230 protein-coding genes, 2 tRNA genes and 1 pseudogene (1 of these 233 running past the window's edge) are annotated in these 223166 nt (G+C 63.7%); 149 read left to right on the top strand and 84 right to left on the bottom strand.

Annotation, left to right across the window (positions count from 1 at the left end; genetic code table 11):
- Nucleotides 1–198: 198 nt before the first annotated feature.
- Nucleotides 199–1062 (top strand): alpha/beta fold hydrolase, encoded by an 864-nt coding sequence (locus XH83_RS22265; RefSeq protein ID WP_194402883.1) that lies wholly within the window; start codon nt 199–201, stop codon nt 1060–1062.
- A 92-nt stretch (nt 1063–1154) separates the two neighbouring features.
- On the opposite strand, the gene XH83_RS22260 is transcribed toward XH83_RS22265, so the two are convergent.
- Entirely contained in the window at nt 1155–2195 is a 1041-nt protein-coding gene (locus XH83_RS22260; RefSeq protein WP_194402882.1) for an AraC family transcriptional regulator, read from the bottom strand.
- Nucleotides 2192–2512 carry a hypothetical protein gene (locus tag XH83_RS22255; protein ID WP_194402881.1) on the bottom strand — a complete coding sequence of 107 codons (321 nt, stop codon included), beginning with the start codon at nt 2510–2512 and terminating at the stop codon, nt 2192–2194. The genes XH83_RS22260 and XH83_RS22255 overlap by 4 nt, the downstream gene beginning before the upstream one ends.
- 101 nt (nt 2513–2613) lie before the next feature.
- Between XH83_RS22255 and XH83_RS22250 the strand changes: the two genes are divergently transcribed.
- From XH83_RS22250 to XH83_RS22185, 14 genes are all read left to right on the top strand, one after another.
- Nucleotides 2614–3318 (top strand): CoA transferase subunit A, encoded by a 705-nt coding sequence (locus XH83_RS22250; RefSeq protein WP_194402880.1) that lies wholly within the window; start codon nt 2614–2616, stop codon nt 3316–3318.
- Nucleotides 3318–3944 carry a CoA transferase subunit B gene (locus XH83_RS22245; RefSeq protein WP_194402879.1) on the top strand — a complete coding sequence of 209 codons (627 nt, stop codon included), beginning with the start codon at nt 3318–3320 and terminating at the stop codon, nt 3942–3944. Before XH83_RS22250 ends, XH83_RS22245 begins: the two co-directional genes overlap by 1 nt.
- Nucleotides 3945–3967: 23 nt before the next feature.
- On the top strand, nt 3968–4741 hold the full coding sequence (locus XH83_RS22240; protein ID WP_194402878.1) for an enoyl-CoA hydratase-related protein: 774 nt from the start codon (nt 3968–3970) through the stop codon (nt 4739–4741).
- Nucleotides 4741–6483, top strand: a complete 1743-nt coding sequence (locus XH83_RS22235; RefSeq protein ID WP_194402877.1) for an AMP-binding protein — start codon at nt 4741–4743, stop codon at nt 6481–6483. The genes XH83_RS22240 and XH83_RS22235 overlap by 1 nt, the downstream gene beginning before the upstream one ends.
- Before the next feature lie 429 nt (nt 6484–6912).
- Entirely contained in the window at nt 6913–8553 is a 1641-nt protein-coding gene (locus XH83_RS22230; RefSeq protein ID WP_194402876.1) for an AMP-binding protein, read from the top strand.
- Nucleotides 8554–8621: 68 nt separating this feature from the next.
- Nucleotides 8622–9989, top strand: coding sequence for an MFS transporter (locus XH83_RS22225; protein WP_194402875.1), 1368 nt, complete (start codon nt 8622–8624; stop codon nt 9987–9989).
- 76 nt (nt 9990–10065) lie between these two features.
- Nucleotides 10066–11241 carry an isovaleryl-CoA dehydrogenase gene (locus XH83_RS22220; RefSeq protein WP_194402874.1) on the top strand — a complete coding sequence of 392 codons (1176 nt, stop codon included), beginning with the start codon at nt 10066–10068 and terminating at the stop codon, nt 11239–11241.
- A 7-nt stretch (nt 11242–11248) separates the two neighbouring features.
- A complete protein-coding gene (gene can / locus XH83_RS22215; protein WP_194402873.1) occupies nt 11249–11893 on the top strand; it encodes a carbonate dehydratase in 645 nt (214 codons plus the stop codon).
- A gap of 19 nt (nt 11894–11912) precedes the next feature.
- Entirely contained in the window at nt 11913–13520 is a 1608-nt protein-coding gene (locus XH83_RS22210; RefSeq protein ID WP_194408363.1) for a carboxyl transferase domain-containing protein, read from the top strand.
- Nucleotides 13521–13529: 9 nt separating this feature from the next.
- Nucleotides 13530–14318, top strand: coding sequence for an enoyl-CoA hydratase/isomerase family protein (locus tag XH83_RS22205; RefSeq protein ID WP_194402872.1), 789 nt, complete (start codon nt 13530–13532; stop codon nt 14316–14318).
- A 40-nt stretch (nt 14319–14358) separates the two neighbouring features.
- Nucleotides 14359–16362, top strand: coding sequence for an acetyl/propionyl/methylcrotonyl-CoA carboxylase subunit alpha (locus tag XH83_RS22200; protein WP_194402871.1), 2004 nt, complete (start codon nt 14359–14361; stop codon nt 16360–16362).
- Complete coding sequence (locus tag XH83_RS22195) at nt 16359–17213, top strand: hydroxymethylglutaryl-CoA lyase (protein WP_194402870.1); 855 nt, start codon at nt 16359–16361, stop codon at nt 17211–17213. The genes XH83_RS22200 and XH83_RS22195 overlap by 4 nt, the downstream gene beginning before the upstream one ends.
- A gap of 439 nt (nt 17214–17652) precedes the next feature.
- Complete coding sequence (gene bioB, locus XH83_RS22190) at nt 17653–18576, top strand: biotin synthase BioB (protein WP_246776511.1); 924 nt, start codon at nt 17653–17655, stop codon at nt 18574–18576.
- Between the two features lie 11 nt (nt 18577–18587).
- A complete protein-coding gene (locus tag XH83_RS22185) occupies nt 18588–19898 on the top strand; it encodes an adenylate/guanylate cyclase domain-containing protein (RefSeq protein WP_194402869.1) in 1311 nt (436 codons plus the stop codon).
- Nucleotides 19899–19938: 40 nt separating this feature from the next.
- Here XH83_RS22185 and XH83_RS22180 read toward each other — a convergent pair whose 3' ends face one another.
- Nucleotides 19939–20901, bottom strand: a complete 963-nt coding sequence (locus tag XH83_RS22180; RefSeq protein ID WP_246776298.1) for a GntR family transcriptional regulator — start codon at nt 20899–20901, stop codon at nt 19939–19941.
- A 54-nt stretch (nt 20902–20955) separates the two neighbouring features.
- On the opposite strand from XH83_RS22180, the gene XH83_RS22175 reads away from it, so the two are divergent.
- The 5 genes from XH83_RS22175 to XH83_RS22155 all read left to right on the top strand — a co-directional run bounded on the left by XH83_RS22175 (nt 20956) and on the right by XH83_RS22155 (nt 25899).
- Nucleotides 20956–21891, top strand: coding sequence for a hydroxymethylglutaryl-CoA lyase (locus tag XH83_RS22175; RefSeq protein ID WP_246776297.1), 936 nt, complete (start codon nt 20956–20958; stop codon nt 21889–21891).
- A 2-nt stretch (nt 21892–21893) separates the two neighbouring features.
- Nucleotides 21894–23108, top strand: coding sequence for a CaiB/BaiF CoA-transferase family protein (locus XH83_RS22170; protein WP_194408359.1), 1215 nt, complete (start codon nt 21894–21896; stop codon nt 23106–23108).
- 48 nt (nt 23109–23156) lie between these two features.
- The gene (locus tag XH83_RS22165) at nt 23157–24203 is read left to right on the top strand and encodes an ABC transporter substrate-binding protein (protein WP_194402868.1); all 1047 of its coding nucleotides are present in this window, start codon (nt 23157–23159) and stop codon (nt 24201–24203) included.
- Nucleotides 24204–24367: 164 nt separating this feature from the next.
- Nucleotides 24368–25054: an ABC transporter ATP-binding protein gene (locus XH83_RS22160; protein WP_246776296.1), complete on the top strand. Its 687-nt coding sequence runs from the start codon at nt 24368–24370 to the stop codon at nt 25052–25054.
- On the top strand, nt 25051–25899 hold the full coding sequence (locus XH83_RS22155) for an ABC transporter permease (RefSeq protein ID WP_194402867.1): 849 nt from the start codon (nt 25051–25053) through the stop codon (nt 25897–25899). Before XH83_RS22160 ends, XH83_RS22155 begins: the two co-directional genes overlap by 4 nt.
- Nucleotides 25900–25978: 79 nt before the next feature.
- Here the strand turns inward: XH83_RS22155 and XH83_RS22150 are convergent, their stop codons facing one another.
- Nucleotides 25979–26884, bottom strand: coding sequence for a LysR family transcriptional regulator (locus tag XH83_RS22150; RefSeq protein WP_194402866.1), 906 nt, complete (start codon nt 26882–26884; stop codon nt 25979–25981).
- A gap of 426 nt (nt 26885–27310) precedes the next feature.
- Between XH83_RS22150 and XH83_RS22145 the strand changes: the two genes are divergently transcribed.
- A complete protein-coding gene (locus tag XH83_RS22145; protein WP_194402865.1) occupies nt 27311–28414 on the top strand; it encodes an alpha/beta hydrolase in 1104 nt (367 codons plus the stop codon).
- Between the two features lie 68 nt (nt 28415–28482).
- Here XH83_RS22145 and XH83_RS22140 read toward each other — a convergent pair whose 3' ends face one another.
- Nucleotides 28483–28662: a hypothetical protein gene (locus XH83_RS22140; RefSeq protein WP_194402864.1), complete on the bottom strand. Its 180-nt coding sequence runs from the start codon at nt 28660–28662 to the stop codon at nt 28483–28485.
- Between XH83_RS22140 and XH83_RS22135 the strand changes: the two genes are divergently transcribed.
- The 4 genes from XH83_RS22135 to XH83_RS22120 all read left to right on the top strand — a co-directional run bounded on the left by XH83_RS22135 (nt 28661) and on the right by XH83_RS22120 (nt 32422).
- Nucleotides 28661–29146: a cytochrome P460 family protein gene (locus XH83_RS22135; RefSeq protein ID WP_194402863.1), complete on the top strand. Its 486-nt coding sequence runs from the start codon at nt 28661–28663 to the stop codon at nt 29144–29146. The two genes, XH83_RS22140 and XH83_RS22135, sit on opposite strands and share 2 nt — an antisense overlap.
- Before the next feature lie 26 nt (nt 29147–29172).
- A complete protein-coding gene (locus tag XH83_RS22130) occupies nt 29173–29862 on the top strand; it encodes a DUF4405 domain-containing protein (protein WP_194402862.1) in 690 nt (229 codons plus the stop codon).
- A gap of 234 nt (nt 29863–30096) precedes the next feature.
- Nucleotides 30097–31083 carry an aldo/keto reductase gene (locus tag XH83_RS22125; protein ID WP_194402861.1) on the top strand — a complete coding sequence of 329 codons (987 nt, stop codon included), beginning with the start codon at nt 30097–30099 and terminating at the stop codon, nt 31081–31083.
- Between the two features lie 307 nt (nt 31084–31390).
- Nucleotides 31391–32422 carry an SMP-30/gluconolactonase/LRE family protein gene (locus XH83_RS22120; RefSeq protein ID WP_194402860.1) on the top strand — a complete coding sequence of 344 codons (1032 nt, stop codon included), beginning with the start codon at nt 31391–31393 and terminating at the stop codon, nt 32420–32422.
- 153 nt (nt 32423–32575) lie between these two features.
- Here XH83_RS22120 and XH83_RS22115 read toward each other — a convergent pair whose 3' ends face one another.
- On the bottom strand, nt 32576–33028 hold the full coding sequence (locus XH83_RS22115; protein WP_246776295.1) for a MarR family winged helix-turn-helix transcriptional regulator: 453 nt from the start codon (nt 33026–33028) through the stop codon (nt 32576–32578).
- 242 nt (nt 33029–33270) lie between these two features.
- On the opposite strand from XH83_RS22115, the gene XH83_RS22110 reads away from it, so the two are divergent.
- Nucleotides 33271–35250, top strand: coding sequence for an autotransporter domain-containing protein (locus XH83_RS22110; protein WP_246776294.1), 1980 nt, complete (start codon nt 33271–33273; stop codon nt 35248–35250).
- Nucleotides 35251–35400: 150 nt separating this feature from the next.
- Here XH83_RS22110 and XH83_RS22105 read toward each other — a convergent pair whose 3' ends face one another.
- The 6 genes from XH83_RS22105 to XH83_RS22080 all read right to left on the bottom strand — a co-directional run bounded on the left by XH83_RS22105 (nt 35401) and on the right by XH83_RS22080 (nt 41976).
- Complete coding sequence (locus tag XH83_RS22105) at nt 35401–36177, bottom strand: SDR family NAD(P)-dependent oxidoreductase (protein WP_194402858.1); 777 nt, start codon at nt 36175–36177, stop codon at nt 35401–35403.
- A 12-nt stretch (nt 36178–36189) separates the two neighbouring features.
- Nucleotides 36190–37380 carry a serine hydrolase domain-containing protein gene (locus tag XH83_RS22100; protein WP_194402857.1) on the bottom strand — a complete coding sequence of 397 codons (1191 nt, stop codon included), beginning with the start codon at nt 37378–37380 and terminating at the stop codon, nt 36190–36192.
- A gap of 19 nt (nt 37381–37399) precedes the next feature.
- On the bottom strand, nt 37400–38851 hold the full coding sequence (locus XH83_RS22095) for an ATP-binding cassette domain-containing protein (protein WP_194402856.1): 1452 nt from the start codon (nt 38849–38851) through the stop codon (nt 37400–37402).
- Complete coding sequence (locus tag XH83_RS22090) at nt 38851–39777, bottom strand: branched-chain amino acid ABC transporter permease (protein ID WP_246776293.1); 927 nt, start codon at nt 39775–39777, stop codon at nt 38851–38853. The genes XH83_RS22095 and XH83_RS22090 overlap by 1 nt, the downstream gene beginning before the upstream one ends.
- A 37-nt stretch (nt 39778–39814) precedes the next feature.
- On the bottom strand, nt 39815–40687 hold the full coding sequence (locus XH83_RS22085) for a branched-chain amino acid ABC transporter permease (RefSeq protein WP_194402854.1): 873 nt from the start codon (nt 40685–40687) through the stop codon (nt 39815–39817).
- A 62-nt stretch (nt 40688–40749) separates the two neighbouring features.
- Entirely contained in the window at nt 40750–41976 is a 1227-nt protein-coding gene (locus XH83_RS22080; protein ID WP_194402853.1) for an ABC transporter substrate-binding protein, read from the bottom strand.
- Nucleotides 41977–42144: 168 nt separating this feature from the next.
- Between XH83_RS22080 and XH83_RS22075 the strand changes: the two genes are divergently transcribed.
- Entirely contained in the window at nt 42145–42828 is a 684-nt protein-coding gene (locus XH83_RS22075) for an SDR family NAD(P)-dependent oxidoreductase (protein WP_194402852.1), read from the top strand.
- A gap of 39 nt (nt 42829–42867) precedes the next feature.
- On the opposite strand, the gene XH83_RS22070 is transcribed toward XH83_RS22075, so the two are convergent.
- Nucleotides 42868–43644 (bottom strand): GntR family transcriptional regulator, encoded by a 777-nt coding sequence (locus XH83_RS22070; protein WP_194402851.1) that lies wholly within the window; start codon nt 43642–43644, stop codon nt 42868–42870.
- Nucleotides 43645–43754: 110 nt separating this feature from the next.
- Here XH83_RS22070 and XH83_RS22065 point away from each other — a divergent pair, with 110 nt between their 5' ends.
- Nucleotides 43755–44186, top strand: coding sequence for a carboxymuconolactone decarboxylase family protein (locus XH83_RS22065; protein WP_194402850.1), 432 nt, complete (start codon nt 43755–43757; stop codon nt 44184–44186).
- The gene (locus tag XH83_RS22060; RefSeq protein ID WP_246776292.1) at nt 44183–45085 is read left to right on the top strand and encodes an NAD(P)-dependent oxidoreductase; all 903 of its coding nucleotides are present in this window, start codon (nt 44183–44185) and stop codon (nt 45083–45085) included. Before XH83_RS22065 ends, XH83_RS22060 begins: the two co-directional genes overlap by 4 nt.
- A gap of 592 nt (nt 45086–45677) precedes the next feature.
- Here the strand turns inward: XH83_RS22060 and XH83_RS22055 are convergent.
- Genes XH83_RS22055 through XH83_RS22045 form a run of 3 tightly spaced genes read right to left on the bottom strand, consistent with a single transcriptional unit; the run spans nt 45678 to nt 49247 of the window.
- Nucleotides 45678–46514 carry an SDR family oxidoreductase gene (locus XH83_RS22055; protein WP_194402849.1) on the bottom strand — a complete coding sequence of 279 codons (837 nt, stop codon included), beginning with the start codon at nt 46512–46514 and terminating at the stop codon, nt 45678–45680.
- A gap of 2 nt (nt 46515–46516) precedes the next feature.
- A complete protein-coding gene (locus XH83_RS22050) occupies nt 46517–48766 on the bottom strand; it encodes a xanthine dehydrogenase family protein molybdopterin-binding subunit (RefSeq protein ID WP_194402848.1) in 2250 nt (749 codons plus the stop codon).
- Between the two features lie 10 nt (nt 48767–48776).
- The gene (locus XH83_RS22045) at nt 48777–49247 is read right to left on the bottom strand and encodes a (2Fe-2S)-binding protein (RefSeq protein ID WP_194402847.1); all 471 of its coding nucleotides are present in this window, start codon (nt 49245–49247) and stop codon (nt 48777–48779) included.
- Between the two features lie 120 nt (nt 49248–49367).
- On the opposite strand from XH83_RS22045, the gene XH83_RS22040 reads away from it, so the two are divergent.
- The gene (locus XH83_RS22040; protein WP_194402846.1) at nt 49368–50261 is read left to right on the top strand and encodes a LysR family transcriptional regulator; all 894 of its coding nucleotides are present in this window, start codon (nt 49368–49370) and stop codon (nt 50259–50261) included.
- A gap of 163 nt (nt 50262–50424) precedes the next feature.
- Here the strand turns inward: XH83_RS22040 and XH83_RS22035 are convergent, their stop codons facing one another.
- From XH83_RS22035 to XH83_RS22025, 3 genes are read right to left on the bottom strand one after another with little or no spacing between them, the layout of a single operon-like run.
- Complete coding sequence (locus XH83_RS22035; protein WP_194402845.1) at nt 50425–50634, bottom strand: hypothetical protein; 210 nt, start codon at nt 50632–50634, stop codon at nt 50425–50427.
- Nucleotides 50612–51343, bottom strand: coding sequence for a Fic family protein (locus XH83_RS22030; protein ID WP_194402844.1), 732 nt, complete (start codon nt 51341–51343; stop codon nt 50612–50614). Before XH83_RS22030 ends, XH83_RS22035 begins: the two co-directional genes overlap by 23 nt.
- Nucleotides 51340–51687: a hypothetical protein gene (locus XH83_RS22025; protein ID WP_194402843.1), complete on the bottom strand. Its 348-nt coding sequence runs from the start codon at nt 51685–51687 to the stop codon at nt 51340–51342. The genes XH83_RS22030 and XH83_RS22025 overlap by 4 nt, the downstream gene beginning before the upstream one ends.
- Nucleotides 51688–51742: 55 nt before the next feature.
- On the opposite strand from XH83_RS22025, the gene XH83_RS22020 reads away from it, so the two are divergent.
- From XH83_RS22020 to XH83_RS22005, 4 genes are all read left to right on the top strand, one after another.
- Nucleotides 51743–52048 carry a hypothetical protein gene (locus XH83_RS22020; protein ID WP_194402842.1) on the top strand — a complete coding sequence of 102 codons (306 nt, stop codon included), beginning with the start codon at nt 51743–51745 and terminating at the stop codon, nt 52046–52048.
- Between the two features lie 63 nt (nt 52049–52111).
- Complete coding sequence (locus XH83_RS22015; protein WP_194402841.1) at nt 52112–52564, top strand: DUF2231 domain-containing protein; 453 nt, start codon at nt 52112–52114, stop codon at nt 52562–52564.
- Nucleotides 52561–53898 (top strand): sorbosone dehydrogenase family protein, encoded by a 1338-nt coding sequence (locus XH83_RS22010; protein WP_194402840.1) that lies wholly within the window; start codon nt 52561–52563, stop codon nt 53896–53898. Before XH83_RS22015 ends, XH83_RS22010 begins: the two co-directional genes overlap by 4 nt.
- Before the next feature lie 52 nt (nt 53899–53950).
- The gene (locus XH83_RS22005; RefSeq protein ID WP_194402839.1) at nt 53951–54154 is read left to right on the top strand and encodes a hypothetical protein; all 204 of its coding nucleotides are present in this window, start codon (nt 53951–53953) and stop codon (nt 54152–54154) included.
- 3 nt (nt 54155–54157) lie between these two features.
- Here the strand turns inward: XH83_RS22005 and XH83_RS22000 are convergent, their stop codons facing one another.
- A complete protein-coding gene (locus tag XH83_RS22000; RefSeq protein WP_194402838.1) occupies nt 54158–55093 on the bottom strand; it encodes a sugar kinase in 936 nt (311 codons plus the stop codon).
- Entirely contained in the window at nt 55077–56123 is a 1047-nt protein-coding gene (locus tag XH83_RS21995) for an SPFH domain-containing protein (RefSeq protein WP_194402837.1), read from the bottom strand. The genes XH83_RS22000 and XH83_RS21995 overlap by 17 nt, the downstream gene beginning before the upstream one ends.
- 102 nt (nt 56124–56225) lie before the next feature.
- Here XH83_RS21995 and XH83_RS21990 point away from each other — a divergent pair, with 102 nt between their 5' ends.
- The 7 genes from XH83_RS21990 to XH83_RS21960 all read left to right on the top strand — a co-directional run bounded on the left by XH83_RS21990 (nt 56226) and on the right by XH83_RS21960 (nt 63202).
- Complete coding sequence (locus tag XH83_RS21990; protein WP_194402836.1) at nt 56226–56990, top strand: NUDIX domain-containing protein; 765 nt, start codon at nt 56226–56228, stop codon at nt 56988–56990.
- Between the two features lie 265 nt (nt 56991–57255).
- Nucleotides 57256–58653, top strand: a complete 1398-nt coding sequence (locus tag XH83_RS21985; RefSeq protein WP_194402835.1) for an MFS transporter — start codon at nt 57256–57258, stop codon at nt 58651–58653.
- 119 nt (nt 58654–58772) lie between these two features.
- Nucleotides 58773–59600, top strand: coding sequence for a 3-keto-5-aminohexanoate cleavage protein (locus tag XH83_RS21980; RefSeq protein WP_194402834.1), 828 nt, complete (start codon nt 58773–58775; stop codon nt 59598–59600).
- A gap of 136 nt (nt 59601–59736) precedes the next feature.
- Entirely contained in the window at nt 59737–60936 is a 1200-nt protein-coding gene (locus XH83_RS21975; protein ID WP_194402833.1) for an MFS transporter, read from the top strand.
- A 165-nt stretch (nt 60937–61101) separates the two neighbouring features.
- Nucleotides 61102–62331, top strand: coding sequence for a CaiB/BaiF CoA-transferase family protein (locus XH83_RS21970; protein ID WP_194402832.1), 1230 nt, complete (start codon nt 61102–61104; stop codon nt 62329–62331).
- Nucleotides 62332–62495: 164 nt separating this feature from the next.
- On the top strand, nt 62496–62711 hold the full coding sequence (locus tag XH83_RS21965; RefSeq protein ID WP_194402831.1) for a hypothetical protein: 216 nt from the start codon (nt 62496–62498) through the stop codon (nt 62709–62711).
- Between the two features lie 98 nt (nt 62712–62809).
- Nucleotides 62810–63202, top strand: coding sequence for a RidA family protein (locus XH83_RS21960; RefSeq protein WP_194402830.1), 393 nt, complete (start codon nt 62810–62812; stop codon nt 63200–63202).
- A gap of 2 nt (nt 63203–63204) precedes the next feature.
- On the opposite strand, the gene XH83_RS21955 is transcribed toward XH83_RS21960, so the two are convergent.
- Nucleotides 63205–63867 carry a TetR/AcrR family transcriptional regulator gene (locus XH83_RS21955; RefSeq protein ID WP_194402829.1) on the bottom strand — a complete coding sequence of 221 codons (663 nt, stop codon included), beginning with the start codon at nt 63865–63867 and terminating at the stop codon, nt 63205–63207.
- 313 nt (nt 63868–64180) lie between these two features.
- On the opposite strand from XH83_RS21955, the gene XH83_RS21950 reads away from it, so the two are divergent.
- Nucleotides 64181–65416, top strand: coding sequence for an acyl-CoA dehydrogenase family protein (locus XH83_RS21950; RefSeq protein WP_194402828.1), 1236 nt, complete (start codon nt 64181–64183; stop codon nt 65414–65416).
- Nucleotides 65417–65565: 149 nt separating this feature from the next.
- On the top strand, nt 65566–66624 hold the full coding sequence (locus XH83_RS21945; RefSeq protein ID WP_194402827.1) for a phosphotransferase family protein: 1059 nt from the start codon (nt 65566–65568) through the stop codon (nt 66622–66624).
- Nucleotides 66625–66742: 118 nt separating this feature from the next.
- Here XH83_RS21945 and argE read toward each other — a convergent pair whose 3' ends face one another.
- From argE to XH83_RS21930, 3 genes are all read right to left on the bottom strand, one after another.
- The gene (gene argE, locus XH83_RS21940; RefSeq protein ID WP_194402826.1) at nt 66743–67915 is read right to left on the bottom strand and encodes an acetylornithine deacetylase; all 1173 of its coding nucleotides are present in this window, start codon (nt 67913–67915) and stop codon (nt 66743–66745) included.
- Nucleotides 67916–68042: 127 nt separating this feature from the next.
- Nucleotides 68043–68225 carry a hypothetical protein gene (locus tag XH83_RS21935; RefSeq protein WP_194402825.1) on the bottom strand — a complete coding sequence of 61 codons (183 nt, stop codon included), beginning with the start codon at nt 68223–68225 and terminating at the stop codon, nt 68043–68045.
- A 674-nt stretch (nt 68226–68899) separates the two neighbouring features.
- Nucleotides 68900–69685, bottom strand: a complete 786-nt coding sequence (locus XH83_RS21930; protein ID WP_194402824.1) for an SDR family NAD(P)-dependent oxidoreductase — start codon at nt 69683–69685, stop codon at nt 68900–68902.
- Between the two features lie 134 nt (nt 69686–69819).
- Here XH83_RS21930 and XH83_RS21925 point away from each other — a divergent pair, with 134 nt between their 5' ends.
- Complete coding sequence (locus tag XH83_RS21925) at nt 69820–70518, top strand: histidine phosphatase family protein (RefSeq protein ID WP_194402823.1); 699 nt, start codon at nt 69820–69822, stop codon at nt 70516–70518.
- Nucleotides 70519–70599: 81 nt separating this feature from the next.
- A complete protein-coding gene (locus XH83_RS21920; RefSeq protein ID WP_097658708.1) occupies nt 70600–71367 on the top strand; it encodes an SDR family NAD(P)-dependent oxidoreductase in 768 nt (255 codons plus the stop codon).
- Between the two features lie 191 nt (nt 71368–71558).
- Here XH83_RS21920 and XH83_RS21915 read toward each other — a convergent pair whose 3' ends face one another.
- On the bottom strand, nt 71559–72794 hold the full coding sequence (locus XH83_RS21915) for a serine hydrolase (RefSeq protein ID WP_194402822.1): 1236 nt from the start codon (nt 72792–72794) through the stop codon (nt 71559–71561).
- 151 nt (nt 72795–72945) lie between these two features.
- On the opposite strand from XH83_RS21915, the gene XH83_RS21910 reads away from it, so the two are divergent.
- Nucleotides 72946–73021, top strand: a tRNA-Trp gene (locus tag XH83_RS21910).
- A gap of 113 nt (nt 73022–73134) precedes the next feature.
- Here XH83_RS21910 and XH83_RS21905 read toward each other — a convergent pair.
- The 3 genes from XH83_RS21905 to XH83_RS21895 form a co-directional block, all read right to left on the bottom strand.
- Nucleotides 73135–73896, bottom strand: coding sequence for a glycosyltransferase family 2 protein (locus XH83_RS21905; RefSeq protein WP_194402821.1), 762 nt, complete (start codon nt 73894–73896; stop codon nt 73135–73137).
- Nucleotides 73897–74041: 145 nt separating this feature from the next.
- Nucleotides 74042–74548, bottom strand: a complete 507-nt coding sequence (locus XH83_RS21900; RefSeq protein WP_194402820.1) for a hypothetical protein — start codon at nt 74546–74548, stop codon at nt 74042–74044.
- Nucleotides 74549–74557: 9 nt separating this feature from the next.
- The gene (locus tag XH83_RS21895; protein WP_194402819.1) at nt 74558–75064 is read right to left on the bottom strand and encodes a hypothetical protein; all 507 of its coding nucleotides are present in this window, start codon (nt 75062–75064) and stop codon (nt 74558–74560) included.
- 142 nt (nt 75065–75206) lie between these two features.
- Between XH83_RS21895 and XH83_RS21890 the strand changes: the two genes are divergently transcribed.
- The gene (locus XH83_RS21890; protein WP_194402818.1) at nt 75207–76874 is read left to right on the top strand and encodes a hypothetical protein; all 1668 of its coding nucleotides are present in this window, start codon (nt 75207–75209) and stop codon (nt 76872–76874) included.
- Here the strand turns inward: XH83_RS21890 and XH83_RS21885 are convergent.
- The 17 genes from XH83_RS21885 to XH83_RS21805 all read right to left on the bottom strand — a co-directional run bounded on the left by XH83_RS21885 (nt 76864) and on the right by XH83_RS21805 (nt 93396).
- Nucleotides 76864–77898, bottom strand: coding sequence for a Gfo/Idh/MocA family protein (locus XH83_RS21885; protein ID WP_194402817.1), 1035 nt, complete (start codon nt 77896–77898; stop codon nt 76864–76866). The two genes, XH83_RS21890 and XH83_RS21885, sit on opposite strands and share 11 nt — an antisense overlap.
- Before the next feature lie 3 nt (nt 77899–77901).
- Entirely contained in the window at nt 77902–79107 is a 1206-nt protein-coding gene (locus XH83_RS21880; RefSeq protein ID WP_194402816.1) for a class I SAM-dependent methyltransferase, read from the bottom strand.
- Between the two features lies 1 nt (nt 79108).
- The gene (locus XH83_RS21875) at nt 79109–80317 is read right to left on the bottom strand and encodes a class I SAM-dependent methyltransferase (RefSeq protein WP_194402815.1); all 1209 of its coding nucleotides are present in this window, start codon (nt 80315–80317) and stop codon (nt 79109–79111) included.
- Between the two features lie 239 nt (nt 80318–80556).
- A complete protein-coding gene (locus XH83_RS21870) occupies nt 80557–81486 on the bottom strand; it encodes a lysylphosphatidylglycerol synthase transmembrane domain-containing protein (RefSeq protein WP_246776290.1) in 930 nt (309 codons plus the stop codon).
- Between the two features lie 114 nt (nt 81487–81600).
- The gene (locus XH83_RS21865; protein ID WP_194402813.1) at nt 81601–82182 is read right to left on the bottom strand and encodes a WbuC family cupin fold metalloprotein; all 582 of its coding nucleotides are present in this window, start codon (nt 82180–82182) and stop codon (nt 81601–81603) included.
- Nucleotides 82160–82825 (bottom strand): class I SAM-dependent methyltransferase, encoded by a 666-nt coding sequence (locus XH83_RS21860; RefSeq protein WP_194402812.1) that lies wholly within the window; start codon nt 82823–82825, stop codon nt 82160–82162. The genes XH83_RS21865 and XH83_RS21860 overlap by 23 nt, the downstream gene beginning before the upstream one ends.
- A 25-nt stretch (nt 82826–82850) precedes the next feature.
- Nucleotides 82851–83243 (bottom strand): LIC12192 family sporadic carbohydrate cluster protein, encoded by a 393-nt coding sequence (locus tag XH83_RS21855; RefSeq protein ID WP_194402811.1) that lies wholly within the window; start codon nt 83241–83243, stop codon nt 82851–82853.
- Nucleotides 83236–84042, bottom strand: coding sequence for a sporadic carbohydrate cluster 2OG-Fe(II) oxygenase (locus XH83_RS21850; RefSeq protein WP_194402810.1), 807 nt, complete (start codon nt 84040–84042; stop codon nt 83236–83238). The genes XH83_RS21855 and XH83_RS21850 overlap by 8 nt, the downstream gene beginning before the upstream one ends.
- Nucleotides 84039–85157: a DegT/DnrJ/EryC1/StrS aminotransferase family protein gene (locus XH83_RS21845; RefSeq protein ID WP_194402809.1), complete on the bottom strand. Its 1119-nt coding sequence runs from the start codon at nt 85155–85157 to the stop codon at nt 84039–84041. The genes XH83_RS21850 and XH83_RS21845 overlap by 4 nt, the downstream gene beginning before the upstream one ends.
- Entirely contained in the window at nt 85147–86253 is a 1107-nt protein-coding gene (locus XH83_RS21840) for a DegT/DnrJ/EryC1/StrS aminotransferase family protein (protein WP_194402808.1), read from the bottom strand. Before XH83_RS21840 ends, XH83_RS21845 begins: the two co-directional genes overlap by 11 nt.
- An 8-nt stretch (nt 86254–86261) precedes the next feature.
- Nucleotides 86262–87221 (bottom strand): transketolase family protein, encoded by a 960-nt coding sequence (locus XH83_RS21835; RefSeq protein WP_194402807.1) that lies wholly within the window; start codon nt 87219–87221, stop codon nt 86262–86264.
- A 10-nt stretch (nt 87222–87231) separates the two neighbouring features.
- The gene (locus XH83_RS21830; RefSeq protein WP_210346978.1) at nt 87232–88080 is read right to left on the bottom strand and encodes a transketolase; all 849 of its coding nucleotides are present in this window, start codon (nt 88078–88080) and stop codon (nt 87232–87234) included.
- On the bottom strand, nt 88055–89092 hold the full coding sequence (locus XH83_RS21825; RefSeq protein ID WP_194402806.1) for an aminoglycoside phosphotransferase family protein: 1038 nt from the start codon (nt 89090–89092) through the stop codon (nt 88055–88057). The genes XH83_RS21830 and XH83_RS21825 overlap by 26 nt, the downstream gene beginning before the upstream one ends.
- Nucleotides 89089–89700: a hypothetical protein gene (locus tag XH83_RS21820; RefSeq protein WP_246776289.1), complete on the bottom strand. Its 612-nt coding sequence runs from the start codon at nt 89698–89700 to the stop codon at nt 89089–89091. Before XH83_RS21820 ends, XH83_RS21825 begins: the two co-directional genes overlap by 4 nt.
- A 5-nt stretch (nt 89701–89705) precedes the next feature.
- A complete protein-coding gene (locus tag XH83_RS21815; RefSeq protein ID WP_194402804.1) occupies nt 89706–90707 on the bottom strand; it encodes an NAD(P)-dependent oxidoreductase in 1002 nt (333 codons plus the stop codon).
- 27 nt (nt 90708–90734) lie between these two features.
- A complete protein-coding gene (locus tag XH83_RS21810; RefSeq protein ID WP_194402803.1) occupies nt 90735–92300 on the bottom strand; it encodes a PfkB family carbohydrate kinase in 1566 nt (521 codons plus the stop codon).
- An 85-nt stretch (nt 92301–92385) separates the two neighbouring features.
- Nucleotides 92386–93396 (bottom strand): SDR family oxidoreductase, encoded by a 1011-nt coding sequence (locus XH83_RS21805; RefSeq protein ID WP_194402802.1) that lies wholly within the window; start codon nt 93394–93396, stop codon nt 92386–92388.
- Nucleotides 93397–93561: 165 nt separating this feature from the next.
- Between XH83_RS21805 and XH83_RS21800 the strand changes: the two genes are divergently transcribed.
- From XH83_RS21800 to rplQ, 46 genes are all read left to right on the top strand, one after another.
- Nucleotides 93562–94149 (top strand): SIS domain-containing protein, encoded by a 588-nt coding sequence (locus tag XH83_RS21800; protein WP_246776288.1) that lies wholly within the window; start codon nt 93562–93564, stop codon nt 94147–94149.
- A 12-nt stretch (nt 94150–94161) separates the two neighbouring features.
- Nucleotides 94162–95190, top strand: coding sequence for a lysylphosphatidylglycerol synthase transmembrane domain-containing protein (locus XH83_RS21795; RefSeq protein WP_194402800.1), 1029 nt, complete (start codon nt 94162–94164; stop codon nt 95188–95190).
- A gap of 85 nt (nt 95191–95275) precedes the next feature.
- On the top strand, nt 95276–96544 hold the full coding sequence (locus XH83_RS21790) for a class I SAM-dependent methyltransferase (protein WP_194402799.1): 1269 nt from the start codon (nt 95276–95278) through the stop codon (nt 96542–96544).
- Between the two features lie 367 nt (nt 96545–96911).
- Entirely contained in the window at nt 96912–97103 is a 192-nt protein-coding gene (gene secE / locus XH83_RS21785) for a preprotein translocase subunit SecE (protein WP_007611620.1), read from the top strand.
- Nucleotides 97103–97657 (top strand): transcription termination/antitermination protein NusG, encoded by a 555-nt coding sequence (gene nusG, locus XH83_RS21780; RefSeq protein WP_007602985.1) that lies wholly within the window; start codon nt 97103–97105, stop codon nt 97655–97657. The genes secE and nusG overlap by 1 nt, the downstream gene beginning before the upstream one ends.
- A gap of 130 nt (nt 97658–97787) precedes the next feature.
- A complete protein-coding gene (rplK, locus tag XH83_RS21775; protein WP_006611824.1) occupies nt 97788–98216 on the top strand; it encodes a 50S ribosomal protein L11 in 429 nt (142 codons plus the stop codon).
- Between the two features lie 6 nt (nt 98217–98222).
- Entirely contained in the window at nt 98223–98915 is a 693-nt protein-coding gene (rplA, locus tag XH83_RS21770) for a 50S ribosomal protein L1 (RefSeq protein ID WP_063682741.1), read from the top strand.
- A gap of 90 nt (nt 98916–99005) precedes the next feature.
- Entirely contained in the window at nt 99006–99959 is a 954-nt protein-coding gene (locus tag XH83_RS21765; protein WP_194402798.1) for a 2-hydroxyacid dehydrogenase, read from the top strand.
- Between the two features lie 584 nt (nt 99960–100543).
- Nucleotides 100544–101062, top strand: coding sequence for a 50S ribosomal protein L10 (gene rplJ, locus XH83_RS21760; RefSeq protein WP_194402797.1), 519 nt, complete (start codon nt 100544–100546; stop codon nt 101060–101062).
- Nucleotides 101063–101116: 54 nt separating this feature from the next.
- On the top strand, nt 101117–101494 hold the full coding sequence (gene rplL, locus XH83_RS21755; RefSeq protein WP_100177007.1) for a 50S ribosomal protein L7/L12: 378 nt from the start codon (nt 101117–101119) through the stop codon (nt 101492–101494).
- A gap of 482 nt (nt 101495–101976) precedes the next feature.
- A complete protein-coding gene (gene rpoB, locus XH83_RS21750; protein ID WP_194402796.1) occupies nt 101977–106095 on the top strand; it encodes a DNA-directed RNA polymerase subunit beta in 4119 nt (1372 codons plus the stop codon).
- Between the two features lie 130 nt (nt 106096–106225).
- Nucleotides 106226–110422 carry a DNA-directed RNA polymerase subunit beta' gene (rpoC, locus tag XH83_RS21745; protein ID WP_126258100.1) on the top strand — a complete coding sequence of 1399 codons (4197 nt, stop codon included), beginning with the start codon at nt 106226–106228 and terminating at the stop codon, nt 110420–110422.
- 193 nt (nt 110423–110615) lie between these two features.
- On the top strand, nt 110616–112676 hold the full coding sequence (locus XH83_RS21740) for an FAD-dependent oxidoreductase (RefSeq protein ID WP_194402795.1): 2061 nt from the start codon (nt 110616–110618) through the stop codon (nt 112674–112676).
- Nucleotides 112677–112807: 131 nt separating this feature from the next.
- Nucleotides 112808–114832, top strand: a complete 2025-nt coding sequence (locus XH83_RS21735) for an ABC transporter ATP-binding protein (RefSeq protein ID WP_194402794.1) — start codon at nt 112808–112810, stop codon at nt 114830–114832.
- Nucleotides 114833–115714: 882 nt separating this feature from the next.
- Nucleotides 115715–116086, top strand: a complete 372-nt coding sequence (gene rpsL / locus XH83_RS21730; RefSeq protein WP_007603006.1) for a 30S ribosomal protein S12 — start codon at nt 115715–115717, stop codon at nt 116084–116086.
- Between the two features lie 15 nt (nt 116087–116101).
- A complete protein-coding gene (gene rpsG, locus XH83_RS21725; protein ID WP_008136420.1) occupies nt 116102–116572 on the top strand; it encodes a 30S ribosomal protein S7 in 471 nt (156 codons plus the stop codon).
- A gap of 30 nt (nt 116573–116602) precedes the next feature.
- A complete protein-coding gene (gene fusA / locus XH83_RS21720) occupies nt 116603–118675 on the top strand; it encodes an elongation factor G (RefSeq protein ID WP_018322261.1) in 2073 nt (690 codons plus the stop codon).
- 40 nt (nt 118676–118715) lie between these two features.
- The gene (tuf, locus tag XH83_RS21715; protein ID WP_194402793.1) at nt 118716–119906 is read left to right on the top strand and encodes an elongation factor Tu; all 1191 of its coding nucleotides are present in this window, start codon (nt 118716–118718) and stop codon (nt 119904–119906) included.
- A gap of 83 nt (nt 119907–119989) precedes the next feature.
- Nucleotides 119990–120298, top strand: a complete 309-nt coding sequence (gene rpsJ, locus XH83_RS21710) for a 30S ribosomal protein S10 (RefSeq protein WP_002712302.1) — start codon at nt 119990–119992, stop codon at nt 120296–120298.
- Nucleotides 120299–120350: 52 nt separating this feature from the next.
- Nucleotides 120351–121067 carry a 50S ribosomal protein L3 gene (gene rplC, locus XH83_RS21705; protein WP_194402792.1) on the top strand — a complete coding sequence of 239 codons (717 nt, stop codon included), beginning with the start codon at nt 120351–120353 and terminating at the stop codon, nt 121065–121067.
- A 1-nt stretch (nt 121068) separates the two neighbouring features.
- Nucleotides 121069–121689 carry a 50S ribosomal protein L4 gene (rplD, locus tag XH83_RS21700; RefSeq protein ID WP_020508797.1) on the top strand — a complete coding sequence of 207 codons (621 nt, stop codon included), beginning with the start codon at nt 121069–121071 and terminating at the stop codon, nt 121687–121689.
- Nucleotides 121686–121988 carry a 50S ribosomal protein L23 gene (locus XH83_RS21695; RefSeq protein WP_194402791.1) on the top strand — a complete coding sequence of 101 codons (303 nt, stop codon included), beginning with the start codon at nt 121686–121688 and terminating at the stop codon, nt 121986–121988. The genes rplD and XH83_RS21695 overlap by 4 nt, the downstream gene beginning before the upstream one ends.
- A 12-nt stretch (nt 121989–122000) precedes the next feature.
- Nucleotides 122001–122834, top strand: coding sequence for a 50S ribosomal protein L2 (gene rplB, locus XH83_RS21690; RefSeq protein WP_194402790.1), 834 nt, complete (start codon nt 122001–122003; stop codon nt 122832–122834).
- Nucleotides 122835–122846: 12 nt separating this feature from the next.
- Nucleotides 122847–123125 (top strand): 30S ribosomal protein S19, encoded by a 279-nt coding sequence (rpsS, locus tag XH83_RS21685; protein ID WP_008136357.1) that lies wholly within the window; start codon nt 122847–122849, stop codon nt 123123–123125.
- 10 nt (nt 123126–123135) lie between these two features.
- Nucleotides 123136–123522, top strand: a complete 387-nt coding sequence (gene rplV, locus XH83_RS21680) for a 50S ribosomal protein L22 (protein ID WP_008136353.1) — start codon at nt 123136–123138, stop codon at nt 123520–123522.
- 17 nt (nt 123523–123539) lie between these two features.
- The gene (gene rpsC / locus XH83_RS21675) at nt 123540–124265 is read left to right on the top strand and encodes a 30S ribosomal protein S3 (RefSeq protein WP_092294149.1); all 726 of its coding nucleotides are present in this window, start codon (nt 123540–123542) and stop codon (nt 124263–124265) included.
- Between the two features lie 30 nt (nt 124266–124295).
- A complete protein-coding gene (gene rplP / locus XH83_RS21670; protein WP_008136349.1) occupies nt 124296–124709 on the top strand; it encodes a 50S ribosomal protein L16 in 414 nt (137 codons plus the stop codon).
- 5 nt (nt 124710–124714) lie between these two features.
- A complete protein-coding gene (gene rpmC, locus XH83_RS21665; RefSeq protein WP_011088144.1) occupies nt 124715–124921 on the top strand; it encodes a 50S ribosomal protein L29 in 207 nt (68 codons plus the stop codon).
- Between the two features lie 13 nt (nt 124922–124934).
- On the top strand, nt 124935–125183 hold the full coding sequence (gene rpsQ, locus XH83_RS21660) for a 30S ribosomal protein S17 (protein ID WP_097658742.1): 249 nt from the start codon (nt 124935–124937) through the stop codon (nt 125181–125183).
- 83 nt (nt 125184–125266) lie between these two features.
- Nucleotides 125267–125635, top strand: coding sequence for a 50S ribosomal protein L14 (gene rplN / locus XH83_RS21655; protein ID WP_007603030.1), 369 nt, complete (start codon nt 125267–125269; stop codon nt 125633–125635).
- Nucleotides 125635–125949: a 50S ribosomal protein L24 gene (gene rplX / locus XH83_RS21650; protein ID WP_007603031.1), complete on the top strand. Its 315-nt coding sequence runs from the start codon at nt 125635–125637 to the stop codon at nt 125947–125949. The genes rplN and rplX overlap by 1 nt, the downstream gene beginning before the upstream one ends.
- Entirely contained in the window at nt 125942–126499 is a 558-nt protein-coding gene (gene rplE, locus XH83_RS21645) for a 50S ribosomal protein L5 (protein WP_018322267.1), read from the top strand. The genes rplX and rplE overlap by 8 nt, the downstream gene beginning before the upstream one ends.
- A gap of 46 nt (nt 126500–126545) precedes the next feature.
- Complete coding sequence (gene rpsN / locus XH83_RS21640; RefSeq protein ID WP_194402789.1) at nt 126546–126851, top strand: 30S ribosomal protein S14; 306 nt, start codon at nt 126546–126548, stop codon at nt 126849–126851.
- Nucleotides 126852–126865: 14 nt separating this feature from the next.
- Nucleotides 126866–127264, top strand: coding sequence for a 30S ribosomal protein S8 (gene rpsH, locus XH83_RS21635; RefSeq protein ID WP_194402788.1), 399 nt, complete (start codon nt 126866–126868; stop codon nt 127262–127264).
- A gap of 16 nt (nt 127265–127280) precedes the next feature.
- Complete coding sequence (gene rplF / locus XH83_RS21630; RefSeq protein WP_027549201.1) at nt 127281–127814, top strand: 50S ribosomal protein L6; 534 nt, start codon at nt 127281–127283, stop codon at nt 127812–127814.
- A gap of 11 nt (nt 127815–127825) precedes the next feature.
- Nucleotides 127826–128188, top strand: a complete 363-nt coding sequence (rplR, locus tag XH83_RS21625) for a 50S ribosomal protein L18 (RefSeq protein ID WP_007603036.1) — start codon at nt 127826–127828, stop codon at nt 128186–128188.
- Nucleotides 128189–128235: 47 nt separating this feature from the next.
- Nucleotides 128236–128829 carry a 30S ribosomal protein S5 gene (gene rpsE / locus XH83_RS21620; protein WP_025036985.1) on the top strand — a complete coding sequence of 198 codons (594 nt, stop codon included), beginning with the start codon at nt 128236–128238 and terminating at the stop codon, nt 128827–128829.
- Between the two features lie 23 nt (nt 128830–128852).
- The gene (rpmD, locus tag XH83_RS21615) at nt 128853–129047 is read left to right on the top strand and encodes a 50S ribosomal protein L30 (protein WP_011088137.1); all 195 of its coding nucleotides are present in this window, start codon (nt 128853–128855) and stop codon (nt 129045–129047) included.
- A gap of 75 nt (nt 129048–129122) precedes the next feature.
- The gene (gene rplO, locus XH83_RS21610; RefSeq protein WP_194402787.1) at nt 129123–129608 is read left to right on the top strand and encodes a 50S ribosomal protein L15; all 486 of its coding nucleotides are present in this window, start codon (nt 129123–129125) and stop codon (nt 129606–129608) included.
- A gap of 231 nt (nt 129609–129839) precedes the next feature.
- Entirely contained in the window at nt 129840–131171 is a 1332-nt protein-coding gene (secY, locus tag XH83_RS21605) for a preprotein translocase subunit SecY (protein ID WP_100176995.1), read from the top strand.
- Nucleotides 131172–131183: 12 nt separating this feature from the next.
- Nucleotides 131184–132395, top strand: a complete 1212-nt coding sequence (locus XH83_RS21600; protein ID WP_194402786.1) for a preprotein translocase subunit SecY — start codon at nt 131184–131186, stop codon at nt 132393–132395.
- The gene (locus XH83_RS21595) at nt 132392–133303 is read left to right on the top strand and encodes an adenylate kinase (RefSeq protein WP_194402785.1); all 912 of its coding nucleotides are present in this window, start codon (nt 132392–132394) and stop codon (nt 133301–133303) included. The genes XH83_RS21600 and XH83_RS21595 overlap by 4 nt, the downstream gene beginning before the upstream one ends.
- Before the next feature lie 185 nt (nt 133304–133488).
- Entirely contained in the window at nt 133489–133857 is a 369-nt protein-coding gene (gene rpsM / locus XH83_RS21590; RefSeq protein WP_008549231.1) for a 30S ribosomal protein S13, read from the top strand.
- 124 nt (nt 133858–133981) lie between these two features.
- The gene (gene rpsK / locus XH83_RS21585) at nt 133982–134371 is read left to right on the top strand and encodes a 30S ribosomal protein S11 (RefSeq protein WP_007603045.1); all 390 of its coding nucleotides are present in this window, start codon (nt 133982–133984) and stop codon (nt 134369–134371) included.
- A 114-nt stretch (nt 134372–134485) separates the two neighbouring features.
- Nucleotides 134486–135517, top strand: a complete 1032-nt coding sequence (locus tag XH83_RS21580) for a DNA-directed RNA polymerase subunit alpha (protein ID WP_194402784.1) — start codon at nt 134486–134488, stop codon at nt 135515–135517.
- Between the two features lie 121 nt (nt 135518–135638).
- Nucleotides 135639–136055 (top strand): 50S ribosomal protein L17, encoded by a 417-nt coding sequence (rplQ, locus tag XH83_RS21575; protein ID WP_011088131.1) that lies wholly within the window; start codon nt 135639–135641, stop codon nt 136053–136055.
- Between the two features lie 78 nt (nt 136056–136133).
- Here the strand turns inward: rplQ and XH83_RS21570 are convergent, their stop codons facing one another.
- Nucleotides 136134–137111 carry a tripartite tricarboxylate transporter substrate binding protein gene (locus tag XH83_RS21570; RefSeq protein WP_194402783.1) on the bottom strand — a complete coding sequence of 326 codons (978 nt, stop codon included), beginning with the start codon at nt 137109–137111 and terminating at the stop codon, nt 136134–136136.
- Nucleotides 137112–137313: 202 nt separating this feature from the next.
- Between XH83_RS21570 and XH83_RS21565 the strand changes: the two genes are divergently transcribed.
- Genes XH83_RS21565 through XH83_RS21555 form a run of 3 tightly spaced genes read left to right on the top strand, consistent with a single transcriptional unit; the run spans nt 137314 to nt 139781 of the window.
- Entirely contained in the window at nt 137314–138102 is a 789-nt protein-coding gene (locus XH83_RS21565; protein WP_194402782.1) for an SDR family NAD(P)-dependent oxidoreductase, read from the top strand.
- An 8-nt stretch (nt 138103–138110) separates the two neighbouring features.
- On the top strand, nt 138111–138407 hold the full coding sequence (locus XH83_RS21560; RefSeq protein WP_194402781.1) for a DUF1330 domain-containing protein: 297 nt from the start codon (nt 138111–138113) through the stop codon (nt 138405–138407).
- Between the two features lie 57 nt (nt 138408–138464).
- Nucleotides 138465–139781: a chloride channel protein gene (locus XH83_RS21555; RefSeq protein WP_194402780.1), complete on the top strand. Its 1317-nt coding sequence runs from the start codon at nt 138465–138467 to the stop codon at nt 139779–139781.
- Nucleotides 139782–139884: 103 nt separating this feature from the next.
- Here the strand turns inward: XH83_RS21555 and XH83_RS21550 are convergent, their stop codons facing one another.
- Nucleotides 139885–140898: a zinc-binding alcohol dehydrogenase family protein gene (locus XH83_RS21550; protein WP_194402779.1), complete on the bottom strand. Its 1014-nt coding sequence runs from the start codon at nt 140896–140898 to the stop codon at nt 139885–139887.
- Nucleotides 140899–141019: 121 nt separating this feature from the next.
- Between XH83_RS21550 and XH83_RS21545 the strand changes: the two genes are divergently transcribed.
- The 4 genes from XH83_RS21545 (at nt 141020) to XH83_RS21530 (ending at nt 145603) form a co-directional block, all read left to right on the top strand.
- On the top strand, nt 141020–141403 hold the full coding sequence (locus XH83_RS21545; RefSeq protein ID WP_194402778.1) for a helix-turn-helix domain-containing protein: 384 nt from the start codon (nt 141020–141022) through the stop codon (nt 141401–141403).
- A 183-nt stretch (nt 141404–141586) separates the two neighbouring features.
- Complete coding sequence (locus XH83_RS21540) at nt 141587–142993, top strand: DegQ family serine endoprotease (RefSeq protein ID WP_194402777.1); 1407 nt, start codon at nt 141587–141589, stop codon at nt 142991–142993.
- A complete protein-coding gene (locus tag XH83_RS21535; protein ID WP_194402776.1) occupies nt 142990–144327 on the top strand; it encodes a replication-associated recombination protein A in 1338 nt (445 codons plus the stop codon). Before XH83_RS21540 ends, XH83_RS21535 begins: the two co-directional genes overlap by 4 nt.
- Before the next feature lie 52 nt (nt 144328–144379).
- Nucleotides 144380–145603 carry an RluA family pseudouridine synthase gene (locus tag XH83_RS21530; RefSeq protein WP_194402775.1) on the top strand — a complete coding sequence of 408 codons (1224 nt, stop codon included), beginning with the start codon at nt 144380–144382 and terminating at the stop codon, nt 145601–145603.
- 138 nt (nt 145604–145741) lie between these two features.
- Here XH83_RS21530 and XH83_RS21525 read toward each other — a convergent pair whose 3' ends face one another.
- Nucleotides 145742–146188 (bottom strand): hypothetical protein, encoded by a 447-nt coding sequence (locus XH83_RS21525; RefSeq protein WP_194402774.1) that lies wholly within the window; start codon nt 146186–146188, stop codon nt 145742–145744.
- A 75-nt stretch (nt 146189–146263) separates the two neighbouring features.
- Between XH83_RS21525 and XH83_RS21520 the strand changes: the two genes are divergently transcribed.
- The 5 genes from XH83_RS21520 (at nt 146264) to XH83_RS21500 (ending at nt 150634) form a co-directional block, all read left to right on the top strand.
- Nucleotides 146264–147058, top strand: coding sequence for an ATP12 family chaperone protein (locus XH83_RS21520; protein ID WP_194402773.1), 795 nt, complete (start codon nt 146264–146266; stop codon nt 147056–147058).
- Nucleotides 147059–147140: 82 nt separating this feature from the next.
- Nucleotides 147141–148757 (top strand): flagellar hook-length control protein FliK, encoded by a 1617-nt coding sequence (locus tag XH83_RS21515; RefSeq protein WP_194402772.1) that lies wholly within the window; start codon nt 147141–147143, stop codon nt 148755–148757.
- Complete coding sequence (locus tag XH83_RS21510) at nt 148754–149017, top strand: EscU/YscU/HrcU family type III secretion system export apparatus switch protein (protein ID WP_063195078.1); 264 nt, start codon at nt 148754–148756, stop codon at nt 149015–149017. Before XH83_RS21515 ends, XH83_RS21510 begins: the two co-directional genes overlap by 4 nt.
- A gap of 36 nt (nt 149018–149053) precedes the next feature.
- Nucleotides 149054–149911, top strand: coding sequence for a class D beta-lactamase (blaOXA, locus tag XH83_RS21505; RefSeq protein ID WP_371746108.1), 858 nt, complete (start codon nt 149054–149056; stop codon nt 149909–149911).
- Nucleotides 149912–149977: 66 nt separating this feature from the next.
- The gene (locus XH83_RS21500) at nt 149978–150634 is read left to right on the top strand and encodes a carboxymuconolactone decarboxylase family protein (RefSeq protein ID WP_194402771.1); all 657 of its coding nucleotides are present in this window, start codon (nt 149978–149980) and stop codon (nt 150632–150634) included.
- Nucleotides 150635–150910: 276 nt separating this feature from the next.
- Here the strand turns inward: XH83_RS21500 and XH83_RS21495 are convergent, their stop codons facing one another.
- Both XH83_RS21495 and XH83_RS21490 read right to left on the bottom strand, forming a co-directional pair.
- A complete protein-coding gene (locus tag XH83_RS21495; RefSeq protein ID WP_194402770.1) occupies nt 150911–151903 on the bottom strand; it encodes a dienelactone hydrolase family protein in 993 nt (330 codons plus the stop codon).
- Between the two features lie 183 nt (nt 151904–152086).
- Nucleotides 152087–152683 carry a hypothetical protein gene (locus XH83_RS21490; RefSeq protein ID WP_194402769.1) on the bottom strand — a complete coding sequence of 199 codons (597 nt, stop codon included), beginning with the start codon at nt 152681–152683 and terminating at the stop codon, nt 152087–152089.
- A 379-nt stretch (nt 152684–153062) separates the two neighbouring features.
- On the opposite strand from XH83_RS21490, the gene XH83_RS21485 reads away from it, so the two are divergent.
- Together XH83_RS21485 and XH83_RS21480 are read left to right on the top strand one after the other, a co-directional pair.
- Nucleotides 153063–154595, top strand: coding sequence for an acyl-CoA carboxylase subunit beta (locus XH83_RS21485; protein WP_194402768.1), 1533 nt, complete (start codon nt 153063–153065; stop codon nt 154593–154595).
- Between the two features lie 102 nt (nt 154596–154697).
- On the top strand, nt 154698–155045 hold the full coding sequence (locus tag XH83_RS21480; protein WP_194402767.1) for a hypothetical protein: 348 nt from the start codon (nt 154698–154700) through the stop codon (nt 155043–155045).
- Nucleotides 155046–155157: 112 nt separating this feature from the next.
- On the opposite strand, the gene XH83_RS21475 is transcribed toward XH83_RS21480, so the two are convergent.
- Nucleotides 155158–155310, bottom strand: coding sequence for a hypothetical protein (locus XH83_RS21475; RefSeq protein WP_194402766.1), 153 nt, complete (start codon nt 155308–155310; stop codon nt 155158–155160).
- A gap of 185 nt (nt 155311–155495) precedes the next feature.
- On the opposite strand from XH83_RS21475, the gene XH83_RS21470 reads away from it, so the two are divergent.
- On the top strand, nt 155496–157373 hold the full coding sequence (locus XH83_RS21470; RefSeq protein ID WP_194402765.1) for a phospholipase D-like domain-containing protein: 1878 nt from the start codon (nt 155496–155498) through the stop codon (nt 157371–157373).
- Nucleotides 157374–157455: 82 nt separating this feature from the next.
- Here XH83_RS21470 and XH83_RS21465 read toward each other — a convergent pair whose 3' ends face one another.
- Nucleotides 157456–158109, bottom strand: a complete 654-nt coding sequence (locus tag XH83_RS21465; RefSeq protein WP_194402764.1) for a glutathione S-transferase family protein — start codon at nt 158107–158109, stop codon at nt 157456–157458.
- Between the two features lie 126 nt (nt 158110–158235).
- Between XH83_RS21465 and XH83_RS21460 the strand changes: the two genes are divergently transcribed.
- Together XH83_RS21460 and XH83_RS21455 are read left to right on the top strand one after the other, a co-directional pair.
- Nucleotides 158236–158550, top strand: a complete 315-nt coding sequence (locus XH83_RS21460; protein WP_194402763.1) for a hypothetical protein — start codon at nt 158236–158238, stop codon at nt 158548–158550.
- A 116-nt stretch (nt 158551–158666) separates the two neighbouring features.
- Nucleotides 158667–158951: a twin-arginine translocation signal domain-containing protein gene (locus XH83_RS21455; RefSeq protein ID WP_194402762.1), complete on the top strand. Its 285-nt coding sequence runs from the start codon at nt 158667–158669 to the stop codon at nt 158949–158951.
- Between the two features lie 156 nt (nt 158952–159107).
- Here XH83_RS21455 and XH83_RS21450 read toward each other — a convergent pair whose 3' ends face one another.
- Together XH83_RS21450 and XH83_RS21445 are read right to left on the bottom strand one after the other, a co-directional pair.
- The gene (locus tag XH83_RS21450) at nt 159108–159356 is read right to left on the bottom strand and encodes a GCG_CRPN prefix-to-repeats domain-containing protein (protein ID WP_194402761.1); all 249 of its coding nucleotides are present in this window, start codon (nt 159354–159356) and stop codon (nt 159108–159110) included.
- A gap of 261 nt (nt 159357–159617) precedes the next feature.
- Entirely contained in the window at nt 159618–160316 is a 699-nt protein-coding gene (locus XH83_RS21445; protein WP_194402760.1) for a winged helix-turn-helix domain-containing protein, read from the bottom strand.
- A gap of 193 nt (nt 160317–160509) precedes the next feature.
- Between XH83_RS21445 and XH83_RS21440 the strand changes: the two genes are divergently transcribed.
- The 3 genes from XH83_RS21440 to XH83_RS21430 all read left to right on the top strand — a co-directional run bounded on the left by XH83_RS21440 (nt 160510) and on the right by XH83_RS21430 (nt 162122).
- Complete coding sequence (locus tag XH83_RS21440; RefSeq protein WP_194402759.1) at nt 160510–160818, top strand: NIPSNAP family protein; 309 nt, start codon at nt 160510–160512, stop codon at nt 160816–160818.
- Nucleotides 160819–160909: 91 nt separating this feature from the next.
- Nucleotides 160910–161260: an antibiotic biosynthesis monooxygenase gene (locus XH83_RS21435; protein WP_194402758.1), complete on the top strand. Its 351-nt coding sequence runs from the start codon at nt 160910–160912 to the stop codon at nt 161258–161260.
- 52 nt (nt 161261–161312) lie between these two features.
- A complete protein-coding gene (locus tag XH83_RS21430; RefSeq protein WP_194402757.1) occupies nt 161313–162122 on the top strand; it encodes an oxaloacetate decarboxylase in 810 nt (269 codons plus the stop codon).
- 61 nt (nt 162123–162183) lie between these two features.
- On the opposite strand, the gene XH83_RS21425 is transcribed toward XH83_RS21430, so the two are convergent.
- Nucleotides 162184–162576 carry a hypothetical protein gene (locus XH83_RS21425; RefSeq protein WP_194402756.1) on the bottom strand — a complete coding sequence of 131 codons (393 nt, stop codon included), beginning with the start codon at nt 162574–162576 and terminating at the stop codon, nt 162184–162186.
- A 178-nt stretch (nt 162577–162754) separates the two neighbouring features.
- Here XH83_RS21425 and XH83_RS21420 point away from each other — a divergent pair, with 178 nt between their 5' ends.
- A complete protein-coding gene (locus XH83_RS21420) occupies nt 162755–163399 on the top strand; it encodes a trimeric intracellular cation channel family protein (protein ID WP_194402755.1) in 645 nt (214 codons plus the stop codon).
- Nucleotides 163400–163453: 54 nt separating this feature from the next.
- Here the strand turns inward: XH83_RS21420 and XH83_RS21415 are convergent, their stop codons facing one another.
- Nucleotides 163454–164689 (bottom strand): cytochrome c, encoded by a 1236-nt coding sequence (locus XH83_RS21415; protein WP_194402754.1) that lies wholly within the window; start codon nt 164687–164689, stop codon nt 163454–163456.
- Between the two features lie 293 nt (nt 164690–164982).
- On the opposite strand from XH83_RS21415, the gene XH83_RS21410 reads away from it, so the two are divergent.
- From XH83_RS21410 to XH83_RS21370, 9 genes are all read left to right on the top strand, one after another.
- Nucleotides 164983–168474, top strand: a complete 3492-nt coding sequence (locus XH83_RS21410) for an indolepyruvate ferredoxin oxidoreductase family protein (RefSeq protein ID WP_194402753.1) — start codon at nt 164983–164985, stop codon at nt 168472–168474.
- A gap of 354 nt (nt 168475–168828) precedes the next feature.
- Entirely contained in the window at nt 168829–169986 is a 1158-nt protein-coding gene (locus XH83_RS21405) for a thiolase domain-containing protein (RefSeq protein ID WP_194402752.1), read from the top strand.
- Nucleotides 169986–170375, top strand: coding sequence for a Zn-ribbon domain-containing OB-fold protein (locus XH83_RS21400; RefSeq protein ID WP_063195061.1), 390 nt, complete (start codon nt 169986–169988; stop codon nt 170373–170375). Before XH83_RS21405 ends, XH83_RS21400 begins: the two co-directional genes overlap by 1 nt.
- 252 nt (nt 170376–170627) lie before the next feature.
- Nucleotides 170628–171488 carry a MaoC family dehydratase gene (locus XH83_RS21395; protein WP_194402751.1) on the top strand — a complete coding sequence of 287 codons (861 nt, stop codon included), beginning with the start codon at nt 170628–170630 and terminating at the stop codon, nt 171486–171488.
- 123 nt (nt 171489–171611) lie between these two features.
- Nucleotides 171612–172490 carry an SDR family oxidoreductase gene (locus XH83_RS21390; RefSeq protein WP_194402750.1) on the top strand — a complete coding sequence of 293 codons (879 nt, stop codon included), beginning with the start codon at nt 171612–171614 and terminating at the stop codon, nt 172488–172490.
- A 129-nt stretch (nt 172491–172619) separates the two neighbouring features.
- A complete protein-coding gene (locus XH83_RS21385) occupies nt 172620–173573 on the top strand; it encodes a dihydrodipicolinate synthase family protein (protein WP_194402749.1) in 954 nt (317 codons plus the stop codon).
- 4 nt (nt 173574–173577) lie between these two features.
- On the top strand, nt 173578–174372 hold the full coding sequence (locus tag XH83_RS21380; RefSeq protein WP_194402748.1) for an NUDIX domain-containing protein: 795 nt from the start codon (nt 173578–173580) through the stop codon (nt 174370–174372).
- A gap of 81 nt (nt 174373–174453) precedes the next feature.
- The gene (locus XH83_RS21375; RefSeq protein WP_194402747.1) at nt 174454–175368 is read left to right on the top strand and encodes a DMT family transporter; all 915 of its coding nucleotides are present in this window, start codon (nt 174454–174456) and stop codon (nt 175366–175368) included.
- Between the two features lie 121 nt (nt 175369–175489).
- A complete protein-coding gene (locus XH83_RS21370) occupies nt 175490–178177 on the top strand; it encodes a PAS domain S-box protein (protein WP_194402746.1) in 2688 nt (895 codons plus the stop codon).
- Nucleotides 178178–178264: 87 nt separating this feature from the next.
- Here XH83_RS21370 and XH83_RS21365 read toward each other — a convergent pair whose 3' ends face one another.
- The gene (locus tag XH83_RS21365; protein ID WP_174719379.1) at nt 178265–178618 is read right to left on the bottom strand and encodes a GrlR family regulatory protein; all 354 of its coding nucleotides are present in this window, start codon (nt 178616–178618) and stop codon (nt 178265–178267) included.
- Nucleotides 178619–178865: 247 nt separating this feature from the next.
- On the opposite strand from XH83_RS21365, the gene XH83_RS21360 reads away from it, so the two are divergent.
- Nucleotides 178866–179366, top strand: coding sequence for a hypothetical protein (locus tag XH83_RS21360; RefSeq protein ID WP_194402745.1), 501 nt, complete (start codon nt 178866–178868; stop codon nt 179364–179366).
- Between the two features lie 38 nt (nt 179367–179404).
- On the opposite strand, the gene XH83_RS21355 is transcribed toward XH83_RS21360, so the two are convergent.
- Nucleotides 179405–179788: a VOC family protein gene (locus XH83_RS21355; protein ID WP_194402744.1), complete on the bottom strand. Its 384-nt coding sequence runs from the start codon at nt 179786–179788 to the stop codon at nt 179405–179407.
- A gap of 180 nt (nt 179789–179968) precedes the next feature.
- On the opposite strand from XH83_RS21355, the gene XH83_RS21350 reads away from it, so the two are divergent.
- From XH83_RS21350 to XH83_RS21340, 3 genes are all read left to right on the top strand, one after another.
- Nucleotides 179969–180541, top strand: coding sequence for a hypothetical protein (locus tag XH83_RS21350; RefSeq protein ID WP_194402743.1), 573 nt, complete (start codon nt 179969–179971; stop codon nt 180539–180541).
- A gap of 173 nt (nt 180542–180714) precedes the next feature.
- Entirely contained in the window at nt 180715–181209 is a 495-nt protein-coding gene (locus XH83_RS21345; protein ID WP_194402742.1) for a hypothetical protein, read from the top strand.
- Between the two features lie 148 nt (nt 181210–181357).
- Nucleotides 181358–181434, top strand: a tRNA-Arg gene (locus XH83_RS21340).
- Between the two features lie 60 nt (nt 181435–181494).
- Here the strand turns inward: XH83_RS21340 and XH83_RS21335 are convergent.
- The 3 genes from XH83_RS21335 to XH83_RS21330 all read right to left on the bottom strand — a co-directional run bounded on the left by XH83_RS21335 (nt 181495) and on the right by XH83_RS21330 (nt 183198).
- Nucleotides 181495–182460 (bottom strand): AraC family transcriptional regulator, encoded by a 966-nt coding sequence (locus XH83_RS21335; RefSeq protein WP_194402741.1) that lies wholly within the window; start codon nt 182458–182460, stop codon nt 181495–181497.
- Nucleotides 182461–182605: 145 nt separating this feature from the next.
- Nucleotides 182606–182740, bottom strand: coding sequence for a hypothetical protein (locus tag XH83_RS40235; RefSeq protein WP_256438969.1), 135 nt, complete (start codon nt 182738–182740; stop codon nt 182606–182608).
- Between the two features lie 170 nt (nt 182741–182910).
- Entirely contained in the window at nt 182911–183198 is a 288-nt protein-coding gene (locus XH83_RS21330; protein ID WP_194402740.1) for a hypothetical protein, read from the bottom strand.
- Between the two features lie 232 nt (nt 183199–183430).
- Between XH83_RS21330 and XH83_RS21325 the strand changes: the two genes are divergently transcribed.
- The gene (locus XH83_RS21325; protein WP_194402739.1) at nt 183431–183841 is read left to right on the top strand and encodes a DUF3775 domain-containing protein; all 411 of its coding nucleotides are present in this window, start codon (nt 183431–183433) and stop codon (nt 183839–183841) included.
- Nucleotides 183842–183880: 39 nt separating this feature from the next.
- Nucleotides 183881–184342, top strand: a complete 462-nt coding sequence (locus XH83_RS21320) for a host attachment protein (protein ID WP_194402738.1) — start codon at nt 183881–183883, stop codon at nt 184340–184342.
- Between the two features lie 33 nt (nt 184343–184375).
- Here XH83_RS21320 and XH83_RS21315 read toward each other — a convergent pair whose 3' ends face one another.
- Nucleotides 184376–184639: a hypothetical protein gene (locus XH83_RS21315; protein ID WP_194402737.1), complete on the bottom strand. Its 264-nt coding sequence runs from the start codon at nt 184637–184639 to the stop codon at nt 184376–184378.
- Nucleotides 184640–184929: 290 nt separating this feature from the next.
- On the opposite strand from XH83_RS21315, the gene XH83_RS21310 reads away from it, so the two are divergent.
- Together XH83_RS21310 and XH83_RS21305 are read left to right on the top strand one after the other, a co-directional pair.
- On the top strand, nt 184930–185376 hold the full coding sequence (locus XH83_RS21310; protein ID WP_011088070.1) for a hypothetical protein: 447 nt from the start codon (nt 184930–184932) through the stop codon (nt 185374–185376).
- A gap of 97 nt (nt 185377–185473) precedes the next feature.
- A complete protein-coding gene (locus tag XH83_RS21305; RefSeq protein ID WP_194402736.1) occupies nt 185474–186346 on the top strand; it encodes a DMT family transporter in 873 nt (290 codons plus the stop codon).
- Nucleotides 186347–186406: 60 nt separating this feature from the next.
- Here XH83_RS21305 and XH83_RS21300 read toward each other — a convergent pair whose 3' ends face one another.
- Both XH83_RS21300 and XH83_RS21295 read right to left on the bottom strand, forming a co-directional pair.
- Nucleotides 186407–186724 carry a histone gene (locus XH83_RS21300; RefSeq protein WP_194402735.1) on the bottom strand — a complete coding sequence of 106 codons (318 nt, stop codon included), beginning with the start codon at nt 186722–186724 and terminating at the stop codon, nt 186407–186409.
- A gap of 65 nt (nt 186725–186789) precedes the next feature.
- Complete coding sequence (locus XH83_RS21295) at nt 186790–188181, bottom strand: deoxyribodipyrimidine photo-lyase (protein ID WP_246776287.1); 1392 nt, start codon at nt 188179–188181, stop codon at nt 186790–186792.
- 170 nt (nt 188182–188351) lie between these two features.
- Here XH83_RS21295 and XH83_RS21290 point away from each other — a divergent pair, with 170 nt between their 5' ends.
- Nucleotides 188352–190082, top strand: a complete 1731-nt coding sequence (locus XH83_RS21290; RefSeq protein WP_194402734.1) for a methyl-accepting chemotaxis protein — start codon at nt 188352–188354, stop codon at nt 190080–190082.
- Between the two features lie 116 nt (nt 190083–190198).
- On the opposite strand, the gene XH83_RS21285 is transcribed toward XH83_RS21290, so the two are convergent.
- Nucleotides 190199–190858 carry a peroxiredoxin gene (locus XH83_RS21285; protein WP_194402733.1) on the bottom strand — a complete coding sequence of 220 codons (660 nt, stop codon included), beginning with the start codon at nt 190856–190858 and terminating at the stop codon, nt 190199–190201.
- Between the two features lie 392 nt (nt 190859–191250).
- Between XH83_RS21285 and XH83_RS21280 the strand changes: the two genes are divergently transcribed.
- Nucleotides 191251–191823, top strand: a complete 573-nt coding sequence (locus XH83_RS21280) for a hypothetical protein (RefSeq protein ID WP_194402732.1) — start codon at nt 191251–191253, stop codon at nt 191821–191823.
- A 35-nt stretch (nt 191824–191858) separates the two neighbouring features.
- On the opposite strand, the gene XH83_RS21275 is transcribed toward XH83_RS21280, so the two are convergent.
- The 5 genes from XH83_RS21275 to XH83_RS21255 all read right to left on the bottom strand — a co-directional run bounded on the left by XH83_RS21275 (nt 191859) and on the right by XH83_RS21255 (nt 197876).
- The gene (locus tag XH83_RS21275) at nt 191859–193712 is read right to left on the bottom strand and encodes a nucleotide pyrophosphatase/phosphodiesterase family protein (RefSeq protein ID WP_194402731.1); all 1854 of its coding nucleotides are present in this window, start codon (nt 193710–193712) and stop codon (nt 191859–191861) included.
- 467 nt (nt 193713–194179) lie between these two features.
- A complete protein-coding gene (locus XH83_RS21270; protein ID WP_194402730.1) occupies nt 194180–194455 on the bottom strand; it encodes a response regulator transcription factor in 276 nt (91 codons plus the stop codon).
- 51 nt (nt 194456–194506) lie between these two features.
- Nucleotides 194507–195730 carry an ABC transporter permease gene (locus XH83_RS21265; protein ID WP_194402729.1) on the bottom strand — a complete coding sequence of 408 codons (1224 nt, stop codon included), beginning with the start codon at nt 195728–195730 and terminating at the stop codon, nt 194507–194509.
- Nucleotides 195727–196452 (bottom strand): ABC transporter ATP-binding protein, encoded by a 726-nt coding sequence (locus XH83_RS21260; protein ID WP_194402728.1) that lies wholly within the window; start codon nt 196450–196452, stop codon nt 195727–195729. The genes XH83_RS21265 and XH83_RS21260 overlap by 4 nt, the downstream gene beginning before the upstream one ends.
- The gene (locus XH83_RS21255) at nt 196449–197876 is read right to left on the bottom strand and encodes an efflux RND transporter periplasmic adaptor subunit (protein ID WP_194402727.1); all 1428 of its coding nucleotides are present in this window, start codon (nt 197874–197876) and stop codon (nt 196449–196451) included. The genes XH83_RS21260 and XH83_RS21255 overlap by 4 nt, the downstream gene beginning before the upstream one ends.
- Before the next feature lie 584 nt (nt 197877–198460).
- On the opposite strand from XH83_RS21255, the gene XH83_RS21250 reads away from it, so the two are divergent.
- The 6 genes from XH83_RS21250 (at nt 198461) to XH83_RS21225 (ending at nt 201448) form a co-directional block, all read left to right on the top strand.
- A complete protein-coding gene (locus tag XH83_RS21250) occupies nt 198461–199108 on the top strand; it encodes a response regulator transcription factor (protein ID WP_194402726.1) in 648 nt (215 codons plus the stop codon).
- 179 nt (nt 199109–199287) lie between these two features.
- Nucleotides 199288–199689, top strand: coding sequence for a curlin subunit CsgB (locus XH83_RS21245; protein WP_194402725.1), 402 nt, complete (start codon nt 199288–199290; stop codon nt 199687–199689).
- 120 nt (nt 199690–199809) lie between these two features.
- The gene (locus tag XH83_RS21240) at nt 199810–200202 is read left to right on the top strand and encodes a curlin (RefSeq protein WP_194402724.1); all 393 of its coding nucleotides are present in this window, start codon (nt 199810–199812) and stop codon (nt 200200–200202) included.
- A gap of 25 nt (nt 200203–200227) precedes the next feature.
- Nucleotides 200228–200638 carry a curlin gene (locus XH83_RS21235; protein ID WP_194402723.1) on the top strand — a complete coding sequence of 137 codons (411 nt, stop codon included), beginning with the start codon at nt 200228–200230 and terminating at the stop codon, nt 200636–200638.
- A gap of 75 nt (nt 200639–200713) precedes the next feature.
- A complete protein-coding gene (locus tag XH83_RS21230) occupies nt 200714–201142 on the top strand; it encodes a curlin repeat-containing protein (RefSeq protein ID WP_305825902.1) in 429 nt (142 codons plus the stop codon).
- Between the two features lie 12 nt (nt 201143–201154).
- Complete coding sequence (locus XH83_RS21225) at nt 201155–201448, top strand: hypothetical protein (protein WP_194402721.1); 294 nt, start codon at nt 201155–201157, stop codon at nt 201446–201448.
- Nucleotides 201449–201501: 53 nt separating this feature from the next.
- Here the strand turns inward: XH83_RS21225 and XH83_RS21220 are convergent, their stop codons facing one another.
- On the bottom strand, nt 201502–201783 hold the full coding sequence (locus tag XH83_RS21220) for a hypothetical protein (RefSeq protein ID WP_194402720.1): 282 nt from the start codon (nt 201781–201783) through the stop codon (nt 201502–201504).
- Between the two features lie 277 nt (nt 201784–202060).
- Between XH83_RS21220 and XH83_RS21215 the strand changes: the two genes are divergently transcribed.
- On the top strand, nt 202061–202507 hold the full coding sequence (locus XH83_RS21215) for a hypothetical protein (protein WP_194402719.1): 447 nt from the start codon (nt 202061–202063) through the stop codon (nt 202505–202507).
- Nucleotides 202508–202514: 7 nt separating this feature from the next.
- Here XH83_RS21215 and XH83_RS21210 read toward each other — a convergent pair whose 3' ends face one another.
- A complete protein-coding gene (locus XH83_RS21210) occupies nt 202515–203354 on the bottom strand; it encodes a GNAT family N-acetyltransferase (protein WP_194402718.1) in 840 nt (279 codons plus the stop codon).
- Between the two features lie 116 nt (nt 203355–203470).
- Here XH83_RS21210 and XH83_RS21205 point away from each other — a divergent pair, with 116 nt between their 5' ends.
- Complete coding sequence (locus XH83_RS21205; protein WP_194402717.1) at nt 203471–204175, top strand: SDR family oxidoreductase; 705 nt, start codon at nt 203471–203473, stop codon at nt 204173–204175.
- 268 nt (nt 204176–204443) lie between these two features.
- Nucleotides 204444–205268, top strand: a complete 825-nt coding sequence (locus XH83_RS21200) for an outer membrane protein (RefSeq protein WP_194402716.1) — start codon at nt 204444–204446, stop codon at nt 205266–205268.
- 63 nt (nt 205269–205331) lie between these two features.
- Here XH83_RS21200 and XH83_RS21195 read toward each other — a convergent pair whose 3' ends face one another.
- Nucleotides 205332–206393 carry a serine hydrolase gene (locus XH83_RS21195; protein WP_194402715.1) on the bottom strand — a complete coding sequence of 354 codons (1062 nt, stop codon included), beginning with the start codon at nt 206391–206393 and terminating at the stop codon, nt 205332–205334.
- 283 nt (nt 206394–206676) lie between these two features.
- Between XH83_RS21195 and XH83_RS21190 the strand changes: the two genes are divergently transcribed.
- From XH83_RS21190 to XH83_RS21180, 3 genes are all read left to right on the top strand, one after another.
- On the top strand, nt 206677–207063 hold the full coding sequence (locus XH83_RS21190) for a helix-turn-helix transcriptional regulator (RefSeq protein WP_194402714.1): 387 nt from the start codon (nt 206677–206679) through the stop codon (nt 207061–207063).
- A gap of 2 nt (nt 207064–207065) precedes the next feature.
- The gene (locus XH83_RS21185; RefSeq protein WP_194402713.1) at nt 207066–207557 is read left to right on the top strand and encodes an SRPBCC family protein; all 492 of its coding nucleotides are present in this window, start codon (nt 207066–207068) and stop codon (nt 207555–207557) included.
- 187 nt (nt 207558–207744) lie between these two features.
- Nucleotides 207745–208011 carry a hypothetical protein gene (locus XH83_RS21180; RefSeq protein WP_194408352.1) on the top strand — a complete coding sequence of 89 codons (267 nt, stop codon included), beginning with the start codon at nt 207745–207747 and terminating at the stop codon, nt 208009–208011.
- 25 nt (nt 208012–208036) lie between these two features.
- On the opposite strand, the gene XH83_RS21175 is transcribed toward XH83_RS21180, so the two are convergent.
- From XH83_RS21175 to XH83_RS21160, 4 genes and pseudogenes are all read right to left on the bottom strand, one after another.
- Nucleotides 208037–209257 carry an ABC transporter substrate-binding protein gene (locus XH83_RS21175; RefSeq protein WP_194402712.1) on the bottom strand — a complete coding sequence of 407 codons (1221 nt, stop codon included), beginning with the start codon at nt 209255–209257 and terminating at the stop codon, nt 208037–208039.
- A gap of 22 nt (nt 209258–209279) precedes the next feature.
- Nucleotides 209280–210267 (bottom strand): annotated as a pseudogene (locus tag XH83_RS21170) (Bug family tripartite tricarboxylate transporter substrate binding protein).
- Between the two features lie 38 nt (nt 210268–210305).
- A complete protein-coding gene (locus XH83_RS21165; protein WP_194402711.1) occupies nt 210306–211502 on the bottom strand; it encodes a CaiB/BaiF CoA-transferase family protein in 1197 nt (398 codons plus the stop codon).
- Between the two features lies 1 nt (nt 211503).
- Nucleotides 211504–212388 carry an IclR family transcriptional regulator gene (locus XH83_RS21160; protein ID WP_194402710.1) on the bottom strand — a complete coding sequence of 295 codons (885 nt, stop codon included), beginning with the start codon at nt 212386–212388 and terminating at the stop codon, nt 211504–211506.
- A gap of 223 nt (nt 212389–212611) precedes the next feature.
- Between XH83_RS21160 and XH83_RS21155 the strand changes: the two genes are divergently transcribed.
- Entirely contained in the window at nt 212612–213454 is an 843-nt protein-coding gene (locus tag XH83_RS21155; protein WP_194402709.1) for a hypothetical protein, read from the top strand.
- Between the two features lie 4 nt (nt 213455–213458).
- Here the strand turns inward: XH83_RS21155 and XH83_RS21150 are convergent, their stop codons facing one another.
- From XH83_RS21150 to XH83_RS21135, 4 genes are all read right to left on the bottom strand, one after another.
- Nucleotides 213459–214670, bottom strand: coding sequence for an ABC transporter substrate-binding protein (locus XH83_RS21150; RefSeq protein WP_194402708.1), 1212 nt, complete (start codon nt 214668–214670; stop codon nt 213459–213461).
- A 39-nt stretch (nt 214671–214709) separates the two neighbouring features.
- Entirely contained in the window at nt 214710–215561 is an 852-nt protein-coding gene (locus XH83_RS21145; protein ID WP_194402707.1) for a fumarylacetoacetate hydrolase family protein, read from the bottom strand.
- Between the two features lie 24 nt (nt 215562–215585).
- Complete coding sequence (locus tag XH83_RS21140) at nt 215586–217094, bottom strand: bifunctional 3-(3-hydroxy-phenyl)propionate/3-hydroxycinnamic acid hydroxylase (protein WP_194402706.1); 1509 nt, start codon at nt 217092–217094, stop codon at nt 215586–215588.
- A 76-nt stretch (nt 217095–217170) separates the two neighbouring features.
- Nucleotides 217171–217962, bottom strand: coding sequence for a DNA-binding transcriptional regulator (locus tag XH83_RS21135; protein ID WP_194402705.1), 792 nt, complete (start codon nt 217960–217962; stop codon nt 217171–217173).
- A gap of 140 nt (nt 217963–218102) precedes the next feature.
- On the opposite strand from XH83_RS21135, the gene XH83_RS21130 reads away from it, so the two are divergent.
- Nucleotides 218103–219086: a VOC family protein gene (locus XH83_RS21130; RefSeq protein ID WP_194402704.1), complete on the top strand. Its 984-nt coding sequence runs from the start codon at nt 218103–218105 to the stop codon at nt 219084–219086.
- Between the two features lie 43 nt (nt 219087–219129).
- On the top strand, nt 219130–220092 hold the full coding sequence (locus XH83_RS21125; RefSeq protein WP_194402703.1) for an MBL fold metallo-hydrolase: 963 nt from the start codon (nt 219130–219132) through the stop codon (nt 220090–220092).
- A gap of 12 nt (nt 220093–220104) precedes the next feature.
- On the opposite strand, the gene XH83_RS21120 is transcribed toward XH83_RS21125, so the two are convergent.
- Nucleotides 220105–220767: a response regulator transcription factor gene (locus tag XH83_RS21120; protein ID WP_194402702.1), complete on the bottom strand. Its 663-nt coding sequence runs from the start codon at nt 220765–220767 to the stop codon at nt 220105–220107.
- Nucleotides 220764–222146 carry a HAMP domain-containing sensor histidine kinase gene (locus tag XH83_RS21115; RefSeq protein WP_194402701.1) on the bottom strand — a complete coding sequence of 461 codons (1383 nt, stop codon included), beginning with the start codon at nt 222144–222146 and terminating at the stop codon, nt 220764–220766. Before XH83_RS21115 ends, XH83_RS21120 begins: the two co-directional genes overlap by 4 nt.
- 194 nt (nt 222147–222340) lie before the next feature.
- Here XH83_RS21115 and XH83_RS21110 point away from each other — a divergent pair, with 194 nt between their 5' ends.
- On the top strand, nt 222341–223166 hold the 5' portion of the coding sequence (locus XH83_RS21110) for a DUF3280 domain-containing protein (RefSeq protein WP_194402700.1). The gene runs 68 nt beyond the window's last position; 826 of the gene's 894 nt are visible here — the first part of the coding sequence; its start codon is at nt 222341–222343; its stop codon lies beyond the right edge, outside the window.

Here is a 223166-nt window from a genome sequence, read left to right as displayed (position 1 = left end):
ACTACAGAGGTCGGACTGCGCCGGCGCTCGCCGAAATCTCTTGAGGGCTTCCATTTCTTCCGTTCTTCCTAGAGGATCGGCGGTGTTGTTGCCTCGGTTTGTTTTGAGCGTGTACCGTTTCTCAAATGTACTACTGGTCGGCTCATCACGAGACACGAGTTACGCTCGCAGGCTCCGGTTCGGAAAGGAATGGGCAGAATGAGTCTAGCACCGCTGGTGTTGCCGCTCTCCAACTATGTCGAATGCGACGGACATCAAATTCATTATCTTGAGTGGGGAGGTCGCCAAAGTCCCGTCGTTGTAATGTGGCATGGCTTGGCGCGAAATTGTCGGGACTTCGACGATCTGGCGCGTCGGCTTGCAGATAAGCATCGAGTTATTTGCCCGGATACGATCGGGAGAGGCCTTTCCGGATGGAGCATGGCACCAGGGCAGGACTACAACTTCGGTTCATACGCCAAATGCGCCGTTGAGCTGTTCAACGCACTGGAGATCGAGCAGGCGGCCTGGGTAGGGACGTCGATGGGTGGAGCCCTTGGAATTTTCGTGGCCGGCGGTCCACTGCGCGGGCGGATTACGAGGCTTGTCCTAAACGACATCGGCCCAACTTTGCCGGAAGGGCCATTCGAGAGGATCAAGCAGTACGTTGGGAATCCGCCGTCATTTTCTAGGTTGACCGAATTCGAAGAATACCTTCGCACGATTTATAAGCCTTTCGGATGGCATAGCGACGCACAATGGACTCGAATGGCAGAAATGTTGTCGCGCCGCCTTCCGGACGGGAGTTTTACCTCCCACTACGATCCTAAAATTGTCCAGCAGATGTTTGATCATCCGCGCGATTTCGAGCAATGGGACACCTATAAATCCATTGCCGTGCCCACACTTGTACTGCGCGGAGAAACCTCGGATGTATTGTCCGTCGAGACGGCGCAGTGGATGTCCCGCAATGGATCGAACACCCACGTGATTGATGTTTCGAATTGTGGACATGCGCCGGGCCTGAACACCTTTGAACAGATCGAGCTAGTCGCTGGATTTGTAGAAAATGAGGAAAGATAGGCGAAACAAACCCACTTTCTGGAATTACAATTTGATTCTGCAGCTTCCTCTGTCGGGCCACGCTCTGACGGGCCGAGGGCTGCTATCGCCGCTCAATGTCTTGCGAGGCGATTGACTGCGTTTTCGGGAGCTGATGGACGCTGACTTAACCTGTAGGCCGTGGGCGCAGATCCAGTCCAGGACCGGAAGGCTCGGGAAAAGCTCTTTTCGCTCTGGAATCCAACGGCCTGTGCGATCTGCTTGATCGGCCTCTCGGTTCGGCGCAGCAGATCCATGGCTTTGTCGAGCCGAGCTTCATCCTTCAGGGCCCGGAGCGATGTGCCTTCCTCCTGGAGCTGCCGGTAGAGAGTGCGCACTGAAAGGTTGAGTTCATCGGCCAGCAAAGCGGTTGAATGGACGCCGCTCTTCAAGCGTTCGCGCGCACGCTGGGCCAACAGCCGGTCCCGGCGGTACTTCAACACGGTCAGGGGTAATGCACGCTTTAACATCAAAGTCATCGACTGCTCGTCGCGCCGTGGCGCTAGATTCAGGTAGCGCGCGTCGAAGCGAAAGCCGGTCCGGTCTGCGCTGAAGCGAACTGGTCCCGGCGAGAAAAGGAGTGGGTAGACGTCCGAATGCAGCGGGGGGGCGAACGTGAAGGCTGTCTCGTCGAGAGCGATCTGGGAGTCGATCAGCCAGCACGCGTAGCCGATAACGTACCGCAAGCTCGTGATGAGGCAAAATTCGCGCATCGGGCCCAGATCGCGCGTCTCTTGGATGACCAGTTCGGCGACCCCACCGGTCACGGTCAATCTATGAACGAGGTCGTCGGTCAGGAGCCGGTGATGACGGCACCAGCGCTTCAACGCGACGCCAAGCGTCGGGGAGGTCAGCGATGCACGGCATAGCATGCCGTAACTGCCCCAAGGCAGCCGTCGGCTGAACCACCCCAGCGCCTCGTCGTCGAGCTCCTGCATCGCCAGGCCCGAGATCGCTTCCATCTGTGATGCCGTGATCCGGCCGTTCGGAAGCGAAAGTAATTGTGGGCTGATATGTGCTTGCCGGAGCGCCGGCTCGGGGTCTTTTCCATACATCTCATAGGCTAAGACCATAGCCCTGACGAAGGCGACCGGTGTTGCAGCGACCTGCTTCATCTTTTCACCTTGGCACGATTTGCAACCACGTTGGCAACAAAAATTCTCTGTCGCGTCGTACGGCTTCCTTCATTGGCAAAAAACCAAAAGGAGGGAAAGGAGAAATAGCCCATACCGAGGCGCACTCGCGTACGCGGCAGAGAGCCGAGCAAATCGCCGAGCATGTGCAATCGCGTCTCGCCGCGCATGAATATCCGCGCGTCGCCAGCTTCATCGAGAAGATGCCTATGACGACCACCGGAAAGCTCATTCGCGCGAGCTTCGCAATATAGCGGAGACGGAAGCACGCCTGGAAGCTTGGAGCGAGTGACGGCCAAACTCGTTGGCCGCGCACCGGACTTGCCTGGTCACACGAAGTCACGCGCGGCGACCGCTCGTCGCAAGCCTTCGTCTTCAGACGGTCGAAAGGAACTCAGGAATGAACAAGATATATCCGGACGCAGCCGCGGCGTTGAATGGTCTGCTCCACGACGGAATGCTGGTTGCTGCCGGCGGCTTCGGGCTTTGTGGCATCCCCGAGCTCCTGATCGACGCTATCGTTAAGAGCGGCGTGAGGGGCCTGACCATCGCATCGAACAACTGCGGGGTTGACGGGTTCGGCCTCGGCAAGCTGCTGGACACGCGCCAGATCAGCAAAATGATTAGTTCTTACGTGGGCGAGAATGCCGAGTTCATGCGGCAGTATCTGAGCGGGGAGCTCGAGATCGAATTCAACCCGCAGGGCACGCTCGCCGAGCGGATGCGCGCGGGTGGTCACGGCATTCCGGGATTCTATACGAAAACCGGCGTGGGCACAGTGATTGCTGAAGGGAAGGCGCACAAGGAGTTCCGAGGCGAGACCTACATCCTCGAAGAGGGCATCTTCGCCGACCTGTCCATCGTCAAGGCTTGGAAGGCAGACGCGAGCGGCAACGCGATCTTTCGCAAGACCGCGCGCAACTTCAATCCGCCCGCGGCCATGTGTGGCCGGGTCTGCGTGATGGAGGTCGAGGAGATCGTGCCCGTGGGATCGCTCGATCCCGACGGAATTCACCTGCCGGGCATCTTTGTGCACCGACTCATTCAAGGCGAGCATGAGAAACGTATCGAGCAGCGCACGGTGCGCAAACGGGAGGAAGCGTAATGCCTTGGAACCGCGAGCAGATGGCCGCGCGCGCCGCGCGGGAGCTTCAGGACGGCACCTATGTGAATCTCGGGATTGGCATCCCGACACTGGTGTCGAACTTCATCCCCGAAGGCGTCACGGTGACGCTCCAGTCGGAGAACGGCATGCTCGGCATGGGCGCGTTTCCCTTCGAGGGCGAAGAAGATCCCGACCTGATCAACGCCGGCAAGCAGACGATCACCGAGCTTCCGCACTCAGTCTACTTCGACAGCTCGCTGTCGTTCGGCATGATCCGCGGCGGCAAGATCGCCATGGCAATCCTCGGCGCGATGGAAGTGAGCGAGAAGGGCGATCTTGCGAACTGGATGATCCCCGGCAAGCTCGTGAAGGGCATGGGCGGCGCGATGGATCTCGTCGCCGGCGTCGGCCGCGTGATCGTCGTGATGGACCACGCCAATAAGCACGGGGAATCGAAGATTCTCAGATCCTGCACCCTGCCGCTCACGGGCGCCGGAGTCGTTGACCGCATCATCACCAATCTCGGCGTTCTGGACGTGGTCGAAGGCGGATTGAAGATCGTGGAGCTGGCCGATGGCGTCACCGAGGACGAGTTGCGCGCGGCGACCGAGGCGAGGCTGCTGTGACGTCACAACGGAGAGATGCGCCAATGGGCGAGAATGCGAAAGTCCTGTTCGACGAGTTGGGGGAGGTGGCGCTCATCACCCTGAACCGCCCCGGACAGAGAAATGCGATCGATGCGGAAACCTGCGCTCTGCTGCGGGATGCCACCGAAGAGTTCGAGCGGAACGACAGATTCAGGATCGCGGTGCTGCGCGGGAGCGGTGCGGTGTTCTGCGCCGGCATGGACCTGAAGGCCTTTTCGACCGGCGAGGCCGAGGACATCCTCTTCGGACCGGGTCGGCTCGGAGGCTTTGTCAGTCGCTCGCGGCGAAAGCCGGTCATCGCGGCAGTTCAGGGGGCGGCACTGGCTGGCGGGTTCGAACTGATGCTGGCATGCGACATGACAATCGCGACCAGGACAGCGAAGTTCGGGTTGCCTGAGAGCAAGAGGGGCCTCATAGCCGGCGCCGGCGGCGCATTCCGGATCGGGCAGCGCGTTCCGCCCGCCATCGCCAACGAGATTCTTCTGACCGGCGACTGGTTCAGCGGCGAGCGTGCCTATGGGCTCGGCCTAGTCAACAGGCTCGTCGATGAGGCGCCCGACGCTGCGGCTATCGAACTGGCGCAGGCCATCGCCCGCAATGCGCCGCTGTCCCTGGAAGCCAGCCTCGAACTGAGCCGATGCGCCAGCACCGTTCATGAAGACGCGTGTTGGGAAGCAAACGACCGGCTTCTGCGAGTCCTCGTTGCGAGCAAGGACGCTCTCGAAGGCGCCAGAGCCTTCGCCGAGAAGCGTGATCCGGTCTGGGTGGCGAAATAGTGATCAAGTCGAGGCGCGTTCCCGATCGCAGCGAAGCGGTCCTGCGCTGCGTGTTGGAACGCCGGGCCGCGGCGCACCCGGAGCGGCCATTTCTGCGTTTTCCCGACGGCTCGATAACGACGTATGGCGAGTTCTGCATGTCGGTGCAGGGGCTCGCAGCCGGGCTTGCATCTATTGGCGTGAAGCAAGGCGACAACGTCAACGTATGGATGCCGAATACGGTCGATGTCGTCAGAGCCTGGTTCGCCATCAACTGGCTAGGTGCGGTCTATGTGCCGATCAACACGGCGTATCGTGGGAGCATCCTCTCCCATGTGCTGATGAACGGGAGCGCTACCGTCCTGCTGACGAACAGCGTTCTCCTGGACAGGCTGCGGGAGATCGATCGCGGCTCGATCCGGACGGTCGTCGTCGCCGGTCTACCGGCATCGCCGATCAAAGGGATCAATCAGATTCCTCTGGCGGCGCTGGATCTCGATCCTTCGGAAGTGCCGCCGCTGACCAGACCCATCGAGCCGTGGGATCCGCAATCGATCATCCACACGTCGGGGACGACAGGTAGATCCAAGGGTGTGGTCAGCTCATATGCCCATATATGGCACATGAGCGGCCCGTTGTCGTACCCGATGCTAAACGAAAACGACAGCGCCTTGTGCTTCCTGCCGTTCTTCCATATTGGCGGGACGCTTCTGGTGTCAGCGATGCTCAATCGTGGCGGAGCCGTTGGGTTGGGCGGCGACTTCACGACGGACAGATTCTGGCCGATCGTCCACGCGACTAAGGCGACCTACACTATCATGCTCGGGGCGATGTCCAGCTTCCTCGCGAAGCCGCCACCGACGGATGCGGACCGCAACCACACGCTCAGGAACGTCACGATGATCCCGCTGCCCGGCGACTCGCGGGAGTTCGCGCAGCGGTTCGGCGTCGACGTCTGGACACTGTTCAACATGACCGAAGTGAACACGCCGATCGTCTCGGATCGCAACCCCGCCGTGCCGGGGACGTGCGGAAAGGCGCGGCCAGGCAACGAGCTTCTGATCGTAGACGAGCATGATCGCGACGTTGCGCCAGGCGAGATCGGAGAGCTGATTATCCGCAGTGACGCGCCATGGGCGCTCAACTCTGGCTATTTCAAGAACCCGGATGCGACAGCACATGCCTGGCGCAATGGCTGGTTTCACACCGGCGATGCGTTCCGTACGGATGAGAACGGCAACTTCTTCTTCGTCGACCGCATAAAAAACGTGATCCCCCGGCGCGACGAGAACATTTCCTCGTTCGAAGTCCAGGCGGGAATCCTGGCCCATCCTGTCGTTAGCGAGAGCGTCGTCGTCGCAGCGCCGAACGAGCTTGCGGAGGACAATGTCCTTGCGGCCGAGTACCGCCGCGACCGGCTCCTGGCCCAGCGGGCGCGCGAATGCTTGAAGCGCGGGCACCATTCGGCCGCTTCGCTGGCGGAAGAACTCAACCTTTCAATGCGCACTCTCTACCGGCGGCTTCGCGAGGAAGGCACATCGCTCCAGGCACTAAAGGATGAAGCCCGTCGCGACAAAGCCATTGACCTCCTGCGCCGAACGGAGAAGTCGATCAAGCAGATCGCGCAAGCAGTAGGATTCCAAAGCGAAAAGAGTTTCGCTCGCGCTTTCCAGTCATGGACCGGATCTGCGCCGACGTCCTACAGGTCGGACGAGAATTCCAAGAATCCGCCCGGCCTCGTCGATCGCCCCGAGAGACGTTGAGCCTCGATCACAGCCCTCGGTTCAGCAGAACACGACCGGACAGGCCGCGTCGCAAAATCGGCCCACGGTCGGTCAAAGTAGATGCCGACACTGCCCCAGGGCGGTCACCGGCCGAACCAACCCCGCGCCTCGTCGTCGAGTAACTGCATCGCCAGGCCCGAGATCGCTTCCACCTGTGATGCCATGATCCGGCCAATCGGACGCGAAAGCGCTTTCGACGTGATTAGTGCCTGCCGGACCACCGGCTCAGGCTCATTTCGATACATCTCATAGGCTTAAGACCGTAGCCTTGGCGAAGGGACCGGCGTGGCAACGACCCGCTTCATCCCTTCATCTTGGCACGATTTGCGACCTAGTTGGCAACACAAGTGCTCGGTCGCGTCGTACGGCTCCTTCATAGGCAATAAGCCAAAGGGAGGGAGAGGAGAGATGGCTCATACGGAGGCGCACTCGTATGTCCGCGGCACGGTAGATTCGCCACTCAGCGATCTTACGATTTCGGCGTTGCTCGCCGAGACGGCCGCGCGGGTCCCGAACGGTCTCGCTGTCGTATTCCGTGAACAGGGCGTTCGTTGGAATTGGGAGGAGTTCGCGAACGAGATCGAGGCCTTCGCCGCCGGGCTGCAGGAGCTTGGTCTACGAAAAGGCGATCGCGTCGGGATCTGGTCGCCCAACCGCGTCGAGTGGCTGGTGACGCAATTCGCAACGGCACGGCTCGGCCTCGTCCTCGTCAATATCAATCCTGCCTATCGTCTCTCCGAGCTGGAATACGCTCTTGGCGTATCGGGATGCCGGGCCGTCGTCTCCGCCCAAGAGTTTAAGTCATCGAAGTACCTGGACATGCTCCAGACGGTTCGTCCCCAATTGCCAGGGCTCGAATGGATCATTCGGATGGGCGAGAGTCGCACGCCGAACATGCTGAACTATGTGGATATTCTGGCGACCGGGCGCCGCGTTAAAACTTGCGAAGAACCCCTCGACTGCCACGACCCGATCAATATCCAGTTCACAAGCGGAACAACCGGCAGCCCGAAGGGCGCCACGCTCACGCATCATAATGTGGTGAACAATGCGCGCTTTATCGCTCAAGCATTGAATTTCAGTGAGACGGATCGGCTTTGCATCCCGGTGCCGCTCTATCATTGCTTTGGAATGGTCCTTGCCGTTCTCGCCTGCGTGAGCACGGGCGCGACCATGGTATTCCCAGGCGAAGCGTTCGATCCTGCCGCGGTTCTGGCGGCGGTTTCGGAGGAGCGCTGTACGGCGCTGCACGGGGTGCCGACGATGTTCATCGCCGAACTTGCGCATCCGGATTTCAAGACCTTCGACCTGTCTTCGCTGCGCACGGGAATCATGGCCGGCTCTCCATGTCCCATCGAAACCATGCGGCAGGTAGTCTCCGAGATGAACATGAGCGAGGTGACGATCGCTTACGGCATGACGGAGACGTCGCCGGTATCATTTCAGAGCTCGACGACCGACCCGCTGGAACGACGTGTGGCGACGGTCGGGCGCATTCAGCCATGGCTCGAAGCGAAGGTGATCGACCGGAACGGCCAACTCGTTCTGCGCGGAGAGACAGGCGAGTTGTGCGTGCGCGGCTATTCCGTAATGCGCGGCTATTGGGACGATCCCGCGCGGACGGGCGAAGTCATCAAGGACGGGTGGATGCACTCCGGTGACCTCGCGGTCATCGACGACGAAGGATATTGCAACATCGTAGGGCGGGCCAAGGACATGCTGATCCGCGGTGGCGAGAACGTGTATCCGCGCGAGATCGAGGAATTTCTGTTCCGGCACCCCAAGGTGCAGTCTGCACAGGTGTTCGGCGTTCCGGATCAGAAATACGGTGAAGAGATCTGCGCCTGGATCGTGCTTAAGCCAGGCCAAGACTGCAGTGAAAACGATATCCGCGAGTTCTGCCGCAATCAAATCGCGCACTACAAGGTGCCTAGATACATTCGCTTTGTCGCAGAAATGCCGATGACGGTCACCGGCAAGGCCCAAAAGTTCGTGATGCGTGAATTGATGGTCAAAGAACTCAATTTGACCGAAACCCGAACCGCTTAACCGGTGCGGCAGATCGCACCCAGCGACGCAACCACACCAATGCAGCACGAGCCAAGCGAGGAAGAAAGATGGATCGCATCGACGTTCACCAGTTAGCCGACGAGGCCCGGTTCAACGGCTTTCACGGGCTCGTTCTTTTCTGGGGTCTGCTGATCCTGACCTTCGATGGCTACGACCTCGCTGTCGTCGGCGCGGCCTTGCCGTCGATCATGAAGGATATGGGCGTGAGCGCAGGCAGCGCCGGATTCATGGCCAGCTCGGCTTTGTTCGGCATGATGTTCGGTGCCATCGTCTTCGGCACTCTGGCGGACACGATCGGTCGAGTCTTGACGATCTCGATCTGCGTCGCGCTGTTCAGCATATTCACCGCGGCCGCCGGCCTGACTAGCGATCCCGTAACCTTCAGCGTCATGCGCGTCCTCGCCGGCCTGGGTATCGGCGGCGTACTCCCTGTTGTGACCGCACAGATGGCAGAGTTCTCGCCGCTCAAGATCCGGGCGCGCCTGATCGTCCTTGTGTTCATGGGTTATTCCCTTGGGGGAATCTTGGTCGCACTGATGGGCAAACAGTTGATTGAGATGTACGGCTGGCAGTCGGTGTTCTTTGCGGCTGGTCTGCCGCTGCTGCTAATTCCGTTCATCGTGAAGACGATGCCGGAGTCGATGCCCTTCTTGATCAAGAAGAAGCGCGATGCCGAACTGCGTAGCATAGCAGGCAAGCTGGCGCCGAATCTCCGCTTACAACAGGGTGCGCAGTTCGTTGTTCCCGCCGGCGAAAAGGTCGACGAGACCCCCATCCGGCACCTGTTTCGGGACGGACGCGGGTTCAGCACAGTGATGATCTGGATCGCCTTCTTCGCCGCGCTGTTCATGGTGTACGCACTCAGCTCCTGGCTGACCAAGCTGATGGCGATGGCAGGCTACAGCCTTGGCTCCGCGCTGACCTTTACGCTGCTGTACAACTTGGGTGCCATCGTCGGTTCGGTGTTCGGCGCATGGCTGGGCGACAAGTTCAACATCAAGTACGTGCTGGTCGCCTTTTACGCCCTCGGCGCCGCCTCGCTGGCCCTGATGGGCTACACCAAGTCGACCGAACTGCTCTTCGTGGTCGTCTTTGTTGTCGGTGCGTCCACGCTCGGCACGGGAGTACTTGCCTATGCCTATGCAGGCGGATTCTACCCGACGGCCGTACGATCCACCGGCGTTGGCTTTGCCGGCGGTGTCGGGCGCCTTGGCGCGATTCTCGGACCGATCCTGATAGGAGGCTTGGTCGCATTGGAGTTGCCGCTCGAACAGAACTTCATGGCCATCGGGGTGGCAGGCCTGATCGGAGCCTTCGCCGTCACGATGATTAACCACGGGCTTTTCGCATCACTGCACTTCGACCCAGCATCAGAAACGGTAGCTCTGAAAGCGAGAGCTACGGCCCGCGACTGATTCCGTGACTCGCTGCTGCTGCGCCCAAGCGCGCAGGCGCAGAGGTATTGACACACAAGTCTTGGGAGAGATTCCGATGAGCCATCTGCAGACGCTTAACTTCTCGCTCGGCGAGGATATCGACATGCTGCGCGAGACGGTCAACAGATTTGCGACGGATGAGATTGCTCCCCGTGCAGCGGCGATCGACGAGGAGAACCTTTTCCCGCACGATCTCTGGCGCAAGCTCGGAGACCTCGGTGTCCTTGGGCTGACCGTCAGCGAGGAATACGGTGGCGCCCAGCTCGGATATCTCGCCCACATGGTCGCCATGGAGGAGATTTCGCGGGCCTCAGCAGCAGTCGGGTTGTCCTTCGGTGCTCATTCGAACCTGTGCGTCAACCAATTGCACCGAAATGGCAACGCCGAGCAGAAGGCGAAGTATCTGCCCAAACTCGTCTCAGGTGAGCATGTCGGCGCCCTTGCGATGAGCGAGCCTAATGCTGGGTCTGACGTAGTCAGCATGAAGCTGCGGGCCGATAAGAACGGCGACCGCTATGTCCTGAACGGCTCGAAGATGTGGATCACGAATGGTGGTGAAGCCGAGACACTTGTCGTCTACGCAAAGACGGATTCCAACGCGGGCCCGAAAGGCATCTCCGCCTTCATCGTCGAAAAGGGATTCAAAGGACTGACGTTCGGCACCAAGCTGGACAAGCTGGGCATGCGCGGTTCGAACACCTATCCGGTGTTCTTCGAGGATTGCGAGGTTCCGGCCGAGAACGTCCTGGGCAAGGTGGGTGACGGTGTGCGCGTCCTGATGAGCGGCCTCGACTATGAGCGAGCCGTTCTGTCGGGAGGCCCGCTCGGCATCATGGCGGCCTGCATGGACGTCGTCATCCCCTACGTGCACGACCGCAAGCAGTTCGGCCAGTCCATAGGCGAGTTTCAACTGATGCAGGGCAAGATCGCCGACATGTACACCACCTGGCAAGCCAGCCGGGCCTATGTTTATGCGGTCGGCCAGGCCTGCGACCGTTCGAACCATGCGCGTACTCTTCGCAAGGACGCGGCCGGAGCCATTCTCTACGCCGCCGAAAAGGCGACCTGGATGGCCGGGGAAGCGATCCAGACGCTCGGCGGCAACGGCTACATCAATGAGTATCCGACGGGTCGCCTGTGGCGCGACGCCAAGCTCTATGAGATTGGAGCTGGCACGAGCGAGATCCGTCGCATGCTGATCGGCCGCGAACTGTTCGCCGAGACGGCGTGAGGGTGCCATGTGCAGTCTTGACGGACTATTCGCCAACAACCGCACCTGGGCGGCTCAGCGCCGCTCGCAGGATCCGGAGTTCTTCACGCGTCTCGCTCGTCAGCAGTCGCCTCGATATCTGTGGATCGGCTGCTCGGACAGCCGTGTACCCGCCAACGAGATACTGGGGCTCGATCCTGGAGAAGTATTCGTTCATCGCAACATCGCAAATCTTGTCGTGCATTCCGACCTGAACTGCCTGTCGGTGTTGCAATACGCCGTCGAGACGCTGAAGGTCGAGCACGTCATGGTCGTCGGACACTACGGTTGTGGCGGCGTGCAGGCGGTGGCCGAGAAACGCTCGACGGGCCTCGCCGACAATTGGCTCCGGCATATCGAAGATATCTCGTTCAAGCACGATGAGCGCCTCGCTCGCGCCAACGGCGAAGGACAGCGTGGGGCCCGTCTCGTTGAGCTCAATGTCATCGAGCAAGTCGCCAATGTGTGCCGCACTACCATTATGCGGCGCGCTTGGTATCGCGGACAGCGGATCGAGGTACACGGCCTCGTTTACGGATTGGACGATGGTCTGTTGCGCCGGATCGGCTCTAGCGTCAACAACGGGCAGAGCTGGATGCAGTGCTACGAGGAATCGTTGCAAACGGTCGCGTGACGATCGGGAGGAAGCGCAAATGCAGGCATTGAAGACACAAATAAATCCGCAGTCACCGGAGTTCCGCGCCAACGCGGAGACGATGCGGTCTCTGGTCGAGGACCTGAAGACAAAAGTGACGGATATGGCCCAAGGCGGCGGTGAGACCGCGCGGGCCAGACACACCGCGCGCGGCAAGCTCCTGCCTCGCGACCGCGTCTCTCAATTGCTCGATCCCGGTACGCCCTTCCTAGAGGTCGGACAGTTGGCCGCATTGGGGATGTACGATGGCGATGCGCCCGCGGCGGGCCTCATCGCAGGTATCGGTTGTGTTCAGGGCGTGCAATGCATGGTCGTCGCCAACGACGCGACCGTGAAGGGCGGCACCTACTACCCGATGACCGTCAAGAAGCACCTTCGGGCGCAGGAAATCGCGGAACAGAACCACTTGCCCTGCATCTATCTCGTCGACTCGGGCGGAGCATTTCTCCCAAAGCAGGACGAAGTGTTTCCCGACCGCGATCATTTCGGTCGCATCTTCTTCAATCAAGCGAACATGTCGGCCAAAGGCATCCCTCAGGTGGCGATGGTGATGGGCTCGTGTACGGCGGGCGGGGCCTATGTGCCGGCCATGAGTGACGAGACGGTCATCGTCCGCAACCAGGGTACGATTTTCTTAGGCGGCCCTCCGCTGGTGAAGGCGGCGACAGGAGAGGAGGTCAGCGCAGAGGACCTCGGTGGCGGTGACGTTCACACGCGAATCTCGGGCGTAGCCGACCAACTCGCCGAGAACGATGCCCACGCCATCCACCTGGCGCGCCGGATCGTCGCTAACCTTAACCGCATGCCGCAGGTGCGGGTCGCCATGGAGCCGAGCGAGGAGCCGCTCTACGATCCCAACGAACTCTACGGCATTATCCCGCAAGACACCCGCAAACCTTACGACGTGCGCGAGATCATCGCCCGCATTGTCGACGGGTCGCGTTTCGACGAGTTCAAGCCGCGCTACGGCACGACGCTGGTTACCGGGTTCGCGCGGCTCTACGGCATGCCGGTCGGCATCGTCGCCAACAACGGCATCTTGTTTTCGGAGTCGGCCCAGAAGGGCGCCCATTTCATCGAGCTTTGCGCGCAGCGCGGTGTGCCGCTCCTATTCCTGCAGAACATCTCGGGCTTCATGGTGGGACGGAAGTACGAGAACGGAGGGATCGCTAAGGATGGCGCCAAGATGGTGACCGCGGTTGCGACCGCGCAGGTCCCGAAGGTCACCATGCTGATCGGCGGCAGTTTCGGGGCCGGCAATTACGGCATGTGCGGCCGGGCCTACTCGCCGCGCTTTCTGTGGATGTGGCCCAATGCGCGCATCAGCGTCATGGGAGGAGAGCAGGCCGCCGGCGTGCTGGCGACCGTCCGCCGCGACGGCATGGCCCTGAAGGGCGACGAATGGAGCGCGGAGCAAGAAGAGAAGTTCAAGGCCCCGATCCGCTCGCAGTACGAGACGCAGGGCCACCCTTATTATGCGACTGCGCGGATGTGGGATGACGGCATCGTTGATCCGGCCCAGGCGCGCAGAGTGCTTGGCCTCTCCTTCGCGGCGACTTTAAACGCGCCGATCCCGCCGACAAAGTTCGGCGTCTTCCGGATGTGAGGCATAGCGATGACCTATCCAACACTGAGACTGGAGCGCCGCGGACCTGCGGCCTGGATCTGGATGAACCGTCCCGAGGTGCACAACGCCTTCGACGAGACGCTCATCGCCGATCTCACGGCTGCGTTCGCGGCGACTGATGCGGACCGGGATGTCCGGGCCATCGTGCTCGCCGGCGAGGGAAAGAGCTTTTCAGCCGGCGCTGATCTCAACTGGATGCAGCGGCAGGGAACAGCGAATTCCGCGGACAACCTCGCCGACGCACGTCGTCTAGCGGAACTGTTTGACACGATCGCCCTGTGCGCCACCCCGACGCTGGCGCGCGTGCACGGCGCTGCGCTCGGCGGTGGCATGGGGCTGGCTGCCGCCTGTGACATTTGCGTCGCCTCGACCCAGGCCCAGTTTGCAACTTCGGAGGTGCGGCTCGGCATCATTCCGGCGGTGATCGCTCCTTATGTGGTGCGCGCTATCGGTGAGCGTCAGTCCTACCGGTACTTCCAGTCCGGCGAGCGGATCACCGCTGTCCGCGCTTTTGAAATCGGTCTCGTCCACGATGCCGTGCCGCCCGAGGAATTGGACACGAAAGTCGACGAGATCGTTGCGGCTCTCCTCACCGGAGGCCCGCGTGCCCAATCTGCTGCGACCTGCCTGATCCGCGCGGTGGCCAACAGGCCAATCGACGATGGGGTGATCGAGGACACCGCGCGGCGGATCGCCACGCTGCGCGCGTCGGCCGAGGCAAGGGAAGGTCTCAGCGCCTTTCTCGAAAAACGTCGCCCTGTCTGGACGGACACGTAACGCTCGTGCGGGAACCGCGCATGAATTCTGGGAGGTCGAGATGTTCAAGAAGATCCTAGTCGCGAACCGCGGTGAAATCGCGTGCCGCGTCATCAAAACCGCTAGACGGCTTGGGGTAGCCGCTGTTGCTGTGTATTCGGAGGCCGATGCCAATGCGCGCCACGTTCGACTGGCGGACGAGGCAGTCCTCATCGGACCAGCCGCAGCGCGTGAATCCTATCTTGTCGGCGAGCGGATCTTGGACGTCGCCAAGCGAACCGGGGCGGAGGCGATCCATCCGGGTTACGGATTCCTGTCTGAGAATGAGGAATTCGCCGAAGCCTGCGAGAAGGCCGGTGTGGTTTTCATCGGGCCGCCAGCGTCCGCAATTCGAGCGATGGGCTCGAAATCGGCTGCAAAGGCACTCATGGGAGCGGCGGGCGTACCGTTGACGCCTGGATACCACGGCGACAATCAGGATTCGGCTTTCCTGGCCCGGCAAGCGGACCAAATCGGCTATCCGGTGCTGATCAAGGCCAGCGCCGGAGGCGGAGGCAAAGGCATGCGTCGCGTTGATGCCGCTGCCGATTTCGAGACCGCACTCGGTTCATGCAAACGTGAGGCGGCCAACGCCTTCGGGGACGAACAGGTTCTGGTCGAGAAATACGTATTGAAGCCTCGTCACATCGAGATCCAGGTGTTCGGCGATAAACACGGCAACTGCGTCTACCTGTTCGAGCGCGACTGCTCCCTTCAACGTCGCCATCAAAAGCTACTCGAGGAAGCGCCGGCACCCGGCATGACCTTGGAGCGACGCGCAGCAATGGGTGAGGCGGCCGTGAACGCCGCGAAGGCGGTCGGCTATGTCGGCGCGGGGACCGTCGAGTTCATCGCGAACCAGGATGGCAGCTTCTATTTCATGGAGATGAATACACGTCTCCAGGTCGAGCATCCGGTTACGGAGATGATTACCGGGCTCGATCTCGTCGAATGGCAGCTACGTGTCGCCAGCGGCCAGTCTTTGCCCTTGACCCAAGAGCAACTCGAGATCGACGGCCATGCAATCGAAGCAAGAATCTATGCCGAGGATCCCGATAAGGGCTTCCTGCCTTCGACCGGTCGCCTCGTTCATCTTGTTCCGCCTTCCGAGAGCGACTCGGTTCGGGTTGACACCGGGGTAGAGCAGGGCGACGAGATCACGCCGTACTACGATCCTATGATCTCCAAGCTGATCGTCTGGGGAGCCGATCGCAAGCAGGCGCTGGCCCGCATGCGGCGAGCCTTAGCTCAGTACAGAGTGGTCGGCGTCTCGAACAACATCAATTTCCTTTCCCGCCTCGTGGCCCTTCCATCATTCGTCAATGCGGAACTCGATACCGGATTGATCGAACGCGAACAGGGGCTCCTGTTCCCACCTCAGGAAGCGGTCCCCGACGACGTGTGGCTCGTGGCTGCCCTTGCCGAGCTTCTGCACGAGCAGCGCGAGGCAAATTCGAAATTTGGGACCGCGGCCGATCGGGGTTCGCCATGGCGCGCGCTTGACGGTTGGCGGCTTAATGGTAGAGCGGAACGAAAGCTGGTGCTGCGATTGCTGGAGAAGCTGCAGGAGGTTGTCGTCCTTGTCATCCCCGCAGGCTATCAGCTTGTGCTCAACGGACGAAGTGTGCGTGCATCCGGAACGCTGGGCCGGGGCGGGACCGTCCACGCCTATCTCGACGATTCCCGTGTCAATGCTGCGGTCGTGATCACGGGCGAGCGCCGCCACGTCTTCTATCGAGGGCACTCATGGCCGCTCGCGCTCGTCGATACGCTCTATGTCGGCGGAGAGGGCGAAGACGTCGAGGGAGGGCTGCGGGCGCCCATGCCCGGCAAGGTCGTTACGCTGATTGCCGAGCCCGGCTCGATCGTTGAGAAGGGAGCGCCGCTCCTGGTTCTCGAGGCCATGAAGATGGAGCACACCATTACCGCCCCACGAAAGGGCAAAGTCATCAGCTTTCATGTGGCGGCGGGCGATCAGGTCGCTGACGGCGCCGAGCTTGTTGAATTCGTGGCGGCCGAAGCATGACCGATGTTCGCATCGTCGAGGTGGGCCCGCGCGACGGACTGCAGAACGAAAAGCAGATCGTCCCGACCGCGACGAAGCTCGCACTGATCGGGCGCCTTGCCGCTGCAGGCTTGAGGGACATCGAGGCTACGTCCTTCGTGTCGCCAAAATGGGTTCCGCAGATGGCCGATCATGCGGACATCGTGAAGAGCCTGCACAAGCATGCCGGCGTCACTTATCCGGTTTTGACGCCCAATCTGAAAGGGTTCGAGGCCGCGCTTGCGGCCGGTGCCAGCGAAGTGGCGGTCTTCGCGGCGGCTTCGGAGGGCTTCTCGCGCAAGAATATCAATTGCTCGATCGCCGAATCGATTGATCGCTTCATTCCGATTTTGGAGGTTGCGGGTTCTGTTGGCGTGAAGGTCCGTGGCTACGTCTCCTGCGTCGTAGGCTGTCCTTATGACGGTACGATCGAGCCGAAGGACGTCGCGAACGTGGCGGCTAGGCTGAGGGAAATCGGTTGTTACGAAATATCACTCGGCGACACGATCGGAGTCGGCACGCCGGCGTCCGTCTTGCGCATGCTCGACGCGGTAGCCAATGATGTGCCGGTCGAGTATCTAGCCGGCCACTACCATGACACGCATGGCATGGCGATCGCCAACATATATGCATCGTACCAGTTCGGACTTCGTACCTTCGACAGCGCCGTCGGTGGGCTCGGCGGTTGTCCCTACGCGAAGGGCGCGACAGGCAACGTCGCGACAGAGGATGTTGTTTATCTTCTGGAGGGGCTTGGTTGCGAAACGGGCGTCGATCTTGCTGCGATTCGGGAGATCGCGGCTTGGATCAAAGCGGCCGTAGGGCGCCCCTAGGGATAACGGTTGGGCGCCACGAGTTGCAGGCAATAACAGGGGTTGACGACATGAGGTCCGCTCTCGATCCAAGCGCGGTAGAAGCGCTAGTGGCCGATGGTGCTACCGCGATGATCGGCGGCTTCATGGGCGTCGACTCGCGGCGTCGCGTGCTGCGGGCCTCGTCGAGCGTCGAGTGCGCGGGCTCACCGCTATCGCGAATGACACGGCGCGGCCCGGTATTGGCATCGCCAAACTCAATGCACTGCGGTAACTGGATTTTGTTGCTATCGGATGGGGATTTGCGATGACACAGCGAGTGAATGCGATGCAGTCACTATCTATCCTGAACGGCGATGGTTGTTCTGAGCAGAGGGACGATTCGGGAGCAGTGAAATCGTTCGTGTTTCGCCACGATTGGTCGAGCGAAGAAGTCGCTGCGATCTATGATTCTCCTTTTATGGATCTGGTGTTTAGAGCGCAGGCCGTCCATCGCATGGTGTTCGATCCCAACAAGGTGCAATTCAGCCGGCTCCTGAATATCAAGACAGGCGGCTGCCCCGAGGATTGTGGCTATTGTAGTCAGTCCGCTCACCACGATGTCGGATTGCAGGCGTCAAGGCTGATGGATCCGGCGCGGGTCATTGAGGAAGCCAAAGTGGCCGCAGCGGCCGGCGCGACGCGGTACTGCATGGGCGCGGCCTGGCGGTCGCCGAAGGGCCGTGACATGGGTCCGGTGATTGAAATGGTCAAAGGCGTCAAGGCGCTTGGCATGGAAACTTGCATGACGCTCGGCATGCTCACGCCGGATCAAGCGAAGCAGTTGGCCGCTGCCGGACTGGACTATTACAATCACAACATCGACACGTCCGAACGGTACTACGATTCTGTCGTTCAAACCCGCACTTTCGGCGACCGGCTGGAAACCCTGCGGCATGTTCACGACGCTGGGATGAAAGTCTGTTGCGGCGGCATTCTCGGTATGGGCGAGCAGCCGAGCGATCGTGCAGAGATGTTGCGTACGCTGGCCAATCTGCCAGAGCACCCGGAGAGCGTGCCGATCAACATGCTGATCCCGATTATGGGAACGCCGCTCGCTCAGGCAGAACCTATCGATTCGATTTCTTTTGTTCGTACCGTCGCATTGGCAAGAATTCTGATGCCGATGTCCGACGTCCGCTTGTCTGCTGGTCGCACAGCGATGACCGATGAGATGCAGGCGCTCTGTTTTCTAGCCGGCGCTAATTCGATATTCATCGGCGATACGCTTTTGACCGCGACGAATCCCAGCGAAGACAAGGACCATCAGTTGCTCCAGCGACTCGGCATGGAACGAACCGAATCAAGGACGATCGTGACAGTGCCTACATTGGAGTCGGCTTAGGAGGCTAAATCATGACGGAAGCTTTTGGGGTTGATGCCTCCTTGGCCGAGGCAGAGCGCAAGGGCTTCCGGCTTGGCATGGTAGGCCGGACCTTCGTTCTCGTTCCTATCGCCTTGTTCTATTTGGTATCCAACCGCTATCCCATCAACATCTACATAGCGGCGCTGATTATGGCAGCCGCGTTAGTCGGTCTTGCACCGCTCGCACTTGTCAGCAGCCGCTATGAGCGCATTGCGCGCTATGCTTTGTTTGCATTCGATGTAGCAGTTCTCAGCGCTTTGCTTGCACTTGCGCCACTCAGCAGCGGTGGAGACATTCCCCAGAACATGGTCTTCATCTCTAGTCGTGGGGAGTATTACTTTGTCGTGGTTGCGGTATCAGCTCTTGCGTTATCACCGGCCCTCGTGCTTTGGACGGGCCTTTGCTCGGTGGTCGGCCTTGCCGGGGCGACAGCCTGGATCATGGCCGGGATGGACCGCATTGTCAGCTTTCGTGATTTGCCGGCCTCGCCCTCGCGCGAAGCCTTTTTGTCTGTTGTACTCGACGCTGACTTCATCGCGATTTCGAGTCGTATTAGCGAAGGGGTAAAGCTTGTCCTCGTTACCGGTATCGTCGCTCTTGCCGTCCACCGAGCGCGCGCCGTGGTCTGGGCGCACGCCGTCGTCGAACTGAAGCGGAGTCGTATCCAGCAGCTCTTTGGACGCTATGTGCCAGCGCAGGTCGCCGAGCAGCTTGTCAACTCCGAGCAACTAGCGCCGCAGACCCGGGAGGCAAGCCTGATCTTTGCCGATCTCGAAGGGTTCACCCGTCTTTCTGAATCCTTGACGCCTTCGCAGATCATCGGGCTGCTAAACAGTTTCTTCAGTGAGGCGGCGGCCATCGTCGATAAGCACGGCGGCGTGGTTGTGAATTATATCGGCGATGCCTTGATCGCAGCGTTCAATTCTCCGCTTCCCGTCGAGAACTATTCGGCACGCGCGGTGAGCACTGCTCGCGACCTGTTATCGTTAGTGTCATCGCGCGAATTCGAGGGCCATCGACTGCGGCTACGCATCGGTGTCGCGACAGGGTCGGTGGCTGCCGGCACCGTTGGTTCTGCAGAGCGCCAGTCCTACACGCTTTATGGTGACACGGTGAATGTGGCCCAGCGACTCGAGCGGATGAACAAGGACTTCAACACAGACTGCATGATATGTGGAAAGACGTTCGAGTCTGCACGATTAAGCGCCGCGGATGCGCAATCGATCGGCGCTCTCAGCGTGGCGGGGCGTGATCGCGCCGTCGAGGCGTTTTCGATTGGAGGCCGCCTCACCAATCCTTAGGGGTAACTTGTTTTCGAGCCAACGTTGTTGATTGCTTTGCTCAGCCGCCGCTTGTGAGTGGTGAACGTTGCAGGTGGCGCACCATGAGCTTTGCGGCATCGGCGTTGCGTCCGGCTTCGAGCAGGTCGAGCAGGCGCAGATGATCCTTGATGTGGCGCCGCATTCCCGGTCGATCGGCAAACGTACGGTAGGCGAACAGGCGGCGAATTGAGTTCACCCGTTTCAGTGCTTCCAGGAAGAACGAATTGTCGGTGCCGCGCATGATCTCTTCGTGAAATTCGCAACCTGATTGAAAGACCTCGCTGAGCGACATTCGCTCGAATTCGCCTCCGAGGATTCGGAGCTGGCGCTGGCGCAAACGCTCCATGATTTTAGGGGAGAGGCGATAGCCCGGCTGCGCTATCGCAGCCGGCTCGATGACGGCACGAAAAGCCAGACTCTGTTCATAAGCCTCGGGGCTCGACAGCGTCTCGGTGAAACGCCAGCCATAGCCCGGCATCCGCTCCATCCAGCCTTCCGCGGCCGTGCGGTCGAGCAGGCGCTGCAGCTCCGGCCGGCTCAGCCCATAGCGACGCATAAGCTCGGATTCGGTGACGTTCGACGGTAAGCGGTCGCCGAGGCGATCGGCAGCCATCGCGGCATACGCTTCGTCGCCGTGCCTGAACGTCGCTAGCGCCGACTGGGCTGCGACGCTGCGCGTGTCCTTGGCGAGGACGTAGCCACAATTGGGCTCACTCTTCGCCAGCCCTGCGACCGCAAGTGCTTTCAGACCCAGCCGGATTGGCCCGCGCGACAGATCGAGTTCGTCCGCCAGGCGCTGCTCGATCAGCCGGTCGCCCGGCTGCATCCCGTCCCGTCGCGCCACCGCCAGAATTCGGTGTGCCGTGAGCTCGGCACGGCTTGATGTTGCCCTGGCGCCGCCATTCCTGGCCGGGCGCTTTCTTGGAATATCGAGGGTCGGCACAAGGACACCGTGGCGATTGGACTTGACAGAGCGTTTCATAGATTGTTCGTTGTTGCAATAAATAACAATCTGACCCGGGGAGGGTCGAAGGCCATGGCGAATGCGCCCGACGTCCACATTTGCGAGGTCGGTCCGCGCGACGGACTGCAGAACCTCGATCTGTTCGTGCCGACCGAGGCAAAATGCGCGTTGATCGACGCCATCGCCGCGGCGGGCGTGCGCGAGATCGATGCGGGCTCGTTCGTGCCACCCAAGGTCGTTCCGCAATTTTCAGATGTCGACGCGGTCATGGCGCACGCGCTCGCGTACAAAGCCATCACCATCGGCGCGCTGGTGCCGAATTTCAAAGGCGCCGAGCGCGCCATCGCCGCCCGCGTCGACGCCATCTATTTCGTCATCTCGGCGAGCGAAACTCACAACCAGGCCAATGTTCGCCGCACCATCGACCAGCAACTGGAGGGCTTTCGCGCGGTGCGGGCCGCGATCGACGCCAGGCCGGCCGGCGATCGCCCGCACCTTTCGGGCGGCATCTCGACCGCCTTCGGCTGCTCGATGGAAGGCCGCATCGGCGAGGGTGCGGTCCGCCGATTGGCTATGGCCTATGCCGAGGCGGGCGCCGACGAGATCGGACTGGCCGACACCGTAGGATACGCGACCCCGCCCTTGATTAAACAGATTGTTGAGGGTGTGCGCCGCGATCTCGGCCCGACAATGAGCTTGCGGCTGCACCTGCACGATACCCTCGGGATGGGCCTCGCCAATGCTTTCGCCGGTCTGGAAGCCGGCATCCGCCGCTTCGATGCGGCGGTGTCGGGTCTTGGCGGATGCCCTTTCGCGCCCGGCGCGCGGGGCAATATCGTGACCGAGGATCTCGTTTTCATGCTGGAGGAAATGGGCCTCTCCACCGGCATCGACCTCGACCGGCTGATGGCGACCCGCGCCATTCTCAGCCCGCACATTCCGGCCAAGCACTTGACCGGCCACCTGCACGAGGCGGGAATTCCAAAGGCGCTGCGGAGGGCTGCGTGAGCATGACGGACCAGAGCACGATCGCGCGCGACGACATCCGGCCGCTCGCGGGCCTGCGCGTCGTGGAGTTCAGCCAGATGGTGATGGGGCCGACCTGTGGGCTCATCCTCGCCGACCTCGGCGCCGACGTCGTCAAGGTGGAGCCGCCCAAGGGCGATCGCACCCGCTATTTCAAGGGACCGGCGGCGGGCTTTTTCGGTACCTATTGCCGCAACAAGCGCAGCGTGGCGATCGACACCGCTTCATCGGAAGGCCAGGCGGTCGCACGCCGCCTGATTGAGAAGTGCGACGTGCTGATCGAAAATTTTCGGCCCGGCCTGCTCAAGCGTACCGGGTTCGACTACGAGTCGGTCGCAGGCTTTGCGCCTCACATCATCTATTGCTCGCTGAAGGGCTACCTGCCGGGTCCCTATGAGAACCGTCTGGCACTGGACGAAGTCGTGCAGATGATGGGCGGGCTTGCCTATATGACCGGTTTGCCCGATCGACCGATGCGCGCCGGCGCATCGGTCAACGACATCATGGGCGGCATGTTCGGCGTGATCGCCATTCAGGCCGCACTTGCCGAACGACAACGCACCGGCCGTGGCCGCCACATCCAGAGCGCACTCTACGAGAACAATGTATTCCTGATGGCGCAGGCGATGATGTACGAAACCGTCACGGGCCAGCCGTCGGTTCCCTATTCGGTCAAGGACAGTCCGTGGCCGGTTTACGACCTGTTCGACACCAGCGACGGCTCGAAACTCTTCGTCACCATCGTGGGCGAGGAGCAATGGCAGGCCTTTTGCGGCGCCTTCGATCGCACGAGCTGGCTCAGCGATCCGCGCTTTGCCACGGGTCAGGACCGCGTCGACCAGCGCGGCTGGCTCATTCCGGAGATCGCCAAGATATTCAGGCAATGGACCAGGGCCGATCTGTCCGCCGTACTCGAGAAACTCGATTTGCCTTACGCGCCGGTGAACAAGCCAGGCGATCTCTTTGATGATCCGCATCTTAACGCTTCGGGCGGGCTCGCCGACATTCATCTCACCGACGGTCGTAGCGCCAGGACACCCTTGCTACCGGTATCCATGGATGGTCAGCGGCTGCAGAACCGGCGCGATCCGCCGCAGATCGGTCAGCACACAAACGAAGTCCTGAATGAGATCGGCTTCTCTGCGACCGACATTGCGAAGCTTGCGCGATCGGGCGTCATCGCCACGACGGCGGGATGAAATTGCGGTCACCACGCTAAAAAGAAGACAAACGATCGGGAGGAATGCATGCGCGTTACACGCCGCCAGGCCATCATGACGGGAGCGGCCGTGGCCGCAACGCCGCTTCTGCCCCGGACCCTGCACGCTGAAGACAAGCTTGCCACGCTCGCCTTTGGGCCGGTCTCTCCAGTCTACGCCATCGGCATGGTCGCGGAACTCAAAGGCTACTTTAGGGATGAAGGCGTCAAGCTGAAGCTGGTGACCGGCAATGCCGGCACCTTTGGCCGTCAGACGCTGGCGGCCGGGCAGGTGATGTTCGCACATGGCGATGCCAGCCACGCGTTGCAGCTCACTGCGCGCGGCAAGCCGTGCAAGATCCTGCTGGCGACCGAAGCGGTCGCGTCCTACGCCAGCATTGTCGTGCGCAAGGATTTATATGATTCTGGCATTACCTCGCTCGAAAAGCTCGCGGCCTATAAGCGGCCGGACGGCGCAAAACCCATCATCGCGGCAACGGCGATCGGGTCCGGAACCTGGGTGTTCGGCACCTATGTGTTCGAGACCCGCGGGCTCGCCGACAAGGTGAACTGGGTCGCGGGCGGCGGGCCGAACACCATGTTCCCCTCGCTCGAGACCAAGCAGTTCGATGCCATCATGGCGCCCCCGAGCTGGATCGTCGAAACCGAGGCCAAAGGTTTCGGCAAGGCGATCTACGATACCGCGCAGCCCGGTGTCTTCGAGAAGGATTTCGGCGGCACAATGCCGGTGCTCGTCATCTACGCGCTGCAGGACACCATCGATCAGGACAAGGCGACCGTACAGGCATTTGTAAATGCCATCTATCGTTCCATGCGCTGGGTGAAAACGGCGCCGTTCGATGAGGTCTATGCGCTGGTCGCGGAGAAATACTTCGCAGGGGTCGATCCGGTCGCGGTGAAGGCCGAACTCGGCTTCGACAAATCGACCTGGGCCTATGACGGGCGGATCGATCAGGCCGCCTACGACCGCGGCGCAAAACCTTGGTATCGCAAGGGCACGGATATTCCGGAGACGAAATATCAGGACATCGTCGATATGAGCTTTCTCGACGCAGCGCAGGCAAAATACAAATGACCGAGGTCAGCACCGCTCCATTGTCCTCGATGGTGCCGGTCGGGTCCTCCGCCAGCGGCCCCGTTCGTATTGCGGTCGACGGTCTCGTAAAGCGGTTCGGCGCGCGCGGCGGTGAATTCACCGCCGTCGATAACGTCTCGTTCAACGTTCGAGAGGGCGAGTTCGTGGCGCTGCTCGGTCCGTCCGGCTGCGGCAAGAGCACTATCCTCAACATGGTGGCCGGGCTGCTGCCGCGTTCGGGTGGGCGCATTCTGATCGACCAAGACACCGTCGAGCCCGGCAAGGTGAACCGCAAGGTCGGTTATGTCTTCCAGCGCGACACGGTTTTCCCCTGGCGAACTGTCGAAGCCAATATCGGCTACGGTCTGGAGATCGCGGGCCTGCCCCGAGCGGAGCGCAAAACGCGCGTCGCCAAGGCGATCGCTACCGCCGACCTCACCGGGTTCGGCGAGAGTTTTCCGCGAACCCTGTCCGGTGGCATGCGCCAGCGCGTGGCGCTGATGCGCACGTTGATCATGGAGCCCGAGATCCTGTTGATGGACGAACCCTTTGGCGCGCTCGATACCCATACCAAGCTCGAGATGCACGCAACCTTGCTCGAGATATGGGAGCGTGAACGCCAGACGGTGCTGTTCGTCACCCATGACCTCGGCGAAGCGCTGACGCTGGCTAGCCGCATTATTCTGCTGTCGGCGCGTCCTGGCCGCATCAAGGACGATTTCGACGTCTCCTTCCCGCGGCCGCGCGATCCCGTGGAATTGCGCGAAACGGACGAGTTCGGCAGGCTCTATTCGCGCATCTGGCATTCCCTCGGCGAAGAGTTTCGACGCACAAAGGCCGATGCATCATGACCCGCCGCGCCGTCATTCTGTTCTGGCAGCTAGCAATCCTGGTATCGCTGCTCGTCATCTGGCAGTGGGGTTTCGAATGGAGCAAGGCGCTGCTGCCCAAGGCCTATGTGCCAAAGATCCTCGATCCATACTTCATCGCCAAGCCGTCGGCGATCTGGCAGAGTTTCCTGAAACTCGGTTGCCTGCGGCCGCAAGACGGCTTTGTCGCGTGCCTTGGCGCCGACGAAAACAATCTCTGGTTCGCCACGCTGGTGACGCTGAAGAACACGTGGTGGGGATTTATCTCCGGTTCTGTTTCGGGCATCGCCGCGGGGCTGATCCTCGGCCGGTCCGATCTGCTGGCGCGGATCTTTGGACCTTACATCGTCGCGCTGAACTCAATTCCCCGCATTGCCATGGTGCCCCTGATCATCCTGATGTTCGGGCTCGGCGACATGTCGAAGATCGCGACGGCCTGGATCGTGGTTTTCTTCGTGGTCTTCTTCAATACTTTCGAGGGCACGCGGGCGGTCGACCGCGATCAGATTGCGGCGGCGCGTCTGCTCGGCGCCAGCGAATGGGCCATCCTGCGAACCGTTGTGGTCCCGTCGGCATTGGCCTGGGTATTCGCTTCGCTGATGCCGGCGGTCTCGTTTGCGCTGATCGGGGTCATCGTCGGCGAATTCATCGGCGCGGAACGCGGGCTCGGCAAGCTCATCATCGAAGCGGAGGCCCGTGCCAACGCCAGCGAGATGATGGTCGCTATCTTCGTGATGATGGTGGTAGGTATGGTGCTCGCCTTCCTCGTCCGTTCGCTTCAGTCCTATCTGCTGCGATGGCAGCAACAATTCGAAACTCAGACGTGAAGGGCGAGAGCGAGCGGACTATCTGCGATCTGGACTCCACGCACAGGAGCAATGTGGCTTCCGCCGAGTTCTTGTGCAGCTAACTTCCTACGGTTGATCGGTTCCGCAAAGCATCCGCCAAAACGGCGAAGGCAGGCGAGAGCTGCCTGCGGCTTGGATAATAGAGATGATAACCGGAAAACGGCGGACACCAATCGGACAGGACGCGTATCAGGCTCCCGTTGGTGATGTCCTCCCGGACATGGTCTTCAAAGAGGTAGGCCAATCCTGCGCCGCTGCGGGCCGCCATCAACGCCAATCGAGATCCATTGAACGCAAGAGGTCCATCCACACGCACTCGAAGCTCGCGTCCGTCTTTCTCGAATTCCCAGGCATGAAAGCCGCCGAAGGTTGGCAGGCGAATGTTAATGCAGCGGTGGGCGGTCAGATCCTGCGGGGTCAACGGTTTAGGGTGCCGGCTAAAATAGGATGGTGTCCCGATCACAGCCATCCGCATTTCGGGACCGATAGGCACCGCGATCATGTCCTTGTCGACCTCTTCGCCGAGCCTCACGCCGGCGTCGAAACGTTCAGCAACGATGTCCGTGAAGCCGTGATCGATAACGATCTCTACCTGGATGTCGGGATAGTCCGGCAGGAGCATTTCGACGGCAGGCCAAATGACCGCGACGGCAGCGTGTTCACCAGCCGTGATGCGGACGCTGCCTGCAGGTTTATCCCTGAGTTCGGTCAGCGCCGACAGCGCGGCATCGATTTCTTCGAAATGGGGGCCGACTGTCTGGACCAGGCGCTCGCCAGCGTCTGTAAGTGAGACGCTCCGTGTCGTCCGCGTCAAAAGCCGAACACCGAGTCGTTCTTCCATGCCCCGGATCGTGTGGCTAAGGGATGACGGCGACAGGCGGAGTTGGGCTGCCGCTTTCGTGAAACTGCGCTCGCGTGCGACAGCGAGAAACGTCGTCAAGTCGCCGATGTTGTCTCGCGCCATTATTGAATCCTGTTCAGTAGTGGAGGCTAATTGCGTAACCTAGTACGACCAATCCAGTTGCGCTAGATGGGCCTTGGAAGCTGGCGGCGTGGAAGGATGACGCTTACAGGCAGGCTGGGGCGGCCTCTCTTATGAAACTGCGCTCCCCTGCGATGGGGAGAAACCCCGTCACTCGCAGATATTGCTCCTGCATTTATGAATCCTGTTCAGTACTGCATGCCAATCTAGCCGGCTAATCGCGGTGTCCAAGTTTCACTAGACTTGCTCCGAGACGTCGCTTGAGCGTGGGACGCGCTTGAGCATCCGAACGGTCTGAAGGATGGGAAGTGGCACATTTGCCACAACGTTTTCCAGCTCCGAGAAAATGCTGCGCGGGCCAGGTGACACACCGCCCTGCCAGTCTCTATTACGCAAAAGGACTATGCGATGGATAATAGGATCGTCGACGCGAAGCGGCGCCAGTTCCTCGGGACCTCTGCATTCTTGCTGTCGGGCGCTGTCGTGGCCAGCTCAGCGCTGGTTGGAACCAGTTCTGTGTCGGCTCAAGCCACCGTCGTGAAGGGACCGGCAGTGGTCAACTATCCCAACGAGAAAGGCGTTACGATCGAACGCGTCATCTATCCTGCGAGGAACATGGGGACAAACATCGTCGCTAATCTGTTCAAGCCCGCAAACTTCGACAGCACAAAGAAGTATGCTGCGATCGTGGTGACCCATCCGTTCGGTGCCGTCAAAGAACAATCCTCCGGCCTCTACGCCCAGCGTCTCGCCGAGGCGGGTTTTATCGGTTTGGCCTATGATGCGTCCTACCAAGGTGAAAGCGGCGGCGAACCGCGCCTCATGGAGGTGCCGGGGCAGCGCGTGGACGACATCAGTTGCGCCATCGACTTCCTCGCTCAGTATCCGCAGGTCGATCCGACGCGGATTGGCTCTCTGGGCATCTGTATCGGCGGCAGCTACGCCCTGAACCACGCCCAGCATGAACATCGTGTCAGAGCCGTCGCGGCCGTCAGCACGTTCGATATCGGCGAAGGCCGCCGGGAGGGTCTTTCGGGTTCGATTTCTTATGAGGAACGGATCAAGCGGCTCAAGGATGCCGGCGAACAGCGCAGCCGGGAGGCGCGCGGAGAGCCCGTACGCCTGGTGCCCATCGTGGCCAATTCGCCGGCTGACTTCACGGCGGCGACCCCTGTGATGTACAGGGAAGGCTACGAATATTACCGTACGGCACGAGGGCAGCATCCCAACTCGGTGAACCGCTATATGTTGTCCAGCCTGCCCCAGCAGATGGCGTTCTACCCGTTCGAGATGATTGAGACGATCTCACCCCGGCCCTTGCTGGTTATCGCGGGCTCCAAGGCCGAGACGAAATTCTGGAGCGATCGGGTCTACGGTAAGGCCAAGGAGCCGAAGGAGCTGTTCGTGGTCGACGGCGCGACACATGTCGATCTCTACGACAAGCCTCAGTTCGTTGGACCGGCCGTTTCGAAACTGGCCGAGTTCTTCGGCCAGCATCTGGCGTCGGCCTGACGGGACGTCGTGCGTAGTGGCGGCAGGGAAGGGCGCGTAAGAACCCTTTCCCGCCAGGTCCCCCTCGTTCAGCCGCGGGCATCTCCACTGTCGTTCCCGCAGGTGTCGACGTCGTCGATTGTCTTGCAATGGGCGGCAGAAACATCGTCGCGCTGAATTGACGGACAGCCTTGCGAAGACGATGCGTTAGAGCGCCGCAACTGATCCACTTTGATCTGCAATTTTCGAAATTGAGCGAGCTTGTTCATGAAAAGAGTTGCAAGGCGCAGCACGCTGGTCGCTTTGGCGGCCGGGATCGTACTTCTAGTCGGTTGGCAGGTGCGTGCCGAGACAAATCGGGTGAAGTTTCCCGAGAACCTCGAACAGTTGGTGCACTACACCACCGTGAGGCGCGGCAATGTCACCGAGCACATCATGACCACCCGGGAGGCGATTGAAGCCGTAAAGAATGGTCAACCGGTCCCGCGCGGGACGCATTTTGTGTTGGTCGACTACCGGGATGGTAAGCTCTACCGTTACTTCGTCATGGAGAAGGGCGACGGATGGGCCGCGGACTATGACGAACGTCGCCGCACCGGCGACTGGCAGTTTCAGTGGTTCTGGCCTGATAGGTCGGTCAACGTGAGTGAGAACACCGGCCGCTGCCAGTCCTGCCATCAGGGGCGCGAGAACAACGAATACCTGTTTACGTCCAACCGCATTCCCGATTTCTCTGGAACGCCGATCGAATAGGCCCTTAGCGCTGAGAGGGCCAAGTTTTGGCATTTGTATTCGTACTGCGGCTAATGATTGCCTTTATGGCTGCTGGTCTATTGCTGATCGGTCTTGCCTACTACTGGCTGGACAACGCCATTCACGAATTGGTCGGCGCCGCTATGTTTTTGCTGGTCATCGTTCACAACGTCTTCAATCGCCGTTGGTACAGTAGGATCGCTGGGACGCGAGAGGTACGCGGGCTGATCAACACCGGCGTCACAGTGCTGCTACTGATTACCATGCTGGTTCTGCTCATCACCAGCGTGTTGATTTCCAGAAGCCTTTCCGGCTTCATGCCGCTCGACGGCGGTTTCAAGGCGCGGCAGATCCATACACTAGCGGCTTACTGGTCACTCGTCATCGTTGCCATTCATCTCGGCCTTCGCTGGTCGATGATCATGGGCGTGGCTCGCAGCTTGTTAGGCGTCTCCGGAGCGAGCGCGATACGAACCGTCATGCTTCGCGCAATCGCCGTGGTCGTCGCCGCCCACGGAGTCTGGAGCTCCTTCGAGCTAGGCGTCGGCACGAAACTGTCGATGCAGATGACGCTCGACTGGTGGAATTTCGAGGAGTCGGTGGCGGCCTTCTTTATCCACTGCATGACGATCGCAGGGCTCTACGTTGTCGCGATCTACTACGCGACGAATTGGCTTCGACCTAGAAAGGCGTGGGACAGAATCAGGGCGGCGTAGCGCAGCGGCGGTGGTCGAGGCCCGCTCGTCGAGATTTCGGACAGGCATACCGCGCTTTTTGGTATCCGCGGCCTCGCTGCCTCGTCCCAACTGCAACATATCCACTTGTGAATATCACGCATCACTGCATGCAAGATTGAACGTCTAATCAAAGTGCGTTTGTCGGACCATATCTGCGTCATGCGAACAACTAGCTAAGCGCGGTTTGAAGTGATGATCGCGATGGAGATTCCGATGAAAAAACGTCAACTGGGCAGCTTGGAGGTGTCCGCACTCGGCTACGGCTGCATGGGGCTTAATTCGACCTATGGCAAACCGTTGGAGCGAGCCGAAGCCATCAAGATGATCCACGCGGCAGTCGAGCGCGGCGTGACGTTCTTCGATACGGCCGAAGTGTATGGACCGTTCACAAATGAGGAACTCGTGGGCGAGGGGCTCGCGCCCTTTCGAGACAAGGTGGTCATAGCAACGAAGTTCGGTTTTGGCATCAACTCGGACGGTACGCGGTACGGCCTTGATAGCCGCCCGGAACACATCCTGGCGGTGGTCGATCAGTCGCTGAAGCGTCTTAAGACGGATGTCATCGATCTGTTCTATCAGCACCGTGTCGACCCCGCCGTGCCAATCGAGGACGTGGCCGGCGCTCTCGGCCAGCTTATCAACCAAGGTAAGGTGAAGCACTACGGCCTTTCCGAAGCGAGCGCCGGAACCATTCGCCGCGCCCACGCTGTTGCGCCGATCACGGCTGTCCAGAGCGAGTATTCGCTATGGACGAGAAATGTTGAACACAACGGTGTTCTTGCGGCCTGCGAGGAGCTGGGAATCGGGTTCGTTCCCTGGAGCCCTCTGGGTGCGGGGTTTCTGGCGGGTGCAATCACCGCGGACACCAAGCTCGATTCTTCCGATTTCCGCAGCAACGTTCCACGCTTTGCTCCGGAAGCGCGCGCAGCAAACTTGGCGCTGGTTGGAGCGTTGAATCAGGTCGCAGAACAAAGGGGGGTAACGCTGGCGCAAGTCGCGCTCGCCTGGCTTCTGGCACGGAAGCCCTGGATCGTTCCGATCCCGGGCACTACGAAGTTGCACCGGCTCGAAGAGAACCTCTGTGCCGTCGACGTCCAATTGACCACGTCCGACATCAAGGCGATCGAAGGAGCCGTTTCAAGCACGCCCATACAGGGTGAACGCCTCCATAAAGCGGCCTTGGAACTTGTCGATGACTGAAGGCGTCAACTGTTATGACCGAAGCGCTCTCCCGAAGGCATAGGCCTGCGAGTAGAGCGCTTTAGCCGGACAGCGATGTGGGCACTATTCTCACCACGGGTCACAGCGTTTTCTCAGGAACTCCTCGCTAGTAACCAGCGGCCCGAAAACTTTGAGAATCTCGATGAGTTGCTTGTGACCACGCGCACTGACCTTTTAGATCAGGCGATCTGCTTGTTGTTGCACCAAAGCATCGGTTCGTGTGGCGGTGCGTTGCCTTCCGCGATTGAAGTGGACAGATATTATGAGCGCTGCGGGATACTGACTGATGAAGCGTCATAAATGGTGCGTCACGGCCGCCGTCCTTTCCCTTCTCGTGCTCGGCGTCGCACACGCCCAGGCCACTGATCGCGAAGGTTCTCGTGCGCTCGCCTACACCACCGCGAGCCGAACTCCCGTGCCGATACCGCCCTCGGAAATCGGTTTACAGACGGTCACGTCGGAGCCGTGGCTGGAACTGACCGATCAGCGACTTTTTCTGGAAGGCGCAGTCTTCGACAAAGCGGGCAACTTGCTGTTCGTGGACATGTTCACCGGCCGGGTTTTAAAGGTCGCGCCGGACAAGGCCGTAACGACCGTAGTTGATCCGAACGCCATCGCTCCGACAGGACTTGCCGTTCACAAGGACGGCCGTCTGTTCCTTGCCGGTGTTGGAAACATGACATCCGGGAGCATTGTCTCATTCGAGCCCGATGGCCGCGGTCGTGCCGAGGTCATCCCGCCGAGCGCCGGCTACCTCCCGGATGATCTGGTCTTCGATAGCGCGGGCGGGTTCTACTTCGCGGACCTCAAGGGTACATCCACCCAACCTAGCGGGGGTGTCTATTACGCTTCCCCTGACGGGCGGATCTCGCCGATCTTGCCAAATCTTGCTGCCGCGAACGGCGTTGCGTTGTCGCCGGATGGAAAGACCCTCTGGGTCACCGAATACGCCCGGAATGTGCTGCACCGCGTAACGCTTGCGAACGCCACGACGGTAGCGCCCTTGGGCACAGCGACCGCCTATCACTTCACCGGGCCGTCACCTGATGGTTTGCGGGTGGATGCCGACGGCAATGTCTACGCTGCCATGTTCCATCAAGGCCGCGTCCTCGTCTTCAATCGGAACGGATTGCCTATTGGCCAGATCCTCATACCAGGGAGGGACAAGGGTCGCTTTCTCCTTACGACCAGCATGGCGTTTAAGCCTGGCACAAACGAGATCTATCTGGTTGCAACCGACGGTGATGGAACGCATGGGGCCACAGTATTCCGCACCTTCGGGTTTGCGAAGGCCGCCACACCCTTTTCGCATCAATGACCACGAACTTCAGTAAGCAGCCCTATCGTAGCAGACTGCGCCGCTGCCCGCTTGAATCTACCTTCGTCAGCCGCGATTTTGAAGGTTGCGAGATCATTGAGCTGGTTTCGATTCATTGATGCAATGGCTGCATAAGTTGTGTTTCGCCAAATCTCAGTTGCGCCCGAACACCTTGAGTATATCGATGAGCTGCTTGTGACCACGCGCACCGACCTTTTGGATCAGGCGATCCTCGTGTTGCTGCACCAAAGCATCGGCTCGTGCGAGCAGTGCGTTGCCTTCCGCGGTCAAGTGCAGCGCGTGCGAGCGCCGATCCGAGACGTGGGCGGTTCGCTTCAGGAGCTTTCTTGACTCGAGGCCATCAAGCAATGGCACCACGCCGGACCGCACGATGCCAAGCGCCTGCGACAGCGCCATCTGCGAAAGTCCGGGGTTTTCTCTTATCACCGTTAGGATCGAGTACTGTGCGGGGTGAATATCCAGGGGCGCCAGCGTCGCATTGAAATCCTGGAAGACCCACACTTGTGCTTGCCGGATCAAATAGCCGGCGAGACTCGTGAGTCGCTCCAGACTGACCGACGCGCCCGCTTCGGTCGGCTGTTTCAATGGCCGCCTTTTTCTCTCAGCGGCCGCAGTCTTCCGGGAAGGGGGCGCCGCGCGCGGCGCTCGAAACAGTTGATCCGCCAAGCTCATTCTCTCATCGATCCGATCGGGTGTCCTTCTTCGCCTGCCGGATTGCGCAGTGCAATTCATTTGTCGAATTGTTCTTGACAAGAACAGTTCATAATAAGAACAATATCTCCCACAAAAGACGCGGATACGCGGGGCTTTAGGGGGAGGACGGCGCCATGGGGAAGCGTAACCGCTTGCACAGATTTATTTCGCAGGGGCCCATATCGGCCGCCCGCGGCGGTTCGCAGTGGCGACGCGCGCTGCGTTTTGCGGTCGCGGCAATCGGTCTCGTGGGGGCTCCGGCACCACTGTTGGCGCAATCAACGCCATTCACCGGCATCACCGGCTTCGGCGACAGTTACGCCGATACGGGCTCGGCGCCGGGCGGCGCGTTTCGCCTGCTCGGCTTTCCCTGTCCAGCGGGCCCGCCGACCAATCCGACATGCCGGTTCAGCCAAGGCACCAACTTCGTCGACTCACTGCAGTCGACCTATAACCTTGCGCCGCTCACCAACTATGCGATCGGCGGCGCGCAGACCGGCAACACCAACGTCATTCCCGGTCTTCCCGGCTTTAGCCAGGAAGTAGCGGCCTTTGTTGCCAGCGGCCGCAGGTTCGGTTCGCGCGATCTCGTCGCGTTGTCGATCGGCGGAAACGATCAGGCTCAATTCGGCAGCGCCAACAGCATCGCGCAGATCCAGGCGCTGGCAACCACGTCAGCGGGCAATGCGGCCACCGGCGTGCAACAACTGATCGCGCTGGGCGCGCATAACATCGCCTGGGTCAGCCCCGGCAATCCCTTCTATTTCCCGGCGCCATTCGGCGATCCTGCGACAACGCCTGCCCAACGCGCTGCGTGGGCGCACACCTACTACCAGCAGGTCCAGCAATTGCTGGCGCCTGCGGCGAGGGCAGGGACGCGCATCTTCCTGTTCGATTACGAGACCCTGCAGGCCAGGATCGTGGCCAATCCCGGTCAATATGGCTTTGCCAGCGCCAGCGGTTGTCTGGTCGCCTTGGGCACTCCGGGCTGCCTCGCCGCCTCGACGGCCGTCCAGAATAGCTATTTTTATTGGGACGCCATTCATCCGACCAGTGCAGGCTTCGCGCTGATCGCCCGCTACATGGCAAACCAGATGGATGCGCCGCTGACCGTCGCGCCGCAAGCCGACGTCGCCTTGGCAAGCGCCAACAGCTTCGCGAATGCGGTATTCGGCAGGCTGGATGGCTACCGGTCGTTTGCACCGTATGGAATGGGCAACGCGATGAACGCGATGGCGGCCTATCGGGAAGTGCCAGCCAAGGCCCGTCCGCTGCAGCAGGTCGCTGCCAGTCCATGGTCGGTATATGGCGAGACCAGCTACGCCGGTGGCAACCGTGAAGCACAGGCGTTCCTGTCGAGCTACGACTACCGATCGCCCGGCGGCAGCATCGGGGTCGAGTACAGGATCAACCCGAATCTGCGCGTCGGCGCCGTGTTCGGCTATGCGCAGCCGAACGTGAACCTTGCGGTACAGAACGCCCACTACAAGATCGATGCTTTCCAGCTCGGCGGCTATGCGTCCTATACCGCCGCCAACTGGTTTGCCGACGGTCTCGCCGCCTACGGACGCCAGAACTTTGCAACCGATCGCCAGGGCATCATCGACACCATCCGTGGCTCGACCAATGCCGATACGTTCACACTGGCAGGCAAGGCCGGCTACCTGTTTGACACCGGCATACTGCGGGTCGGACCGATCGCGGGATTTTCCTACATTAATGCGCAAATCGCGGGCTATACCGAAACCGGCGATATTCTGCTGACCAACATCGTCGACAAGCAGAAGCTCGACAACCTGACGGGCAGTGCGGGTGTCCAGTTGCGCGCTCCCTTGCTGATCGGAAAGGGCCTGTATAGCCCGTTCGTGAACCTGACGGCCGAGCATGACTTCATCGGCTCCGGCCGCACGCTTATCACGACGCAGGTCACGACACCGCTGTTGCCGGTCCTTACCCCGATCGATAACCGCAACCAGACATACGGCAAGATTGCCGCCGGTGTCGCGGCCGTCATCACCGACAAGGTCAGCGCAACGGTCAATGTGGTCAGCACTTTCGCACGGGCGGACGGCAATGACTTCGGAGTCAATGGCGGCGTCAAGGTGGCGTTCTGATAGTGCTCCCCGCGAGCCGTGCAATCCAAGCCAGTGACCGGCGCTGCTGGCTGCCAGCGGCGCAGCGATGTGCACGAATGCGTGATCCCAGACGTCAGCCGGTCAGGCTGTTTTCGCGAACATTGCTCTCGATATCGAGTTGCCGGCGCTCTAAGCGGGCAGGCCGCCGTACAGCGACCACAACTGGCTTACGAGCGTACCGGCATCCACCGGAAGAACAGTCCCGGTAATCGAGCGGGCTCTTTCCGACAGCAGGAACGCGACGGCATGTCCGACATCGCGGGGGTCGACGAGGTGGCCCAACGCCGTCTGTGCAGTCATGATACCGGGATCGCGTTCACCTCTGGCGTAGCTTGCTTCGACAGCAGGCGTCCGCGTCGGCCCCGGGCACACGCAATTGACGCGGATTCCCTTTCGTCCCCAAGCACCAGCGAAATCGCGCGTCATCGCCAGAATGGCCGACTTGGACGGCCCGTAGGCCACCAGAGGGGATGAATTGAGCGCCGTGATGGAGCCGATGGTGACGATCGAACCTCGCCCGCGTCGCAGCATGCTCGCGCCGAAGGCGGTTAGGGTGACGAATGTGCCACGAATGTTGGTCGCGACGATCCGGTCAAACTCCGCGATGTCCTGAGCCTCTGGCCGGTGTGGATTTTCCAGATGTGCCGCGCAGGCGACGAGGGCGCCGCAGGGACCAATCTCGCGTTCGACCCAAGCCGCTGCCTCGTCAACCGATTGCTTGTCAGCGATGTCGATGGCGCAAGCGGACGCGCCGATGCGACTGGCTTCGGCCTGCGCGCGGTCGAGATCGAGGTCGGCAATAACCACGCGCCAGCCGTCTTCGCGCAGGATCGCTGCCGTGGCGGCGCCAATGCCGCCGGCGCCGCCGGTTATCACGGCTACGTCTGCGCTTGTTGTGCGATCCATGCCAGAACTCCCTTATAGCGATGTGTAAACGGCTTCGATCAACCGGCGCGCACGCGGGCCATTGTCTCCTCGCGCGTGCATCCGATTGACGCTGTAGGAGATGCCCAGTTTCGCCTCGGGATCGGCCATTCCAAGTGATCCGCCAATCCCGTGATGACCGAATGCCTTCGGGTTAGGTCCCATCCACACCGCCTCCGCCGTGTTGAGCAGGATGCCAAGACCCTGGTGGTACGGGCGTTGTTGCATGACCTCGGTCATGTTGTGCTGTTCGGTGCGCATGCGCTCGATTCCCGCTGGCGACAGCAGGCGAACACCGTCGAGTTCTCCGCCCCTTGCGACCGTCCCATAGATCCGCGCAACGGCGCGCGCGTTTCCGTGGCCGTTGGCGCTGGAGATCTCGGCCTCGCGCCACGCCTTCGAATTGAGCGTCACCGGCCAGGGTTCGTCCGGATTCTGCGCGAAGGCCTTGCCGAGCAAGGTATCCGGCTCCCGGTCCTTGACGGCGAACAGCGTGCCCTCAAGCACGGGCTGAAGTTCCGCACACCGCATCTGATCGACTTCGTTTAAACCACCGATCTGATAATCCACTTTGAGCGGCAATGCGATCTCGTCGCGGAAGAAGCCGGCCATCGTCTTGCCGGTTACGCGCCGGCAGATTTCGCTGAGAAGGAAGCCCTGGGTGTGAATGTGATATCCAGCCTGGGTTCCGGGCTCCCATAGCGGCGCTTGCGCGGCGAGCGCCGTCGTCATGGCTTCACGGTCGAACATGGCGCCGCGAGGAAGCGGCGCGGTGACGACGGGCAGCCCCGCCCGGTGATCGAGCACGAAGCGAACCGGGAGAGTCGCCTTGCCGTTCTGGGCAAATTCGGGCCAGTATTTGGCAACGGGAGCATCGGGATCGACAAGGCCACGATCGATCAGCATGTTGAAGGCAATGCCGCCGAGGCCTTTCACCACCGACATCATACAGACGATGGTGCCGCGCTCCCAGGGTTTCGTGCAGCCGGCATCCTTCCAGCCGCCCCAGAGATCGACGACCGTCTTGCCATCTTCCACGACGCTGAACGCGGAGCCGATCTCGTCTTCACGCAGGTAGTTCTCGATGAACGCCTCTCGTACACCTGCAAATCGAGGCTCGCAGAAGCCGTGAATGGCGAATGTCTTGCCCCGCGCCTGGGTGGTTGTTGTGGTCTCCATCCTCATCAGTCATTCCTCCGACGCGTTACAGCACCTTGTGGCCGACCTCGTCGACAAACCGGTGTGTGGGGCCCGACCAGACGATCTGTCCTTGTTCGAGCAGGTGAATCGAATTGGCATGCCGGAGCGCGAAGGTGATGTTTTGCTCCGCGATGAACAGGGACAATTCCCCGGAGGTGCGCAGCTTCTCGATCGTCTCCGAGATCAGATCCAGGACGACGGGGGCAAGCCCGAGCGTCGGTTCATCGATCAAAAGCAGCTTCGGCTTCATCATCAGCGCCCGGCCGATGGCCAATTGCTGCTGCTCACCGCCCGACAGCGTCCGCGCATTCTGCTTGCGGCGCTCGGCGAGGCGGGGAAACAGCGTTTCGACGAAATCGATCCTTTGGCGGAAATCCGCCGTCGGCAAATGGCTGCCGCCGATCCGCAAGTTCTCGAACACCGTCATGTCGCCGAACAGCTCGCGCTTTTCGGGGCACAGGACGACACCGGATCTGGCGATCTGGGCCGTGTTGTCGGCGATGGCGTGCCCGTCGAAGCTGACGGTCCCCGTGCTCCGAACGAGCCGGCAGACCGCATGGAATAGCGTGGATTTGCCGGCGCCATTGAGGCCAACGATCGCGGTCACTTCACCCTGCCGGGCGGTCAGGGACACCTTGTCGAGCGCGCTGGCCTTGCCGTATCGAACGGTCAGGTCGGCGACCTCGAGGATGGGCGCGGAACTGGTCTGCGAAGCAGCGACTGCCGCGCCGGTCGCGCCGGAGCCAAGATAGACCCTGCGGACCTGCTCATCAGCGAGGACGCGATCGGGGCGGTCGTCGGCGATCTTGGCGCCACTGCTCATGGCCACCATGCGATCGACCAGCGCATGCACGCCCTTCACATTGTGATCGACCAGAATGACGGAGCGGCCTTCGTCGCGCATCGTGCGGATCAAGGTGGAGAACTCGCGCACCTCCGTGGCGCTGAGGCCCGCAAACGGCTCGTCGAGCAGCATCAGTCTGGGTTGCGCGGCGAGGGTCTTGGCGAGCTCCAGTCTGCGAAGGTCGGCAAAGGCCAACTCTCCGGGTAACCGGTCCGCCACGTCAGTCAGATGAACCTGACCCAGGATAGCCCGCGCGCGGCCGCGCAGCGTCTCGGAAAAGCGAAAGTTGAGCATGCTGTCGGGAAGCAGCGCGAGCAGGACGTTCTCCAGCACGGTTTGCTGGAGCAGCGGCCGGGAATGCTGGAACATCATGCTCATTCCCGATCGGGCAATCCGGTGCGGGGGCCATCCGGTGATGTCCGTATCGCCGATCCGCACCGTTCCGCCGTCGATCCGATGGATGCCCATGAGCAGGCTGAGAAGCGTGGATTTGCCTGATCCATTTGGTCCGATCAGGCCGACGATCTCGCGCTCGCCGACTGTAAGATCGACGCCGCTGACGGCCTGGAGGCCGCCAAAACGCTTGTGCAGGTCCGTGGCCTTTAGCAGCATCAGCGTGCGCTTCTCTTCAACTTCAACAGGCCGAGCAGGCCGTTGGGGAGGAACAGCAGCACGAGCAGTGCGATGACCGCGACGACCAGTTCGCTCAACCGGCCGAACGGGCGCATATATTCGCCGAGCACGATGAGAAAGACGCCGCCGATAGCGGGCCCGATAATGGTTCGGCGGCCGCCGATGATGGCGGCGATGATGATCTGGACCCCAACCGACGCATCGACGAAGACGTTGAGCGATGCGGTTCCCATATAGAACGTCATCAGAGCGCCGGCTAAACCGGAAAAGAACGCGCTGTAGCAGAAGGCGGCGAGCTTGTACTTGACGATGCTGAACCCCATGGCCTGGGCATTGAGCGGATCCTGGCCGATCGCCTGAAGGATCAGGCCGAACGGCGACCGGGCAACCGTGATGATCATGACGGCGCTGACGATGGCGCATGCGAGTGCGATCTCGTAATTTGCAACGGCGCTCAACGTCAGCACGTCAGGCACGGCTATCCCGATCTCGCCACCGGTCTGATGCGAGAACAGGATGATCAACTGTCGCAGGATGAGCACGGCCACGAGCGTCACGAGGCCGAAATAGGGGCCGCGCAGCCGCAGAGCCGGCAGTGCAAGAAGCACCCCGGCGATGACGGACATCAGCGAACCGGCGATGACGCAGATCCAGGGCGACGCGAGACCGTTGCTGTTGAGCATCGCAGCGGTATAGGCGCCGACACCGATCAGAAATGTCGCGCCGAAATTCGGCTCTCCGGCGTAGCCGAACAGCAGGTCCCATCCCATCGCATAAACCGCGAAGAACAGTCCCAACGTGAAAATGCCGATCGCGTATTCGGAGAGCCCGAGGAAGGGAAGTGCGATCAGGCACGGCACGGCGAGCCATGCCAGAATGGTTGCTGGCGATGAAAAACGTCTCACGTTCGAAGTGGCCGGCACTGCCAGATGATCCATGGCGTCACCGGCGCCCGAAAAGTCCCTGGGGGCGGAAATAGAGCACCGCGACCAGGATGATGAGCGAAGGCAGGCTCCGTAGCGACGGACCGACGAGATAGGCGGTCGCCGTCTCGATAAAGCCGATGATGTTTGCTGCAATCAGCGACCCGGTCACGCTGCCGAGACCGCCGAGAATGACGATGGAGAACGCGGTCGCCGTGAGCTCGAGGCCGCCGCTTGGCGATACGCCATGGACCATGGCAATCAGGACGCCCGCGACGCCTGCCAACAGACCGTAGATGATCCAGACGACCTGATGGATCGAGGTTAGATTGAAGCCGCACAGCACGAGGCCGCGGGGATTGACCGAGGCGGCCAGCAGCGAGCGGCCCGACTTGGTGAAGCCGACATAGAGCCACAGGGCCCCGAGAATACCCCACGAGATTGCCGCAACCAGCAGGCTCGATATCGGCGTCCTGACGCCGAAAACATTGACGACACCGCTCACGATCTGCGGGACGCTCACCGGGACATCGCCGAAGACATTGGCAAGTATTTCCTGCAGAATGATGGTCCACAGCAGCGTGCCGACGAGCATGAAGACGTGCTCATCGGCCTCGGAAAGCCCATTCAGGCGCTGGATCGGCCGCACGATTAGCGCGTAGGTCAGCAGACCGACAACGATACCCGCCATTACCCCGGCGACGATGATCTGAATGGGTCCGAACGAGGTCAGGCCGGCCACATACCAGGCGACGATGCCGGCCGTTGCCAGCGTGGTGCCGTGTGCGAGGTTGAGAATTCCGCTGACGCCATACAGCAACGTAAAGCCGGTTGTCGCCAGCGCATAGATGGCGCTGATGAGAAATCCGCTGATGAGCAGTTGAACCAACATGCGACGAACGACCTCTCGGTGCGGCCGATCATCGACCGGCCGCACAGTTCCTGTGATGAAAACTACTTCGATGCGAAAGGCGAGCTCGCCACCTTGCCGGTGGCGGCATTCGGTGGCCAGATCGTGACCTGCTTGCCTTCCTGCCACTGAATGCTGACGCCGGTGACGAAGCCGTTGCCGTATTTCATGTCGTGGGTGAGGGGATCATCAGGCCCCTGGAAGACGATGCGGCCGCTGGCGCCCACATAGTCGGCTTTTTCCAGCGCGTCGGTGAGCGGGTCGGCATCCGTGGTGCCGCTGCGCTCGATCGCGTCCTTGAGAAGATAGATCGCATCATAGGTGGCGAAGGAGTGTGCCGCCGCCGTGGTGTTGAAGCGCGCGAGATAAGCCTTCGCGAAGGGCACCGTCTTTGGCGTAAGCGGGGAATCTTCCGATGCGGCGGTGAACGTAACGACGCCATTCGTTGCGCCGCTGGTTTCCTTCCAGAACGCGCTGGCGCCGGCTTGCGCGTTATATCCCATCATCAACAGAGGAACTTGCTGATTGTGCCACTGCACGACCGGCTTGTTGCCGATGATTCCGACGCCTGTCACAATGACATTGGGCTTGGCGCCTTCGATCTTCTGGAAGATCGGTGTGAAGTCGCTGGTGTCGGTCGCGACCTTGATCGCATCCACGATCTTCAGACCGACCGACGGCAGGCATGTTTTCAGGAACTCATCGTAGCTCCTGGTCCAGGCCGCATCCTCGGTCATGAGAACGGCGCTTGCATAGCCGAGCTGTTTGACGCCGATATCGCCCATCGACTCGCAGACGCCGCGCGCGGTTGAACTCGCCGGAAGGATCGAGCGAAAAACATACTTGTAGGCCGGATAATTCTGCTTCACGAGCAGACCGACCTGATCCGCGCCGGCACCCGTGATGATGTAGGGCACCTTGAGGCGGGCGGCCCAGGGGGTGAGTGCGATCGCGATCTCACTGAGAAAGGTGCCGACGATCGCCTGGACTTTGTCCTGCTTGACGGCGCGCTGAAACGCCAGAACGGCGTCGCTGGCCGAGCCCTGATCGTCATAGGTGGTCAGCTCGACCTTGCGTCCCTTGACGCCCCCGGCGGCGTTGATTTCTTCGGTCGCCAGCGTGGCGCCGTTGAGGATGGCGGCGCCGTTGATCTGCGCGAATTTCGCCATGACGCCGATCCGGATGGGGGGAGGGGTCTGAGCATTTGCGCTGGAAAACAGCCCACCAAACGCCAGCCCCGCCGCCATGAGTTTCAGCCTGGCAAATCCCATTCTTTCCTCCCCGCGCTTGTTTGATCAGGATTGTTTCCAGTTTTGAACATATTGTATGATAGACAGTCAATACCTTATCGAGAAGGCGAAGGGATATCCATGAGCGTGTCTGACCAAATCATCCTGGTGACCGGCGCCGGTCGCGGCATCGGGCAGGCGGCAGCCGAAATGCTTGCGGGCACCGGAGCGACGGTCGGAATTGCCGATGTCGCAGGCGACAATGCCCAAATCGTCGCGCGCCGAATTGGAGACAAGGGTGGAAAGGCCGTGCCGCTGGCCGCCGACCTTGCGACCGAAGCAGGCTTCGCGGCGGCTTCGGCGGAGCTTGCGCATCGCTACGGGCGTATCGATGCCGTGATCAACAATGCGATGTGGATCCGCTACGAGCCGATCGAACAGGTGTCGGCCGAAACCATGGATGGCATGTTGGCGATCGGATTGAAGGCCCCGGTTTGGGGCGCGCAGGCACTTTTGCGCCACCGTGATGCGGCACGTCCGGCCTCGATCATCAACCTCGCTTCGCCCGCGGCCGATCAGGGTTATGCAAACACCGCCATCTACGCGGCCGTGAAGGGAGGCATTGTCGCCCTGACCCGCGCGCTGGCTGTCGAACTCGGACCGCAAGGCGTTCGGGTCAATGCGGTGGCCCCGGGCGCGGTGCCGACGCCCGGCGCGCGCGCGATCGTCGATGAGCAGGGCTATGAGTTGCGCAAGGCCAAGACACCGCTGCGCAGGCTCTGCACCGAGCAGGACGTCGCGCAGGCGATGTGCTTTCTTTTGTCGCCGGAGGCAAATTTCATCACCGGAGAAGTCCTCCATGTGGATGGAGGCATTTCCGTAAGCGCAGGGTAATTCAAGGCTTGCATCGCGGCGGCTAGCGCGCGGCAACCTCTACGATTTACGGGGTTTCCGTTTGGCCGCGGTTTTTCCCGGCCTCGATTTCGAGGGCTGTGGCGTCGCCAGCACCGAGAGGGCCGCTTCTGCAGCATTCTCGATATGCCTCACGCATTTGTACCAGGCCGCTTCGTCGTTGCGGGCTTCGAGCGCCGCCACGATCTCACGAATCTCGGCGATCGATTGCTTGGCGCGCGAGGGATTGGAATGCGACGTGGCGCGAAGCTGAGAGACACGGGTGTGGATGATGCGGAGCATATCCGCGACAATAGGGTTGCCGGATCCTTCCAGCAGAATGCCATAGAACTCGGTCTTCGCGCGCATCATGCTTTGCGGCGTATAGTTCGTGTACATCAAAGCGAGGTCGTCGACGGCCTTCTTGAGAGCGGCGATCTGGTCCACGCTGGCCCGGCGAGCAAATAGCCGGGCGGCCAGTCCCTCGAGGACGGCGCGAATCTCGTAGATCGAGCGCGCCATTTCGGGCGTCACGACTGAAACGATCGAGCCCTTGTTGGGCAAAGTGGTGATGAGCCCGGCCGCTTCCAGTTCACGCAGCGCCTCGCGAATGGAGGTGCGGGATACTCCCATGCGCTCGCAAAGCTCACGGTCGATCAGCCGCGCGCCCGGCGGGAACTGCCCAAGCTCGATCGCCTCCTTAAGTCGTTCGACGATCTGGTGCCGAAGAGTGGGGGGCGCGGCGACGTGCAGTGACGCCTGTTGCGGGCTCGCCGCTACCTTCGTTTGATCTGCATAGCGCCTGGTCGGCCGATCCATCCGTCAACCTCTTAGACTCGCGTGAAAATCACCTTAGCCAACGCAAATCCGGCTTGCAACTCATTTGGATGATTGCCATTCTGTATGACAATCTGGAAAGGAGGTCGTTGATGGCTACGCATCAAGCGCTCGAAGACATTTTCAACGAAGGATTGAAGCTCAGGAGGGAGGTGCTTGGGGCCGAATACGTCGATAAATCGCTGGCTAATGCCAACGATTTCACCATGGCGTTCCAGCGGATTACGACGGAGTGGTGCTGGGGATACGCTTGGGGCAGGTCCGGCCTCGATCGCCGGACGCGCAGCCTCTTGAATCTTGCGATGCTGACAGCTCTCAACCGCGCCGCCGAGATCAAGCTCCACGTCAGGGGCGCGATCAACAACGGCTTGACGGTCGATGAGATCAAGGAGGCTCTTCTCCACGCAACCGTCTACTGCGGAATCCCTGCAGGACTTGATGCCTTCAGGGCGGCGAACGAAGTCCTGACCGAAATGGGCATGATTCCGGCCAAGACCCCTGAAGCAGAAGCGAAGGTGCCATGATGACATCGCCAACCATCGGATTCATCGGCCTTGGTGCCATGGGCTGGCCCATGGCGGCACGTCTTGCACCCGGGCACCGGCTCTTTCTCTTCGATATCGATGTCGGGCATGCGGAGCGGTTCGCTGGGCAGGTTGGGGGAGTCGCGGCGCACTCAGTGGCAAAGCTTGCCGCCGCCTCGGATATCGTCATCACGATGCTTCCGACCAGCCGCGAGGTCGAGGCGGTGCTAACCGGCGCGGACGGCGTTCTGGAGCATTGCCGAAAGGACCTTCTCATCATCGAAATGAGCTCTGGAGCGCCGCAGCAGACAAAACTCCTTGGTCTTCAGGCGGCTGATGCGGGCTGCTGCATGATCGATGCACCGGTGTCCGGCGGGGTGCCACGTGCGCGAACCGGCGAGCTGTCGATCATGGTCGGTGGCTCGGCTACCGACATCGCGCGAGCCGAGCCGGTGCTGAAGCAGATGGGATCGACGATCTTGATTACGGGCGCGCTTGGCAGCGGTCACGCTATGAAGGCGCTAAACAATCTCGTTTCGGCTACTACTCTACTCGCGACCGTTGAGGCTGTGCTGATCGGTCGGCAAGCGGGCCTTGAACCGGCCAGGGTCGTCGATATCCTGAATGTATCGACAGGGATGAGCAACTCGTCGCAGAAGAAACTGCATCAATTTGTGCTCTCCGGAGCGTTCAACTCCGGCTTCAGTCTCGACCTGATGGTCAAGGACGTCAACGCCGCGATGGCGATCGTCAATGAGCATCGGGTCTATGCGCCGATCTCAATCCGCTGCGCGGAGATTTGGCAAGAGGCCGCGCGTGTGCTCGGGCCCGGTCAGGATCATACGGCCGTTGCGAAAGCGGTGGAAATGTTGGGCGTGATCTCTGTTGAGACAGCTTGAAGCCACGTCGACGAAAACATCCCGTCAAATCGGCGGAACTCGTCGCTCACATCTGGTGGTTTGGTGCTTCAAATGTGGCTCACGTCCGGCGATGGACGTCTCTCCCGAGCGAGCACCTCCCACGCATTGTCGGTAATGTCGGTTCGGCCGTGAGCTGATGCGGGTGGCTTGTAAGCCGACCTCGGAATAGGGATATGTACTGATCCCTGTTTTCCTGGATGCCGTGCGGTAGCGCCTACATGGGACTGCCTGATCAGGACCGAATCGCAGGTGGTTCAAACCGCCACCCACACCCATCGGGGCAGGGCGTCCGAGTCGGTGAATCAGGCGTTAATTTTCCGGCAAATTTCGCCGCTCAGTGCCCCTGCGACTCAGTCTATGACGTGTTCGTCGCACGAAGAATGCGGGTGCACGCATATGCCAAATTCGAATGATATTGCCAGCAACGAGAAGCTTTGGCAGCGGGTCGTGTCCCTGCTTGTCGTGGGTGCCACCGTATTCGGCGGAAGCACCGTGTTGCTGATACAGGCGCTGCCGCCGTTACTTCACGGATTTCCATAGAGGCATGGCCGTATTGACTCTTTCCTTGATTTCAGAAGGAGCCATCTGTCGACTTTGACAGGTTCTCGTATGCACGTAGTTCCTCAAGGCGTGCTTCGAGCGCCGGCTTGACCACGGCAAGCGCGTCGCTGCCGGCCGCGAACTGCTTCGGCGGATTGTCCATTCCGGCGATCTTCACAAGGACATCAGCGAGTTTAGCGGGATCACCCTGCTGGGCGCCGTGATAGCCTGACCACATGGCTTCGGCTTTGCCTTCGCCTGCGTAGTCTTTGATGGTGCTGTCGGCATATTTGGCGTTGTTGGCATCGAGGAGATCGGTTCGGAAGAAACCCGGTTCGACTGTCACGATCCTGACGCCGAACGGCTCGACCTCATGGGCCACTGATGCCGACAGGCCTTCGACGGCGAATTTCGCGGCGCTGTAGGCCCCGCAATGCTTGAAACCGACGATGCCCGCGAGCGAACTGACGTTGATGATCCGGCCGGATCGCTGCTGCCGCATGACCGGAAGGACCGCGCGCATCACGTGCATCACGCCGTAGAAATTGGTCGCCATCAGGCTTTCGATCTCGATGGTGCCCAACTCCTCGAAATTGCCGAGCAGGCTGTAGCCGGCATTGTTGACGAGAACGTCGATGCGCCCGAACGCCTTGATCGCCGAGTCGACCGCCGGCTTCGCCTGAGCCTCTTGGGCGACGTCGAGTTGGACGAACGCGAGGCGTTCGCCGGCGACATCGTTCAGCGCTTTGTGGACCTTGTCGAGATTGCGGCCAGTCGCGACCACGCGATCGCCGGCATTCAGCGCCGCCCGGGCTGTTGCAGCGCCAATGCCGCTGCCTGCACCCGTGATGAACCAGACCTTGCTCATGTTTAGCTCTTGCTTTTGATGTTGAACGGCAGTTGGCGCAGCGGCTTGCCGGTGAGTTGAGCGATGGCATTGGCGAATGCTGGCGCCAGCGGCGGCAAGCCAGGTTCGCCCATGCCGGTGGGCGCCTCGGCGCTGGGCACGATATGAACGTCGAACGCGGGGATGTCAGTGATTCGCGCCACCGAGTATTCGCCGAAATTGCCCTGTTCGACGACGCCGTCCTTGAGTGTGATCGCCGAACCCGGCAGGCACGTCGACAGGCCCATGATCGCCGCGCCCTGCAACTGGGCCTCCACGGTGCGTGGGTTGACGGCGAGATTGCAGTGAACGCCGGCGGTGACGCGATGTAGCATCGGGCGGCCATTCACCACCGAGGCTTCCACCACATAGGCCACGACGGTCTGGAAGGACTCGTGGACCGCGACGCCAAAGGCGCGACCGGCGGGCAACTGCGTCTTGCCGTAGCCGCTCTTGTCGACGGCCATCTGGAGCGCTGCGCGATGGCGCGGGTGCTTGTCGCCGAACAAATCCATTCGGTAGACCACGGGATCTTGTTTCGTGCTCCGCGCGATCTCGTCGATCAAGGTCTCCATCACAAAGGCGGTATGGGTAGAACCGACGCTGCGCCACCACAACACCGGTACGTTGAGTTTTGGGTGATGCACGGTCAGGCGCATCGGCAGCGGATAGGGATCGCGCATGCCTTCGGTCGCGGTGGCGTCGATGCCGTCCTTGATCTGGAAACCTGCGAATACCGTGCCCGTCGTGATGGACTGGCCGACAATAACGTGATCCCAGGCCAGCACCTTGCCGCGTTCATCGAAGCCGATGCGCGCGCGGTGCAAATGCATCGGGCGGTAATAGCCGCCCCGCATGTCGTCTTCACGGCTCCAAAGCGTGCGCACCGGGGCGTTCAGGCCGGCTGCACGCGCCGCCTTGGCGATCTCGCAGGCCTCGACCACAAAGTCGCTGCTGGCGGCGAAACGCCGGCCGAAGCCGCCGCCCGCCATCTGCACATGTACCGCCACCTGCTCCGGCTTGAGGCCGAGCACGCGCGCGACGGCGGCGCCGTCGAGACCGGGGCACTGGCTGCCGGTCCACACCTCGGCGCGGCCCTCGGAAAGCTGAACGGTGCAGTTCAGCGGCTCCATCGCCGCATGGGCGAGATACGGAAACACGAACTCGGCTTCCAGTTGCCGGGGTGCGGTGCCGAGCGGCGCCATGTCGGCATCGAACTTGCGCGGACCCGGCCGCGCGGCTAGCTCGCGGTACTGGGCGAGTTGCTTGTCGCTATCCACCTTCTCGACGGCGGAAGTATCCCATTGCAGCTTGAGCACCTCGCGGCCCTGCGTAGCCTGCCAATATCCGTCGGCCACGATGGCCACACCTTCGGCGCCACCGTCCAGCGGCACGCGCAGCACCGCCTTCACGCCGTTGATGGCGCGCGCGGCGGCGTCGTCAACGGAGGCCAAGCGCGCGCCGAATACCGGCGGGCGCGCGACCACGGCGGTCAACTGACCGGGCAGGCGAACGTCGATACCAAAATTCTGTTGCCCGCTGCTCTTGGCACGCGCGTCGAGACGCGGCGTCGGGCGGCCGATGATGCGGAAGTCCTTCGGATCCTTCAGCGTCACCTTCTCGGGCACCGGCAGTGCCATCGCCGCCTCGGCCAGTTCGCCGTAGCCGAGCTTGCGGCCATCGGGACCGAGCACCGTGCCGGACTGCGTGCGCAGGGTGGCGACGTCCACCTTCCAGCGCGCTGCCGCGGCACCGAGCAACATTGCCCGTGCCCGCGCGCCGAGCTCGCGATACTGCGTAAAACTGTTCTTGATCGAATTGGAACCGCCGGTGATGTGAATGCCGAATTTCGGGTCGATATAGGCACCGTCGTTCGAGCCATGCCGGCTGCGCACCAGGCTCCAGTCGGCGTCAAGCTCTTCAGCTAGGATCATCGGCAATGCAGTCTGCACGCCCTGTCCGAACTCCAGCCGGTTGATCGTGACAGTCACCTCGCCATTGGCAGCGATTTGCACGAAGGCTGATGGCTGTTCGGTCGGTTTAAGCGCGCTCGCCGTTTGGCCGGCAGCCTGCGCCATGACCAAATGAGGAAAAGCGCCGAGTGCCAGGCCACCTGCACCGGCCAGTTTCAGAAAACTGCGGCGCGGCAGCGTGACCGCTTCGTCATTTTGATTGCGCGCCATCAGGCGCTGCGCGGCACGCGGCAGATCGCGGTAGTCGATGTTGGGTAACATGGCGGCTCCTTCAGGCAATCGTGCGGGCGGCGTCGGCTACAGCAGCGCGGATGCGGGCATAGGTCCCACAGCGGCAGATGTTGCCGTCCATGGCGGCGTCGATTTCGGCTGTTGTCGGCGCCTTGCCGCGGGGCTGCGACTTGAGGAATGCGATCGCGCTCATGATCTGGCCGCTCTGGCAGTAGCCGCACTGTGCCACGTCGTGTTTGAGCCATGCCGCATGCACGGCGGCTCCCACGCGGTCGGAGCCGTCGGTCGCGGCTTCGATGGTGGTGAGCTTCTTGCCCTCAGCCTCGGAAATCGGCGTGATGCAGGAACGGACCGGCTGGCCATCCAGATGCACGGTGCAAGCGCCGCACTGGGCAGCGCCGCAGCCGAACTTCGTGCCTGTCAGCCCGATGACGTCGCGCAGCGCCCAGAGCAGGGGCATCGCGGGATCGGCATCGATCGCGAACTCGCGGTTGTTCACAATAAGTTTCATCCGTCTGCTCCTTGCGGGCTGTCTGTCGGGTGATACCGGGACGCTGACGACCAGATAGCACTGGCCGCCACTATCGATTAGCCGCTATAATTAACTAGGGCTTATGTAACCGGTACATAAATGAAGCGAGACGATCTTTATGACCTTGCCGCCTTTGCGGTGGTCGCGAAGCAGGGCAGTTTTACCCGAGCGGCGGCTGAGCTCGGCATGTCGCAGTCGGCGTTGAGTCACGCCATGAAATCGCTCGAAGAGCGGCTCGGCGTGCGGTTGCTGTCGCGGACCACGCGCTCGGTCTCGACGACCGAAGCGGGCGAGACGATGCTTCGTTCGTTACGCCCGGCACTGGAGGACATCGCCTCCGGAGTAGATGCGCTCGGCGCTATGCGCGGCAAGGCGTCCGGGACCGTTCGCGTCACCGCGACGAGGCATGCCGTCTCAAAGGTCGTGATGCCCAGGCTGCCACGCTTCCTGGCGTCGCATCCCGATATCAGGGTGGAGATGATCGTCGACGACAGTCTGATTGATATTGTCGCGGAACGCATCGACGCCGGCATCCGCTTCGGCGACATCGTCGAGAAAGACATGATCGCGGTTCGGATCGGGCCGGACATCCGGATGGCCGTCGTCGGTGCGCCGTCGTATTTCGTGGACCATAAGGTGCCCCGAACGCCCCGCGAACTCGCGGGCCATCGCTGCATCAACTACCGGCGCGTCAAGTCGGATTGGGTTTACGCCTGGGATTTCGAGGACAAAGGACGACCGTTCCAGGTTCGCGTCGAAGGTCCGCTCTCGTTCAACAATGGCGACCTGATCCGCGAGGCCGCGCTGGCCGGCCAAGGGCTCGCCTATGTCTTCGACGATGAGGTGGCGCCTGATGTCAAGGCCGGGCGGCTCAAGCGGATTCTGGAGAGGTGGTGCCCGACCTTCCCCGGCTATTATCTCTATCACCCCAGTCGGCGACAGACGCCGCCCGCACTGTCCGCACTCATCGCAGCGCTTCGCTACAAATCCTAGCTCGGGAACGGACGGTAATCCCGTCATTCAGCGGCAACGTAAACCGACCAGCTTTGCGATCGGCTTGATGGGGGAACATCGCTGAGCGAGCCCTTGCCTGATGAGTTCAAGCCGGACGAGGCTCGCAGCCGCCATTCTGACAACGAGTAATTCTGTAGTGATCTCAATGAGCCAAAAACACTGAAAATGTCAGAATGACCTTTGAAAACACTGCGGTATTTCGAGACTTCCAAGCTGAATACGAGGGTTCGATTCCCTTCACCCGCTCCAGCCATTCCCTAAGAGGGTGATGGTCGGCGATCTGGTTGAGCCGTGCGAAGTATCCTTCGTTGGCTTCAGGATTCCTCTTATCAAGCGCCTTTGCTTTGCTCATCGCGCTTGAGCCGTTGCTGCTCGTATTCTGCTTGGACAGCCGGATCGTCGTTGCTCCCGCGAACGGTGTCCGTCTCGCCCCTGCCGCCATCGAGTCCCTTGGCAGCGTTGATGTGCTCTTTGAGATCGCTAACAGCCGGGCGGATGTAAGGCTCGAGATATGTGTCGAGGATGCCCTTGCCGGGATCGTCGAGTTCCCTGGTGAGCGCTTGCAGGTATTCGGTCTTATCGGTCGCAGCCCAGTCGATGCTGAAGCCGGCGCGTTGCGCCAGTATGGAGTAGACGACCATGATCGTGCGGCCATTGCCGTCGAGGAACGGATGGCCGTGGGCCAAATAGCCCATGACTTCGCCCGGCTTCTCGCGCATGGTTTTGGGATCGTTGCCCAGTTTCAGCGCATGGTCGATTGCCTTCTGAATAGACTTCGGATGGGCGAACAAAACGCCGTCCCGGCTCACGGCGATATCCGGTGCCGTCGTGGCGCGATCCTGACCAGCCCACGGGTACATGGCCTCGAACAACGTCTTGTGGGTACTGAGCACGTCCGCGTAGGTGAGCGCCTGCTTTTTCTGAAGCGCCGTGAATGCTTCATCGATGCCGGTCGTGAAGGAAGCATGTTCGAGCCTCTTTACGATCGCTGGATCTTTCTCTTGAGCAAGGTTGCGTAGATATCCGTGCGCTTCGAAGTCGCCGAACGGATCGAAGGTCACGGCCTGACTTCACGCAAATAGGCAGCCTGCAGCTGGATCATTTCCGGGCGCGTAATTCGTTCGGCTCGCACTAACCCGATGAGCAACAATTCGATCTCGTCCAACTCGACGGGATCCCCGGCCAGGCGCGAGATATGATGTGCCAAGCGGTCGTTTGGGCCCTCGGAATAGGACACGTGGAACGTCCGGGCGAGTGCCCGGATGTGCTCTGCGGTCGAGGAGGCGGTTACCTTATCCACATCAATAATATAGCACTTTTGGGCTGGGATTCCAGCGTGCCGATTCGCGATGGTGACCTCTTCACCCGCTACAACCATCAACGCAGCAGGCCTGATCCAGGTCAATGTCCCGCGCGCCGGATGGTCTATCCATCGGTCGCAACTTCGGGACGACCACGACATGACCGACAAGCCGATCGACTGGACGCCAGACCTTTCTCTGCCGACCTCCAAATCCACCGTCCAGCACTTCATCGCAAATGCCGGCGGCGACCGCCTGGAGATTGACACCACGCCCTGGGGCGAGGCCGATCTCACCGTCAACGGCCGGTCGATCGCGCACATCGCGACGGCACCGAGCGCCGGGGACGCATTTCGGGTGCTCGAGACGATCGCGGAAGATCTCGAAGCCGGCAAGGATTCGCGCCTGGATCAGGTGATCGAGGATGATGAGGTCCGGCAACGGCTGGGCCTGCCGCGCAGCTAGGAACCATCACCCCGCGCACGAGTTGGCCGGTCGGGCAGGACCGAAACTCACACGAGGCCGACCGTGCAGCAAGACGTGCGCGTGCGCACCACCGCGCAGATCGCGGGTCATCCCATTCATCCAATGCTCGTGCCGATCCCGATCGCGTGCTTCGTCGGCGCGCTCCTGACCGACATCGCCTATGTCGCCAGCGCCGAGATCATGTGGGCGGATTTTTCCGCATGGCTTCTGCTCGTCGGCGTCGTCTTCGGCGTGCTGGCGGCGATCGCGGGCCTGACCGATTTCCTCGGCAACCGCCTGGTGCGGGCGCAGACGCCGGCCTGGCCGCATCTGATCGGAAACGCGCTGGCGCTGATCCTCGCCATCGTCAACGCACTGATCCACACCCGCGATGCCTGGACCTCGGTGTGGCCGACGGGGCTCGTTCTGTCGGTGCTCACCGTCCTGATCCTGCCCATCACCGGCTGGCTCGGCTGGGCCCTGGTCTACCGCCACGGCGTAGGAGTTGCGCGATGAGATCGAAGCTTGCCCGCGCGCTGCTGTGCTCCTCGCTGCTGCTCCTGGCTGGTTGCGATGACGGCAGCGGCGATCCCAAGGCGCAAATCGGCGCCAACCCTAAGCTGCCCGACATCCAGCAATACCTGCTGCCGCCCATGCACATCGCGCGCATCGTCGGCTGGAAGAAGGACGAGACGCCTTCCGTGGCGGAGGGCTTGCAGATCAAGGCCTTCGCGACCGGCCTGCAGCATCCGCGTTTCCTCTATGTACTGCCCAATGGTGACGTGCTGGTGGCGGAATCCAAGGCGCCGAAGGGGGCCGGGATCAAGCGACCCAAGGAGATCGTCATGGGATATATCGAGTCCTGGGCGACCTCGGGCGGCAACGACACCGGGCCGGGCAACCGCATCACACTGCTGCGCGACAGCAATGGCGACGGCGTGCCGGATACGCAAAGCGTCTTCCTCGAGCAGCTCAACTCGCCGTTCGGGATCGCGCTGGTCGGCAACGAGCTTTATGTCGCCAATGCCGATGCGATCGTCAGATATCCCTATAAGGAAGGCGACACCAAGATCACCGCGCCGGGCACGGTGCTGACGCCGCTGCCGGGCGGGCCGATCAACCATCACTGGACCAAGAGCCTGGTCGCCAGCCCCGACGGCTCGAAACTCTATGCCGGCGTCGGCTCCAACAGCAACATCACCGAGAACGGCATGGAGGCCGAGCACAATCGCGCCGCCATCCTCGAGGTCGACCGTGCCAGCGGGCGCTGGCGTATCTTCGCAAGCGGTCTGCGCAATCCGAACGGGCTCAGCTTCGAGCCGCAGACCGGCGCGCTGTGGACGGTCGTGAACGAGCGCGACGAGCTCGGTCCCGATCTCGTCCCCGACTACATGACCTCGGTGAAGGACGGCGGCTTCTATGGCTGGCCCTACAGCTATTACGGCCAGCACGTCGATCCCCGCGTCAAGCCGCAGCGGCCGGATCTCGTCGCCAAGGCGATCGCGCCCGATTACGCCCTGAGCTCGCATGTCGCACCGCTCGGGATGGCCTTCAACACCGGCTCCGCTCTGCCGGCGGCCTATCGCGGCGGCGCCTTCGTCGGCGAGCACGGCAGCTGGAACAGGCAGGTGCTGAACGGCTACAAGGTAGTGTTCGTGCCGTTCACGGACGGCAAGCCGAGTGGACCGGCGCAGGACGTGGTGACCGGCTTCCTCAACAGCGACAACAAGGCACGCGGCAGGCCCGTCGGCGTTGCCATCGACAAATCAGGCGCGCTGCTGGTCGCCGACGACAGCGGCAACACGGTGTGGCGCGTCACCGCCGCGCATCCGCAACTGACGCAACGTTAGACGCGCGGGCGCGTTATCCGGCAGATGGATTCTGAAACCCAGGAGTTGGACAATGGGCCTCGCTCAATATGCCATCGTGCCGGTGCAGGACGAATGGGGCGTGCTGCACGACGGCGACGTCAGGAGCAAATATGCCACCAAGGAGGCTGCCTTTGAATCGGCGGTCGCGGCCGCATCCCTCGCGCTTCGTGAGGGGCATGAGGTCCATGTCAGCGTGCCCGGCCGCGAAGCCGGCGAGAATGCGCTGGGCAGTTAGCCATCACACGATCAATCGGCCGCGCCGCCCGGCAATTCCGATTGCAACCTCGGCGCCGGCATTGAAATCGAGGCGGTCGGGTTCGACGCCGTCACTGAAGATCACGCCGTTTTCCGGCATCAAGGAACGGATGCGCAATTGCTCTGCGGGAGCGAGCCGGCCGCAGACGAGATTGGTCTTGGAATGGCGGCTGGGGAAGGGCTCGCGTACCGCGAAGCGCAGCTCGGCCGCGTCCCAGGGCAGCGCCTCGTAGCCGCTGAGCAGGGGAGGCTGGCCAAAGCTGCCGGCAATGGCAAGCGAGCCGGTGACGATGCTCTTGAACCAGGCGGTCGATCCGAGCCCGGTGGAAACAATCAGGCCGCTGGAAGACTGCCGCTCCATGGCACCGCCGGCCGTGAGCTCGTAGATCGCCGAGACATGCGTACGGGCGCCGATGAAGAGGTCGTTGACGGCGTAGAGCACCTGGCCGTCACCGAGCCGTGCTTCCGCCATCGTCACGGCCTGGCTGCCGCGCTTGTCGGCGGCCACCTCCGGCAGGAGCTTCGCGAGGTCGCGCGGCGCGAAAGGAAGCAGAATGCCGTCGTGGCGCGCGGGGTCGGGGTTGAGCCCGATCAGCGGATGGTCGTTGAGATATTTCATCGTGTTGGCGACGAGGCCGTCCTGGCCGAGCGCGGCCACGATGTCGTCGGGCCCGAAGATGAAATTCGGCAGGAAGCTGCGATCGATGATCTGATAGCGCCCCCATTGCTCCAGCACCTGCAGCGTGGTGCGATGCTGCGCCCGATAGACTTCGTGCTCCCGCTCATAGTCGGAGAAGTCGGCGCCGAGATGCTCAACATAGAAGCGCGCCTGCGCCGCCGTCAGGTGGCGCGCGATCAGGTCCTCCAGCCTGGTCTTGCGCGTCACCAGCACGACCTTGCGGTCATTGGCGGCGGGCATTGGCGGCCTCCATCGGCTGCGGCTTCTCCATCAACTGGCTGAGCAGGTCCGGAGAGACGTTGAGCTGGCCGATCTTCTCGGCCTTCTCGGCGATGCCGGAGAAGGCTTGCGCGATCAGCTGACCCGGTTGCATGCCGGCGGCGGCGAGCGCCTGGATCACGCGGGTGTCGACACCCTCGAAGATCTTCATCAAGGCACCGACGCGATAGGCTTCGGCGTCGGCCAGCGTCCTGGTGTTCTCGGCGTTGAGGCCGACGAAATCCTTGCGCTTGCCTTCCAGCACGATATCCGCCGCCATGCCGGCCTCGCGCAGCTCGTTGCGCTTGGCGGCCACGCTCGCCTCGGCGTCCATCTGGGTCTCGCGGATCGACCGCTTCTTCTGCTCGACCGCGATCTCGGTGTCGAGTTCGCTCTCGCGGATGGCGCGCTCCTGCTCGACGGCGAAGTTGCGCCGGGCGAAGATGGCCTCATCCGCGGTCTTGAGGATCGCTTCGCGGGCCTGCGCCTCGAGTGCCTTCGCGGTGTCCGGTGTCGGCTTGATGCCGCGAACCGACACGCCGAGGATTTCGAGCCCGAGGGAGGCGATATCGGCGCGCTGCCTCAATCCGCCCGCGATGATGTCGGCGATGCGGTCGGACGCCTGCAACGCGTCCCTCAGCGTCAGTTCCTTCACCGCTTGCTGGGCGAGGACCTCGACTGTGCCGAGGATGCGTTCCGGCAGCTTTTCCGGATCGTCGCTCTCATAGGTCTTGCCGTCCGCCTTCAGGGTGAAGTCGAGCATCGAGGCCGCCTTCGTCGGGTCGCTGATGCGATGAGTCACCTGACCCTGGACGGTCAGCGTCTGGAAGTCGCGCGCGGTCTGCTCGAAGATGAAGGAGGCGTCGCGGCTGCCGATCGGCACGGCGACCAGCATGGTCGCCGGCGCGTAATACAGCGTGGAAAGACCGGGGCCCTCGGCGACGATAGCACCGCCGCGGTACTTCATCAGATAGGTGGTAGGCTGAGCCTTGATGTATCTGACGCCGAACATGGCCTGTCTCCGGTGAGCGTTATAAGTGTGTCTGAGCAACTAAGTAAGTTGGACTGTACAACTAACTATGCTAGTGTCAAGTCCTGGCAGCGGAGTTTGGCGATGGCAGGCGAGGCGCTCGGCAAGGGTCTTGGCAAGGATTTTGGCAAAGGCGTTGGCAAGGACCTTGGAAAGGCGCGGCAATTGGACTTTCCGCGTCCCCTGACGACGGTGGACGTCGTGATCTTCGCGATCCTGGATGACAGTCTTCAGGTGTTGCTGGTGCAGCGACCGGCGGACGAGGGCGAGCCGTTTCCGTCGGCCTGGGCCTTGCCGGGCGGCTTCGTCGATGTCGCCAAGGACAGCGACCTCGCGGCCTGCGCGGCCCGGAAGCTGAGGGAGAAGGCCGGGGTCACCAGCCCCTATCTCGAGCAGCTCGGAAGCTGGGGGAGCGCGACGCGCGATCCGCGCGGCTGGTCGGCGACGCACGCCTATTTCGCGCTGATCCCGGAGGCGGCAGGCGTGCTTGCGCCGGATGCGCGCTGGTTTCCAATTCGCGGGGGCAGGCTCAAGGACAAGCTTGCCTTCGATCACGGCGAGATCCTGGTAACCGCAATCCAGCGCCTGCGCAACAAGGTGGAATACACCTCGCTTCCGGCCTATCTGATGCCGGCGGAATTCACCCTTCCGGATCTGCAGCGGGTCTACGAGATCGTGCTCGATCGCCCGCTCGAGAAGAGCGCCTTCCGGACCCGCATCCTGTCAGCCGACATGATCGAGCCGGTGGCCAGGATGAGGCGCGGCGCCAACCGCCCGGCGCAGCTCTATCGCCTGAAGAAGGATAGCGAGCCTGTGTATTTCGTGCGGACGTTCAATCCGCCGGAATGATCTCGCGGCGACATGCCGGGCTGCCATTCGGCGAGCGCGACCGCGGCGCGGGGCAGCGCTCCGACCTAGATAACATCATGTTAGGTTTATCGCATAACAGGGTAATTGTGTTACCCGGGCGATAGCCTATTGTCGCAACCAATCAGACATCCATCGGCAGTGACAAGCGCTCGCGAAAGTCCCGCGGAGCGCCGGGAGAATGCTGCCCAATTTCCAGTGAAGCCCGCCAACGGGACATCAGCAAACCCGGGAGGAAATCTTCGAGATGACAACAGCTCGCGCGACCCACGATATGAGTCAGTCCAGGAAGGCTGCTGCCAGCGGCTGGATCGGATCAGCCCTCGAATATTATGACTTCTTCATCTACGCGACCGCGGCGTCGCTGATCTTCCCGCAAATCTTCTTCCCGTCGGACAATCCCACCGTCGCGATCGTCGCGTCGCTGGCGACTTATGGCGTCGGTTACGTGGCCCGGCCGATCGGTGCCTTCGTGTTAGGTCATTGGGGCGACACACATGGCCGCAAGACGGTGCTCATCGTCTGCATGTTCCTGATGGGTATCTCGACCATGGCCGTTGGTCTTCTGCCCACCTATCAGCAAGTCGGCATGCTGGCGCCGATCCTCCTCGTCATCCTGCGCCTGGTGCAGGGATTTGCCGTCGCCGGTGAAATCTCCGGCGCGAGCTCGATGATCCTGGAGCACGCGCCGTTTGGCCGGCGCGGCTTCTATGCAAGCTTCGCGCTTCAGGGGGTGCAGGCAGGACAGATTCTCGCAGCAGCCGTCTTCCTGCCGCTGGCCGCCTATATGCCCACCGATGCCTTCAACAGCTGGGGTTGGCGGATTCCCTTCCTGCTCAGCTTCTTCGTCATCGTCGCTGGCTATGTCATTCGCCGCGAAGTCGATGAGACCCCTGCCTTTGCCCGCGAGGGCGAGCGGGGCGAAACGCCGCGCGCGCCCATCGTCCAGGCCATCAAGCTGAGCTGGCGGGACATGCTGAGGGTCATCTGCATGGCACTGATGAACGTCATTCCGGTGGTGGCGACCATCTTCGGCGCAGCCTACGCGGTGCAGCCGGCCTATGGCATCGGCTTCGCCAAGGACGTCTATCTCTGGATCCCGGTGCTCGGAAACATGTTGGCCGTGTTCGTCATTCCCTTCGTCGGCCATCTCTCCGACAAGGTCGGTCGCAAGCCTCCGATCATCGTGGGCGCGTTGCTCTCGGGCCTGCTTGCCATCGGCTATCTCTACGCCATCAGCATCAGGAACGTGCCGCTTGCGATCACGCTCTCGCTGCTGATGTGGGGCGTCGTCTATCAGGGCTACAACGCGATCTTCCCGAGCTTCTATCCGGAGCTGTTTCCGACGCGCACGCGGGTGTCGGCGATGGCGATCTCGCAGAACATCGGGACCACCATCACCGCGTTGCTTCCGGCCCTGTTCGCCACCGTGGCGCCTCCCGGCTCGGCCAATATCCCCTTGACGGTGGGCGCGATCGCCTTCGGCATCACGGTGATCGCCGCGCTGGCGGCGGTCTCGGCGCGGGAAACCTATCGGATCAGCATCGACGATCTCGGCAATCCCAAGGCCGTTCCGATGCCGCGGGCGGACTATGAGCGGCAGCGCGCGGAAGCGGCGAGCGGTGCGGCCGCAATTCCGACCTGATGGCGAAGTGACGAGGCAGCCGCTGCGAGCCATGATGTTTGCAGCGGCAGGGCTTCATGCGCTACTTAACGATCTATTCGACTTTGTGCGCGCGAGCGCGATCATCATGAGGTCCAGGGATGAACCCCGTCGTCGTTGCTGTTGCCATCACCGGCTCCGTTCCGCGCAAGAAGGACAATCCGGCGGTGCCCATCCTGCCGTCCGAGCAGGTCGAATCGACGCACCAAGCCTTCGAGGCCGGGGCCACGCTTGCCCACATCCATGTTCGCAACGACGACGAGACGCCGTCCTCGGATCCCGAGCGTTTTGCCCTGGTGCAGGAGGGGATCAGGAAGCATTGTCCTGGCATGATCGTCCAGTTTTCGACTGGCGGGCGCGGCCGCGATCCTTCGGCACGTGGATCCTCGCTTTACCTCAAGCCGGACATGGCATCGCTATCCACCGGCTCGGTGAACTTTCCGACGATCGTCTACGAGAACAGCGCCGCTCTGGTCGAGACTCTCGCGACCGGCATGAAGGCGAATGGCGTCTTGCCGGAGATCGAGATCTTCGACCTGTCGCATCTGCATGGTGCGCGCCGCCTGATCGAGGCGGGGCTGATCGATCCGCGTCCGCATGTGCAGTTCGTCATGGGCGTCAAGAACGCGATGCCGGCGGATGAGCATGTCCTCGACATTCTCCTCCAGGAGCTGAAGCGGCTGATTCCGAAAGCGACATGGACCGCGGCCGGGATCGGACGTCATCAGGCCGAGGTCATGGGCTGGGCGCTGGCACTGGGCGCCGACGCGGTTCGGACCGGGCTCGAGGACAATATCAGGGTCGACAAGACGCGCCTCGCCGCCAGCAACGCCGAGCTCGTGACCATCGCTTGTGAGGCCGTCACGCGCCACGGCCGGCGCGTCGCAACCGCGGCCGAGGCGCGATCCTTGCTCGGCATCGCGGCGTAAGGGACGGCGCTCCTCCGCCTGACATGCTCCCGGCTGCCTTCTGCCATTCGGCGGCCGGCGTTCCCGCGTCCTGACTCTCGGGCTAAGAGAGGTGTCACGGGCGCGATCGCGCCTGCCGGGCAGGCGAACGTTTGGAATGCGTTTCTTGAAATCTGACAGCAGGCTGATCGGCGTCCTGCTGGTGCTCGCCATCACGCAGCTGATCGGATGGGGCACGATCGGGCTTCCTGCCATCGTCGGGCGCGATCTCGCCGCCGATCTCGGCATGAGCCTGCCGGCGGTTTTCGCCGGGACATCCGTTCTCTATGTCGCGATGGGCCTGTGCGCGCCCTGGCTCGCCAAATCGTTCGCACGGCATGGCGCGCGGATCGTCATGATGGTCGGCACGGTCGTCACCGCACCGGGCTTCGTGCTGCTGTCCCTCGCGCGCGAGCCGATGCTCTATTTCGCCGCCTGGATCGTGCTCGGCGTTGCCGGCAGCGCCACGCTGTCGACCGGCGCCTATATCATGCTGAACGAGATCGCTGGGCGGCAGGCCAAGAATGCGATCGGCGCCCTGATGCTGGTGACGGGCCTGTCCAGCAGCATCTTCTGGCCGACGACCTCGTTCCTGAGCGGTCACCTCGGCTGGCGCGGGACGTGCCTCGTCTATGCCGCGATGATGCTCGTCGTCAGCCTGCCGCTCTACGCACTCGCACCGCGCCGGAAGGTCGTGGGGGATGGTGCCGGCGAGCCGGTCAAGTCGTCGCTGCCGTCCGCGATTCCCAGGAGCACCTTCGGCCTCGTCGTCGCCGCGATCACGCTGAACGCCTTCGTCAATTTCGGCATCAGTGCCATCATGATCGAATTGTTGCGGACGGAAGGGCTGGCGCCGGCGCAGGCACTTCTGTTCGGCTCGATGCTGGGCGTGATCCAGGTCAGCGCCCGCGGGCTGGATCTTCTCGGTGGCGGGCGGTGGGACGGGATCACGACCGGGCTCGTGGCCGGCGCGGCGCTGCCAATGGCCATGCTGCTCTTGATGCTGAGCGAGGGCGCGACCTGGGCGGTCGCGGCCTTCATCCTGCTCTACGGCGCCGGCAGCGGCGCGATGGCCGTGGCGCGGGCCACCATTCCCCTCGTGTTCTACGACCAGGCCGAGTTCGCCAAGGCGATGTCGATGATCGCGCTGCCGCTCAATCTGGCGTCCGCGATCTCGCCGCCGCTCCTCGTCGGCCTGCTGACCGAATTCGGCAGCCGCGGCGCGCTCGGTCTCACGCTGGTATTCTCCTGCGCGACGGTGCTGATCCTGGTGCTGCTCGCACGGCGCCGGCCGCGGGTGGTTGCGGCCATAACCTGAGCCAATATCGTGGCGCGGAAAGTGCTGATGGAATGCTCCCGTACCCGGCATGAGATAGCCGTATGCCGCCAGTGCAGGGCTCAGCGCGCCAAAATGGTGTATCCGCAAGGGATACGGCCGCTTCGAGCCGCCGCACCAAGATCCAGTTCCCCGGAGGAAGCTTACATGTCGGCCCTGCCGCTCTCAGGCATCAAGATCCTTGACCTCACGCGCGTCCTTGCCGGGCCCCTGTCGGCCCAGATGCTGGGCGATCTCGGTGCGGAGGTGATCAAGATCGAGCGGCCGGGCACCGGCGACGACGCGCGCGCTTTCGGGCCGCCCTACCTGACCGACCCGGAAGGAAAGGCCAACAACAACAATTCCTTCTACCTCTGCGCCAACCGCAACAAGAAGTCGGTGACCGTCAACATCGCCAAGCCCGAAGGGCAGGCGATCATCCGCGAGCTCGCCAAAGACGTCGACGTCTTCATGGAGAATTACAAGGTCGGCGATCTCAAGCGCTACGGCCTCGACTACGAGACCATCAAGGCGATCAACCCCGGCATCATCTATTGCTCGGTGACCGGCTTCGGCCAGACCGGACCTTACGCGCCGCGCGCCGGCTATGACGCCATCCTGCAGGCGATGGGCGGGCTGATGAGCGTCACCGGCCACATGGACGGCGAGCCGGGCGAGGGCCCGATGAAGGTCGGCCCCTCCATCGTCGACTACATGACCGGCATGAACACCTCGATCGGCATTCTCTCCGCGCTCTATCACCGTGACGCCAATGACGGGCAGGGCCAGCACATCGACGTCTGCCTGTTCGACACCGTGATCGCGTCGCTGTCACACTGGCTGCAGATCTACCTCGTCAACGGCAAGACCCCGCCGCGCCGCGGCACCTGGGGCAATGGCGGCATGCCGGCCGGCGTGTTCCGCTGCACCGACGGCGAATTGATGCTGGTGGTCGGCAATGACGGCCAGTTCCGAAAGACCTGCGCCGTGCTCGGCGAGCCGGAGCTCGCGAACGATCCGCGCTTCGTCAAGAACAACGACCGTGTCGTGCACGGCAAGGAGATCATGGCGATCTTCGCCGGCCTGTTCCTGAAGCAGCCGGTGGCCTACTGGCTGGAGAAGCTGGAGGAGGCCGGCGTGCCCTCGGGTCCCATCAACAATTTCGAGCAGGTGTTTTCCGATCCGCACGTGCAGTCGCGCGGCATGCGGGTCAAGACGCAGCACAAGTTCGAGCCCGAGCTCTCCCTGATCCGCAACGCGCTGACCCTCTCGGGCACCCCCATCACCGAATACCGCGCCCCGCCGCTGCTCGGCGAGCACACGCAGGAAGTGCTGGGCGGCAAGCTCGGCTATGATGCCGGGAAGATCGAGGAATTGAAAAAGCAGGGGATCATCTAGCGCTTTTCTCCCCTTCTCCCGTAACGCGAAAAGGGGAGCGACGCTCGGCCTTGCCTGAGGCTTGCGGGCCATCCCCAGATAAGTCCGGTCCGTAGTCGCACAGGCTTCCGCTTTGCGCGCGACTCTGATTCGATCTCTCCACTTGAGTTCGGGGAGGGAATAGAATGTCCTACACGATCGGGTTCCAGGCGAAGAACCAGAAGTCCATTCTAGCGACCGAGGCGGCCACCGCCAATCAGGCCGTCGCCATCGTCGCCGCGCTGCGGCAGAGTGCCGACGAGATCAAGTTCATCCGCTCGCCGCAGGAAGGCGAGATGGGTATCGAGATGCTGCTGCTGCTCGCCAAGGAAGAGGCCGAGGAGATGCCGCAGCGGGCCTGACACCGCCGCTCCACCACACTTCGATCGGAAGCGAAGCATGTCGGCTGACGAATAGTGTAGTCAGCCGTCACTCTCGCTCGAATCGAAGGTGGCCGGCCATGAAACGCGAAGCGCTCCGTGTCGAGCCGATCTCGACCTTTCTCGATCGCGTGAAAGCGCCGACCTCGCCGGTGACGCGCGCCGGAAACATGATCTTCGTCGCCGGCCTGCCGCCGTTCGACCCCGAGACAGGCGAGATCGGCGGGATGGCCATCGAGCGGCAGAGCGAGATCATCATGGAGCAGATGAAGCTGTGCCTCGCGGCGGCCGGTGCCTCGCTCGACAACGTCATGAAGTGCAACGTCTACTGCACCTCGACCAGACACTTCGCCGCGTTCAACGCGGTCTATGCCCGCTATTTCCCTGATGATCCGCCGGCGCGGATCTTCGTCTGCACGCCGGAATGGTTCGGCCCGTTCGACGTCGAGATCGACTGCATCGCGATGATGTAAGGTCAGCGCGCCGCGACCTTCGCCGCCGGCTTCGTCTCCGCCTTGCCCGCCGTCAGCGCCGTTGTTGCCACGCTGACCACGCGCGCGACGACATCCTCGACGTCGTCGAGGTCGCATTTTCCTTCCGACAGTTTTGTCAGCCGCTCGCTCTCGCGGATGGTGTGGTGCGCCATCGCGAGCGCGAAGTTGAGGCCCCAGTAGATGTCGACGTCGCTGCGGTCGGGCAGGGCGCGGCGCATGGCGCCTGCGAATTTCCGCAAATGGTCGATCTCGCGGTTCTTGATGCGGCGGATCGGCGGCACGGATTCGATCGAGGCGCGGATCATGAAGCGCGCCGCGGTCGAGCGCTGGTTCTCAGGCCCGAGGCAGCCGCGCAGCGTCGGCCCGACGAGGGCGCGCAGGATCACCTCGATCGGCGCGCGGCCGCCGCCTTGCTCTTCCGCCGCCTTCAATTCGCGCAGGCGCTCCCGGTTGGTGGCGATCGAGCGCGTGACGAATAATTCCGCGATCAGCTCGTCCTTCGAGCCGAAATGATAGTTGACTGCGGCGAGGTTCACGCCCGCCTCGGCGACGATGTCGCGTAGCGTCACGTCGCTGAAGCCGCGATCGGCATAGAGCCGTTCGGCGGCGGTCAGAATGGCAGACCTCGTATGATCGCTGGCCATGGCTCTTTTCCCGTCATTCCGGGGACGACGCGAAGCGCCGAGCCGGAATCTCGCGCCACATTTCGAGATTCCGGGTTGAGCCCTGCGGGCGGCCCTGGAATGACGTCGTGGGCGAGGGAGTTGCAATTCAAACAGTTGTATGAAACTATCGTTTGAAGGTCGGAGATGTCAATCCGCATTCGAGACTCGTTCGCAATTCGCGGCCGGCTCGGAAAGCCTCGCAAGGCGCGCGAAGTCTCGCTTGCGGGCTGCGCAATGCGGGAGGACAGTCCGGCACAAAACAGGTTTGCAAAAGAGAGACGAGGAGCGTCCCATGGATTTCGATCTGTCCCCCAAGCAGAAGGAATGGCTCGACCGCGTGCGGTCCTTCATGGCCAAGCACGTGCGCCCGGCGGTGCCGATCTACGACCAGCAGGATCACGCCGGCGAGCGCTGGAAGGTGATTCCGATCCTGGAGGACCTCAAGAAGAAGGCGAAGGCCGAAGGCCTCTGGAACATGTTCATGCCGCCGAGCGAGCATGAGGACGACGAATTCCGCGGCGCGGGACTGACCAATCTGGAATACGCGCTGCTGTCGGAAGAGATGGGCCGCATCACCTGGGCCTCGGAAGTGTTCAACTGTTCCGCGCCCGACACCGGCAACATGGAAGTGTTCATCCGCTACGGCACCAAGGAGCAGAAGCGCAAATGGCTGCGCCCGCTGATGGACGGCGAGATCCGCTCGGCCTTCCTGATGACGGAACCGGCGGTCGCCTCGTCCGACGCCACCAACATCGAGACGCGTATCGAGAAGGACGGTGACCATTACGTCATCAACGGCCGCAAATGGTGGTCGTCCGGCGTCGGCGACCCCCGTTGCAAGATCGCGATCCTGATGGGCAAGACCGATTTCAAGGCGGCCAAGCACCAGCAGCAGTCGCAGATCCTGGTTCCGCTCGACACGCCAGGCATCAAGGTCGAGAAGATGCTCCCCGTGTTCGGCTTCGACGACGCCCCGCACGGCCACGCCCAGGTGCTGCTCGACAACGTCCGGGTCCCGAAGGAGAACATCCTGCTCGGCGAAGGCCGCGGCTTCGAGATCGCGCAGGGCCGCCTCGGCCCGGGCCGTATCCATCACTGCATGCGCACCATCGGCAAGGCCGAGGAGGCGCTGGAGAAGATGGTGAAGCGGCTCACCTCGCGCACCGCCTTCGGCAAGAAGATCGTCGAGCACTCGGTATGGGAGCAGCGCATCGGCGAAGCCCGCACCAACATTGAGATGACGCGTCTTCTGTGCCTCAAGGCCGCCGACATGATGGACAAGGTCGGCAACAAGACCGCGCAGGCCGAGATCGCGATGATCAAGGTCGCAGCCCCCAACATGGCGCTCAAGATCATCGACGAGGCGATCCAGGCCTTCGGCGGCGCCGGGGTGTCGGACGAGGCGGGTCTTGCCAAGGACTACGCCCACATCCGCACGCTCCGTCTCGCCGACGGTCCGGACGAGGTGCACAATCGCGCCATTGCCAGGCTTGAGGTTCGGAAGTATGCCAACTCTCCCAGTCATTGATTAAGAGGGAGCGCCAGGCGGCGCTCCCGACTTGAAGAAACGACAGGGCATGGTCCCATTCGCAATGACCGCTTGACGCAAGTGCGTCAGCGGTTACCGATTAGGATCATGCTCGACCTGAAAAAGGTCAGGACTGAAGAGGGAGCGTCATGGCCGACGGCGTCAGGAAAGACGAAGAGTTTTCGGGCACCAAGCCGGTCGAGGAGCGGCATCGTTTCGACGAGCTGCGCCTCGAAGCCTGGATGCGCGAGCACGTCGAAGGTTTTGAGGGGCCGCTGGTCGTGCTGCAATTCAAGGGCGGCCAGTCCAATCCGACCTATCGGCTGAACACGCCGAACCGTTCCTACGTGATGCGCAGAAAGCCGTTCGGCAAATTGCTGCCGTCGGCGCACGCGGTCGACCGCGAATACCGCGTCATTGCGGCCCTTGGAAAACAGGGCTTTCCGGTCGCGCGCGCCTATGCGCTCTGCCAGGACGATGGCGTCATTGGCGCTGCCTTCTACATCATGTCGATGGAGGAGGGGCGGGTGTTCTGGGACCCGACGCTGCCGAGCCAGGATGCCGAGTCGCGCCGCAAGATCTTCACCAGCAAGATCGAGACGCTGGCGAAGCTCCACATGTACGACCCTGTTACGATCGGCCTCGGCGAGTTCGGCAAGCCCGGCAATTATTTCGCGCGCCAGATCGACCGCTGGACCAAGCAGTATCGCGCATCCGAGACCCAGCACATTCCCGAGTTCGAGAAGGTCGCCGAATGGCTGCCGAAGACCGTACCGGAACAGGCGCGCGTCTCGATCGTGCACGGCGACTATCGCCTCGACAACATGATTTTCCACGCAACGGAACCGCGCGTGCAGGCCGTCCTCGACTGGGAGCTGTCGACGCTCGGCGATCCCATGGCCGACTTCACCTATCTCTTGATGCAGTGGATCATGCCGGGCCTCGAGGGCGCCGATCTCAAGGCGCTCAACATCCCGAGCCTGGAAGAGGCGGCGCAGATCTATTGCAATGTCACCAAGATGACAGTGCCGGATCTCAACTGGTACTTCTCCTACAATCTGTTCCGTCTCGCCGGCATCACGCAAGGCATCGCCGGCCGCGTCCGCGACGGCACCGCCGCCAACGCCAAGGCGCTGGAATCCGCCAAGCGCACCGTGCCGCTGTCGAAGGCATCGTGGGAGTACGCGCAGAAGGCGGGCGCGGTGTAGTTGAAGGCGCGGCCTGCGGCCGCGCTCTTTCTCGGCGCACGCCTCTCGTGTCCCGGACGCGCTGCAACGCGTAGCGTTGCTGCGCAGAGCCGGGACCCAGCCAGCTGCTGAACTGCGACTACCCCTTCGCGCAATGCGCGATCAGCCTCTCCACGAATCCCGCGCACTTCTCCAATTCGGCCATCTCCACGAACTCGTCTGGCGTATGCGCCTGGGAGATCGCGCCGGGGCCGATCACCACCGACGGGATGTCGGCCATGCTGGCGAACAGGCTCGCCTCGGTGCCGAAGGCGACCTTGGCGTGGTCGTTGCGGCCGGCGAGGCTCTTGGCGAGCGTGACGATGGCGGCATCGGCCGCCGTGTCGAGCGCGGGATAATCGAGGATCTCCTCGAAGTCGATGCCGCACTCCGGGCTTCTCTCCTTCATCGCCGGCTCGAGCTCGGCTTTCGCCCAGGCGACGATCGCATCGGTGACCTCGCGTGACTCGGTGATGCCGATGCCGCGGCATTCGAAATCCACCGTGCAGGTGTCGGGCACGATGTTCAGCGCCGCGCCGCCATGCACGATGCTGGTGAGCAGCGTCGAGTGCGGTACGTCGTAGAGACTGTTCGTTGCGCGCGCGGCCGCGAGCGCTACGGCGCGGCGGCGGATCTCGACGATCAGCTCGGCCGCATATTCGATCGCGTTGACGCCGTCGGGCGCGATCGACGAATGGCGGGCGAGCCCGCGAAAGGTCGCGCGCACGCCGTGCTTGCCCTTGTGGCCGATGATCACCTTCATCTCGGTCGGCTCGCCGATGAAGGCGCCGAGCGGCCGAACCTTCTTCTTGGCGACCTCGCCGAGCATCGGCCGTACGCCGACACAGCCGATCTCCTCGTCATAGGAGATCGCGAGGTGAATCGGCGTTGCAAGCTTCGCCTCCACCATCTCAGGCACCATGGCAAGGCATACCGCGACAAACCCTTTCATGTCGGTGGTGCCGCGGCCATAGAGCTTGCCGTCGCGTTCGATCAGCCTGAACGGATCGTGGCTCCAGTCCTGGCCTACGACGGGCACGACGTCGGTATGGCCCGACAGCACGAAGCCGGGGCGGCCGTCGGGGCCGATCGTGACCCACAGCGAGGCCTTTTGCCCGGTCGTGTCGACGAAGCGCTCGCTCTTGACGCCGAACGCGGCGAGGTAGTTCTCGATATGGGCGATCAGCGGCAAGTTGGTGCGGTCACTGACGGTGTCGAAGCCGACGAGATCGGCGAGGAGTTTGCGAATACGGTCGGGTCTTGAGCTTGGCATTGGCACGTTTCTTCAGAGGATGGAGGCTGAGGTTGCCTGCAGGAACCATACCAACGTGAGGCCCGACGGGGCAAATCAACATCGCACACCGTCATTCCGGGGCGATGCGCAGCATCGAGCCAGGAATTCATCGGCCCACATCACACGCTGCGAAAATGGATTCCGGGCTCGCGCCTTCGTCGCGCGCCGGAATGACGAGGGAGAACCACAATCCCTTGCGTTGCCCGTCGGGCAAAACACCCGAGCCATCGGTCAATCCGCGCTGGCAAAAATATTCCGCTTTACCGAAATTCGGGAATGGCGTATCCATCGCGGCAACCCGGCCCAAGCACAAGGGGCGTATCGCGATCGTCACGAACGCGGGCCGGGCGGCGGTGGGCGCTGATGATACCGGCGCGAAGGGCTCTTGCAGGGCGGGCAACCGTGAGCAGAGCCGTCGCGCACACGACCGGTGTGATCAGCGTACGGCAAAATCGTGTGGTCCTGGCGCCCGCAGTCTGGCGTCAAGTCTTGTGGTGAAGTGCGGCCCGACCGGGCCACACATCAGCCATCCGCAAGGCGACGGGGCAATAGTGCAACGCTCCCGAGGAGAGCGCGACATAAGCCGTTCCAACCACTGCGCAGGGAAGGCCGGGATGTCTCCGGTTGCCCTGTTCTCCGCTATGCAGCAGCACACGCAGTCTGCTTTTGGCATGGCGGTCCACGGGAGCCAACCGGCTCCCGGCCTTCCCTGCGCCCTTGTTCGATCGAGGGCAAGGCAACGAAGCAAAGCTCGGGCGAGATGCGCCGCGAGGACGCGATCCCATGTCAGTCGTCCCATGTCAGTCATTCACCACCGCTCTCGCGCCCCGGACGCAGCGCAGCGTCCCTTCGACGATGCGCTGCAGAGCAGGGGCCCAGGTGGCAGCGGGCCGTGCAGCCTGCTGGGTCCCGACTCTGCGCCGCAACGCTTGCGCGCTGCGTCGCGTCCGGGACACGGCAGGGTCAAACCGGCTTGCCCGTATACGGCATCGACGCCGTCAGCCCGCCGTCCACCGGGAATGCCTGACCGTTGACATACGACGCCTCATCGCTCGCCAAAAACAAGCCCATCGCCGCGAGTTCGTGCGGTTGGCCGGGGCGCTGAAGCGGGTTGAGCTGGCCGATCTTGCCCTGCGTGCCGCGCTCCTTGGCGCGGTCGAAGATCGGCTTGGTCATGCCGGTCTCGATCAGGCCCGGGCACACCGCGTTGATGCGCACGCCGGTGCCGGTGAGCGAATACGCCGTGGTCTGCACCAGGCTGATCACGCCCGCCTTGCTCGCCGCATACGGATGTCCGCTGGCGCCGGCCTTGAGGCCCGCGACGGATGCGGTCAGCACGATCGCGCCGGACTTCTGCTTCACCATGTGCGGCATCGCATGCTTCACGGCGAGGAACGGCCCGATCAGATTGACGCGCAACACCTCCTGCCAATGCTCCACGGTCTGCTCGCCGAGTGGGATGAGCCCGCCGGAGACGCCGGCATTGGCCCAGATCACGTCGAGCCGGCCGTGGGCCTTCACCGCCTTGTCGATGACGGCGATGACGTCAGTCTCGGAACCCGCGTCGGCGATCATGGCTTCCGCGACGCCGCCGGCCTTCTTGATCTCGTCGACGGTCTCCTTCACCGCCTCGCTGCGATCGACCGCGATGAGCTTGGCGCCCTCCCGGGTGAACAGCAGTGCGGCGGCACGACCGATGCCGCTGCCGGCGCCGGTGATGATGACGGATTTGCCTTGCAGGCGGCCCATGCGCTTCTCCCTGTGGTGCCTCGCGCGACGCTTGCCGCGCGACGGAATTTCAAACAAGATTTCAAACGGTAAAGTGTCTTGAGACACGTTCACACCTGACGTACAGCGACATCAAACGGGATGGAAGGGTTTCGATGGCGGATGCAGACAAGCCCAATGTGGTCGTCACGCGATGGTGGTGGGTCCGCCACGCGCCGGTGCGCAATGACGGCGGCAACATCTACGGACAGAGCGACATCGCCTGCGACACCAGCGACACCTATGTGTTCAACGCTGTTGCCAAGGTGCTGCCACGCAAGGCGGTGTGGTATTCGAGCAATCTGAAGCGTACGCACCAGACCGCCGAAGCGATCTGGGAGGCGGGCTTCCCGCGGCCTGCGTCGATGAAATGGGAGGCGGACCTTGCCGAACAGAATCTCGGCCGCTGGCAGGGCATGAACCGGGTCGAGTTCATCGCCAGCCGTCCCGTCGGCGCCAGCTGGTTCGCGGACATCAACGAGCCCGCGCCCGGCGGCGAAAGCTTCATGGATCTCTACAACCGCACGCGCCGCACCGTCGAACGCATCAACAACGAGGCGGCCGGGCAGGACATCATCGCGGTCGCCCATGGCGGCACCATCAAGGCGGCGCTGGGGCTCGCGCTCGACGGTCAGCCGGAGCGGGGACTGTCGTTCGACATCGACAATTGCTCCGTGACCCGGCTCGATCATTTCGCAAGTCCCGAGCGCACGGTCTGGCGGCTTCCGATGGTGAACCAGCAGCCCTGGATCGCCGATGACGCGCACGCGGCGATGCATCAGCCGGCGGGGCCGGAAGTCAAGAAGCTGGCGTAAGCCAAGCTGTCATTCCGGGGCGATGCGAAGCATCGAACCCGAAATCTCGATGTGACAAGAACATCAATCTGGGAGGAACACATGACCTTGTTCGACATGAAGGGGAAAGTCGCCGTTATCACGGGATCGACGCGCGGCATCGGGCTGGCCATTGCCGAACGCATGGCCGAGCACGGCGCCAAGGTCGTGATCTCCTCGCGCAAAGCCGACGTCTGCGAGCAGGTGGCAAAGGGCATCAACGACAAGTTCGGCAAGGGCACTGCCGTCGCGATTGCCGCCAACATCTCGTCGAAGGAGAATCTGCAAAACCTCGTCGATGAGAGCAACCGCGCTTTCGGCAAGATCGACGTGCTGGTCTGCAATGCCGCCTCGAACCCGTATTACGGTCCGCTCGCCGGCATCTCCGACGATCAGTTCAGGAAGATCCTCGACAACAACATCGTCGCCAACAACTGGCTGATCTCGATGGTGGTGCCGCAGATGATCGAGCGCAAGGACGGCTCCGTCATCATCGTCTCCTCGATCGGCGGATTGAAAGGCTCGACCATCCTCGGCGCCTACGCGATCTCGAAAGCCGCCGACATGCAGCTTGCGCGCAACCTCGCCTGCGAATACGGCAAGCACAACATCCGCGTGAACTGCATCGCGCCCGGCCTGATCAAGACCGACTTTGCCAAGGCGCTGTGGGACAATCCGGAGAACCTGAAAGCCTCGACCGCGCGCTCGCCGCTGCTGCGCATCGGCATCCCCGACGAGATCGCGGGCGCGGCGGTTTTCCTGGGATCGAAGGCCGGCGACTTCATGACCGGCCAGACCATGGTGATCGACGGCGGCGCGACGATCAGCTGAGAGTCTTAAAGCGGGAGAGGGCGACGACGTCGCTCCAACATCGGTGTCATCGCCCGCGAAGGCGGGCGATCCAGTACTCCGCGGCCGTAATTGTGTGAACGAACATCCGCCGCGGCGTACTGGATGCCCCGGTCAAGCCGGGGGCATGACAGTGAGCGTGGAGATGCAGCGTTGCGCGTAAGCGTAGAGTCTCACTCCACCGCCGCGTAGACCAGATCCCTCACCAGCGTCCGCGTGTAGTCGCGCTGGCCCGGCGCCTGGCTCATGAACACCGCGAACAAATCCTCCTTCGGGTCGATCCAGAAGAAGGTGCCGGCGATGCCGCTCCAGAAATAGTTGCCGACGCTACCGGGGAAGGGCGCGATGCCGGCCTCGCGGCGCACGGCGAAGCCGAGACCAAAACCGTGGCCGGGCGAGAGCAGGGTGCCGTTAGTCTGAACGTGCGGCCCGAGGTGATCAGACGCCATCAGCTCCAGCGTCTTGCGGCCGATGATCCTGACACCGTCGAGCGTGCCGCCGTTGCGCAGCATCAGGCAGAAGCGGGCATAGTCCATCGTGGTCGAGACCAGGCCGCCGCCGCCGGACTCCATCACCGGCTGCTCGAGCATGTTGAACAGCGCGACCTTGTCGCCGGTCCAGGGATCGGCTGCGAACGGCCCGGCGAGCCGGCCCGCATTGGCCTCGGAGGTCGAGAAGCCGGTCTCGGTCATCTGCAGCGGGGCAAGCACGCGCTCGCTCAGGAATGCGCCGAGCGACTTGCCGCTGACGATTTCGATGATGCGACCGAGGATGTCGGTGGAGCGGCTGTAGTTGAATTCCGCGCCGGGCTGGCAGACCAGCGGGAAGCTCGCCACCAGCGCGGCATGCTCGGCGTTGCTGATCTTGCGGCTGCGGACGCGGGACTCCTGATAGAGCTTGTGCACGGGGCCGTCGCCCTGGTGCTCGTAGGTCAGGCCCGAGGTGTGGCGGAGCAGGTCCTGCACGCTCATCGGCCGCGCCGGCGGCACCAGCTCCAGCTTGCCGTCCTTGACGATGCCGACCTGCTGACCGCCAAATTCCGGGATGAACTTTGCGACGGGATCGCCGAGCAGCAGGTGGCCGTCCTCGACCAGCGCCATGATTGCGACCGACACGATCGGCTTGGTCATCGAGAAGATCCGGAAGATCGAATCACGGGCCATCGAGACTGCCGCCGCCGGGCTCTGCCGGCCGAGCGCCTCGAACCAGCCGACCTGGCCGCGACGCGCCACCAGCACGGTGACCCCGGGAACGGTTCCCTTGTCGATCTCGCGCTTAAAGGCGTCCGACATGGCCTGCAGGCGCGGCCTCGACAGCCCGAGCGTCTCCGGGCGGCCCTCCGGCAGGGGCGGGGTGTGGGGCCCGATCGAGGCCTGTGGGCCGGCTGAAGCGGTCGCTGTGGCGGTCATGGGCGCTCCCAATTGTTTTTCATTGTCGGAAAGCGACTGTGGCCCAGAAACCCCAGCACAAACAAGCGAAGCCGGCGCGGTTCACCCTTGCAATCCGGCCGCCCCCTGTGCTTGAAAGCGGCCTGATCCGAAGCGGCGACGCAGGGTCTGTAGGAGTGTAGCTCAATTGGTAGAGCACCGGTCTCCAAAACCGGGGGTCGCAGGTTCGAGCCCTGCCACTCCTGCCAGCTAAATCAACGACTTAGATCAGTGCTGGGGGGATAGGGACGTCCCTGAGGCGAATCGCCATGCGCCGGCCTGCGACGCCCGCTGTCCAGTGCCAAGCCCCAAGAGGCCTTGCCTAGCGCGCCTGAACACGCTCTGCGTCGCTGGAAACCTGGCTGAGATCGACGTTCCGGATGGGAACGCGGCGCAGCAGCGAGACGATGGTGCCGCCGAGCTCGAAATAGGTGCGCAGCCGCAGGGCACGGGATGACCCCTTCAGCTCCGCGTTCAGGCTGACAGGCACCTGCACGTAGGTGAGGCCGAGCTGGAGCAGCGAGACCAACGCACAGATCTGATAACCGTAGCCGTCGGCCTTCACCGCGATCTGGCGCAGCCATTTCACGGGGTAGACGATCATGCTGTGGTAGTCGGACAGCCAGAAGCCGAACAGGTAATTCAGGATGAACCGCAGCGAATGCGACTGCAGCGAGCGGTTGACGGAGCGGTCCGACTGGTTGTCGCGATAGGTGATGACGAGGTCGGCGGCGCCCGCCGCCTTGAACATGCGGGCAACGCCTTCGTTCTGGAAGGCATGATCGCCGGGAATGAGCGTGATGGCATCGAATTTCGCGCGCGAGAGCGCGTATTCGAAGCCGGCTCCGACGCCGCGCCGCTCGGCGTTGTGTTGCACGATGATGCGCGGTTCGCCGGCCGCGAACTCGTCCATGATCGCGCCGGTGGCATCGGTGCTGCCGTCGTCGATCAGGAAAATTTCGAAGTCGTCGAGCAGCTCGCGGGCAAGCGGCAGCACCCCGCCAATGGTGTCGGCGATCTTGTCCTGCTCGTTCAGAGCAGGGATGACGATCGTAAGCCTCTTCGCTGCCCTGGAAGGTGTCATCCTATGCCGCCCGTTGCCGGCCACTCCTGACTGGTGGAACCCTGGTGCAACTGTAGGTCATCCGGGCCGAGCGAACAACAAGGCGTCCGCAGATCGGATCCGCACAACCGGCACGAAACCGGGGATATCTGTGTGTTCCGCGCAACTAGTCGGGAAAATCATAGAGGCTGGTGTCGCCAATGCCGAAGGCCCGGCGCAGCTGCCCGACGCGGCGCGCCATCGTCCGGCCCGCTGTCGTCGCCGCGAAGTGTGAACCGGTGCGCTCGACCAAGCCGCCATCGACCAGGTTCCGAATTCGTCCCTGGAACAGATCTGGAACCTGCTGTTCAACGATCTCCGAAAGCGGAGCTCGCCGCTCGGGCCGGTCGACGACGCCGAGGAGAATGTCCAAGGAAACCGACTTGTACACTGCGCCAAAAGCGAAGACGTACGCCATGACGCAAAACCCGAAAATCGACGCGGCGTCCCAATACTGAAATTGCGCAACGACGAAAATTCCGAGCGTCACGCCGAGACCATGGGTGACGATCGCAGCGATCGCGAGCAGGACCACGGGTCCAATCGTCCATCCGCGAGCGCGGGCCATGAGTTGCAGGACAGGCGCCAGCAGGGCGAAGGCGACGGCGGCGGCGAGGCCGATAGCGAAGGACATCACAGCCGCTCACCCAAGCCCGGTCGACAGACGAACGAGTTTGACGAGACGCGCGACAGCCAACCCCTTGGCCGTCGGAGCCAGCTTGCTGTCTGCCGTGATCACCATCCCCGCGCGGACCAGCAATTTCAGGCGGTTGTGCGTGAAGGTGCCGAGATCTCCGCCCTGCATGTAGGCGACGGCCCATTGCTCCAGAGTGAGGGGATGCCCGGCCTGGACGAGCGCGGTGAGCAGCGTCAGCGTAAAGCCCCAGGCCAGCAGGCTGAACAGGATGTACCAAAGCATCATCGCCGTCGCCAACAGAAACAGGCCGCCGAGCATGTCGGCGAGATGGCGCTCGCCGGGGAGCGCGATGCAGGCGATTGCGTAGAGGACCATGACGCTGAGGCAGCCGAGCCGGAAGCGGCGGCCGGATCCGCCGGTGGCGGCAATGCGCGCGTAGCACAGCAACAGCAACGGCAACGCGACACTGAGACCAATCGCTGCGGCTTGCGCCGGGCCCGGTAGCATGTTCATCGTCCCGGATGCCTCTCAGGCCTAGCCACAGCAAAAGTCTATAGGAGGTCGTATTTTTTCGGTCAAGGGAGCCCGTCATCCCGCCCTTGCGGACGTCAGTTGGCCGTGCGAATCCTAAGCCCGCGCCCTTCCTCCGTCCGAGATGTCCCCATTGCTGCGTGCGATCGTCGTCCTCCTCATCGTGTTGCTGGCTGCGCATGCGCCGATGCTCCTGAACGACGGTCTCTTCATGGACGACTGGCTGGTGCTCAAGCCCCGTCCGGACTATTTCATCGACATCGACTTCCTGCTGAATGGCGCCGGTCACCCGATCTTCTACAGCTACGACACGTTCGCGAACTGGACGGGCGCCCCGGTTGTCGTGATGGTATCGCTGGCGCTCGCCGGAATTGTGTTTGGCGCCATATCGCTCGCACTGACCGCGACGCGCCTCGGCCTGCTCGACCGCGCCGAGGCGGTCGGTTTCGCGCTGATCGTCTGGACTTATCCCGGCTATCAGCTTTGGGCGGGCAAGGCGAACGCGGTCTATGTCTTCAGCTTCGGGCTGCTGTTCATCGGTGCATGGCTGTTGACGCTGGCCTTCGGCGCTCACGGCCTGCGGCGGGTGCTGCTTCGCGTGGCCTGTGCGCTCGTGTTCCTGCTGAGCTTCGCACTCAACTCGACGATCGTGCTCTATGCCTTCGTTGTGCTCGGCCTGTTCGTCGCGATATGGCGGGAGGGGAGCGCGGCGGACGGCTTCGTGCGCCGCACATGGCTCGCTTGCTGGCGCTGCGCCCTGCGCTATCCGGAATTGGCGGTGCTTCCTCTGATCTATTGGGGCGTGCTCAATATCTGGTTCAAGCGGATCGGCGTGTACACCCAGCACTATGACGCCCATCTGCCGACGTTTGGCGAAATGGCAGGCGGATGGGGTGCGTTTTTCGCCGCCGGCTATTGGGACGTCGGGGAGCATGCGTTCAGCGTGGCGACGGAGGTCCCTGCCTTCTTCATTCCAGCGGCGGTGCTCGTCGCCATCGTCCTGCTGCTGCGTCCCGACCCGAAGCGGGCCACGTCCGCAATAGCGACCGTCTTGCCGCTGGTGCTCGCCGTGGTTCTGTTCCTGGCGTTGTCGTCTCCCTATCTGATCGCCGGCCTCCGGCCGTTGTCCACTCATTTCTACGAAAGCCGTCATCTGCTGATGTTCGGTGTGCCGTTTGCGCTGACGCTCCTTGCATTGAAGCGGCTGCTCGAACGTTTGACCGGTCCCACCGCCGCGTTCGCGCTCCTGTTCGGATTGGGCCTGATCACGTCGATCAGCATGCTGTGGAGCGGCTACCTCTTCATGCAGGCGAGAGCGCTGAAGCAGGAGGCGCTGGCGCGCGACCTTGCCGCCAGGGTCCAGCCGGCGGCGACGGTTTATGCGCTCGACGACGGCTTTTTCGACTCCAAGTCCCGGCACATGCTGTTCGGCCTTGCCGAGGTCACCGGCATGCTGCGCCTTGCCTGGGGCAATCAGCCATTCTTCGGATTTGCACTGCGTGCCGAGCGGCCCGACATCCTGCGGAAAATGGAGGAGGCGCGGACGGCACCAGGAAGTGCATTCCATCATTTCGATCCGTCGGGGCCGCAGGCGACGATCTCGTTCCAACCGGGCCCTGGCGCCGCGCCAAACCAGGCTTTGGTGCGGAAGTACTATGCATGCCGGTTGCTGGCGCGCTGCGATGTTGCAGAGTTCCTGTCTCGACTTGCGCAGGTCACGATCAAGGTGGGTCCGATCCCCGGCATCCTGCCGCTCGATGGTGCAAGCAAGAGTGCTGAGCCTAGCCGCTAGCCAGCCGCTTCCAGACTGTTTCCGCGAGCGCGATATCGATCACCGAATCCTCGCCGGAAGCGAGCGGTGTGCTCAGCGCGGCGACATCGGAAACGAAGGCGTCGGCCTGGCGCCGAAATGCCCAGCTCGTTTCACCCGTCAAGCGCGTGCTTTGACCATCATGGTCGATAATGACCTCTGCCTCTTGCTCGGCAAAGGGTGGGGGCAACTCCAAGGTCACCGCGCCGCGCTCGAAATTGATCGTCAGTCCCTCGCGCCAGGCTCCTTCAGAGCCGTTCACGAGATCCAGCGCGCAGGCAATGCCGTCGAAGTCGAGCGTGATGCGCGCGGCTCCCGAAGTCTCGATCGTGCTTTCGCCGACCGTCGGCGACGATCCGAGCAGGTCGCGCGAGAGATTGATGACATGGCTGAAGACGTTCAGAAAATTGTCGTAGCCGGGACGCATCGTGCTCGGCATCCAGTCGGGGCCATCCTGCCAGAGCTCGAGCCCGTCCGGCCGCGCTTCGCCGGTCATCACGAAATTGTCCTGCGACCGGCCGGTGTCGCCGCCGAAGCACCAGCCTGTGGCCCGGACGATGCGTCCGAGTGACTGGTCGCTACGCAGGCGTGCCAGCACTTGCCGCGCCCGTGCCACACCGGCATCGTGACGCTTCATGTAGCCGATGCCGTAGACGAGGTGTTGCCGCCGCGCGGCTTCGACCAGCGAAATGGCCTGGGCCGTCGTGTAGGCCATCGGCTTCTCCGACAGCACGTGCCGGCCGCTGTTCAACGCCTCCAGCACGATCGGGCCCGTGGCACGACGCTTGGTCACGACGACGACGGCGGACACCGCGCTGTCGGCGAGCAGCTCCCGGTGCGTGCCGTAAACCTTGGGGATGCCGAACTTCTGCGCTGCGGCGGCAGCGAGGTCCGGCCGAAGATCGGCGATCGCGACGACGCGGCAAGCGGGATTGGCAGCGAAATTGGCGAGGTGGCACATCTGGCCGACCATGCCCGTTCCGATGATGCCAATGCCTGGCTTCACTGGCTACGATCCCTCGAGACGCTTCCGGACGACGAGAAAATGCGCCGGCTGTCCCCATGTGTTGATGAACGCCGGATCCGACTGGGTGAGGGCGGTGACCGCGGACGCATCGCGTCGCCCGATCGCGCCAAAGATGCGATGGAAACTGTCGAGCGTTGCCGTGATGGCTTCGATGTCCGCAGCGTCGTCGGCGAGTACGTCTGCGGTGCGGATCGTCTCGCGCAGGGACGCGAGGCCCGCGACCACGCGCGGCAGGCTCTCGCCGAAGGGATCGTCGATCATCCCATCGACGTCGAGCACCAGCGCCTCGATCGACGCGGAGATTGCCTGCACGGCATCGGACGTGCCGACCAGATACAGCTTTCGCCCGCCGAGGAAACTCAGGCGGCTGCGGTCGAGATGGCGCCTCGCGCGATGCAGCTTCTCGTCACCGGACAGGACCTTCTTGTGCCAGTAGATGTCCAGGCTGTCGCGGTAGGCGGGCCATGCCGAATGGATGTCGAAACCTTGTTCATGCGCCGCCGCGCACAGGGCGGCCGCGTCGAGGAAGTAGCGATACCTGACGAACGGATTTTCCAGCACGTCCATCAGCCAGGATTCGAAGCTGCGGGTGTGCGGGATGCTGTTCCACTTCGCGTCGAACAGCATCTTCGCCGTCTCCAGCGCGGGGCGACCGGTCAATGCCTTGCCGGCCGCATGGATCGCCTTGAGCGCGAGCTCGAAGAAGCCGCCGTAGCGCTCGTAATAGGACACGACGGCGTAACCGTCGGGATTGAGCAGGCGGTGGAAGATGCCGAGCCATTTTTCGCTCGGCTGCACGGTGTAGATGAAGCCTTCGGCATCGATGATGTCGAAGCGGCGATCGCTGCGGAAGCCTTCGACATCCGCCAGGGCGAGCTCGCGGAGACGCTCGGTCAGGCCGAAATGCGCGAAGTAGGCCTCGATCTTGGGGTGGGCATGCCGGTTCGGCTCGGCGAGCGTCATGTTCGCGCCCCAGCCGGCAAACACCAGCGCATTCTCGCCGGAATCGGGGCCGAACTCGAGCACCTCGGCATTGCGGAACAGCCGCGGCGGCAACGCCAGCTTGTCCGAGAACAGTTCGCGCCGCTGGCTCGCGTAGGCTTCGAGCTCGGTGGAGGACTTGAAATTCCCGAACGTCGGCAAGACGTCCTGACGTTCGTAATAGTTGAAGAGCTTGTCCTCAGCCATGCTACGACCTTAGCGCCGCCTCGAGACGATCGAGCTCACTCCAGATGTCGGAGGGCGCGAAGATCGAAACGATCTGCAGCGGACGCTTCACATTTTCGCGCAGCCGCTTGCTGACCTTGGCTTCGTTTTCCTCGTTCACGGCGAGAAGACAGACGAGTGGCCCCGACTTGCCGGCGAGATCCTCCGGTGAGCGAATCGGAATGCCGGTGCCGGGCAGGAACAGCCCTTGACGCTCCTTCTGATCGTCGACCGAGAGGTCGACGAGATCCGCCAGCTCGTGCGCGTTCGTGAAAGTGCAGGCACGGCAGCCGGCGCCGTAGATGGCGACCTCCGCGCCGTTGGCGCGGGCTTTGGCGAGAACCGGGCGGAGACGTGCGCCATACTCTCTCGCGCGTTGGCCGAATTTCTCGCCGACGCCGGACGGCGCAGGCGGCACCGTCACCGTGCCCGCGGCACGGCGGGCTGCGATCGCAAGGCTGCCGCCGCTGAAATTGTATTTTTTCACGGACACCGCCTCGAAGCCGTGGCGCGCCAGCAGTGCGAGCAGGGTCGGTTCGGTGAAATAGCTGACATGCTCCTCCCAGAGGACGGAGAGGTCTCCCGCCGCCGAGCCGGGGGCGAAATCGGGCACGTCGATGAACAACAGCCCGTCGTCGCTGAGCGCGATCTTGACGCAGTCGAAGAAGTTCTCGAAATCGACGATGTGCTCCAGCACCTGACGCGATATGACGAGGTCGAACTTTCCGGACTGAGCGACTGCGTCGTGGGCCATCTCCGGACTGAGCATGTCGGCATAGACCTTGATGCCGCGCTCGCGGGCGATCTTGCCCGACACCGGATTGGGCTCGACGCCGACCATGACCTTGGTGCCGCGTTCGCGCAGCTTGTCCATGAACAGGCCGTCATTGCAGCCGATCTCGAACACGGACTGATGCTTGGAGAATTTCGCGATGGTGTCGAGCTCGTCAGCCTGATGCGGCTCCGGCTTCCAGCTGCTGAAATTGTAGTTGAACTGGCGGTACAAAATCTCGGGATCGATCGGTTTGACGATCTGGGGCAGGCCGCAATCGCCGCAGGCCAACACCTCGAACGGGAAGCGCTCGTCCTGCTCGTTTCGGCTATGCCGAAGCCGATGCGCAATCGGCATCAGTCCGAGGTCGATGACCGGACGCAGGTTGGTCGAATGGCAAAGGCGGCAATGGTCGGTCAATGGTCTGGCTCTTTGCAGGAAGAACAGGGGGGACATGGCCCCCGGGCGAGACTCAAACTGGTTCAAGCCTATATAATGGCGCCGCCTGCGCCACAATTCCTAACTTGCCCTGTCCTCCCGCGCCACCAGCGCCGGAACAGCTCCGCGCCTCAGCACGGTCGTCTTTGATCAATGGCATCCGGCTTCTCCGGTTACCGCGGCAGTTCCGTGCGGTGCACGTCCCCCACAGATTCGCGCAATTACCGCTGGCGGAGCGATGTTGCGGTGTCATCCGGTTCGGCGCCGTAAGTCGCACGCTCCGGTGCAAGCAGCCACACCGCGCCCCCGATGAAGCCGACGACGAGATTGCAGAGCCCGAGCAAGATCGATATCGCGAGCGCCTTGTCGGATGCGATGCCGACGAGCCCGAGCGCACCGACCATCGCCCCCTCGCGAATGCCCCATCCTCCGATCGAGAGCGGAACGGCAGCTGCCATGATGACCAGCGGCACGAGGACGAATGCGTCGAGTGCGGACAACCCGGCGTCCACGCCAATCGCGAGCGTATAAGAAGCCGTAACGGTCAGAAGGTGAACAACAATGGCCGAACTGAACAAGGCTTTGCGTCCGGCTCTGGCAAGTAGCGGCGCTTCGAGAAGCGCCGCAAACTGCATGATTCGGACGGGAAGAACGGCAGTCATGCGGCCCGGCAACCTGCCCAACGTCATGAGGACAATTGCGCCGAAATATGCGGCAGCGACGATCGCTGCGACGGCGGACAGCAGGACGGTGTCATGGATGCGCGAAATCAAGAGCGGCATTCCCAGCAAGATGAGGAAGCCGAGGGTCAGAAGTCCGATGAACCGATCTGCGACAATGCTGCTCAACGTCTGCGACCACTTTATTCTATGCCGCCGCAACATCCATATGCGGACCGCTTCGCCGCCGGAGGGCAACACCTGATTGAACCAGGCGCTGGCAAGAACGATGCGCCATCCGGCCACCCAATCCAGAGACACGCCGATCGCGCGGAGGATCAGAATCCAGCGGTTGCATAGGACGAACGTCTGCGCGAACAGCAGCGCCATCGCCAGCGCGAGCATGTGCAATTTGACAGCGAGAAGGTCCGCCTCGAGCGACGAAAGATCCAGGTCGCGCACGACCAGAACGATGATGCCGGCGGAGACCATGAATTTGGTCAGGACAATGATTGTCTTCTTCCCAGGTCGCATCGTCAGCCCGTTCCACCAGTCGAGCTCGCCGTCATGTGAAGGTGATCGGGACCAGCGGAGCGGTCACGGCTCTCAACCTTGCCTCGCCAGCTGTTCCGCGGTGAGGGCGCCAATCCTTGTGACGTAGTCCTGCACCGCGGCAGCGTCACTGCCGTCGGGTGCCCAATCGGGAAATGCCGTGCCGGAGGGATCGAACGGCCCGGCGGTGGTTTCGTGGAACACCAGCCATTCCGATGTGATCAGGATTGAGTGGAAGACCTGTTCAGGCATCCGGTAGTAGCAGCGCTTGCCCTGGCCGTAGGGCGCCATCTCGAGTACGTCGCGAATGCGGCCGTCGTTCTCGAAGATCACGACCTGTGCGGTGCCCTCGATCACGTGAAACGATTCGGGTTTGCCAAAATGCTTGTGGGGCCGCACATAGGCCTCGCGATGATGCACGATCAGCATCTCGTGCAGGCCGGACGAGGGGTCGGGGTGCGTGCATAGCCGGCTGCGCAGACGCGGGTTGCCGGCGGCGATGCGTTTGAGCTCGGCGATCGTGGCGTCATCCGCCGTGACGATGGCGTCGTCCGAATAATAGACTTCGGGATTTTGCGCGCGCAGCGAGGCCGGCCGGCGCCGGCCCGTCGCCTCATTCGAAGAAGATGAACCCATGGTCGCCCCGATAGCCGCATTTGTCATAGATCCACGCCCAAGTCTCCGGGCCGTGGAAGCTCAGGCAGGTGAGCTGCCAGTAGAGCAGATTGGCCTTCTCACGCTCGTTGCGGAAGGATTCCACCATCAGATATTTCGAGGTGCCGCGTCCGACGCGTTCGATCTCGGGCACCGCGCGGAACACGTCCTCGAGCGGAAGGTTGTGCAGCACGCCGAGCGACACCACGAGATCGAAGCTGTGATCGGGGTAGGGGAGCTCGACGGCGCTGCCGACCTGTAGAAGCGGCCGGACCTCCTCCTTGGCATTGGCGATGCCGTAGTCGGAGATGTCGATGCCGGCAATGGTGAGGTCGGGGACGAGCTGGGTGAACTCGTAGAGCAAATAACCCTTGCCGCAGCCGACGTCGAGCACGCTCATGCCGGGCTTGATGCCGTAGCGATCGATCAGGGTCTGGGCCAGCGGGCGCCAGCGTCCGTCATAGCGATAGCCGCCATAGCCGTAGCGCCGATCGCCGTCCCAATAGTCGCGGCCCCATTGCCGTGCCACGGCGGCGGATTCCGCCTTGTCGTGCTCGACCACGCGCTGAACGTAGTTCCGCCTGGTCGAGGCGTGCATCGGCTGGAGCAGGTTGACCTCGGCCATGATCGTCAACCCGTTCGCGGCGTCGTCACAGGATGGTCGCGTATTGATTGACCAGCAGGATGTCCTCGACGGCCTGGATGTCCTTCCGCGACGACAACGTGATCTCCTCGACGGCGGCGTGGAGGTCGCAGCCTTCGCGCAGCACGCGGTCGTAGATTTCCCGCCGGCGAGCCTCGTCGGGTGGCAGCATGAAGATGCTGTAGAGGATCATGCCGTTCAGGCGGGGCAGCTCGTCTAGGATATCCTCGAGCACCATGTAGCTGCCGGGCATGATGTGCTCGACGGCGCTGAGCAGAAACTGCAGGTTCTTGCGCCGCGCGTAGTCGCGGATCACGATGTTCTGGACGTGCTGCGGGGTGCGGCTGCCGTTCAGCGGCCGGGCACCGATATAGCCGCGATGGCCGGCTCGCTCAGCCATGGAAGCCTCCCGGTAGCTTGTATTGCATGCCGACCCGTGTCGCCGGGCGCAGCAGGATCGGTTCGAAGAACTCGCCGAAGCGCTTGTCCGCGTAAGGCGACATGATGCTCTTGAAGCGGCAGTTCATGCTCCACCGCGTGCCGCGCTCTTCGTTGACGCGGTTGCCGTGCATCAGCGTCTGGTTGAACAGCATCACGTGACCGTAGGGAATCTCGATGAAGGTCGCGTGCGGCTTGATCGTCTTGTACAGCTCCTCGGCGCTGCGCAAGGACGCCATCTTGTCCTGCATGTCGCCGTTCAGCGACGGCGGCAGCAGATACATCGCTTTGGTGCGGTGGACGTCCACCAGCGGCACCCATACCACGACCTCGAACGGCGAGTCGCCCGACCAGACATCGGAATGGGTGGCGAGCAGCGAGGAATCGTCGCCAGGCATCTGGATGCTGAGATTGACGCGGCGCTGCATGCAGAGCTCGTTGCCGACGATGGTCTCGATGGTCGAGCGCGCGAGGCGGAAATAGGTCGGCCGGAACCATGGTTCGGCGTTCAGGCCGTTGAAGACATGCAGCCGCAGGCCATTGAGATCGTCGACGCTCACGCGCGTGTGGATGCTGTCCAGCATCGCGTAGGGATCGTTGCTGTGCGGCAGTTTCAGATAGTCCGCCGCGAGCTCGGCGGCGCGCCGCTGGATGCGGTCGAGCCCGGCGCGATCGTCGGCCGGCGTGGTGACGAAGCCGTTGTCGATGAAGCGCTGCGCCAGCGCCTGCTCATCGGCCTGAAGGAAGTCCGTATCCGTCATGCAAAATACTCCCGGGCGGTCGCGCAGATGTAACTGATGTCGGCGGCCGACAGGAACTGGTTGATGGGAAGCGTGAGGATCTGGTTCGCCTGCCGCTCGGTTACGGGGAACGCGCCGCGGCCGTGCCCCAGATGCGCCGCGGCCGGCTGCAGGTGGATCGGGACCGGATAATGGATCGCGGTCTCGATGCCCTTGTCGGCGAGATATTTCTGGAAGTCGTTGCGGCGGTCGGTCTGCACCACGAAAGTATGGAAGGTGTTGAACTCGATGTTGCGGCAGGGCGGAATGAACAGAGGAAGTCCTTCGAGCTCGGCGCGATATTGCGCGGCGTTGCGCCGCCGGCGGTCGATCACCGAGGGCAGATGACGCAGGCGGATGCGCAGCACTTCGGCCTGCACCGTGTCGAGCCGTGACACGATGCCCCATTCCTGGACGTCGCTGCGGTTGATCAGGCCGTGATTGCGCAGCCGGCGGATCCTGGCGGCGAGGTCGGCGTCGGCAGTGACGAGGAATCCGGCGTCGCCGGCAGCGTTGAGATTCTTCAGCGGATGGGCGGAGAAGCAGCCGAACGTTCCGATGGTGCCGCTCATGCGGCCGTCATAGGTCGAGCCGACGGCTTGCGCGCTGTCCTCGATCACGGCGAGCGCGTGCTTGTCCGCGATCGCCATCAGCGGGTTCATGTCGGCCATGCGCCCGGTCAGATGCACCGGCATGATCGCCTTGGTGCGCGTCGTGACGGCGGCCTCGACCGCAGCCGGATCGATGTTCTGGTCCGGCAGCACATCCGCAAAGATAGGCGTGGCGCCGACCGCGATGATTGCGGCGGTCGATGCCACGAACGAATTCGGCGGGGTGATCACCTCGTCGCCGGGCCCGATGTTGAGCGCGCGCAAGGCGAGGATCAGTGCGTCGGTGCCGGAATTCAGCGTCACCACATGGGGCGAGCCGAGATAGGCCGACAATTCCTCTTCGAGCTTTCCGACTGCCGCGCCGCCGATGAAGTCGCCGCGCTGGAATACGCCTTCGACCGCCTGCATGATCTCGGCGCGCTCTTCCTCGAATTGCGCGGGAAGATTGACGTAACCGATGCGCCGGCGGCCGGTGTCAGCGTCCATGGCAGAACTTCCTGACGGTCTCGATGACGCGATCCTGCTGGGCACGAGTCAGGTGCTGGTCGACGGGAAAGCTGATGACCTCCTTGGCGTGGCGGTCGGTGACCGGGAAGGTGCCGGGCGCGTAGCCGAGATGCCTCAGGCCTTCCTGCTGATACAGCGGGATCGGGTAGTGGATCTTGGCCTCGATGCCGTTGTCCAGGCAGTATTTGTAGAGCTCGTCGCGGCGCTCGGCGAACACCATGTAGAGGTGGTAGACGTGCTTCACGTTGGGCCGGCGCGCGGGAACGCGCAGGCCAGGCAGGCCGGCAAGGCCCGCGTCGTAATAGGCGGCGTTCTCGATCCGGCGCCGCGTGATCTCGCTGGTCTGGCCGATCAGCCAGTTGCCGACGACGGCCTGCAAGGAATCGAGCCGCGAATTGCAGCCGAGGATCGCGATCTCGTCGCGGTTCTTCATGCCGTGATTGCGGATGAGACGAAGCTTCTCGTTCATGCCGTCATCGTTGGTGACGACGACGCCGGCATCGCCCCAGACGTTGAGGTTCTTCAGCGGATGCAGGGAGAAGCCGGCGGCGATGCCGTGGGTGCCGGAGCGCTTGCCCGCGAACTCCGACAGGATGCCCTGGCAGGCGTCCTCGACCACGGGCAAATTGTGACGCTGCGCGATCGGCATCAGCTTGCCCATGTCGGTGACTTCGCCGGTCAACTGCACCGGCATGATCGCCTTGGTCTTCGCAGTGATCGCGGCCTCGACCTGGTCGACATTCATGCAGAAGGAATCGTCGCAATCGACCAGCACCGGCGTCGCGCCGGTTTCCGCGATGGCACCGACGGTGGCGATGAAGGTGTTGGCGGCGGTGATGACCTCGTCGCCATGACCGATGCCGAGCGCCTTGAGCGGCAGCTTGAGCGCGTCGGTGCCCGATCCGACGCCGATGGCGTGGCGCACGCCGATCAGTTCGGCAAAGCGCTTCTCGAATTCGGCAACGGGCTTGCCAAGGGTGAAGTCACCGGTCGCCACCAGCCGGCCGATCTCGGCGAGGATCGGGGCGGGGTCGGAGAATTGCTCGAGCAGATAGGAATATCGAACGTCGTACATGTGACCCGTCAGGTGGAATGGAGTTGAGGAGAGGAGGGGTGCGAGGCGGTAAGCGTGCGCTCGATCGAGGTCGCGATGGCGTTAGCGGAGAGTCCATGCTTCTTCAGCAGCGAATCCTGCGAGCCGTAATTGTGCATGAAGCGGTCCGGCAACGACAGCCGCAGCATCGCAGGCAGGCCCGAACCGAGCTTGTCGATCAACGTCTCGGCGACTGCGCTGCCGAGGCCGCCGGAGGGGACGTGCTCCTCGAGCGTCACCAGCAGGCGCGTCGCGCGCACCGCCTGCAGCAGCGCTTCGGTATCGAGCGGCTTGACCGTATGCATGTGCAGGATGCCGGCGCGAATGCCTTGCGCGGCCAGCAGGTCGGCCGCAGCGAGGGCACGCTGGAGCATGATGCCCGTGGTGACCATCACGACGTCGCCGGGCGGCCGCATCAGGATGGCCTTGCCGATGTCGAAGCCGTGCTCGGCCTTCGAGACGATGGCGTCGCCGCCTTTACCCAGCCGGATGTAGATCGGGCCCTTCCAGTCCAGTGTCTGCCCCATCATGCGCGCGGCCTCGTCGGCGTCGCACGGGCAGATCACCGTCATGTTCGGCAGCGCCCGCATGATGGCGATGTCCTCGATCGCCTGATGGGTGGGGCCGAGCGGCGCGTAGACGAGGCCGCCGCCATTGGCGATCAGCCGCACCGGCAGATTGTGCAGGCACAGATCCACGGCCACCTGTTCATAGCAGCGCCGGGTCAGGAAGGTCGCGATGGTGTTCACGTAAGGAACAAAACCTTCCATCGCGAGACCGGCCGACATGCCGATGATGTGCGCTTCCGAAATGCCCTCGATCAGATGGCGCTTGGGAAACTCCTTGCTCATCGCGCGCAGCGTGCCGGCGCCGGGATCGGAGCCGATGTAGAGCACCCGCTCGTCTTGCGCAGCGAGCTTGTGGACCATGTTCATCGCGGTGTTGCGCATGGGGAGCCGATCAAAAATCGCCGACGGCGACGCGAATGGCGTCGAGCTCGCTGTCGGTCAGCTTGTTCTTGTGATGCCAGTCGGCGTTGGATTCCGCGGCCGGCAGACCCTTGCCCTTGACGGTATGGCAGATGATCGCGGTGGGCTTGCCTGGAACGGCCGGGACCTGCTTCAGGACCGTGCGCAAGGCGCCGACGTCGTGGCCGTTGACCTCCTGCGCGGCAAAGCCAAAGCTGCGCCACTTGTCGGCGAGCGGCTCCAGCGGCAGCACATAGTCGGTGGGCCCGTAGCTCTGGAGCTTGTTGTAGTCGATCATAGCGACCAGATTATCGAGCCCGTGCTTGGCCGCGCCCATGGCGGCTTCCCACACCGATCCCTCGTTGATCTCGCCGTCGCCGAGCAGGACGAAGGTCCGGTAGCTGCGCTCGCGCATTCGGGCGGCGAGCGCAAGGCCGACGCCGATCGACAGGCCGTGGCCGAGCGCGCCGGTCGATGCCTCGACGCCCGGCACCATGCCGTATTCGGGATGTCCGCCCAAAATACTGTCGGGGCCGCAGAAGCCGTCCAGCTCCGACAGCGGGAAGAAACCGCGATCGGCGAGCAGCGCGTAGAGCGCGAGGCAACCGTGCCCCTTGCTGAGGATCGCGCGGTCGCGATCGGGGTCGCGTGGGTTCGTCGGGTCGATCCGCAGCACGTCGTCGTAGAGCACGCGGACCATTTCGATCAGCGAAAGGGCCGGACCGACATGGCCGCGTCCGGCTAAACGTACAGAACCGAGGACCAGGCGGCGCAGATAGAGGCTGCGCTCGTCCAGCGTGCAGGTGAGGGCAGCTTCAGCGTGGGGTGAGATCTGGATCACGTTGGCAAATCGTCTGATGAAGCCGGCGGGCTTTGTCGAGCTGACCGGCAAGGCGGACCGTCAGATCGCCACCTTGCGCAACCAAGGCGCGCCGGGAGCGGCTTTCGGGCAAATAGGCATTCAGGACAATCAGGCACCAAATCGCCCCGAACAGAGGATACAGCACGTCACGGCGGACCGCAAACGCGTCATCCCTAGCCGAGAAGGCTTGCGTGAGGCGTTCGATCAGGCGATTCGCATTTGCCGCCGGCAGATCGCTGCCCGGGTGGATCGCGGTGTCGGACAGGAGTTTGACGGGATCGTCCCAGCCGAAATATTCGAAGTCGATGAAGCGCAGGCGGCCGTCGTCGCCGCGCAGGGCGTTGTGCAGCCCGAAGTCGGACGGGCTGAGCGCGCGATGCGCAGGCGCAAGCTCCGCTGCGGGATCCCGGCCCAGTTCCGCATAGCGCTGGCGAAGCCGTCGAATGGCGGTGGTCGTGCTGGGAACCAGGCTGCCGTCGATGAACGCGCGCAGCTCCGGATGATCGTCCGAGGCCCGCCTCAGCCCGTCGAGGCGCTGCTCGTACTGGGCGATGGCTTCCTCGGGCGAAAAGATGCTGGCCGAGGCGTTGCGCAGAGCCCGAGCACCCTCGGCGTCGCGCAGCTTCTGCAACTCGATCAGGAAATCGGCCAGCTGGTCGGCATCGTTCTCCTGGGGACGCAGCACCGCCGCGTCTCCGTCGAACCATTGATACAGCGCACAGAACGCATCTGTGTCCTTTGCGATCGGCCGCGGCGTCGTGGTCATGCCGTGTCGCGAGAGAAATGTGAGCGCGTCGTATTCCTGTCCGAGGCGATCACGCCCGTCGGACGGATAATGCTTGAGGGCGAGGGGCGGTGCCTTCGCCATCTCCAGCCGGAACACCCGGTTGTTGCCGCCGGACCGCGCCGGTTGGGCGGCGACGACCTGCGCCCCGGCCAGGCGGTTGCCGATCGAAATTGCATCCTGCGCGCTCAGCTCCGGCCCGCTCATTGCGCGAACACTCCGCGGCTTATCTCCGCCCAGCTCGCGATCGGCTCGCAATGACCGGGATGAGGCGGCTGCGACTGCGTGAACAGGATCGCTCGCGTCGCCTTGGGAAAATGCGGCTGCTCGAACACGTCGACGAGATCGTCGATGAAGATGTCGAGCTTCAGGCTCGCGAGCCGCTCGACCTTGGCCGCCAGCGTGTCCTCGAAATAGACATCGCCCGCCGCCAGCGGCGCATCGGCGGCGTCGATGACGCCCGCGCTCTTCAGCCAGTCCCGCGCGGCCTCGCGCAAATCGACGCGGTCGGGGTCCTGATGGCCGAACTGCGTCTTGTGGCTGACGATGTAGACACGCGCACCGGCCTTGCGGCAGCTCGCGAGGAATTCGCGCACGCCCGGATAGATCGTGGCGCCGCCGATGCCTTTGCCGTAAACGAAGCCCTGCAGCCCTTGCCAGGCCAGCTCGCCGCCGGCGCGGGACCGCAAGTGATCCCGCACCTCGGTCTTCAGGCCGACCCAGCCCTCCGGCACCAGCCCACGCTGCCGTGCGACGGCGGCAAAGACCTTGTCGTAGCAGATGATCGTGTTGTCGAAATCGATGCCGATCCGCACGCCGCTCACTTCAGGCTGATGTTCTGCATCATCTTGATGTTGAAATACCGGGGATCGTTCAGCGAGTTCGGCAGGCGGCCGCCCCTGAAGGCGTCCACCAGGCCGGACACGGCCTGCTCGATCGTGTGGGTCGGCGCAAATCCGAGCTCGCGGCGGATCTTCTCCGAGGAGACGTGGTAGGAGCGCAGGTCGTCGGTCGGCTCGACGGCTACCTCGACGTTGTCTCCGACCACCGATTTGACGATGTCGGCGATCTTCATCAGCGAGTGGTTCTCGTAGCCGATGTTGTAGGTCTTGCCGTCGATCTTCGCGTCATCCTGCTGCAGCAGGAACAGATAGGCCGCGGACATGTCCTGGATGTGCAGATTGGGCCGCTTCTGCGTTCCGCCGAACACGCGGATGCGGCCGGTGTTGACCGCGAGGTTGGTCAGGATGTTGACGACGACGTCGAGCCGCTGCCGCGGAGCGTAGCCGCAGACGGTGGCGGGACGAACCGTGCAGGTGACGAAACCGGACGCCGCCTCTTCGGCGAGGTCGGTCTCGCACATCGCCTTGAACTTGGAGTAGTCCGTGAGCGGCTCGCAGGACAGTTCCTCGGTCACCTCGGCTTCGTCCTTGATGCCGTAGACGCTCGACGAGGAGGCGTAGATGAAGCGCTTGATGCCGGCCTTCTTCGCGGCGCGCACCATGGGCCGGAAGCAGTCGTAGTTGATGGACTTGCCGAGCGCCGGATCCAGCTCGAACGAGGGGTCGTTGGAGATGCAGGCGAGGTGGATCACCGCATTGTTGCCGCGCAGGGCCTCGTTGATCGCGGCCTCGTCGCGGATGTCGCCCTTGATCAGGCGAAGGTTAGGATTGTCGCGAACGCCACTGAAGACGTCGTCGCCGTACATGAACAGGTCGAGCACGGTGACCTTGTGGCCGGCCGCCAGCAACTGGGGAACCAGCACGCTGCCGACATAGCCGGCGCCACCGGTGACCATCACGTTCCATTTCTGATCAATCACTGTCGTTCTCCAGATTTTCCGTTCGCGCTACTTCAACAACGCGGTGACGAACTTGACCAGCGGTGCCTTTTCGACCGAGCTGCGATGGCCGACGATACCGACCTTGATCGCGCCCGCCGCATTGCCGATGAAGGCGACGTCCTCGATGTTGCCGCCGGCCGCCACCAGCGGCGCCGTAATCGTCAGGAAGGCATCGCCGGCGCCGACCGTGTCGACGACGGTCTTGGTGAAAGCGGGCACGCGCGCGACGCCGGTCTTCGACGAGAAGGGGTAGCAGCCGAAGGAGCCGTGCGTGATGATCATGTTGTCGCAATCGATCTCGCGGTGCAGGCCGTCCTCGATCACCGACGCGATGTCGTTGAACTTGTCGGTGGCGGCCAGCCGCGCTTCCGGCGCGTCGATGCAGATGTAGTCGGCCCGCGGATACTTCGTGATCAGATTGTAGCCGTGGTTGCCGCTGTTGCTCTGGGCGTTGACCGCCAGGAACTTGGAGTTCGCGATCAACGCCCCGATCGTGCTGGATGCGATCATGCCGTGGCCGAAATCGGTGACGATGACCACGTCCGCGCCGCGCACGCGCTCGGCGGTGACGCGGTCGATCTCCTTGCGCGTGGTCTCGTCGAGCGGCGTGTCGTCCATGGTGTAGACTTCGAAGAGCTTGTGGAGATAGCCCATCTCGACGTAGCGCAATTTGCGGGTCGTCGGGCGGCCCTGAATGCGGATCGGCGTCACCGTGACATTCGGGCGGACATGCGCGCGAATGAACTCTTCGGGGTAGTCGTTGCCGCCCAGCGTCGTGACGATCTCGACCGACTTGCAGAAGCTCGCGACGTGGTTGGCCGCGGCGATGACGCCGCCGGCAAACTGCTCGCCATTCTTGAACAGGGTGGCGACGATGTTCTCCTTCGACGCCTTCCCGAGCGCCGTGACGTACTGGTATTCGTCGATGATGGTATCGCCGACCAGCACGACATGCATGTCCTGGATCTTGTCTATCAGCTTCAGCAGCCGCTCGGCGCCGCCGCCTTCGCGAACCTTCTGCAGGTAGTCGCGCAGCGGCGGATCGTAGATGTCGAAGTAGCGGTTCAGCAGCGACGACGAGCTGAAGGTCACGTCGCGCGTGAAGACGATTCGCCCGCCGTGACGCTCGACGGCCTCGCGCTCGACCGCGATCTTGCCGGTGACGTCATCCTCGGGGTTCTCGTAGTCCGAACCCTTCACATAGATGTCGGGGCGCACGGTATCGAGGACCGGCTCGGCGCTGGAGGTCTGGTTGATGCCGACCCAGTCGACCGTGCCGAGCGCGGCCAGCATCTCGGCGCGCATGTTCTCCGGAAAGATCGGCCGTCCCGGGCCCTTGTTGACGAATCGGTCGGCAGTGATGGTCACGATGACCACGTCGGCCTCGTTGCGCGCCGCCAGGATGTGCCGGACGTGGCCGAGATGCACCAGATCGAACACGCCGTGGCAGAGCGCGACGGTCAGGCCCTTGGCCTGCGCGGCGCGGGCCACCTCGCCAAGCTGCTCGACCGTCTTGATCTTGTCGTGCGGTGCCGGATGGACGGCCGGCCTGTCTGTGCGTGCATTAGCCATGTGAATCACCCAAAGCGCCGGTAGGTCTCGAATGGCCGCCCGGAAATGATCGAATCGCGGCAAGGATATCCCGCGAACCTGTTCACTAGCTTGCCTTCGGTGAGCCCTTGTCGTCACCGAGATATTTGAACCAGTCCTTGGTGGCGTCGGCGATCTTGTCGACCGTCCACAGCGGCGCGTCCTTGTACTGATCCATCGATTTCAGCATGGTCGCGACGCCGTCCTCGAATTTCACCTTGGGCGCCCAGTTCAGGACACGCTTGATCTTGGTGATGTCGGCGTAGGTGCAATCGGGCTCGCCCGGACGTTTGGGGATGTGGACCTTGTCGCCGCCGAGAAGCTCGACCAGGCGGTTGACGCTGTAGGTGTTGTCCGAGCCGACGTTGAATATCTCCTGCGAGATATCGGAGCGCGCGGCGGTCACGAAGGCATCCGCGACGTCGCTGACGAAGGTGAAGTCGCGCGTCTGCTCGCCGTCGCCGACCACCGTGAAGGGCTTGCCGGCAAGCTTCTGCGCCATGAACACGCCGAACACGGCACCATAGGTGCCGGTGGTGCGATGGCGCGGCCCGTACACGTTGAACAGGCGCAGCGCGACCGCGGGCAGCTTGTAGACCTGGCACCAATGCATGACGCACTGCTCGCCGAGATTCTTGGTCAGTGCATAAGGGTACATCGGCCGGATCTCGGCGCTCTCCGGCGTCGGGTAGACGTCGGGAATGCCGTAGCAGGACGATGAGGCGGCGTAGACGAAACGCTTGACGCCCGCGTGCCTTGCCGCCTCGAGGACGTTGACGGTGCCGTCGACATTGGCGCGATGATACGGGAGCGGCGACTCAATCGAGGGAACGATATCGGCCAGCGCCGCGAGGTGAAAGACCCAGTCGATACCGTGAAAGTACGGCTTGATCGATTCGAGGTCGGTGACGTCAGCCCGCACCACCTTCAGCTGGCTCGATTTGGCGCGCGAGGCCAGATTTTCGGGGCGGCCGATGACGAAATTGTCGAGCGCGACGACCTCATGGCCATCGTCGATGAGTCGATCGACGAGGTGACTTCCGATGAAACCTGCGCCGCCAGTGACAATGCATTTCATGGGGAACATCCGTGACGCGAATGCCCAGCGAAACAGGCCGGCCAATGTTGTGTGAAACCCGAAAGCCGACTATCAGCCGCTCGCCGACTTTGCAAGCATTATGCCTTTGCAATCCCTGGTGATAGCCGGTATCAGGACGTCATGTTGCAGCCGAGCCGCCAGCCCATGCCTGTCGAGTCCGTCGATCCCGATCACAAGGCTTTCCTCGACGATTATGTGGGGCGCCTGCATCGCGCGACGGCGATCGACGACGGTGTCTTTGCTGGGATCTCCGCCACCCGCGCCGTCTGGTTGCGCACGCGCGAGCAGGGTGGCCGCGTCATCTTCATCGGCAATGGCGGCTCCGCCGGAATCGCTTCGCATCTGGCGATCGACCTTTCGAAGAACGCTGCGGTGCCCGCGCTCTGCTTCAGCGACGCAAGCATGATGTCGTGCCTTGCCAACGATTACGGCTTCGAAGATTGGATCGCGCACGCCGTGCGATTGAACGCGCGTGCCGGCGACTGCCTGGTCGCGATCAGCTCGTCGGGACGCTCGAAGAACATTCTCAATGCGGTTGCGCAGGCGCGGACCATGAAGCTCGACGTGATCACGCTGTCGGGGATGAATGCGGACAATCCTCTGCGCAATCTCGGCGACGTCAATTTCTTCGTCGACAGCCGCAGCTACAACATTGTCGAGACGACGCACCAGTTCTGGATGATGGCCGCGATCGACCTCGTCATCGGTCGTGCGGAATATCCGGCATCCTGAGGCGGGCACCCGATGCAGTCGCGGTTCAAGCAGGCGGCCCTGTTTTCGGTAAAGCTGCTGCTGTCGATCGCGGTGCTGGTCTACATCGTGCGTGGTCTCGACCTGCAACAGTTGCGCAGCCATCTCGTCTCGGTCGATCCTCTCCTGTTCGTCCTCGCGCTGACGCTGATCTTCTTCCAGACCTTCGTGCTCAACGGCCGGTGGGCGCTGATCATGCGTGCGCTCGGCGTCTCGCTGGACTGGTTCGCGGGCTGGCGCATTCTCATGATCAGCCTCTGGTTCAATCAGGTGTTGCCGTCGTCGGTCGGCGGGGACGCTGTGCGGATGTGGCTGCTGCGCCAGCGTGGCGTGCAGTGGCCGGACGCGGTCAAGGGCGTCGCGGCTGATCGTTTCACCGCCTTGATCGGGCTGATCGTGCTGATGGTCGCCGGATTGCCGTTCCTCATGTCACGCGTGTCCAATCAGGCCGCGATCCTGGCCATCGGCGGGCTGACGCTGGCCGGCATCGCGGGCACTGCGGTTCTGTTGACGCTCGACCGGCTGCCCATGCGCCTCATCGCGCATCCGGCGATCGCAAGCTTCGTCCGGTTCGGAACGCTGGTCAGGTTTCTTCTCCTGCAATCCGAGCGCCGCGTATTGCTGTTCGGGTCGGCGCTGCTGATCCATCTCGTGACCGCGGCGGCCTGCTACGCCCTGGCGCACGGTGTCGGAGCGCAGCTCTCGATGGTGGACGCCGGCATCCTGATTCCGCCGGTGGTGCTGTTGACGGCGGTCCCGATCTCGATCAGCGGCTGGGGCGTTCGCGAGGGAGCGATGGTTGCCTGTCTCGGTCTGGCGGGTGTTCCTTCCGAGCAAGCGCTGTCGGTTTCGCTCCTGCTGGGCGCCATCAGCGTGATCATCGGACTCGTCGGCGGCGCGATCTGGCTGGCAAGTCCGGAGCGCGGCCTGTATTCAGCGGACAGGGCGGCGAAAGCTACGAAGGCTACGGACGAATTCCCGAACTACGGGCCGGCGGCCGAGGAGGTATCGAGCCACCCTTGATTCGCTTGGACCGCGACTCTCGATCTGATTTTCACAGGGTGGGATTGCCTCACCTGCGCGCATGTCTCCCTTTTCCGGTTCCACGATGAAAAATCTGTTCTACGTCCGCCACACCTGCCGCCTCTGTCATTCGGACAAGCAAGAGCTGGTCGTCCCGATGGCCGGCATGCCCATCGGCACGCCGAATTTCCAAGTGCCGGATGCCAGCGTCGACGATCCGGTCTTCCGCGCGGCGGTGCCGATGGCGCTGCATCTGTGCAGGGATTGCGGCCATCTCCAGATTCTCCATGTCGGTAATCCCGAGATCCAGTACCGCAACTACGTCTACACCACCTCGCTCTCGCTCGGCCTGCGCGAGCACTTCGCCGGCTATGCCAACGATGTGGTCAGCCGCTTCGGCATTGCTCCGGGCTCCCTGGTCGTCGAGCTCGGCAGCAACGACGGATCGCTGCTCGGCTTCTTCAAGGAACGTGGAATGCGGGTGCTCGGTGTCGATCCCGCCGTCGACATCGCGAAGCGCGCGACCGAGGCGGGGATCGAGACCATCGGCGATTTCTTCACCGATGCGATCGGTCACCGTATCCTGCAGAGCCACGGCGCGGCGAGCGTCGTGATCGCCAACAACATGATCGCCAATGTCGACAATCTCGATCCGCTGGTGATCGGCGTTCGCGACGTGCTCGCGCCGGACGGGCTGTTCGTGTTCGAAACCCAATACGGCGTCGACGTCACCGAGAAGAACCTGCTCGACACCGTCTATCACGAGCATCTGTCCTATTTTAACATCAAGCCGCTGATCCGTTTCTTTGCCCGGCTCGGCATGGAGCTGATCGACGTCCAGCACATCTGGACCAAGGGCGGCTCGATCCGCGTGACCGTGCAGCGCGCCGGTGGTGCGAAGAAGCCATCGGCCGAGGTCGCGCGCTTCGTTGCCGAGGAAGACCGTCTCGGCGTCGACCGGCCGGCCTATTATGCGCCCTACGTGAAGCGGATCGCCGCCATCCGCGACGAGCTGATTGCGATGGCCGACGCCGCCCATGCGCGCGGTCAGCCGGTCGCCGGCTACGGCGTCTCGGTCGGCACCACGACGCTGCTGCCGCAGTTCGGCCTGGAGAACAAGATCGACTTCCTGGTGGACGACGACCCCAAGAAGGGCAACGTAATGGCAGGCCCAGGCTATGACATCCCGATCCTGCCGCCTGCCGCCCTTTACGAGCGCAAGCCGGCGTTCGTCGTCGTCTTCGCCTGGCGTTATGTCGACCCGATCCGGGCCAAGCACGCCCGCTATTTCGCCGAAGGCGGCAAGTTCGTGGTGCCGCTGCCGGGCATTTCGATGGTCGACCGGGCCGACTGATCGCGCGGCGGCCGAGGCGGCGGGCCCCCCGGCGGGCGCTCCGAAGGAGGCGATGGGACGCAGCGGTCACGCCGTGCCAGGGTGGGGCGTATAAGCCTTTGATCTGCCTTGGCTCTGCTCTCCCGCCCCAGGAGGTCGGCTCGCCCGGGCGAGCCCTCTCTATCTTGACCTTTGGTCCCATCCGCAGTAGATACCCCGCACTCGCAGCCGGCCCGTTAGACGCGGATCTCCGGCGCGGCTTTGAAATCCCCGAACAATCGAGCCCGGTTTCCGGCTCATCCTTCGAAACAGAGGGCTGGGCCAACGGCGGCTGTTCGGATCCCTGAAATTCATGTGCGTCTGTCGACGGACGCTGGACCTCAAAACGATGGCAGTCAGCCCGTTCAAGTTCTTGCAGGAAGTGCGCTCGGAGACCGCCAAGGTCACCTGGCCGACCCGGCGTGAGACCACGATCACCACCATCATGGTGTTCGTCATGGTCGCCGTCGCCTCGATCTTCTTCTTCGCCGCCGACCAGATCATCCGTTACCTCATCACCTTCCTTCTGGGCATTCACTGATGGCAACAGCAACCGCTCAACTGTCCGACAAGCGCTGGTACATCGTCCACGCCTATTCGAACTTCGAGAAGAAGGTCGCCGAATCGATCCGCGAGCAGGCCAAGCAGCGCGGGCTCGAGGAGCTGTTCGAGCTGGTGCTGGTGCCGACCGAGAAGGTCACGGAAGTGCGCCGCGGCCGCAAGATCGACGCCGAGCGCAAGTTCTTCCCGGGCTACGTGCTGGTGAAGATGAAGCTGACCGACGAAGCGTTTCATCTGATCAAGAACACGCCGAAGGTCACGGGATTCCTCGGCGCCGAAAACAAGCCGATGCCGATCTCGGAAGCAGAGGCCATGCGCATCCTGCATCAGGTGCAGGAGGGCGTGGAACGGCCGAAGGCGTCGGTGTCGTTCGAGATCGGCGAGAACGTGCGCGTGGCCGACGGCCCGTTCGCTTCGTTCTCGGGCGTTGTCGAGGAAATCGACGAGGCGCGCTCGCGCGTGAAGGTCGCGGTGTCGATCTTCGGTCGCGCAACGCCGGTCGAGCTGGAATTCGGTCAGGTCGAGAAGGTCTGACCGGGTAACGCGGGAGGCTTCAGCCTCACGCATGAAGAGGCCGTGGGAGGGAGAGGGCGGTTGCCAGCCGCATCCGACCCAGACCACGAACCTGAAACCGCCGGCCTGGCCGGCACAACAGGAGTGATACATGGCAAAGAAAGTGACCGGATACCTGAAGCTTCAGGTCCCGGCCGGTGCGGCGAATCCTTCGCCCCCGATCGGTCCCGCGCTCGGTCAGCGCGGTCTCAACATCATGGAGTTCTGCAAGGCGTTCAACGCGCAGACCCAGAAGGAAGAGAAGAACACCCCGATTCCCGTGGTGATCACGATCTACGCCGATCGTTCGTTCACCTTCGAGATGAAGACGCCCCCGATGTCGTTCTTCCTCAAGCAGGCTGCCAAGATCCAGTCCGGCTCGAAGGCGCCGGGCCGTGACAAGGCCGGCAAGGTGACCAAGGCGCAGGTGCGCGAGATCGCCGAGAAGAAGATGAAGGATCTCAATTGCGATTCCATCGAATCGGCCATGAAGATGGTCGAGGGCTCCGCCCGTTCGATGGGTCTGGAAGTTGCGGGGTAAGCGGTCATGGCAATCGGAAAGCGTTTGAACAAAGCCCGCGAAGGTGTTGACCGCGAAAAGCTTTACCCGCTCGCGGACGCCATCAAGATGGTCAAGGAACGCGCGAAAGCGAAGTTCGACGAGACCATCGAGGTCGCGATCAATCTCGGCGTCGATCCGCGTCACGCCGACCAGATGGTCCGCGGCGTCGTGACCCTGCCGAACGGCACCGGCCGTACGCTCCGCGTCGGCGTGTTCGCCCGCGGCGCCAAGGCTGATGAAGCCAAGGCCGCAGGTGCCGACGTCGTCGGCGCCGAAGACCTGGTCGAGAAGGTGCAGAACGGCGCGATCGATTTCGACCGCTGCATCGCCACCCCCGACATGATGCCGCTGGTCGGTCGTCTCGGTAAGGTGCTCGGCCCGCGCGGCCTGATGCCGAACCCGAAGATCGGCACCGTGACCATGGACGTCACCGGTGCGGTGAAGGGTGCCAAGGGCGGCTCGGTCGAGTTCCGCGTCGAGAAGGCCGGCATCCTGCAGGCCGGCGTCGGCAAGGCCTCGTTCTCCGAGGAGAAGCTGGTCGAGAACATCAAGGCTCTCGCCGATGCTGTCTCGAAGGCGAAGCCGGCTGGCTCCAAGGGCACCTACATCCAGCGCGTTGCGGTGTCCTCGACGATGGGCCCCGGTGTGAAGGTCGAGCCGGGCACCATTCTCGGCTAAGGTTTGAAAATTGCATGAGGCGAGGGGCGGAATTGGGCAACCGATTCCGCCCCTCGTCGTTTGTGGCGGCGCTCACCGGAAACAAGAAAAATGGCTGACAAGGTCCTGATCTATTCGCGCTTTCCCAAGACGATGATGGCGCGTTTCGCCGAGCGGTTCGAGCTGCTCGACACCGGTGGCAAGAAGGCAACGGAGGTGTTTCCGCCCGAAGAGCTCGGTGGCATCCGTGCGCTGCTCACCGCGGGCGGTTCACCGCTGGAAGCAGAAGCGATGGATCTGTTTCCGAAGCTCGGCGCCATCGTCTGCTACGGCACCGGTTATGACGGCGTCGACCTGAAGGCGGCCGCCAGCCGCAATATCGCCGTCGGCCACAGCCCGGGCGCCAACGCGGCCTCGGTCGCCGACATCGCGATGACCCTGATGCTGGCGACCACGCGCCGGATCCTGGTTGCCGACCAATATGTCCGCAGCGGCGATTGGGCCGCCTCCAAGCAATCGCCGATGATGCGTCCCCAGACCGGCATGCCCGGCCGCCGCATCGGCGTCTACGGCATGGGCGAGATCGGCCGCAAGATCGCCGCCCGCTGCGCCGCCTTCGAGAGCGAAATCGGTTATTTCAGCCGGACCAAATACGATCTGCCGTATCAATATTTCCCGACGCTCGAAGCGCTGGCCGACTGGTGCAGCGTCCTGATGATCGCCGTGCGGGCAGGGGCCGACACCCAGCACGTCGTCAATGCCGACATCCTGAGGCGCCTCGGGGCGGACGGCTATGTCGTCAATATCTCCCGCGGCTCCGTGATCGACCAGAAGGCGCTGGTCGCGGCGCTGACCGACAGGACCATTGCGGGGGCCGGACTCGACGTGTTCGAGAAGGAACCGCACGCGCCGGACGCCCTGACCGCGCTCCCCAACGTGGTGTTCGCCCCCCATATCGGCGGCCACACCCTCGAATCGCATGTCGCCATGCAGGGCTGCGTGCTGGCGAACCTGACCGCGTTCTTCGAGGGCAAGCCGCTGCCTTATGGGGTGAACTTGACCTGAATCGGCCCTTATCGGCCTGGGTCAAGCCCCATCGGCAACGGATTGGAACTGGTGTGAATTTTGCTCTTGGCAAGCAGGCAGAGAGCAGTTAAAGAACCGCTTCCGGACGTGCCGGCTTCGGCTGGCGCGTTCGTGCACGCATTCCGAAAACCCGACACGACAGGAGATCATTCCTTTTCAGGACGTCCGTGAGGATTTGCCCGAAATGGAGGGAAAACCTGTCGGTTGGTGGGATGCGGGCAGGGGTTGGACGGCTCGCCGGCTGACCCTGTCCTGTCCAAGACTGCAGGCGCCCGCGGGAAATTTCGATTTCTCAACGGCTTAATCGCATGGCCTGCATAGACGGGTGAAGACCGGATTTCACTTCGCCTTCCATCTTAACGGGTGGTTGCGGAACGGGTCTGGTTCGGACCTCGACACGCCGTGGGCCTTAGCGGGCTCCCGGAGGGCAGGCTTTGAATTGTCGTCTCGCCCGGCGCGTGTCCGATGGGTTTTGGCCCGGAGGTTCAGGTTTTGGGTGGGGCGATGGGTGCAACCCGGCGGTCCCGCTTTTCGCGAAGGCTGCCAACCGGAAAGAGCTTGCTGTGGAACGAGCGGCAAAAAAGGACGCGGTCGAACAGCTCAATGGGGTCTTCAAGACCACGAGCGTCGCGATCGTTGCTCAATATTCCGGCCTGACCGTTGCCCAGATGCAGAAGCTGCGCATGCAGATGAAGCAGGCTGGTGCCTCGGTGAAGGTCTCGAAGAACCGTCTCGCCAAAATTGCTCTTGAAGGCACTGACGTCGTTGCCATCGGCCCCATGCTGAAGGGACCGACCGTGATCGCCACTTCGAACGATCCGGTAGCGGCGCCAAAGGTCGCCGTCGAATTCGCCAAGGCGAACGAAAAGTTCGTCATCATTGGCGGCTCGATGGGAAAGACCGTCCTGAATGTCGACAGCGTGAAGGCGCTTGCCTCACTGCCGTCGCTTGACGAACTGCGCGGCAAGATCGTCGGCCTCATCGTGGCCCCGGCGACCAAGCTGGCCCAGCTCGCCAACGCGCCCGCGGGCAAGCTCGCGCGCGTCATCCAGGCTCATGCCTCAAAGGGCGAAGCGGCCTGACGCCCTTCGCAAAACTCAAACCCGAACCAGACTTACACCTAAGGAAACTGAACAATGGCTGACCTGCAGAAGATCGTTGACGACCTCTCGAGCCTCACCGTGCTCGAAGCCGCTGAACTTGCGAAGCTCCTCGAAGAGAAGTGGGGCGTTTCGGCTGCCGCGGCTGTCGCCGTGGCCGGCCCGGCTGGTGGTGGCGCTGCCGCCGCTCCGGCTGAAGAGAAGACCGAGTTCACGGTTGTCCTGGCCTCGGCCGGCGACAAGAAGATCGAGGTCATCAAGGAAGTCCGCGCCATCACCGGTCTCGGCCTGAAGGAAGCAAAGGACCTCGTCGAGGGTGCTCCGAAGCCGCTGAAGGAAGGCGTGAACAAGGAAGAAGCCGACAAGATCAAGGCCCAGCTCGAGAAGGCTGGCGCGAAGGTCGAGCTCAAGTAAGCGCAGCTTACTCGCGAGGTCCCGGGCGCGCGTCAGCGAGCCCGGGACCTTGGCCTGCCCCTCGACCAAGGGTGGGCGTGATGCAAAAGGCGTGCGACGGAACGTCCCGACGTGGGCTGAACACGAAAAAGTGTGGGGATTTCGAGGTTTACCCCTCGAATCTGCACTATTGTCGCCCCATATCGGGTCGGCAGCACGAAAGCGCGGTGGCAGGGGTGCCGGACCCCCTGTAAGCCGTTGGGAGAGCAGGCTATTTCGGGCTTTTGCAGTCCGTGAAGAGGATCGTTGTGACGGGCGGGCGCGCACCAGCGCCCCGCACGTCGTTTTGCGTTTTGAAGGTCTGAAGAACAGATTCAGGACATTCTCGCCTGAAACTGAGTCTGCGGCCCCCAAAACGGGTTCGAAAAATTCAACCCGGGGAGCGGTGGCAGCCGCGCCCTGGACGGCGCGCCCAGATGGGGCGACGAAAATGAGAGGCCACGATGGCGCAGCAGACATTCACCGGTCGCAAACGCGTTCGCAAGTTCTTCGGACACATCAAGGAAGTCGCAGAGATGCCGAACCTCATCGAGGTTCAGAAGGCGTCCTATGACCAGTTCCTGATGGTCGACGAACCCCAGGGTGGCCGACTCGACGAGGGTCTGCAGGCGGTGTTCCGCTCGGTGTTTCCGATCTCCGACTTCTCGGGCACCTCGATGCTGGAATTCGTCCGCTACGAGTTCGAGCAGCCGAAATACGACGTCGACGAGTGCCGCCAGCGCGGCATGACCTTCGCGGCTCCCCTCAAGGTGACGCTGCGCCTCATCGTGTTCGATATCGACGAGGAAACCGGCGCGAAGTCGGTGAAGGACATCAAGGAGCAGGACGTCTACATGGGCGACATCCCGCTCATGACGATGAACGGCACCTTCATCGTCAACGGCACCGAGCGCGTCATCGTCTCGCAGATGCACCGCTCGCCCGGCGTGTTCTTCGACCACGACAAGGGCAAGACCCATTCCTCGGGCAAGCTGCTGTTCGCCGCCCGCGTGATCCCGTATCGCGGCTCCTGGCTCGACATCGAGTTCGACGCCAAGGACATCGTCTATGCGCGTATCGACCGTCGCCGCAAGATTCCGGTGACCTCGCTGATGTTCGCCCTCGGCCTCGACGGCGAAGCGATCCTGTCGACGTTCTACAAGAAGATCCTCTACAAGCGGACCAAGGAAGGCTGGCGCGTTCCGTTCGACGCCAACCGTTTCCGCGGCTACTCGACCGTCAACGACCTGATCGATGCCGACACCGGCAAGGTCGTGCTCGAGGCCGGCAAGAAGCTCACCGTCCGTGCCGCCCGCCAGCTCCAGGAGAAGGGGCTGAAGGCGCTGCGCATGTCCGATGAGGAGCTGGTCGGCAACTATATCGCCGAGGACCTCGTCAACCCGAAGACCGGCGAGATCCACGCCGAGGCCGGCGAGGAAATCACCGACAAGTCGATGAAGGTGCTCAACGAGCACGGCTACAAGGAATTGCCGCTGCTCGACATCGACCACGTCAATGTCGGCCCCTATATCCGCAACACGCTCTCGGCGGACAAGAACATGACGCGTGAAGACGCGCTGTTCGACATCTACCGCGTGATGCGTCCGGGCGAGCCGCCGACGCTGGATTCGGCGCAGGCCATGTTCCAGTCGCTGTTCTTCGACGCCGAACGCTACGACCTCTCCGCGGTCGGCCGCGTCAAGATGAACATGCGCCTCGACCTCGATGCGCCCGACACCCAGCGCACGCTGCGCAAGGAAGACATCCTCTCCGTCATCAAGACGCTGGTGGATCTGCGCGACGGCAAGGGCGAGATCGACGACATCGACCATCTCGGCAACCGCCGTGTGCGCTCGGTCGGCGAGCTCATGGAGAACCAGTACCGCATCGGCCTGCTGCGCATGGAGCGCGCGATCAAGGAGCGCATGTCCTCGGTCGACATCGACACGGTCATGCCGCAGGACCTGATCAACGCCAAGCCGGCGGCTGCCGCCGTGCGCGAGTTCTTCGGCTCCTCGCAGCTCTCGCAGTTCATGGACCAGACCAACCCGCTCAGCGAGATCACCCACAAGCGCCGCCTGTCGGCCCTTGGACCGGGCGGTCTGACCCGCGAGCGCGCCGGCTTCGAGGTGCGCGACGTGCATCCGACGCATTACGGCCGCATCTGCCCGATCGAGACGCCGGAAGGTCCGAACATCGGCCTGATCAACTCGCTCGCGACCTTCGCGCGCGTCAACAAGTACGGCTTCGTCGAGACGCCGTACCGCAAGGTCAAGGATGGCCGCGTCACCGACGAGGTCGTGTACCTCTCGGCGATGGAAGAGGGCCGCTACACGGTCGCGCAGGCCAACGTGCCGCTCGACCCGAAGGGCCGCTTCACCGAAGACCTCGTGGTCTGCCGTCACGCCGGCGAAGTCTTGCCGGTGACGCCGGACAAGGTCGACTACATGGACGTCTCGCCGAAGCAGCTCGTCTCCGTCGCCGCGGCGCTGATCCCGTTCCTCGAGAACGACGACGCCAACCGCGCGCTGATGGGCTCGAACATGCAGCGCCAGGCGGTGCCGCTGGTTCGCGCCGAGGCGCCGTTCGTCGGCACCGGCATGGAAGGCGTGGTTGCGCGTGACTCGGGTGCTGCGATCGCGGCGCGCCGTTCGGGCGTGATCGACCAGATCGACGCTACCCGCGTCGTCATCCGCGCCACGGAAGATCTCGATCCGACCAAGTCGGGCGTCGATATCTATCGCCTGATGAAGTACCAGCGTTCCAACCAGTCGACCTGCATCAACCAGCGTCCGCTGGTGAAGGTCGGCGACATCGTCAAGAAGGGCGACATCATCGCCGACGGTCCGTCGACCGATCTCGGTGAGCTCGCTCTCGGCCGCAACGTGCTCGTCGCGTTCATGCCGTGGAACGGCTACAACTTCGAAGACTCGATCCTGCTCTCCGAGCGGATCGTTAAGGAAGACGTCTTCACCTCGATTCACATCGAGGAGTTCGAGGTGATGGCCCGCGACACCAAGCTCGGGCCTGAGGAAATCACCCGCGACATTCCGAACGTCTCGGAAGAAGCGCTGAAGAACCTCGACGAAGCCGGTATCGTCTACATCGGTGCGGAAGTGCGCGCCGGCGACATCCTGGTCGGCAAGATCACGCCGAAGGGCGAGAGCCCGATGACGCCGGAAGAGAAGCTGCTGCGCGCCATCTTCGGCGAGAAGGCGTCCGACGTTCGCGACACCTCGCTGCGCGTTCCTCCGGGCGTGCAGGGCACGATCGTGGAAGTGCGCGTGTTCAACCGTCACGGCGTCGACAAGGACGAGCGTGCGCTGGCGATCGAGCGGGAAGAGATCGAGCGTCTGGCCAAGGACCGCGACGACGAGCAGGCGATCCTGGACCGCAACGTCTACAACCGTCTTGCCGAGCTGCTCGAAGGGCGGCAGGGCATCGCCGGTCCCAAGGGCTTCAAGAAGGACACCAAGATCACCCGTGCGGTGCTCGAGGAGTACCCGAAGTCGCAGTGGTGGCTGTTCGCCTCGCCGAACGACAAGCTGATGGCCGAGATCGAGGCCATGCGGAAGCAGTACGACGAGTCGAAGAAGGGGCTCGAGCAGCGCTTCCTCGACAAGGTCGAGAAGCTGCAGCGCGGTGACGAATTGCCGCCCGGCGTGATGAAGATGGTCAAGGTCTTCGTCGCGGTGAAGCGCAAGATCCAGCCCGGCGACAAGATGGCCGGCCGCCACGGCAACAAGGGCGTGGTGTCGAAGATCGTGCCGATCGAGGACATGCCGTTCCTCGAAGACGGCACGCATGCCGACATCGTGCTCAATCCGCTCGGCGTGCCCTCGCGCATGAACGTCGGACAGATCCTCGAGACCCATCTCGGCTGGGCCTGCGCCGGCCTCGGCAAGCGTATCGGCCAGACGGTCGATGCGTATCTGTCGAAGCAGGACATCAAGCCGCTGAAGGAGACCTTGAAGAAGGTCTACGGCGAGGACGAGACGATCAAGTCGCTCAACGACAACGAACTGATCGAGCTCGGCCATAACCTCAGCCGCGGTGTTCCGATCGCGACGCCGGTGTTCGACGGCGCCAAGGAAGCCGACATCGAGGAGATGCTGAAGCTTGCCGGTCTCGACGCTTCCGGTCAGTCGACCGTCTATGACGGCCGCACCGGCGATCCGTTCGATCGCAAGGTGACCGTGGGCTACATCTACATGCTCAAGCTGCACCATCTGGTCGACGACAAGATCCACGCGCGTTCGATCGGTCCGTACTCGCTCGTCACCCAGCAGCCGCTGGGCGGCAAGGCGCAGTTCGGCGGCCAGCGCTTCGGCGAAATGGAGGTGTGGGCGCTCGAGGCTTACGGCGCGGCGTACACGCTCCAGGAGATGCTGACGGTGAAGTCGGACGACGTCGCCGGCCGTACCAAGGTGTACGAGGCGATCGTGCGCGGCGACGACACGTTCGAGGCCGGTATTCCGGAATCGTTCAACGTGCTGGTCAAGGAAATGCGCTCGCTCGGCCTCAACGTCGACCTGCACAACTCCAAGGTTGGACCGGCGCCGACGTCGGAAGCGGCCGAGTAACACGACCTTTCATGCCCGGCCTTCACGGCCGGGCATCGGCGCCCCTCCCGATGCCTTGAGGGCAGGGCGCCCTGCTTGAAGTGATTTTCGAATTTGCGGCCGGAGGCGACCGGCGCGCGAGGAGAAGACGATGAACCAAGAAATTATGAATCTCTTCAACCCGACGACGCCGGCTCAGGTCTTCGACCAGATCCGGATCTCGATCGCGTCTCCAGAGAAGATTCTGTCCTGGTCCTACGGCGAGATCAAGAAGCCGGAGACCATCAACTACCGCACCTTCAAGCCCGAGCGCGACGGCCTGTTCTGCGCCCGCATCTTCGGGCCGATCAAGGATTACGAGTGCTTGTGCGGCAAGTACAAGCGCATGAAGTACAAGGGCATCATCTGCGAGAAGTGCTCGGTCGAGGTCACGCTGTCGCGCGTCCGGCGCGAGCGCATGGGCCATATCGAGCTCGCCGCCCCCGTCGCCCACATCTGGTTCCTGAAGTCGCTGCCCTCGCGCATCGGCCTTCTGCTGGACATGACGCTGAAGGATCTCGAGCGGATCCTCTACTTCGAATACTACGTCGTGCTCGAGCCGGGTCTCACCGCGCTCAAGGACCGTCAGCTGCTGTCCGAGGACGAGTATCTGAAGGCGCAGGACGAGTACGGCCAGGATTCCTTCACCGCCATGATCGGCGCCGAAGCGATCCGCGAGCTGCTCAAGGGCATGGACCTCGAGAAGCTCGAGGCCTCGCTTCGCGTCGAGATGCAGGAGACCGACTCCGACATCAAGCACAAGAAGCTCGCCAAGCGCCTGAAGATCGTGGAAGCGTTCCGCCACTCCGGCAACAAGCCGGAATGGATGATCATGACCGTGGTCCCGGTGATCCCGCCGGACCTGCGTCCGCTGGTGCCGCTGGACGGCGGCCGCTTCGCGACCTCGGACCTCAATGATCTCTACCGCCGCGTCATCAACCGCAACAACCGCTTGAAGCGGCTGATGGAGCTGCGCGCGCCCGACATCATCATCCGCAACGAGAAGCGCATGCTTCAGGAAGCGGTCGATGCGCTGTTCGACAACGGCCGCCGCGGCCGCGTCATCACGGGTGCCAACAAGCGCCCGCTGAAGTCGCTCGCCGACATGCTCAAGGGCAAGCAGGGCCGCTTCCGCCAGAACCTGCTCGGCAAGCGCGTCGACTATTCGGGCCGTTCGGTGATCGTGGTCGGTCCCGAGCTGCGCCTGCATCAGTGCGGCCTGCCGAAGAAGATGGCGCTCGAGCTGTTCAAGCCGTTCATCTATTCGCGGCTCGACGCCAAGGGCCTGTCCACCACCGTGAAGCAGGCCAAGAAGCTGGTCGAGAAGGAGCGGCCCGAGGTCTGGGACATCCTGGATGAGGTGATCCGCGAGCATCCGGTGCTGCTGAACCGCGCACCGACGCTGCATCGCCTCGGCATCCAGGCGTTCGAGCCGGTGCTGATCGAAGGCAAGGCGATCCAGCTTCACCCGCTGGTCTGCTCGGCCTTCAACGCCGACTTCGACGGCGACCAGATGGCCGTGCACGTCCCGCTGTCGCTCGAAGCGCAGCTGGAAGCGCGCGTCCTGATGATGTCGACCAACAACATCCTGCATCCGGCCAACGGTCAACCGATCATCGTGCCGTCGCAGGACATCGTGCTCGGCCTCTACTACGTCTCGATCATGCGCGAAGGCCTGCCCGGCGAGGGCAAGATCTTCGGCGACATGGCCGAGCTCGAGCACGCGCTGCATGCGAAGGTCATCCACCTCCACACCAAGATCAAGTACCGGTGGCAGGGCATGGACGAGACCGGCAAGGTCTCGACGCGCTGGATCGAGACCACCGCCGGCCGCGTCATGCTCGGCAATCTCCTGCCGAAGAACCCGCGGATTTCGTACGAGATCATCAACAAGCTGATGACCAAGCGCGAGATCTCGGGCGTGATCGACCAGGTCTACCGTCACTGCGGTCAGAAGGAGACGGTGATCTTCTGCGACCGCATCATGGCGCTCGGCTTCTACAACGCGTTCAAGGCCGGCATCTCGTTCGGCAAGGACGACATGGTCGTGCCGCACGGCAAGTGGAAGATCGTCGACACCACCCGTACGCTGGCGAAGGATTTCGAGCAGCAGTACAACGACGGCCTGATCACTCATGGCGAGAAGTACAACAAGGTCGTCGACGCCTGGTCGAAGGCCACGGAAGAAATCGCCAAGGCGATGATGAAGGAGATCTCCTCGACCAAGAAGACGGCGAGCGGGGCGGATGCCGACATCAACTCGATCTACATGATGGCTCACTCCGGTGCCCGCGGTTCGCCGGCCCAGATGCGCCAGCTCGCCGGCATGCGCGGCCTGATGGCCAAGCCGTCGGGCGAGATCATCGAGACGCCGATCATCTCGAACTTCAAGGAAGGCCTCTCGGTTCTCGAGTACTTCAACTCGACCCACGGTGCCCGTAAGGGCCTCGCGGACACCGCGTTGAAGACCGCGAACTCGGGCTACCTGACCCGTCGTCTGGTCGACGTCGCGCAGGACTGCATCATCACGCAGAGCGACTGCGGCACCAAGCTCGGCATCAAGATGCGCGCCATCGTCGATGCCGGCACCGTGGTGGCTTCGCTCGGCTCGCGCATCCTCGGACGCACGGCCTGCGAGGACATCCGCGACAGCTCCGGCAAGGTGATCATCAAGCGCGACACGCTGATGGAAGAGAGCCATCTGGACGCCATCCAGCAGGGTGGTGTGCAGGAGGTGAAGATTCGCTCGGCGCTGACCTGCGAACTCGTCAACGGCATCTGCGGCAAGTGCTACGGCCGCGACCTCGCCCGCGGCACGCCGGTCAACCACGGTGAAGCCGTCGGCGTCATCGCGGCGCAGTCGATCGGCGAGCCGGGCACCCAGCTCACCATGCGCACCTTCCACATCGGCGGTGCGGCGCAGCTCAACGAGCAGTCCTTCGTCGAAGCCAATTTCGACGGCAAGATCGTGATCCGGAACAAGGCCATCGCCCGCAACAGCGAAGGTCACCTGATCGCGATGGTGCGCAACATGGTGGTGGCGATCGTCGATGCCGACGGCACCGAGCGTGCGACGCACCGCGTCCAGTACGGCTCGCGCCTGCACGTCGACGAGGGCGACATGGTCAAGCGCGGCCAGCGCATTGTCGAGTGGGATCCCTACACCCGTCCGCTGCTCACCGAAGTCGAAGGTACCATCGGCTTCGAGGATCTGGTCGAGGGGCAGTCGATCTCGGAAACGCTCGACGAAGCGACCGGTATCGCCAAGCGCGTGGTCATCGACTGGCGCTCGACCCGCGGCGGCTCGGATCTGCGTCCGGCCATCGTGGTCAAGGGCAAGGACGGCAAGGTGCTCAAGCTCGCCCGCGGCGGCGATGCCCGCTACATGCTGTCGGTCGATGCCATTCTCTCGGTCGACGTCGGGGCCAAGGTCAATCCGGGCGACATTCTCGCCCGTGTCTCGACCGAAAGCGCCAAGACGCGTGACATCACCGGCGGTCTGCCGCGGGTGGCGGAACTGTTCGAGGCTCGGCGTCCGAAGGATGCGGCGATCATCGCCGAGATCGCGGGCACCATCCGGTTCGGGCGCGACTACAAGAACAAGCGTCGCATCTCGATCGAGCCGATGGACAAGACCGACGAGCCGCGCGAGTACCTGATCCCGAAGGGCAAGCACATCCACCTTCAGGACGGCGACGTCGTCGAAAAGGGCGACTTCATCGTCGAAGGCAACCCGGCACCGCACGACATTCTTGCGGTCAAGGGCATCGAGGAGCTCGCGGCCTATCTGGTCAACGAGATCCAGGAGGTCTACCGGCTCCAGGGCGTGCTCATCAACGACAAGCACATCGAGGTGATTGTCCGTCAGATGCTCCAGAAGGTGGAAGTCACCGACCAGGGCGATACGGACATGATCTCGGGCGAGCAGGTCGACAAGATCGAGTTCGACGCGCTGAACGAGAAGGCCAAGGAAGAGGGCAAGAAGCCCGCCACGGGAACGCCGGTTCTGCTCGGCATCACCAAGGCGAGCCTCCAGACCCGTTCGTTCTTCTCGGCGGCCTCGTTCCAGGAGACCACCCGCGTCCTCACGGAAGCGGCGGTCAACGGCAAGGTCGATCCGCTCGAAGGCCTCAAGGAGAACGTCATCGTCGGCCGTCTGATTCCGGCGGGCACCGGCGCCTCCATGGCCAAGATCCGCGAAGTCGCCATGAAGCGCGACAAGCTGATCCTGGACGAGCGCGAGAAGCAGGCGGCCGTCGTGTCGCCCGCGCCGGAAGCTGAGCTTCCTGCGCTGCCTCCCGCGGAATGATCGTTCATCCGTAGGAATACCGAGGATAATGGAAAGGCCGGCGCAAGCCGGCCTTTTTGCTGCTTTCTTTGCTTGCTGCGATGCACGATCAACCTTTGTTCATCTTTCCTTCAGGCGCAAAAGCGCTTCTGCTAGGGGAGTTTAGACCGGTGGATCCCGTGACGGGGGCAGGGCCGGAGACCACGGAACTCGCATGCTTGATCTGGCAATCGTAGGCGGCGGCCCCGGCGGGCTGATGAGCGCCTGGTATCTGAAGCGCAAGCTTGGCGATCTCTGCCGCGTCACCATCTACGAGGCCTCCGACCGGCTCGGCGGCAAGGTCGTCACGCGCAAGTTCGATTCCGCGCCCGCGATGTATGAGGCCGGCGTGGCCGAGATCTATGATTACTCGATGACGGGCCCGGACCCGCTGCGCGAGCTGATCCAGCATTTCGGGCTGCAGACCATTCCGATGGACGCCGAGCAGGTGCATCTCGGCGGCGAGCTGCTGAACGACGTGCCCGGCATGCGCCGCCGATACGGCGCCAAGACCGCGGCCGCGATCGAGGCCTTCCGCAAGCGTTGCAGCGAGGTGATGTCGCCGATCGAATATTACGAGGGCGTCGGCGCGCACGACAACGAGAACCCCTGGGCCTACAAGACCGCCGAGCAGGTGCTCGACGAGGAGGTCGAGGACGAAACGGCCAAGCGCTTCTTCAAGGTGATGGCGCGCTCCGACATCGCGACCGAGAGCCACAACACCAACGGCCTCAACGCGCTCAAGAACTATCTGATGGATGTCGACGGCTATATCGGCCTGTATTCCATCCAGAACGGCAATGAGCAGCTGATCGAGTGCCTGCAGTCGGAGGTCAACGCCGACATCCAGCTCAATCATCGCGTGCTCACCGTGGGCAAGGCGCCGACCGGCCGCTACCAGCTCAAGATGATGAACGGCAAGGGACCGGAGACCCGCGACTTCGATCTGGTGCTGGTCTGCCTGCCGCATTCCTGGCTCGCCACCATGGGGTGGGAAGGCGAGCAGCTGCGCAAGTCGATGGTCAAGCACGTCTCCTATTTCGACCGTCCTGCACATTACCTGCGCGTCTCGATCCTGTTCGACACCCCGTTCTGGGGCGAGAAGATTCCCGGCGCCTGGTTCATGTCGGAAGCGTTCGGCGGCTGCTGCGTCTACAACGAGGGCGCGCGCCACGACGTCGGCAAGCACGGCGTGCTGAACTGGCTGATTCCCGGCTCCGACGCGCTGGCTTTCGCCAATCTGTCGGACCAGGAGCTGATCGACGCCGCGCTGAAGTCGCTGCCGGCTGCGCTCGGCGATGCGCGTTCGCATTTCGTGGAAGGCAAGATCCATCGCTGGCTGTCGTCGGTGAACGCCATACCGGGCGGCCTGCCGGTGCGCGACGTCATGACCAACCACCGGCCGGAGCCGAAGGAGCATCCCGGCATCGTGGTGGTCGGCGACTATCTGTTCGACTCGACGCTGAACGGCCTGCTCGATTCCTCGGACGCGGCGACCGACATCATCCTGACCGAGATGATGCGCCTGCGCCGGGAACGCGCGCAGGAGGACAAGCCGCTCTCCAACAAGATCGATCGCGATTATTTCGAAAACTATCGCGGCCTCGGTCCCTATCAGGAGGCATGGCGCCACTTTACCGACCCCGATTATCTCACCAGGCTGCTCGGCATCGTCTGGGGCAAGACCAAGGGCGCCAAGCTGCTCGTCGCGGGCTCCGCCAGCGGAGAGCTGGTCGGCGCGCTGCGCGAACGCGGCATCGATGCCTACGGTATCGAAAACAACCGTGCCATCCACGCCAAGACGCCGAAGGCGCTGAAGAAGTACAACAAGCTCGGCTCGATCACCGACATGCCGTTCAAGGACGGCGCGTTCGACTTCGTGTTCGAGACCAGCTTGTGCCACGTTTCGCCGAAGCAGGTGGTCCGCGCGATCCGCGAGCTCAACCGCGTGGTCAAGTCCGGCCTCGTGTTCGGCTCGATCACCTCGGACATGGCGCCGGCTCTGATCGACCGCTACGACCTGCTGCGCGGGGTCAAGAAGCTCGGCACCTGGTGGGAGTGGTCCGAACTGTTCTTCGGCAACGGGTTCGACCTCTCGATGCACCGCAAGGATTGCACCGATGCGCTCTGGGAGGCGACGCTCGCCGCCAACAAGGGGCCGGGGCAGTGGTACGCCGACGCGGACAGCTTGCGCTATTCCTTCTTCGACAAGGTCGAGGACGAGGACGAAGACTAGCCGCGGACGCGCGTCGCATTCGCCAATTGTTTTGCCGAATTCATCCTGATCGCATAGAATCGGCACGATAGCGCTCTCCGCTATGTCCTGCTTCTCTGCGGTCATGCCGGCCGTCAGCATCGATTGGTTTCATGGCGTCCAAGCCCCTCCCGCCCGACAAACAGAAGCTCGCCGCGGAAGAGGCGGCCGAGCTCGACGACAAGCTCGCCGCCGCCAAGCCGGACCTCGAAGACGACGAGAACGACGAAGACGAGGCGGATGACGAACTGGAACTCGACGACGACGATGAGGACGAGGATCTCGTCGTCTTTACCGCCCGCGAGGCCGCCGGCGCGCTCGCGACCATCGTCGGGTTCGTCAAGCCCCATCTGACGAACTACAAGCGGATGCTGTCGTTCGTGGCGTTCGGCGTCTTCGTCGAGACGCTGTTCAACGTGATCATGCCGCTCAGCCTCAAGTTCCTGATCGACGACGCGCTCGGCGAGGAGGACTTCCAGGCGCTGTACAAGATCCTCGGCGTGCTCGCCGTCGCCGGCATCTTCACCTCGGTCGTCGCAGTCTGGTACGAGCGCTGGGACGCGCGGCTGGCGGCCTGCATCATCTCGGACGTCCGCAAGCGCCTGTTCGAGCATGTCCAGGAAATGCCGGCGGCCTATTTCGGCCGCACCAAGCGCGGCGAGATCCTGTCGCGCTTCTCGGTCGACCTCTCGGCGTTCGAAGGCTCGGTGAAGACCTTCGCCAACAGCGCCGCGCTGCCGTTCCTGGAATTGATCGCGGGCATCATCCTGATGGTGTTCCTGAACTGGCAGCTCGCGGTGATTGCGCTGCTCGTGTTCCCGATCACGCTGATCGGCCCGCGCATTCTCACCCCCAAGGCGGTGCAAGCCAATTACGAGCAGAAGCTCAACGAGAGCGCGCTGCTCGGCATGGTGCAGGAGAACGTGGCGGCGCAGGCCGTGATCAAGGCGTTCAGCCTGCAGCGCAAGATGTTCAACTTCTTCACCTTCCGCAACGACGCGACCCGCGACAAGATCGCCTCCGCCGCATTCCTGTCGACCATGGTGGAGCGGACGGTGACCATCTCGGTGCTGTTGCTGCACCTCGTGGTGCTCGCGATCGGCGCGTATCTGGCGACCAAGGGCCAGATCACCATCGGCACCTTCGTGACCTTCGAGAGCGCGTTCTGGGAGGTCTCCTACAACATCGCCCATGTGATGCATTTCATCCCGGTGTCGATCTCCTCGGCCGCAGCGATCCGCCACATCCAGGAGCTGCTGGACGAGCCGACCCGCGGCGCCGACCGTCCCGGCGCGCCAGATCTGCCCCGCATCACCAACGACATCACCTTCGACCACGTCACCTTCCAGTACGAGGGCAGTCAGACGCCGGTGCTGGACAATCTCAGTCTCAGGCTCGACGCGGGCAAGCGCATCGCGATCGTCGGCCCGAGCGGCTCCGGCAAGAGCACGTTGCTCAACCTGATCCTGCGGCTCTACGTGCCTGACGAGGGGCGCGTCACCATCGACGGCGTCGACGTCCGCAGGGTGACGCTGGATTCGCTGCGCCGGAGCATGGCGGTGGTGTTCCAGGAGAACATGCTGTTCAACATGTCGATCCGCGAGAACATCCGGCTCGGCAAGGAGGGCGCGAGCGACGAGGAGGTGGAGGAGGCCGCCAAGAAGGCCGAGATCCACCGCTACATCATGAGCCTGCCGCAGCGCTATGAGACGCCGGTCGGCGAACGCGGCGACACCCTGTCGGGCGGCCAGCGCCAGCGCATCGCGATCGCGCGCGCGATCATCCGCAATCCCTCGGTGCTGCTGCTGGACGAAGCCACCTCGGCACTGGACCAGACCACGGAAGCTGCGATCAACCGCACGCTGCTCAAGGTCGCCAAGGGCCGCACCATGATCTGGTCGACCCACCGGCTGACATCGGTGGTCGAGATGGATGAGATCATCGTGATTTCCGGGGGCAGGGCGATCGAGCGGGGCTCGCATGCCCAGCTGCTCGCCAAGAACGGGACCTATCGCAAGCTGTGGAACGACCAAATCCACCAGCCGCATGGCGCCGTCCCCGCCGACGATGGCAGAGACGATGACGATGAAGACGACCTCGAGGAAGACGAGGACAAGGATGAGGAGGAGGAGGAGTGATCGGAGCCGGACCGATTCTGTGAGTCGGCCATGGGTGTTCGCTCGATCCTCAGGCGACGATCAGTTCTTCGATTCGAAAATTCGGCCGGATCGCTCTCGTGTGAAATCGGTCGGGCCGGACATCACAGACGTTGTTGCCCGGGCGATCTTCCTCCGATCTCAGTGACGTCCTGGGACGATGGCTGTCGAAGGAAAGAGAGATTAACGCCCCTTAACGCTTGCGAGGCTCGAAAAACCCGTTCCGGTCGTTATAAAATTACTTTAATTCCGGGTATAAATGTTCGGCGGGCTGGCGAAATGCCGGCTGTGCACCCATATCCGGGTGAGGCGGCGAGGGCGGCAAACAGCGATTTTGACAGGCTCCTGAGCGCGTTGTGACTGTCGTTTCGCCTTGACTTGACCGATTCCCACTTATAGAAAGCGCCTCACTTAACGACAGGCGGTGAGCATCGCCAGCGTCGGAACGGGCCACCCGTCAGACCCCCAAAGACTAGAGCCGCAAGGACTAGATCCACAAGGGTCGCGAGACGGGCACCAACCTCGACGAATGCCGCTCAAACGCTGTCGATCATAGCTAGGCAATGCCAGTGCGATTCTAGTTCTCTTGAGCTTATTCTCTTGAGATCGAATTCGGATGCATGACCTCAGTGCGCGGGCCGCGGCTTTATGCTGATCGGCCTCAATACTGCGGTCCTCTGTGGCGTCGAAGCGCTTTCCGCCCGTTGATGGGGCGGTTGGCGCAATTTCGCTTTGTGCGGATTGTTCCGCGGAAGGCGACCTCGTCGGGCGGGTAGCTCGAAAGAATTTGCAGTCCCGGCAACGGGCTGCGGCAAGACAGCGGATCCGAAAAGGGTTCGCGACAGAACAAAGGGTAAGGCCAGGATGCCGACGATCAACCAGCTGATCGCTCAACCGCGTGAAGTGCAGAAGTCGCGCAAGAAGGTGCCGGCGCTGCAGCAGTCGCCGCAGAAGCGTGGTGTTTGCACCCGCGTCTACACCACGACCCCGAAGAAGCCGAACTCGGCGCTTCGTAAGGTCGCCAAGGTGCGCCTGACCAACGGCTTCGAGGTGATCGGCTACATCCCCGGCGAGGGCCATAACCTCCAGGAGCACTCGGTGGTCATGATCCGCGGCGGCCGCGTCAAGGACTTGCCCGGCGTGCGCTACCACATCCTCCGCGGCGTTCTGGATACCCAGGGCGTCAAGAACCGTAAGCAGCGTCGTTCGAAGTACGGCGCGAAGCGTCCGAAGTAAGCGGGAACCAGGTCCATGTCTCGTCGCCACTCAGCGGAAAAGCGCGAAGTCCTTCCCGATCCGAAGTTCGGGAACATCATCGTCACGAAGTTCATGAACTCGGTGATGTACGCCGGCAAGAAGTCGGTCGCCGAAGGCATCGTCTATGGTGCGTTCGGTATCATCGAAAGCAAGACCAAGCAGAACCCGCTCGGCGTGTTCGAGCAGGCGCTCGAGAACGTTATGCCGACGATTGAGGTTCGCTCCCGCCGCGTCGGCGGCGCGACCTACCAGGTCCCGGTCGAGGTTCGTTCGACCCGCCGGCAGGCGCTGGGCATCCGCTGGCTGATCTCGGCTGCGCGCGAGCGCAACGAGAAGACCATGACCGAGCGGCTCTCGGCCGAACTGCTGGACGCCTCGAACAACCGCGGCAACGCCGTCAAGAAGCGTGAAGACGTGCACCGGATGGCGGAAGCCAACCGCGCCTTCTCGCACTATCGCTGGTAACGGCGACACACGGAATCTGAGGAACAGCCTATGCCCCGCGTTCATGCCATAGAGAATTACCGCAACTTCGGTATCATGGCGCATATCGATGCCGGCAAGACGACGACGACCGAGCGCATCCTCTATTACACCGGCAAGAGCCACAAGATCGGCGAAGTGCACGAAGGTGCCGCGACGATGGACTGGATGGAGCAGGAGCAGGAGCGTGGCATCACGATCACCTCGGCTGCGACCACCGCGTTCTGGGCCGGCAAGCGCCTGAACATCATCGACACCCCCGGCCACGTCGACTTCACCATCGAAGTCGAGCGTTCGCTGCGCGTGCTCGACGGCGCCGTCTGCGTGCTCGACTCCAACCAGGGCGTCGAGCCCCAGACCGAGACCGTCTGGCGCCAGGGCGACAAGTACAAGGTTCCGCGCATCGTCTTCGCCAACAAGATGGACAAGACCGGCGCCGACTTCTTCAAGTGCCTGGCCGACATCGTCGACCGCCTCGGTGCCAAGCCGATCGCGATCCAGCTTCCGATCGGTGCCGAGAACAACTTCAAGGGTCTCGTCGACCTCGTGAAGATGCAGGGCATCATCTGGAACGATGAATCGCTCGGCGCGAAGTTCGACTATGTCGACATTCCCGAGGATCTCGTCGAGCAAGCCAAGGAATACCGCGAGAAGATGGTGGAAGCCGCCGTCGAGCTCGACGACGACGCCATGGCCGCCTATCTCGACGGCAAGGAGCCGGACGAAGAGACGCTGAAGCGGCTGATCCGCAAGGCGGTTCTGACCGGTGCGTTCTATCCCGTGCTGTGCGGCTCGGCCTTCAAGAACAAGGGCGTTCAGCCGCTGCTCGACGCCGTCGTCGACTATCTGCCGTCGCCGATCGACGTGCCCGCGATCAAGGGCACCGACGACCGCGGCAACGAGGTCGTGCGCAAGGCGGACGACAAGGAGCCGCTCGCGCTGCTCGCGTTCAAGATCATGGACGACCCGTTCGTCGGCACCATCACCTTCTGCCGCATCTACTCCGGCGTTCTGCAGAGCGGCACCGGCGTCGTGAACTCGACCCGCGAGAAGAAGGAGCGCATCGGGCGCATGCTGTTGATGCATGCGAACAACCGCGAAGACATCAAGGAAGCCTATGCCGGCGACATCGTCGCGCTGGCCGGCCTGAAGGAAGCGCGCACCGGTGACACTCTGTGCGATCCCGACAAGCAGGTCATCCTGGAGAAGATGGAATTCCCCGAGCCGGTCATCGAGATCGCGATCGAGCCGAAGTCCAAGGCCGACCAGGAAAAGCTGGGCGTGGCGCTGGCCAAGCTCGCCGCGGAGGATCCGTCCTTCCGCGTGTCGACCGACCAGGAGTCCGGCCAGACCATCCTCAAGGGCATGGGCGAACTCCATCTCGACATCAAGGTCGACATCCTCAAGCGTACCTACAAGGTCGACGCCAACATCGGCGCGCCGCAGGTTGCGTTCCGTGAGCGCGTCACCAAGAAGGCCGAGGTCAAGTACACCCACAAGAAGCAGACCGGCGGTACCGGTCAGTTCGCGGAAGTGTCGATCGTGGTCGAGCCGAACGAGCCCGGCAAGGGCTACGAGTTCGAGTCCAAGATCGTCGGCGGTGCGGTTCCGAAGGAATACATCCCCGGCGTCGAAAAGGGCCTCAACAGCGTGATGAGCTCTGGTGTCGTGGCGGGCTTCCCCGTCGTCGACGTCAAGGTTCAGCTCGTCGACGGCAAGTATCACGACGTCGACTCGTCGGCGCTCGCCTTCGAAATCGCATCGCGCGCGGCTTTCCGCGAAGCGCTGCAGAAGGGCAAGTCCGTCCTGCTCGAGCCGATCATGAAGGTCGAAGTGGTGACCCCGGAAGACTATACCGGCTCGGTCATCGGCGACCTGAATTCCCGGCGCGGTCAGATCCAGGGTCAGGACATGCGCGGCAACGCCAACGTCATCAACGCGATGGTGCCGCTCATGAACATGTTCGGTTACGTGAATAACCTGCGCTCGATGAGCCAGGGTCGCGCAACCTTCACCATGCAGTTCGACCACTACGCAGAAGCGCCGGCCAACGTGTCGGCAGAAGTCCAGAAGAAGTTTGCCTGATTGTCGTCGGTCTAGAGCTGACGATTGAACGGAGAGTCAAATGGCCAAAGCAAAGTTTGAACGTAACAAGCCGCACTGCAACATCGGCACCATCGGTCACGTCGACCATGGCAAGACGTCGCTGACCGCGGCGATCACCAAGATCCTCGCCGAAGCCGGCGGTGCGACGTTCACCGCGTACGACCAGATCGACAAGGCGCCGGAAGAGAAGGCGCGCGGCATCACCATCTCGACCGCGCACGTCGAGTACGAGACGCCGAACCGCCACTACGCCCACGTCGACTGCCCCGGCCACGCCGACTACGTGAAGAACATGATCACCGGCGCCGCCCAGATGGACGGTGCGATCCTGGTCGTGTCGGCCGCTGACGGCCCGATGCCGCAGACCCGCGAGCACATCCTGCTCGCCCGCCAGGTCGGCGTGCCCGCGCTCGTCGTGTTCCTCAACAAGTGCGACATGGTCGACGATCCGGAGCTGCTCGAGCTCGTCGAGCTCGAAGTCCGCGAGCTGCTCTCGAAGTACGACTTTCCGGGCGACAAGATCCCGATCATCAAGGGTTCGGCGCTCGCCGCTCTCGAAGATTCCGACAAGAAGCTCGGCCACGACGCCATTCTCGAGCTGATGAAGAACGTCGACGAGTACATCCCGCAGCCGGAGCGTCCGATCGACCAGCCGTTCCTGATGCCGGTTGAAGACGTGTTCTCGATCTCGGGCCGCGGCACTGTTGTGACCGGCCGTGTCGAGCGCGGCATCGTCAAGGTCGGCGAGGAAATCGAGATCGTCGGTCTGCGCGCCACGCAGAAGACCACGGTCACCGGCGTCGAAATGTTCCGCAAGCTGCTCGATCAGGGCCAGGCCGGCGACAACATCGGTGCGCTGCTTCGCGGCACCAAGCGTGAAGACGTCGAGCGCGGCCAGGTGCTGTGCAAGCCGGGTTCGGTCAAGCCGCACACCAAGTTCAAGGCTGAGGCTTACATCCTCACCAAGGAAGAGGGCGGTCGCCACACCCCGTTCTTCACCAACTACCGTCCGCAGTTCTACTTCCGCACCACCGACGTGACCGGTGTCGTGCATCTGCCGGAAGGCACCGAAATGGTGATGCCGGGCGACAACATCGCGATGGAAGTGCACCTGATCGTGCCGATCGCGATGGAAGAGAAACTCCGCTTCGCGATCCGCGAAGGCGGCCGCACCGTCGGCGCCGGCGTCGTCGCCTCGATCATCGAGTAACAAGCGAATAGGGAATGGTGAGTGGCGAATAGGGAATTCTATTCGCTACTCGCTACTCGCCACTCACTAGAGAAAGCACGGCAATGAACGGCCAAAATATTCGTATCCGTCTCAAGGCGTTCGACCATCGTATCCTCGATACGTCGACCCGCGAGATCGTGAACACGGCGAAGCGCACCGGCGCGCAGGTCCGCGGACCCATTCCGCTGCCCACCCGCATCGAGAAGTTCACCGTCAACCGTTCGCCCCACGTCGACAAGAAGAGCCGCGAGCAGTTCGAGATGCGCACTCACAAGCGCCTGCTCGACATCGTCGATCCGACCCCGCAGACCGTCGATGCTTTGATGAAGCTCGACCTGGCCGCCGGTGTCGACGTCGAGATCAAGCTCTAAGATTTTTGGATCCCGTTCGCGCAAGCGGACAGAAAGAACAGGAAGCAAGCCGATGCGCTCCGGAGTGATCGCACAAAAGGTCGGGATGACGCGGGTCTTCACGGAGGCCGGCGAACATATCCCCGTGACCGTGCTGAAGCTCGGCAATTGCCAGGTCGTAGGCCACCGCACCGAAGAGAAGAACGGTTACGTCGCGCTCCAGCTCGGTTCTGGCGCCCGCAAGACCGTTTACATGCCGAAGGCTGAGCGCGGCCAGTTCGCGGTCGCCAAGGTCGAGCCGAAGCGCCGCGTCGAGGAATTCCGCGTTACCGCGGATGCGATGATCCCGGTCGGCGCCGAAATCCAGGCCGATCATTTCGTCGTCGGCCAGTTCGTCGACGTCACCGGCACCTCGGTCGGTAAGGGCTTCGCCGGCGGCATGAAGCGCTGGAACTTCGGCGGTCTGCGCGCCACCCACGGCGTCTCGGTCTCGCACCGCTCGATCGGTTCGACCGGTGGTCGTCAGGACCCCGGCAAGACCTGGAAGAACAAGAAGATGCCCGGCCACATGGGTGTCGACCGCATCACCACGCTCAACCTTCGCGTCGTTCAGCTCGATGTCGAGCGCGGCCTGATCCTCGTCGAAGGCGCCGTTCCCGGCTCCAAGGGCGGCTGGATTCGCGTGCGCGACGCCGTCAAGAAGCCGCTGCCGAAGGAAGCTCCGAAGCCCGGCAAGTTCAAGGTTACGGGTGGCGAAGCCGAGGCTGCGGCCCAGCAGGAGGGTGCGTGAGATGGAATTGAAGGTCACCACCCTCGAAGGTAAGGAAGCCGGCTCGGTCCAGCTGTCCGACACCATTTTCGGCCTCGAGCCGCGCCAGGACATCATTGCACGTTGCGTGCAGTGGCAGCTCAACAAGCGCCAGGCCGGCACGCACAAGGCCAAGGGCCGCGCCGAGATCTGGCGCACCGGCAAGAAGATGTACAAGCAGAAGGGCACCGGCGGTGCTCGTCACGGCTCGGCCCGCGTGCCGCAGTTCCGCGGCGGCGGTCGTGCCTTCGGTCCGGTGGTGCGTTCGCACGCCACCGACCTGCCGAAGAAGGTCCGCGCGCTGGCGCTCAAGCATGCGCTCTCGGCGAAGGCCAAGGACGGCGATCTCGTCGTGATAGAGAAGGCCGCGCTGGAAGCCGCCAAGACCAAGGCGCTGCTCGGCCACTTCTCGGGCCTGGGGCTCACCAACGCGCTGATCATCGACGGTGCCGAGCTCAACAACGGCTTTGCCGCTGCGGCCCGCAACATCCCGAACATGGACGTGCTGCCGATCCAGGGCATCAACGTCTACGACATCCTGCGCCGTCAGAAGCTCGTTCTGACCAAGGCCGCCATCGATGCGCTGGAGGCGCGCTTCAAATGACGAAGAACATCGAGGCTCGCCACTACGACGTGATCGTGTCGCCGGTCGTGACCGAAAAGGCGACGATCGCTTCCGAGCACAACAAGGTGCTGTTCAAGGTGGCCGCCAAGGCCACCAAGCCGCAGATCAAGGAAGCGATCGAGAAGCTGTTCGACGTCAAGGTCAAGAGCGTCAACACGCTGGTCCGCAAGGGCAAGACCAAGATCTTCCGCGGCAATCTCGGCTCGCAGTCGAACACCAAGCGCGCGATCGTGACCCTCGAAGAGGGCCACCGGATCGACGTCACCACCGGTCTGTAAGGTCGTACGACGATGGCACTGAAGACATTCAATCCCACGACGCCGGGCCAGCGCCAGCTGGTCATGGTCGATCGTTCGGCCCTGTACAAGGGCAAGCCGGTGAAGGCGCTCACCGAGGGCAAGCACTCCTCGGGCGGCCGCAACAACACCGGTCGCATCACCGTGCGCTTCCGCGGCGGCGGTCACAAGCGGACGCTGCGTACCGTCGATTTCAAGCGTGAGAAGATCGACGTTCCCGCGACCGTCGAACGGCTGGAATACGATCCGAACCGCACCGGCTTCATCGCGCTGATCAAGTATCAGGACGGCGAGCAGGCCTACATCCTGGCGCCGCAGCGCCTGGCCGTGGGTGACACGATCGTCGCCGGCAATTACGTCGACGTGAAGCCGGGCAACGTCATGCCGCTCGGCAACATGCCGGTCGGCACGATCATCCACAATATCGAGGTCAAGATCGGGAAGGGCGGCCAGCTCGCCCGTTCCGCGGGCACCTATGCCCAGCTCGTCGGCCGCGACCAGGACTACGTGATCATCCGCCTGAATTCGGGCGAGCAGCGCCTGGTGCACGGCCGTTGCCGCGGCACCATCGGCGCGGTGTCGAACCCGGATCACATGAACACCTCGATCGGCAAGGCCGGCCGCAAGCGCTGGATGGGCCGCAAGCCGCACAACCGCGGCGTCGCGATGAACCCGATCGACCATCCGCACGGCGGTGGTGAAGGTCGTACCTCGGGCGGTCGCCACCCGGTCACTCCGTGGGGCAAGCCGACCAAGGGCAAGAAGACCCGCACCAACAAGTCGACCAACAAATTCATTCTCCTAAGCCGCCACAAGCGGAAGAAGTAAGGAACGCCGGACATGGTTCGTTCAGTCTGGAAAGGCCCGTTCGTCGAGGGTTCTCTGCTCAAGAAGGCAGATGCCGCGCGCGCGTCCGGCCGTCACGACGTCATCAAGATCTGGAGCCGTCGCTCGACGATCCTGCCGCAGTTCGTCGGCCTGACCTTCGGCGTCTACAACGGTCAGAAGCACGTACCGGTCGCCGTCAACGAGGAAATGGTGGGTCACAAGTTCGGCGAGTTCTCGCCGACCCGGACCTTCCATGGCCACTCCGGCGACAAGAAAGCCAAGAAGGCTTGAGGATTAAACGATGAGCAAACCTAAGCGCGAACGGAGCCTCGCCGAGAACGAGGCCAAGGCGGTCGCCCGGATGCTGCGGGTGAGCCCGCAGAAGCTCAACCTGGTCGCCCAGCTCATTCGCGGCCGGAAGGCGGCTGCTGCGCTCGCCGACCTGCAGTTTTCGCGCAAGCGGATCGCGGTCGACGTGAAGAAGTGCCTGGAATCGGCTATCGCCAACGCCGAGAACAACCACGACCTCGACGTCGACGATCTCGTCGTGGCGCAGGCCTTCGTCGGCAACGGCCTCGTGATGAAGCGCTTCGCCGCTCGCGGCCGCGGCCGTTCGGGCCGGGTCTACAAACCATTTTCGCAGCTGACGATCATCGTTCGTCAGGTCGAAGCTGAAGCCGCCGCTTAAGGGCGCAGGAGAACACGATGGGTCAAAAGATCAATCCGATCGGTCTGCGCCTTGGCATCAACCGTACCTGGGATTCCCGCTGGTTCGCCGGCAAGCAGGAATACGGCAAGCTGCTGCACGAGGACGTCAAGATCCGTGAGATCCTGCACAAGGAGCTCAAGCAGGCGGCCGTCGCCCGCATCGTGATCGAGCGTCCGCACAAGAAGTGCCGCGTCACCATCCACTCGGCCCGTCCGGGCGTGGTGATCGGCAAGAAGGGCGCCGACATCGACAAGCTTCGCAAGAAGGTTGCGGACATCACCTCGTCCGACGTCGTCATCAACATCGTCGAGATCCGCAAGCCGGAGCTCGACGCGACGCTGGTGGCCGAGTCGATCGCACAGCAGCTGGAGCGCCGCGTGGCGTTCCGCCGCGCCATGAAGCGCGCCGTGCAGTCGGCGATGCGTCTCGGCGCGGAAGGCATCCGCATCAACTGCTCGGGTCGTCTGGGCGGTGCGGAAATCGCTCGCATGGAGTGGTACCGCGAAGGTCGCGTGCCGCTGCACACCCTGCGCGCTGACATCGACTACGGCGTTGCGACCGCGTTCACGACCTTCGGCACCTGCGGCGTCAAGGTCTGGATCTTCAAGGGCGAGATCCTGGAGCACGATCCGATGGCCCAGGACAAGAGAATGGCCGAAGGCGAGACGGGTGGTAGCAGCGATCGTGGTGGCCGTCAGCGCCGCGATACGGCTGCAGCCTAAAGCCGCACAGGAATTTGAGGGCTCAAAGCCATGATGCAACCTAAGAAAACGAAGTTCCGGAAGGCGCATAAGGGCCGCATCCACGGCGTCGCGTCTTCGGGCGCGACGTTGGCGTTCGGCCAGTTCGGCCTGAAGGCGACCGAGCCTGAGCGCGTCACCGCGCGTCAGATCGAAGCCGCTCGCCGCGCGCTGACCCGCCACATGAAGCGCGCCGGCCGCGTCTGGATCCGCGTGTTCCCCGACGTTCCGGTGTCGAAGAAGCCGGCCGAAGTCCGCATGGGCTCCGGCAAGGGTTCGCCGGAATTGTGGGTCGCGCGCGTCAAGCCGGGCCGGGTGCTGTTCGAGATCGACGGCGTCAACACCCAGACGGCGCGTGAGGCGCTGACCCTGGCGGCCGCCAAGCTGCCGATCAAGACGCGCTTCGTAGAGCGCATTGCGGAGTAATGGCCATGGCCCAGATGAAGATCGAAGACATCCGCGCGATGAGCCCCGACCAGCAGGATGACGCCATCCTGAACCTGAAGAAGGAGCGCTTCAACCTGCGCTTCCAGCGTGCCACCGGGCAGCTCGAGAACACCTCGCGGCTGCGCGAGGCCCGCCGTGACATCGCCCGGATCAAGACCGTCGCCGCGCAGACGCGCGCGAAGAAGAAGTAAGAGGCTTACGAAGATGCCGAAACGTACTTTGCAGGGCGTGGTCGTCAGCGACAAGCAAGCCAAGACCATCGTGGTGCGCGTTGATCGCCGCTTCACGCACCCGATCTACAAGAAGACGATCCGCCGTTCGAAGAACTACCACGCGCACGACGAGAGCAACCAGTTCAAGCCGGGCGACATGGTGTGGATCGAGGAATCGAAGCCGATTTCGAAGTTGAAGCGCTGGGTCGTGATCCGGGGCGAACACAAGAAAAGCGCCTGATCTGTTGGCTTTAGCCGACTGACTTCAGGGAAATGTTGAGCGCCGGCTGGGCTGGCGCAAATAGAAGAGGACGAGGTGCATCAATGATTCAGATGCAGACCAACCTCGACGTGGCCGACAATTCTGGCGCACGCCGTGTCATGTGTATCAAGGTGCTCGGGGGCTCCAAGCGCCGCTACGCCACGATCGGCGACATCATCGTCGTCTCGATCAAGGAAGCAATTCCGCGTGGCAAGGTGAAGAAGGGCGACGTGATGAAGGCCGTCGTGGTGCGCGTCCGCAAGGACATCCGTCGCGCCGACGGTTCGGTCATCCGCTTCGACCGCAACGCCGCCGTTCTGATCAACAACCAGTCCGAGCCGGTCGGCACCCGTATCTTCGGGCCCGTGCCGCGCGAGCTGCGCGCCAAGAACCACATGAAGATCATCTCGCTCGCGCCGGAGGTGCTGTGATGGCTGCGAAGATCCGCAAGGGCGACAAGGTCGTCGTGCTGACCGGTCGCGACAAGGGCCGCACCGGCGAAGTGTTCGAAGTGCGTCCCGACGCCGGTACGGCGCTGGTGCGCGGCATCAACATGGTCAAGCGTCACCAGAAGCAGACGCAAGCCCAGGAGGGCGGCATCATCTCGAAGGAGTCGCCGATCCAACTGTCCAACATCGCGTATGTCGGCAAGGACGGAAAGCCGACCCGCGTCGGATTCAAGATTCTGGCGGACGGCAAGAAGGTCCGCATCGCCAAGAGCTCGGGAGCTGAGATCGATGGCTGAGGCCGCTTACACGCCGCGCCTGCGCGCGGAATACGACGCGAAGATCCGCACGGCCATGACCGAGAAGTTCGGTTATGAGAACGTCATGCAGGTTCCGCGCCTGGACAAGGTCGTGCTGAACATGGGCGTTGGCGACAGCGTCAATGACCGCAAGAAGGCCGAGACCGCCGCTGCCGAGCTGACCCAGATCGCCGGCCAGAAGGCGATCGTGACCTATTCGCGGATCGCGATCGCGACCTTCAAGCTGCGTGAGAACCAGCCGATCGGCTGCAAGGTCACGCTGCGCAAGGCCCACATGTACGAGTTCATCGATCGCCTGGTGACGGTCGCGCTGCCGCGCGTCCGCGACTTCCGCGGCCTGAACCCGAAGAGCTTCGACGGCCGCGGCAACTACTCGCTCGGCATCAAGGAGCACATCATTTTCCCCGAGATCGACTTCGACAAGGTCACGGAAGCCCGCGGCATGGACATCACCGTCTGCACCACGGCCAAGACCGACGAAGAGGCGAGGGCCTTGTTGACCGCTTTCAATTTCCCGTTCCGGCAGTGAGACGCTGACCTAGAGCCTCTCAAACGCGGATACCCAGGAGCCAAGCATGGCAAAGAAGAGTTCAGTCGAGAAGAACAACCGGCGCAAGCGGATGGTGAAGAACGCCGCCGCCAAGCGCGAGCGGTTGAAGGCGATCATCGCCGACAAGAAGCTGCCGATGGAGGAGCGTTTCGCTGCGACGTTGAAGCTGGCCGAAATGCCGCGCAACTCGTCGGCGACCCGCGTCCGCCTGCGTTGCGAGCTGTCGGGCCGCCCGCGCTCGAACTACCGCAAGAACAAGTTGTCCCGTATCGCGCTGCGCGAACTTGGCTCCAAGGGCATGGTCCCGGGCCTCGTGAAGTCCAGCTGGTAAGGAGGGTCGTTTAGATGTCTACGCACGATCCAATCAGCGATCTGATCACCCGTATCCGCAACGCGCAGATGCGCGCGAAGACCAAGGTCTCCACGCCCGGCTCGAAGATGCGCGAGAACGTTCTCGAGGTCCTCAAGACCGAGGGCTACATCCGCGGCTACGCCACGCTCGAGCATTCCTCGGGCCGCAGCGAGATCGAGATCGAGCTGAAGTATTTCGACGGCGAGCCCGTCATCCGCGAGATCGAACGTGTCTCCAAGCCCGGGCGTCGCGTGTACGCCTCGGTGAAGAACCTGCCGCGGGTCAACAATGGGCTCGGCATTTCGGTGTTGTCGACGCCGAAGGGGATCATGGCCGACCACAGCGCGCGCGACGCGAATGTGGGCGGTGAAGTCCTCTTCACGGTGTTCTGAGAAGGATTTTTGATCCATGTCACGTGTTGGCAAAAGGCCTGTGGCGGTTCCGTCGGGTGTGACCGCGACCGTCGATGGGCAGACCGTCAAGATGAAGGGCCCGAAGGGCCAGCTTCAGTTCGTCGTCCATGACGACGTCGAGGTGAAGCTCGAGAACGGCCAGGTAAAGGTGAACCCGCGGGTCGAGACCAATCGCGCGCGGGCGCTGTACGGCACCGCTCGCGCCCAGGTCGCGAATCTGGTCGAAGGCGTCACCAAGGGCTTCGAGAAGAAGCTCGAGATCACCGGTGTCGGTTACCGCGCCGCGATGCAGGGCAAGAACCTGCAGCTCGCGCTCGGTTACAGCCACGACGTGGTCTATGCGATCCCGGAAGGGATCACGATCACGGTGCCGAAGCCGACCGAGATCACGGTGACGGGCAGCGACATCCAGCGCGTCGGCCAGGTCGCGGCCGAGATCCGCAGCTATCGCCCGCCGGAGCCCTACAAGGGCAAGGGCGTGAAGTATGTTGGCGAATTCATCTTCCGCAAGGAAGGCAAGAAGAAGTAACGGAGCCGGTCATGTCCAAAGCCAAGGTTACGAATGCCCGGCGCAAGCGGAGTGTGCGGCTGAAGCTGCGCCGCTCCGGTGGTGGCCGTCCGCGTCTGTCGGTATTCCGCTCGTCGAAGCACATCTACGCCCAGGTCATCGACGACCTGAAGGGTGAGACGCTGGCCTCTGCCTCGTCGCTCGAGAAGTCGATGCGCGACGGCGGCAAGACCGGCGCCGACATCGATGCGGCGAAGGCGGTCGGCAAGCTGCTGGCCGAGCGGGCCGCCGAGAAGGGCGTCAAGGAAGTCGTGTTCGATCGCGGCAGCTATCTCTATCACGGGCGCGTCAAGGCTCTCGCCGACGCCGCGCGTGAGAGCGGGCTGAGCTTCTAACGGAATTTGAGGATTGAGGCGTAAGCCTCTGAAGGATTGGAAAAACCATGGCAGAACGCGAACAGCGTGGTGGACGCGATCAACGCGGCGGCGGACGTGAACGCAGGGAGCGCGAGGAGCGCGACAGCGAGTTCGTCGACAAGCTCGTCCACATCAACCGCGTGGCCAAGGTCGTCAAGGGCGGCAAGCGCTTCGGTTTCGCAGCGCTGGTCGTGATCGGCGACCAGAAGGGCCGCGCCGGCTTCGGTCACGGCAAGGCGCGCGAAGTGCCGGAGGCGATCCGCAAGGCCACCGAGTCCGCCAAGCGCAACCTGACCCGCGTGTCGCTGCGCGAGGGCCGCACGCTGCATCACGACATCGCCGGCCGTCATGGCGCGGGCCGTGTCTACCTGCGTGCAGCTCCGGCCGGTACCGGCATCATCGCCGGCGGTCCGATGCGCGCCGTGTTCGAGACGCTCGGCGTCCAAGACGTGGTGGCCAAGTCGATCGGCTCGTCGAACCCCTACAACATGGTTCGCGCAACCTTCGACGCGCTGAAGCATCAGGATTCGCCGCGTTCGGTCGCAGCCCGCCGCAACATCAAGGTGTCCACTCTGCAGTCGCGCCGTATCGGTGGCGATGCCGAGGCGGCTGCCGACTAACGACAGCTTTGGAGCAGACTCCCATGGCCAAGGCCGCAAAGACGATCAAGCTCGAGCAGACCGGCAGCGCGATCCGCCGCCATCACTCGCAGCGCTCGACGCTGATCGGGCTCAAGCTCAACAAGATCGGCCGCACCAGCGAACTGCCGGATACCCCGGCGGTCCGCGGCATGATCGAGAAGGTTCACCATCTCGTCCGCATCGTCGACGAGAAGTAAGCAAAGGCGCGTGATCCCGAGAGCGGGCTACCCGTTCTCGGCGAAGATCAGGCGCAAGAAACAAGGAGAAGGGCGATGAAGCTCAGCGATATCGCCGACAACGCCGGCTCGCGCAAGAAGCGTATGCGCGTCGGCCGCGGCATCGGTTCGGGCAAGGGCAAGCAGTCCGGCCGCGGCGGCAAGGGCCAGACCGCGCGTTCGGGCGTGCGCATCAAGGGTTTCGAAGGCGGCCAGATGCCGATGCATCGCCGCCTGCCCAAGCGCGGCTTCAACAACATCTTCCGCGTCGAGTTCGCCGAGATCAATCTCGACCGGCTCCAGGAAGCGGTCGATGCCAAGAAGATCGACGCCGGCAGCGTCGTGAACGTCGAGGCCCTGGTGAAGGGCGGCGTGCTGCGCCGCGCCAAGGCCGGCCTGCGGCTGCTCGGCCGTGGCGAGCTCAAGTCCAAGCTCAACATCGAAGTGCACGGCGCCACCAAGACCGCGATCGAAGCGGTCGAGAAGGCCGGCGGCTCGGTGAAGATCCTCGCCCCTGCCAAGGAAGAAGGCGAGGCGGCGTAACAACTGCGTCATTGGCCCGCGGCTCGCGGGCCTTTACGCATGCGGGACGTGGACTTATCGAAGCCGAGCCCCAGATAATGTCCGGCGTCCGCGAGAGCATGATCCGGAAAAGTGTGACGCGGTTTTCCGGAAAGATCATGCTCAAACGATAGCCTAAAGCGCGATATCATCGCGCTTTAGTAGCCCGGCCGCGGGCATGACGGCGCAATAGGCGGCGGGAGAAAGTCCAAGATGGCCTCTGCAGCGGAACAACTGGCAGCCAATCTCAATTTCGGTGCGTTTGCCAAGGCTGACGAACTGAAGAAGCGCATCTGGTTTACACTGGGTGCGCTGCTCGTTTATCGGCTCGGGACCTACATCCCGCTGCCCGGCATCGATCCCAATATCTGGGAGCAGGTGTTCCGCTCCCAGGCAGGCGGCATCCTCGGCATGTTCAACATGTTCGCCGGCGGCGGCATCCACCGCATGGCGATCTTCGCGCTGAACATCATGCCGTATATCTCGGCCTCGATCATCATCCAGCTCCTCACCACCGTCTCGCCGCAGCTCGAGGCGCTGAAGAAGGAAGGCGAGTCCGGCCGCAAGCTGCTGAACCAGTACACCCGCTATCTCACCGTGATCCTGGCCGCGTTCCAGTCCTATGGCATCGCGGTCGGCCTCGAGGGCGCCGGCAACGTCGTCAGCGACCCCGGCATGTTCTTCCGCCTGTCCACCGCGATCACGCTGACCGGCGGCACCATGTTCCTGATGTGGCTGGGCGAGCAGATCACCTCGCGCGGCATCGGCAACGGTATCTCGCTGATCATTCTCGCCGGTATCGTCGCCGAGCTGCCCGCGGCGCTCGCCAACATGCTCGAGCTCGGCCGTCAGGGCGCGATGTCGACCGGCCTGATCCTGGTCGTCATCGTCATGGCGGTCGCCGTGATCGCCTTCATCGTGTTCATGGAGCGTGCCCAGCGCCGGCTCCTGATCCAGTATCCGAAGCGCCAGGTCGGCAACAAGATGTTCGAGGGCCAGTCCTCGCATCTGCCGCTCAAGCTCAACACCTCCGGCGTGATCCCGCCGATCTTCGCGTCCTCGCTGCTGCTGCTGCCGACCACGGTCGCGAATTTCAATGCGGGCAGTGGGCCGGAATGGTTCCAGTGGATCACCACCCAGCTCGGCCACGGCCGTCCGCTGTTCCTGATCATGTATCTGGCGCTGATCGTGTTCTTCGCCTTCTTCTACACCGCGATCGTGTTCAACCCGACCGAGACCGCGGACAATCTGAAGAAGCATGGCGGCTTCATTCCGGGCATCCGTCCCGGCGAGCGCACCGCGGAATATATCGACTACGTGCTCTCGCGCATCACCGTGCTGGGCGCGATTTATCTCGCGATCGTCTGCTTGATCCCGGAGATCCTGATCTCCTACGCCTCGGTGCCGTTCTACTTCGGCGGCACCTCGCTGCTGATCGTCGTCAGCGTCACCATGGATACGGTGGCACAGGTGCAGGGCTATCTGTTGGCGCACCAGTATGAAGGCCTGATCCGCAAGTCGAAGCTGCGCGGCCGCCGCAGGTAAGCCCGCCCGCAAATGACCATCGAGCTCGCGCGCCGCATCGCTATCACGATCGGCGCGCTTCTCGTTTTCAGGCTGGGCACGCAGATCCCGATTCCCGGGGTTGATGTCTTCGACGTCTCGCCGACGCTGGATCTCGTCTCCCGGCTTTCGATCTTTGCGCTGGGCCTCATTCCTTACCTGACGGCAGCAATCCTGATCCGGCTGCTGTCCGTGGTGTGGCGTCGCCTGAATTCCCCCGAGCGATCAGGCGAGCGCGGACGGCGCAAGATTGCGCGTGCCACGCTTGGCCTGACGCTCGGACTTACAGCCTTTCAAGCGTACGGCTTCGCCTCGACGCTCACGTCGATCCCGGGCCTCGTCAGGAATCCCGACGGCTGGTTCGTGATGACGGCCTCGGCCTCGTTGGTCGGCGGCGTCTTCGTGCTGGTCTGGCTCAGCGAGCAGATCACACGCCACGGCATCGGGAACGGCCTGGCGCTGATCCTGAGCGCCGGCTTTCTGGTCGCGATTCCGCAAAACATCGCCGGCATCATGGATGCTTTCCGGCAGGGCATGATCTCGGGTAGCCTCGTCCTCGGCCATGCGGTGTTCTGGGTCGCGGCCGTTGTCGTGATCGTGCTCGTCGAAGGTGCGCGGCGAAATATCCAGGTCCGGTTCGCCGCACGCAACGTCGGCACGCGGCAACTGCCGGGACGGGATGCGACGCTGTCGATCAAGCTCAACAGCGCCGGGTTCTTGCTTCCGGCCACCGTGGCGCCCTGGATCTTCTTTCTGCCGCTTGCCTTTGCCGGCGTCGTTCTGGGCAGTGATCATCCGCTGGTCGCGGCGGCGTATCAGCATCTTCAGCTGGGCCAGCCGGTGCACATGATTCTGGTGTCGATCGCCGTGTTCGCGCTCGCCTTCATCTACACGGCCTATGTCGTCGATCCCGAGTACACGGCGAAATCTCTGGCGCAGCGTGACGGTATCATTCCCGGGGTCGCGCCCGGCGAGGTGACCGCTGCCCATCTCGATCGCGTCGTGTCATTGACGACGGTCGTCGGAGCCGTCTACCTGACTGCGTTGCAGTTGATTCCGGAGGTGTTCGAGCTTTACGGGATCGGACTGCCTTATAGTATGGTCGTCAATGGTGGTGCGGCGGTGGTAGTGGTTTGCACTGCTCTTGATATCAAAACACAGGTGCGCGACGTATCGCTCACCAATCCGGGGGGCGTACGCCGATGAGAATTATACTTCTGGGACCGCCGGGGTCGGGCAAGGGGACCCAGGCGCAGCTCTTGGTGCAGCGTTATGGCATCGTCCAGCTCTCGACCGGCGAGATGCTGCGTGCCGCGGTTGCGGCCGGAACGCCGGTCGGCCTGAAGGCCAAGGAGATCATGGCCAGCGGCGGCCTCGTGCCCGACGAGGTCGTGGTCGGAATCATCTCCGACCGGATCGACCAGCCGGACGCCCGGAACGGCTTCATCCTCGACGGCTTCCCGCGCACCGTGCCGCAGGCCGAAGCTCTGGACGAGTTGCTGAGGAACAAGCGCCTCAAGCTCGACGCCGTGATCGAGCTTCGCGTCAACGAAAGCGCGCTTCTGAACCGCGTCGAGACCCGCGTCGCCCAGATGCGGGAGCGCGGGGAGGAAGTCCGACTCGATGACACCCCGGAGGTCCTGACCAAGCGGCTGGCCAGCTACCGCAGCCAGACGGAACCGCTGATTCACTACTATTCCGAGCGGCGGAAGCTCTCGACCATCGACGGTATGATGGCCATCGACGAGGTCACCCGCGCCATTGACCGCCAGCTACAGGCTCTAGGGACGGTCGAGCCCGCGACCCGCGCCAAGAGCGTAGCCAAGGCGGCGCCGGCCAAGAAGGCGAGGGCGGCCAAGGCAGCGACCCCAAAGGCCGCCAAAAAGCCGGCGAAAACGGCCAAAAAGCCCGCCAAATCGGCGAAAAAGGCCGCCAAGGCGGTAAAGGGCCCGAAGACAGCCAAGAAGACTGTCAAGAAAGCCGTCAAGAAGGTCGGCAAGAAAGCCGGTAGGAGAGCAGCCAAAAAGGCCGCCAAAAAGACCGCCAAGAAGGCCGTCAAAAAGGGTGCCAGGAAGGCTGCAAAAAAGGTCACGAAAAAGCGAGCCAAGCGCTAGCAGCGGTTGACGAAAGCCCCTGGAATCCCCTAATAAGCCCCGCATCCAAGTCGGATAGTTTCAGACGATGCCGGGCCCCAGGAAGACCGGGGGAGGGCGTCGTGTTCGCGTTTGTGAACACCTGCCCGAGAACACAAGCACTTAAAGCCCGATCCTGACGAGGATCGGCAACAGGAGAGAAGGCCGTGGCCCGTATTGCCGGCGTGAACATTCCCACCAACAAGCGCGTGCTGATCGCGCTCCAGTACATCCATGGCATCGGTCAGAAGATCGCCGGTGAGATCCTGGAAAAGGTGAAGATCCCCGTGGATCGTCGCGTCAATCAGCTCAGCGACGCTGAAGTGCTCCAGATCCGCGAAGTGATCGACCGCGACTATCTCGTCGAGGGCGACCTGCGCCGTGAAGTAGGTATCAACATCAAGCGTCTGATGGACCTCGGCTGCTATCGCGGTCTGCGTCATCGTCGCGGTCTGCCGGTGCGCGGCCAGCGTACCCACACCAATGCGCGTACGCGCAAGGGTCCGGCGAAGGCCATCGCCGGCAAGAAGAAGTAAGTTTTCGAATCCAATCACGGCGTGTGGCGAACACGGGCATGACCCGTTCGCCACGCGCTTTTCGTTCCACAGGTGTAGCCGCTGGCATTACGGCGGCGTTTGAGATCTCCAGGAAAGGTACTCAATGGGTAAGGAAGCCACCCGCGTTCGTCGTCGTGAGCGCAAGAACATCGCCTCCGGCGTCGCGCATGTGAACTCGTCGTTCAACAACACGACCATCACCATCACCGACGCGCAGGGCAACACGATTGCCTGGTCTTCCGCCGGCACGATGGGCTTCAAGGGCTCGCGCAAGTCGACCCCGTACGCCGCGCAGGTTGCCGCCGAGGACGTGTCGAAGAAGGCGCAGGAGCACGGCATGCGCACGCTGGAAGTCGAAGTCGCCGGTCCCGGTTCGGGCCGCGAATCGGCGCTCCGCGCGCTTCAGGCCGCCGGCTTCACCGTCACCTCGATCCGCGACGTGACCACGATCCCGCACAACGGTTGCCGTCCGCGCAAGCGTCGTCGCGTTTGATTTTTTACGAGTTGCGGGCGCATCGCGCCCGCAATGACTTTGCAAGAAGCCGCGGGTGCGACCTGCGGCCTTTCTCCAACGCCAGTATTTGATGCCTCAAATTGGCTGGCCTGTATGGGTGAAACAGTGACGATCCAGAAAAATTGGCAAGAACTGATTCGGCCGAACAAGCTCCAGGTGATGCCTGGCAGCGATTCCTCGCGTTTCGCAACCATCGTCGCCGAGCCGCTCGAGCGCGGCTTCGGCCAGACCCTCGGCAACGCGCTGCGCCGCATCCTGCTTTCCTCGCTCCAGGGCGCGGCGGTGCAGTCGGTGCACATCGACGGCGTGCTGCACGAGTTCTCCTCGATCGCGGGCGTCCGTGAGGACGTCACCGACATCGTGCTCAACATCAAGGACATCTCGATCAAGATGCAGGGCGAAGGCCCCAAGCGCATGGTCGTGAAGAAGCAGGGCCCCGGCGTTGTCACCGCCGGTGACATCCAGACCGTCGGCGATGTCGTCGTGCTCAACCCGGACCTGCAGATCTGCACCCTCGACGAGGGCGCGGAGATCCGCATGGAGTTCACGGTCGCGACCGGCAAGGGCTACGTGCCCGCCGAGCGCAACCGTCCCGAGGATGCGCCGATCGGCCTGATCCCGGTCGACAGCCTGTACTCGCCGGTCCGCAAGGTCTCCTACAAGGTCGAGAACACCCGCGAGGGCCAGATCCTCGACTACGACAAGCTGACCATGACGATCGAGACCAACGGCGCGATCTCGCCGGATGACTCGGTGGCTTATGCCGCCCGCATCCTGCAGGATCAGCTCAACGTGTTCGTCAACTTCGAAGAGCCGCGCAAGGAAGTCGCCCAGGAGATCATCCCGGACCTCGCCTTCAACCCGGCCTTCCTCAAGAAGGTGGACGAGCTCGAGCTGTCGGTGCGTTCGGCCAACTGCTTGAAGAACGACAACATCGTCTACATCGGCGACCTCGTGCAGAAGAGCGAAGCGGAAATGCTCCGCACCCCGAACTTCGGCCGCAAGTCGCTGAACGAGATCAAGGAAGTGCTGGCCCAGATGGGTCTGCATCTCGGCATGGAAGTGCCCGGCTGGCCGCCGGAGAACATCGACGAGCTCGCCAAGCGCTTCGAGGATCATTACTGATCTGACTTCACCGTGACGGCCGGCGTCCCCGGCCGTCATTTTTAAGGGCGAACGCAGGAAGCCCACCTGTGCAACTGGTCCGACGAACCGTCGCGGCAGTTCTAACGTAAGGAATAGTTACATGCGTCACGGCAAGGTTCATCGGAAGCTCAACCGCACGGCCGAGCATCGCCGCGCGATGTTCGCCAACATGGCGGCCGCGCTGATCAAGCACGAGCAGATCGTCACCACGCTGCCCAAGGCCAAGGAGCTTCGCCCGATCGTCGAGAAGCTCGTGACCCTCGGCAAGAAGGGCGGGCTGGCCATGCGCCGCCAGGCCATCTCCGAGATGCGCGACAAGGATCAGGTCAAGAAGCTGTTCGACGTCCTGGCGACCCGCTACAAGGACCGCCAGGGTGGCTACACCCGCATCATCAAGGCCGGCTTCCGCTACGGCGACAACGCCGCGATGGCCGTGATCGAGTTCGTCGATCGCGACGTCGATGCCAAGGGCCAGGATTCCGGCCCCGTGCAGGAGAAGGAAGCCGAGGCGGCGTAAGCCACTCAGCGGATACGGATTGAAAACGGCGCCCTCGGGCGCCGTTTTTGTTGTTGGGCTGGCGCAGATTCGCCGGGACTATTCCTCCTTGATCCCCGCTTTTTGCGCGATGTCCTTCATTTCGGCGGTCTCCTTGCCGATGGCGCCCGCCCAATCGCTGTAACGCGCGAAGCCGGGCTCGAAGCCGACCTTGGTGAAGCGCTCGATGACGGACGGGCTGCCGATGATCTCCTCCAGCGTCGCCGACAGCTTGTCGCGAACGGACGGCGGCAGCCCCTTCGGCGCGACCACCGCTCCCCATGACGCGAAATCGATGTTGCCATAGCCGAGCTCGGCCAGCGTCGGCACGTCGGGCAGGTACGGCGTGCGCTTGCCCGAGAACACGGCGAGCACCTTGACGGTGCCGGCTTCGATCTGCGGCTTGACCGCGATCACCGTGTCGACGTGGTACTGGATGTGCTTGCCGATGAGGTCGTTCATCGCCGGCGCGCTACCCTTGTAGGGCAGGTGGACCATCTTGATCCCCGCCGCCGACTTGAACAATTCGCCGGCAAAATGCGAGACGGTCGCGACGCCAAAGGACGCCAGCGAGAGCTTGTCGGGATTGGCCTTGGCTTCAGCGACGAGCGCGGCCACGTCCTTGATCGGATTGTCCTGGTAGGTGACCAGCGCCAGCGTAATCTTGCCGGTCTGGCCGATTGGCTCGAAGTCCTTGGCGGCGTCGTAGGGCACGCTTTCCTTGACGGCCGCCGGCAGCGTGAAGCTCGAGTTCGAGCTGAAGAACAGGGTGTATCCGTCAGGCGCCGCTCGCGCGACCTCCTTGGCGGCAATCGTGGTGCCGCCGCCGGGGCGGTTCATGATGATTACGGGCTTGCCGAGCCGCGTCTCCAGTTCGCCGCCGATGATGCGCGCCACCACGTCGGAGGCGCCGCCGGGCGGGAAGGGCACGATCAATTGCAGCGGTTTGTCCGGATAGACCGCTTGAGCCGGCGCGGGCGAGTTGCCGCCGATCAGGCCGAGCAACCCGAGCGCAACAGTGAGGGCGGTTCTCTTCATCGCTTGGTCCTTCCGTGTTCGCATGAGCAAAGATGCCCGGGTGTGGCTAGCAATAATCGTTCCATCTGCGATCGAGACTGGTTGTATGCCTCCCTCGCTGCACCCGGAACAGCTCGTGACCGTCTCACCGATTGGTGAGCGCCAATTGCGGCGCGGTCCATCGCGTCCGATATTCCCCTCATCGATTTGATGGAGATACTACATGAACATCGACCTTTCCGGAAAAACCGCGCTGGTGACTGGCTCGACCGCCGGCATCGGCCATGCCATCGCCAAGGGCCTTGCAGCCTCCGGCGCCAGCGTCGTGATCAACGGGCGCGGCCAGGACAAGGTCGATGCGGCCGTGCGCAAGCTGGAAGGGGCTGGCGCCAAGGTCCGCGGCATCGCCGCCGACGTCTCGACCGCTTCGGGCTGCAGGGCGCTTGTTTCGGCGCTGCCGGACGTCGACATCCTCGTCAACAATGCCGGCATTTTCGAGCCGAAGGACTTCTTCGACATTCCCGACGAGGACTGGAGCCGCTTCTTCGAGGTCAATGTGATGAGCGGCGTGCGGCTGTCGCGCGCCTACCTGAAGGGCATGCTCAAGCGCAATTGGGGCCGCATCGTCTTCATCTCCTCGGAGTCCGGCCTCAACATTCCCGTCGAGATGATCCATTACGGCATGACCAAGACGGCCCAGCTCTCGGTCGCCCGCGGTCTGGCGCAGCTCACGCGCGGCACCGGTGTCACCGTCAACTCCGTGCTGCCGGGCCCGACCATGTCGGAGGGCGTCGAGACTTTCGTGAAGGATCTCGCCAAGCAGAACGGACAGTCGGTGGACGAGGCCGCCGCCAACTTCGTCAAGCAGCATCGCCCGAGCTCTCTACTCCAGCGTTTCGCCGGCGTGGACGAGATCGCCAACATGGTGGTCTATGTCGCCTCGAAGCAGGCATCTGCCACCAACGGCGCGGCGCTGCGCGCGGAAGGCGGCATCGTCAACACCATTGCGTGAGGTCGTGCATGACAGCCTATGTGATCTCCGAAGTCGAGATGCGCGACGCGGACGGCTTTGAAGCCTATCGCAGGCTCGCCGCGAAGACGATCGCGCAGTACGGCGGACGTTATCTCGTCCGTGGCGGCAAAGCCGAGCTTGCCGAAGGCAACCTCCCGCCGAAGGCCGTCATTATCGTCGAATTCGAATCGATGGCGCGATTGAAGGAATGGTACGCCTCGCCGGAATATGCCGAGGCGCTGAAGCTGCGGCAGACGGCGCTGGAGCGGCGGCTGCTGTTCGTCGAGGGAGTCGTCGAAGCCTAGCTGGTCTGCCGCCCCTGCGGGTTCCATTTGGCGCGCCGTCGGGTAGGATGGGCGTTCATGCTCAGGCCTCTGTCGACCCGCCATAAACGCCTCTTCAGATTGACCTCCGCGCGATGGCAGCGGCAGGCGATCTTCCTGCTCGGTGGCATCGGGGTTGGCGCAGCGGCGGTGGCGCTGGCGCAACTCGCCGATCTGGCGCAGCAGGCTTTCGCGCTGCTGCTGGCGCAGTCCCGCTACGCCGTGCTGGCCGTGACCCCGCTCGGTTTCATGCTCTCGGCCTATCTGACCATCCGGCTGTTTCCCAACGCGCAGGGCAGCGGGATTCCACAGGCGATCGCCGCACGCCATCTGACCGACCAGACGGCACGCGAAAGTCTGGTTTCGATGCGGATCGCGATCGGAAAGGTGATCCTCACTCTGTTCGGTCTGCTGTGTGGCGGCTCCGTTGGCCGGGAAGGACCCACGGTGCAAGTCGGTGCCTCCATCATGTTCGCGCTTGGCCGCGTCTCGCCGCGCCGCCAGCCGGGGTTGATCCTGGCAGGCGCCGCTGCGGGCGTTGCCGCGGCGTTCAACACGCCGATGGCCGGAATCGTGTTCGGCATCGAGGAGATGAGCCGCGCATTTGAGACCCGCACCTCCACGCTCATCATTGCGGCCGTGATCGCGGCCGGCCTGACCTCGCTGGCGCTGGCGGGCAATTACGCCTATTTCGGCAGCAGCGCGATGTCGCTGGGGCGCGGCGCGGACTGGCTGGCCGTTCCGCTCTGTGGCGTGATTGGCGGCCTCGCAGGCGGCCTGTTCAGCCGCATCGTCATCGCGATGGCGCGCGGATTCAGCAATCCACTCGGACGCGCGATCAAGGGCCATCCGCTCTGGTTCGCATTCGCGTGCGGCATCGCTGTCGCGATCTGCGGCTTGGTCTCCGGCGATACGATTTACGGGACCGGCTATGACCAGGTAAAGACGGCGCTGGAGCACGGCGCGCCGTTGCCGCGGGATTTCGGTGTGCTCAAGCTCCTGGCGACGACCTTTGCCGCGATCAGCGGCATACCGGGCGGCATTTTCTCGCCGTCGCTGGCCGTTGGTGCCGGCATCGGCAGCAACGTCGCCGCGTTCTTCCACGATGCGCCGCTCGGCGCCATCATGTTGCTCGGCATGGTCTCGTACTTCGCCGGCGTGGTGCAGGCGCCGATCACCGCGTTCGTGATCGTGACCGAGATGACGGATAATCACGGCATGGTCGTGCCCTTGATGGGGGCCGCGCTGATCGCGCATGTGACCTCGCGAATGATCTGCGAGGAGGGCATCTATCACGCGCTGGCTAAAGGCTTTGTCGAACGGGCGACGCGCCCCGCACTGGACAAGATGCCGTAAGGTGGGCAAAGGCGCAGTTGCGCCGTGCCCACCATCTCTCTCTCATCGCGACAAGGGTGGGCAAGCTTCGCTTTGCCCACCCTATGCACCGATGTTGCAACTGCTACCACCCCTCCAGCACGATCTTGCCGCGCGATTTTCCGCTCTCCAGGAGCGCATGCGCGCGCTTGAGGTTGACGGCGTTGATAGTGCCGAAGGTCTGGTCGAGCGTGGTGCGCAGCACGCTCTTGTCGATGAGGTCGGAGACGTCGTTCAGCAGACGATGCTGCGCAATCATGTCCGGCGTCTGGAACGAGGAGCGCGTGAACATCGATTCCCAGTGCACCGAGATCGCCTTGCCCTTGAAGGTGCTCATGGTGAACTCCGGCGGATCGTCGATCAGGCCGAACCTGCCTTGCGGCGCCATGAAGTCCGCGATCGCCTTGTAGTGCTGGTCGGTGAAGGTGAGGCTCGCCACCAGCGCGACCGGCGGCAGCTTCAATGCCTCGATCTGCTCCTTCATCGGCTTGCCGTGGTCGATCACGGCATGCGCGCCGAGATCGAGGCACCATTTTTGCGATTCCGGCCGCGTCGCCGTCGCGAGCACCGTGAGGCCGGTGAGGCGGCGCGCGAGCTGGATCAGGATCGAGCCGACGCCGCCGGCGCCGCCCGTGATCAGAAGCGTCCGCGGATCGACGCTCTTGCCGGGCACCGCGCCGAGCCGGTCGAACAGCAATTCCCAGGCGGTGATGGAGGTGAGGGGAAGGGCGGCCGCTTGCGCGAAGGACAGGCTCTTCGGCTTGTTGCCGACGATGCGTTCGTCGACCAGATGAAATTCGGAATTGGTGCCCTGGCGCAGGATCGAGCCCGCGTAAAACACCTCGTCGCCCGGCTTGAACAGCGTGACCTCCGGCCCGACGGCATCGACCACGCCGGCTGCGTCGTAGCCCAGGATCTTGGTCTCGCCCTCGGGCGGCGCTGCACGCTTGCGCACCTTGTAATCGACCGGATTGGCCGAGATCGCTTTCACGGCGACGCGGATGTCGCGCCCCCGGGGTTCGGGTTTTGCAGTCTCGAAATCGATCAGCGAATTCGCGTCCTCGATCGGAAGCGATTTTGTGTAGCCGACGGCCTTCATGGCTTGTCTCCATCAGATGGCGTGCTCGCCTGGCGTCCTAACTGTCGCTCTGGCTCCAATTTGGCAAGTACTGTAAATTCGGGGATATAGTCCCTGTTCGGATACTATTGGGAAAACACGCATGAAAAGGCGCGACTTTGCCCGGCGCCCGGGCTGCTCGGTCGAGGCGACGCTGGATCTGATCGACGGCAAGTGGAAGGGCGTGATCCTCTATCATCTGCAGGGCGGCACCCAGCGCTTCGGCGAATTGCGCCGCCGGATGCCCGGGATCACCCAGCGCATGCTGACGAAACAGCTTCGTGCGCTGGAGGAGGACAAGCTCGTCATCCGCAAGGTCTATGCGGAGGTGCCGCCGCGCGTGGAGTATTGTCTTTCCGAGCTCGGCGAGAGCCTCAAGCCGGTGATCGATATTTTGAAGGCCTGGGGCGAGAACCACCAACGGCTCCTGTCCTGCGGGCCTGCGCCCGAAATGGAGCCGGTCAAGAAGCGTAAGCGCGCAGCCTAGGTCGGGAACATCTGTCGCACGACAATGGATGCGCGGTCATCATTTGGCACGAGGCAAATGGCCGGTCCGCACGCCAGGCTTGCATGCTTCCGACGTCAGGGGCGGGCCGAATATAGCCGCCCTGCGCCCTTCTATTGGGGGGCGAACGCGCCTATATTCCGGCGTCTTTTCCAAGAGGTAGGAATGTTTCGATCGATCTGGACCGCCGCCGTCACGGCCTCGTGCATAGCCTTTTCCGCCCAATTCAATCCGGCTGCGGCGCAGGACCGTCGGGTCCCGTCCTCGCCGGCCGAGCTGCGGCTGTCCTATGCGCCGATCGTGCAGCGGGTTCAGCCGGCCGTGGTGAACGTCTATGCGGCCAAGGTGGTGCAGAACCGCAACCCGCTGCTGGACGACCCGATCTTCCGCCGCTTCTTCGGTGTGCCGGGCCAGCAGCAGGAGCAGGTGCAGCGCTCGCTCGGCTCCGGTGTCATCGTCGATACGTCCGGCCTCGTCGTCACCAACGTCCATGTCATCGAAGGCGCGGACCAGGTGAAGGTATCGCTGTCGGACAAGCGCGAGTTCGAGGCCGAGATCGTGCTGAAGGATTCCCGCAGCGATCTTGCGGTGCTGCGCCTGAAGGATTCGAAGGAGAAGTTTCCGGCGCTCGAATTCACCAACTCCGATGAGCTGCTGGTCGGTGACGTCGTGCTGGCAATCGGCAATCCCTTCGGCGTCGGCCAGACCGTGACCCACGGCATCATCTCGGCGCTGGCGCGCACGCAGGTCGGGATTACCGATTACCAGTTCTTCATCCAGACCGATGCGGCGATCAATCCCGGCAATTCCGGCGGCGCGCTGGTCGACATGAACGGCCGGCTCGCCGGCATCAACACCGCGATCTATTCGCGCTCCGGCGGCTCGCAAGGCATCGGCTTTGCGATCCCCGCCAACATGGTGCGCGTCGTCGTGGCCTCCGCCAAAAGCGGCGGCAAGGCTGTGAAGCGGCCATGGCTCGGTGCGAAACTGCAGGCGGTGACGCCGGAAATCGCCGAGAGCCTCGGCCTGCGCTCGCCGACTGGCGCGCTGGTCGCGAGCGTGGTGTCGAATGGCCCCGCGGCGAAGGCCGGCCTGAAATCCTCCGATCTCATCATCGGTATCGACGGCCAGAGCGTGGATGATCCCAACGCTTTCGATTATCGCTTCGCCACCCGTCCGCTCGGCGGCACCGCGCAGATCGACGTGCAGCGCGGCGGCAAGCCGCTGAAGCTGACGGTGGCGCTGGAGACCGCGCCCGATGCGGGACGTAACGAACTCGTCGTCACTGCGCGTTCGCCGTTCCAGGGCGCCAAGGTCTCGACCATCACGCCGGCGGTCGCCGACGAGCTGCATCTTGACGCCGACACCGAAGGCGTCGTGATCACCGATCTCGGCGGCGACAGCGCGGCTGCGAATGTCGGCTTCCAGAAGGGCGACATCATCCTGGCCGTCAACAACCAGAAGATCAGCAAGACCGGAGACCTCGAGAAGGCTGCCGCAGAACGTCCGCGGCTCTGGCGCATCACGGTGGTGCGCGGCGGCCAGCAGATCAACGTTACGCTGGGCGGATGAGTCCAAAGCGACCACAGCAGACGCCAACGCTCTTCGCGGCGGCCGGGCTCGACCAGGAAGCTCCGCATCCGTTGCCGGACCGGCTGCGCCCGCGCACGCTGTCGGAGGTCGTCGGCCAGGACCATATCCTCGGTCCCGACGGCGCTCTGACACGCATGCTGGAGACCCGCACGCTGGGATCGCTGGTGTTCTGGGGGCCGCCCGGCACCGGCAAGACCACGGTGGCGCGGCTTTTGGCGGATGCGACCGACCTGCATTTCGAGCAGATCTCCGCAGTGTTCTCCGGCGTCGCCGACCTGAAGAAGGCGTTCGACGCCGCCCGCGCCCGCCGCGAGATGGGCAAGGGCACGCTCTTGTTCGTCGACGAGGTGCACAGGTTCAACCGTGCCCAGCAGGATTCCTTCCTGCCCGTGATGGAAGACGGCACGGTGGTGATGGTCGGCGCCACCACAGAGAACCCGTCCTTCGAGCTCAACGCGGCGCTTTTGTCTCGCGCGCGCGTATTGGTGTTTCGTTCGCTCGACGCAGCCGCGATCGAAAAGCTGTTCGCCCATGCCGAGGACGTCGAGGGCAGGAAGCTGCCGCTCGATGACGAGGCGCGCGCGGTGCTGGTGCGCATGGCCGACGGCGACGGTAGGGCATCGCTGACGCTCGCCGAAGAGGTCTGGCGCTCGGCACGGGCGGACGAGATCTTCAATGCCGCGCAGTTGCAGGACATCCTGCAGCGCCGCGCGCCGATCTACGACAAATCGGCCGACGGCCATTACAACCTGATCTCCGCGCTGCATAAGTCGGTGCGCGGCTCCGATCCCGATGCGGCGCTGTATTACCTTGCGCGGATGCTGGACGCCGGCGAGGACCCGCTGTTCCTGGCCCGCCGCGTCGTGCGCATGGCAGTCGAGGACATCGGCCTGGCCGATCCGCAGGCGCTCGTCATCGCCAATGCGGCGAAAGACGCCTTCGACTTCCTCGGCCATCCCGAGGGCGAGCTCGCCATCGCGCAGGCCGTGGTCTATCTCGCCACCGCGCCGAAATCGAACGCGGTCTACACCGCCTTCGGCACGGCGATGCAGGTCGCCAAGCAAGCCGGCTCGCTGCTGCCGCCCAAGCACATTCTCAATTCCCCGACCAAGCTGATGAAGTCGGAAGGCTACGGCGCGGCCTACGAATACGACCACGACGCCCCCGACGCCTTTTCCGGCCAGGACTACTTCCCCGAAGCCCTGGGCCGCCAGACCTTCTACGACCCACCCGAGCGCGGCTTCGAGCGCGAGATCCGGAAGCGGCTGGATTACTGGGCCAAGCTGCGTAAGGAGCGGGGCGGCTCGGGCTAGAAACGGCCATTTCGCCGTGACGGGAGCCGCCTTTTAGGGTAGGCAGGCAACCATGAGCCGCCGCATCAAGAGAATGAACCCGAAGCCGCGCTCGCGTGACGAGCGCGAAGACTCACGTCCGCATCAGGCGCGGGGCGCAAAGAAAGCTGGCCCGCGTCCGAGCAGCAAGCCCGGCGGCAAGCCGCCGCGCTTCGAGCGGCGTGCCCCCGAGCGCGCCGAGCGGCGTCCGCCCAAGGCTGAGCCGGAGAGGGCTGTGCCGGCAAAACCCGTCGAGCCGCTGCTGCCGACCAAGGTGCAGACCGTCAAGGTGACGGCCGACGAGAACAACATGCGCGTCGACCGTTTCCTCGAAGCGCGCTTTCCTGGCCTGTCGTTCTCCCACATCCAGCGCGTCGTCCGCAAAGGCGAGCTGCGCGTCGACGGCAAGCGCGTCGACAGCAAGGATCGCCTGGAGGAGGGCCAGAGCGTCCGCATCCCGCCGCTGAAGCTCGACGCGCCGAAGGTCGTCGGCGAGCTTTCGGAGGCTGCGCAGAAGACGCTCAAGGCGCTGAAGGAGATGACGATCTTCGAGGATGACGACGTCCTCGTCCTCAACAAGCCGGCCGGCCTTGCCGTGCAGGGCGGCTCGGGCATGACGCGGCACATCGACCAGATGCTTGAGGTGATGCGCGATGCCAAGGGCCAGAAGCCGCGCCTCGTGCACCGCATCGATCGCGAGACGTCGGGCTGTCTGTTGATCGCCAAGACGCGCTTTGCCGCCTCGCATCTGACCGGCGCGTTCCGTTCGCGGTCGGCGCGGAAAACCTATTGGGCGCTGGTGCCGGGCCTGCCGAAACCGAAGCAGGGTCGCATCTCGACTTTCCTCGCCAAGGAGGAGAGCGAGGACGACACCATCATGCGCGTTGCCCAGCACGGTGACGAGGGCGCGAGCCACGCGGTGACCTATTACGCGATGGTCGAGACCGCCGGCAACAAGCTCACCTGGGTGTCGCTGAAGCCGGTGACGGGCCGCACCCACCAGCTGCGCGCCCACATGGCCCATATCGGCCATCCCATCGTCGGCGATCCCAAATATTTCAACATCGAGAACTGGCAATTGCCGGGCGGCCTGCAGAACCGGCTGCATCTGCTCGCGCGCCGCATCGTCATTCCGCATCCGCGCGGCGGCGTGATCGACGCCACCGCGCCGCTGCCGCCGCACATGCAGCAGTCGTGGAATCTGCTCGGACTCGATGCCAGCCGGTTCGACCCGATCGAGAACGCGCCGGAGGAGTAGGGGGCGCACGGCTCGCCTCCACCTCGTCATTGCGAGGAGCCCTCGCGACGAAGCAATCCAGACTGCCGCCGCGGCAGCAGTCTGGATTGCTTCGCTGCGGTGGCAATGACGTTGGGGAAGCAGCGATCGGTTCACCCCTCACTTCCGAAACTGCTCCAGAAACATCCGTAAACTGTCATGCGGGCTCTCGACATCCGTGATCAACCAGCCCTCCGGCCCGTTGACGACGATGAAGTTCAGCGTCACGGGCTTGCCACGGTTGTCGAAATTCGCCGCGACATAGGTCTTGTCATATTGCCTGCGAACGACCGCGATGGCGACCGGGCCGAGCTTCCAGCTCTGGCTCTGCACCAGGAAGTCGTAAGGCTCGGCCCGCGGCGCGGACCAGGCCTTGCGCATAGCCGGATCGAAGAATTGCCGGGCGGTCGCCGTATCCCTTGGCAGTCCTTTGGACAGCTCCGGCGCGCCATCGCCGTAATGAGCATAGATGTTACGGACCAGCGATTCGGGGGTACGAAAGCCGGCCTCCGCCGCGGCCAGCCAGACCCCGGCCAGCAGGGCCGCAATGCCCGCAAGTTCCCTCATGCCCGCCGCTCGCTTTATCGGCTCCCGGTCTTATCTTAAAAGCCTAGCATCCAGGGACCGGGACCGAAAACTCACATGCGCGAATTGTTCGAAGAAGCCGCAGGCCAGCCTCCGCCCGATCCGCGGGAATCGGCGCGCGCGTCTGCGCGCACGCCGCTGCGCAAGCGCTTCTACAAGGAGGCCGGCGTCACCGAGGCCGAGGGTGGTTTTGCCATCACGCTCGATGGCAAGCCGATCCGCACGCCGTCTGGCCGCCAGGTCGTGATCCCTGCGCGGACGCTCGCAGATCGCGTCGCCGCGGAATGGGCTGCCCAGGGTGCGAGCATCGATCCCGTGACCATGCCGCTGACGCGGATCGCCAACAGCGTGGTCGAAGGCGTCGTCGACCGCGTCGAGATCGTCAGCGACGACCTTGCAAAGTACTTCGAGTCCGATTTGCTGTTCTATCGCGCCGGCCACCCGGAAGGGCTCGTGGCCCGCGAGGCCGCGCATTGGGATCCAGTGCTGTTCTGGGCCGCGGAGACGCTGGGGGCGCATTTCATCCTGTCCGAGGGCGTCATGCATGTGAGGCAGCCGGACGAAGCGCTGAAGGCGGCACGAGCCGCGCTGCCCGAGGATGCCTGGTCGGTCGCCGCGCTCCACGTGGTGACCACCTTGACTGGTTCGGCGCTGCTGGCCCTGGCGCTGGCCCATGACGTGCACGATGCCGACCAGGTCTGGGCCGCCGCCCATGTCGACGAGGACTGGAACGCCGAGCAATGGGGCGTGGACGAGGAGGCAGCTACCCGCCGGGCCACGCGCTTCCGGGATTTCGAGGCCGCCGTGACGGTCTTGGCGGCGGTCAGGGCGGCCGTGGCCAAAGGTCCTTAACGAGAGGTTTACGACGTAGACGCTAGGGTGGGGAGAGTGCTCGCTCCCGTGCTCGCTCCAGTGCTTCCTTGGGCCCCCTGAGATGCCGACGCCCGTCACGTCCATCCTTCCCGTCAGTGCGCCCAGCCCCGCGGCTGATGCGACGACGCCCGACCTCGTGCTTCAGGCCGGCAGCGTCGTCGATGCCAGGGTCGTCAGCGTGATGGCCGACAATCTGGTGCGGATCGCGATCGCCAACCTCTCGATGGACGTGATGTCGGAGGTGGCGCTGACGCCGGGGCAGAATCTGCAGCTCGCGGTGTCGCAGAACGACGGCACCATCCGCCTTGCGGTCATGAGCGGGGCAGGCGAGGCCGCCACTGATCAGATCACGCTGACGCCCCGCGCCGCCTCGCTGGTGGAAAGCCCGCCGCTGGCGCCGTCGGCGAGCGTGCCGCGAAATACGCTCACGCCGTTGGAGCAGGTCGCCGTCACCGCGGCAGCGGCCGAGGCCGTGACGAAGCAGGGCAGCCAGGCGCCGCTGTTCGCTGATCTGGCGGCCGTCGTCACCGGCAGCGATTTACCGGCGGGGTTGAAGCAGGCGGTGCTGGACGTGTTGGCACAGCAGACACAGCTCAACGGCGCCCTCGATGGCGGCGACATCGAATCCGCCTTCCAGAAGTCAGGACTATTCCTCGAGGCATCACTTGCTGCAGGCACGACCCCGTCCTCAGGTAGCGTTCCGGATTTGAAGGCGGCGCTGCTGGTGCTGCGCCAGACCTTGGCGACGATCCAGACGGCCGCACCGCAAAGCCAGGGCGCCACGATTCCGGCCGGCACCACGGCGACACCGCAGGTCGCCGCCGCGCCGGCGCAGCCAGCGGGTGAGGTCGCGCAGACCGTCTCGCCGTCGATCGCCCCCGACATTGCCCAGCAGCCGCAAACGCCGCGCAACGCCAATCCCGCGGCCGCGGTGCTGGCCGATATGGCGGCCGACGCGCCGCAAATGGCGCTGCCGCGCATGTCCGCCGGCCTTGCCGCAAGCCTGCTGCAGGAGGTCACGCAAAACCTGCCGCGCCTCACCGGTAACGTGCCCGGCTCCAACAAGGCCGTGCCCGATGGCCACCTCTTCGAAGCCGCGGCCCGCGCGATACCGCCCCCGTTCCGTGGCGCGCTGCCATCTGCGCAATCGATCGCCACGCCATCGCTCGCGCCGGATGCGCCGCTCTCCGCGACCGTGCATCGCCTGCTCGACGAGACCGATGCCGCGATCGCGCGGCAGACCCTGCTCCAGGTCGCTTCGCTCCCCGATCGCACGGATGCCAGCGGTCACCGCGTTGATCCCAGCGTGCCGCAGTGGAATTTCGAGATACCCTTTGCAACGCCGCAAGGCACCGCGATGGCGCAGTTCGAGATCTCGCGCGATGGTGCTGGCGAATCCGCCGATCCCGCCAAGCAAGCCTGGCGCGCGCGCTTCACGCTCAATGTCGAGCCCGCCGGCCCGGTGCATGCTCTGATCACGTTGAATGGCGACAAGACTTTCGTGCGGATGTGGGCGGAGCGGACGGCGACCGCGCAGCAGCTTCGCGCCGGCATCGGTGAGCTCAACCAGGCCCTGGTGAGGGCCGAGCTCAACCCCGGCGACATCCTGGTCCGCGACGGCACGCCGCCGCAGCCGGCACCGGCCCGCGCCGGCCACTTCCTGGATCGCGCCACATGAGTGATCCATCCAAGCTCGCGATCGCGCTGCATTACGAGAAGGGCTCTGGCGCGCCCGTCGTCGTCGCCAAGGGCAAAGGCACGATCGGCGAGAAGATCGTCGAGATCGCCAAGGCTCACGACATCCCGATCGAGGAAAACGAGGTCTTGGCCGGCGCGCTGTCCAAGGTCGAGCTCGGCGAGGAGATCCCGCCGGACCTCTACAAGGCCGTCGCCGAGGTCCTGGTGTTCGTGCTGCGGCTGTCGGGCCGGGGGCGGTAGGTCCTACCTGTCATCGTTTCACCATGGAGCGTCTGCATGGTCGCGGCCGCTTTCATCAGTCAATGGACATCGCTCTTGCTCACCCGCCGCTCCACTCTCGGCCTTCTTGCCGCATCTGCCATCCTGCCGCAGCGCGCGCTCGCCCACGTCGCGCCGCCGCGCAATGAGATCCGTGACAGTCTCGCAAAGCGCTTCACCGACCTCGGCACATCAGGCACCTTCGTCGGCTACAAGGTCGAGGACTATCTGATCGTCGCCAGCGACAAGGAGCGCTCGGGCGAGGGCAAGCTGCCGGCCTCGACCTTCAAGATCCCGAACTCGCTGATCGCGCTCGAGACCGGCGTCGTCACCGATCCCGACAAGGACGTCTTCCCGTGGGATGGCGTGAAGCGGCCGATCGAAGCCTGGAACAAGGATCACACGCTGCGCAGCGCGATCGCGGTCAGCGCGGTGCCGGTCTATCAGGAGATCGCGCGGCGCATCGGCCAGGAGCGCATGCAGAAATATGTCGACGAGTTCGACTACGGCAATCGCGACATCGGCGGCGGCGTCGACCAGTTCTGGCTCACCGGAAATTTACGCATCGATCCAGTCGAGCAGATCGATTTCGTCGACCGGCTGCGCCGCCGCGCGCTGCCGATCTCAAAGCGCAGCCAGGATCTGGTCGCCGACATCCTGCCGGTGACCAAGGTGGGCGAGGCCATCATCCGCGCCAAGTCCGGCCTGCTCGGAGCCGAGCGCGGCGAGCCGTCGCTCGGCTGGATGGTCGGCTGGGCCGAGAAGGGCGAGGTGCACACGGTGTTCGCGCTCAACATGGATTGCAAGGAGCCGCGCCTCATCGGCGAGCGCATGAGCCTGACGCAAGCCTGCCTTGCCGAGATCGGCGCGATCTAGCGCTGTCGCGCCAGCGCCGCTCGACTAGCATCCTTCCGGGCAAGAAAGATAACCGGGAGGACAACAATGAACTCAACACCAATCTGGCTGTCGTCGCTTACGCTCGCTGCAGCCGGCGGCTGGCTTGCCGCCACCATGTTTGCCGGCCCCGCAACCAGCAAGGAGCCGCGCTTTCCGCAGCTCACCATGGACCAGCTCGACGCCAAGCAGAAGCCGCTTGGCGAGCAAATCATGAAGGTGTCGAGCGTCGGCATCGGCGGTCCCTACAATCCTATGATCCGCAGCCCCGTGTTGGGCCAGCGCCTGTTCGACCTGTTCCATTATCTGCGCTGGGAGACCTCGGTCCCGCTGAAGCTCAACGAGTTCGCGATCCTGATCATCGGGCGGCAATGGCGTTCGCAGGTGGAATGGTTCGCGCATGCGCCGCTGGCAGCCAAGGCGGGCCTCTCCTCCGATATCATCGCGGAGCTGAAGGCCAACAAGCGCCCGTCGAAGATGGCCGAGGACGAGACCGTGGTCTACGATTTCGTCACTGAGCTTACCACGACCAAGAAGGTCACCGACGAGACTTACGCGCGGGCGAAGAAGGTGTTCAATGATCAGCAGATCGTCGACCTCACCGCACTCGCCGGCAATTACGTGATGGTCGCAATGCTGCTGGCCATGGCGGAGGAAACCGTGCCGCCGGGCAAGGAGGAGCCGTTCAAGCCGGGCGAGCCGTAGGTCTCACTCTCTCGGCCCGTCATTGCGAACGGCGCTCCCACCACGTCATTGCGAGGAGCTCGCTGATGCGAAGAAATCCAGAGTTTTTACGTTGAGGAAGTCTGGATTGCTTCGCTGCGCTCGCAATGACGGAGTATGTGGCGCACATGCGCAGCTGCCGTAGGGTGGGCAATGGCGCGTAGCGCCGTGTGCCCACGATTGTTTCTCTGTCGTGATTGTTAGGTAGACACGCTTCGCATTGCCCACCCTACGGCACCGCGCGCGGAGCAGGCGCATTCACCCCAGCTTGAACAAAACCTGCAAGAACTCCTCCACCGCCTTGCGCGCCTCGGCGGCCGTCTTTGGATTGCCGCCGACATGCGGGTTCAACTCGACACAGGAATCCTTATAGGTAAAGGGCGCGTTGGTCTCGCCGTTCATCAGCACGCCGCCGTCGCCTTCCTTGATCCGGCAGTTGCGCACGGTTTGCGCATTGGCTGACACCGCAACGGTGCTGACGCCGAGCAGGCCGCTGTCGAATCCGTGTGCGCTGTCGGGATATTCGGTCAGCACGACATCACGGCCCGCTGCCTTGAGCCGTTCGACGAACGCCTTGCAGCTCTTCACGGGATTGTAGTCGTCTGGCGTGCCGTGGAAGATGCGGATCGGGCGCGCGGCGACCTCGTTGTCACCAACATACGTCGTCGAGCAGTCCGGATAGAACGGGACGTACGCCGCGAACTGGATGCCCGACTTGTTCCAGAGCTTGTTGAAGCGGTCGAGGCTTGCGTAGAGCGTTGCCTGTCCGCCGCGGGAAAAGCCCATCAGCACGATGCGGTCAAGATCGACGCGCGGGTGTTTCGCCAGGATCTCCAGCGAACGGTAGATGTCGATGATCAGATTGAGCCGGCCGAGCAGCGCCTGGTTCGGTCCGACCACCGTCAGCCCGCGGCCGGTGAAACCGTCGATCACGAAGGTCGAGATGCCCATGGCGTTGAAGGCGTGCACCCAGGCTTCCGTGGTGGCGCCGACGCCGCTCGAGCCGTGCATCAGCACCACGACGGGGAGTTTGCCGGTCCCCTGCGCCACGCGGAATTCGCCGGCCACCGTCACTGGCTTGCCGGCCGCCGCATCGCCGCTGAGGAATTTCTGGTCGGAGAGAGTGAGAGAGGGGATCGGGTAGATCTCGGCGCGGGTGGCGACTTCCTTGGGCAGCGACTGCGCATAAGCGAGCCCGGTGGCAGCGCAGAGCGCAATGAGCGCCATGGCGGCGCGGAATGCCGTCGGCATCGGATCCTCCCGTGTGATTTTCAGGGAGTAGACCAACGGACTTGCGGGCTGTCAATTTTGATGCCGCCTGCTTCCACGGTGTCATGGCCGGGCTTGTCCCGGCCATCCACGATCTTGTCTATCGGACGCTGCCAAAGAACGTGAATGCCCGGGACAAGCCCGGACACCTTGCTTTGAAAGACTTCAGCCCTCGTCGGCTGTCTTCTTCGCGGTCAGCGCCTGGTCGATCGCGAAGCCGCCGATCTCGCTCATCGCCTGCGAGATCACGTCGCCCTTGCGGGCAAAGCCGGCGGAGAGGAAATCGAACTGCGTCCGCGCCAGCCGCAGCACCTCGATCGGCACCGAGACCGCGGTCTCGTTGAAACTGTCGACGGAGGCGCGCAAGCTGTGCAGCTCGGTCGTTAGCTTGACGATATGGCTCTCGGCATTCTGCATCAGGCCGATCAGCTTGCCGCGCTCGGCATCGAAGGCGGCGCGCTCGGCGGCGGCTGCCGCGGTGACCTCGGCAAGCTGCGCCCGCAGCACGTCGATCTGCCCGACCATGGCATCGGAGGCGAGCTCGGCCGCCTCGCGCAGCTCGGCGTTGCGCGTGCTCTCGATCTGCTGCTGGTGATACAGCCGCTCGGCCGACATCGCCCGCTGGCCGAGCTGCTCGATCAGGCTCGCGGCGCGCAGCAGCATCTCGCCATTTCGCCCCGACACCATGCTGGCCATGCGCCGCAGGAAGTCGACGGTATCTGACGATGAGTTCGGCGGCAGGGGGACGACCGTCGCAGACATGTGTGACGCTTGAGCCAGGCTGTGGTGACCGCCGCCGTACCGACTGGGCTCACGCAACATTCGGCGCCTGATCGCGAATGCGGAGCAAGCCTGAATCGGCAGGCCCGGTCAACCGGGCGGGGACACCAATTTGCGAGGCCCCGGCCGGGATCAGGCGCGCCTCTGCGAGCCGCCCCGGCCGGGCCGGGTGAATGGGGAAGCCGGGCCGTCCGGCCATTCCCGCGTCCGCCATCGGCTAGCCGGCAAAACTTTGGAATTCCTTGCGCTTTCCCGCTGCTTCAAGGCAGCCCTGCGGCGCCGAAAGGCGCTTTCCGGCTTGCAAAATGCCGTGTTAGAACCCCCGGCAATCGCATTTAGGCTTAAGAACTGGCGGGAGCAAATGAAGCACATCCTGGACGCCCTTGAAGATCGTCGCGCCGGCGCCAAGCTCGGCGGCGGGGAGAAGCGCATCGAGGCGCAGCACGCCCGCGGCAAGCTGACCGCGCGCGAGCGGATCGAGCTGCTCCTCGACAAGGGATCGTTCGAGGAGTTCGACATGTTCGTCCAGCACCGCTCCACCGAGTTCGGCATGGAGAAGAACAAGATCCCCGGCGACGGCGTCGTCACGGGGTGGGGCACCGTCAACGGCCGCAAGACGTTTGTCTTCGCCAAAGACTTCACGGTGTTCGGCGGCTCGCTGTCGGAAACGCACGCGCTGAAGATCACGAAACTCCAGGACATGGCGATGAAGGCGAGGGCGCCCATCATCGGCCTCTATGATGCCGGCGGCGCCCGCATCCAGGAAGGCGTCGCCGCGCTCGCCGGTTATTCCTACGTGTTCCGCCGCAATGTGCTCGCCTCCGGCGTGATCCCGCAGATCTCCGTCATCATGGGCCCCTGCGCCGGCGGCGACGTCTATTCGCCCGCGATGACCGACTTCATCTTCATGGTGAAGAACACCAGCTACATGTTCGTCACCGGCCCCGACGTCGTGAAGACCGTCACCAACGAGGTCGTCACCGCCGAAGAGCTCGGCGGCGCCTCGGTGCACGCCACGCGCTCCTCGATCGCCGATGGCGCCTTCGAGAACGACGTCGAGACGCTGCTGCAGATGCGGCGTCTGATCGACTTCCTGCCGTCCAACAACACCGACGGCGTGCCGGAATGGCCGAGCTTCGACGACATCGGCCGTGTCGACATGTCCTTGGACACGCTGATCCCCGACAATCCGAACAAGCCTTACGACATGAAGGAGCTGATCCTGAAGGTCGTGGACGAGGGCGACTTCTTCGAGATCGCGGAGAGCTTCGCCAAGAACATCGTCACCGGCTTCGGCCGCATTGCGGGCCGCACCGTCGGCTTCGTCGCCAACCAGCCGATGGTGTTGGCCGGCGTGCTCGACTCGGACGCCTCGCGCAAGGCCGCGCGTTTCGTGCGCTTCTGCGATGCCTTCAACATCCCGATCGTCACCTTCGTCGACGTGCCAGGCTTCCTGCCGGGCACCGCGCAGGAATATGGCGGCCTGATCAAGCACGGCGCCAAGCTGCTGTTCGCCTATTCGCAGTGCACGGTGCCGCTGGTCACCATCATCACCCGCAAGGCCTATGGCGGCGCCTTCGACGTCATGGCCTCCAAGGAGATCGGCGCCGACATGAACTACGCCTGGCCGACCGCCCAGATCGCCGTGATGGGCGCCAAGGGCGCGGTCGAGATCATCTTCCGCAGTGACATCGGCGACCCCGACAAGATCGCCGCCCGCACCAAGGAATACGAAGACCGCTTCCTGTCCCCGTTCATCGCCGCCGAACGCGGCTACATCGACGACGTCATCATGCCGCATTCGACGAGGAAGCGGATCGCGCGAGCGCTGGCGATGCTGAAGGACAAGAAGGTGGAAGCGCCGGCGAAGAAGCACGACAATTTGCCCTTGTGAGGACCGCGTAGGGCGGGTTAGCGAAGCGTAACCCGCCACTCATCCGAACGCGGCGGATTACGGCTACGCCTAATCCGCCCTACAATCGGCATCCTCGATCCAATGACCGAAGACGATCCGACCGACGAAATCTCCGACATTGAAGATCGCATCGAGGCTCTCGCCGAGATCGCCGAGCGTTGCCGCAAGTACATCCTGGCGTCGAAGATCGCCATCGGTGCAGGGGCGGCGCTGCTGGTGGTGACGATCCTCGGCGTGTTCGGGTTCGGTCAGACCGCCGCACTCGGATCGATCGCGCTGGTGCTCGGCGGGATCGTCTCGCTCGGCTCGAACGTCTCGACGCTGCGGCAGACGGACGAGGCCATCAGCGCGGCGGAGGCGCGCCGTGCGGCGCTGATCGGCAGTATTGACCTGCGCGTCGTTGCCGATGCGCCGTTGAAGCTGGTGTGAGGTGTAGGACGGATTAGCGATAGCGTAATCCGCCAAGGTTTGCGTTATTGGATGGGGAAGTGGCGGATTACGCTGGCACTAATCCGCCCGACGCATCCAGCGTCAACACGCCTCACGCGGCGGTCTTGAGCGTCAGCTCCGACAATTCCGTGCGGCATTCGGCGGCGAAGGCTTGCAGCCGGTCGGCGGTCTGGCGGTCGAGGATGGCTTTGGCCAGCCGCTCGGCGCGGGCGATCTGTCGCTTGAGATATTCGATGCGGACCATGGGTCACCTTCCAATTGCTTCCGTCCGGTGCTGGCGACCGTAGGCCGGGTGCTGGATTGATTATGTGAGGCGGATCACGCTCCGCGGGCCTTGTCGCCGCGGCGGAAGAATGCACACGTATTGCGACACATGATAAATCGTATAACCTAGGGGTAGATTTTGAGTTTTTCATAAGGAATTTTCCCATGCGAGCGCGGGCATCGAAGGATGGACTGACACTGCGTGTCATTGCTGGCTCAAACAACGTGTTGCTGGCGATGGATCTCGAGGAGCCGAAGCGAAAGGGCTGCCTCGGATTCACCATTGAGCGGACGGATGTCGACACCGGCGCGCGGCGCTGGCTGCCCAACATGCTTCGGTTCGACGTCGATCCGCTCGACGCAGCCGACATCGCGCAGGCCGCCATTCCAGCGGTCGAGGCGGACCCGAAGCCGGTGCCGGCCGCCAAGAAGGCCGCCAAGAAAAGGGGAGCAGCCAAGAACGCTGCGCCGCGGGCGCCGGATCAGGACGCTCCGATGGTGTCGACCGCTCGCGCTCCGTTGCAGAAATTCCGCTGGGGCGACTACACGGTCGATCCCGGAAAGTCTTATCGCTACCGCGTCGTTCCGCGCTACGATCCGGCGGCGAAGATCGTCCAGGATGGCAAGGAAGCCGAGCGGCGCCGCGAATTCGACACCATTCAGGGCGGCGTGACGGTCGAGGTCAAAACGGAAAACAACCACGGCCATGATGCTTCGGTGTTCTTCAATCGCGGAGCTGCCGCGAGCCGCGCCTATAATAGCCGCTATGGCGACAACGACCCCGCCAGGATCCCCGACGCTCTATGGTGGCTTTCGCGCGGGCTCGAGGAAGCGCTGATCGGGTTTATCGGCCAGGCGGTCGATTCCAGCTATGCCGTTCATGCCGCGATCTACGAATTTCAGAAGCCCAAGCTGCTCGAAGCATTGACGCGTGCGGCGGGCCGTGGCGTGGACGTCAAGGTCGCCTACCACGCGCGACAGAAGAGCAAGCAGGGCAAGCCTGATCCAGCGGACAAGACGGCGGCCAGGAATCGCGCGGCCATCGCGGCGGCAGGGATCACATTCGCCAAACCTCGCGATGCGGATCCACAAGGCGCGATCATGCACAACAAATTCGTCGTTCTGCTGAAGAAGGGGGCGAATGGATCGATGCAGCCGATCGCGGTGTGGACCGGATCGACAAACTGGACCGACGGTGCGATCTACGGCCAGCTCAACCTGGGACACGCCAGCTACAATGTGAAGATCGCCACGGCGTACAACGACTATTTCCAGTCGCTGTACAACAACGATTCAGCCAGGGACATCAAGAAGCACACCCAGTTCTTGACGCCGGTGCCGAGGGATCGCGACAGCATTCCACACGGGGTCACGCCGATCTTCTCTCCCCAGTCGAAGCTGGAGATGATCGATCTCTACGCGGAGCTTTGCCGGACCGGGAAGATCGTGATGGTCAGTGCGCCCTTCGTCCTGCATCCGAAGATTCTCGCAACCTTCAAGAAGACGCCGAAGGGCACGCTGCGCTTTCTGATGGCGGACAAGGGCAGTTCGTTCGGCAAGGCGGGAGCCGTGAAGCTGCTCGAGCACGACGCTGCCAACCAGGTCTCGGTTGCAACCACGCTGAGCTCGGCGCTGCACGATTTCCAGGGGCGGCTGCTCGAGCATGAGGAGAGCTTCCACCATTCCGGAGTTCACATCCACTCCAAGATCATCGCGATCGATCCGTTTGGGCAGGACCCGATCCTGGTCACGGGGTCAGCCAATTTCTCCAACAACTCGACGAAAACCAACGACGAGAACAGCCTGATCATTCGTGGCGATACCGCCGTGATGGACATCTACATCACGGAATTCATGCGCATGTTCGAGCACTATTGGTTTCGCGCGCATGTGGAGGGAAAGACCAAAGGCGGCAAGAAGAAAAAGAGCGTCGAGGCGCGCATCGCGGGATTGAAGAAGGATGATAGCTGGACGGACCCGTACTACAAGTCCGGAAGTCGCGAGGAGACCGATCGCCTGGCGTTCGCCGGCCTGGCGACCTAGAGCAGTCATCCCTGGAGCGCGGGCATCTGCCGACGCGACCCGCGCTCGTCTAGGTGATGGAACGGCAAATTGCTGCCTTTGCCTAATGCTTGTGGTCAGCGTCCGCCGCCGCGAAATGCGCCATCTGGTCGGCGTGCGCCTTGATGAACGCCGGGCGGCCGGTGGCGCGCGCGACGTAGGCGCGGCAGGCGGGGCTGTCCGCCAGCCCGCCGAACATGTCGACGAGACGCAGCACGTCCGCCATCAGGATGTCGGCGACCGAGAAGGAGCCCGCCAGCCATTCGCGCCCCGCTAGCACCGGCTCGAGATGCTTCAAGCGAAGCTTGAGGAAGTCGTCGACGAATTTCCAGGCTGCCGTGTCGGTCGGATGTCCCATGAACTTCGACATTCCCCAGGGCAGGCTGGCCATCTCCACCGAATTGAGCGCCGCGAATACCCAAGCCGTCGCCTCGGCGCGGCCGCGCGGATCTGTGGGCATCAGCTTCTCGCTGCGTTCGCCGAGATGAAGCAGGATTGCGCCGGTCTCGAAGATCGAGATGTCGCCGTCGGTCAGCCACGGCACCTGGCCGAACGGCTGGTGCGCGAGGTGCGCAGGCCTGCGATCGTCGAACGGCGTGCTGGCGACGCGATAGGGCAAGGCGGCTTCTTCCAGCGCCCAGCGCACTCTGAGATCGCGCACGAGGCCACGCGGCGGTTCCGGAACCCAATTGAAGGTGGTGAGGGTGAGGTCGGCCATTTGCTGTCTCCGTGTCCTGGTTCGAACAAAGGACGAGCGAAGGGCGCCCGTTCCGACACCGGTGCCACTCTTTTTGCCGCCGGCGATTTGACCGGTTAGGCTCGCGCCAACACCAGGAGGAACCCGATGCCCGCCGCCTTCTTCGTCGTCCGCGCCATCGTCCCCGACGCCGGCAAGCGCGCTGCCTTCGACAAATGGTACGAGACGGAACATCTGCCCGACGCGATGGAGACCTTCGGCGTGAGCCGAGCGTCGCGGTTCTGGAGCCTCGATGATCCCTCGCTGCACGTGGCGATGTATCAGTTCGACGACGAGGCCAGACTTGCGGCCATGCTGGAAGGTGATGCGTTGCAGAAGCTCGTCGTCGATTTCAACCGCGACTGGCCCGACGTGAAGCGCTCGCGCGAGACGCTGGTGCTGGCGCAGGAAGTTTCCACGTGAGGCACAGCGAATGTTCGCTTCGCACCGAGTCTGAACATGCGATTCAGCTTCGGTTCATGTCGTGGCCGCGACACTTCCTCTGCATCACTTGCACGAAGATCCAAGAGGAAGAAGCCATGGAGCGCCGGAACTTTTTGAAGCTTGCATTGGGGGTGACGGCGGGCGCCGCCGCCTTCGCCGCGACCGCGCGGGCCGCGCCGCTGTCACCGCAGCCCGTCATTGATCCCGCACGTGCGCCGCAAGGCAATGCCGACGCTCATCCCGCCGTCACCACCAGTGAGGAAGCCGCCAAGCTGACGCCCGAGCAGGTGCACTGGCATGGCCATCACGGCCATTGGGGATGGCGCCGCCGTCATTGGCGCCGGCATCACCGGCGCTGGCACCGCCGCCATTACTGGTAAGCTCGCCAGAGCGCGTGAATTGGACGGGGATCGCAGCCAGCGGTCCCCGTTTCGATTCGGAGGTGCTTCAATTTCGATGCGAATCGTCAGGTGAGCCGCGAAACGAAGATGGCCGCGCAGGCTTTCGCCGCGCGGCCATCTTGCGATGCGAAGAGATCAGAACGGGCGGCAGCGGCCGGCGTACCAGCGGAAGCCATAGGGGCATACGCGCGCGCGGGGCACGACCACGACCGGCGGGGCGACCACCACCGGGGCGGGGCGCACCACGACCGCGCCGCGCATCGGGCGGCAATTGCCATAGGGACCGCGATAGAAGCCGCGGCCGCAGCCCTCAGCGGCGCTGGCCGCCTCACCGAATCCGACGACAGCGGTGGCAAGCACGGCGGCGGCGAACAGGTATTTCATTTGATCTTCCTTCTCGTCCTTGGGGGAAAGTCTTTGGGGGCGGCGCTCGCGGCGCACAATGAATCAAAAGACGCGATTCGACATGTCAAATCTTGCAACATATCGGCACAGCGCGATCCAAACCTGCCAATCATGACCTGAATGCGGCATGAACGTTCCCTCGCACAGGGCCTGAGGCGACAGAAATGGCGCCGGCGGCCGGGGGCCTCCAAGCTGCCGTGCCGCCGGAGCACTCCAGGACGCAATGGGAGCGCGCGCCGGTCAGTCCCTTACGTTGCCGAACAGCGCGGCAAACTGCTTCTCGCCGGTGCGGGTGAAGTTCACGACGCGGCTGCCGGGCGTGGCGTCGCGCGCCGCCCATTTCAGCTCGGCGAAGCGCTGCATCATGGCAGCCCCCAGCGTGCCGGCGAGGTGATGCCTCCGCTCGCTCCAGTCCAGGCACGCCTTGCACACCGGGCGCCGCGGATGGGTGAGCATGTCGGGCGAGATCTGCAGATGCCTGGCGAGAAAACGCTCGCCCTCGGCGGTCAGCTCGATGTCCTGCTTCTTCTGCCTGACCAGATTCCGCTCGCGCAAGGAATCGAGCATCTGCACGCCGAGATCGCCGGCGAGATGGTCGTAGCAGATCCGCGCGCGCCGCAGCGCCGGGTCCTTCGGTCCGGTGCGCACCCGCATATGGCCGGTGCGCGCGGCAAGCCCTGCAAGACCTTCGAGCACGCCCGCGACGTCGTCGTCGGTGAGGCGATAGTAGCGGTGGCGGCCCTGCTTCTCCGGCTCGACCAACCCGCCGGCCTCGAGCTTGGCCAGATGCGAGCTCGCGGTCTGCGGCGTGATGCCGGCTTCCTGCGCCAGCTCGCTCGCCGTCAGCGCGCGTCCGTTCATCAGCGCCGTGAGCATGTTGGCGCGGGCGGGGTCGCCGACCAGCGAGGCGACCATGGCGATGTCGGGGCCTGATTTCATGCTTCGATGGTAGCCGAAGCATTGTGGTCGGGCAAGGCCGTAGCGTGTCACCAGTTCGTCATTGCGAGGAGCCCGTGACAAATTGCGAAGCAATTTGCACGGGGCGACGAAGCAATCCAGGCTGTCTCCGCGGTGAGGTTCCTGGATCGCTTCGCTGCGCTCGCAATGACGGCGTGGAAACAAGGAGCCCACCATGTCCGTCACCGTTTTCATCCGCTACCAGCTCGATCCCTTCAAGCGCGCGCAATTCGAGGAGTACTCGAAGCGCTGGCTCACCATCATCCCGAAATGCGGTGGCGACCTGATCGGCTATTTCATGCCGCACGAGGGCACCAACAACATCGCCTTTGGGCTGATCACCTTCGAGAGTCTGGCCGCCTATGAGGCCTATCGCGCCCGGTTGCGACAGGACACTGAGGGCATGGCCAATTTCCATTTCGCCGAGGAGCACAAATTCATCCTCGCCGAAGAGCGCACCTTCCTGCGTCAGGTGGTATTGTAGGCCACGCCAGCATGATCCGGACCCGAAGGGCCGCGTTCGCGCAAAGTGCAGCGCGGTTTTCCGGATCATGCTCAAACAAAAGGAGACGCCCATGATCGCCGTGATCTTCGAGGTCTGGCCCAAGCCCGAACATCGCCAGGATTATTTCGACCTCGCCGCCGATCTGAAGCCGATCCTGCAAACCATCGACGGCTTCATCTCGGTCGAGCGTTTCGAGAGCCTGACCGACAAGGGCAAGATCCTGTCGGTGTCGTTCTGGCGGGACGAGGCGGCGGTTGCGGCCTGGCGTAACACGATGGAGCACCGCCGCACCCAGGCCAAGGGCAGGGCGCAGATCTTTGCCGACTATCATCTGCGCATTGCGAGTATCGTCAGGGACTACAGCATGACCGACCGGGACGAAGCGCCCAAGGACAGTCGCGCCGTGCACGACGCGCACTAGCGTAGGCATTCATGCGCGCCTATCTCTGCGCGGCCAACAATGGAGAACAAAAATGCACGTCACGACGGCGGACAAGCGCGCGACCTTCAAGAAGATGCACGAGAGCGGCTGCTTCATCCTGCCCAATCCGGTCGACGTCGGCAGCGCCAAGGCGTTGCAGCATCTCGGTTTCAAGGCGATCGCCTCGTCGAGCGCGGGCTTTGCCTGGACCATCGGCAAGGCCGACAACCATGTCAGCGTCGAGGACATCTGTCAGCATCTGGCAGCATTGAGCTCGGCGGTCGATATTCCCGTGAACGCCGATTTCGAGGGGGGCTTCGCGGTCGAGCCGGACAGGGTCGCTGACAATGTCGAGCGCTGCGTGCGCACCGGCGTTGCCGGCCTCTCGATCGAGGATTCCACCGGCGACAAGGACAAGCCGATCTACGAGCGCGCACTCGCGGTCGACCGCATCAAGGCCTCGCGCAAGGCGATCGGCGACAGCGGCACGTTGCTGGTCGGCCGCTGCGAAGCCTATTTGTGGGGCGTGACCGATCTCAAGCTGGTGATCGACCGGCTCACCGCTTATGCCGACGCAGGGGCCGACTGCCTTTATGCACCAGGCCTGAAGACCCGCGAGGACATCAGCGCCGTGGTGAAGGCTGTCGCGCCAAAGCCGTTCAACCTGTTGATCGGCGCGTCCGGCCTGTCACTGAAGGAGGCCGAGGATCTCGGCGTGCGCCGGATCAGCGTCGGCGGCTCGCTCGCCCGCGCCGCCTGGGGCGGCTTCATGCGCGCGGCCAAAGAGATGGCGGAGAAGGGCACGTTCACCGAGCTCGGCAGCGGCTATCCCGGCGGCGAGCTCAACAAGATGTTCAGCTAGCGGCACAACGAAAAGGCGGCGGGGCTTTGCGTCCCGCCGCCTTCGCACTCGTCGTGATCTCTTACTTCGCGCCGTCAGACGGCGTCTGCGTATCCGGGGCCGGCTTGCTTGGTGCCGCACCCGTGGTCACGCCCGGCGAGGTGTTGGTGCGCGGCGTCACGTCGCGCATGCCGGGAGGTGCCGCGGGATTGGTCGCGGGCGCCTGCTGGGCGGTTTGCGTTGCGGGCGTGGTGCTCGCCTGATTTCCGGTGCTGGTATTGTTCAGGCCGTAGAACACGGCACCCAGCACCAGTGCGATCGCAACGGCGAACAACGCAACCTTGCCGCTGGAGGCGGGGCCTTCGCCAAGCTCGGGATCGGCCTGTAGGTCGGCATCCCGGCGCGCCGCGCGAAGATACTCATCGTCGGCGAGGTTCGGGCGGTACGGATCGTTGGGAAAACGGTCGTCAGCCATCGATTGGATCTCCTCGGTTAAGACGCCTCGACAACCCGTGGATGCGAGTTCCGTTCCGCCCCGCCTTATGCTTTCGTCGCATGTTGCTCCGCCACCGGGAATCGGGAACCTGTCACTTCCGGGAACCGAGCGCGAGTTCCATGGTCGCGACGAGGGAACAAGCCCGGGGGAAACACCGATGTGGAGTCTGCCGCCGACAGATAGCGTGCTGCATTTCCTGTCCCTGGTCGCGATCGCCGCCCAAGGCATGACGGCCGCGCTTGCCGCGGGGCGGCGCAGCATGGACTGGCTCGGGGTCTGCTTCCTCGGTTGCATCACCGCGCTCGGCGGCGGAACGCTGCGCGATCTCTTCCTCGGGCATTATCCGCTGGTCTGGGTGCAAAACCCGACCTATCTCGCGCTCGCCGGCGGCGCGGCCTTCCTCACAATCCTGTTCGCGCGTCTCGTGCACCGGCTGAAGGTCGCCTTCATCGTGCTCGACGCCATCGGCCTCGTCGTCTTCACCATGGCAGGCTGTGACGTCGCCTGGCAGATGGATGCCTCGCTGCCGATCGTCATCGTCTCGGGCATGGTGACCGGCTGCGCCGGCGGCGTGCTCCGCGACGTGCTCTGCAACGACGTGCCGCTCTTGTTCCGATCCGAGCTCTACGCCAGCGTCTCGGTGGTGACCGGCCTGTTCTATGCGACCGCGTTCGGCCTCAAGCTCAACCCCGAGCTCTCGACCCTCCTGACCTTCGCGCTCGGCATCGGCTTCCGTCTGCTGGCAGTGCGCTACAAATGGGAGATGCCGAAATTCGTGTTCACGGGAGATGAGGAGAGGTGAGCGCTGTCGCGCGTGAACGGCGAATTGCGAATAGAGGTGGCCATTCGCCAATCACTACTCGCCATTCGCCTCTCGCATCCTCGCCTTCGCGACCTGCGCCGGCGTGACCAGCAGACCCGCATTGCCCCAGGAATTGCGGATGTAGTTCGTCACGGCCGCGATCTCCGCATCGGACAGCTGCTTGGCATAGCCCGGCATCTCACCGGTGTTGGGCGCGCGCGGCGTGGTCAGGGTGTGGGCGCCGTCGAGGATGATGCGCAAGGTGGAGGAGGGATTGTTGGATTGCAGCAGCGCATTGCCCGGCAGCGGCGGATAGATGCGCGGGGCGCCTGAGCCGTCGGCTTCGTGGCAGGCGATGCAGAGTTTTGCATAGACCGCCTGGCCCGCCTTCATCTCGGCCTCATCCGGCGGCGTGACGATGGTCTCGCGTCGCGCTGGCGGCAGGCCCTTCAAGTAAACCGCGATGGCGCGCACATCGGCCTCGCTCATCTTGGACGTCGAGTTGACGATGACTTCCGCCATCGGTCCGCCGGCATGGCTTTTGGCATTGCGCCCGCTCTGCAGATATTCGGCGATGTCTTGCGCACTCCACGACTGCAATCCCGTGCGTGCCGCGCCATCGAGCCGCGGCGCGTACCATCCGCCGACCTCGCTGCCCGACAAGGCTTGCGCGCTCTTGTCCGCGCCGAAATAATTCTTCGGGGTGTGGCAGGCGCCGCAATGGCCGAGACCGGTGACGAGGTAGCCGCCCCTGTTCCAGGCCGCGCTCTTGCTCTGGTCCGGCTCGAACAGGCCGGGCTTGAAATACATCGCGTTCCAGATCCGCATCAGGCCGCGATAGCCGAACGGCCAGCGCAGCTCCGGCGGCTTGTTGCGGCTCACGTCAGGCGCGAGCGTGCCGAGATAGGCGCGGATCGCCAGCGTGTCGTCCTTCGTCATCTTCGTGAAGAAGGGATAGGGAAAGGCCGGGTAATAGTTCGAGCCGTCAGGCGCGATGCCGGTGCGCACGGCGCGCACGAAGTCGGCGTCCGTCCAGGCGCCGATCCCGGTGTCGCGCTCCGGGGTCAGGTTCGGCGCATAGATCGCGCCGAAGGGGGTGTCGATGCGCTTGCCGCCCGCGAACGGTCTTGCGGGATCGGCGGTGTGGCAGCCCGCGCAGTCGCCGGCCTCGACCAGCGTCTTGCCGTAGGCGATCAGCTCCGGCGACGGCTCGGCGGCGAGGGCCATGCCTGCAACCGCACTGCACAACGCCACGCCCGCAACAGCCAAGCCCGTCAGAATCGTCCGCATCCCAAGCTTCTCCTGCGACCAATCGACCGCACCGACGCAAGCGCGCCATCAATTCATTTCGCGATGGCGGGGGTATGGTGACACAAATTGAAAATGGCATGCGTGTTTCAGGCCACGAAATTGCGATTTTTACCCGGGCCTCCCTTTGCTCCAGATTTGTGATGCGGATCGTGAATTATCCGACATAGAGTGGCGAAACTGGTCGGCGCGCCCTAGCTAAAAACAACGGGACGGCAACGGCTTAAGCGACGCGAAGTGACAAAGACCTGAACAGGGCGGCAAAAGAGGACAGCATGGGCATCAACCAGGGTCCGATCAGTCTCGATCAAAAATACACCCAGGAAACCGGACACGTCTTCACCACGGGCATCCAGGCCCTGGTCCGCCTGCCCATGGCCCAGATCCGGCGCGACCGCGCCAGCGGCCTCAACACCGCGGGTTTCATCTCCGGCTATCGCGGATCGCCGCTCGGCGGCTACGACCAGCAGCTGTTCGCCGCGCGAAAGCATCTCGAGCAGTACAACATCAAGTTCCAGCCCGGCGTGAACGAGGACCTCGCGGCGACAGCCGTCTGGGGCTCGCAGCAGCTCAACCTCTCGCCCGGCGCCAAATATGACGGCGTGGTCGGCATCTGGTACGGCAAGGGCCCGGGCGTCGACCGCTGCGGCGACGTGTTCCGCCACGGCAATGCGGCAGGCTCGGCCAAGAACGGCGGCGTGCTGTGCCTTGCCGGTGACGACCACGGCGCCAAATCCTCGACCGTCCCGCATCAGTCCGACCACGCCTTCATGTCCGCGCTGATGCCGTATCTTTATCCCTCGAGCATCCATGAGATGATCGAGATGGGCCTGCTCGGCATCGCGATGTCGCGCTATTCCGGCTGCTGGGTCGGCATGAAGGTGATCACGGAGACGGTGGAGACCACCGCCGAGATCGACCTCACCGACGAGATGAAGCCGTTCATCATCCCCGCCGATTTCGAGCTGCCGCCCGGTGGCCTCAACCTGCGCTGGCCCGACGACCGCTTCGAGCAGGACCGCCGCCTGCAGGACTACAAGGGCTTCGCCGCGATCGCCTTTGCACGCGCCAACAAGGTCAACCGCGTCACCATGGATTCGCCGAATGCTCGCTTCGGCATCATGGCCTCGGGCAAGAGCTATGAGGACGTGCGCCAGGCGTTGCGCGAACTCGGCATCACCGAGCAGGTCGCGGCCAAGATCGGCCTTCGCCTCTACAAGATCGGCATGCCCTGGCCGCTGGAGCCGGAAGGTGTGCATGAATTCGCGGTCGGCCTGGAGGAGATTTTCATCGTCGAGGAGCGCCGCGAGATCGTCGAGAACCAGGTCAAGCAGGTGCTGTTCAACTGGCGCGACGACGTCCGTCCGCGCATCGTTGGCAAGATGGACGAGCACGACAAGCGCTTCCTGACCTTCGCTGCCGAGCTCAGCGTCGCCTCGCTCGCGACCTCGCTTACCGAGCGACTTCTCAAGCTCGATCTCAACCCCGAGATCGCGGAGATGCTCCGCGCCAAGGCCGACTGGTTCAACGGCCGCCAGGCGACCCAGATGCAGGCGGTCGCGCCCGTTTCCCGCACGCCTTACTTCTGCTCCGGCTGTCCCCACAACACCTCGACGAAAGTCCCTGAAGGCAGCCGCGCGCTCGCCGGCATCGGCTGCCACTTCATGGCGCTGTGGATGGACCGCTCGACCGAGACCTTCACGCATATGGGCGGCGAGGGCGTGCCGTGGGTCGGCATCGCACCCTTCACCAACGAGAACCACATTTTTGCGAACCTCGGCGACGGCACCTATTTCCATTCCGGGCTGCTGGCGATCCGGCAGGCAGTCGCCTCCAAGACCAATATCACCTACAAGATCCTTTACAACGACGCGGTGGCCATGACCGGCGGCCAGCGTCATGACGGCGATCTCTCGCCGCAGCAGATCACCTTCCAGCTCCATGCCGAAGGCATTCGCGAGATCTATCTGGTCTCGGAGGCGCCCGACTCCTATCCGGCCGACACCATCGCCCCGGGCGTGAAGCTGTATCACCGCGACGAGCTGCAGAACGTCATGAAGATGTGCCGCGAGTTCAAGGGCACATCGGCCATCGTGTTCGTGCAGACCTGCGCGGCCGAAAAGCGCCGCCGCCGCAAGCGCGGCCTGATGGAGGATCCGGCGCGCCGCGTCATGATCAACCCGGCCGTCTGCGAAGGCTGTGGCGACTGCTCGGTGCAGTCGAACTGCATCTCCGTCGAGCCGCTGGAGACCGAGTTCGGCCGCAAGCGCGCCATCAACCAGTCCTCCTGCAACAAGGATTATTCCTGCCTCAAGGGATTCTGCCCGTCCTTCGTCACCGTGGACGGCGGCAAGCCGCGCCATCGCGCGCCGGCGGAGCTCGCCGATATCGGCGAATTGCCCGAGCCGGCGTCGCGGCCGACGCTTGACAAGCCCTATAACATCGCGGTCGGCGGCGTCGGCGGCACCGGCGTGCTCACCATCGGCGCGCTGCTCGGCATGGCCGCGCATATCGAGGGCAAGGCCTCGATGATCCTCGACATGTCGGGTCTTGCGCAGAAAGGTGGCGCGGTGCTCAGCCATGTCCGCCTGTCCGATCATCCGGCGGAGGTGACGTGCTCGCGCATCGTCACCGGCACGGCCGATCTCGTGCTCGCCGCCGACGAAGTCGTTGCCGTCGCCAAGGACACGATCTCGCTCTGCGACTCCAGCCGCACCCGCGGCGTCATCAACAGCCACGTCATTCCGACCGCCGATTTCGTGCTCAACCGCGACTTCAACTTCCAGACCCGCAAGCTGACCGGGCTCTTGGAGACGGCTCTGCACAAGGACTCCGTCTTCTTCGACTTCACCAAGCCCGCCGAGCAGCTGCTCGGCGATGCCATCGCCACCAACATGATGATGATGGGCTATGCCTATCAGAAGGGACTGTTCCCGCTGTCGGCTGAAGCGATCGAGCAGGCGATCGAGGTCAACGGCGTCTCGATCAAGATGAACAAGGAAGCCTTCCGCCTCGGCCGCCTCGCGGTCGCCGATCCCCAACGTCTTGCTGACATGCTGAAAGGCACCGACGAGGTCGTTGCGCCCAAAACGCTGGACGCGATGACGCTCGATGAAGTCATCGAGCATCGCGCCAGGCACCTGACCGCCTATCAGAACAACCGTCTGTCCAAACGCTATCGCAAGCTGGTCGAGCAGGTTCGCGATGCCGCGGTGAAGGGTGGCTACGGCGATGCGCTGCCGCGCGCGGTCGCCGTGAACTATGCCAAGCTGCTGGCCTACAAGGACGAGTACGAGGTCGCGCGCCTCTACACCGACGGCGCCTTCGAGCAGCAGCTCCGCGACCAATTCGAGGGCGACTTCAAGTTCAACTTCAATCTTGCCCCGCCAATCCTCGGCGGCGGCCTCGACGCGCTCGGCCGCCCGAAGAAGCGCGCCTTCGGCCCGTGGATGCTGAACGTCTTCCGCGTGCTGGCAAAGTTCAAGTTCCTGCGCGGCACGGCACTCGACATCTTCGGCCGCAGCGCCGATCGCAAGCTCGAGCGCGACCTGATCGCCGGCTACGAGAAGGACGTCGCCACCGTGCTCGGCCTGTTGTCGCCTGTTACGATCGACACCGCCGTCGAGCTGTTGTCGCTGCCCGACCGCATCCGCGGCTACGGCCCGGTGAAGGAGAAGGCCGTGGCGGATGCCAAGGTGCGTTACGCGCAGCTCGCGGCGGATTTGGCGAGCCCGCCGCCCGCGCCAAGGCAGATAGCGGCGGAGTAGGGCGGTCTCGTCGGGCGGATTGGCGAAGCGTAATCCGCCACGACCATAAGGGTCGAGATCGACGTGGCGGGTTACGCCTTTGGCTAATCCGCTCTACACCGCGTCACCATGATGAGCTCGCAAAGTCGCTTTTCTGCCTTGCGAATTCTCAAGTGGAATCAATCCCCGTTCTACTGTGCATGAGGTTGTTTTCGAGAAATGGGAAAGCCGCAGCCGCTGTGAGCTCGGTCCTGTTCGTCCCAGTTGCGCCAACCCGCTGCTCTCTCGCTGGGCGGAATATTTCCGCGCTTGCCAATCCGCCCACCGCGGTTCAGAAAAACGGGGCAATAAAAAACGCGAGCGGAGACTTCTGTTTTGACCATCAAGGGCAAGGCCTACATTGCCGGGATCTACGAACACCCGACCCGGCATGCGCCGGACAAATCCACCGCCCAGCTCCACGCCGAGGTCGCCAAGGGGGCGATCGAGGATGCCGGGCTCAGCAAGGACGATGTCGACGGCTATTTCTGCGCGGGCGATGCGCCCGGCGGCGCCTGGCCCATGGTCGACTATCTCGGCCTCAACACCAAGAAGCTGCGGCACGTCGATTCCACCGAGACCGGCGGCTGTTCCTACATCATCCATCTCGGCCATGCCGCCGAGGCGATCGCCGCGGGCAAATGCTCGATCGCGCTGATCACGCTGGCCGGCAAGCCGCGCACCGGTGTGATGCCGCCGCGCGCGGCCGGCGCGGAAGCTGATTTCGAGTCGGCTTATGGGGCGACCACGCACAATGCCTACGGCATGTGTGCCATGCGCCACATGCACGACTATGGCACCACCTCGGAGCAGCTCGCCTGGATCAAGGTCGCAGCCTCGCATCACGCGCAATACAATCCGCATGCGATGCTCAAGGACGTCGTGACCGTCGAGGATGTCCTCAACTCGCCGATGATCTCCGATCCCTTGCATCGCATGGATTGCTGCGTCGTCTCCGACGGCGGCGGCGCGCTGATCGTGACGACGCCGGAGATCGCCAAGAGCTTGAAGAAGCCGCTCGTGCGCCTGATCGGCCATGGCGAAGCGATGAAGGGCCCGCGCGGCGGAAAGGATCTCGACCTCACGTACTCGGCCGGAATCTGGTCCGGCCCGCGCGCGTTCGAGGAAGCCGGCATCACGCCGAAGGACATCAAATACGCCTCGATCTATGACAGCTTCACCATCACGGTGCTGATGCAGCTCGAGGACCTCGGGTTCTGCAAGAAGGGCGAGGGCGGCAAGTTCGTCGCCGACGGCAATCTGATCTCGGGCGTCGGCAAGCTGCCGTTCAACACCGACGGCGGCGGCCTCTGCAGCAACCATCCGGTCAACCGCGGCGGCATGACCAAGATCCTCGAGGCTGTGCGCCAGCTGCGCGGCGAGGCGCATCCCAAGGTGCAGGTTCCGAATTGCGATCTCGCCATCGCCCACGGCACCGGCGGCCTCTTGGGTGTTCGCCACGCCGCCTCGACGGCCATTCTGGAGCGCGTGTGATGAGCGAGACGAAAAAGTATCCGGCCCCGGTGACCAACCCCGAGACCGCTGCGTTCTGGGACGCGGCGAAAGAGGGCAAGTTCATGATCAAGCGCTGCACGGCGTGCGGCGAGGCGCATTACTTCCCGCGCTCGATCTGTCCGTTCTGTTACTCCGACAAGACGGTGTGGGAAGAGGCGTCGGGTGAAGGCACGATCTACACCTACAGCCTGATGCGGAAGTCGCCGACCGGTCCTTACGCCATCGGCTACGTCACGCTGAAGGAGGGGCCGTCGGTGCAGACCAATTTCGTCGACTGCGATCTGACGACGCTGAAGATCGGCCAGAAGGTGAAGGTGGTGTTCAAGCCGACGGACGGCGCCCCGCTGCCGTTCTTCACGGTGGCCTGACCTTTTCCCTTCTCCCCCTGTGGGAGAAGGTGGCGTAGGCCGCCTCCAGCGGCCGTTCTAACAGGGACGCCGAAGCGAAGCTTCGGCTTTGGCGCCGGATGAGGGGTATCGCTCCGCGGAAAGACTTTCCCTGCAGAGGCAACCCCTCACCCAAACGAGTTTGCCGCATGGCTCTCGCAGCCCTCTCCCACAAGGGAAGAGGGCACTTCGACTGGCAGCGGCGCATAAGAATCCGGAGAGGAAACCAGAAAAATGTCCGCCCGATACGAAGAGCTCAAATCCCTCAAGAACCTCGGCCAGAAATACGCCTATAGCGATCGCGAGGTGATGCTCTACGCCTACGGCATCGGGCTCGGCGCTGACCCCATGGACGAGAACGAGCTCGCCTTCGTCAACGAGGGCACGTTTACGCCGCGACCGCTGAAGGTGGTGCCGACTTTTGCCTCCGTCGCGGCGTGGGGCTCGGGGCCGGGCGAGATGAACCTCAACCGCGTCATGGTGGTCGACGGCGAGCGCGACATCACCTTCCACCAGCCGCTGCCGGTGGCCGCCAACATCACCGCCGATTCCTCCGTGCTCGAGGTCTACGACAAGGGCAAGGACAAGGGCGTCGTGATCGTGCACCAGACCGTGCTGAAGAACGGGAAGGGCGAGAAGTTGGCAACGCTGGTCGCCTCGCGCTTCGCCCGCGGCGATGGCGGCTTCGGCGGGCCGAACCTGACCCAGCCCGATCCGCACAAGATCCCATCGCGCGAGCCTGACAAGACCATCGACATCACGACCCGCCCCGACCAGGCCCTGGTCTACCGCCTCTGCGGCGACCGCAACCCGCTGCACTCGGATCCCGAGTTCGCCAAGAAGGCCGGCTTCCCGCGCCCGATCCTGCACGGCATGTGCACTTACGGCATCACCTGCCGCGGCGTGCTCCAGACCTATGCCGACTACGACGCCAGCGCCTTCCGCCAGCACGTCGCTCGGTTCTCCTCGCCGGTCTATCCCGGCGAGACCGTGACCATGGACCTTTGGAAGGACGGCAACACGATCTCGTTCGAAGCCAAGGTGAAGGCGAGGGGCGTCACGGTGATCAAGAACGGCAGGACGGTGCTGGGCTAGGACTCTCTCGTGCCCCGGACGCAGCGCAGCGCTTCTTCAGCGGTGCGCTGCAGAGCCGGGGGCCCAGAGTACCAGGCGAAGAAAGAGCCGGGACCCGAAAGAAGCAAACAGGGAGACGCCACCATGGGACTACTCGACGGCAAGGTTGCGCTGATCACCGGCGCGGGCGGCGGGCTCGGTGAGGCCTACGCAAAGCTGTTCGCGCGGGAAGGGGCCTCGGTCGTCGTCAACGACCTCGGCGGGCCCCGTGACGGCTCCGGCGCCGACACCTCCATGGCGCAGCAAGTCGTGGATGCGATCAAGGCCGAGGGCGGCAAGGCGGTCGCCAACGGCGCCGACATCTCCACCATGGAGGGCGGCCAGTCCGTCTTCGACGACGCCATCAAGCATTTCGGCCGTGCCGACATCCTGGTCAACAATGCCGGCATTTTGCGCGACCAGACCTTTCACAAGGCGTCCGAATCCGACTGGGACAAGGTCATCAAGGTCCACCTGAAGGGCACCTTTTGTTGCACCATGCCGGTGTTTCGCTGGATGCGGGAAAACGGCGGCGGCGTGATCGTCAACACCTCCTCGACCTCAGGCCTGATCGGCAATTTCGGCCAGACCAATTACGGCGCGGCCAAGGGCGGCATCTGGGGCCTGTCCAACGTGCTGGCGATCGAGGGCCGCAAATACAACATCCGGATCTGGACGCTCGCTCCGGGCGCGCTGACCCGCATGACCGCAGACCTGCCCCGCTATAAGGAGAACCCGGGGGCGGCGCTGGGGCCGGACGGCATCGCGCCGGCCGTGCTATACATGGTCAGCGACTTGTCGGGCGACCAGACCGGCAAGGTGCTGGGCGTGTCCGGGCCCCGCGGCGTGCGCGAGATGCGGATGATGGAGATGGAAGGCTGGAAACCGCCGCACACGGGCTGGAAGGCCCAGGACATCGCCGATCATGCTAAGGAGATCTTCTTCTCCGAGGAGCAGATCAAGATGGGCGCGCGACGGTTTTAGCCGTTGTTGTCGTTCCGGGGCGCTTCGATGAAGCGAACCCGGAACCTCGAGATTCTCAGGTGCGCAATTGCGCACCAGAGTTCCGTTCTGCGAGCCGCCCCGGAATGACGAACAAGGGATAATGGACTGATGAAACTCACCGCCGACGCCAAGGGCACTTTCGCAATCGCGCCGACGCCATTCCACGACGACGGCCGCATCGACGAGCGCTCGATCGACCGCCTGACCGATTTTTACGAAGAGGTCGGCTGCGACGGCGTGACGGTGCTGGGCATCCTCGGCGAGGCCCCCAAGCTCGATGCCGCCGAGGCCGAGCAGGTGGCGGTGCGCTTCGTCAAGCGCGCGAAGAAAATGCAGGTGATCGTCGGCGTCTCCGCGCCGGGCTTTGCCACCATGCGCTCGCTGGCGAAGGCCTCGATGGACGCGGGCGCGGCCGGCGTCATGATCGCGCCGCCTCCGTCCTTGCGCACCGACGACCAGATCGTCACCTATTTCAAGCAGGCGGCCGAGGCGATCGGCCCGGATGTGCCCTGGGTCCTGCAGGACTATCCGCTGACGCTCTCGGTGGTGTTCACGCCGGCCGTGATCCGCAAGATCGTCATGGACAATCCGAACTGCGTGATGCTCAAGCACGAGGACTGGCCGGGCCTGGAGAAGATCACGACCCTGCGCGGCTTCCAGAAGGACTGCTCGCTCCGTCCGCTCTCGATCCTCTGCGGCAATGGCGGCACCTTCCTGGACTTCGAGATGGAGCGCGGCGCCGACGGCGCCATGACCGGTTACGCCTTCCCGGAGCTTCTGATCGACGTCGTGAATCTCTCCAAGGCCGGCAAGCGCGATGCCGCGCATGATCTGTTCGACGCGCATCTGCCGCTGATCCGCTATGAGCAGCAGCCCGGTGTCGGCCTGACCATCCGCAAATACGTGCTGCAGAAGCGCGGCATCATCGCCTCCAGCGCGCAGCGCAAGCCGGGCGCGACGATCACGGCGACAGCGAAGGCGGAGGTCGAGTACCTCTTGTCGCGTGTTGCCCGGGTCGACAAGCGCGCCAATCTCGGCCCGCAATCCAGCGCCGCGGGTTAGTTGCATGGCCGAAGCATCAGCATCACGCCCGGCCTCGACGATCCTCCTGCTGCGCGACGGCGAGAAGGACATCGAAATCTTCATGATGGTCCGCCATCATCAGATCGAGTTCAACTCGGGCGCGCTGGTGTTTCCCGGCGGCAGCGTCGATGCCGGCGACAAGGAGATCGTCGCCCGTGCCGACCTTTATTCCGGCGGTGAAGGTCTCAGCGAAGCGGACCGCGGTTTTCGCATCGCCGCGATCCGCGAGACGTTCGAGGAGAGCGGCATTCTGCTGGCGCGCGCGAAAGACACGGGCGCGCCTGTCGATGCCCGGCGTGCCGGCGAGATCGCCGATGCGCATCGCGTCGCGCTCAACGAGCACAAGGTCAGCTTCCTCAGTATATTGGCTGACAACAACCTCCAACTGGCGCTCGACACGCTGGTGCCTTACGCGCACTGGATCACGCCGGAGGGCATGCCAAAGCGTTTCGACACCTGGTTCTTCCTCGCCGCCGCGCCGCCCGACCAGCTCGGAGCCCATGACGGTAGGGAGTCCACCGACTCGATCTGGCTGTCAGCGCGCGAGGCGGTGGAGGGCGGCGAGAGCGGCCGCTTCAAGCTGCCGTTCCCGACCACGCGCAATCTGATCCGGCTCGCCAAGCAGCCGAACGTGAGCGCTGCACTCGACCATGCCCGCGGCATGTCGATCGTTACGGTAATGCCGGTCATGACCAAGACCGAAACCGGCCGCCAGCTCCACATCCCCCGCGAGGCCGGCTATGACGGTGAGGTGTTCGAGGTCGGGGCGGTCGGCTAATACACTTCGACAAGCAACGAAGTATTTTCGCCTGCGGGCGCGCTAGGTTCCGTCCATCGTGGAATGGACGGGACGCACCGAATGGACAACCGGCAGGACACCAACATCGCGGTCGAGCTAGCGCTCCTACTCGCGCTCGCAACGCTCTGGGGCGGCTCCTACACCTTCATCAAGCTCGGCGTTGCCACCATCCCACCGATCACGCTGATCGCGGCGCGAACCACGATCGCGGGCCTGCTGCTCGTCCTCGTCATGTGGGCGCGCGGCATCAAGATGCCCGCGGATGCCGCGACCTGGCGGCGCTTCGGCTTCCAGGCCGTGCTCAACAGCGTCATCCCCTGGACGCTGATCGCCTGGGGCGAGCGCCATGTCGACGCCGCGCTCGCCACCATCCTCAACTCGGCCGGACCGATCTTCACCTTCCTGCTCACGGCCGTCGTCACCCGCCACGAGGCGACGAGCCCGCGGAAACTGTTCGGCGTGGTCGCCGGAATGGCCGGGATCCTGCTGATCGTCGGCGTCGACGCCTTTCACGACATCGGCGGCGGCCTCATTGCGGAGGCCGCCATCGTCGCCGCCACCATCTGCTACGCCTGCGCCGCGATCTTCGGCCGCAGCTTCAAGGGCCTCGATCCGATGGCGCCGGCCGCCGGCTCGCTGCTGGCCGGGGCCGCGGTCCTGCTTCCGGCCTCGCTCGCGGTCGAGCAGCCCTGGACGCTGTCGCCGTCGCTGAGCTCCGTGCTGGCGTTGCTTGCGCTCGCATTGTTCTCGACCGCCGCGGCCTTCGTGATCTACTTCCGCCTGATCCAGACCCTGGGCTCGGTCGGCACCACCGCGCAGGCCTATCTCCGGGTGCCCATCGGCGTCGCCATCAGCGTCGCCTTCCTCGGCGAGAGCCTGAGTCGGACCGCCTGGATGGGGCTGGCCTGCGTGGTCCTCGGCGTCGCCGCCATGACCATTCCGGCCCGGCGGCTGGCGAGCGTCAAACCGTCATAGGCCGGGGGAAGAGGGCTCCGGGACCGCGATATTTGGGATAAACGGCGTCCGGAGGCATGTTCCCCCCGGGCGGCAATACGTCGTATATTGGACCCCCAGTAGCCCGGTCCTCTCATCACCAATGTCCGCCGAATTGACGCCGATCCCTGAGAAAAAGCGTACCTTCTCGCTCTCCATCGGCCAGCTCACCTTCGGCAGCTTCCTGCTCGTGCTGGCGGTGATCATCGTCACCTCGACCGCGAGCGTGATCGCGATCCGGCACATCGACACGACCTTCGCCGAGCTGCAGCGGCTCCAGAGCGTCGGCGACCTCGCCGAGGACATCGACCGCCGCATGAACGAATTGCGCCTCGCCGCGCGCGACTTCGTCACCGATCCCGGCGCCGGCATCCAGTTCAAGCAGGTGGGTGAGGCGGCCTCGACCCTCAGCGAGATCCTGAAGAAGACCCGCATCGAGCTCGCGCCCGAGCAGCAGGACATGATCGACGGCGTCACCGAACGCCTCGCGACCTACCGGACCGGCCTCGAGCGGATCTCGACCCTGATCGACCGCCGCGCCCAGCTGCTCGCCGGCCTGCCGCCGCTGCGCGACCGGTTCGATGTCGCCGTCTCCGGCACGGCCGACCGTGAGCTCGCCTCGCGCCTGTCGGAGGCGCAGAGCCGCATCGCGCTCGGGTTGCTTGCCCGCAACCCGTCCGCGGCGGAGCAGGCCGCCCAGAGCATGCGGGCACTGAACATCGCCGATGCCGGGCTGAGCTCGGCGGTGAACGATTATGCCGAGGCCATCATGGCCGTGGCCGTGCGCGAGCGGCAGATTGCCGACATCGACCGCGAGGTGCTGGGAACCGAGGGCCGGCTGATCGGCCGCGTCACCGAATTGCTGCGCGAGGTCAGCGACCGGCGCGGCCACGTGCTGTCGCGCGACTTCGCCCGGACGCTGACGGAGGCGCGCTGGCAGAGCATCGTGCTCGGCACCATAGGCGTCCTGATCGGCATCGGGGCTGCCTTGTTCGTTGTGCGCAGGACGGTCCGTCCGCTCGCCCAGATCGCACGCTCGATCCGCGCGCTCGCCGCCGGCCGCAAGGACACTTCCATTCCGTCCGCCGACCTCGACAACGAGATCGGCGACATCGCGCGTGCCGCCGAAGTGTTCCGCCGCGCGCTGGAGGAGGCCGACACGGCACGCGAGGCGGCGGTGCGCGCGCTGACCGAGCAGCGCCTCGCCGAAGAGAGCTACCGCAAACTGTTCGAGGGCTCGATCGACGGCATCTACGTGACGACGCCGGCCGGCGATCTGCTCAACGCCAATCCCGCGCTGGCGCGGATGATGGGCTACGACAGCCCGCAGCAACTCATCGCCAGCATCAGCGACATCGCCCATACCATCTACGTCCATCCCGAGGCGCGCGTCGAATACCAGCGGCTGATGGCGCGCGACGGCATGGTGCGGGAGTTCGAGTATCAGGTGCGCCAGCGCAGCGGCGACATCCTGTGGCTCTCCGACAGCGCCACCGGCGTGCGGGACGAAGCGGGCCACATTGTCCGCTACGAGGGCACGCTACGCGACATCACCGACCAGAAGCGGGCGGAAGACGCCATTGCCGAAGGCCGGCGCCTGCTGCAGCAGGTCATCGACACCGTGCCGGCGGTGATCAACGTCAAGGATCGCGACCTTCGCTATGTGCTGATGAACCGCTACATGGCGGGCATCTTCGGCATCGAGCCCGGCGACGCGCTCGGCCGCACCACGGCGGACCTGATGTCGCGCTATGGCGCGGCCAAGACCGACGAGAACGACAAGCGCGTGCTCAGCATCCGCAAGGGGCTCGGCTTCTACGAGGAGGAGTACAAGGACGCCTCCGGCAACATGCGGCAATGGCTGGTCAACAAGCTGCCGCTGCTCGACGCCGAGGGCGAGATCGAACGGATCGTCACCGTCGCGCTCGACATCGGCGAGCGCAAGCGCGGCGAGCAGGAGATGCGCAAGGCCAAGGAAGCCGCCGAGACGGCGCTGCGCAATCTGCGCCAGACGCAGGCCTCGCTGATCGAGGCCGAGAAGCTCGCCGCGCTCGGGCGCCTCGTTGCTGGCGTCGCGCACGAGGTCAACAATCCCGTCGGCATCAGCCTCACGGTCGCATCCGCGCTGGAGCGCAAGACCGCGATCTTCACCGCTGAGGTCGAGCGCGGCGAGCTCCGCCGCTCCACGCTCAACGATTTCCTCAGCACCAGCCGCGATGCGTCCTCGCAGCTCGTCTCCAACCTCAACCGCGCGGCCGAACTGATCCAGTCGTTCAAGCAGGTCGCGGCCGACCGCAACTATTCGGACCAGCGCACGTTCGATCTCGGCGACCTCACCGAGCAGGTGGTGATGAGCCTGCGGCCGGGCCTGCGCAAGCACAACCTCACGCTCAATGTCGAGTGCCAGCCTGATCTGACCATGAACAGCTATCCCGGCCCGTACGGCCAGGTGCTGACCAACCTGTTTCTCAACTCGGTGGCGCACGCCTTCCCGGACGGCCGGCCGGGGACCATCGACATCCAGGTGCGGGAGTCCGGCAAGGACAATGTCGAGATCATCTTCTCCGACAACGGCTGCGGCATGTCGCTCGACGTCCGCCGCCGCGCCTTCGATCCGTTCTTCACGACGCGGCGCGACCAGGGCGGCACAGGCCTCGGCCTGCACATCGTCTACAGCATCGTCACCAACCGGCTCGGCGGGCGGCTCGATCTCGATTCCGAACCGGGCAGTGGCACGCGCATCCAGATCATCCTGCCGCGCGTGGCGCCGCTCGAGCAGGCTGCGGAATAGCTTCTGTTGTCCAAGCATGATCTCCGCGCAAACGCGTTCCGCGTTTGTCGCGAGAGAAAACCGCAGCACAGTTTTCCGGATGATGCTCTAATCGGCCTCGGCGAGCTTGTGCAGCGTTGCGCCGAAAATCAGGCTGGCCTTGCCGACCAGTGCCGTGCCCGTCATCTCCGCACGGGTATCGGTATAGGTCCCGCTGACACCGATGCCGACCGGAGCGGGGCCGCCGAACAGCGGATTGTCGTCGCCCCGCGGCGAGGTGTGCCGTTGCACCAAGACCTCGCCTTTGAAGGTGGTGTCGTCCTTCACCACGTAGCTGCCGGTGTAATAGAGGTAGGCATCGCCGCCAAGAATCTTGCCGTCGCGAAAAAGAATCACGCCGCTGCCCTTGCCGACTCGACCATCGAGCAGGGTCACGTGAATCGAATAAAGGCCGTTCTTCATAACGTCCCGCAGTCGGCCGCCATCGCCCAATGGCGCAACCGGTCCGGCTTTTATGCCAAAGCGTGTCGCCTCGCGCAACGCGGCAGTTTCCCGGCCGGCCGCCGCCGCGAGCCGTATTTGTCCCGGCTTGTGCGTGACGCCCTCATGACGGCCTGATGATGGGGCGAGGCCGGTCGTTGCGAATCAGGTTTGGCCCGCGAAATGCATAACATTTGTTGCACTGGCCGCGGGGTGCTGGAGCAAGACGATGAGCAACTGGATCGATTCCGGCGGCGATGAGCCGCGTCTGTACAGTGCGCGTCCCACCAATTGCAAAAGCGAACGAGGGCGCTCCGGCAGCGCAACACGCTGGCGAAGCACGACAGCAAGGCTGGCTTGCGTTTTGGCCTTGATTGCGCTCGCCGCCCCCATCGGCCATGCGCGCAATCGCGGCCAGTTCGCCAATACCAATGCGGATTTGAAAGCCTGGTTCGACGGCCTGCGCAGCGGAAAGGGGCCGTGCTGCTCCGATGCCGACGGTTCGGCGCTCTCCGATACCGACTGGGACAGCAAGGACGGACACTATCGTGTCCGCCTCCCGCGCTATGCCTCCGGCCTCGAAGGGCAGCCGCAGGAGCTCGTCTGGGTCGACGTTCCCACGGAGGCCGTGATCTCCGAGCCGAACCGGGTGGGGCGCACCATGGTCTGGCCGATCTACGGCTATATGGGCGTCTCCATCCGCTGCTTCATGCCCGGCAGCATGACCTAGCCACGCCGCCGGCAACTCGTCGGGTCCGGCGCGCGGCGTCAGGTATATTTCTGGTCGCGCTCGAGCAGCTCGATGGAGATGCCTTCGGGGCCGCGGATGAAGCAGATGCGTACGCCGGGCCGGATCGTGGTCGGCTCGCGCGTGAAGGTGACGCCCTTGGCCTTGATCTCGGCCGCGACGGCATCGATGTCCTTCACCGTCAACCCGAAATGGTCGAGGCCCTGATGCGGGTGCGGAGGCGGCGGGTTGACCGCGCCGTCGCCCTCGAGCGGCGCGATGAAGATCCTGGCACCGCCAAGGTTCACGTCGATGCGTCCTGGCGCGCGTACGATCTCGCCACCGAGGATGTCCCGCAACCAGGCTGCGGTCGCCTCCGGATCGGGGCTGCGCAGATGGACGTGATCCCAAGTGACGACTGGCATTTCGATGCTCCCGATGGTCGTTCGCGATGTTGCAGCGCATGTTAGCGGCCGTGATCGGTGATCGCCACCGTCCTCGCCGATTCGCAACTGTGCGGGAACCTTAGGTCGTCTTCCCGATTTAAGTAAGCAGTGGCCTATTCCGTCGCTCGACGAGGTTCGGCCGCGATTGGTGATGCAACCATGAACGCCAGGTTCGATCGGATCGGATTGGGACGCTTTGCCGGGACCGGCGAGCGGCTGGCGCGGGCCGTCACGATCGCCAGCGTCTCATTTGGCCGCAGCCTGTTGTGGTTGCTGGCCGCCATCATCGTCGGCTGCGGCGTCTGGATGCTGCTGCCTCTGTCCAAAGGCAACAGCGCTGAGCAGGTGACGTCCGAGGTGGCCGCCGTCGAGACTGCGCCTTCGAGCGATCCTGCAGCGTCGGCATCCCCGGCGTTCGAAGCTCAGGTCCCGGCTCTGGCAGATCTTGGTCGTCTCAGGATCTCGTCCCAGACCTGGCGCCGCGGCGGTCTTGGCTCAAAAGCCCTGGTGACGTTCACGCTGCGAAACGACAATGACTATGCCGTAAAGGATGTCGAAATCGTCTGCGCCTTTGCGCGGCGGGATGGCAGCCATCTCACCGATCGCAATCGCGTGCTGGCAGATCAGGTCAGCATGAAGAGCCGCAAGACCTTTGCGCGGATTCCCGTCGGCTTCGTCAACGTGAATGCCGATCAGGCGAAATGCTCTCTGGTTGCGGCGCGCCGCGCGTAGAGGCGGCATGTTCCGGTAGCGGAAAAGTTACCCTCCGCGGCACTCCGCGACCCCTTGGCCAAAAAACCTCGCGTCGCCATTTGAACCGAACGGCTGGGCCAGGAACCAATTAAGAGATCGCCTGTTGAGGGCGGAGAGCCCACGCGGGGATGCGGGGGGGCGGAGCGCGGCCAATGCCCATCTTTCGATATTTCGTCTTTGTCGGTGGAGCTTTGCTCGCACTGCTGTTCGCAGCGAACTTCGCTCTGCCATCGCAGCCGGTCGCCCAGGCCGTCACCACGGTCAGCAATGATCAGCCGCTGATCCGGATCCGCTCCGACCGCCATCTGCCCGAGCGTGTCGTGCTCGACACCACCCAGCCCACGATCGTCCCGCCTGCAGTGAAGACCGCGGCCGTCGTCGCGCCTCAGCCCGCCGATATCGCCTCGGCGGCTGCGCTCGCCGAGATGTCGGCCAAGGCGCGGGTGCGCGAGACCTTCGCCCAGTTCACACCGGAACCGAAGGCCGACGCTGCCGCGGGGAAGAAGGACGCCAAGCGGCAGGTTCAGGCGCAAGCCCAGCCGCCGAAGCGCAAGACCGCCAGGGCGCATTCGGTGCCGCAACAGCAGGACCGGCCGATGATGGTGGCGCAGCGCCCGCAGTTCGGCTTCTTCGGCAACACCTGGTAGGAACGGCCGCGCCCCGCCTGGAAACAAGCGGGGAGGGCTTTTTATTGGTGAGCCTCTCTGCTAATTCCACCCCATCCGAACGCCCATCGGCGCGCTGGCTTGCCAGCCGTCCTGCGGTGTTTCTCGGTTCTGGTCAAACGAGGCCAGGGCGCTCGTAGCTCAGCTGGATAGAGCATCGGATTTCGATTCCGAGGGTCGGAGGTTCGAATCCTTCCGAGCGCGCCAGTCTTTCCCCGCGTTCCAGATCTGTTCCGAACCGGCGCTGGGCCGGGAGGGCCGCGTCAGTCAGCCCTGACGGAGATTGCCTTGCCGCCCGCGGGCGAGCGTGTCGGAGGGGGTCTCGTGGAACGTCGCGCGGTAGGCCGCGGCAAATTCACCGAGATGATGGAAGCCTTGGGCGCGCGCGCAGGTGGCGACGGTGGCGCCGCCACCCCTGAGAAGGCGGGCGCGGGTCGCCCACAGCCTCTTGAGGCGGATATACTGATGCAGGCTCATGCCCCGCACCTTGCTCACCGCGCCGCCGAGCGTCCGGATCGAGACGCCGAACTCGCCGGCGAGATCGGCGGTATAGATCGGTGCGGTCGGATGGGCCGCGACGTAATCGTCGATCCGCTGCACGAGCTTGATCGAACGCTCGCCCTGGAGCGAGGCAGCGCGATCCGGCGTCGAATTGTTCTGAAACAAATCGTCGAGCGCGAGCAGCAGGCCTTCCTGGAGATGGGCCGCCACCTCGGTGGTCCCAAACAGGAGAGGCTGCACTGAGGCGGTTCGCAGGATGTCGAGCAGGAGTTGCCGCGTGTGGAGCAGGGCAGGCCGGTTGGCACCATGGGCCCGCAAATCGTCGGCCCGATCGAACCAGCCCCGGTCCTTCAGCTCGGGAGAGAAGATGATCATTGCATAATGATTGGTTTGCGGCTCGACGAAATGGCATTCGTCGTTGCCGCAGAGCGTAACGAAGAAGCGCGCATCGAGGTCCAGGCCCTTGAGGTTGACCTGGAGGTCGTCGGTCATGGACAGGATCACCATCCCGCCCGGCACCCGATAGGCGGTGTCCAGGATGCGCGCGAACGATCTCATCATGATGATGCGGCACGCGGGCAGAGAGACGACGGCGCGGGCCGCCGCGAAGTTCGAGACGTCGAGCGGGATGCTTCTGGCATCCTCCATCGTCTCGACCGGCCGAAACGCATCGACATTGGCAAAGCCGATGAGCTGAAGCGCTGAGGATGGAACGAGGGCGTCGAACAACATGATCTGGCCGGCTGCTGAAATGTGACAATCAAATGAACGTCGATGCATCGCCATCAATGGCGAAACATCGCGTTCCAGTAAATCGAATTCCAGGCCGTAGTATTGCGGACATCATGCCATGATGCCTGTCTGATCAATGCCACCGTCAACGTTCTCGGCTCATCGGCTTTCCGGACGCGAGGTCGATGAAATGCAGCCGGGTGCAGGCGGGACAGGCAAAGGACGAAAAGCTCCGTCCCTCCTGGCTCTGCTGCTTCTCCAGATGCGTCTGCACGTTCATGCCCGTCTGCGGGCATCGAAAAACGATCAGCTCGACCATTCCCGTAGAATGACGGTGCGGGCGGTTTTCAGCTTTGATCTAGATCAGTTTTGGAATCGCTCCAGACGGGCGACGACCGTGCGAGACGTGATCTCGCAAAAGCGAAGGGGCCCCGAGGGCCCCTTCAGATGTTACCAGCGGCGATAGCCGCGATAGCCGTAATAACGTGGACCGTAATAGCGCGGCGCATAATACCGCGGGCCGTAATACGGCCGCGGACCGTAATACCCATAATAGTTCGGGCGCCACCAGCAGCGTCCCCAGGCATCGCAGACCATGCGGACCTGCTCGACGCCGGAGACCTGCGACGTCGCAGGCGCGGGCGCGATGGGCATGGCGGACGCCGCCGGCGACGCCGCCAGGGTACCCAACACGGCACCAGAGAGGGCTGCGGCAACGAGGCCGATCTTGAGAGTCATGATGTCTTCCTCCGCTTACTCAAGACAGGATATCGAAGTTGTTCTGATCAAATTGTGGCGGAGCCGAAATGTAATGCTGATGAACAGATCTTCAGCAATTCGCCCGGCGAGCCGGCGTAGGCCGCATCACCATGCCTAGACCTTGATCCTGCGCAATTCGCAACTCTGCCTCGGCTCATAGTGTTGTTGCGTGGCAGCAGCATGGTGCGTGCTGCCGGGCAAGGTGAACTGGATGCGAGTCATTCCAAATCTGTCGATCTCGCCGGAGAAAGTCTTCTTCGTCATCTCGAAATCGCGCCGGTCCGACGTCGAGGCGGCCGGAGGTGGCGTCATCCTGGAGTTCGGCGATGACGACATGAGCTATGGCCGCGGCGGGCGCGGCGACACCACCGACCGTGCGGAGCTCGCGGGCTTCATCCGCGATCTCAATGTCGACGAGCAGATCGACCTCGTGGCGCTGACCTGGCTTGGTCGCGGCGACGGCGATCTCTCCAATTGGCGCGAATTGCATACCCAGGCGGCGCAGGCCCACAACCACCGCACCGCTTCCTACCTGATCGGCACGCCAATGCTCGCCGATTACCTGGAGGAGGCGATGGCGCAGTTCGGCAAGTCCTTCGAGGAATTCGAAGAACATCTCTGATGCGGGACGGGGCGTCCGTAAGTTTCAAGGAGAGTTGCAATGGATAAAATGAGAATCGACAAGGGCGACTGGCTGGTGGTGTGCGACGGGCGCAAGGCGCTGATTCTGGAAAACCTCGGCGACGAGATGTTTCCGAACCTTCACACCAAGGAGGTGCACGAGCAGCCCAATCCCTCGACCAGTGCGCAGGGGACCGATGCGCCGGGGCGCCTGCATGCCGCGGCCGGCGGTGTCCGCAGCTCCGCCGAGCAGACCGATTGGCACGACGAGGCCGAGCGTACCTTCCTGCGAAACCTGGCCGGCCGGCTCGATGCCGCCGTCAGTTCCGGCGAGACCACGGCGCTGACCATGGTGGCCTCACCGCGCGCGCTCGGCATGATCCGCGCCGATTATTCGGACGTCGTGCGCAAGGCGATCCAGAATGAGGTCGGCAAGGATCTCGTCAAGCTGCCGGTCTACGAGATCGAGAAGCAATTGCTGCTGTCGGGCGCCGCCAAATAGGGGCGTCCTGACATTGGCCGGCGCCGGCGTCCCTCAGTAGCAGGGGTGCCGGCGGCGGTCCTGGCCGACATAGGCGGCCGCGCTCTGGTAGCAATGGTTGGTCGAGGGCCCGTCGTAAAAGGCGAATGTGCCGGGGGTGATGCCGGGGCCGTAATTGTGGATATAGCTGATCGGGTAGGGCAGCGGGTTGGCGTAGGCGCGGTAGTGCCGGTGATGGCCCCGCGCCTCGGCCAGGCCAGGGGCTAGAATGGCGGCCGACAGGGCAGCAATTGCGGCGACTAGCGTCAACTTGCTCATCTCGATTCTCCGGACCCGCACGAATAGATCAGTCATCTATAGCCATTTCAAACCGCCAGGGCACCCGTCCGGCCCCCCGAAATCGGGGCTGATCCCGCAGATTCCGGGGCCGGTGTGACAGAATTGCCGGGTATGGCGGTCAAGCCTGCCCATTTTTGGCCTTTTCGGGATGCTTAACGAATTCCCCACACAAGTATGACCAAAGACTATTCGGTTAAGAATCCTGTCGCCGGCCCTCGGGGCTCCTTCGAGGCCGGTACATTCCTGAAGGCTTTCGCCGTCACCTCGCCATGCGCATCACGCTCCTGAGCCTGCTGTTGCTCTGCCTCGCCGCCGCCACGCCGGCGCGGGCCGAGCTGCATATCACCCGCGACCACGGCGGCTATGTCGAGGAATACAAGGCCAAGTACAAGCGCGTCCGCGAGAAGGGCGAGCGCGTCATCATCGACGGCATCTGCAATTCGGCCTGCACGCTGGTGCTCGGTATCGTGCCGATGAACAAGATCTGCGTGACACCGCGCGCAAGCCTTGGCTTCCATCAGGCCTATTACGACAAGGCCTTCACCTTCGGCATCAAGGTGACCAGCTCCGAGGGGACGTCCGACCTGATGTCCTACTACCCCGACACGGTGAAGGACTGGATCCGTCGCAATGGCGGGCTCACCACCGACATGAAAAAGATTAAGAACGGCGTCGAGCTCTGGAAGATCATCGACCCCTGTCCGGAAGAGTGGTGAGCCGCTAGGCTGAGCCGCCACCGTCCGTCGCAGCGCAGCATCATCAGGACCAAATTCGCATTGCCGCATGGCCCCCGCTGGGGCAATGAGGGCGGCAATGAACCATAATCAAGAAGCCCTGACCGCCCGCGCCGCGCCGATCCTGTTCGTCCTGCTCTGGAGCACGGGCTTCATCGGCACCAAATACGTCGTCAACAACGCCGATCCCTTGACCTATCTCGCCATCCGCATGGCGATCGTGGTCGGCCTGATGGCGATCATCGCCGGCCTCGCACGGCCGAAATGGCCCGATCGCGCCGGCATTGCGCACAGCGCGGTCGCCGGCATCCTGGTCCATGGCTTTTATCTCGGCGGCACCGCGATCGCGATCGCGCATTCGATTCCCGCCGGGCTCTCCGCGCTGATCCCCGGCCTCCAACCGATCCTGACCTCGACGATTGCCAATCGCTGGCTCGGCGAGCGCGTGACGCCGGTGCAATGGGCCGGGCTCGTGCTCGGCCTCGGCGGCGTGGTGATGATCCTGCACAACCGTCCCATGACGGGGGAGGCCGGGCTGGGCTGGCTCGCCTCGGTGGTTTCGCTGATCAGCATCACACTCGGTACGCTCTATCAGCGCCGCTACTGCAACCAGATCGACTGGCGCGCCGGCAATCTGGTGCAATATGTCGCCGTCACCATCTTCTTCGCGATCGGGGCCTTCCTGTTCGAAGACCGCGTGGTGCACTGGACGCAGGAGTTCGTGCTCGCGCTCGCCTGGCTCGCGGTGGCGCTCTCGATCGGATCGATCGGGCTGCTCTATTGGCTGATCCGCCACGCGGCGGCGACCTCGGTCGCTAGCCTGTTCTATCTGGTGCCTGCCGTGACGGCGCTGATGGCCTACACGCTGTTCGGCGAGAAGCTCGATGCGCTGGCGATCGCCGGCATGGCGATGTGCGCCGCTGCGGTGTTCGTGGTCAACCGGCGCGTCTAGCGCGGTGAGGACAGGTCTCCGGACGCGCTCGCATCCGGAGACCCGGTCAGAGCGCCGCGATCAGCGCTTGCCCTTCTTGGCCTTCTTCTTTGTCTTTGGAGCTTTCTTGGCGGTCTTTTTGGCGGCCTTCTTTGCGGTGTTCTTGGCCGCCTTCTTCGCAGATTTCTTGGTGGCCTTTTTGGCGGCCTTCTTCGAACTCTTCTTCGGGGCCTTCTTGGCCTTCTTCTTGGAAGCCTTCTTCGGCGCTACTTTCTTCGCGACCTTCTTGGCGGCTTTCCTGACCTTCTTGACGGCGGTGACCGCCGCTTCCTTGGTCGCTTCCACGGCTGTGGTGATCGTCTCCATCGCCTGTTCGGTGATCGGCTTGTCGTCGTCCATGTCGTCCCCCACGGTTGTATGGAGCGATGACGATAGCGCGTTTCATATTTGTGTCAAAGCAACGCTCAACCTTTGCGGATCTTTGCGTAGGCGGCGAGCGCACGTTCGCGTCCTCTCGCGTGATCGATGATCGGGTGCGGATAGGTCTTGCCGAGCGGGATGCCTGCGCTCGCAAGCTCGATCGGCGTGGCCTGCCAAGGCTGATGGATCAGCTTGGCCGGCATCTCTTGCAGCTCCGGCACCCAGCGCCGGACATAGGTTCCATCCGGATCGAACTTCTCGCCCTGCAGCTGCGGATTGAATACGCGGAAATAGGGCGCGGCGTCGGCGCCGCAGCCAGCGACCCATTGCCAATTGGCGGGATTGCTGCCGGCATCCGCATCGACCAGCGTGTCCCAGAACCAGGCTTCGCCCTCGCGCCAGTCGATCAGGAGGTGCTTGACCAGGAAGGACGCCACCACCATCCGCACCCGGTTGTGCATCACCCCGGTGTGCCAGAGCTCGCGCAGGCCGGCATCGACGATCGGATAGCCGGTGCGGCCGCGCTGCCAGGCGGCGAGCGCCTTGGCGTCGCGTTTCCAGGGGAAGCCGTCGAAATTCGTCTGCAGGTTTTCGCTGGCGAGGTCGGGATGGTCGTGGAGGAGGTGGCGGCAGAACTCGCGCCAACCGAGCTCGCTCAGGAACTTTTCAATGCCGGGGCCGAGTGCCGGATCTTCGTCCGCGGCGAACTGCGCGGCATGCCAGACCTGGCGCGGGCTGAGCTCGCCGAACCTCAAATGCGGCGACAGGCCGGAGGTGCCTTCGCGATCCGGTCGATCGCGGTCGCCGACATAGCCGCGCACGGTATGCCCAAGGAAGTCGCGCAGGCGCGCCCGGGCGGACGCTTCGCCCGGTGTCCATGTCTCGCGCAGGCCGCCCGCCCAATCCGGCTTGGCCGGCTCGAGCTTCCAGCTCTCCAGCCTGTCGCTCGCAACCATCGCAGGCGGGCGAAGCTCCTTCGGTGCCGGCAAGGGCTTGGGTGGATCGCCGAGCGATAGCACGCGTCGCCAGAACGGCGTGAACACGCGCAAGCCGCGGCCCTCCTTGGTGCGGATGGCCGAGGGCGGGACGAGGAGATCGCCAGGGAAGCTCTGCGAGTCCACGCCGAGCCTTGCCAGTGCCGCCTCGAGCTGGCGCTCGACGGCCTGATGCGGCGCCTGCGCGATCCCATTCCAGTAGACGGAGCGGGCCCCGGTTTCGCGGACCAATTCCGGGATCATCCTGGCCGCCGGTCCCCGGCGCAGCACCAGCGATCCGCCGCGCGCAGCGATCGCTGCGCCGAGCGCCCGCAGCGACTGCGCCAGCCACCAGCGCGTTGCTCCGCCGGGTGGGCGCGCGACGCTGTCGTCGAGGACATAAAGGCAGACCACCGGCGCACCTGATGTCGCGGCGGCGTGCAGGGCGGGATGGTCGGACAAGCGAAGATCGTCGCGAAACCAGACGATGATGGGCGGCACGCTGGGCGGGGTCAGGAGTGTCCTCGTTTACGATTTGGAAGGCATGCCGGCCCCCGGCGGTATGAACCGTCGTTAATGGGACCGTAAGGGCGTTGCACGAATATGCAGGAATTACGGGGGTAATTCCATTCATGTCCAACGTTTTGACCGGGAAGTTGTTGCCGCAGTTCAAGCTCGGCACCAAGGCGGTTCTGTGCGCCGTGCTGCTGATCGCCGTGAACACGGCACTCGTGGTCGGCGCCGGCTATTGGTCGCTGACCTCCGCCTTCAACGATCGCGCATTGCGCGACATCGAGGTCAATCTGCGCACGCTGGCGCTGGCCTTCACCGAGATCGTTCCGGCCGCCAAGATCACGATGCGCGATGGCGCGGTGGTGCGTGCCGAAATCCCCGCGATGCCCAGCTTTACGGACCACGCCATCGTCGATCGCGCGGTGTCCTATGTCGGCGGCAATGCGACCCTGTTCGTGTACGATGATGCCAGCGGGCAGTTCGTCCGCCGCTCCACCAACGTGAAAAAGGAAAATGGCGACCGCGCCGTCGGCACCCAGCTGGCCGCCGACCATCCGGGGCAGGCGCCGCTGCGCCGGGGCGAGGCCTATAAGGGGCCGGCGACGCTGTTCGGCAAGACATTCATGACCGCCTATTTCCCGATCGCGGACGGGGCCGGCAAGGTCGTCGGCATTCTCTATGTCGGCATCCCCATGATCCAGTACGAAAGCATGCTGGCCCACGCCATCGAGAGCATGGCCGTGGCCGCCGGCCTTGCCGCGCTTCTGGTGCTGGTCCTGACCATGCTGGTCGTCCGCCGCGTCACCCGGCCGCTCACCTCGGTCACGCGCTCGCTCACGGCGCTTGCCAACGGCCAGAGCGACGTCGCGATCGAATGCGAGGATCGCGCCGACGAGATCGGCGAGATCGCCCGCACCGTCGCGGTGTTCAAGAGCAATTCGCTGGAGCGCGCGCGCATGCGTAGCGAGCAGGCGGCGGCCTCGGCCGCGGCGGTCGAGCAGCGCAAATCCGACCTGCGCAACTTCGTCGAGGAGTTCCGCGGCAGCGTCGGCGGCATCCTCGACAAGGTGCTGACCTCCTCCAGCGAATTCGAGCGCGCGGCGCGTCAGCTGACCGACGTCGCCCGCTCCACCGCCGATCTTTCGGCGCAGTCCGCCGGGGCTTCCGAAAATGCTTCCGAACACGTGCGTTCGGCCGCATCGGCCTCGGACGAGCTGTCTCAATCGATCTCCGAGATCGCCCGGCGCGTGCAGGAATCCAACCAGATTTCGGCCGAGGCGGTGCAACAGGCCGAGGCGACCGACCAGCGCATCGCGCAGCTGTCGGAGGCCGGCGCGCGGATCGGCGACGTCGTCAAGCTGATCACCTCGATCGCCGAGCAGACCAATCTGCTGGCGTTGAACGCCACCATCGAGGCCGCGCGCGCGGGCGATGCCGGCCGCGGCTTCGCGGTGGTGGCTCAGGAGGTCAAGACGCTGGCTGGCCAGACCGCCAAGGCGACTGACGAGATCTCGAACCAGATCGCCAGCATGCAGCTCGCGACCGAGGAATCGGTCGCCGCCATCAAGGCGATCAGCCAGACCATCGAGCGCATCAGCGGGATTGCCGGCTCGATCTCGGCTGCGGTCGAGCAGCAGAAAAGCGCAACCCACAACATCGCGGCGAGCGTTCGCGCGGCGGTCTCAGGCACGGCCGATGTCGCCGTCAACGTCCGCCATGCGGCCAAGGGCGCCAGCGAGACCGGCGAGACGTCGAGCCGGATGTTCGCCTCGGCCCAGGCGCTATCGGGCGAAAGCCTGCATCTGAAGGCAGAGGTCGACGGTTTCCTCGACCGCGTGCGGGCGGCGTAAGCCAGCGTTGTCATCCCGGGGCGGTGCGAAGCACCGAACTCTGGTGCGCAATTGCGCACCAGAGCATCCTGAGATTCCGGGCTCGGTCCTTCGGACCGCCCCGGAATGACTGTCGACTATTTCGGCTGCGGCACGATGCGGATGTAGGGCTTCGGCTCCTTCCAGCCCTGCGGATAGATCGTCTTGGCCTCGTCGTTGGAGACCGAGCCCGCGATGATGACGTCGTCACCCTGCGACCAGTCGGCCGGGGTGGCGACGCGATGCTTGGCGGTGAGCTGGAGCGAGTCGACGACGCGCAGGATTTCCTGGAAGTTCCGGCCCGTGGTCATCGGATAGACCAGCACCAGCTTGATCTTCTTGTCCGGCCCGATGATGAAGACGTTGCGGACGGTCTGGTTGTCGGCGGCAGTGCGGGTGAGGGGATCGCCCGAGATGGCGGCCGGCAGCATGCCGTAGAGCTTCGAGACGTTGTAATCGGTGTCGCCGATCATCGGAAAGTTCGGAGCTGCGCCCTGCGTCTCCTTGATGTCTTCCGACCATTTGGCATGGCGGTCGACCGGATCAACCGACAGGCCCATCAGCTTGACGCCGCGCTTGTCGAACTCCGGCTTCAGCTTGGCGAGGGCCCCGAGCTCGGTCGTGCAAACCGGCGTGAAGTCCTTGGGGTGCGAGAACAACAGCGCCCAGCTGTTGCCGATCCAGTCGTGGAACTTGATCTTCCCTTCGGTGGTCTCGGCTTCGAAGTCGGGTGCGGTGGCGCCGATCGGAAGTGTCATGATCTTACCTCATCGTATTGAATTAACTGGCGAATTCTCGCGGGTCGTCCTGCTCATTATAAGGGCCTTGCAGTGCCAAGTGAACGGCAACTGAACCCGCTCAAGTAAAATGTGAATTCCTTGCCTGAAGGCCCGATTTTCTAGCAACTTATTGTTACAGCGGCACCTGCGGCGAAACATCCCCACCCGGGGTCACACGGTCTCGCTCGCCCCGATTATGCCTTTTATGACTTCCATCACGCTCGCCCGGCGCGTCCTAGAACCAAAACGGTCCTGACAGCGACCAATTGGCAACCATCTAGAAAAGTCGCGATCCCCGTATCGAATCGTTAACCACCCCTTTACGCCGGCATGAAAATGCTGGCCGATCAGAAGAAGTCTGGAAGTGAACTATGTCTGCCGCTGCGCCTAAATCTGTCGAGTCGCCGTCTCTCGAACCGTCCTGCCGCGATACCGCGGCCCACGCACTCTCCATCGTGCGCGACGGCGTGATCACCGGCGAAGGCCCGACCACCAAGGGAAGGGTGCATTTCTCCCGTTCGCTGGATGCCGATGACACCGCTTGGTGCACGCGGATCCTGACCGCGACCGCCGTCAACGATCAGCCGGTCAGCTGCGCCGAGGCCGAGATCCTGTTCGAGATCAACGAGGCCGCGACCGAGCGCACCGATGCCGGCCGGTTCGACGATTTGCTCGCCAAGGCCGTCGCCCATTATGCCGCAAGCGCATCGGGCCTGAAGGTGCCGCCGCGCAGCGTCGCGCTGGCGGCCGACACCGAGATCGAGAGCTGGGCGCCGTCCTATGCCTCCAAGGTCAACAGCGAGATGCTGGAGTGGATCGCCGCCCAGATGCGCGGCAAGCGCCACAACAACCGTCGCCTCATGGCGATGGTGGCGACGTTCCTCGGCGCCACCGCGCTGCCTCTGGCCGGCCAATTGCCGAACGTGTTCGACATCGGGATGTAACGTCTCAGCGTCTCTGACGAGATCGAACGGCGGGGTTATTTCCCCGCCGTTTTTTGTTTGCCGGCGTCCGGCTCGAGGCCGAGCGTGCGGCCCGGGAAGCCGGCGGCGTCGAAATAGTGCTGGCTGCCGACGCGCTGGAAGTTCAGGACGGTGGTCAGGCCGCCCTCGGCCGGCTTGGACTTCAGCGTGCCCGCATAGGCCTTCGGCACGGGGCCGTTGGGCATGGCTTCCGACATCACGCGGCCGACCAGCTCTCCCTTCTGCGTCGCCCGCAGGCCCATCAGCCGGGCGGCCGTCATGCCGACATCCGCATTGCTGACCGGCAGCTCGTCGACGAAGCCGGCTTTGAAATCCGGACCGATCGCGGCCATGAAGTTCATGGTGTCGCCGCGGCTGAAACTGCCATGCATGCCCTGGCCCTGGCGCAGCACGGTGTCGGCGACCTGCACCGAGCAATTGGTCGGCGCCTCGCCACAATCGCTGGCATAGGAGCGGAAGTTGACGACGATCGACGGGGTCGGCGTTGCGGCCTTGCCGCGCAGATTGAGGCTCGACAGCGGCAGCGTGCCGGGGAAGCGGCCGAGCGAATCGTCGACGAACAGGCCGGAGACGTAGTCCTGCGCGAGCAGCGCCTTGATGGTCTTCTCCGCCAGCTTCTTGTCCTTGTTCGGGAGATAGACGAGGTCGGAGCCGCCATTGGTGGCGACGACGAGATCGGGCTTCTCCGGATCCTTGCCGAGCACGCCGTTGCCGGCCTTGGGATGCTTGTTGCCCTCGATCTTCGCGTTCTTGTCGTTGGGGTCGAACAGCGGCAGGTCGAGCGCCTTGGCGAGATCGAGCGCCAGGAAGCCCATCGGTAGGAAGTCTGCCGGCGTGTCGTCATAGCTGACCTTGGCCGAGGGGCTGGTCTTGCTTTCCTTGGAGATGGTGGAGAAGCCGTGGTCGGCCGACACGATGATGTTGGTCGAGGCGGTGAGCCCGAGCTCGTCGAGCGCCTTGCGGAGCTGGGCGAGGTTGGTGTCGGCGTTCTTGATGCCGGCCAACGAGGTCGGACCGTTGATGCCGGGCTTGATCTGGTTGAGGCTGTCGCCGGTGTTGTGCTGGCTGCCGTCGGGATCGCGCGACCAGAACACCAGCACGAATGGCTTGTTGCGCGCCTTGAACATCGGCAGCACCACCTTGGCGGCGACGTCGGCGAAATAGGCCTGCTGCGCGACGTTGGCGGACGTGGTGCCGGGCGTCTTGGCATCGCCCGCCTTGGCATTGTCGCCACGCGGCGGCGTGGTGGTGGGCAGGCCCGCCTTGGTGAGGGCGTCCTTCACCTCGTCGGACAGCGCCACTCCGTTCTTGCCGCCGGTGGCGTCGTCGAACACGATCGAATGCAGGCCGGGCTTTTCGGGCTTGTCGGTGTGGTCGAACTGATAGGTCGGACCATGCTTGCCCAGCGCGGCGGTGCTGTAGCCCTTGTCGCGCGCCAGCTTCAGGAGGGTGTCCTCGTTGAGGTAGTTGCCGCTAAAATGCTCGTCGATATCGCCGAGCACGGCGTCGTTCTCGATGAAGGGGACGACCGTATTGCCTGCCGGAACGGAGGTGTAATTGGTCCAGATCGTGTTGGAGAACACGCCGGTGTCGCCGAGATAATGGCCGGTCGACATCGCCGAGCCGTTGGCCATGGTGAAGGTCGGGAACAGCGAGTGCGAATTCTTGAAATTGACGCCCTTGTCGCGGACCTCGGCCATGGCGGGCGCCGTGTCGGGATTGACCTTCAGCGCGCGCAGGCCGTCCGGAATGAACAGGATCAGATTGCGGGGCGTGTTGTTCTGGGCGGAGGCAAATCCGGTGGACAAGATTGTCAATCCAGCGGACAGCAACAGCAGTGAACGGCGCATCAAATCTCTCCCTGCGGTGAGGCGGCACGGCCGCAACCCGCGGCCCCGGCTTCGTTTAGTTTCGCTGCATGACGGTTGTGTTACAAGAGCTGAGAGCCATGCAAGAGGGCTGGGGAGGGGGCTTGGTCTCGTGTCTCGGACGCGCTGCAACGCCCTTCGCGCTGCTGCGCAGAGCCGGGACCCAGCAGGCTGCACGGCCCGCTACAACATGGGCCCCGGCTCGGCAGCGCACCGCTGAACCGGACGATGCTTCGCATCGCCGGGGAAGCGCTGCGCTGTGTTTGGGGTACGAGAGCGGTGTTTAGCGCATCACTGCTTCAACTTCGTCATTGCGAGCGCAGGAAGCAATCCAGAATTCCTCCGCGGAAAGACTCTGAATTGCTTCCGCCTTCACCTAGGCTTCGGCGGGCAAATCGCTGCGCTCGCAATGACGGAGCAAGAAGCACCGCCGGACTTTGTGCAGCGGCCTAAGCGGGCTTTGGCGCCTGCGGATGGCGGTCGGGTCTGGCGAGATCGCGGCGTAGCGACAACGGGGCCGCGTGCAGGGCAAACGCGATCGCGATCTGCGTCCTGTTCTGAAGCCGGTATTTGCGCATGATGTTGCCGATATGCGCCCGCACCGTGTTCTCGGAGATCTTGAGCTCGTAGGCGATGTTCTTGTTCTGCAGCCCTCGCGCGATCAACATCATCAGCTCGCGCTCGCGCGGCGTCGGTGCTATCGAATCCTTCGGATCCGGGCTCATGATGGGCTCCTCCCTGGGCTACGCGCTGAATGGTCCGCTTCCAGCATCTTCTCACTCCGTTTTGAGCGCCTCGATGGGGCTGAGCTTGGATGCCTTGTGGGCGGGATAGAAACCGAAGATGAGGCCGGTGGCGATCGAGAACACGAGGGCAAGGCCGATCGCCTGACCGTCGATCGAGGTGACCCATCCTGCCATGCGGGCGACCGTCATCGAGAGCGTGACGCCGCCGGCAACCCCGATGGCTCCGCCGAGCAGGCAGAGCACGAGTGCCTCGCACAGGAACTGCAGACGGATGTCCCGCATCCGCCCGCCCAGCGCACGGCGGATTCCGATCTCCCGCGTGCGCTCGGTGACCGACACGATCATGACATTCATGATGCTGATGCCGCCGACGAGCAACGAGACCGAGGCGATGGCGACGAGCAGCAGCGCGACAGTGCGGATCGCGCCCTGCTGCGCCTCCATCGCGGCGGCCGGATCCTGGACCTTGAAATCGTCCTCCTGGCCGGCGGGGATACGGTGGCGCTGCCGCAGCAAATTCTCGATCTCCGCTCGCGCGCCCGCCATCTGTCCGTCACCGGCGACTTTGGCGATGATGTACGCGACCGAATCCCTGTTGATGTTGCTGGCACTGCCGAGGAAACGCAGCTTGGCGGTGGCGAGCGGCACGAAGGCGACGTCGTCCTGCGCGGGGCCCTTGCGGTCGAGAACGCCGACCACCTCGAGCGGCACCTTCATGATCCGGATCTGCGCGCCGATCGGGTCGTCGCCGTCCGCGAACAGCTCGCGTGCGACCGTGCTTCCGAGGATCACGACCTTGCCGGCGCCGGCCTCTTCGGAACCGGAAAAATAGCGACCGCTCGCGAGCTGCCAGTCGCGGACCATGAAATGCCCCGTCGTGGTGCCGTTGATGGTCGTATTCCAGTTCTTGCCCTCGTGGATGACCTGCGCCGTTCCGGCGAGCGAGCCGGCGGCGGCCTGGATTTCCGGAATCTGTTCGAGGATGGCCTGCACGTCGCCCTCAGTCATCGTCAGCTTGCTGCCGTCCTTGAGACGCACGCCGCCTTGGTAGACCGCACCGGGGGTGATCATCAGCACGTTGGCCCCGATCGAGCGGATCTGCTCCTGCAGACGCAGCTGCGCGCCGGCCCCGATCGCGAACACCGTCACGATGGAGGCGACGCCGATCACGATGCCGAGCATGGTGAGGAAGCTGCGCAGCGGATTGAGCCGCAAGGCGTGCAGTGCGATTTGAAAGGCCTGGAGCATCGTCATGACAGAGCGCTCCGTTTCGGCAGGATCGGAGCCAGCGTTTCGTCGCTGACAAGCTCGCCATCATGCAGGCGAATGGTGCGGCGGCACTGCGTCGCGATGCCCGGATCATGCGTGATCATCACGATGGTCTGGCCGCTCCGGTTGAGCGCGGCGAACAAGGCCAGGATCTCGGCGCCGGTGCGGCTGTCGAGCGCGCCGGTCGGCTCGTCCGCGAGCACGATCAGCGGGGAGGCGATCAGCGCGCGCGCAATCGCGACGCGCTGCTGCTCGCCGCCCGAGAGCTGCCGCGGGAAATGATGGGCCCGGTGCAGCATGCCGACGGCCTGAAGGCTCGCTTCCGCGCGCGCCAGGCGTTCCCTGCGGTTGATGCCGCAATAGACCAGTGGCAGCGCGACGTTCTCGAGCGCGTTGTGGCGGGCCAGGAGATTGTAGGACTGGAACACGAAGCCGATGCTGCGCGCTCGCAAGGACGACCGGCGATCTTCCGACAGACCGGCGACGTCGGCGCCCTCGAGATAGACGGCGCCCTCGTTCGGCAGGTCGAGCAGCCCGATCATGTTCATCAGTGTCGATTTGCCGGAGCCGGACGGCCCCATCACGGCCGCGATCTCGCCTTGCGCGATGTCGAAGCTGACATTGCGCACCGCAGTCACCGCGATCCCGTCGGTGCGGTAGGTCCTGCTGACCGACCGGAGGCTGATAAGGGGCGGGGAAGAGGTCATGATCCGAACCTGATGCCGAGAAATTCGAAGCCCGCTGGACGGATCGCCTGGCCGATCGCGACCTGACTGCCCTCGTCGAGGTCTCCGCCCTTGAGTGCGACTTGCTCGGTGCCGGCCGCGCCGACCGTCACGGCAATACGCTGGAGCGCGCCGCTTGCGGTGCGCACCCACACGCCGCTGTGCGTGCCGGCCGGATCGGGCCGTGTGCCGGAGGGCTGGAAGCGCAGCGCCGCAAGCGGCACCTTCAAAACATCGTCCTGCCGTTCGATCACGATCTTCACCAAAGCGGTCATCCCGGGCAGCAGCGCGCCGTCGAGATTGGAGGTCGCAAGAACGACGGTGTAGGTGACGACGTGCTGCTGGGTCTGCGGGGCCTTGCGGACCTGTCGCACCACCGCCTCGAAGCGGCGGTCGGGGTAGGCGTCCACGGTGAAATGCGCGCGCTGGCCGGGGGCGATGCGGCCGATATCGGCCTCGTCGACCTGTGCATGGATCTCCATGTCTTCCAGGCGGTGGGCCACCACGAAGGTGGTGCGCGATTCCAACCCAACCGCGAGGGTCTGGCCCTCGTTGACGAACCGGCCGACGACGACGCCGTCGATCGGCGAGCGGATCACGGTGCGGTCGAGATCGGCCTGCGCCGCGGCGAGCACCGCCGCCTTCTCCGGCACGGCCATTCGCGCCTGTTGCAGCTCCGCCTCGATGCGGCGGACATCGGCCTGCGCACCTTCCACCGAATAGGAGTTGAGGGACATCAGGACCTCGGCCTCGCGCTCCTGGGCGAGGCGCGCGGTGAACTCCGTCTGCGCGTCGTCAACCGCCGTCGTCGCCACCACGTTTTGCGACTGCAGCGCCAGCTTGCGCTGCAGGGTCTTCTGCGCCGAGCTCTTCACCGCCTGGGCGCTCTCGAGCTTGGCGGCGAGCACGTCCCGGCTGCCTCTGGCGTTTTGCAGGTCGATTTTGGCGCGATCGAGCTTGGCCCTGGCGATGTCGACCAGGGAATTGGCGACGGCGAGCGAAGCCTTGGCTTCGTCGACCTTGGCGGCAAAGCTGCGCGGATCGATCAAGGCGAGCGGCTGATCCCTGGCGACGGTGTCGTTGAAATCGACATAGACCCGGGCGAGCTGCCCGGACAATTGGGAACCCACCTCGATCGTCTTGACGGGCTGCAGGGCGCCCGTGACGGTGACGGTCTGCTCGATGCTGCCGCGCTGGATCGACGCGTAGCGGAATACGGGCGAATCGGGCCCGAATGACGCGGCATTGCGTCCGGCAGGCACGAGCAGGCGTCGGGTCGATTCCAGCGCGTGCGAGGCCTTGTCCGCAGCGCTCCCGGCCGCGCCGATGACGGCGGGCCCTGCGGCATAGACCGCGGCGAGGCTGCAGGCAGTTCCAAGCAAGGCAATGATTGGTACAAATCGCATATCAAAAACCCGCCTCTCGAATAATGGCTGGCGGCACGAACAAAAGATCGCGCTATGGTTGTAAATCCCCCAAAGCGATATCGATCGTCAGTATGTCGCCGCTGATGGGGCGACGGTCGGGTGCGGCTGATGATCCAGACGTAAAATCGTAAGCCGCGAATTTTCGTGATTTGCTGCGGATGCATACGAAGCGTATCGATATGAGGCGCGCGGTATCGAACTCGACAAGCTGACTGAACGTCCCGTTTGCTCTGGCCGAAGCGGCCGGTGCAGGGCGTTCAAGCCGGCCCATGAGTGGCGATGCATGACGCAACTGGCGATACCACGACGCAGGAACGTCGCATTATCGAGATCAGCCCGCCTCGATGCCGGCGGCGGCGAGGTCGAATCACTTCAATCACGAAGCCCGATATGTGAACGCCTTCACTCGTCTCAGGCGCGAGTTGGCTCTAAGAGGTCGAACCGGCGGAGCGATGCGCCTCGTTCGATCGCTGCGATTTTATCCAAGCACCTTGATCACGCTTGCAAGAAGAATGGACGGCTCGGTTTTTTCATCGAGCCGCAAGCCGGGGAGCCCGTTGCTCATGAATTCAGGTCAAGCCACAGTTTATGTCGTTGACGACGAAATTCAGATTCGAACTGCGATCGGAAATCTCTGCGAGGAGACCGGACACCAGGTGAAGCTGTTCGCCACGACGGAGGCGTTTCTCGCGGAGAGCATTTCGCCCGGTCCTTCGTGCCTCGTGCTCGACGTCCGCTTTCCCGGCACGTCGCCGACCGGACTCGAACTGCAGCGCCGCCTCGCCGAGACGGGCGTGCCGATTCCGATCGTCTTCATCAGCGGCCATTCCGACGTCCGCGTCTCGGTCGAGGCCATGAAGCGCGGCGCGGTCGAGTTTCTGCCGAAACCTTTTCGCGAGCAGGAGATCCTCGACGCGATCAGGCATGGCATCGAGCGCGATCGCAGGCGCCTCGAGCGCGAGGACGTCGTGCGCGAAGCGCGCCAGCGCGTCGAGACGCTGACGGCGCGAGAGCGCGAGATCATGCTGCTGATGGCCGAGGGGCTCATCGCCAAGCAGATCGCCGCGCGGCTCGGCGTGAGCGAGGTGACGGCGAAAGTGCATCGCGCCAGGATGATGCGAAAGCTGGAGCTGCGTACGCCGATCGAGGTGGTGCGGCTGATCGACAGCATGGGGCGTGAAGCGGAGACGCCGCGCGCCGGCGCGGGATAGCGCGGCTCGCGCGCTGTCACGTGCCGCATTTCATCGCAGGCGTCTAGTCCGTACCGATTAGCATGAATGGCAGTCTGTCGCGCAGGCCGCGATCGGTTCAAAGTATCCCTACGATGTCGGCCTCTTCCAAGACGGCATCCGTACTCAAGTCAGACAACTTGTCCAGAAAGGGATATTCCATGCGCAAATTGTTTTTTGCTTCCGTTGCATTGTTCGCCTTGTCCTCCGCGGCGCAGGCCGCCAACACCTCGACCACGGTGCAGGTCGGCGTCGTGAACGGCTCGTCCGTCACGCAGAACGGCCTCACCAACGACAGCTCGTCGACCAGCCAGCTCGGCATCGTGAATACTGCGTCCACGATGCAGGGCACCGGTTCGGCCTCGCTCAACAACGCGAGCACGGTGAACCAGATCGGCGTGCAGAACTCGGCGACCACCGGCCAGGTGGCGTTCGGCAACAACGGCAGCGCGATCACCCAGAACTCGTTCGGGCCGCCCGCGCTGCAGAACAACGCCGCCGCCGTCGGCCAGCTCAGCGTGTTCGGCGTCAACGGCAGCACCGTCTCGCAGACGGCGCACTGAACCACGCAACCGTTCGGCCGGACGCATCCAGTTGCGGTGCGTCCGCGCCAATCTCGAATACACCGCTACCGGCCGGCCGATCGATTGCGACGGCTCGCTCATTCTCGCGGAGGAATTGACATGCGGATCACCTATTTCATTGCAACTTTTGCGGCGTTCGCCACGCTGACGGCCGCCGATGCACAGGCCGGCAACACGGCCAGCGTGCTGCAATTCGGAAACACCAACACGTCGTTCATTTCGCAGAGTGGCGGCACCAGCAACAGCGCCACGACGCTGCAGTTCGGCGCCACCAACACCGCGATCACCTTGCAGACGGGCTCGCTCCTGACCGTCAACAATTCGGTGATCGGGCAGGGCGGCACCACCCCGACTGCGACCAACACCGCGCTGGCCGGCCAGGTCGGTGGCAGCAATTCGAGCCTGATCGGCCAGATCGGCGCCAACAACACGGCCGGCGTCGGTCAGCTCGGAATCCTGAACGGCTCGACGATCATCCAGCAGGCTCCGTGAGCGGATCTGAAGTGCGAGGCATGTCATGAAACATCATTTGGGATGCGCGGGCGCAGTCCTGCTCGCTCTGGGCCCGGTCGGCGCGGGGCCAGCCCGCGCCCAGACCGCTGACATCAAGACCATCGTCTCGGTCGGCGGTCCGCCCGTCGTGCTGAACCAGAACAGTCAGCTCAACCTGGCGGGCGTGTTCATGATCGGCGGCAGCACCAGCGCGACCGTGACCCAGAACGGCACGAACAATGCCACGGGCGTCCTGCAATTCGGCGGGACCAATTCCGCATCGGTCGGGCAGGCGGGCGCGAACAATCTCGCCTTCGTCGGTCAGACCGGCCAGTCGGCGAGCAGCCTGATATCGCAGCTCGGCACGATGAATGCGGGCACGGTGGCGCAGTTCGGCGCGGTCAACACTTCCACCGTCGTCCAGACCGGCCCCTAAAACGCGCGCGAACTCATCGGCGTCGGCAAGCAACGGGGGAAGACGATGCGAGGCAGCCAGATCTTGAGGCACACTTTGGCGCTGGCGGTGTTGCTCACCGCCGTCGGCACGGCGACGCAGGCGAGCGCCGGGTCGGTGCAGCACAGCGTGACGAAAGGGAAGGTGAGCATTGAAACTGTCGTACAGTTCGGCGACAATGTTCAGCCTGTCACGATCGAGGAGAACAGCCCGATCAATATCGCGCGGGTGATCCAGATCGGCGGGACCGGGACGGTGGACGCGACCATCATCCAGAACGGCACGCGCAACTATGCCAATGTGATCCAAATGGGCGGCACCACCAATGCCGTCATCGGTCAATCCGGGGTGAGCAACACCGCCGAGATCACCCAGATCGGCAATTCCACCAACACGCTTCTGCTTCAGATCGGCGACATGAACTCAGGAGCCGTGAGGCAGTTCGGGCGTTTCAACTGGCTGGCGATCTTTCAGTTCAGCCGATGATGGAGGTGTGACATGAGGTTGCTCCTGCTCGCATCCGGAATAGGACTCATGGGCGTGGTTGCGATGGCGCCGGCTGAAGCCGGCGATGGTCACACCACGACGGTCCAGGACGAGAACGGCACGTCGGTGATCACACAGAGCGGTGATCCCGCGCAGGCCGAGGTTCGCATCGAGAAGGAACCCGGGCGCACGACGGTCTATCGCCGCAGCGGTGGCAACACCGCCATCGTGACGCAAAGCACCGGACAAGGCACCGGCAACGCGCAGGACATGCTCGACTGGCTGCGCAAGCAGCAGGGCCGGTGACGCACGAAGGCCCACCGTCCGCTCTGGACGGTGGGCCTCGCCGCGCGCGGATCTTACCAGCGATAGCCGCCGGTCAGCGTGCCGTTGTTGTTGCCGTCAGGGCCGACGTCACCCTGCGTCGAGCTCGGCGTCGGATGGTTGGTGCCGTTGATTGCACCATAGGGGCCCGCGACATCAGGATAGTAGGCGCGCGGCTGAACCGGCTCGTAGGCGGGGGCGCTGCGGTCCCAGCCCATGCGCGATCCGTTCCAGTCGTAGCCCTGCGCCGAGGCGGCCGCGGTGCCGGCGACGAGCGATGCCGTGATCAGGCAGAGGAGTTTCGACTTGTTCTGCATTGGAGATGCTCCTTGCTTGTGTCGGGAGCCAACGGTTGCACTGCGGGAGCGTTCCGGAACCGGTCCGGCGAGAGCGATCAACTCCGATCAACTGGTTATGAATCGCCTGTCCCGGAACGAAACGACAGAGGCGGCAATCCCGGGCGCTCTTGCCGCACCGGCTCCCCGGTTAATCGCGTGCCTTAACCAAATATTAATTATACGTTTGCGGCTGGGCGACGGCCCGGCCTAGCGTAGCTGCGGGGAGCCGCCGAAGCCAAACGAGTTGGTGCGTATCATGATGTCCAGATCATATGGGGCGATGCTCGCCTCGCTCAGCGCCGCCGCGCTGCTCCTTAGCCTCAGCGACAGTTTTGCACGACCCGGCGGCGCCGCGCCGCATGGCATGACTGCTGCGCCGTCCGGCGTCGCGGCGCGTCCGCCAATCGCGCCGGGAGCCCGGTTCCACCGGCGCAATAACCCCTTCGTGTACTGGCCGGGAGGCGGCGGCTTCTTCTACGACAGCGCGGGCTACAGCCAGCCCTTCCTCGATGCGGCGCAGCCGGTCTCCACTGACGTGCGCTACACCTACACCTATGACGTCCCCTGGGACTGGTCGCATCGTTTCCCGCCGAACGTCGTGCCCTCCGACCGGCCCTACGTGCCGAGCTGCCCGACGGAGCAGGTGACGGTGCCCGGCCGCGGCGGCAGCGAGCACACCGTCAACATCACGCGCTGCTATTGATTGGGGTCTAGCCCAGCTCGAAGCTGGTCACGCCGAAGACGCGGTCGATCCGCAGCGGCGGGATCGCGCCCGTGTACATCCGCGCCGTCTCGAACACCGGCTTCAGCCCGAGCGCCTCCGCGAGCGCGATGGCGTCACGGTTGACGGCGGGGACGTCGAGGAAGACCTCGCCATCCGCGCTTGCCAGCAGGGCCTGCACGATCGCCTCCGCCGCCCTGCGATCGTCGGCGACCAGCGGGCCGATCTTGTAGCCGGTCCGGCACGGCCGGATCACGCCCCATGCGGCGAGCTCGCCGTCACGCATAAGCGCGCGGCCGACATGGCCCGACGTGTTGGTCCAGGCACGCAGGAAAGCGCTGCGCCGGGCCGGGAAGACCGTGGCGTCATCGGCTTCCACAAGCGTAAACGGGATTGTGTCGAGTGCGACGACATCGGCGGGCGGCCTCGCAGGCGCAGTGACGATGCCGCCATAGCGGATATTGGCGTAGGCAAGCTGGAAGCCTGACTTTCTGTAGTTGCCCTGCTGCGCCACCACGCCATCGAGCCCGATCACGCGCGTGCCCGCATGCGCGATCGCCGCGTTCCAGATGCGCAGGCCGTGGCCGGAGCCGCGAAGACCCGCACGCACGATGTAGAAGCCGAGGAAGGCGAAGCGATCGTCGTAATTGACGCAGGAGACCGTCGCGACCGGCTCGCCATCGATCTCGCCGACGAAGAAGCCTTGCGCGTCGGGGATGGCAAAGCAGGCGGCATCGGAGAGGCCCGGATTCCAGCCCTCGGCCGCGGCCCAGCCGATGGCAAGCGAGATTTCCTCGGGGCGCAAATTGCGGATCAACAGCTCGCTCATCTCGCGTTGCTCATGACTGTGACCTTCGACCATGGACCTGCCGACAGGTCTGGCTGTAGAAGGCCTCATGATAGGCCGAGCCTGCGGCTCGCCTCAACTCGAAGGGATCATCGGTCATGGCAGCAGAGAAGGTTGCGCTCGTTACCGCCGGCGGCAGCGGCATGGGGGCAGGGGCTGCGCGGCGGCTGGCGGCGGACGGGTTTCGTGTCGCGATCCTGTCGTCCTCGGGCAAGGGCGAGGCCCTGGCGGCCGAGCTCGGCGGGCTCGGTGTCACCGGCTCGAACAAGTCGAACGACGATTTGAAGCGTTTCGTCGACGGTGCGATGGCAAAATGGGGACGGATCGACGTGCTCGTCAACAGCGCCGGCCACGGCCCGCGCGCGCCGATCACCGAGATCACCGACGAGCAGTGGCACACCGGCCTTGACACTTATCTGTTGAACGTGATCCGCCCGACGCGGCTGGTGACGCCGATCATGCAGGCGCAGAAGGGCGGGACCATCATCAACATCTCGACGGCCTGGGCATTCGAGCCCAGCGCGATGTTCCCGACCTCGGCGGTGTTCCGCGCAGGGCTCGCCGCCTTCACAAAAATCTTCACCGATGCCCATGCCGCCGACAACATCCGCATGAACAACGTCCTGCCGGGCTGGATCGACAGCCTGCCGCAGCAGGATGCACGCCGCGACAGCGTGCCGATGAAGCGCTATGGCAAGGTCGAGGAGATCGCGGCGACGATCTCGTTCCTGGCCTCCGACGGCGCCGCCTACATCACCGGCCAGAACATCCGCGTCGACGGCGGACTGACGCGCTCGGTCTGAGGCAAGCAGAGCCGAGTCGCGGCCTCGCGGCCTTGTCGTCATGCGACAGCGGCGTGCGCTGCACGCCGTTGATGAGGGGTGATCTGTGGCCCTCCAGTCACACTGCTCATCCGTTTGTACGATCTCCGATGCACACTACGTCACAGTCCCGATGAACTTCGCCGCAGCCCAAGACGAGGAGCGGCGCGCGCCGTATGCCCTCACTGCGCCGGTTTTTATCGGCGGGCAATCGAAACGCGAGTTCATCGCGTGGGGCAAGGAGACTGGAATGAACAAGTTGTTGCTGGCGATCGCGTCGGTTGTCTTGGGGACCGCGTCCGTTCAGGCCGCCGACCTCGCGGCGCATTACACCAAGGCGCCGGCAATGGCGCCCGTCTATAACTGGACCGGCTTCTACGTCGGCGGCAATGTCGGTGGGCAGTGGGGCAGCGCGAACCCGGCCACCACCACGCTGTTTCCGGTGGCCGCCTATTTCGCGGATTCGAGCGTGACCGCCATCGGAACGGTCGGCGCCCAGCACATCAACAGCTCCGGCGTGACCGGCGGCTTCACCGCCGGCTACAACTGGCAGGTCAACAACGCCGTGCTCGGCCTCGAGGGCGACATCAACTATTTCGGCTTCAAGGGCAGCGCGAGCAGCACGGCGGTGTATCCCTGCTGCGCGCCGACCACCTTCACCGTCAACTCGTCGGTCTCGGCCGACTGGCTCGCCACCATTCGCGGCCGCATCGGCTTCCTCGCGACGCCGAGCTGGCTGATCTACGCCACCGGCGGTGCCGCCATCGCAGAGGTCAGGGGCAATTTCAGCTTCACCGATACCTTCGCAGGCGCGACCGAATCCGGAACGATCCGCGACACCCGCGTCGGGTGGACCGCGGGCCTCGGCGGTGAATACGCCGTGGGCAATGGCTGGTCGTTGAAGGCCGAATATCTCTATGTCGATCTCGGCCGCAGCAGCATGACCAGCAACAATTTCAGCGTCGGTGTGGCTTTGCCGGTGCAGACCTTCACCCATTCGGTCGACCTCAAGTCGAACATTGTGCGCGTCGGCGTGAACTACAAGTTCGGCGGACCCGTCGTCGCCAGGTATTGATCTGTCCCGGTCCGATCCTGGCGTGGAAAGCCCCGGCTCGGCCGGGGCTTTCTGTTTTGAAGCTCAGCCTGCGTGCGATGCCAGCAGATGTGCCAGCGCGGGAAGAATCTTGTAGCGGGCGATCTCGTGCGGATACTCGCCGCGATTGGCCAGCAGGACGATGCCGATCCGCCGCGCCGGCACCAGGCCGATATAGCCGGAGGCGTTGTTGAGGCCGCCGGGCTTGTCGACGATGGTGACGCCCGGAAGACGCACGGTCTCCCAGGCCATGCCCTGTCCGAATTTCTCGTCGACGCGGAAGGCCTCGCGCTGCGTCATCCGCAGCGCCTCGCGCAAATGCGGATCGATGGTCCGGCCATCGACGCAGGCCGCCGCGAACGTGGCAAGATCCCGCACCGAGGCGAACATCTGGCCGGTGCCGGGAAAGGCAAAATAGCTCTGCTGATCGCCGATCGGGCCGACGGCTGCGCCCTGGTCGGAATAGCCCTGGACCGCGCGCTGCATCCAGGCGGCATCCATGACGGCGCGATTGTCTGCGCCGCGCTCAGGAATGAACGTTGAGTGCATGCCGAGCGGTTTGAGGATGCGCCCCTCGATCAGCGTGCGGATCGGCAAGTCGTAGCAGCGCTCGACCACGAGCTGAAGCAGCACATAGCCGGCATGGGTGTAGATGCGTTGCCGACCGGGCGCGACGCTCGCCGCCGGCGCGAAGGCGTTCAGCATGGCGATGAACTGCGCGCGCGTGTACTCATCGTTCGGCCATGGCGGATGGTCGGTCGGCAGCAAAAGTCCCGATGTGTGTGTCACCAACTGGCCGACGGTGACGTTGGGGATATAGGTGCCGTTCAGCTCGGGCAGGTATTTCGGCAGGCGGTCGTCGAGCCGCAGCTCGCCACGCAGCACGCCGAGCGCCACAACAGCCGCCTCGAACGGTTTTCTCAAGGAGGCGAGGTTGAACAAGGTATCCGGCGTCACCTTCCGGCCGGTCGCATCATCGGCAAAACCGTAGCTGAAGAACTCGACATGGCGCCCGGCATAGAGGGCGGCAGCGAGGCCGCCCGCAGAGTCCGGCGTCGCGGTCGGTGCCAGCTCGCTCGCGACGATGTCGCGCATCTGCGCGATCATGTCGGAATCCGCCGAGGCGGGTTGCGAGCAAAGCGCGAGCGCAGCCGGAATGAAGACGGCCCGGGCGAAGGTCCGCCTTGTGATGGGGGATGAGGTGACAATAGGCGGCACGGGCTCTGATGAGCGATTCTGACGCGCCCCCGATCTGCTTTAGCCGGAAGCGTCCCGCGGCCCAATTCACAATTGCGCGTCGCAGGTTCCGCATCGAAGTCGGCGGTACAAAACTAAGCCAATCGGATAACAATTGTTGACGCGGGCGTCCACGTCGCTTATAGTTAGCTTCATGGCTAACCAATTATCCCGCCTCGACCAGGTTTTCGCAGCGCTTGCCGATCCGACGCGGCGCGCGATCGTGATGCGGCTGTGTGCGGGGGAGGCGTCGGTCGGCGAGCTCGCCGATCCCTTCGACATGGCGCTGCCGAGCCTCATGAAACACATCCATGTGCTGGAGACGAGCGGGCTCGTGCAATCGGAGAAATCCGGCCGCGTGCGGACCTGCCGGCTCAGCCCGGATGCGCTGCTCGGGGCGGAGGACTGGTTCCAGCAGCAGCGCGCGATCTGGGAGGCGCGGCTCGACCGGTTCGAAACCTATGTGATGAAGCTCAAGAAAGAGAAGGAGCAGGCGGTCGCCAAACGGCCGTCCCGCACAACCAAGAAGAAAGGTTCTTGACGATGACGAATTCTGCCAACCCCGCTCTGTCGCAATGGTCGCTCGACCGCGAGATCGTGATGTCGCGCGTGATCGACGCGCCCCGCGATCTGGTGTTCGAGGCCTGGTCCGACCCCAAGCATCTGCCGCAATGGTTCGGGCCGAAGGGTTTCAAGGTCGAGACCTTCGAGATCGACGTGCGGGTCGGCGGCGTTTGGCGCTTCAACATGATCGGCCCCGACGGCACGGTCTATCCGAACCGGATGCGCTTCCGCCGCATCGAGCGGCCGTCGCTGATGGAGATGGATCACGGCACAGACCAGGACGAGGATCCCGGCATGTTCCGCTTCACCGTCACCTTTGCCGAGCAGAGCAACGGCAAGACCGTGCTGATGATGCGCCAGCTTGCCTCGAGCACCGAGCAGCGCGACGGCATGATCGGCTTCGGCGCCGTCGAGTACGGCTATCAGACGCTCGACAAGCTCGCGGCCTATGTCGCAGGCATGAAGCGGTGAAGACATGAGGTCCCGGCGCAGAGCCGCCGGGACCGTTTTCGCTGACATTGGCAAGGCGTGGTGCCGACGTGCGATGACTTGCGGCGGGGGCGTCGTTCCCGCGACCGGAACATTATCGGGATTAGCGGGCTTTCTGCCGCACGAGGGGGGCCGCAGGAACGATCGCGCTTCTCCGGCTTTGCCGGTGATGACGCACATTGTCTTCAGCGACTATCGCAATCCCGCCGCGGAGCAGGCCTACGAGATTGCCTGGGATTTTCTCGACCGCACAGGCGCGATCCGCGACGAATTCGAAGCCTGCGTATTCCTGGCACAGCGCATCACCGGGATGGTCGAGGAGGGGCAAACCAACCGGATCCGCATGGCCAATCGCGCCATCTCCCAATATCAGCACCATGTCCGGGAGAGCGACCCTTTGATCCGCAACGGCGGTCGGCGAGCCGGCCAGCGTTGAGCGCCGTCTCGAAGCCTGGCTCTTCTCACTCCTTCGCCTCGTCCGTCACGATGTCGCCGAGCTTCTGCCAGCGCTGGCCGTCGAACTGCACCATCTGGAACTGCTTGTTGACGCGATAATCGGTCGGTGTGGTCGTGACCGAGATTCCCGGGAGCGTCAGATCGAGCACGACGTGCTTGAGGCTGGTTGCCTGCCGCATCACGTTCTCGCGGGTCAGATCGTCGCCGCATTGCTGCAGCACCTGCACCAGCAGCTGGGCCGTGATGTATCCGTAGACGTTCAGGTTCGAATCCTTGTCGCCGTCGGGATAGTACTTTGCCATGAAGGCGAGGTAGCGCTTCATGCCGGGATCGTCCTTCCAGTCGGGGTCTGCGGCATCCTTGACGTAACCGACGCTGACGACGCCCTTGGAATTTTCCAGTCCCGCCGGCTTCAGCACGGCGCTGAGCGAGGAAGCGTTGATGTCGATGATGTGCAGCGGCTTCCAGCCGATCTCGGCGACCTTCTTGATCGCCTGCGCCGCCTGTTTCGGCGTCGTGGCGCTGAACAGCACGTCGGCGCCGGCGTCCTTCAAGCGCAGGATCTGCGAGTCGATGGTCGGCTCGGAGATCTCGTAGGAGGTCTCGGCTACCACCATCTTTGCCTTGTCACCGAGGCCCGCCTTGAGGCCGGCAAGATAGTCCTTGCCGAGGTCGTCATTCTGGTAGAGCACGCCGATCTTGGCGTTCGGATGGTTCTTCAGAAGGTACTGCGCGTAGATCCGGCCCTCGACGAGGTAGGAGGGATTGAAGCCCATGGTCCAGGGAAAGGATTTTGGATCGGTGAAGCGTGCCGCGCCGGTGGCAGCGAACAGCTGCGGGATCTTCTTGGCGTTGAGATATTTCTGCACGGCGACGTTCGGCGCCGTGCCGATGATCTGGAAGGTCAGCAGCACCTCGTCGCTTTCGACGAGCTTGCGGACCTGCTCGACCGTCTTCGGCGGCGAATAGGCGTCGTCATACTGGATCAGCTCGATCTTGCGGCCGTTCACGCCGCCCTGGTCGTTGATCATCCTCATATAGGCCGCCTGGGTCTTGCCGATTACGGCGTAGGCCGAGGCCGGGCCGCTGAGCGGCACGGTCTGACCGACCTTGATCGCAGTGTCGGAGGCGCCGGGATCGTATTTCTTCTGCGCATGAGCCTGTGCGAGCGACATCACCAGGGCAAGCGCGGTGACCGCGACGCGATCGAGAAGACGGTTCTTCATTTCCATTCCCTGTTGTCTGCGATCATTCGCCCTTGAGCCCGGCATCGCGGATCAGCTTGGTCCACTTCTGGGTCTCGGCATCGATGAACTGACCGAACTCGGTGGCAGTGCCTGCGCGCACCTCCAGACCTTGAGCGGTCAGCTTGTCCTTGATCGCGGGCTCTGCCAGCGCGCGCAGGACTTCGGCCTGGAACTTGTCGACGATCGCGCGCGGCGTCGTGGCGGGCGCCATGAAGCCGTACCAGCCGGCGGCGGCGACGTTGGGAAAGCCCTGCTCGCGCAGCGTGGGTGCCTGCGGATAGAGTGCGCTGCGCTCGGGCGAGGCGACGCCGAGCACGATGAACTTTCCGCTCTGGATGTAGGGCAGGGCGGTCGGCAGCGCCGTCAGCGTGGCATCGACGCGTCCGGCGAGCAGCTCCGTGTAGGAGGCCGCATCACCCCGGAACGGGATGTTGAGACCTTTGACGCCGGCGTCGCGGAACAGCAGCTCTCCGGCGAGGTGCGGCTGCGAGCCGGCGCCGGGCGAAGCAAAGGTCAGCCCATCCGGCTTCGACTTGCCGTAGGCGATCAATTCGGGAAGCGTCTTGAATGGTGCGTCGGCGCTGATGATGAGAAACAGCGGCGCGACCACGACCATCGCGACCGGCTGCAGATCCTTGCGGTCATAGGTCAGCTTGCCGAACAGCGCCTCGGCGGTCGCGTAGGGCGCCGCGACGTAGAGCAGGGTGTAGCCGTCGCCCGGGGCATGGGCGACCATGTCGTTCGCGATGCGGGTGCCGGCACCCGGCTTGTTCTCGACGATGAATTGCTGACGGAGATTGCGGCCGAACTCTTCGACGAGCAGGCGCAGCGAAATGTCGTTGGAGCCGCCGGGGCCGTAGGGCGAAATCAGCCGCACCATGCGCGAAGGCCATGCATCCTCGGCCCCGTGCCGTCAGGCTTGAGCCGGCAAGAAGGCCGCCTGCGATTGTGCCCAGCAGGGTTCGTCGTGTGACGTCGTGCGATGCCACGATCTCTTCCTCCCTTTATTGTCAGTCTTCTTGTTAGTTCAGATCACCTTTCGCTCGGTGAGCCGTTCGATCTCCTGCTCGGTCAGGCCGAGCCAATCGCGAAAGACCTCGTCATTGTCCTGGCCGACGTCGCCGGCGGCGTGACGCATTTGCGCGGGATCATTGGTGAAGCGCGGAACGACATTGGTCATGGCGACCGTGCCGAAATCCCGGTCAGCCACGCGCGTGATCATCTCGCGCGCTTTCATTTGCGGGTCGTCGACGATCTGGTCGATCGAATAGATCGGGGCGAGCGTTCCCTGCGCTGCGTTGAACCTTGCGAGGACGTCATCGAGGGGATGGGCGGCACACCAGCCGGCGAAGATGTCGTTGAGCTCGGAAGCGTGCTTGACGCGCCGGTCGTTGCTGGCGAAGCGCGGATCGTCGATGAGGTCGGGCCGTTCGATCGCCCGGCAGTTCGCCGCAAACAGTGCGTTGGTCGAACCTGCGAGCGTGACCCAATGATCGTCTTGCGTGCGAAACACGGCGGCTGGCGCCGAATAGCCGTTGGCATTGCCGATCCGGCTGCGAACGGCGCCGAGCTGGTCGTGTTCAATAGCGAGGACGTCGAGCAGGCGGAAGGTCGCCTCCGTTAGCGAAAGATCGATCTCCTCGCCAGGCGCATTCGGGTCACGCGCCCGTTTCCACAGCGCCGCCAGCACGCCGACGGCGCCGAACAGGCCGCCGATCGAATCCCCGATCGGATAACCGGGGTGGGTCGGCTCGCCCTTGCTCTCCCCGGTGATGTAGGTGAGCCCGCCCATGGCCTCGAAGATGCGGGCAAAGCCGGGCCGCTCGCGATAGGGGCCATCTTGCCCGAAAGCGGTGGCGCGCAGGATCACGAGGCGCGGCTGGATCGACCACAGCACCTCCTTGGGCAAGCCCCAGCGGTCGAGCGTTCCCGGACGGAAATTCTCGATCAGCACGTCGAAGCGCGGCAGCAGCTGCTTGAATAGCGCAAGCCCATCCGGTGCGCGCAGGTCGAGCGTGGCGAATTTCTTGTTGCGGTTGGCCGCTTTCCACCACAGCGGCTTGCCGTCCTTGAATGGCGGAAACGCCCGCACGCCGTCGCCTTGGCCGGGCATCTCGATCTTGAGCACCTCGGCGCCGTAGTCGGCCAGCAGCGTCGCGGCAAAGGGCGCTGCGATGATGGTCGCGATGTCGAGAACTCTCAAACCTTCGAGCGGCCCAGCCATCTCACGTCCCGGTGTTGGTTTTCTTGGTCTTGCGCGCCGGCGGCGCGGGGGCCGCCTTTCCGACGATGGCGCGGATGCTGTCGGCGAGCGCCGCGATGCGCGGACCGATCTCGCCTTCCAGCTGGCCCGGCTGGAGGCGGAACGCGGGGATGCCGCAATTGATCGAGAACGACTGCCTGGATTCGCTGACGTGGAACAGCGGTGCGGCGACGGCATGGATCGAAGCCATGTACTCGCCCCAGCAGGTGCAGAAGCCGCGGCTTTTGCATTGCGTGATCCCGGCGCGGTACTTGTCACGGAAGGCCGACCATAACTCGGCGTCTTCGGCGGCGATGTTGCGTTCGAGCCGCTCGGCATCGGCCGGCGGCAAGGTCGCTGCCGCGGCGCGTCCCATCGCGGTCATCACCACGGGAATTGGCATGCCGATGTCGGGCGCGTGGGGCCCGACATCGCCGGAGCGTGCGGTCTCGACATAGATCATCGAGGTGGCGTCGAGCAGGCCGATCGAGACCGTGCCGCGGACGCTGAGCGCCAGCTCCTGCATCATGGGCCGTGCCACCTGGCGGAATTGCATGCCCGCAAGCAGCGGATGCGCGATCCGTAGCGCTCGCGCAGCGACGCGGTACTTCGCCCGTTCAGCGTCGTAACGGAGGTAGCCGAGCTCGGCCAGCGTGTGGGTGAGCCGCGCAACCGTCGGCCGCGGAATGCCCGTCAGCGTCGACAGCTCCATGTTGCCGAGCAGTGTGCTGCCGGCCTTGAACGCTTCGAGCACGACCAGCCCCTTCGCCAGCGTCGTGGCGAAGGCGGCGTCATCGACGCTCTCCGCCAGCACGGCGGCAGCGGAGGAGGGCGCATGTCGCGGCTTGGATGAGTCTTTCGGGGCCATTCCTGACTATCGAACGGAAGCGTCGCTTCTGTCCAATATATTCGATGACGGTACAGAAATTGTCCGATATGTGGACATAAGAATTGCATCGAAATTTCACTGAAGAACGCGCGCGAGCGAGGCGACCACACGGATTTTTGTCGTGATTGCATGCCGTCTTGTGACAGGATTATTACGTCGACATGTCAGATCGATAATTCATCGATAATTTCTGGAGCGGCTCATGTTGCAGTGGCAGGCGCGGTCAAATCCCCTCGCGTGGTGGTGGGGATCTCTCACGCTCGTGAGCGCGGCCAATATCCTGGTCTGGTTCATGCTGTATCGCGAGTTCTACCCGACGGTCGCAGGAAGTGCGGGTGGCGGCTCGGACATCGGGCTGATGTTCCTGCTCTGCGCCGGCTATGTGTTCGGCTGCGCGTTCCGCTCGTTCCTGCCGCGCGCGGACGTGCAGCGCATCTGCCTGTTCGACACCTGGCTGTCGAGCGTCGTGGTCGGCCGCACCGTCGCGACCGTGGCCGAGCTCTGCTTCGTCGCGCAATGGGCCATTATCCTGCATCAGCTCGGCAAGATGACGGGCGCGGAGACCGCGGTGAACATCGCGCTCGTGATCGTGCCCATCATCATCATCGCGGAGTGCTTCTCCTGGTACGCGGTGGTGACGACCAACTTCCTCTTCAACGCGATCGAGAATTCGCTGTGGGCCGTGACCTTCTTCCTCGCCGGCATCGCGCTGTGCCGCCTGATGCCGGAATTCCAGGGCGTGGTGCGCTGGGCGCTGATGTCGGGCATCGTCGGCATCGCCTGCTTCCTGGCCTTTCTCGTCACCGTCGACGTTCCCATGTATCTCAGCCGCTGGCGGGCAGGGCACGCCGAGGGCAACAGGTTTCTCGGCTTCCTCGAAGGCCTGCATGACGTTTCGACGCGCTGGGTGGTGACCCACGACATCGCGCACTGGAAAGGCGAGCTGACCTGGATGTTCCTGTATTTCAGCGCCGCGGTGTGGTCGAGCCTGGCGCTCTGCGCGCTCTATGCGATGGAAGGCCAGCTGGTGCGTTATCTGGCGTAAGCTGCTACTTGCCGACCAAGCCGCATTTGCTGCGGTCGAGCGGGCGGAAGGCCTGGTCGGGCGGGATGGTCGCGACCAGCTTGACGAAATCCCAGGGGCCTTTGGACTCCTGCGGCGTCTTGACCTGGACTAGATAGAGATCGTGCACCATGCGCTGATCCTCGCGGATGCGGCCGTTGGGCGTGTAGGCGTCCGACACCGGGGTCGCCTTCATCTTGGCCATCACGGTTGCGCTGTCGTCGGAATCGGTGTCCTTGATCGCCTGCAGATAATGGCGCACGGCGGAATAGACGCCGGCCTGGATCTGCGACGGCATCGCCTTTCGGCGCGCAAAGAACGCATCGGAGAATTTCCTGGCTGCCGGCGAGACGTCCTCGAAGAACGAGGTGACGATGAGGTCGCCACGGGTTGCCTTCAACCCGACCGCCTCGATGTCGACGTTCTGGAACGACATCGGCACGATCTTGATGCCCTGATCGGCGAGGCCGAATTCCTCGGCCTGCTTGATCGCAGTGGCATTGTCTCCGGCCACGTTGATGGCGAGGATCTTCGCGCCCGAGGACTGGGCCTGCAGCAGGAACGAGCTGAAATCGGGCGTGCCGAGCTGCGCCTTGACGCCGCCGGCGACCTTGCCGCCGAGCTCGCCGATGCGAGCTCGTGCCGTCGCCTCGATCGAATGGCCGAAGGCGTAGTCGCCGGTGATGAAGAACCACGGCTCCTTGCTGGTCTGCATGATGCCCGAGACCACGGCGGTCGCGGTGGAATAGGCGTCCTGGGTCCATTGCACGCTGGTCGGCGCACAGGCCTCATCGGTGAGCTGGTTGGCGCCGGCGCCGGAGACGAGGAAGATCTTTCCGTTGCCGCGGACCAGCTCCTGCACGGCGAGGGCGGCGCCGGAGCTGCCGCCGTCGGCAATCGCCTGGACGCCGTCGCTGAACCATTTGCGGGCGAGCGATGCCGCCAGATCCGGCTTGTTCTGGTGATCGGCCTGCAGGATCTCGATCGGCTTGCCGTTGATCTTGCCGCCGAACTCCTCCGCGGCCATCCGCGCCGCCTCGACCGAGCCCGGGCCCATCGCGGTGGCGAAGACGCCGTTCATGTCGGTCAGCAGGCCGATGCGGATGGTCTCGCCCTTGATCTCGGCGCGCGCGGCAGGGCATGCGAGCGCTAGCGTCGTCAGCATGATGGCGGTAGACAGCGAGCGAGAAGAGTTCATGGCGTTTCCTGATTTATGTTGGTTGGTCGGTCACGAAGCTCAGGCCGGTTCGGCGATCACCGTGTTGCGCAAAGTGCCGATGCCGGAAATCTCGACCTCGACGGTGTCGCCCGGCCGCATCCACAGCGGCGGCGTGCGCTTGGCGCCCACGCCGCCCGGAGTGCCCGTCACGATGACGTCGCCGGGGACGAGCGGGCAGATTGTGGAGATGTAGGCGATCAACTCGGGAATCGCGGTGATCAGGAGGTCGGTCCTGGTGTCCTGCACGACGGTGCCGTTGAGGCGCGTCTGCAAGCTGAGCTTCGATGGATCCGGAATCTCGTCCGCCGTCACCAGCCACGGGCCGAAGCTGCCGCTCTCGGCAAAGGTCTTGCCGGAGAGGAACTGGCTGGTGTGGCGCTGCCAGTCGCGGACGCTGCCTTCGTTGTAGCAGGAATAGCCGGCGACGTGATCGAGCGCGCGGGTCGCCGGAATGTGGCGGCCCGCCTTGCCGATGACCAATGCGAGCTCGCCTTCATAGTCGAAATCGTCGCTCACCTTCGGCTTCACGATCGGCTGGAGATGGCCGACCTGGCTGCAGGCGAAGCGCGCGAACAGCGCAGGCTTCTCGGTCACCGTGCGGCCAGTCTCCGCGACGTGGTCGCGGTAGTTCAGGCCGACGCAGATGATTTTGCCGGGATCGGGGATCACTGGAGCGAAGCTGACCTTGTCGAGCGGATGATCGGGCGCCGTCGAGGCGACGAGCTTTGCCGCTTCGGTGAGGCCGTCAGATTCAAGCAACTGCCGCAGCGCGGAGCAGGGCGCCATGCGCGCGCCGAGATCGACGATTCCGTTGTCCTTGGCGGCGCCGAACGAGGCGCGGCCGCTAGCGGTGAAAGAGAGGAGCTTCATGAGATGTCCTTGAGAAATGCTTGGTCAGGCCGCGGACGGCACGTGGGTGAGAGGCGTGATGGCGCCGATGAGCTGGTCGACTTCGATCTCGTTCCGCGCGGCGCCGCGCACATAGCGGTCGGGACGAACCAGTGCGGCGATGATGCCGTGCCGACTCAGCCACTCGCCGATGCCGTCGGCATCGTCGCTGGCCAGGATCTTGAGTCCCGCCTGCACAAGCGCCGGCCGCGAGGAAAGGGCCGACGTGTCTGCGACGAGCAGGGCATGGCCGTAGCCCACCCGATCGTCGCTGCGGCTGCCGTCCCGAAGCTCGAATTGCGGCGCCAGATCTCCCGCGAGCGGCATGTCGCGGGGCGCCAGTCCAGGTCCGAGCAGGGGCTTCCTCACCTCGAGCTTCACCGGAGCGTTCTCGCGAGCCTCGCCCGCAGCGAGACCCGCTTCGATGGCCTTGGTGTTGATCACGCCGCCGAGACGGATGGCGAGTTCGATGAACTCGCGCACATGCGGAAGGCGCTCGCTCTGGTAGGTGTCGAGCAGATCGGCCGTGGCGGCGCCCCGAATAATGGCGTCGAGCTTCCAGGCGAGGTTGGCGGCATCGCGGACGCCCGCGCACATGCCCTGGCCGAGGAAGGGCGGGGTTTGGTGCGCGGAATCGCCCGCGAGCAGCAATCTTCCATGCCGCCATTGCTTTGCGATCACGGAATGAAAGGTGTAGACCGCGGCGCGCTCGATCTCGGCATCATCTGGCGTGACCCAGCGCGACAGCAATTCCCAGACCTTTGCCGGTTGCGCGATCTCGTGAGAATCCTCGTCCGCGAGAACCGTGATCTCCCAGCGCCGCCGCGTTCCGGTGCCGCGGACATAGGTCGCGGGCCGTCTGGGATCGCAATGCTGTAAGCTGTAATCGCCTAGATCGTCACGCGCTCGCTTGAGTAGCACGTCGATAACCAGCCATCGCTCGTGGAAGCCGAGATCGTCCATGCCGGAGCCGATGAAGCGGCGGACCAGAGACCGGGCGCCATCGCAGCCGATCACATAGCGGGCGCGGACCTCGGTGAGTTGTCCGTTCGTGAGGTCTTCGTAGCGGACACGCACGCCATGCTCATCCTGATCGAGTGCGAACACATCGCAGCGGCCGTGCAAGATGACGTGGGGAAAGCGGGCAAGACCGCCGATCAGGACATCCTCCAGATCCGGCTGGTGAAAGCGATAGCTGAGATGCCAGCCCATCGGCGTCAAATTCTGCGGCCGCGACCAGTCCAACAGCATCTTGCCGCCCGCGTCCAGAAACCGCATGCCGGGGCTGAGGATCACGTGGGGCAGGATGGCGTCGGCGAGTCCGATGGTCTGGAACACGCGCATGCATTCGTCGTCGAAATGGACCGCGCGCGGCAAATGGTAGGTCTGCCCCTCGCGCTCCAGCACCAAGGTCCGGATGCCGCACAGGCCCAGCAGGTTGGCGAGGGTGGCGCCGACCGGACCACGGCCGACGATCGCGACATCGAACTCTTCGGGGGCGGATTTATTCTGCATGGGGCTATTTCTTCCCCAAGCCGCGTCGCAGCATCAACGCCGCTGGCCGAAGTGTCCGCCCAGCGGACGGATCGGCCTAGACGTCGACCGGAATGGCCGCAGCCGTCTCCTGAAGCTGCGCTGCAAATTGCGCAATTGCCTCGTCGATCCGCAGCGCCGAGCGAATCCAGATGATGGAGATGCAGCCGAAGACGGCTCCATCCCGCACGATCGGCACCGCGATCGACGCCGTCTTGGGGTTGAACTCGCCCTCGCTTCGGATCGCGTAGCGGCGCGCCTGCGTCTCGGCGATCATGCGATCGAGCCGCGCTGCATCGAGAAACGGACGGTCGTCGGCCTCGTCGATGCGGCGCAGATGATTGATGATGAGGTCCCGTTCGCGCGGCGGGCAGGCGGCGAGATAGGCCCGGCCGGCGGAGGTGCGCAGCATCGGCAGGCGCTTGCCGATCATGCCGCGGTCGATCGAGAGCGGGCTGCGCGCGTGGGTGGTCTCCTGAACGACCATCGCAGCGTTCTCATACGTGGAGAGATCGACCGGCCAGACCAGGGTCTTGCTGAGCTCGGCGAGGTAGGGCGCCGCCCCCTGGCAAATCACCACGCCGGGATCGTAGCCGTCGCCGAGGCTCAGGGCTCGCCGGGTCACCCGAAAGCGGTCATCGCTGGCACTGCGCGCGATATATCCCAGTTCCTCCAATGTCTCGAGCAGGCGGTAGACGGTTGGACGGGGCAGGTCGAGCGCACGGGCGACGTCGCCTGCGCGGATGCCGCCGGAGCGGTTGACCTCGCGCAGTACGTCAAGCCCGCGCTTGAAGGCGCGGACGCCCTCCGACTGCCGCGGCGCGCCCGGCCCCGTCCGCTCCTTGGACACTTCGCATTTCCTCCCTTGTGGTGCACGGTCCCGCGATTATCGTTGCGAACGCGAAGCGATTGCGGAACACCACGTTAAGATCGCGCGCAGCCGGTATCAAGTTCGCCGTCTTGCGGCGCGATGCCTTCTGGAGGACTTCGATGGAAATCACCGCGCTCGGCTATATCGGCATCAACTCATCGCAGCTCGACCAGTGGGGCCAGATGGCAACGGGGCTGCTCGGCATGCAGCAGGTCGATCGCGGCGGCAAGATGCGCGCTTTCCGCATGGACGACCGCAAGCAGCGGCTCATCGTCGATGGCAGCAGTGACGCAGGCCTTGCGGTGATGGGGTGGGAAGTTCCGTCCACGGCAGAGCTTGATCAATTGGCGGGACGGCTCGAAAGCCAGGGCGTCAAGGTGACGCGCGGGGCGCGCGCGCTCGCCGACGAGCGGCATGTCACCGAGCTGATCTGGTTCACTGACCCCGCGGGCAATCGGCTCGAGGCTTTCTGCGAGCCGGAACTGGCGATCGAGCCGTTCAAGCCGGGCCGCCCGATCTCGGGTTTTCGCACTGGTGCGCTCGGCATGGGGCACGTCGTGCTGAACGTGGAGGATGTCGAGCCGCTGCTGCCGTTCTATCGCGACGTGCTCGGCTTCCACGTCTCGGATTTCGGGCTGAAGCCCTATGGGTTGTACTTCTTCCACGTCAACGGCCGCCACCACAGCTTTGCGATGGTCGGCTCCGGGCGGAAGGCACTGCATCACTTCATGGTCGAGCTCGGAAGTCTCGACGATGTCGGGCAGGGCTACGATCTGGCACAGCTCGGAGAGGGCCGCGTCGCCTACACGCTGGGACGGCACACCAACGACCACATGACCTCATTCTATGTGAACACGCCGTCCGGCTTCTTCATCGAATATGGCTGGGGCGCGCGCGTCATCGATCCCGACACCTGGCAGCCGCACGAGACTTTTGACGGCCCGTCCCTGTGGGGACACGAACGGCTCCATATGCCGGAAGAGCAGCGCAAGCGCCTGCGCGACATGCGGCTGGATGCAGCGGCCCGCGGCGTCCGCGTCGCCGACCCGCGCGTGCCGCCGCTGAACTGCGCGTGGCTGGACCAGGTGGTCGCGCGCGAATGAACGTGGCGACACTGCAATAATCTGACTCTCGGGGAACAAGACTATGCTCAAGACTATTTTGCGGGCAGGCGTCGTGCTGCTCGCGCTGACGATCGCCGCCTCGGCCGAACCGATCAAGGTGACGCTGCTCGGCACCGGGGTTCCGACTCCGCGTCCGACCAGCTTCAGTGCTTCGACGCTGGTGGAGGCAGGCAACGAGAAGCTGCTGTTCGATCTCGGCCGCGGCTCGACTATGCAGCTCTACAAGCTGAAGATCCCGCTCGGCGCGATCACGGCGAGTTTCATCACCCATCTGCATTCCGACCACCTCGTCGGCCTTCCCGATATGTGGCTGACCGGCTGGCTCGCCACGCCCTGGGCGTCCCGCAAGGGACCGATGAAGCTCTATGGGCCCAAGGGCTCCGTCGCGATGGCGGAGAACCTGACAAAGGCCTTTGCCGACGACATCCGCATTCGTATCGATGACGAGCACCTCGATCCCGAAGCAATCAGATTTGCCGCAAAGGACATAGAAGCCGGGCCCGTTTACGATAGCAACGGTGTCAGGGTCTCCGCGATCGAGGTCAATCACGGCGAGAAGATCAAACCGTCGTTCGGCTACGTCGTCGAGTATGGCGGCCATAAAGTGGTTTTGTCAGGCGACACCAAGTACGATCAGCGGGTCGCGAAGGCGGCGGAGGGCGCCGATCTGCTGATCCACGAGGTCGCCGTGATCGAGCCAGAGCTGCTGGTCAGGAGTCCGGTCTACAAGGACATTCAGGCGCACCACACCTCGCCAGAGGAGGCGGGCCTGATCTTTGCGTCCGCCAGGCCAAAGCTCGCCGTATACTCCCACATTGTGTTCGGCACGGTGAAGCCCGTCGCCGACATTCCGGAGGAGCCGCTGATCCTGCGCACCCGTACGAGCTACAAGGGACCTCTGCTCGTCGGGCGCGACATGATGTCGTTCGCGATCGGCGACACGGTCGAGGCATTTGCACCCGATGGAACGCGGCTTGCGCCTTAGGCAGGTGACCGCTCAGGCTTCGCCGAGATCGGGCTCCGTCAACAGGCCCTGGCGCAGCGCGAGGCGGACCAGCTCGATGTCGGAGCCGACGCCGAGCTTGTCCTTGATCAGCGAATGCAGGTTCGCCACCGTCTTTGGGCTGACATGGAGCGTCTCGGCGATCTCGTCGGTCGTCTTCTCGGCGAGCAGCAGCCGCAGCACCTCGAACTCGCGTGCGGTGAGGACGTCGGCGGCCGAGCTTTCGCCGCCGAGCCGGCTCAGCGCCAGCTCGTGGTCGATGTCGGGGCTGATCGCGATCTTGCCGGCGAGCACGTCCATCACGGCGCGCACCAGCGTTTCCGGCGGACTGGTCTTGGTGACGTAGCCCCTCGCGCCGGCGCGGATCGCCTGCACGGCGAAGCCGGCATTCTGGTGCATGGTGAAGATGAGAATCCTTGCGCCCTTGTCCCACTGCCTGATCCGCCTGATCGCTTCGATCCCGCCGATGCCGGGCATGCTCAAATCCATGATGACGAGATCGGGCGTCTCGGATTTATACAGCCGGTAGGCCTCCGCGCCGTCGGCCGCTTCGGCAATGACACGCAGGCCCGGCTGCTTCTGGAGCACGGAGCGATAGCCTTCGCGGACCACGGAATGGTCGTCCACCAGCAGGATCGACGCATCGGCAGCACTCATGCCGCATGCTCCAGCACCTGCGGCTCGCCGGCGGCGAGCGGAATGACGACGCGCAGCGCCGAGCCCCCGTTCTGGCCGACTTCAAAGGTCATGCGGCCGCGCAGTGCGGCAACGCGCTCGCGCATGCCGAGCAGGCCCATGCCTGACTTGCTCGAGGCATCGCTGGGCCGGCCGTCATCGTCGATGGCAAGGGCGATCTCGTCGGCTGCCATCGTCAGATGCAGGCCGACCTTGGTGGCACCGGCATGCTTGGCGGCGTTGGTGAGCGCCTCCTGCACGATGCGGTAGAGGTTGGCGCTGATCGCGGCGGGCAGGGTCTCGAACGCCCCCTCGAACTGGATCGTGAAGCGCGTCTCGCCGCGGCTGCGTCCGTTCCAGCCCGCGACGAGGCCCTCGAGGCTGGCAACGAGTCCGAGCTCCTCGACATCGGGAGGCCGAAGCCGGAACAGCGCGCCGCGCAGCGTCTCCATCATGTCCGTCGCGGTCCGCGCGATACCGTCGCATTCGCCGAGCAGGGCGGGGCAGTCCTGCGCGGCGGTCTGGCGGGCGGAGGAGGCGAGCGCGCGGATCGCAGCCAGCGACTGGCCGAACTCGTCGTGCAGCTCGCGGGCGAGATGGCGGCGCTCGTCGTCCTGCAGTGCGATCAGCTTGCGCGTCAGCTCGCTGCGCTCGGCCAGCGCATTGTCGAGGCTTTCGGCGAGATGGTTGAAGCCGTCGCGAATCGCGGAGAGCTCGGCGAGATCGAACGGCGGCAGCCGCGCCGCGAGGTCGTTGGCCGCGATCCGCTCGAGGCCGGTGCAGATCAGGCGGGTGGGGCGCAGCGCGCGCGCCAGCGCCGCGTAGACCAGGAGGCACAACAGCGGCAGCGCGATCGCCAGCGCAATCATCAGACGGCCGGCCTCGTGCCAGGCCTCCGCCGTCTGCACCGCGGGATCGACCGACACCACGGTCTCACCGAGCTTGGCGCCGCGCACGATCACGGGCCGCGCCGCCTCGCGGCCTGGGTCGAACAGGCTGCGATAGAAAGCGGTAAAGGCCTGCGGCGGCGGGCTCGCCGGAGCCGGCGCACCGCTGCAGAACCGCTGCAGCATCTCGCCGCTCGCGCCGCGGAAGGCCAGGCAGAGGCCGGGGGTCATCACATAGGCGGCGACGGGGTCGAGGTTGGGGAAGTCGCGCGGACCGGCCACCCACTGGATCTTGCCTTGCTGCAGCTCCAGCGATTTCGCCACGATCGCGGCGATGCTGTCGATGCGCGCATGGGCGTCGCGGTCGGCGGCAATCAGGAAATAGGCGGAGATCGCGGCGAAGCAGGCAGCCGTTATGGCGGCCACGCGCAACGTCAGACGGACCTTGAGATCGAACCTCGGGCGGTTCCACATCGGGGGAGCACCTTGCGCGAACGGTTTTGTCGCCTCTGCATTAAACGGCAGAACGCCAGCCACGCAAAGCACCACGCGTTACCGCAGTGCAATGTCGTGAAATTTTCCCGGGGCTCGCCGGGACGCCGGCCGTTGCAGGGCCCCGGCCTGCCGCGGAGATTTTGCGAACCGCTTGTTCTCGCGAGGCCCCGCTCATGCACCTCTCCCGATCGATCCTTCCTGCTCTGCTCCTCTTCGTCCTGCCGTGTGCGCCGGCTGCCGCCGAGGCCGCCATCGGCGTTGCCATGGACGATTTCAGCTATACCGACACGTCGGCCGAGCCGGCCAACCAGACCGCGGCCCACGAGCGGCGGCTGTCCGCGTTCATGGCCGCGCTCAGGCGGGATATTGGCGAGGGCGGGCGCTACCGGCTGGTGGCCTCGGCCCAGGACGGGGCCGCGTTCAAGGTGATCGGCGGCATCCAGAAGACGAGCACGCTGGTGCAATGGGCCAAGATCGCGGTGATCGACGTCGGCGCCAGGAAGCTCGTGATGGACAAGCTCTACACCTTCCGCGGCGACAATGACGAATCATGGGAGCGCGCCGAGATCTTCGTCTCCCGCGAGGTCATGGCGGCGCTTGCAACGCCCGCGCCGGTTGCGCTGGCCGTGTTCGATTTCGAGCTCGAGGACATGACGGCCGCGTCAGTCGGTGCCTTGGCCGCTTCAGATGTATCGAACCTGGCCGACGTCACCGGCGGCGTGCGCGACGTCCTCGGCCAGTCCGGCCGCTACCGCATCGTCGACGTCGGCGGCGCGGGCGGCGAGGCAGTGAAGGCGCGCGCCTTGCGCGACTGCGGTGGTTGCGAGGCCGCGATTGCGAAACAGCTCGGTGCGGATCAATCGCTGATCGGCGTGGTGCGGCGGGTCAGCCGCACCGAATACACGCTCGGCTTCCAGCTGCGCGATGCCGGCACCGGCGCGGTTTTAGCGCGCGGCGACAGTGGCTTGCGCCTCGGCGCGGACTATTCCTGGAAACGCG

Origin of the sequence: Bradyrhizobium sp. CCBAU 53351, from assembly GCF_015291745.1 — a bacterium.
Classification (GTDB): Bacteria; Pseudomonadota; Alphaproteobacteria; order Rhizobiales; family Xanthobacteraceae; genus Bradyrhizobium.
Note: the sequence above shows the minus strand (reverse complement) of the source record. Positions and strands in the feature narration are given on the sequence as shown.

Excerpts from the sequence above, each read along its gene's own strand:
- XH83_RS22265 (WP_194402883.1), top strand. The coding sequence starts at position 199 with ATGAGTCTAGCACCGCTGGTGTTGCCGCTCTCCAACTATGTCGAATGC.
- XH83_RS22260 (WP_194402882.1), bottom strand. The coding sequence starts at position 2,195 with ATGAAGCAGGTCGCTGCAACACCGGTCGCCTTCGTCAGGGCTATGGTC.
- XH83_RS22250 (WP_194402880.1), top strand. The coding sequence starts at position 2,614 with ATGAACAAGATATATCCGGACGCAGCCGCGGCGTTGAATGGTCTGCTC.
- XH83_RS22245 (WP_194402879.1), top strand. The coding sequence starts at position 3,318 with ATGCCTTGGAACCGCGAGCAGATGGCCGCGCGCGCCGCGCGGGAGCTT.
- XH83_RS22240 (WP_194402878.1), top strand. The coding sequence starts at position 3,968 with ATGGGCGAGAATGCGAAAGTCCTGTTCGACGAGTTGGGGGAGGTGGCG.
- XH83_RS22230 (WP_194402876.1), top strand. The coding sequence starts at position 6,913 with ATGGCTCATACGGAGGCGCACTCGTATGTCCGCGGCACGGTAGATTCG.
- XH83_RS22225 (WP_194402875.1), top strand. The coding sequence starts at position 8,622 with ATGGATCGCATCGACGTTCACCAGTTAGCCGACGAGGCCCGGTTCAAC.
- XH83_RS22220 (WP_194402874.1), top strand. The coding sequence starts at position 10,066 with ATGAGCCATCTGCAGACGCTTAACTTCTCGCTCGGCGAGGATATCGAC.
- can (WP_194402873.1), top strand. The coding sequence starts at position 11,249 with ATGTGCAGTCTTGACGGACTATTCGCCAACAACCGCACCTGGGCGGCT.
- XH83_RS22210 (WP_194408363.1), top strand. The coding sequence starts at position 11,913 with ATGCAGGCATTGAAGACACAAATAAATCCGCAGTCACCGGAGTTCCGC.
- XH83_RS22205 (WP_194402872.1), top strand. The coding sequence starts at position 13,530 with ATGACCTATCCAACACTGAGACTGGAGCGCCGCGGACCTGCGGCCTGG.
- XH83_RS22200 (WP_194402871.1), top strand. The coding sequence starts at position 14,359 with ATGTTCAAGAAGATCCTAGTCGCGAACCGCGGTGAAATCGCGTGCCGC.
- XH83_RS22195 (WP_194402870.1), top strand. The coding sequence starts at position 16,359 with ATGACCGATGTTCGCATCGTCGAGGTGGGCCCGCGCGACGGACTGCAG.
- bioB (WP_246776511.1), top strand. The coding sequence starts at position 17,653 with ATGGATCTGGTGTTTAGAGCGCAGGCCGTCCATCGCATGGTGTTCGAT.
- XH83_RS22185 (WP_194402869.1), top strand. The coding sequence starts at position 18,588 with ATGACGGAAGCTTTTGGGGTTGATGCCTCCTTGGCCGAGGCAGAGCGC.
- XH83_RS22180 (WP_246776298.1), bottom strand. The coding sequence starts at position 20,901 with ATGAAACGCTCTGTCAAGTCCAATCGCCACGGTGTCCTTGTGCCGACC.
- XH83_RS22175 (WP_246776297.1), top strand. The coding sequence starts at position 20,956 with ATGGCGAATGCGCCCGACGTCCACATTTGCGAGGTCGGTCCGCGCGAC.
- XH83_RS22170 (WP_194408359.1), top strand. The coding sequence starts at position 21,894 with ATGACGGACCAGAGCACGATCGCGCGCGACGACATCCGGCCGCTCGCG.
- XH83_RS22165 (WP_194402868.1), top strand. The coding sequence starts at position 23,157 with ATGCGCGTTACACGCCGCCAGGCCATCATGACGGGAGCGGCCGTGGCC.
- XH83_RS22155 (WP_194402867.1), top strand. The coding sequence starts at position 25,051 with ATGACCCGCCGCGCCGTCATTCTGTTCTGGCAGCTAGCAATCCTGGTA.
- XH83_RS22150 (WP_194402866.1), bottom strand. The coding sequence starts at position 26,884 with ATGGCGCGAGACAACATCGGCGACTTGACGACGTTTCTCGCTGTCGCA.
- XH83_RS22145 (WP_194402865.1), top strand. The coding sequence starts at position 27,311 with ATGGATAATAGGATCGTCGACGCGAAGCGGCGCCAGTTCCTCGGGACC.
- XH83_RS22135 (WP_194402863.1), top strand. The coding sequence starts at position 28,661 with ATGAAAAGAGTTGCAAGGCGCAGCACGCTGGTCGCTTTGGCGGCCGGG.
- XH83_RS22140 (WP_194402864.1), bottom strand. The coding sequence starts at position 28,662 with ATGAACAAGCTCGCTCAATTTCGAAAATTGCAGATCAAAGTGGATCAG.
- XH83_RS22125 (WP_194402861.1), top strand. The coding sequence starts at position 30,097 with ATGAAAAAACGTCAACTGGGCAGCTTGGAGGTGTCCGCACTCGGCTAC.
- XH83_RS22120 (WP_194402860.1), top strand. The coding sequence starts at position 31,391 with ATGAAGCGTCATAAATGGTGCGTCACGGCCGCCGTCCTTTCCCTTCTC.
- XH83_RS22110 (WP_246776294.1), top strand. The coding sequence starts at position 33,271 with ATGGGGAAGCGTAACCGCTTGCACAGATTTATTTCGCAGGGGCCCATA.
- XH83_RS22105 (WP_194402858.1), bottom strand. The coding sequence starts at position 36,177 with ATGGATCGCACAACAAGCGCAGACGTAGCCGTGATAACCGGCGGCGCC.
- XH83_RS22100 (WP_194402857.1), bottom strand. The coding sequence starts at position 37,380 with ATGAGGATGGAGACCACAACAACCACCCAGGCGCGGGGCAAGACATTC.
- XH83_RS22095 (WP_194402856.1), bottom strand. The coding sequence starts at position 38,851 with ATGCTGCTAAAGGCCACGGACCTGCACAAGCGTTTTGGCGGCCTCCAG.
- XH83_RS22085 (WP_194402854.1), bottom strand. The coding sequence starts at position 40,687 with ATGTTGGTTCAACTGCTCATCAGCGGATTTCTCATCAGCGCCATCTAT.
- XH83_RS22080 (WP_194402853.1), bottom strand. The coding sequence starts at position 41,976 with ATGGGATTTGCCAGGCTGAAACTCATGGCGGCGGGGCTGGCGTTTGGT.
- XH83_RS22075 (WP_194402852.1), top strand. The coding sequence starts at position 42,145 with ATGCTTGCGGGCACCGGAGCGACGGTCGGAATTGCCGATGTCGCAGGC.
- XH83_RS22070 (WP_194402851.1), bottom strand. The coding sequence starts at position 43,644 with ATGGATCGGCCGACCAGGCGCTATGCAGATCAAACGAAGGTAGCGGCG.
- XH83_RS22065 (WP_194402850.1), top strand. The coding sequence starts at position 43,755 with ATGGCTACGCATCAAGCGCTCGAAGACATTTTCAACGAAGGATTGAAG.
- XH83_RS22060 (WP_246776292.1), top strand. The coding sequence starts at position 44,183 with ATGATGACATCGCCAACCATCGGATTCATCGGCCTTGGTGCCATGGGC.
- XH83_RS22055 (WP_194402849.1), bottom strand. The coding sequence starts at position 46,514 with ATGAGCAAGGTCTGGTTCATCACGGGTGCAGGCAGCGGCATTGGCGCT.
- XH83_RS22050 (WP_194402848.1), bottom strand. The coding sequence starts at position 48,766 with ATGTTACCCAACATCGACTACCGCGATCTGCCGCGTGCCGCGCAGCGC.
- XH83_RS22045 (WP_194402847.1), bottom strand. The coding sequence starts at position 49,247 with ATGAAACTTATTGTGAACAACCGCGAGTTCGCGATCGATGCCGATCCC.
- XH83_RS22040 (WP_194402846.1), top strand. The coding sequence starts at position 49,368 with ATGAAGCGAGACGATCTTTATGACCTTGCCGCCTTTGCGGTGGTCGCG.
- XH83_RS22035 (WP_194402845.1), bottom strand. The coding sequence starts at position 50,634 with ATGAGCAAAGCAAAGGCGCTTGATAAGAGGAATCCTGAAGCCAACGAA.
- XH83_RS22020 (WP_194402842.1), top strand. The coding sequence starts at position 51,743 with ATGACCGACAAGCCGATCGACTGGACGCCAGACCTTTCTCTGCCGACC.
- XH83_RS22010 (WP_194402840.1), top strand. The coding sequence starts at position 52,561 with ATGAGATCGAAGCTTGCCCGCGCGCTGCTGTGCTCCTCGCTGCTGCTC.
- XH83_RS22005 (WP_194402839.1), top strand. The coding sequence starts at position 53,951 with ATGGGCCTCGCTCAATATGCCATCGTGCCGGTGCAGGACGAATGGGGC.
- XH83_RS22000 (WP_194402838.1), bottom strand. The coding sequence starts at position 55,093 with ATGCCCGCCGCCAATGACCGCAAGGTCGTGCTGGTGACGCGCAAGACC.
- XH83_RS21995 (WP_194402837.1), bottom strand. The coding sequence starts at position 56,123 with ATGTTCGGCGTCAGATACATCAAGGCTCAGCCTACCACCTATCTGATG.
- XH83_RS21990 (WP_194402836.1), top strand. The coding sequence starts at position 56,226 with ATGGCAGGCGAGGCGCTCGGCAAGGGTCTTGGCAAGGATTTTGGCAAA.
- XH83_RS21985 (WP_194402835.1), top strand. The coding sequence starts at position 57,256 with ATGACAACAGCTCGCGCGACCCACGATATGAGTCAGTCCAGGAAGGCT.
- XH83_RS21980 (WP_194402834.1), top strand. The coding sequence starts at position 58,773 with ATGAACCCCGTCGTCGTTGCTGTTGCCATCACCGGCTCCGTTCCGCGC.
- XH83_RS21975 (WP_194402833.1), top strand. The coding sequence starts at position 59,737 with ATGCGTTTCTTGAAATCTGACAGCAGGCTGATCGGCGTCCTGCTGGTG.
- XH83_RS21970 (WP_194402832.1), top strand. The coding sequence starts at position 61,102 with ATGTCGGCCCTGCCGCTCTCAGGCATCAAGATCCTTGACCTCACGCGC.
- XH83_RS21965 (WP_194402831.1), top strand. The coding sequence starts at position 62,496 with ATGTCCTACACGATCGGGTTCCAGGCGAAGAACCAGAAGTCCATTCTA.
- XH83_RS21960 (WP_194402830.1), top strand. The coding sequence starts at position 62,810 with ATGAAACGCGAAGCGCTCCGTGTCGAGCCGATCTCGACCTTTCTCGAT.
- XH83_RS21955 (WP_194402829.1), bottom strand. The coding sequence starts at position 63,867 with ATGGCCAGCGATCATACGAGGTCTGCCATTCTGACCGCCGCCGAACGG.
- XH83_RS21950 (WP_194402828.1), top strand. The coding sequence starts at position 64,181 with ATGGATTTCGATCTGTCCCCCAAGCAGAAGGAATGGCTCGACCGCGTG.
- XH83_RS21945 (WP_194402827.1), top strand. The coding sequence starts at position 65,566 with ATGGCCGACGGCGTCAGGAAAGACGAAGAGTTTTCGGGCACCAAGCCG.
- argE (WP_194402826.1), bottom strand. The coding sequence starts at position 67,915 with ATGCCAAGCTCAAGACCCGACCGTATTCGCAAACTCCTCGCCGATCTC.
- XH83_RS21935 (WP_194402825.1), bottom strand. The coding sequence starts at position 68,225 with ATGGATACGCCATTCCCGAATTTCGGTAAAGCGGAATATTTTTGCCAG.
- XH83_RS21930 (WP_194402824.1), bottom strand. The coding sequence starts at position 69,685 with ATGGGCCGCCTGCAAGGCAAATCCGTCATCATCACCGGCGCCGGCAGC.
- XH83_RS21925 (WP_194402823.1), top strand. The coding sequence starts at position 69,820 with ATGGCGGATGCAGACAAGCCCAATGTGGTCGTCACGCGATGGTGGTGG.
- XH83_RS21920 (WP_097658708.1), top strand. The coding sequence starts at position 70,600 with ATGACCTTGTTCGACATGAAGGGGAAAGTCGCCGTTATCACGGGATCG.
- XH83_RS21915 (WP_194402822.1), bottom strand. The coding sequence starts at position 72,794 with ATGACCGCCACAGCGACCGCTTCAGCCGGCCCACAGGCCTCGATCGGG.
- XH83_RS21905 (WP_194402821.1), bottom strand. The coding sequence starts at position 73,896 with ATGACACCTTCCAGGGCAGCGAAGAGGCTTACGATCGTCATCCCTGCT.
- XH83_RS21900 (WP_194402820.1), bottom strand. The coding sequence starts at position 74,548 with ATGTCCTTCGCTATCGGCCTCGCCGCCGCCGTCGCCTTCGCCCTGCTG.
- XH83_RS21895 (WP_194402819.1), bottom strand. The coding sequence starts at position 75,064 with ATGAACATGCTACCGGGCCCGGCGCAAGCCGCAGCGATTGGTCTCAGT.
- XH83_RS21890 (WP_194402818.1), top strand. The coding sequence starts at position 75,207 with ATGTCCCCATTGCTGCGTGCGATCGTCGTCCTCCTCATCGTGTTGCTG.
- XH83_RS21880 (WP_194402816.1), bottom strand. The coding sequence starts at position 79,107 with ATGGCTGAGGACAAGCTCTTCAACTATTACGAACGTCAGGACGTCTTG.
- XH83_RS21870 (WP_246776290.1), bottom strand. The coding sequence starts at position 81,486 with ATGGTCTCCGCCGGCATCATCGTTCTGGTCGTGCGCGACCTGGATCTT.
- XH83_RS21865 (WP_194402813.1), bottom strand. The coding sequence starts at position 82,182 with ATGGGTTCATCTTCTTCGAATGAGGCGACGGGCCGGCGCCGGCCGGCC.
- XH83_RS21860 (WP_194402812.1), bottom strand. The coding sequence starts at position 82,825 with ATGGCCGAGGTCAACCTGCTCCAGCCGATGCACGCCTCGACCAGGCGG.
- XH83_RS21855 (WP_194402811.1), bottom strand. The coding sequence starts at position 83,243 with ATGGCTGAGCGAGCCGGCCATCGCGGCTATATCGGTGCCCGGCCGCTG.
- XH83_RS21850 (WP_194402810.1), bottom strand. The coding sequence starts at position 84,042 with ATGACGGATACGGACTTCCTTCAGGCCGATGAGCAGGCGCTGGCGCAG.
- XH83_RS21845 (WP_194402809.1), bottom strand. The coding sequence starts at position 85,157 with ATGGACGCTGACACCGGCCGCCGGCGCATCGGTTACGTCAATCTTCCC.
- XH83_RS21840 (WP_194402808.1), bottom strand. The coding sequence starts at position 86,253 with ATGTACGACGTTCGATATTCCTATCTGCTCGAGCAATTCTCCGACCCC.
- XH83_RS21835 (WP_194402807.1), bottom strand. The coding sequence starts at position 87,221 with ATGCGCAACACCGCGATGAACATGGTCCACAAGCTCGCTGCGCAAGAC.
- XH83_RS21825 (WP_194402806.1), bottom strand. The coding sequence starts at position 89,092 with ATGAGCGGGCCGGAGCTGAGCGCGCAGGATGCAATTTCGATCGGCAAC.
- XH83_RS21810 (WP_194402803.1), bottom strand. The coding sequence starts at position 92,300 with ATGGCTAATGCACGCACAGACAGGCCGGCCGTCCATCCGGCACCGCAC.
- XH83_RS21805 (WP_194402802.1), bottom strand. The coding sequence starts at position 93,396 with ATGAAATGCATTGTCACTGGCGGCGCAGGTTTCATCGGAAGTCACCTC.
- XH83_RS21800 (WP_246776288.1), top strand. The coding sequence starts at position 93,562 with ATGCCTGTCGAGTCCGTCGATCCCGATCACAAGGCTTTCCTCGACGAT.
- XH83_RS21795 (WP_194402800.1), top strand. The coding sequence starts at position 94,162 with ATGCAGTCGCGGTTCAAGCAGGCGGCCCTGTTTTCGGTAAAGCTGCTG.
- XH83_RS21790 (WP_194402799.1), top strand. The coding sequence starts at position 95,276 with ATGAAAAATCTGTTCTACGTCCGCCACACCTGCCGCCTCTGTCATTCG.
- secE (WP_007611620.1), top strand. The coding sequence starts at position 96,912 with ATGGCAGTCAGCCCGTTCAAGTTCTTGCAGGAAGTGCGCTCGGAGACC.
- nusG (WP_007602985.1), top strand. The coding sequence starts at position 97,103 with ATGGCAACAGCAACCGCTCAACTGTCCGACAAGCGCTGGTACATCGTC.
- rplK (WP_006611824.1), top strand. The coding sequence starts at position 97,788 with ATGGCAAAGAAAGTGACCGGATACCTGAAGCTTCAGGTCCCGGCCGGT.
- rplA (WP_063682741.1), top strand. The coding sequence starts at position 98,223 with ATGGCAATCGGAAAGCGTTTGAACAAAGCCCGCGAAGGTGTTGACCGC.
- XH83_RS21765 (WP_194402798.1), top strand. The coding sequence starts at position 99,006 with ATGGCTGACAAGGTCCTGATCTATTCGCGCTTTCCCAAGACGATGATG.
- rplL (WP_100177007.1), top strand. The coding sequence starts at position 101,117 with ATGGCTGACCTGCAGAAGATCGTTGACGACCTCTCGAGCCTCACCGTG.
- rpoB (WP_194402796.1), top strand. The coding sequence starts at position 101,977 with ATGGCGCAGCAGACATTCACCGGTCGCAAACGCGTTCGCAAGTTCTTC.
- rpoC (WP_126258100.1), top strand. The coding sequence starts at position 106,226 with ATGAACCAAGAAATTATGAATCTCTTCAACCCGACGACGCCGGCTCAG.
- XH83_RS21740 (WP_194402795.1), top strand. The coding sequence starts at position 110,616 with ATGCTTGATCTGGCAATCGTAGGCGGCGGCCCCGGCGGGCTGATGAGC.
- XH83_RS21735 (WP_194402794.1), top strand. The coding sequence starts at position 112,808 with ATGGCGTCCAAGCCCCTCCCGCCCGACAAACAGAAGCTCGCCGCGGAA.
- rpsL (WP_007603006.1), top strand. The coding sequence starts at position 115,715 with ATGCCGACGATCAACCAGCTGATCGCTCAACCGCGTGAAGTGCAGAAG.
- rpsG (WP_008136420.1), top strand. The coding sequence starts at position 116,102 with ATGTCTCGTCGCCACTCAGCGGAAAAGCGCGAAGTCCTTCCCGATCCG.
- fusA (WP_018322261.1), top strand. The coding sequence starts at position 116,603 with ATGCCCCGCGTTCATGCCATAGAGAATTACCGCAACTTCGGTATCATG.
- tuf (WP_194402793.1), top strand. The coding sequence starts at position 118,716 with ATGGCCAAAGCAAAGTTTGAACGTAACAAGCCGCACTGCAACATCGGC.
- rpsJ (WP_002712302.1), top strand. The coding sequence starts at position 119,990 with ATGAACGGCCAAAATATTCGTATCCGTCTCAAGGCGTTCGACCATCGT.
- rplC (WP_194402792.1), top strand. The coding sequence starts at position 120,351 with ATGCGCTCCGGAGTGATCGCACAAAAGGTCGGGATGACGCGGGTCTTC.
- rplD (WP_020508797.1), top strand. The coding sequence starts at position 121,069 with ATGGAATTGAAGGTCACCACCCTCGAAGGTAAGGAAGCCGGCTCGGTC.
- XH83_RS21695 (WP_194402791.1), top strand. The coding sequence starts at position 121,686 with ATGACGAAGAACATCGAGGCTCGCCACTACGACGTGATCGTGTCGCCG.
- rplB (WP_194402790.1), top strand. The coding sequence starts at position 122,001 with ATGGCACTGAAGACATTCAATCCCACGACGCCGGGCCAGCGCCAGCTG.
- rpsS (WP_008136357.1), top strand. The coding sequence starts at position 122,847 with ATGGTTCGTTCAGTCTGGAAAGGCCCGTTCGTCGAGGGTTCTCTGCTC.
- rplV (WP_008136353.1), top strand. The coding sequence starts at position 123,136 with ATGAGCAAACCTAAGCGCGAACGGAGCCTCGCCGAGAACGAGGCCAAG.
- rpsC (WP_092294149.1), top strand. The coding sequence starts at position 123,540 with ATGGGTCAAAAGATCAATCCGATCGGTCTGCGCCTTGGCATCAACCGT.
- rplP (WP_008136349.1), top strand. The coding sequence starts at position 124,296 with ATGATGCAACCTAAGAAAACGAAGTTCCGGAAGGCGCATAAGGGCCGC.
- rpmC (WP_011088144.1), top strand. The coding sequence starts at position 124,715 with ATGGCCCAGATGAAGATCGAAGACATCCGCGCGATGAGCCCCGACCAG.
- rpsQ (WP_097658742.1), top strand. The coding sequence starts at position 124,935 with ATGCCGAAACGTACTTTGCAGGGCGTGGTCGTCAGCGACAAGCAAGCC.
- rplN (WP_007603030.1), top strand. The coding sequence starts at position 125,267 with ATGATTCAGATGCAGACCAACCTCGACGTGGCCGACAATTCTGGCGCA.
- rplX (WP_007603031.1), top strand. The coding sequence starts at position 125,635 with ATGGCTGCGAAGATCCGCAAGGGCGACAAGGTCGTCGTGCTGACCGGT.
- rplE (WP_018322267.1), top strand. The coding sequence starts at position 125,942 with ATGGCTGAGGCCGCTTACACGCCGCGCCTGCGCGCGGAATACGACGCG.
- rpsN (WP_194402789.1), top strand. The coding sequence starts at position 126,546 with ATGGCAAAGAAGAGTTCAGTCGAGAAGAACAACCGGCGCAAGCGGATG.
- rpsH (WP_194402788.1), top strand. The coding sequence starts at position 126,866 with ATGTCTACGCACGATCCAATCAGCGATCTGATCACCCGTATCCGCAAC.
- rplF (WP_027549201.1), top strand. The coding sequence starts at position 127,281 with ATGTCACGTGTTGGCAAAAGGCCTGTGGCGGTTCCGTCGGGTGTGACC.
- rplR (WP_007603036.1), top strand. The coding sequence starts at position 127,826 with ATGTCCAAAGCCAAGGTTACGAATGCCCGGCGCAAGCGGAGTGTGCGG.
- rpsE (WP_025036985.1), top strand. The coding sequence starts at position 128,236 with ATGGCAGAACGCGAACAGCGTGGTGGACGCGATCAACGCGGCGGCGGA.
- rpmD (WP_011088137.1), top strand. The coding sequence starts at position 128,853 with ATGGCCAAGGCCGCAAAGACGATCAAGCTCGAGCAGACCGGCAGCGCG.
- rplO (WP_194402787.1), top strand. The coding sequence starts at position 129,123 with ATGAAGCTCAGCGATATCGCCGACAACGCCGGCTCGCGCAAGAAGCGT.
- secY (WP_100176995.1), top strand. The coding sequence starts at position 129,840 with ATGGCCTCTGCAGCGGAACAACTGGCAGCCAATCTCAATTTCGGTGCG.
- XH83_RS21600 (WP_194402786.1), top strand. The coding sequence starts at position 131,184 with ATGACCATCGAGCTCGCGCGCCGCATCGCTATCACGATCGGCGCGCTT.
- XH83_RS21595 (WP_194402785.1), top strand. The coding sequence starts at position 132,392 with ATGAGAATTATACTTCTGGGACCGCCGGGGTCGGGCAAGGGGACCCAG.
- rpsK (WP_007603045.1), top strand. The coding sequence starts at position 133,982 with ATGGGTAAGGAAGCCACCCGCGTTCGTCGTCGTGAGCGCAAGAACATC.
- XH83_RS21580 (WP_194402784.1), top strand. The coding sequence starts at position 134,486 with ATGGGTGAAACAGTGACGATCCAGAAAAATTGGCAAGAACTGATTCGG.
- rplQ (WP_011088131.1), top strand. The coding sequence starts at position 135,639 with ATGCGTCACGGCAAGGTTCATCGGAAGCTCAACCGCACGGCCGAGCAT.
- XH83_RS21570 (WP_194402783.1), bottom strand. The coding sequence starts at position 137,111 with ATGAAGAGAACCGCCCTCACTGTTGCGCTCGGGTTGCTCGGCCTGATC.
- XH83_RS21565 (WP_194402782.1), top strand. The coding sequence starts at position 137,314 with ATGAACATCGACCTTTCCGGAAAAACCGCGCTGGTGACTGGCTCGACC.
- XH83_RS21560 (WP_194402781.1), top strand. The coding sequence starts at position 138,111 with ATGACAGCCTATGTGATCTCCGAAGTCGAGATGCGCGACGCGGACGGC.
- XH83_RS21555 (WP_194402780.1), top strand. The coding sequence starts at position 138,465 with ATGCTCAGGCCTCTGTCGACCCGCCATAAACGCCTCTTCAGATTGACC.
- XH83_RS21550 (WP_194402779.1), bottom strand. The coding sequence starts at position 140,898 with ATGAAGGCCGTCGGCTACACAAAATCGCTTCCGATCGAGGACGCGAAT.
- XH83_RS21545 (WP_194402778.1), top strand. The coding sequence starts at position 141,020 with ATGAAAAGGCGCGACTTTGCCCGGCGCCCGGGCTGCTCGGTCGAGGCG.
- XH83_RS21540 (WP_194402777.1), top strand. The coding sequence starts at position 141,587 with ATGTTTCGATCGATCTGGACCGCCGCCGTCACGGCCTCGTGCATAGCC.
- XH83_RS21535 (WP_194402776.1), top strand. The coding sequence starts at position 142,990 with ATGAGTCCAAAGCGACCACAGCAGACGCCAACGCTCTTCGCGGCGGCC.
- XH83_RS21530 (WP_194402775.1), top strand. The coding sequence starts at position 144,380 with ATGAGCCGCCGCATCAAGAGAATGAACCCGAAGCCGCGCTCGCGTGAC.
- XH83_RS21525 (WP_194402774.1), bottom strand. The coding sequence starts at position 146,188 with ATGAGGGAACTTGCGGGCATTGCGGCCCTGCTGGCCGGGGTCTGGCTG.
- XH83_RS21520 (WP_194402773.1), top strand. The coding sequence starts at position 146,264 with ATGCGCGAATTGTTCGAAGAAGCCGCAGGCCAGCCTCCGCCCGATCCG.
- XH83_RS21515 (WP_194402772.1), top strand. The coding sequence starts at position 147,141 with ATGCCGACGCCCGTCACGTCCATCCTTCCCGTCAGTGCGCCCAGCCCC.
- XH83_RS21510 (WP_063195078.1), top strand. The coding sequence starts at position 148,754 with ATGAGTGATCCATCCAAGCTCGCGATCGCGCTGCATTACGAGAAGGGC.
- blaOXA (WP_371746108.1), top strand. The coding sequence starts at position 149,054 with ATGGTCGCGGCCGCTTTCATCAGTCAATGGACATCGCTCTTGCTCACC.
- XH83_RS21500 (WP_194402771.1), top strand. The coding sequence starts at position 149,978 with ATGAACTCAACACCAATCTGGCTGTCGTCGCTTACGCTCGCTGCAGCC.
- XH83_RS21495 (WP_194402770.1), bottom strand. The coding sequence starts at position 151,903 with ATGCCGACGGCATTCCGCGCCGCCATGGCGCTCATTGCGCTCTGCGCT.
- XH83_RS21490 (WP_194402769.1), bottom strand. The coding sequence starts at position 152,683 with ATGTCTGCGACGGTCGTCCCCCTGCCGCCGAACTCATCGTCAGATACC.
- XH83_RS21485 (WP_194402768.1), top strand. The coding sequence starts at position 153,063 with ATGAAGCACATCCTGGACGCCCTTGAAGATCGTCGCGCCGGCGCCAAG.
- XH83_RS21480 (WP_194402767.1), top strand. The coding sequence starts at position 154,698 with ATGACCGAAGACGATCCGACCGACGAAATCTCCGACATTGAAGATCGC.
- XH83_RS21475 (WP_194402766.1), bottom strand. The coding sequence starts at position 155,310 with ATGGTCCGCATCGAATATCTCAAGCGACAGATCGCCCGCGCCGAGCGG.
- XH83_RS21470 (WP_194402765.1), top strand. The coding sequence starts at position 155,496 with ATGCGAGCGCGGGCATCGAAGGATGGACTGACACTGCGTGTCATTGCT.
- XH83_RS21465 (WP_194402764.1), bottom strand. The coding sequence starts at position 158,109 with ATGGCCGACCTCACCCTCACCACCTTCAATTGGGTTCCGGAACCGCCG.
- XH83_RS21460 (WP_194402763.1), top strand. The coding sequence starts at position 158,236 with ATGCCCGCCGCCTTCTTCGTCGTCCGCGCCATCGTCCCCGACGCCGGC.
- XH83_RS21455 (WP_194402762.1), top strand. The coding sequence starts at position 158,667 with ATGGAGCGCCGGAACTTTTTGAAGCTTGCATTGGGGGTGACGGCGGGC.
- XH83_RS21450 (WP_194402761.1), bottom strand. The coding sequence starts at position 159,356 with ATGAAATACCTGTTCGCCGCCGCCGTGCTTGCCACCGCTGTCGTCGGA.
- XH83_RS21445 (WP_194402760.1), bottom strand. The coding sequence starts at position 160,316 with ATGAAATCAGGCCCCGACATCGCCATGGTCGCCTCGCTGGTCGGCGAC.
- XH83_RS21440 (WP_194402759.1), top strand. The coding sequence starts at position 160,510 with ATGTCCGTCACCGTTTTCATCCGCTACCAGCTCGATCCCTTCAAGCGC.
- XH83_RS21435 (WP_194402758.1), top strand. The coding sequence starts at position 160,910 with ATGATCGCCGTGATCTTCGAGGTCTGGCCCAAGCCCGAACATCGCCAG.
- XH83_RS21430 (WP_194402757.1), top strand. The coding sequence starts at position 161,313 with ATGCACGTCACGACGGCGGACAAGCGCGCGACCTTCAAGAAGATGCAC.
- XH83_RS21425 (WP_194402756.1), bottom strand. The coding sequence starts at position 162,576 with ATGGCTGACGACCGTTTTCCCAACGATCCGTACCGCCCGAACCTCGCC.
- XH83_RS21420 (WP_194402755.1), top strand. The coding sequence starts at position 162,755 with ATGTGGAGTCTGCCGCCGACAGATAGCGTGCTGCATTTCCTGTCCCTG.
- XH83_RS21415 (WP_194402754.1), bottom strand. The coding sequence starts at position 164,689 with ATGCGGACGATTCTGACGGGCTTGGCTGTTGCGGGCGTGGCGTTGTGC.
- XH83_RS21410 (WP_194402753.1), top strand. The coding sequence starts at position 164,983 with ATGGGCATCAACCAGGGTCCGATCAGTCTCGATCAAAAATACACCCAG.
- XH83_RS21400 (WP_063195061.1), top strand. The coding sequence starts at position 169,986 with ATGAGCGAGACGAAAAAGTATCCGGCCCCGGTGACCAACCCCGAGACC.
- XH83_RS21395 (WP_194402751.1), top strand. The coding sequence starts at position 170,628 with ATGTCCGCCCGATACGAAGAGCTCAAATCCCTCAAGAACCTCGGCCAG.
- XH83_RS21390 (WP_194402750.1), top strand. The coding sequence starts at position 171,612 with ATGGGACTACTCGACGGCAAGGTTGCGCTGATCACCGGCGCGGGCGGC.
- XH83_RS21385 (WP_194402749.1), top strand. The coding sequence starts at position 172,620 with ATGAAACTCACCGCCGACGCCAAGGGCACTTTCGCAATCGCGCCGACG.
- XH83_RS21380 (WP_194402748.1), top strand. The coding sequence starts at position 173,578 with ATGGCCGAAGCATCAGCATCACGCCCGGCCTCGACGATCCTCCTGCTG.
- XH83_RS21375 (WP_194402747.1), top strand. The coding sequence starts at position 174,454 with ATGGACAACCGGCAGGACACCAACATCGCGGTCGAGCTAGCGCTCCTA.
- XH83_RS21370 (WP_194402746.1), top strand. The coding sequence starts at position 175,490 with ATGTCCGCCGAATTGACGCCGATCCCTGAGAAAAAGCGTACCTTCTCG.
- XH83_RS21365 (WP_174719379.1), bottom strand. The coding sequence starts at position 178,618 with ATGAAGAACGGCCTTTATTCGATTCACGTGACCCTGCTCGATGGTCGA.
- XH83_RS21360 (WP_194402745.1), top strand. The coding sequence starts at position 178,866 with ATGAGCAACTGGATCGATTCCGGCGGCGATGAGCCGCGTCTGTACAGT.
- XH83_RS21355 (WP_194402744.1), bottom strand. The coding sequence starts at position 179,788 with ATGCCAGTCGTCACTTGGGATCACGTCCATCTGCGCAGCCCCGATCCG.
- XH83_RS21350 (WP_194402743.1), top strand. The coding sequence starts at position 179,969 with ATGAACGCCAGGTTCGATCGGATCGGATTGGGACGCTTTGCCGGGACC.
- XH83_RS21345 (WP_194402742.1), top strand. The coding sequence starts at position 180,715 with ATGCCCATCTTTCGATATTTCGTCTTTGTCGGTGGAGCTTTGCTCGCA.
- XH83_RS21335 (WP_194402741.1), bottom strand. The coding sequence starts at position 182,460 with ATGTTGTTCGACGCCCTCGTTCCATCCTCAGCGCTTCAGCTCATCGGC.
- XH83_RS40235 (WP_256438969.1), bottom strand. The coding sequence starts at position 182,740 with ATGAACGTGCAGACGCATCTGGAGAAGCAGCAGAGCCAGGAGGGACGG.
- XH83_RS21330 (WP_194402740.1), bottom strand. The coding sequence starts at position 183,198 with ATGACTCTCAAGATCGGCCTCGTTGCCGCAGCCCTCTCTGGTGCCGTG.
- XH83_RS21325 (WP_194402739.1), top strand. The coding sequence starts at position 183,431 with ATGCGAGTCATTCCAAATCTGTCGATCTCGCCGGAGAAAGTCTTCTTC.
- XH83_RS21320 (WP_194402738.1), top strand. The coding sequence starts at position 183,881 with ATGGATAAAATGAGAATCGACAAGGGCGACTGGCTGGTGGTGTGCGAC.
- XH83_RS21315 (WP_194402737.1), bottom strand. The coding sequence starts at position 184,639 with ATGAGCAAGTTGACGCTAGTCGCCGCAATTGCTGCCCTGTCGGCCGCC.
- XH83_RS21310 (WP_011088070.1), top strand. The coding sequence starts at position 184,930 with ATGCGCATCACGCTCCTGAGCCTGCTGTTGCTCTGCCTCGCCGCCGCC.
- XH83_RS21305 (WP_194402736.1), top strand. The coding sequence starts at position 185,474 with ATGAACCATAATCAAGAAGCCCTGACCGCCCGCGCCGCGCCGATCCTG.
- XH83_RS21300 (WP_194402735.1), bottom strand. The coding sequence starts at position 186,724 with ATGGACGACGACAAGCCGATCACCGAACAGGCGATGGAGACGATCACC.
- XH83_RS21290 (WP_194402734.1), top strand. The coding sequence starts at position 188,352 with ATGTCCAACGTTTTGACCGGGAAGTTGTTGCCGCAGTTCAAGCTCGGC.
- XH83_RS21285 (WP_194402733.1), bottom strand. The coding sequence starts at position 190,858 with ATGACACTTCCGATCGGCGCCACCGCACCCGACTTCGAAGCCGAGACC.
- XH83_RS21280 (WP_194402732.1), top strand. The coding sequence starts at position 191,251 with ATGTCTGCCGCTGCGCCTAAATCTGTCGAGTCGCCGTCTCTCGAACCG.
- XH83_RS21275 (WP_194402731.1), bottom strand. The coding sequence starts at position 193,712 with ATGCGCCGTTCACTGCTGTTGCTGTCCGCTGGATTGACAATCTTGTCC.
- XH83_RS21270 (WP_194402730.1), bottom strand. The coding sequence starts at position 194,455 with ATGAGCCCGGATCCGAAGGATTCGATAGCACCGACGCCGCGCGAGCGC.
- XH83_RS21265 (WP_194402729.1), bottom strand. The coding sequence starts at position 195,730 with ATGACGATGCTCCAGGCCTTTCAAATCGCACTGCACGCCTTGCGGCTC.
- XH83_RS21260 (WP_194402728.1), bottom strand. The coding sequence starts at position 196,452 with ATGACCTCTTCCCCGCCCCTTATCAGCCTCCGGTCGGTCAGCAGGACC.
- XH83_RS21255 (WP_194402727.1), bottom strand. The coding sequence starts at position 197,876 with ATGCGATTTGTACCAATCATTGCCTTGCTTGGAACTGCCTGCAGCCTC.
- XH83_RS21250 (WP_194402726.1), top strand. The coding sequence starts at position 198,461 with ATGAATTCAGGTCAAGCCACAGTTTATGTCGTTGACGACGAAATTCAG.
- XH83_RS21245 (WP_194402725.1), top strand. The coding sequence starts at position 199,288 with ATGCGCAAATTGTTTTTTGCTTCCGTTGCATTGTTCGCCTTGTCCTCC.
- XH83_RS21240 (WP_194402724.1), top strand. The coding sequence starts at position 199,810 with ATGCGGATCACCTATTTCATTGCAACTTTTGCGGCGTTCGCCACGCTG.
- XH83_RS21235 (WP_194402723.1), top strand. The coding sequence starts at position 200,228 with ATGAAACATCATTTGGGATGCGCGGGCGCAGTCCTGCTCGCTCTGGGC.
- XH83_RS21225 (WP_194402721.1), top strand. The coding sequence starts at position 201,155 with ATGAGGTTGCTCCTGCTCGCATCCGGAATAGGACTCATGGGCGTGGTT.
- XH83_RS21220 (WP_194402720.1), bottom strand. The coding sequence starts at position 201,783 with ATGCAGAACAAGTCGAAACTCCTCTGCCTGATCACGGCATCGCTCGTC.
- XH83_RS21215 (WP_194402719.1), top strand. The coding sequence starts at position 202,061 with ATGATGTCCAGATCATATGGGGCGATGCTCGCCTCGCTCAGCGCCGCC.
- XH83_RS21210 (WP_194402718.1), bottom strand. The coding sequence starts at position 203,354 with ATGAGCGAGCTGTTGATCCGCAATTTGCGCCCCGAGGAAATCTCGCTT.
- XH83_RS21205 (WP_194402717.1), top strand. The coding sequence starts at position 203,471 with ATGGCAGCAGAGAAGGTTGCGCTCGTTACCGCCGGCGGCAGCGGCATG.
- XH83_RS21200 (WP_194402716.1), top strand. The coding sequence starts at position 204,444 with ATGAACAAGTTGTTGCTGGCGATCGCGTCGGTTGTCTTGGGGACCGCG.
- XH83_RS21195 (WP_194402715.1), bottom strand. The coding sequence starts at position 206,393 with ATGATCGCGCAGATGCGCGACATCGTCGCGAGCGAGCTGGCACCGACC.
- XH83_RS21190 (WP_194402714.1), top strand. The coding sequence starts at position 206,677 with ATGGCTAACCAATTATCCCGCCTCGACCAGGTTTTCGCAGCGCTTGCC.
- XH83_RS21185 (WP_194402713.1), top strand. The coding sequence starts at position 207,066 with ATGACGAATTCTGCCAACCCCGCTCTGTCGCAATGGTCGCTCGACCGC.
- XH83_RS21180 (WP_194408352.1), top strand. The coding sequence starts at position 207,745 with ATGACGCACATTGTCTTCAGCGACTATCGCAATCCCGCCGCGGAGCAG.
- XH83_RS21175 (WP_194402712.1), bottom strand. The coding sequence starts at position 209,257 with ATGAAGAACCGTCTTCTCGATCGCGTCGCGGTCACCGCGCTTGCCCTG.
- XH83_RS21165 (WP_194402711.1), bottom strand. The coding sequence starts at position 211,502 with ATGGCTGGGCCGCTCGAAGGTTTGAGAGTTCTCGACATCGCGACCATC.
- XH83_RS21160 (WP_194402710.1), bottom strand. The coding sequence starts at position 212,388 with ATGGCCCCGAAAGACTCATCCAAGCCGCGACATGCGCCCTCCTCCGCT.
- XH83_RS21155 (WP_194402709.1), top strand. The coding sequence starts at position 212,612 with ATGTTGCAGTGGCAGGCGCGGTCAAATCCCCTCGCGTGGTGGTGGGGA.
- XH83_RS21150 (WP_194402708.1), bottom strand. The coding sequence starts at position 214,670 with ATGAACTCTTCTCGCTCGCTGTCTACCGCCATCATGCTGACGACGCTA.
- XH83_RS21145 (WP_194402707.1), bottom strand. The coding sequence starts at position 215,561 with ATGAAGCTCCTCTCTTTCACCGCTAGCGGCCGCGCCTCGTTCGGCGCC.
- XH83_RS21140 (WP_194402706.1), bottom strand. The coding sequence starts at position 217,094 with ATGCAGAATAAATCCGCCCCCGAAGAGTTCGATGTCGCGATCGTCGGC.
- XH83_RS21130 (WP_194402704.1), top strand. The coding sequence starts at position 218,103 with ATGGAAATCACCGCGCTCGGCTATATCGGCATCAACTCATCGCAGCTC.
- XH83_RS21125 (WP_194402703.1), top strand. The coding sequence starts at position 219,130 with ATGCTCAAGACTATTTTGCGGGCAGGCGTCGTGCTGCTCGCGCTGACG.
- XH83_RS21120 (WP_194402702.1), bottom strand. The coding sequence starts at position 220,767 with ATGAGTGCTGCCGATGCGTCGATCCTGCTGGTGGACGACCATTCCGTG.
- XH83_RS21115 (WP_194402701.1), bottom strand. The coding sequence starts at position 222,146 with ATGTGGAACCGCCCGAGGTTCGATCTCAAGGTCCGTCTGACGTTGCGC.